Source organism: Burkholderia sp. MS389 (assembly GCF_016899425.1).
Classification (GTDB): Bacteria; Pseudomonadota; Gammaproteobacteria; order Burkholderiales; family Burkholderiaceae; genus Burkholderia; species Burkholderia sola.
In genome coordinates this window covers 575233-805918 of sequence record NZ_CP045996.1, presented here as the reverse complement: position 1 = coordinate 805918, position 230686 = coordinate 575233, and the positions used below count along the sequence as shown (strand labels likewise).

199 protein-coding genes and 2 pseudogenes (2 of these 201 running past the window's edge) are annotated in these 230686 nt (G+C 67.8%); 99 read left to right on the top strand and 102 right to left on the bottom strand.

Features of this window, described 5'->3' with window-relative positions; all coding sequences use genetic code 11:
- Positions 1–541, bottom strand: the 5' portion of a protein-coding gene (locus GJG85_RS33245; protein WP_089490379.1) for a YoaK family protein. 218 nt of this gene lie to the left of the window's left edge; 541 of the gene's 759 nt are visible here — the first part of the coding sequence; it begins with the start codon at positions 539–541; its stop codon lies off the left edge, out of view.
- Positions 542–786: 245 nt separating this feature from the next.
- On the opposite strand from GJG85_RS33245, the gene GJG85_RS33240 reads away from it, so the two are divergent.
- The 11 genes from GJG85_RS33240 (at position 787) to GJG85_RS33190 (ending at position 10110) form a co-directional block, all read left to right on the top strand.
- Positions 787–1137, top strand: a complete 351-nt coding sequence (locus tag GJG85_RS33240; protein WP_050017815.1) for a hypothetical protein — start codon at positions 787–789, stop codon at positions 1135–1137.
- Positions 1134–1346: a twin transmembrane helix small protein gene (locus GJG85_RS33235; protein WP_006489184.1), complete on the top strand. Its 213-nt coding sequence runs from the start codon at positions 1134–1136 to the stop codon at positions 1344–1346. Before GJG85_RS33240 ends, GJG85_RS33235 begins: the two co-directional genes overlap by 4 nt.
- Positions 1347–1382: 36 nt before the next feature.
- A complete protein-coding gene (locus GJG85_RS35145) occupies positions 1383–1661 on the top strand; it encodes a hypothetical protein (protein ID WP_235356312.1) in 279 nt (92 codons plus the stop codon).
- Positions 1662–1840: 179 nt separating this feature from the next.
- A complete protein-coding gene (locus tag GJG85_RS33225; protein ID WP_050017817.1) occupies positions 1841–2644 on the top strand; it encodes a transporter substrate-binding domain-containing protein in 804 nt (267 codons plus the stop codon).
- 4 nt (positions 2645–2648) lie between these two features.
- Complete coding sequence (locus GJG85_RS33220; RefSeq protein WP_050017818.1) at positions 2649–3383, top strand: ABC transporter permease subunit; 735 nt, start codon at positions 2649–2651, stop codon at positions 3381–3383.
- A complete protein-coding gene (locus GJG85_RS33215; protein WP_124630973.1) occupies positions 3380–4147 on the top strand; it encodes an ABC transporter permease subunit in 768 nt (255 codons plus the stop codon). Before GJG85_RS33220 ends, GJG85_RS33215 begins: the two co-directional genes overlap by 4 nt.
- 26 nt (positions 4148–4173) lie before the next feature.
- Positions 4174–5556, top strand: coding sequence for an NtaA/DmoA family FMN-dependent monooxygenase (locus GJG85_RS33210; protein WP_050017820.1), 1383 nt, complete (start codon positions 4174–4176; stop codon positions 5554–5556).
- Between the two features lie 102 nt (positions 5557–5658).
- On the top strand, positions 5659–7227 hold the full coding sequence (locus GJG85_RS33205; protein ID WP_204384531.1) for a sugar ABC transporter ATP-binding protein: 1569 nt from the start codon (positions 5659–5661) through the stop codon (positions 7225–7227).
- Complete coding sequence (locus tag GJG85_RS33200) at positions 7224–8282, top strand: ABC transporter permease (protein ID WP_124653438.1); 1059 nt, start codon at positions 7224–7226, stop codon at positions 8280–8282. The genes GJG85_RS33205 and GJG85_RS33200 overlap by 4 nt, the downstream gene beginning before the upstream one ends.
- Before the next feature lie 166 nt (positions 8283–8448).
- Positions 8449–9519 carry a substrate-binding domain-containing protein gene (locus tag GJG85_RS33195; RefSeq protein ID WP_050017823.1) on the top strand — a complete coding sequence of 357 codons (1071 nt, stop codon included), beginning with the start codon at positions 8449–8451 and terminating at the stop codon, positions 9517–9519.
- A gap of 60 nt (positions 9520–9579) precedes the next feature.
- Positions 9580–10110: an OsmC family protein gene (locus tag GJG85_RS33190; protein WP_089490382.1), complete on the top strand. Its 531-nt coding sequence runs from the start codon at positions 9580–9582 to the stop codon at positions 10108–10110.
- 142 nt (positions 10111–10252) lie between these two features.
- On the opposite strand, the gene GJG85_RS33185 is transcribed toward GJG85_RS33190, so the two are convergent.
- The gene (locus GJG85_RS33185) at positions 10253–11173 is read right to left on the bottom strand and encodes an AraC family transcriptional regulator (RefSeq protein WP_124555846.1); all 921 of its coding nucleotides are present in this window, start codon (positions 11171–11173) and stop codon (positions 10253–10255) included.
- 139 nt (positions 11174–11312) lie between these two features.
- Between GJG85_RS33185 and GJG85_RS33180 the strand changes: the two genes are divergently transcribed.
- Positions 11313–12278, top strand: a complete 966-nt coding sequence (locus GJG85_RS33180; RefSeq protein WP_204384530.1) for an SDR family NAD(P)-dependent oxidoreductase — start codon at positions 11313–11315, stop codon at positions 12276–12278.
- Between the two features lie 69 nt (positions 12279–12347).
- Here the strand turns inward: GJG85_RS33180 and GJG85_RS33175 are convergent, their stop codons facing one another.
- On the bottom strand, positions 12348–13652 hold the full coding sequence (locus GJG85_RS33175; RefSeq protein WP_204384529.1) for a HipA domain-containing protein: 1305 nt from the start codon (positions 13650–13652) through the stop codon (positions 12348–12350).
- Positions 13642–13926: a helix-turn-helix transcriptional regulator gene (locus GJG85_RS33170; RefSeq protein WP_050017827.1), complete on the bottom strand. Its 285-nt coding sequence runs from the start codon at positions 13924–13926 to the stop codon at positions 13642–13644. Before GJG85_RS33170 ends, GJG85_RS33175 begins: the two co-directional genes overlap by 11 nt.
- Positions 13927–14426: 500 nt before the next feature.
- On the opposite strand from GJG85_RS33170, the gene GJG85_RS33165 reads away from it, so the two are divergent.
- The 9 genes from GJG85_RS33165 to GJG85_RS33125 all read left to right on the top strand — a co-directional run bounded on the left by GJG85_RS33165 (position 14427) and on the right by GJG85_RS33125 (position 22036).
- Positions 14427–15137 carry an MgtC/SapB family protein gene (locus tag GJG85_RS33165; RefSeq protein WP_089490385.1) on the top strand — a complete coding sequence of 237 codons (711 nt, stop codon included), beginning with the start codon at positions 14427–14429 and terminating at the stop codon, positions 15135–15137.
- A gap of 71 nt (positions 15138–15208) precedes the next feature.
- Positions 15209–15634: a CBS domain-containing protein gene (locus GJG85_RS33160; RefSeq protein WP_050017829.1), complete on the top strand. Its 426-nt coding sequence runs from the start codon at positions 15209–15211 to the stop codon at positions 15632–15634.
- A gap of 26 nt (positions 15635–15660) precedes the next feature.
- Positions 15661–15930: a DUF2934 domain-containing protein gene (locus tag GJG85_RS33155; protein ID WP_050017847.1), complete on the top strand. Its 270-nt coding sequence runs from the start codon at positions 15661–15663 to the stop codon at positions 15928–15930.
- A gap of 35 nt (positions 15931–15965) precedes the next feature.
- Positions 15966–16127 carry an alpha helical protein gene (locus tag GJG85_RS33150; protein WP_124630965.1) on the top strand — a complete coding sequence of 54 codons (162 nt, stop codon included), beginning with the start codon at positions 15966–15968 and terminating at the stop codon, positions 16125–16127.
- A 649-nt stretch (positions 16128–16776) separates the two neighbouring features.
- Positions 16777–17649, top strand: a complete 873-nt coding sequence (locus tag GJG85_RS33145; protein ID WP_239469038.1) for a TauD/TfdA family dioxygenase — start codon at positions 16777–16779, stop codon at positions 17647–17649.
- 48 nt (positions 17650–17697) lie between these two features.
- Entirely contained in the window at positions 17698–18729 is a 1032-nt protein-coding gene (locus tag GJG85_RS33140) for an ABC transporter substrate-binding protein (protein ID WP_204384528.1), read from the top strand.
- Between the two features lie 67 nt (positions 18730–18796).
- Positions 18797–19786: an ABC transporter ATP-binding protein gene (locus GJG85_RS33135; protein WP_204384527.1), complete on the top strand. Its 990-nt coding sequence runs from the start codon at positions 18797–18799 to the stop codon at positions 19784–19786.
- On the top strand, positions 19783–20670 hold the full coding sequence (locus GJG85_RS33130; protein WP_204384525.1) for an ABC transporter permease: 888 nt from the start codon (positions 19783–19785) through the stop codon (positions 20668–20670). The genes GJG85_RS33135 and GJG85_RS33130 overlap by 4 nt, the downstream gene beginning before the upstream one ends.
- Positions 20671–20818: 148 nt before the next feature.
- Complete coding sequence (locus GJG85_RS33125; RefSeq protein ID WP_089490389.1) at positions 20819–22036, top strand: acyl-CoA dehydrogenase family protein; 1218 nt, start codon at positions 20819–20821, stop codon at positions 22034–22036.
- Positions 22037–22066: 30 nt separating this feature from the next.
- Here GJG85_RS33125 and GJG85_RS33120 read toward each other — a convergent pair whose 3' ends face one another.
- From GJG85_RS33120 to GJG85_RS33105, 4 genes are all read right to left on the bottom strand, one after another.
- Positions 22067–23254 (bottom strand): LLM class flavin-dependent oxidoreductase, encoded by a 1188-nt coding sequence (locus tag GJG85_RS33120; protein WP_204384524.1) that lies wholly within the window; start codon positions 23252–23254, stop codon positions 22067–22069.
- A 97-nt stretch (positions 23255–23351) separates the two neighbouring features.
- A complete protein-coding gene (locus GJG85_RS33115; RefSeq protein WP_050017836.1) occupies positions 23352–23876 on the bottom strand; it encodes a cytochrome c in 525 nt (174 codons plus the stop codon).
- A complete protein-coding gene (soxC, locus tag GJG85_RS33110) occupies positions 23869–25125 on the bottom strand; it encodes a sulfite dehydrogenase (RefSeq protein WP_204384523.1) in 1257 nt (418 codons plus the stop codon). The genes GJG85_RS33115 and soxC overlap by 8 nt, the downstream gene beginning before the upstream one ends.
- A gap of 141 nt (positions 25126–25266) precedes the next feature.
- Complete coding sequence (locus GJG85_RS33105; RefSeq protein WP_050017837.1) at positions 25267–26451, bottom strand: porin; 1185 nt, start codon at positions 26449–26451, stop codon at positions 25267–25269.
- A gap of 491 nt (positions 26452–26942) precedes the next feature.
- On the opposite strand from GJG85_RS33105, the gene GJG85_RS33100 reads away from it, so the two are divergent.
- Positions 26943–27287, top strand: coding sequence for a DUF3088 domain-containing protein (locus GJG85_RS33100; RefSeq protein WP_050017838.1), 345 nt, complete (start codon positions 26943–26945; stop codon positions 27285–27287).
- Positions 27288–27339: 52 nt separating this feature from the next.
- The gene (locus tag GJG85_RS33095; protein WP_050017839.1) at positions 27340–28332 is read left to right on the top strand and encodes an ABC transporter substrate-binding protein; all 993 of its coding nucleotides are present in this window, start codon (positions 27340–27342) and stop codon (positions 28330–28332) included.
- A 162-nt stretch (positions 28333–28494) separates the two neighbouring features.
- Here GJG85_RS33095 and GJG85_RS33090 read toward each other — a convergent pair whose 3' ends face one another.
- Positions 28495–30192: a M4 family metallopeptidase gene (locus tag GJG85_RS33090; RefSeq protein ID WP_050017840.1), complete on the bottom strand. Its 1698-nt coding sequence runs from the start codon at positions 30190–30192 to the stop codon at positions 28495–28497.
- Between the two features lie 729 nt (positions 30193–30921).
- Here GJG85_RS33090 and tkt point away from each other — a divergent pair.
- Positions 30922–32967, top strand: a complete 2046-nt coding sequence (gene tkt / locus GJG85_RS33085; protein WP_050016958.1) for a transketolase — start codon at positions 30922–30924, stop codon at positions 32965–32967.
- A 132-nt stretch (positions 32968–33099) separates the two neighbouring features.
- Positions 33100–33414, top strand: a complete 315-nt coding sequence (locus tag GJG85_RS33080; protein ID WP_027806289.1) for a hypothetical protein — start codon at positions 33100–33102, stop codon at positions 33412–33414.
- A 191-nt stretch (positions 33415–33605) separates the two neighbouring features.
- On the opposite strand, the gene GJG85_RS33075 is transcribed toward GJG85_RS33080, so the two are convergent.
- Positions 33606–33977, bottom strand: coding sequence for a helix-turn-helix domain-containing protein (locus GJG85_RS33075; protein WP_235356282.1), 372 nt, complete (start codon positions 33975–33977; stop codon positions 33606–33608).
- A gap of 104 nt (positions 33978–34081) precedes the next feature.
- Between GJG85_RS33075 and GJG85_RS33070 the strand changes: the two genes are divergently transcribed.
- Positions 34082–34936 (top strand): SDR family oxidoreductase, encoded by an 855-nt coding sequence (locus GJG85_RS33070; protein WP_050016974.1) that lies wholly within the window; start codon positions 34082–34084, stop codon positions 34934–34936.
- 128 nt (positions 34937–35064) lie between these two features.
- Here GJG85_RS33070 and GJG85_RS33065 read toward each other — a convergent pair whose 3' ends face one another.
- From GJG85_RS33065 to GJG85_RS33020, 10 genes are all read right to left on the bottom strand, one after another.
- Positions 35065–35961 (bottom strand): amidohydrolase family protein, encoded by an 897-nt coding sequence (locus tag GJG85_RS33065; RefSeq protein ID WP_050016953.1) that lies wholly within the window; start codon positions 35959–35961, stop codon positions 35065–35067.
- An 88-nt stretch (positions 35962–36049) separates the two neighbouring features.
- Entirely contained in the window at positions 36050–36364 is a 315-nt protein-coding gene (gene rhaM / locus GJG85_RS33060; protein ID WP_050016972.1) for an L-rhamnose mutarotase, read from the bottom strand.
- 17 nt (positions 36365–36381) lie between these two features.
- The gene (locus tag GJG85_RS33055; protein ID WP_050016952.1) at positions 36382–37170 is read right to left on the bottom strand and encodes an SDR family NAD(P)-dependent oxidoreductase; all 789 of its coding nucleotides are present in this window, start codon (positions 37168–37170) and stop codon (positions 36382–36384) included.
- A gap of 17 nt (positions 37171–37187) precedes the next feature.
- Positions 37188–38366 carry an L-rhamnonate dehydratase gene (gene rhmD / locus GJG85_RS33050; RefSeq protein ID WP_050016950.1) on the bottom strand — a complete coding sequence of 393 codons (1179 nt, stop codon included), beginning with the start codon at positions 38364–38366 and terminating at the stop codon, positions 37188–37190.
- A gap of 104 nt (positions 38367–38470) precedes the next feature.
- The gene (locus GJG85_RS33045) at positions 38471–39406 is read right to left on the bottom strand and encodes a dihydrodipicolinate synthase family protein (RefSeq protein WP_089490392.1); all 936 of its coding nucleotides are present in this window, start codon (positions 39404–39406) and stop codon (positions 38471–38473) included.
- A gap of 78 nt (positions 39407–39484) precedes the next feature.
- Complete coding sequence (locus GJG85_RS33040) at positions 39485–40369, bottom strand: glycosyltransferase family 2 protein (RefSeq protein ID WP_050016946.1); 885 nt, start codon at positions 40367–40369, stop codon at positions 39485–39487.
- 154 nt (positions 40370–40523) lie between these two features.
- Positions 40524–41225, bottom strand: coding sequence for a GntR family transcriptional regulator (locus GJG85_RS33035; protein WP_050016945.1), 702 nt, complete (start codon positions 41223–41225; stop codon positions 40524–40526).
- A 91-nt stretch (positions 41226–41316) separates the two neighbouring features.
- The gene (locus tag GJG85_RS33030; RefSeq protein WP_050016943.1) at positions 41317–42132 is read right to left on the bottom strand and encodes an aspartate/glutamate racemase family protein; all 816 of its coding nucleotides are present in this window, start codon (positions 42130–42132) and stop codon (positions 41317–41319) included.
- Entirely contained in the window at positions 42129–43373 is a 1245-nt protein-coding gene (locus GJG85_RS33025; protein WP_204384522.1) for a D-amino acid dehydrogenase, read from the bottom strand. The genes GJG85_RS33030 and GJG85_RS33025 overlap by 4 nt, the downstream gene beginning before the upstream one ends.
- Before the next feature lie 18 nt (positions 43374–43391).
- Positions 43392–43742: a RidA family protein gene (locus GJG85_RS33020; protein ID WP_176015987.1), complete on the bottom strand. Its 351-nt coding sequence runs from the start codon at positions 43740–43742 to the stop codon at positions 43392–43394.
- 318 nt (positions 43743–44060) lie between these two features.
- On the opposite strand from GJG85_RS33020, the gene GJG85_RS33015 reads away from it, so the two are divergent.
- The 12 genes from GJG85_RS33015 to GJG85_RS32960 all read left to right on the top strand — a co-directional run bounded on the left by GJG85_RS33015 (position 44061) and on the right by GJG85_RS32960 (position 54593).
- Complete coding sequence (locus GJG85_RS33015) at positions 44061–45161, top strand: ABC transporter substrate-binding protein (RefSeq protein WP_204384521.1); 1101 nt, start codon at positions 44061–44063, stop codon at positions 45159–45161.
- A 32-nt stretch (positions 45162–45193) separates the two neighbouring features.
- The gene (locus tag GJG85_RS33010) at positions 45194–46087 is read left to right on the top strand and encodes a branched-chain amino acid ABC transporter permease (RefSeq protein WP_050016938.1); all 894 of its coding nucleotides are present in this window, start codon (positions 45194–45196) and stop codon (positions 46085–46087) included.
- Positions 46080–46967 (top strand): branched-chain amino acid ABC transporter permease, encoded by an 888-nt coding sequence (locus GJG85_RS33005; protein ID WP_080334364.1) that lies wholly within the window; start codon positions 46080–46082, stop codon positions 46965–46967. The genes GJG85_RS33010 and GJG85_RS33005 overlap by 8 nt, the downstream gene beginning before the upstream one ends.
- The gene (locus tag GJG85_RS33000; protein WP_050016937.1) at positions 46964–47749 is read left to right on the top strand and encodes an ATP-binding cassette domain-containing protein; all 786 of its coding nucleotides are present in this window, start codon (positions 46964–46966) and stop codon (positions 47747–47749) included. The genes GJG85_RS33005 and GJG85_RS33000 overlap by 4 nt, the downstream gene beginning before the upstream one ends.
- Positions 47746–48465 (top strand): ABC transporter ATP-binding protein, encoded by a 720-nt coding sequence (locus GJG85_RS32995; RefSeq protein ID WP_050016935.1) that lies wholly within the window; start codon positions 47746–47748, stop codon positions 48463–48465. Before GJG85_RS33000 ends, GJG85_RS32995 begins: the two co-directional genes overlap by 4 nt.
- On the top strand, positions 48462–49859 hold the full coding sequence (locus GJG85_RS32990) for an MFS transporter (RefSeq protein ID WP_050016933.1): 1398 nt from the start codon (positions 48462–48464) through the stop codon (positions 49857–49859). Before GJG85_RS32995 ends, GJG85_RS32990 begins: the two co-directional genes overlap by 4 nt.
- 90 nt (positions 49860–49949) lie before the next feature.
- Positions 49950–50846, top strand: a complete 897-nt coding sequence (gene rfbA / locus GJG85_RS32985; protein WP_050016931.1) for a glucose-1-phosphate thymidylyltransferase RfbA — start codon at positions 49950–49952, stop codon at positions 50844–50846.
- The gene (rfbC, locus tag GJG85_RS32980) at positions 50843–51424 is read left to right on the top strand and encodes a dTDP-4-dehydrorhamnose 3,5-epimerase (protein WP_050016929.1); all 582 of its coding nucleotides are present in this window, start codon (positions 50843–50845) and stop codon (positions 51422–51424) included. Before rfbA ends, rfbC begins: the two co-directional genes overlap by 4 nt.
- Positions 51421–52305, top strand: a complete 885-nt coding sequence (gene rfbD, locus GJG85_RS32975; protein ID WP_089490396.1) for a dTDP-4-dehydrorhamnose reductase — start codon at positions 51421–51423, stop codon at positions 52303–52305. Before rfbC ends, rfbD begins: the two co-directional genes overlap by 4 nt.
- The gene (rfbB, locus tag GJG85_RS32970; protein ID WP_050016925.1) at positions 52302–53318 is read left to right on the top strand and encodes a dTDP-glucose 4,6-dehydratase; all 1017 of its coding nucleotides are present in this window, start codon (positions 52302–52304) and stop codon (positions 53316–53318) included. Before rfbD ends, rfbB begins: the two co-directional genes overlap by 4 nt.
- 369 nt (positions 53319–53687) lie before the next feature.
- Positions 53688–54131, top strand: a complete 444-nt coding sequence (locus GJG85_RS32965) for an Hsp20/alpha crystallin family protein (RefSeq protein WP_050016923.1) — start codon at positions 53688–53690, stop codon at positions 54129–54131.
- Between the two features lie 36 nt (positions 54132–54167).
- Entirely contained in the window at positions 54168–54593 is a 426-nt protein-coding gene (locus tag GJG85_RS32960) for an Hsp20/alpha crystallin family protein (RefSeq protein ID WP_050016965.1), read from the top strand.
- 141 nt (positions 54594–54734) lie between these two features.
- Here GJG85_RS32960 and GJG85_RS32955 read toward each other — a convergent pair whose 3' ends face one another.
- From GJG85_RS32955 to GJG85_RS32935, 5 genes are all read right to left on the bottom strand, one after another.
- Complete coding sequence (locus tag GJG85_RS32955) at positions 54735–55733, bottom strand: transketolase family protein (protein ID WP_124592780.1); 999 nt, start codon at positions 55731–55733, stop codon at positions 54735–54737.
- Positions 55730–56575 carry a transketolase gene (locus GJG85_RS32950; protein ID WP_176015964.1) on the bottom strand — a complete coding sequence of 282 codons (846 nt, stop codon included), beginning with the start codon at positions 56573–56575 and terminating at the stop codon, positions 55730–55732. Before GJG85_RS32950 ends, GJG85_RS32955 begins: the two co-directional genes overlap by 4 nt.
- A 49-nt stretch (positions 56576–56624) precedes the next feature.
- A complete protein-coding gene (locus GJG85_RS32945; protein WP_124630191.1) occupies positions 56625–57950 on the bottom strand; it encodes an MFS transporter in 1326 nt (441 codons plus the stop codon).
- Between the two features lie 74 nt (positions 57951–58024).
- Positions 58025–58774, bottom strand: a complete 750-nt coding sequence (locus GJG85_RS32940) for an SDR family NAD(P)-dependent oxidoreductase (RefSeq protein WP_204384520.1) — start codon at positions 58772–58774, stop codon at positions 58025–58027.
- A gap of 148 nt (positions 58775–58922) precedes the next feature.
- Positions 58923–59822: a LysR substrate-binding domain-containing protein gene (locus tag GJG85_RS32935; RefSeq protein ID WP_089490401.1), complete on the bottom strand. Its 900-nt coding sequence runs from the start codon at positions 59820–59822 to the stop codon at positions 58923–58925.
- Positions 59823–60065: 243 nt separating this feature from the next.
- Here GJG85_RS32935 and GJG85_RS32930 point away from each other — a divergent pair, with 243 nt between their 5' ends.
- Together GJG85_RS32930 and dctA are read left to right on the top strand one after the other, a co-directional pair.
- The gene (locus tag GJG85_RS32930; RefSeq protein ID WP_050016900.1) at positions 60066–60986 is read left to right on the top strand and encodes a LysR family transcriptional regulator; all 921 of its coding nucleotides are present in this window, start codon (positions 60066–60068) and stop codon (positions 60984–60986) included.
- A gap of 34 nt (positions 60987–61020) precedes the next feature.
- Positions 61021–62352, top strand: a complete 1332-nt coding sequence (gene dctA, locus GJG85_RS32925) for a C4-dicarboxylate transporter DctA (RefSeq protein WP_124630190.1) — start codon at positions 61021–61023, stop codon at positions 62350–62352.
- A 24-nt stretch (positions 62353–62376) separates the two neighbouring features.
- Here dctA and GJG85_RS32920 read toward each other — a convergent pair whose 3' ends face one another.
- Together GJG85_RS32920 and GJG85_RS32915 are read right to left on the bottom strand one after the other, a co-directional pair.
- Positions 62377–63159, bottom strand: a complete 783-nt coding sequence (locus GJG85_RS32920) for a substrate-binding domain-containing protein (RefSeq protein WP_204384519.1) — start codon at positions 63157–63159, stop codon at positions 62377–62379.
- A 61-nt stretch (positions 63160–63220) separates the two neighbouring features.
- Positions 63221–64516 carry an MFS transporter gene (locus GJG85_RS32915; RefSeq protein ID WP_089490404.1) on the bottom strand — a complete coding sequence of 432 codons (1296 nt, stop codon included), beginning with the start codon at positions 64514–64516 and terminating at the stop codon, positions 63221–63223.
- Positions 64517–64850: 334 nt separating this feature from the next.
- Between GJG85_RS32915 and GJG85_RS32910 the strand changes: the two genes are divergently transcribed.
- Positions 64851–66359 (top strand): GGDEF domain-containing protein, encoded by a 1509-nt coding sequence (locus GJG85_RS32910; protein WP_050016892.1) that lies wholly within the window; start codon positions 64851–64853, stop codon positions 66357–66359.
- Positions 66360–66469: 110 nt separating this feature from the next.
- Here GJG85_RS32910 and GJG85_RS32905 read toward each other — a convergent pair whose 3' ends face one another.
- On the bottom strand, positions 66470–67369 hold the full coding sequence (locus tag GJG85_RS32905) for a LysR family transcriptional regulator (protein ID WP_050016890.1): 900 nt from the start codon (positions 67367–67369) through the stop codon (positions 66470–66472).
- 110 nt (positions 67370–67479) lie between these two features.
- On the opposite strand from GJG85_RS32905, the gene GJG85_RS32900 reads away from it, so the two are divergent.
- Together GJG85_RS32900 and GJG85_RS32895 are read left to right on the top strand one after the other, a co-directional pair.
- Positions 67480–68343, top strand: coding sequence for an NmrA/HSCARG family protein (locus tag GJG85_RS32900; RefSeq protein ID WP_176015959.1), 864 nt, complete (start codon positions 67480–67482; stop codon positions 68341–68343).
- Positions 68344–68386: 43 nt separating this feature from the next.
- A pseudogene (locus GJG85_RS32895) lies at positions 68387–68539 on the top strand (cupin domain-containing protein); the annotation flags it as partial.
- 42 nt (positions 68540–68581) lie between these two features.
- Here GJG85_RS32895 and GJG85_RS32890 read toward each other — a convergent pair.
- The 14 genes and pseudogenes from GJG85_RS32890 to GJG85_RS32825 form a co-directional block, all read right to left on the bottom strand.
- Entirely contained in the window at positions 68582–69466 is an 885-nt protein-coding gene (locus GJG85_RS32890) for a GNAT family N-acetyltransferase (RefSeq protein ID WP_235356281.1), read from the bottom strand.
- 81 nt (positions 69467–69547) lie between these two features.
- Complete coding sequence (locus GJG85_RS32885; protein WP_050016884.1) at positions 69548–70735, bottom strand: M20 aminoacylase family protein; 1188 nt, start codon at positions 70733–70735, stop codon at positions 69548–69550.
- A gap of 69 nt (positions 70736–70804) precedes the next feature.
- Entirely contained in the window at positions 70805–72262 is a 1458-nt protein-coding gene (locus tag GJG85_RS32880) for an aldehyde dehydrogenase family protein (RefSeq protein ID WP_089490407.1), read from the bottom strand.
- Entirely contained in the window at positions 72259–73536 is a 1278-nt protein-coding gene (locus GJG85_RS32875; protein ID WP_124630184.1) for an FAD-binding oxidoreductase, read from the bottom strand. The genes GJG85_RS32880 and GJG85_RS32875 overlap by 4 nt, the downstream gene beginning before the upstream one ends.
- Before the next feature lie 133 nt (positions 73537–73669).
- Positions 73670–74995, bottom strand: coding sequence for an FAD-binding oxidoreductase (locus GJG85_RS32870; RefSeq protein WP_050016878.1), 1326 nt, complete (start codon positions 74993–74995; stop codon positions 73670–73672).
- Between the two features lie 2 nt (positions 74996–74997).
- Positions 74998–75732 carry a cupin domain-containing protein gene (locus GJG85_RS32865; protein WP_089490408.1) on the bottom strand — a complete coding sequence of 245 codons (735 nt, stop codon included), beginning with the start codon at positions 75730–75732 and terminating at the stop codon, positions 74998–75000.
- 121 nt (positions 75733–75853) lie between these two features.
- Positions 75854–76285 carry an AraC family transcriptional regulator gene (locus GJG85_RS32860; RefSeq protein WP_050016963.1) on the bottom strand — a complete coding sequence of 144 codons (432 nt, stop codon included), beginning with the start codon at positions 76283–76285 and terminating at the stop codon, positions 75854–75856.
- Positions 76286–76308: 23 nt separating this feature from the next.
- Positions 76309–77643 carry an FAD-binding oxidoreductase gene (locus GJG85_RS32855; protein WP_080334362.1) on the bottom strand — a complete coding sequence of 445 codons (1335 nt, stop codon included), beginning with the start codon at positions 77641–77643 and terminating at the stop codon, positions 76309–76311.
- Positions 77644–77782: 139 nt separating this feature from the next.
- Positions 77783–79657, bottom strand: coding sequence for an ABC transporter ATP-binding protein (locus GJG85_RS32850; RefSeq protein WP_050016874.1), 1875 nt, complete (start codon positions 79655–79657; stop codon positions 77783–77785).
- Complete coding sequence (locus GJG85_RS32845) at positions 79657–80613, bottom strand: ABC transporter permease (RefSeq protein WP_050016872.1); 957 nt, start codon at positions 80611–80613, stop codon at positions 79657–79659. The genes GJG85_RS32850 and GJG85_RS32845 overlap by 1 nt, the downstream gene beginning before the upstream one ends.
- A 30-nt stretch (positions 80614–80643) precedes the next feature.
- On the bottom strand, positions 80644–81597 hold the full coding sequence (locus GJG85_RS32840; RefSeq protein WP_176015956.1) for an ABC transporter permease: 954 nt from the start codon (positions 81595–81597) through the stop codon (positions 80644–80646).
- A 79-nt stretch (positions 81598–81676) separates the two neighbouring features.
- Positions 81677–83260: an ABC transporter substrate-binding protein gene (locus tag GJG85_RS32835; protein WP_050016869.1), complete on the bottom strand. Its 1584-nt coding sequence runs from the start codon at positions 83258–83260 to the stop codon at positions 81677–81679.
- Between the two features lie 674 nt (positions 83261–83934).
- Positions 83935–85444, bottom strand: a pseudogene (locus tag GJG85_RS32830) (methyl-accepting chemotaxis protein).
- A 178-nt stretch (positions 85445–85622) separates the two neighbouring features.
- On the bottom strand, positions 85623–86291 hold the full coding sequence (locus GJG85_RS32825) for a haloacid dehalogenase type II (protein ID WP_050016866.1): 669 nt from the start codon (positions 86289–86291) through the stop codon (positions 85623–85625).
- A gap of 463 nt (positions 86292–86754) precedes the next feature.
- Between GJG85_RS32825 and GJG85_RS32820 the strand changes: the two genes are divergently transcribed.
- From GJG85_RS32820 to GJG85_RS32770, 11 genes are all read left to right on the top strand, one after another.
- On the top strand, positions 86755–87615 hold the full coding sequence (locus tag GJG85_RS32820) for a GNAT family N-acetyltransferase (RefSeq protein ID WP_050016861.1): 861 nt from the start codon (positions 86755–86757) through the stop codon (positions 87613–87615).
- Positions 87616–87627: 12 nt separating this feature from the next.
- Complete coding sequence (locus GJG85_RS32815; protein WP_050016859.1) at positions 87628–88554, top strand: glyoxylate/hydroxypyruvate reductase A; 927 nt, start codon at positions 87628–87630, stop codon at positions 88552–88554.
- A 163-nt stretch (positions 88555–88717) separates the two neighbouring features.
- Positions 88718–90118, top strand: a complete 1401-nt coding sequence (locus GJG85_RS32810) for an aspartate aminotransferase family protein (RefSeq protein WP_089490413.1) — start codon at positions 88718–88720, stop codon at positions 90116–90118.
- Positions 90119–90203: 85 nt separating this feature from the next.
- Positions 90204–90695, top strand: a complete 492-nt coding sequence (locus tag GJG85_RS32805) for a winged helix-turn-helix transcriptional regulator (protein WP_006749694.1) — start codon at positions 90204–90206, stop codon at positions 90693–90695.
- Between the two features lie 111 nt (positions 90696–90806).
- Complete coding sequence (locus GJG85_RS32800) at positions 90807–92279, top strand: NAD-dependent succinate-semialdehyde dehydrogenase (protein WP_050016851.1); 1473 nt, start codon at positions 90807–90809, stop codon at positions 92277–92279.
- Between the two features lie 214 nt (positions 92280–92493).
- Positions 92494–93504, top strand: coding sequence for a helix-turn-helix domain-containing protein (locus GJG85_RS32795; protein WP_089490414.1), 1011 nt, complete (start codon positions 92494–92496; stop codon positions 93502–93504).
- A gap of 78 nt (positions 93505–93582) precedes the next feature.
- Positions 93583–94521 carry a transporter gene (locus tag GJG85_RS32790; protein ID WP_050016847.1) on the top strand — a complete coding sequence of 313 codons (939 nt, stop codon included), beginning with the start codon at positions 93583–93585 and terminating at the stop codon, positions 94519–94521.
- 22 nt (positions 94522–94543) lie between these two features.
- A complete protein-coding gene (locus tag GJG85_RS32785) occupies positions 94544–95776 on the top strand; it encodes an MFS transporter (RefSeq protein ID WP_050016845.1) in 1233 nt (410 codons plus the stop codon).
- Positions 95777–95812: 36 nt separating this feature from the next.
- On the top strand, positions 95813–97270 hold the full coding sequence (locus GJG85_RS32780) for an amidase (RefSeq protein WP_050016843.1): 1458 nt from the start codon (positions 95813–95815) through the stop codon (positions 97268–97270).
- A 141-nt stretch (positions 97271–97411) separates the two neighbouring features.
- Positions 97412–98008, top strand: a complete 597-nt coding sequence (locus GJG85_RS32775) for a TetR family transcriptional regulator (RefSeq protein ID WP_050016842.1) — start codon at positions 97412–97414, stop codon at positions 98006–98008.
- A 50-nt stretch (positions 98009–98058) separates the two neighbouring features.
- Complete coding sequence (locus GJG85_RS32770) at positions 98059–99540, top strand: MFS transporter (RefSeq protein WP_050016840.1); 1482 nt, start codon at positions 98059–98061, stop codon at positions 99538–99540.
- A 43-nt stretch (positions 99541–99583) separates the two neighbouring features.
- On the opposite strand, the gene GJG85_RS32765 is transcribed toward GJG85_RS32770, so the two are convergent.
- Positions 99584–101059, bottom strand: a complete 1476-nt coding sequence (locus GJG85_RS32765) for an HD domain-containing phosphohydrolase (RefSeq protein ID WP_204384518.1) — start codon at positions 101057–101059, stop codon at positions 99584–99586.
- Between GJG85_RS32765 and GJG85_RS32760 the strand changes: the two genes are divergently transcribed.
- Together GJG85_RS32760 and GJG85_RS32755 are read left to right on the top strand one after the other, a co-directional pair.
- Complete coding sequence (locus GJG85_RS32760; protein ID WP_204384845.1) at positions 100958–101332, top strand: hypothetical protein; 375 nt, start codon at positions 100958–100960, stop codon at positions 101330–101332. The two genes, GJG85_RS32765 and GJG85_RS32760, sit on opposite strands and share 102 nt — an antisense overlap.
- Positions 101333–101344: 12 nt before the next feature.
- The gene (locus GJG85_RS32755) at positions 101345–101920 is read left to right on the top strand and encodes a DUF308 domain-containing protein (protein ID WP_089490417.1); all 576 of its coding nucleotides are present in this window, start codon (positions 101345–101347) and stop codon (positions 101918–101920) included.
- Positions 101921–102054: 134 nt separating this feature from the next.
- Here GJG85_RS32755 and GJG85_RS32750 read toward each other — a convergent pair whose 3' ends face one another.
- From GJG85_RS32750 to GJG85_RS32735, 4 genes are all read right to left on the bottom strand, one after another.
- Positions 102055–102702, bottom strand: coding sequence for a hypothetical protein (locus GJG85_RS32750; protein WP_150123357.1), 648 nt, complete (start codon positions 102700–102702; stop codon positions 102055–102057).
- 122 nt (positions 102703–102824) lie between these two features.
- The gene (locus GJG85_RS32745; RefSeq protein ID WP_150123356.1) at positions 102825–103079 is read right to left on the bottom strand and encodes a hypothetical protein; all 255 of its coding nucleotides are present in this window, start codon (positions 103077–103079) and stop codon (positions 102825–102827) included.
- Between the two features lie 239 nt (positions 103080–103318).
- A complete protein-coding gene (locus GJG85_RS32740) occupies positions 103319–104293 on the bottom strand; it encodes a LysR family transcriptional regulator (protein ID WP_089490418.1) in 975 nt (324 codons plus the stop codon).
- Between the two features lie 596 nt (positions 104294–104889).
- The gene (locus GJG85_RS32735) at positions 104890–105540 is read right to left on the bottom strand and encodes a GntR family transcriptional regulator (RefSeq protein ID WP_239469007.1); all 651 of its coding nucleotides are present in this window, start codon (positions 105538–105540) and stop codon (positions 104890–104892) included.
- Between the two features lie 53 nt (positions 105541–105593).
- Here GJG85_RS32735 and GJG85_RS32730 point away from each other — a divergent pair, with 53 nt between their 5' ends.
- On the top strand, positions 105594–106760 hold the full coding sequence (locus GJG85_RS32730; RefSeq protein ID WP_204384517.1) for a pyridoxal phosphate-dependent aminotransferase: 1167 nt from the start codon (positions 105594–105596) through the stop codon (positions 106758–106760).
- A gap of 178 nt (positions 106761–106938) precedes the next feature.
- Here the strand turns inward: GJG85_RS32730 and GJG85_RS32725 are convergent, their stop codons facing one another.
- Positions 106939–108285 carry an MFS transporter gene (locus GJG85_RS32725; protein ID WP_204384515.1) on the bottom strand — a complete coding sequence of 449 codons (1347 nt, stop codon included), beginning with the start codon at positions 108283–108285 and terminating at the stop codon, positions 106939–106941.
- 298 nt (positions 108286–108583) lie between these two features.
- Between GJG85_RS32725 and GJG85_RS32720 the strand changes: the two genes are divergently transcribed.
- The 3 genes from GJG85_RS32720 (at position 108584) to GJG85_RS32710 (ending at position 112803) form a co-directional block, all read left to right on the top strand.
- The gene (locus tag GJG85_RS32720) at positions 108584–109621 is read left to right on the top strand and encodes a LacI family DNA-binding transcriptional regulator (RefSeq protein WP_080334360.1); all 1038 of its coding nucleotides are present in this window, start codon (positions 108584–108586) and stop codon (positions 109619–109621) included.
- Positions 109622–109810: 189 nt separating this feature from the next.
- The gene (locus GJG85_RS32715) at positions 109811–111592 is read left to right on the top strand and encodes an IlvD/Edd family dehydratase (RefSeq protein WP_204384514.1); all 1782 of its coding nucleotides are present in this window, start codon (positions 109811–109813) and stop codon (positions 111590–111592) included.
- 32 nt (positions 111593–111624) lie between these two features.
- Positions 111625–112803 (top strand): fumarylacetoacetate hydrolase family protein, encoded by a 1179-nt coding sequence (locus GJG85_RS32710; protein ID WP_050016820.1) that lies wholly within the window; start codon positions 111625–111627, stop codon positions 112801–112803.
- 186 nt (positions 112804–112989) lie between these two features.
- On the opposite strand, the gene GJG85_RS32705 is transcribed toward GJG85_RS32710, so the two are convergent.
- On the bottom strand, positions 112990–114807 hold the full coding sequence (locus tag GJG85_RS32705) for a methyl-accepting chemotaxis protein (RefSeq protein ID WP_050016818.1): 1818 nt from the start codon (positions 114805–114807) through the stop codon (positions 112990–112992).
- Between the two features lie 28 nt (positions 114808–114835).
- Between GJG85_RS32705 and GJG85_RS32700 the strand changes: the two genes are divergently transcribed.
- The 3 genes from GJG85_RS32700 to GJG85_RS32690 all read left to right on the top strand — a co-directional run bounded on the left by GJG85_RS32700 (position 114836) and on the right by GJG85_RS32690 (position 118861).
- Positions 114836–115132 carry a hypothetical protein gene (locus GJG85_RS32700; protein WP_143328942.1) on the top strand — a complete coding sequence of 99 codons (297 nt, stop codon included), beginning with the start codon at positions 114836–114838 and terminating at the stop codon, positions 115130–115132.
- Positions 115129–116715 carry a methyl-accepting chemotaxis protein gene (locus GJG85_RS32695; protein ID WP_050016816.1) on the top strand — a complete coding sequence of 529 codons (1587 nt, stop codon included), beginning with the start codon at positions 115129–115131 and terminating at the stop codon, positions 116713–116715. The genes GJG85_RS32700 and GJG85_RS32695 overlap by 4 nt, the downstream gene beginning before the upstream one ends.
- Positions 116716–116899: 184 nt before the next feature.
- Positions 116900–118861 carry a phosphatase PAP2 family protein gene (locus GJG85_RS32690; protein ID WP_124555360.1) on the top strand — a complete coding sequence of 654 codons (1962 nt, stop codon included), beginning with the start codon at positions 116900–116902 and terminating at the stop codon, positions 118859–118861.
- A 34-nt stretch (positions 118862–118895) separates the two neighbouring features.
- On the opposite strand, the gene GJG85_RS32685 is transcribed toward GJG85_RS32690, so the two are convergent.
- From GJG85_RS32685 to GJG85_RS32645, 9 genes are read right to left on the bottom strand one after another with little or no spacing between them, the layout of a single operon-like run.
- Positions 118896–119138, bottom strand: a complete 243-nt coding sequence (locus tag GJG85_RS32685) for a hypothetical protein (RefSeq protein ID WP_050016837.1) — start codon at positions 119136–119138, stop codon at positions 118896–118898.
- Between the two features lie 53 nt (positions 119139–119191).
- Positions 119192–120715 (bottom strand): altronate dehydratase family protein, encoded by a 1524-nt coding sequence (locus tag GJG85_RS32680; RefSeq protein WP_050016812.1) that lies wholly within the window; start codon positions 120713–120715, stop codon positions 119192–119194.
- A complete protein-coding gene (locus GJG85_RS32675) occupies positions 120712–121875 on the bottom strand; it encodes a mannitol dehydrogenase family protein (RefSeq protein WP_204384513.1) in 1164 nt (387 codons plus the stop codon). The genes GJG85_RS32680 and GJG85_RS32675 overlap by 4 nt, the downstream gene beginning before the upstream one ends.
- 31 nt (positions 121876–121906) lie before the next feature.
- Positions 121907–122917, bottom strand: coding sequence for a zinc-binding alcohol dehydrogenase family protein (locus GJG85_RS32670; protein ID WP_089490426.1), 1011 nt, complete (start codon positions 122915–122917; stop codon positions 121907–121909).
- 22 nt (positions 122918–122939) lie between these two features.
- Positions 122940–123815: an amidohydrolase family protein gene (locus GJG85_RS32665; protein WP_050016806.1), complete on the bottom strand. Its 876-nt coding sequence runs from the start codon at positions 123813–123815 to the stop codon at positions 122940–122942.
- The gene (locus GJG85_RS32660; protein WP_050016804.1) at positions 123812–124828 is read right to left on the bottom strand and encodes an aldo/keto reductase; all 1017 of its coding nucleotides are present in this window, start codon (positions 124826–124828) and stop codon (positions 123812–123814) included. The genes GJG85_RS32665 and GJG85_RS32660 overlap by 4 nt, the downstream gene beginning before the upstream one ends.
- A 29-nt stretch (positions 124829–124857) precedes the next feature.
- On the bottom strand, positions 124858–125805 hold the full coding sequence (locus GJG85_RS32655) for an ABC transporter substrate-binding protein (RefSeq protein ID WP_089490428.1): 948 nt from the start codon (positions 125803–125805) through the stop codon (positions 124858–124860).
- A gap of 42 nt (positions 125806–125847) precedes the next feature.
- A complete protein-coding gene (locus GJG85_RS32650; RefSeq protein WP_050016800.1) occupies positions 125848–126879 on the bottom strand; it encodes an ABC transporter permease in 1032 nt (343 codons plus the stop codon).
- Positions 126872–128416 carry a sugar ABC transporter ATP-binding protein gene (locus tag GJG85_RS32645; RefSeq protein ID WP_204384512.1) on the bottom strand — a complete coding sequence of 515 codons (1545 nt, stop codon included), beginning with the start codon at positions 128414–128416 and terminating at the stop codon, positions 126872–126874. The genes GJG85_RS32650 and GJG85_RS32645 overlap by 8 nt, the downstream gene beginning before the upstream one ends.
- Positions 128417–128649: 233 nt before the next feature.
- Here GJG85_RS32645 and GJG85_RS32640 point away from each other — a divergent pair, with 233 nt between their 5' ends.
- Positions 128650–129351 (top strand): FadR/GntR family transcriptional regulator, encoded by a 702-nt coding sequence (locus GJG85_RS32640; protein ID WP_204384511.1) that lies wholly within the window; start codon positions 128650–128652, stop codon positions 129349–129351.
- A 39-nt stretch (positions 129352–129390) separates the two neighbouring features.
- On the opposite strand, the gene GJG85_RS32635 is transcribed toward GJG85_RS32640, so the two are convergent.
- On the bottom strand, positions 129391–130719 hold the full coding sequence (locus tag GJG85_RS32635; protein ID WP_050016794.1) for an MFS transporter: 1329 nt from the start codon (positions 130717–130719) through the stop codon (positions 129391–129393).
- Between the two features lie 581 nt (positions 130720–131300).
- On the opposite strand from GJG85_RS32635, the gene GJG85_RS32630 reads away from it, so the two are divergent.
- The 6 genes from GJG85_RS32630 (at position 131301) to GJG85_RS32605 (ending at position 139166) form a co-directional block, all read left to right on the top strand.
- Positions 131301–132245, top strand: coding sequence for a helix-turn-helix domain-containing protein (locus GJG85_RS32630; protein WP_050016792.1), 945 nt, complete (start codon positions 131301–131303; stop codon positions 132243–132245).
- Between the two features lie 288 nt (positions 132246–132533).
- Positions 132534–133973, top strand: coding sequence for an APC family permease (locus tag GJG85_RS32625; RefSeq protein WP_050016791.1), 1440 nt, complete (start codon positions 132534–132536; stop codon positions 133971–133973).
- Positions 133974–134234: 261 nt separating this feature from the next.
- Positions 134235–135680, top strand: a complete 1446-nt coding sequence (locus GJG85_RS32620; RefSeq protein ID WP_124555368.1) for an aldehyde dehydrogenase family protein — start codon at positions 134235–134237, stop codon at positions 135678–135680.
- A gap of 63 nt (positions 135681–135743) precedes the next feature.
- Complete coding sequence (locus GJG85_RS32615; RefSeq protein WP_050016787.1) at positions 135744–137108, top strand: aspartate aminotransferase family protein; 1365 nt, start codon at positions 135744–135746, stop codon at positions 137106–137108.
- Positions 137109–137258: 150 nt separating this feature from the next.
- A complete protein-coding gene (locus GJG85_RS32610; protein ID WP_204384510.1) occupies positions 137259–137822 on the top strand; it encodes a cytochrome b/b6 domain-containing protein in 564 nt (187 codons plus the stop codon).
- Positions 137823–138017: 195 nt separating this feature from the next.
- Positions 138018–139166: a porin gene (locus GJG85_RS32605; RefSeq protein ID WP_050016784.1), complete on the top strand. Its 1149-nt coding sequence runs from the start codon at positions 138018–138020 to the stop codon at positions 139164–139166.
- Positions 139167–139229: 63 nt separating this feature from the next.
- Here the strand turns inward: GJG85_RS32605 and GJG85_RS32600 are convergent, their stop codons facing one another.
- The gene (locus GJG85_RS32600; RefSeq protein WP_089490490.1) at positions 139230–140285 is read right to left on the bottom strand and encodes a porin; all 1056 of its coding nucleotides are present in this window, start codon (positions 140283–140285) and stop codon (positions 139230–139232) included.
- 312 nt (positions 140286–140597) lie between these two features.
- Between GJG85_RS32600 and GJG85_RS32595 the strand changes: the two genes are divergently transcribed.
- Positions 140598–141326 carry an IclR family transcriptional regulator gene (locus tag GJG85_RS32595; protein WP_039356037.1) on the top strand — a complete coding sequence of 243 codons (729 nt, stop codon included), beginning with the start codon at positions 140598–140600 and terminating at the stop codon, positions 141324–141326.
- 42 nt (positions 141327–141368) lie between these two features.
- Here the strand turns inward: GJG85_RS32595 and GJG85_RS32590 are convergent, their stop codons facing one another.
- The 9 genes from GJG85_RS32590 to GJG85_RS32550 form a co-directional block, all read right to left on the bottom strand.
- Complete coding sequence (locus GJG85_RS32590) at positions 141369–142820, bottom strand: NAD-dependent succinate-semialdehyde dehydrogenase (protein ID WP_185641064.1); 1452 nt, start codon at positions 142818–142820, stop codon at positions 141369–141371.
- Positions 142821–142904: 84 nt separating this feature from the next.
- Complete coding sequence (locus GJG85_RS32585) at positions 142905–143237, bottom strand: NIPSNAP family protein (RefSeq protein ID WP_050016779.1); 333 nt, start codon at positions 143235–143237, stop codon at positions 142905–142907.
- Positions 143227–144858, bottom strand: coding sequence for a bifunctional 3-(3-hydroxy-phenyl)propionate/3-hydroxycinnamic acid hydroxylase (locus GJG85_RS32580; protein WP_050016777.1), 1632 nt, complete (start codon positions 144856–144858; stop codon positions 143227–143229). Before GJG85_RS32580 ends, GJG85_RS32585 begins: the two co-directional genes overlap by 11 nt.
- On the bottom strand, positions 144855–145778 hold the full coding sequence (locus GJG85_RS32575; RefSeq protein WP_176015942.1) for an alpha/beta hydrolase: 924 nt from the start codon (positions 145776–145778) through the stop codon (positions 144855–144857). The genes GJG85_RS32580 and GJG85_RS32575 overlap by 4 nt, the downstream gene beginning before the upstream one ends.
- Positions 145779–145805: 27 nt before the next feature.
- Positions 145806–146411 carry an amino acid synthesis family protein gene (locus GJG85_RS32570; protein WP_124630164.1) on the bottom strand — a complete coding sequence of 202 codons (606 nt, stop codon included), beginning with the start codon at positions 146409–146411 and terminating at the stop codon, positions 145806–145808.
- 48 nt (positions 146412–146459) lie between these two features.
- Entirely contained in the window at positions 146460–146975 is a 516-nt protein-coding gene (locus GJG85_RS32565; protein ID WP_204384509.1) for a VOC family protein, read from the bottom strand.
- A 12-nt stretch (positions 146976–146987) separates the two neighbouring features.
- Positions 146988–148025, bottom strand: coding sequence for a sialidase family protein (locus GJG85_RS32560; protein ID WP_204384508.1), 1038 nt, complete (start codon positions 148023–148025; stop codon positions 146988–146990).
- A 15-nt stretch (positions 148026–148040) separates the two neighbouring features.
- Positions 148041–148853, bottom strand: coding sequence for an SDR family oxidoreductase (locus tag GJG85_RS32555; protein ID WP_050016771.1), 813 nt, complete (start codon positions 148851–148853; stop codon positions 148041–148043).
- Between the two features lie 49 nt (positions 148854–148902).
- Positions 148903–150483 carry an acetolactate synthase large subunit gene (locus GJG85_RS32550; RefSeq protein WP_204384507.1) on the bottom strand — a complete coding sequence of 527 codons (1581 nt, stop codon included), beginning with the start codon at positions 150481–150483 and terminating at the stop codon, positions 148903–148905.
- A gap of 394 nt (positions 150484–150877) precedes the next feature.
- On the opposite strand from GJG85_RS32550, the gene GJG85_RS32545 reads away from it, so the two are divergent.
- The gene (locus GJG85_RS32545; protein WP_204384505.1) at positions 150878–152983 is read left to right on the top strand and encodes a TonB-dependent receptor; all 2106 of its coding nucleotides are present in this window, start codon (positions 150878–150880) and stop codon (positions 152981–152983) included.
- 36 nt (positions 152984–153019) lie between these two features.
- Here the strand turns inward: GJG85_RS32545 and GJG85_RS32540 are convergent, their stop codons facing one another.
- The 13 genes from GJG85_RS32540 to xylA all read right to left on the bottom strand — a co-directional run bounded on the left by GJG85_RS32540 (position 153020) and on the right by xylA (position 170094).
- Positions 153020–154273, bottom strand: coding sequence for an arsenic transporter (locus tag GJG85_RS32540; RefSeq protein ID WP_089490441.1), 1254 nt, complete (start codon positions 154271–154273; stop codon positions 153020–153022).
- A gap of 37 nt (positions 154274–154310) precedes the next feature.
- Positions 154311–155576, bottom strand: a complete 1266-nt coding sequence (locus GJG85_RS32535) for an MFS transporter (RefSeq protein ID WP_204384504.1) — start codon at positions 155574–155576, stop codon at positions 154311–154313.
- 21 nt (positions 155577–155597) lie between these two features.
- Entirely contained in the window at positions 155598–156143 is a 546-nt protein-coding gene (locus GJG85_RS32530; RefSeq protein ID WP_089490443.1) for a hypothetical protein, read from the bottom strand.
- Between the two features lie 42 nt (positions 156144–156185).
- On the bottom strand, positions 156186–156767 hold the full coding sequence (locus tag GJG85_RS32525) for a hypothetical protein (protein WP_235356275.1): 582 nt from the start codon (positions 156765–156767) through the stop codon (positions 156186–156188).
- A 363-nt stretch (positions 156768–157130) separates the two neighbouring features.
- Positions 157131–158507: a sigma-54 dependent transcriptional regulator gene (locus tag GJG85_RS32520; protein WP_050016758.1), complete on the bottom strand. Its 1377-nt coding sequence runs from the start codon at positions 158505–158507 to the stop codon at positions 157131–157133.
- Positions 158489–159979, bottom strand: coding sequence for a HAMP domain-containing sensor histidine kinase (locus tag GJG85_RS32515; protein WP_089490445.1), 1491 nt, complete (start codon positions 159977–159979; stop codon positions 158489–158491). The genes GJG85_RS32520 and GJG85_RS32515 overlap by 19 nt, the downstream gene beginning before the upstream one ends.
- 371 nt (positions 159980–160350) lie before the next feature.
- Positions 160351–162489: a LamG-like jellyroll fold domain-containing protein gene (locus GJG85_RS32510; RefSeq protein WP_050016834.1), complete on the bottom strand. Its 2139-nt coding sequence runs from the start codon at positions 162487–162489 to the stop codon at positions 160351–160353.
- A gap of 491 nt (positions 162490–162980) precedes the next feature.
- Positions 162981–163238, bottom strand: coding sequence for a hypothetical protein (locus GJG85_RS32505; protein ID WP_239469006.1), 258 nt, complete (start codon positions 163236–163238; stop codon positions 162981–162983).
- A 114-nt stretch (positions 163239–163352) separates the two neighbouring features.
- Positions 163353–164552 carry a sugar ABC transporter permease gene (locus GJG85_RS32500; protein ID WP_089490446.1) on the bottom strand — a complete coding sequence of 400 codons (1200 nt, stop codon included), beginning with the start codon at positions 164550–164552 and terminating at the stop codon, positions 163353–163355.
- Positions 164549–166108, bottom strand: a complete 1560-nt coding sequence (gene xylG, locus GJG85_RS32495; RefSeq protein WP_089490447.1) for a D-xylose ABC transporter ATP-binding protein — start codon at positions 166106–166108, stop codon at positions 164549–164551. The genes GJG85_RS32500 and xylG overlap by 4 nt, the downstream gene beginning before the upstream one ends.
- Before the next feature lie 64 nt (positions 166109–166172).
- Positions 166173–167201 carry a D-xylose ABC transporter substrate-binding protein gene (xylF, locus tag GJG85_RS32490; protein ID WP_050016752.1) on the bottom strand — a complete coding sequence of 343 codons (1029 nt, stop codon included), beginning with the start codon at positions 167199–167201 and terminating at the stop codon, positions 166173–166175.
- A gap of 87 nt (positions 167202–167288) precedes the next feature.
- Complete coding sequence (xylB, locus tag GJG85_RS32485) at positions 167289–168767, bottom strand: xylulokinase (protein ID WP_089490448.1); 1479 nt, start codon at positions 168765–168767, stop codon at positions 167289–167291.
- 4 nt (positions 168768–168771) lie between these two features.
- A complete protein-coding gene (xylA, locus tag GJG85_RS32480) occupies positions 168772–170094 on the bottom strand; it encodes a xylose isomerase (protein ID WP_050016749.1) in 1323 nt (440 codons plus the stop codon).
- A gap of 263 nt (positions 170095–170357) precedes the next feature.
- Between xylA and GJG85_RS32475 the strand changes: the two genes are divergently transcribed.
- The 8 genes from GJG85_RS32475 to GJG85_RS32440 all read left to right on the top strand — a co-directional run bounded on the left by GJG85_RS32475 (position 170358) and on the right by GJG85_RS32440 (position 181286).
- Positions 170358–171551 (top strand): DNA-binding transcriptional regulator, encoded by a 1194-nt coding sequence (locus GJG85_RS32475; RefSeq protein ID WP_050016747.1) that lies wholly within the window; start codon positions 170358–170360, stop codon positions 171549–171551.
- Between the two features lie 27 nt (positions 171552–171578).
- Positions 171579–172667: an aldose epimerase family protein gene (locus tag GJG85_RS32470; RefSeq protein WP_204384503.1), complete on the top strand. Its 1089-nt coding sequence runs from the start codon at positions 171579–171581 to the stop codon at positions 172665–172667.
- 235 nt (positions 172668–172902) lie between these two features.
- A complete protein-coding gene (locus GJG85_RS32465) occupies positions 172903–174399 on the top strand; it encodes a TolC family protein (RefSeq protein WP_204384822.1) in 1497 nt (498 codons plus the stop codon).
- Positions 174396–175469 carry an HlyD family efflux transporter periplasmic adaptor subunit gene (locus tag GJG85_RS32460; RefSeq protein WP_124630154.1) on the top strand — a complete coding sequence of 358 codons (1074 nt, stop codon included), beginning with the start codon at positions 174396–174398 and terminating at the stop codon, positions 175467–175469. Before GJG85_RS32465 ends, GJG85_RS32460 begins: the two co-directional genes overlap by 4 nt.
- Entirely contained in the window at positions 175466–178270 is a 2805-nt protein-coding gene (gene rbbA / locus GJG85_RS32455; RefSeq protein ID WP_089490452.1) for a ribosome-associated ATPase/putative transporter RbbA, read from the top strand. Before GJG85_RS32460 ends, rbbA begins: the two co-directional genes overlap by 4 nt.
- 2 nt (positions 178271–178272) lie before the next feature.
- Positions 178273–179397: an ABC transporter permease gene (locus GJG85_RS32450; protein ID WP_050016739.1), complete on the top strand. Its 1125-nt coding sequence runs from the start codon at positions 178273–178275 to the stop codon at positions 179395–179397.
- A gap of 170 nt (positions 179398–179567) precedes the next feature.
- Positions 179568–179753 carry a DUF2964 family protein gene (locus GJG85_RS32445; protein WP_050016736.1) on the top strand — a complete coding sequence of 62 codons (186 nt, stop codon included), beginning with the start codon at positions 179568–179570 and terminating at the stop codon, positions 179751–179753.
- 129 nt (positions 179754–179882) lie between these two features.
- A complete protein-coding gene (locus GJG85_RS32440; protein ID WP_050016735.1) occupies positions 179883–181286 on the top strand; it encodes an MBL fold metallo-hydrolase in 1404 nt (467 codons plus the stop codon).
- Between the two features lie 94 nt (positions 181287–181380).
- Here the strand turns inward: GJG85_RS32440 and GJG85_RS32435 are convergent, their stop codons facing one another.
- From GJG85_RS32435 to GJG85_RS32420, 4 genes are read right to left on the bottom strand one after another with little or no spacing between them, the layout of a single operon-like run.
- A complete protein-coding gene (locus tag GJG85_RS32435; protein WP_204384502.1) occupies positions 181381–182421 on the bottom strand; it encodes a zinc-dependent alcohol dehydrogenase family protein in 1041 nt (346 codons plus the stop codon).
- A 14-nt stretch (positions 182422–182435) separates the two neighbouring features.
- Positions 182436–184256, bottom strand: a complete 1821-nt coding sequence (locus tag GJG85_RS32430; RefSeq protein ID WP_089490453.1) for an alpha/beta fold hydrolase — start codon at positions 184254–184256, stop codon at positions 182436–182438.
- Positions 184253–184999 carry a beta-ketoacyl-ACP reductase gene (locus tag GJG85_RS32425; protein ID WP_050016729.1) on the bottom strand — a complete coding sequence of 249 codons (747 nt, stop codon included), beginning with the start codon at positions 184997–184999 and terminating at the stop codon, positions 184253–184255. The genes GJG85_RS32430 and GJG85_RS32425 overlap by 4 nt, the downstream gene beginning before the upstream one ends.
- The gene (locus GJG85_RS32420; RefSeq protein WP_089490454.1) at positions 184989–185525 is read right to left on the bottom strand and encodes a hypothetical protein; all 537 of its coding nucleotides are present in this window, start codon (positions 185523–185525) and stop codon (positions 184989–184991) included. The genes GJG85_RS32425 and GJG85_RS32420 overlap by 11 nt, the downstream gene beginning before the upstream one ends.
- 188 nt (positions 185526–185713) lie before the next feature.
- Between GJG85_RS32420 and GJG85_RS32415 the strand changes: the two genes are divergently transcribed.
- Both GJG85_RS32415 and GJG85_RS32410 read left to right on the top strand, forming a co-directional pair.
- Positions 185714–186553, top strand: a complete 840-nt coding sequence (locus tag GJG85_RS32415; RefSeq protein ID WP_204384500.1) for a universal stress protein — start codon at positions 185714–185716, stop codon at positions 186551–186553.
- 146 nt (positions 186554–186699) lie between these two features.
- Positions 186700–187203 (top strand): universal stress protein, encoded by a 504-nt coding sequence (locus tag GJG85_RS32410; RefSeq protein ID WP_050016723.1) that lies wholly within the window; start codon positions 186700–186702, stop codon positions 187201–187203.
- 13 nt (positions 187204–187216) lie between these two features.
- On the opposite strand, the gene GJG85_RS32405 is transcribed toward GJG85_RS32410, so the two are convergent.
- Complete coding sequence (locus GJG85_RS32405; RefSeq protein WP_060733340.1) at positions 187217–188269, bottom strand: RNA-guided endonuclease TnpB family protein; 1053 nt, start codon at positions 188267–188269, stop codon at positions 187217–187219.
- A gap of 89 nt (positions 188270–188358) precedes the next feature.
- On the opposite strand from GJG85_RS32405, the gene GJG85_RS32400 reads away from it, so the two are divergent.
- The 3 genes from GJG85_RS32400 (at position 188359) to fnr (ending at position 191263) form a co-directional block, all read left to right on the top strand.
- Positions 188359–189192 carry a universal stress protein gene (locus GJG85_RS32400; protein ID WP_124714479.1) on the top strand — a complete coding sequence of 278 codons (834 nt, stop codon included), beginning with the start codon at positions 188359–188361 and terminating at the stop codon, positions 189190–189192.
- A 349-nt stretch (positions 189193–189541) separates the two neighbouring features.
- Positions 189542–190189: a response regulator transcription factor gene (locus GJG85_RS32395; RefSeq protein WP_089490178.1), complete on the top strand. Its 648-nt coding sequence runs from the start codon at positions 189542–189544 to the stop codon at positions 190187–190189.
- 300 nt (positions 190190–190489) lie between these two features.
- Positions 190490–191263, top strand: coding sequence for a fumarate/nitrate reduction transcriptional regulator Fnr (gene fnr / locus GJG85_RS32390; RefSeq protein WP_089490030.1), 774 nt, complete (start codon positions 190490–190492; stop codon positions 191261–191263).
- A 26-nt stretch (positions 191264–191289) separates the two neighbouring features.
- Here fnr and GJG85_RS32385 read toward each other — a convergent pair whose 3' ends face one another.
- On the bottom strand, positions 191290–192279 hold the full coding sequence (locus tag GJG85_RS32385; protein ID WP_050015254.1) for a zinc-dependent alcohol dehydrogenase family protein: 990 nt from the start codon (positions 192277–192279) through the stop codon (positions 191290–191292).
- A gap of 171 nt (positions 192280–192450) precedes the next feature.
- Here GJG85_RS32385 and GJG85_RS32380 point away from each other — a divergent pair, with 171 nt between their 5' ends.
- The 5 genes from GJG85_RS32380 (at position 192451) to GJG85_RS32360 (ending at position 197099) form a co-directional block, all read left to right on the top strand.
- Positions 192451–193452, top strand: coding sequence for a nitroreductase family protein (locus GJG85_RS32380; protein ID WP_050015256.1), 1002 nt, complete (start codon positions 192451–192453; stop codon positions 193450–193452).
- Positions 193453–193513: 61 nt separating this feature from the next.
- Positions 193514–193849 carry a c-type cytochrome gene (locus GJG85_RS32375; RefSeq protein ID WP_050015257.1) on the top strand — a complete coding sequence of 112 codons (336 nt, stop codon included), beginning with the start codon at positions 193514–193516 and terminating at the stop codon, positions 193847–193849.
- A gap of 22 nt (positions 193850–193871) precedes the next feature.
- Positions 193872–194861: a TIGR00730 family Rossman fold protein gene (locus GJG85_RS32370; protein WP_050015259.1), complete on the top strand. Its 990-nt coding sequence runs from the start codon at positions 193872–193874 to the stop codon at positions 194859–194861.
- A 138-nt stretch (positions 194862–194999) separates the two neighbouring features.
- Entirely contained in the window at positions 195000–195224 is a 225-nt protein-coding gene (locus tag GJG85_RS32365) for a hypothetical protein (protein WP_050015261.1), read from the top strand.
- 108 nt (positions 195225–195332) lie between these two features.
- Positions 195333–197099 (top strand): SulP family inorganic anion transporter, encoded by a 1767-nt coding sequence (locus GJG85_RS32360; protein ID WP_050015263.1) that lies wholly within the window; start codon positions 195333–195335, stop codon positions 197097–197099.
- A gap of 73 nt (positions 197100–197172) precedes the next feature.
- On the opposite strand, the gene GJG85_RS32355 is transcribed toward GJG85_RS32360, so the two are convergent.
- The 5 genes from GJG85_RS32355 to GJG85_RS32335 all read right to left on the bottom strand — a co-directional run bounded on the left by GJG85_RS32355 (position 197173) and on the right by GJG85_RS32335 (position 201019).
- Positions 197173–197823 carry a BON domain-containing protein gene (locus GJG85_RS32355; RefSeq protein ID WP_050015409.1) on the bottom strand — a complete coding sequence of 217 codons (651 nt, stop codon included), beginning with the start codon at positions 197821–197823 and terminating at the stop codon, positions 197173–197175.
- Positions 197824–198124: 301 nt separating this feature from the next.
- Complete coding sequence (locus GJG85_RS32350) at positions 198125–198400, bottom strand: DUF1488 domain-containing protein (RefSeq protein WP_050015265.1); 276 nt, start codon at positions 198398–198400, stop codon at positions 198125–198127.
- Positions 198401–198451: 51 nt separating this feature from the next.
- Positions 198452–198925, bottom strand: a complete 474-nt coding sequence (locus GJG85_RS32345; protein WP_050015267.1) for a universal stress protein — start codon at positions 198923–198925, stop codon at positions 198452–198454.
- Positions 198926–199054: 129 nt separating this feature from the next.
- Positions 199055–199744 (bottom strand): hypothetical protein, encoded by a 690-nt coding sequence (locus GJG85_RS32340; RefSeq protein ID WP_239469005.1) that lies wholly within the window; start codon positions 199742–199744, stop codon positions 199055–199057.
- 36 nt (positions 199745–199780) lie between these two features.
- A complete protein-coding gene (locus GJG85_RS32335) occupies positions 199781–201019 on the bottom strand; it encodes an SfnB family sulfur acquisition oxidoreductase (RefSeq protein ID WP_124592697.1) in 1239 nt (412 codons plus the stop codon).
- Positions 201020–201312: 293 nt separating this feature from the next.
- Here GJG85_RS32335 and GJG85_RS32330 point away from each other — a divergent pair, with 293 nt between their 5' ends.
- Together GJG85_RS32330 and GJG85_RS32325 are read left to right on the top strand one after the other, a co-directional pair.
- Entirely contained in the window at positions 201313–202584 is a 1272-nt protein-coding gene (locus GJG85_RS32330; RefSeq protein WP_204384499.1) for an acyl-CoA dehydrogenase family protein, read from the top strand.
- The gene (locus GJG85_RS32325) at positions 202581–203981 is read left to right on the top strand and encodes an LLM class flavin-dependent oxidoreductase (RefSeq protein ID WP_089490034.1); all 1401 of its coding nucleotides are present in this window, start codon (positions 202581–202583) and stop codon (positions 203979–203981) included. Before GJG85_RS32330 ends, GJG85_RS32325 begins: the two co-directional genes overlap by 4 nt.
- Positions 203982–204106: 125 nt before the next feature.
- Here the strand turns inward: GJG85_RS32325 and GJG85_RS32320 are convergent, their stop codons facing one another.
- Together GJG85_RS32320 and GJG85_RS32315 are read right to left on the bottom strand one after the other, a co-directional pair.
- Positions 204107–205534, bottom strand: coding sequence for an MFS transporter (locus GJG85_RS32320; protein WP_089490035.1), 1428 nt, complete (start codon positions 205532–205534; stop codon positions 204107–204109).
- Positions 205535–205861: 327 nt separating this feature from the next.
- A complete protein-coding gene (locus GJG85_RS32315; protein WP_204384497.1) occupies positions 205862–206770 on the bottom strand; it encodes an alpha/beta hydrolase in 909 nt (302 codons plus the stop codon).
- 86 nt (positions 206771–206856) lie between these two features.
- On the opposite strand from GJG85_RS32315, the gene GJG85_RS32310 reads away from it, so the two are divergent.
- The 4 genes from GJG85_RS32310 to GJG85_RS32295 all read left to right on the top strand — a co-directional run bounded on the left by GJG85_RS32310 (position 206857) and on the right by GJG85_RS32295 (position 217267).
- Entirely contained in the window at positions 206857–207243 is a 387-nt protein-coding gene (locus tag GJG85_RS32310; protein WP_124630136.1) for a MerR family transcriptional regulator, read from the top strand.
- A gap of 490 nt (positions 207244–207733) precedes the next feature.
- Positions 207734–208096 carry a hypothetical protein gene (locus GJG85_RS32305; RefSeq protein ID WP_124592691.1) on the top strand — a complete coding sequence of 121 codons (363 nt, stop codon included), beginning with the start codon at positions 207734–207736 and terminating at the stop codon, positions 208094–208096.
- Positions 208097–208217: 121 nt separating this feature from the next.
- Entirely contained in the window at positions 208218–208541 is a 324-nt protein-coding gene (locus tag GJG85_RS32300; protein ID WP_050015283.1) for a hypothetical protein, read from the top strand.
- Between the two features lie 122 nt (positions 208542–208663).
- The gene (locus tag GJG85_RS32295) at positions 208664–217267 is read left to right on the top strand and encodes an RHS repeat-associated core domain-containing protein (protein ID WP_204384800.1); all 8604 of its coding nucleotides are present in this window, start codon (positions 208664–208666) and stop codon (positions 217265–217267) included.
- A 120-nt stretch (positions 217268–217387) separates the two neighbouring features.
- Here the strand turns inward: GJG85_RS32295 and GJG85_RS32290 are convergent, their stop codons facing one another.
- Positions 217388–217795: a VOC family protein gene (locus GJG85_RS32290; protein ID WP_185731848.1), complete on the bottom strand. Its 408-nt coding sequence runs from the start codon at positions 217793–217795 to the stop codon at positions 217388–217390.
- 349 nt (positions 217796–218144) lie between these two features.
- Entirely contained in the window at positions 218145–221738 is a 3594-nt protein-coding gene (locus tag GJG85_RS32285) for a YadA-like family protein (RefSeq protein ID WP_204384798.1), read from the bottom strand.
- 1065 nt (positions 221739–222803) lie between these two features.
- Between GJG85_RS32285 and GJG85_RS32280 the strand changes: the two genes are divergently transcribed.
- Complete coding sequence (locus tag GJG85_RS32280) at positions 222804–223619, top strand: response regulator (RefSeq protein WP_050015289.1); 816 nt, start codon at positions 222804–222806, stop codon at positions 223617–223619.
- A gap of 22 nt (positions 223620–223641) precedes the next feature.
- On the opposite strand, the gene GJG85_RS32275 is transcribed toward GJG85_RS32280, so the two are convergent.
- Positions 223642–225816: a TonB-dependent siderophore receptor gene (locus tag GJG85_RS32275; protein ID WP_050015290.1), complete on the bottom strand. Its 2175-nt coding sequence runs from the start codon at positions 225814–225816 to the stop codon at positions 223642–223644.
- A 279-nt stretch (positions 225817–226095) separates the two neighbouring features.
- On the opposite strand from GJG85_RS32275, the gene GJG85_RS32270 reads away from it, so the two are divergent.
- Positions 226096–227007, top strand: a complete 912-nt coding sequence (locus GJG85_RS32270) for a DUF72 domain-containing protein (protein ID WP_089490039.1) — start codon at positions 226096–226098, stop codon at positions 227005–227007.
- Positions 227008–227176: 169 nt separating this feature from the next.
- On the top strand, positions 227177–227347 hold the full coding sequence (locus tag GJG85_RS32265) for a hypothetical protein (protein WP_006397039.1): 171 nt from the start codon (positions 227177–227179) through the stop codon (positions 227345–227347).
- 138 nt (positions 227348–227485) lie between these two features.
- On the opposite strand, the gene GJG85_RS32260 is transcribed toward GJG85_RS32265, so the two are convergent.
- The 4 genes in view from GJG85_RS32260 to GJG85_RS32245 are tightly spaced (at most 7 nt apart) and all read right to left on the bottom strand, a layout consistent with a single transcriptional unit that may run on beyond the window.
- Positions 227486–228871, bottom strand: coding sequence for an MmgE/PrpD family protein (locus GJG85_RS32260; RefSeq protein ID WP_089490040.1), 1386 nt, complete (start codon positions 228869–228871; stop codon positions 227486–227488).
- Entirely contained in the window at positions 228868–229776 is a 909-nt protein-coding gene (locus GJG85_RS32255) for a polysaccharide deacetylase (RefSeq protein WP_239469036.1), read from the bottom strand. The genes GJG85_RS32260 and GJG85_RS32255 overlap by 4 nt, the downstream gene beginning before the upstream one ends.
- Positions 229773–230645, bottom strand: a complete 873-nt coding sequence (locus tag GJG85_RS32250; RefSeq protein ID WP_050015297.1) for a polysaccharide deacetylase — start codon at positions 230643–230645, stop codon at positions 229773–229775. The genes GJG85_RS32255 and GJG85_RS32250 overlap by 4 nt, the downstream gene beginning before the upstream one ends.
- 7 nt (positions 230646–230652) lie before the next feature.
- Positions 230653–230686 carry the 3' portion of an ABC transporter substrate-binding protein gene (locus GJG85_RS32245; protein ID WP_204384796.1) on the bottom strand. 806 nt of this gene lie beyond the right edge of the window, so only the last 34 of its 840 coding nucleotides appear in the window; its start codon lies off the right edge, out of view — the gene reads right to left on this strand; its stop codon occupies positions 230653–230655.

The window sequence follows — 230686 nt, the reverse complement described above, 5'->3', positions numbered from 1 at the left end:
CCGACCGATTCCAGTAGAACAGCTTGCCGAGCTCGATGCCGAGATCGGTCACGATGCCGGTGATGTGCGTCGTGCGGATTTCCGCGCCGGACAGCTTCGTGATCGTCGCGTTCTGCAGCCCCATGATGAAGCACAGCAGCGTCACGGTCACCGGCACGAAGAACGTTTCCCACAGCGCGAGATGGCTGCCGAGCAGTCCGAACAGCAACAGCAGCGCGGCCTCGACCAGCAGCGGCAGCATGAACTGGCTGTGCAGCCCGCGGCGGCGCCCCCAGTTGACGAGGATCGCCGAGCAACTGGCGCCGATCAGGAACGACCCCAGCGAACTGATGCCGGCGAGCGCGAGCCGCACGTCGCCGAGCGCCGTCTGGTCGGCGATCGCCGATACGATGCCGCTCATGTGCGACGTGTATTGCTTGACCGCGAGAAAGCCGCCGGCATTGGCCGCGCCGGCGACGAACGCGAGCGAAAACCCGAGCTGGCGGTTCGCGGTCGCGCTGCGGTGTTTTCCCGTCAGGGTTCGAAAGTACTGCGCTGGCATAAGGGCTTCGCTCGATCGTCGCGGATTCGCGGGTACAGGCGGAAAACCGGTGCGGATGGCGTGACGGGCACGCTGCTTGCACCGGATCCTGGGGCTGTCGAATCATGTGATGAACATGATAATGTCATTATCATACTCTGTTGGCAGGATGGTGCTTTCAGTACAATGATGCAACGCGCGGCGGCTGGCGGTTTCGACGCCGCGCGGCGCTCGCTCACTCGCGATTCCCTTCTGCTCACCGCTTCATGACCCCGATCAAGTTCATCCTTCGCTACACGGCGATCCCGTTCACGGCCATCGTCGCCGTGGTGATCTGGACCGTCATACCTTCGTCGAAAGAGATCGATGCGAGACAATATGCGGCGCTGTCGCGCGGGTACGCAAGTTTCCCGCTGCCGTTTCGGCGCGAGATCTCGGACACGATGGAACACGGCACGATCAACGACCGGCGCTACCAGGCGCTCGTGCGCGATTCGCTCGGCAACGGCGTCGCGCTGGACTGGCCGGCATCGGGTGTCGGCGGCGTCGCCGACGAGCGGCAAAAACTGGCCGAACTGATTCAGGCCGATTCGGATCTTCAAAGGCAACGGCAATGAAAACCCTGCTGGTTTCTGTGGCATTCGCGATGATCATCGCGAGCCTGATCTTCGCGCTGTACTTCATGAATCACGATCGCGGCAAATCCAAGCGGATGGCGTGGTCGCTCGCCGCGCGCGTCGGGTTGTCGGTCACGCTGTTTCTGTCGCTGCTGATCGCGTACAAGCTCGGCTGGATCGAACCGACCGGGTTGCCGATCGGGCGGTGACGCGCGGTTGTCGCGCGGGCGGCGGCGCGCGTCGCCGTGAATACCGACCGCGTCGAGTCCTTCGCCGATGATCCAGCCGACCGGATAGCGCGGGTCGAACGAACCGTACGGGTCCCGCGCGATCCGTTGCAGCCGTGTACGGCGGGCGCGCCGCCGCTGCACGGGCTCGGCCAGCCGGACCGGGAAGACCTGCTGCTCAACGGCTTGCTGCCCGAGTTGCGGCGGCGCGATCTGCTCGATATCGACCATATGGGCGGCGATTTCCGCGCGAATCTGGAACTGCCGGCGTTGCGGCGCGAGGCCGTGGCGGCGTGAACGACGGATGAACCGCGTACCGTGCCGGACGTCGGACGGTACGCGGTTGCGCGCATATCGCGCGATCAGATATCCATCGAAAAAATAACCATTTGGTACACGCTTCGGCGCGCATTACAGTCACGCCTCCTGCCGGCTGCAACGCCGGTCGTTCCGACGTTATTCCAGAAATGCGCCACATGAATCGTTTGATGCGTTCCGGGGGCCGCCGTGTCGCGGCCGCGCTGTTCGTGCTCGGCCTTGCGCCGGTTTCCCATGCGGCCCAGCCGACGGTGCGCGTCGGCATCGACGCCGAGTCGTACCCGCCGTTCTTTTCGAAGGATGCCTCCGGCAAGTGGAAGGGCTGGGAAATCGACGTGCTCGAGGCCGCGTGCGGCAAGCTGAACGTGCGCTGCGAGCTTACCGACATTGCGTGGGACGGCCTGATTCCGGCGTTGCAGAACCGCAAGATCGACGTGATCTGGTCGTCGATGACGATCACCGGTGAGCGGCAGAAAGCCATCGATTTCAGCCGCGCGTATTACGAATCGCCGACCGTGTTCGTCGGCGCGAAAAGCGACCGGCGCCGCGTCGACTGCGCGGTGCCCGCCACCTTCAAGGGCCGCGTGATCGGCGTCGAGGCCGGCACGAACTTCTCGGCGTTCCTCGATGCCCGCTTCAAGCAGGATGCGCAGATCAAGGCGTTCGACAAGTTCGACAATGCGCTCGCGGATCTGGTGTCCGGTCGCGTCGACTACGTGCAGGAAGGCAAGGGGCTGTTCACGGCGTTCCTCGCGTCGCGCGACGGCAAGGACTTCGAGGTCAAGGCCACGTGCGCGGACAATCCGGTGTTGGGGCTCGGCATCGGCGCGGGTGTGCGGCATGGCGATGCGCTGCGCGGCAAGCTGTCGACCGCGATCGCGCAACTGCAGCAGGACGGCACGTGGGATGCGATCACCGCCCGCTATCCGAACCTGAAAGGCACGATCGAGAAGGGTCGCTGAGCGCATGGCCGGCGACGATTCGCTGCTCGCGTTGCTCGCATTCGGCGACGGCGGTTATGGCCGCGTGTTCGCGGGCGCGTTCGCGCTGACATTCGGCGTCGCGGCGGCATCGTTCTGCACCGGCGTGCTGCTCGGCATCGCCGGCGCGCTCGGCAAGCTGTCGCGATACGCGGCGCTCGTGTGGCTGGCGCGCCTCTACACGACGCTCGTGCGCGCGCTGCCCGAGCTGTTGTGCCTGCTGCTCGCGTTCTACGCGGTCGCGCCAGCCATCGAGAACGCGCTGCGCGGCAGCGGCATCGTGTCCGGCGACTTCGCGTTCGATCCGTTCGTCGTCGCCGCGCTGTCGCTCGGTTTCATCCAGGGTGCGTATCTCACCGACATCTTCCGCGCGGCGCTCGTCAACGTGCCGGTCGGTGAGATCGAAGCCGCGCACGCGTACGGGATGACGCCCTGGCAGACGTTCGCGCGCATCCGGCTCCCGGCCGCCGCGCGGCTCGCGCTGCCGGGCGTCGGCAACGTGTGGCTGAACGCGACCAAGGACGCGTCGTTCATCAGCGTGCTCGGTTCGTTCACGGATCTGCTGAAGGCGAGCCAGCTCGCGGCCGGTGCGACGCGGCACTACGTCTTCTTCTATCTGGTCACGGCCGCACTGTTCCTGCTGCTGAGCATCACGTCGACCGGCATTTTCGCGGCGCTCGAACGGCATGCGAATCGCGGCACGAGGCGCGCGACGACATGATCTTCTCGCTGCCTTTTCTGCTCGACACGGTGATGCCGAAGCTGCTCGCCGCGGTGCCGACCACGCTCGCGCTGACGTTTTGGTCGGGCGCGGCCAGCGTGCTGCTGGGCGTGCCGCTCGCGCTCGCCGCCGGTGCACGCCATCCGCCGCTGCGCTGGTCCGCGCGCGGCTGGCTCATGCTGATCCGCGGCACGCCGCTGCTCGTTCAGCTCTATCTGCTGTACTACGGATTCGGGCAGATCGTTCCGCGCGAATGGATGCGCGACAGCTGGGCGTCGCCGCTGCTGCGCGACGCGTTCTGGTACGCGATCGTCGCGTTGAGCGTGAACGAGAGCGCGTACGTCGCGACGATCCTGCGCGGCGCGATCGCCGGCGTGCCGGCCGGCGAGATCGAGGCCGGCCATGCCTACGGGATGACGCGCATGCAGGTGCTGCGCCGCATCGTCGGGCCGCGTGCATGGCGGCTTGCGCTGCCTGCGCTCACCGGCGAGGCAATCCTGCTGCTGAAATCGACCGTCCTCGCGTCGACCGTGACCGTGTTCGACGTGATGGGCACGGCCAATACGCTGCGCTTCGAGACGTTGCGCGTGTACGAACCGCTGGCTGGCGCGGCGATCGTCTATGTCGTGCTGGTCGCGCTGCTGACCATTCCCGCCGCCCGTCTCGAGAAGCGCATCAATCGCTACCTGACGCGCACGCCCGACGACCGCGTGTCCGCACCGCGCGGCCGCGCGTCGTCGGGCGCGTGGGCGGCACCCAACTGATTTCTTGCCTGGTACCGATTTCGACGATGTCCGATCCTCGCCCCTTGCTGTTTTCCCTGTACGAACAAGCCAGCGTCGGCTGCGGCGGCGCGCCGAGCCTGTGGACCCATCCCGCCGACGAGCGGCTGCGCGCGAATACGCTCCCGTTCTGGTCGAACCTCGCGCGCACGGCCGAGCAGGCCGATCTCGACATGCTGTTCTTCGCGGACGTGCTCGGCCTGTACGACGTCTATGGCGGGTCGGCCGACGCCGCGGTGCAGTGGGCGGTCGAGGCGCCCGCGAACGATCCGATGATGCTGATTCCGGCGCTCGTCGCGCAGACCGAGCGGCTCGCGTTCGGCGTGACGGCGAGCACGACGTACGAGCATCCGTTCGCGCTCGCGCGCCGCTTCAGCACGCTCGATCATCTGAGCAACGGCCGGATCGGCTGGAACATCGTGACGTCCTACCTGACGAGCGCGGCGCGCAACTTCGGGCTCGACCGGATGATCGGCCATGACGAACGCTATGCGCGCGCGGAGGAATTTCTCGACGTCGTCTACAAACTGTGGGAAGGAAGCTGGGCGGACGACGCGGTCGTCGCCGACAAGCACGCGCCGCGCTATGCGCGTGGCGACCGCGTGCGGCCAATCGCGCACGAAGGCAGGCATTACCGCGTGCAGGGGCCGCACGTCTGTGCGCCGTCGCCGCAGCGCTCGCCCGTACTGATCCAGGCCGGCTGGTCGGGGCGCGGGCGCGAGTTCGCGGCGAAGCACGCGGAAGTGGTGTTCGTCGCGAAGTCGAATCCGCACGAGATTCGCGCGGGCCTCGACGAGATTCGCCGGCGCGCGGCCGAGCGCGGCCGCGCGGCGGACGACGTGAAGTCGCTGACGGTGCTGCGGATCGTGACCGCGCGCTCGTCGGGCGACGCGAAGGAGAAATATCACACGCTGCAGCAGCACTATCACCAGCACGCGCAGCTCGTCAGCTATGCGGGCGACACCGGCATCGACATCGACCGCTATGCGGACGACGAACCGCTGACGACGCAGACGGAAGGGCTGACGTCCTACGTGGTGCGGCCGGATGGCAGCGGCAAGCCGCTCACCGCCGGCGACGTGCGGCGCAAGTTCGCGAGCGTCACGCGCGGCACCGACCTGATCCTCGTCGGCTCCCCCGACGAAGTCGCGGACCAACTCGCCGAGCATGCGCGGCAGTCGACGACGAGCGGCTACATGCTCAATCCGCTGATCAGCCCGGGCACGCTCGACGATTTCGCCGAACTGATCGTGCCGGAACTGAAAAAGCGCGGCCTGTACCGGACGTCGCCGGCGGGCGGCACCTTCCGTTCCCGGCTGAGCGGGCGCGACCGCCTGCCGGACACGGCCCATGGCGCGTCGTTCCGGTTTCCCGTGCCTGAAGCGGGCTGACGATCCGATCGATACCGAACGACTTTCCGCGGAGTGGCATGACATGACCGATGACGTACTGTTCCTGCTGCAACCGCATCGTGCCGGCCGGAATCTTCCGGCATGAATCGCGCGACGAACGAAACCGTGGACGCGACGCGGCGCGAAGATCGCCCCCGTCGATCGGCGTTGCCGCCCGTCCTGAGCGCCACGGGCATCGCGAAGCGATTCGACGCGACCGTCGCACTGTCGGCGCTCGACCTGTCGATCGGCGCCGGCGAAGTCGTCGCGTTGATGGGCGCGAACGGCGCGGGCAAGTCGACCTTCGTCAAGATCCTGAGCGGTGCGCTGCACGCGGACGGCGGCACGCTGACGCTGCGCGGCGAACCGTATCGGCCGGCGTCGCCGCACGCGGCCAAGCGGCTCGGTGTCGCGACCGTGCACCAGTCGGTGGCCGATGCCGTCGTGCCGACGCTGTCGATCGCGGACAACCTGCTGCTCGACCGGCTGTGCGATCCGGCGTCGCCGTGGCGCGTGCCGCCGGCAGCTCGCCGCGACGCGGCACGATCGCTCGCCGCGCGGGTCGGGCTCGACGTCGACCTGGCGGCGCCGCTCGCCGCGCTGTCGCTGGCCGACCAGCAACGTGTGACGCTGGCGCGTGCGCTGGCCGGGCAACCGTCGTTGCTGATTCTCGACGAGCCGACCGCGAGCCTGTCAGCGGCGGAGGCCGAGCGGCTGTTCGTGCTGGTGGACGCGTTGCGCCGCGATGGCGTCGCCATCCTGCTGGTATCGCATCGGCTCGGCGATTTGCGCCGCATCGCCGATCGCGCGGCGATCGTCCGCGACGGCCGGATCGTCGCCGATCTGGCCGCGCCGATCGATTTCGACGCCGCGGTGGAAACGATGATCGGGCGGCCCTTGCCGCGTGCGCGTGCAGCAGCGCCGGAGCGTGCCGGGCGGGTCGAATCCGCAGGTGTGGTCGGCTCAGGCTTCAGCGCGCGGCAGGTCCGGCTGACGCCGACCGGCACGCCGTTCGACCTCGACGTCCGGCGCGGCGAGATCGTCGCGATCGCGGGCCCCGTCGGCGGCGGCAAATCGCGCTTCGCGCGGACGATCTTCGGCGCGGTGCGGGCGGCGGCCGGCGAGATGACGCTCGACGGCCGGCCGTGGCGGCCACGTTCGCCGGCGGACGCGATTCGCGCCGGCGTATTCCTGGCCGGCGAGGACCGCTGGCGCACGTCGCTGTTCCCCGACAGCGTCCCGTTCGCATCGATCGCGGGCACGATCGGCTTTCCGTTCCTGTCGCGCTGGTTCGCGAGCGGCGCGGTGCGCCGAGCGCGCGAACGCACGGCCGCCGCGGCGGCGATCGCGCGGTTCGGCATTCGCTGCGAGGGGCCCGACGATCGCGTCGCGCACCTGTCCGGCGGCAACCAGCAGAAGGTCGTGCTCGCGCGCTGGCACGCCGAACCGGCGCGGCTGTTGCTGCTCGACGAGCCGTTCCAGGGCATCGATGCGGGCGCGCGCGCCGATATCGTCGATACGCTGCGGCGTCATGCGCATGAGCGCGCGACGATCGTGTTCGTCAGCGATCTCGAGGAAGCCGCCGAGATCGCCGATCGTATCGTGCGGTTCGATCGCGCGACGCTCGATTGCCAGCCTCCGACTTCTTCCATCGTGCGTGCCTGCTCATGAAACCCGTGACTTCTTCCGCTGACCGTCATGCCGCATCCGTCCAACGTTCGTCGCGCCCCTGGCCGGTCCGTCTCCGCGATGCGCTCGAACGGACCGGCATCCTGCTCGTGCTGGCGATCCTCGTGGTCGTATTCGCGCGCAAGGAGCCCGCGTTCCTGAACCTCGACAATCTGTTCAGCATCCTGCAGGCGGTGTCGATCGTCGCGTTGCTCGGCATCGGCGTGACGGTCACGCTCGCGGCCGGCGGTTTCGACCTGTCGGTCGGCAGCATGGCCGCGACCGCGCAGATGGCCGCGAGCTACGTGCTGGTCGTCTGGCACGGCAGCGCGTGGGCTGCCGCGCTCGCCTGCGTCGCGCTTGGCGTGGCCGCCGGCTTGTTCAACGGCTTGCTGATTACGCGGCTGCGCGTGCCCGACCAGCTCGCGACGCTGGGCACGCTGTTCCTGCTGGCCGGCCTGCAGTTGATTCCGACCGGCGGCCGTTCGCTCGCGACCGGCTCCGTGCTGCCGGACGGCACCGACGCCACCGGCGTGTTCCCCAACGCGTTCCTCGCGCTCGGCCGCCTGCGCGTGTTCGACGTCGTACCGTTGCCGGTGCTGCTGCTGGCGGCCGTGACGGTGCTGGCCTGCATCACGATGGAAGCGACGCGCTGGGGCCGCGTGATCTACGCGATCGGCGGCAACGAAACGGCCGCGCGGCTGGCCGGTGCGCCGGCCGCGCGCTACCGTGTCGCCGCGTACGTCGTGTCGGGCGCGATCGCGTCGCTGGGCGGCGTGCTGATCGCCGCGCGAGTTGGCCGCGGCGACGTGAGTGCGGGCCACTCGCTGCTGCTCGACGCGGTGGCGGCCGCGCTGATCGGTTACGCGGTGTGGGGCGCGAAGCGGCCCAACGTGTTCGGCACGGTCGTCGGCGCGGTGTTCGTCGGCGTGTTGCTCAACGGGCTGACGATGCTGAATGCTCCCTACTATATGCAGGACTTCATCAAGGGCGTGCTCCTCGTGCTCGCCCTGGCGTTTACGTTCGGCATCGGTCGCCGTACGGATGCCCGGGCGTGACGGTGAGGGCGCCAAGACTCGGTTCCTGCGTCCAAGGGTCCGAAGAATCTTCAAGCTTGACCGTTTGTTATCCAAAGTAATATCGATTGCCGAATCGGTCGGTTTGAGTTCGCGTGCCGTGCTGATAGATTGAGCCGATATCGTCCTGTACGGAGACAGACACGCCATGCGCTCGTTGCTTCGCCGAAAGTCGCGCCTCGAACCGAAACTCGGAGCACTCGTATTGGGCGCCGCACTCGCGCTCGGTATGCCCGCGGCACACGCCGGCCCGCTCAAGGGCGCGCCCGCACCGTTCGACAAGGGCGGCGTGAAGATCGCGCTCGTCAACTACCTGTCGACCGGCGATTTCTTCCAGGCCTACGAAGCCGGCGCGCAGAAGCAGGCACGCGCGCTCGGCGTCGATCTGCGCATCTACGAAGGGCGGCAGGACGCAGCCGAACAGCGCGAGCAGATTCAGCAGGCAATCAACATCGGCGTGTCCGCGATCATCGTCAATCACGGCTTGCCGGAATCGTTGAAGGACGTCGTTCAGCGTGCGCTCGACAAAGGCATCAAGGTCGTCGCGTTCGACGTCGATCTCGCCAATCCGAAGGTGCCGCAGATCGAGCAGAACGATCGCGACCTCGCGAACCTGCTGCTCGATCAGGCGGTGAAGGACAACGGCGACGCGTTCTCGGCAGGGTATGTGTACGTGGCCGGATTCGCGCCGCTCGACCGGCGCGATGCCGCGTGGCGCGATTTCAAGCGCGCGCACCCGCAGGTTCGGGAAAAGGCGCGCTGGGGCACCGTCGACAATCCGATCGCGCAGTCGGTCGCGAACCAGGCGGCGGCCGTGTATCGCGCGAATCCGGACATTCGCGTCGTGTTCGCGCCGTACGACGAATTCGCGCGCGGCGCGAAGCTCGCGGCCGACGAGGCCCGGCTGTCGTCGAAGCTGCGCATCTACAGCGCGGACGTGTCGACGGCCGACATCGAGGCCATCCGCGCGCCGAACAGCGCATGGGTCGCGACGGCCGCGACCAATCCGGCGGTCGTCGGCGCGGTGTCGGTGCGGGCCGCGGCGCTGCTGGTCGCCGGGCAAAACCCGGGCGCGCGCATCGCGGTCAAGCCGACGCTGATCACGCGCGACGATCTTGTGAAGAACGACATTCATACCGTGGCCGAACTCGGCGCGAAGTTCCCGGCGTTCCGCGCGAGCGACGCGGCGACGGCCGCGTGGATTCCGGCGATCGACTGATCGCTTCGGCGCGCAGTGAACCGATCCGTCGCGTGCGTGCCGCCTGCCCATGACTTGACCATGACGACCCTGAACGACTATCTCGCGCAAAAGCGCGATGCGTGGCACGCGAAGCAGCAGGCCGCTCGCAACGATCCCGATTTCAAGGCGACGCCGCTGAAGGCGACCGTGCGCGCGCTCGGCCGCAGCGGCGTGCGCGAGATCCGGATTCGCGATTTCCAGGTGATCAGCGACAGCCCGCCCGATTTCGCGGGCTACAACCTGGGGCCTGCATCGCCGGAGTTGCAGCTTGGCGTGCTCGGCAGTTGCCTCACGCACATCACGTTGATCCAGGCCGCGGAGCGGGGCTTGAAGATCGACGCGGTCGAAGTCGAAGTCACCGGCGACCAGCATCCGCTCGCGCAGCAGCCCGGGTTCGAACAGGTGCCGGTATTCCCGCACAACATCCGCTATACGCTGGACATCGTGTCGCCGGAGCCGCCGGAGGCGATCCGTGCATTGCATCAGGCGGTCGAGGAGGTGTGCCCGATCTTCAACCTGCTGAGGCTGCCGCAGCACATCGACGGGGAATTGCGGCATACCGGCGCGTGATGCGTGACGCATTGCTGCACGGCCAAGTTTGGAAATGAAATAGACGTATTGTGATAAGAATACTTATCCTGATAGTCGTAATGCGAATGCATGACGTTGACGAATTCGCGCCGCCACGCGCCCGACGAGGGCGGTCACGACGCTAGTTGCGCGGTTCCTTCGTCACGTCATGACGATAGGCGCGCGGCGAGCAGCCCACGATGCGTTTGAACGCATGGCCGAACGCGCTATCCGAGTCGTAGCCGAGCCGCTGCGCAATCGCCGAGATCGACGCGTTCGATCTGCGCAGTTCGCGCATCGCCAGCTGGATCCGCCAGCGCAGCACGTATTCGAGCGGCCCGAACCCGAGCCGCCGCTTGAAATGCAGCGCGAACGTCGAACGCGACACGTGGCAGCAGGCCGCCAGCGCGTCGACGGTCCAGCGCCGCTCGGGCGCGGCGTGAATCGCGGCCAGCGCCGCGCTGACGCGCGCATCCGCGAACCCGGCCAGCCACCCGACATCGCCGTTCGCGCCGGCGTCCACATAGCGCCGCAGGATCTGCACCAGCATCATGTGGCCGAGATGCCGGACCATCAGCGACCCGCCCGGCGACGCCGCGCCGAATTCCCGTGCGAGCTGCTGCAGCGACCAGCGCAGCACCGCCGCCGGTTCGGAATCGCCGCTGACGACAACCACGGGCGGCAGGCTGCCGAGCAGCAGCGGCATGCCTTCCTCGTACGCGAAGCGGCCGCCGATCAGAAAGCAGTCGGCCGGTTCGCCGTAGTGCGCGATACCGCGTTCGAGATGCCGGTACACGTCGGCGGCCGGCACCGGCGCGACCGACGGATCACTCGCCAGCGAAAATGCCCGCGGCGCGGCGAGCAGGAAGCAGTCCCCCGTGCGCAGCCGGACAGGCGGCCCCGCACCGTCCACGGTCAGCCAGCAACTGCCTTCGACCACCGCGTTGAACTTGATCCCGTCGGGCGGCGGAAGGTCGACCGCCCACGGGCCGCCGGCCCGCAGGCCGGTGAAAAACGAGTCGCGCGTTTCCAGCAGCGACAGCACTTCCGATAGCGGGTCCACGCGCAATCCCCGGACGATCTCGACGAAAACCCGGATTCTATTGCATTCACAGTCCGGATGCGCGGCCGGAGAATGATCTCGTGCAGTGACGCGGCCGACGGGCGGCCGCGCGCATCGAGCATCATTCCAGGAGCTTTCGATGACGAACAGGCAGCATCCCCTTCATTCCGGATTCGACGCGGGATCGACGGCGACCGACGTACTGGCCGGCCTCGACTTGCACGGCAAGACCGCCATCGTCACGGGCGGCCATTCGGGTCTCGGCCTCGAAACCACGCGGGCACTGGCGCAGGCCGGTGCGCACGTTGTCGTCGGCGCACGGAGCGCCGCGGCCGCGCGCGAAGCGACGCGCGGCATCGCCGGCGTGGAGATCGCGACGCTCGATCTCGCGGACCCCGCGAGCGTGGCCGCATTCGCCGCGCGGTTCGTCGACGCGCGTCGCGACGTGCATGTCGTCATCAACAGCGCGGGCATCATGGCGTGCCCGGAAACTCGCTTGGGCGACGGCCGGGAAGCGCAGATGGCCGTCAATCACCTCGGTCACTACGCGCTCGTCAACCGGCTGTGGCCGGCGCTCGCGCACGGCGACGGCGCGCGCGTGGTTGCGGTGTCGTCGCTCGGGCACCGGCTGTCGCCGATCCGCTGGGACGATATCGATTTCGCGCGCGGTTACGACAAATGGCTCGCGTACGGGCAGTCGAAAACCGCCAACGCGTTGTTCGCGGTACAGCTCGACGTGCTCGGTGCGCCGTTCGGGGTTCGCGCGTATTCGCTGCATCCGGGCAAGATCGCGACGCCGCTGCAGCGTCATCTGACGCGCGCGGAAATGATGGCGCAGGGCTGGGTCGACGAGCACGGCGTGCCGATCGATCCGACCTTCAAAACGCCTGCGCGGGGCGCGGCAACCCAGGTATGGGCGGCGACGTCGCCGCGCATTGCCGATCTCGGCGGCGTCTATTGCGAGGATTGCGACGTCGCGATGGTGACGCGCGGCAACGAGGAATCGGGCGTGCGGCCGCATGCGATCGATCCGGAGGACGCGGCGCGGCTGTGGGCGTGGTCCGCCGCGGCGACGGGCGTCGATGCCTTTGCCGTGCGCCGTTGACGCCCACGCATTCGCCGGCCCGGGCGCCGCGCGGGTATCGGCGGCGATTCGATACTCGCGCGTGGCAGTCTATCCGCGCGTCTTTCGCAGCGCGCGCCCCATTTCCGCGATCGGCATCGCGACGATCGAATTCAGCAACCGCATTTCCCCGGCGTCCGGATGCGCGATCTTTCGCACTTCATCGAGCGTCTGCTCGACGTGACGATCGAGCGCTTCGAGAAAGCGCTGCAGTTCGCTGGCGGCCGCTTTCTCCCTGAGCCCGAGCGCCTGGCCGAACGCGACGAGTGCATCCACGCCGATATCGGCGAACCGCGTCGCATTCCCGAGCGGCATCGTCAGCTCGCAGTGCGGCCAGTGATCGCCGCGATGGTCGGGCCGGTGCGTCGGCGTGTGATACACGACCGTGCTGACGATGTCGTAGAACGGCGCGAGCCGGTAGCCGCGCGCGTCGACGAAGAACGACAGGTTCTTCAGGTGCGCGTCGGCATTGCCGACCACCACGTTGAACACGGTCCAGCGGAACACCGACAGACGCGTGAGCGCGCGCGTGCTGGTGCGGTCGATCGCGCGGGCCAGTTCCTGTGCATTCGCCCGCTGGTACTTGAAACCGCGGTCGTAGTTGAGCAGTTGCATCGCGTCGATCGTATGCACGCGCCCGGCCGGTTCCGACGCGACGTCGCGGTCGAACCGGTCGATCACGTAGCACGCGGACGGCGCGCGCAGGAAATGCACGTCGGGCACGTCGAGCCCCATCTTTTTCGCGAGCCGCATGCAGAAGAACTCGTTGATCGCCGAATGCGGATAGCCGGCCGCGCGCATGTCGGGTTTGAGCAGGTGCATCGACGGTTCGCTGCCGACCGGCTCGAACAGCGCGTAGTCGGGCGCGTTGCCGCGCAGCACCAGCAGCAGCTTCTGCTGCGCGCCGGCCGCCGACATGCGCTTGGGCGCGGTGGCCGTCAGCGCGCGCTCGGGCATCGCCTGGATCCGGCGCTCGAGCTCGTCGAGCGGCAGCGGCTGCAGGCCGCCGGGCGTTTCCTGCTCGCCGTCGGCCAGCAGCGTCAGCGCGCCGGCCGATTCGCGGCCGAAGTACGCGAGCAGGCCCCACGCGTCGGCGGCATCGACCTTCGCCTCGCGCGCGAGCGACGTGCGCATGCCTTCCTCGGGCAGCAGGTTGTCGAAGAACCACTGGACCGGGCGATCGGTCGACGTGTCGGTGAACACGTCTGCGCGCAGCGCAAACGCCGGCGACAGCGGATACGCGGCCGGCGACGCGAGCCACTGCGGGGCGTACGCGAACGACCAGATCCCCTTGTCGTCGGTCAGCGTGCCCATGCGCACGCCGTTCGCGGACGCGATCAGCGTTCTAGCCGCCATAGCTGCTCCTGCGGCGTTGCGCGGCCTTCAGCGCGGTGGCTTCGGAGATCTCGATCGACGACTCCGCGTACAGCCGCACGCCGAGCTCGCTCAGCAGCAGCATGACCTTGCCGATTTGCGCGGTCGGTTTGCCGGCTTCCACCTGGCTGATGAATTTCGGCGACAGCCCGGTCGCGTTCGCGAGTTCGTCCCGCGTGAATCCCTGCTGGATTCGCGCCGCGCGAATGAAGTGGGCGAGCGCGCCGATCGTGTCGACGGATTGGGACTCCGACATGACGTTCTCCGTGCTTCGTATCTGATCGGGAACAGTATTGCATAACTCGCGGGGTTGGGCAGCAGTTCGTATTCGTACGGGAACGAACGAATGATCCCGACGGCTTGGATGCCATTTCGTTCCCAATCGGGAACGAAATATCGAGAAAAGGGGCGTAGGAACAGTATTCGTATCCGATCGGATGCGAAGAGAAGGGACGTGGGCGCCTTCGCATGCGCGTCCGACCGGCCACGCCGGATCGTGCGCGCGGCGGATGGCTGCAGGGGCCGCCGGCTTGCCGCCGTCCCGTGCGCGGAGTGGCGACGCGCGATCGTGCCGCGAAGAACGTCCGGACACCGTAGCCGCGGTGGCAAGGTGTGCGCAGCACGCGCCTTTCTACAATTTCCTCCGACGTACTACACGCGTCGCCCCCTCGGGAAAGCAGGCCCGATCCTTGCGCCGCGCTGGCGTCGTCGGCGGCGTTCGCGCCCCGACGCACGACGATTTGCATGGGAGGGCGCATGGAACCGATGCCGGTCGTACTGCAGTGGCACGACGTTCTGGTCAGGATCGCGCTGGCGCTCGTCGCGGGTGGGTTGATCGGCGTCGATCGCAGCGAATCCGGCAAGACGGCCGGCCTGCGCACGACGATCCTCGTCTGCCTCGCCTCGTGCCTGTCGATGCTGCAGGTCAATGCGCTGCTGCTGCAGGCGGGCAAACCGGAGGGCGCGTTCTCGGTGCTCGACCTGATGCGGCTGCCGCTCGGCATCCTGACCGGGATGGGCTTCATCGGCGGCGGCGCGATTCTTCATCGCGACGGCCTCGTGTCCGGCGTCACCACGGCCGCGACGTTGTGGTTCGTGACGGTCATCGGGCTGTGCATCGGCGGCGGCCAGTTGTCGCTCGGTGCGGTCGGGCTCGTCCTCGCGCTGCTGGTCGTGTGGCCGCTGCGGTTCGTCGAGCAGCGCTTGCGGCGCGTCAGGACCGCGCTCATCACGGTCGAGTATCCGGTGGGCTCGGCTGCGCGCGAACAACTGGCCGCGAAGCTGCGCGACGCGGGATTCACGTGCCGGACAAAAAGCTTTTGCGAAACGGCCGCACGCGCGGTGCGAGAGGAGGAATTATTCGTGCAGTGGCGCGAAGCGACCGGCGCCGACGTGATGCTGAAGCAACTGATGCGGATCGTCGAGTCGGCCGGCCTGACGTCGGTCCGTTGCTCGACGGAGAACTGACGCGCGCGGCCGCCGGAACGCGCGATGCTCGTGCAGCAGGCCGCCGTCGGCGGTTTATCAAGGAGCGAAACATGACACGTGTATCGGAAGTGATGACACGCGACGCCGCGACCGTCGGTCCGACGCAGAGCCTGCGCGAGGCGGCCAAACTGATGAGCGACCTCAACGTCGGTGCGCTGCCCGTCTGCGACGGCACGCGGCTGATCGGCATGCTGACGGACCGGGACATCGTCGTGCGCGCGGTGTCGATGGGCGTGCCGCCGAACGAGTCGATCGAGGGCGTCGTCAGCGGGCCCGCGAACTGGTGTTACGAGGACGACGACATTTCGGCGGTGCAAAAGAAGATGGAAGACGCGCAGATTCGCCGCGTGCCGGTGGTCGACCGGCAGAAGCGGCTGGTCGGCATCGTCGCGCTGGGCGATCTGGCGACCGCCGCGGACGGCGCGATGTCGTCGACGCTCGGCGCGGTATCGGCGCCGTCGCGCCCGGATCGGTGATCGCCATCGCAGACAAGGAGAACGACATGAACGAAGACAGGGAAACGCAGATCCGCGAGCGTGCGTACCGGCTGTGGCAGGCGGACGGCGCGCCCGACGGCCGGGCCGACGAATACTGGCAGCGGGCCGAGCAACAACTCGATGCCGAGGGCGGCAGCGCGGACGGGAGCGGCGAGCAGGCGGTGGACTGGCCGGTCGATCAGTCCGCGAAGCGCCGCATTCCGGGCGAGCCGCTGCAGGACGTCGATGCGGTGCCGACCGGCGAGGTCGCGCACGAAAGGCGACGCACGCGGTGAAGCGCGGGTAATCGCAAGCCGGAAGGAGAACGAAGATGACGGCGCACGCAGGAGAGAAAGCGGAAAAAACCGGTGACTTTCGATGCGAGAAATGCCACCCGTCGACGCACGTGCAGGCGGAACACCCGATCCCGAAGTGCCCGCACTGCGGTAACGGCACGTACGGCGAGCGTACGCGCGAGCCGGGCAACAAGTAGGCAGGGCGCACGTCGCATCGCGCGTGCCGCGTTGCGTTTTCGCATCGACGCTGCCACGCGCGTTGGGGAGGCTGCGCCGGATGACGCGCCACGTGTAATTTCTTTGGCGGATTCATTCGCTTGGGGTGCGACCGGGCAGTCCGACGACGGCATGTCGCTTGCTGGAAGCGTTGTGGGCCGCCGTGCCACCCATCGCGGCGCGGTGCGGCGCAACGTATTCAGCATCCGCACGGGGAGAAATTCATGACCCGTGACAGTGAACGACAGGACAGCGCGTCGCCCGACGCGGCACGCGAGGCCGCCGACGTACCGAACCGGCGCAACCCGACACCCGGCGGCGAATCGACCGCGCGCCCCGGCATGGGGCGTCGGGCGGTGCGGGGCAGCCATAGTTGGCTGCGCGGCGCGGAGTGCCGCGGCAGGATGCGGGCGGAACCTCCATTGCCACCAGTCGGACGATTCCACGCCCGATCGTCGACGTATGCGCGAGCAGCGATCTTTATCACCGCAGCAGATAAACGTATCCGAATCGCTTCGTTGACGCACGCCGGCACGGCCTCGTAGATTCGCGTTTTGACCGAATCAGGGCCGTGCCGTGACGACTCCCACCCTCCGCGACGCCGCAACGCTTTCCGCCGGGCATCCCGCCCTGCGGCCGGACGGCGCGGCGCAGCATTTCGACATCGTGCCGTTCGACGCGCCGCTCGGCGCCGAGGTGATCGGCGTCGACCTGTCGCAACCGCTCGACGCCGACGATTTCGCGCGCATCCATCGCGCGCACCTCGATCACCACGTATTGGTGTTTCGCGACCAGCGCATCACGCCGGACGAGCACATCGCGTTCAGCCGCCGCTTCGGCCCGCTGCAGATCCACGTGCTGCACCAGTTCGCGCTGGCCGGCCATCCGGAAGTGCTGATCGTGTCGAACATCGTCGAGAACGGCAAGCCGGTCGGGCTCGGCGACGCCGGCCATTTCTGGCATTCCGACCTGTCGTACAAGGAAAAGCCGAGCCTCGGCTCGCTGCTGCACGCGCAGGAACTGCCGGCGGAAGGCGGCGACACGCTGTTCGCGAACATGCATCTCGCGTGGGACACGCTGCCGGCCCATCTGCGCCGCGCGGTCGAGGGGCGGCGCGCCGAGCATACGTATCTCGCGCGCTACGCGGAATTGCAGGCGCGCAGCCCGTGGCGGCCGAACCTGTCGCCCGAACAGATCGCGCAGGTCGCGGCGGTCGTGCATCCGGTCGTGCGCACGCATCCGGAAACCGGCCGCAAGGCGCTGTTCGTCAGCGAGCATTTCACGACGCGCATCGTCGGGCTGCCCGACGACGAAAGCCGCGCGCTGCTCGACGAACTGTTCGCGCACAGCGTGCGCGCCGAGCACCTGTATCGGCACGCGTGGCGCGACCACGATCTGGTGTTCTGGGACAACCGTTCGCTGATGCATCTCGCCGCCGGCACGCCCGACCACCTGCGCCGCAAGCTGTACCGCACGACGATCGAAGGCGACGCGCCTTTCTGAGCCGCGCGCCGCGTCATTCATTTCCGCCGCATCCCGACCGGAGTTCCGATGTCGTTTTCGTTATTGCCGGCGCGTCGCGCGCTGGCGGCCACGCTCACCACCGCGCTCGCCTTCGCGGGCGCACTCATCCCGCAAGCCGCGCATGCGGAGGGCCGCATCCGCATCGCCGAGCAGTTCGGCGTCGTCTACCTGATGCTGAACGTCGCGCGCGACCAGCAACTGATCGAGAAGGAAGGGCGCAAGGCCGGCCTCGACATCAAGGTCGACTGGGTGCGGCTGTCGGGCGGCGCGGCCGTGAACGACGCGCTGCTGTCCGGCGCGGTCGACGTCGCAGGCGCGGGCGTCGGCCCGCTGTTGACCGTGTGGGACCGCACGCGCGGCCGGCAGAACGTGAAGGGCGTCGCGTCGCTCGGCAATTTTCCGTACTACCTCGTGAGCAGCAACCCGAACGTGAAGACGATCACCGACCTGAGCGCGAAGGACCGCATCGCGGTGCCGGCGGTCGGCGTGTCGGTGCAGTCGCGCGTGCTGCAGTACGCGGCCGCGAAGCAGTGGGGCGACAAGCAATTCGACAAGCTCGACGCGCTCACGCAGGCGATTCCGCATCCGGACGCGACGGCCGCGATTCTCGCGAACAGCAACGTGATCACCGGCCACTTCGGCAATCCGCCGTTCCAGGAGCAGGAACTGGCTGGCAACCCGAACGCGCACATCGTGCTGAATTCGTATGACGTGCTCGGCGGCCCGAGCTCCGCGACGGTGCTGTATGCGACCGAGAAATTCCGCGACGACAACCCGAAGACCTATCGCGCGTTCGTTGCCGCGCTCGCCGACGCCGCCCGGCAGATCGCGGCCGATCCCGAGCGCGCGGCCGATACCTATATCCGCGTGAACGGGTCGAAGATCGATCGTGCGCTGCTGCTGAAGATCCTGCGCAATCCGCAGGTGCAGTTCAAGACCGCGCCGCAGAACACGCTGCCGCTCGCGCAGTTCATGCATCGCACCGGCGCGATCCGCAACGAACCGAAGTCGTGGCGCGACTACTTCTTCGACGATCCGGCGACGGCGGGCGGCAGCTGAGCAGCGCCGATGTTCGGGCGCCGCGATCGACGCTTATGCGTCGGTGCGGTTTCGATATGCGCAATCGATGGTTGGTCCGCACGGCGCCCGGCCGTATGTTGATGGTTTTCCCGCAAGAGATTCGATCGTGAACGCCACTTCTCCCCGAACCTGGTTGCCGCCGTATGCGGCACGTGGCGGCGCGTCGCCGGCCGCGCCGGCCGTGGCCGATACGCGTGCCGACGATCGCCCGACCGCGAACGCCGCGCAGGCCGGCACGCACAGCGAACGTCTGCTGGCGATCGACCAGGTCAGCCTCGAATACCGCAGCGGCGCGCGGATCGTTCGTGCGACGCATCAGGTGAGCTTCGACGTGTACGGCAGCGACCGCTTCGTGCTGCTCGGCCCATCGGGCTGCGGGAAGTCGACGCTGCTGAAGGCGATCGCCGGCTTCATCGAGCCCGTCGCGGGTTCGATCGCGCTCGACGGCCGGCCGGTGCGCGGGCCGGGGCCCGACCGCATCGTCGTGTTCCAGGAATTCGATCAGTTGCCGCCGTGGAAGACGGTCGTCGAGAACGTCGCGTTTCCGTTGCGCGCCGCCGCGAAGCTGTCGCGCGCCGAAGCACGCGAGCGCGCGCTGCACTATCTCGACAAGGTCGGCCTCGGCACGTTTGCCGACGCCTATCCGCATACGTTGTCGGGCGGCATGAAACAGCGCGTCGCGATTGCGCGAGCGCTGGCGATGCAGCCACGCGTGCTGCTGATGGACGAGCCGTTCGCCGCGCTCGATGCGCTCACGCGCCGCAAGATGCAGGCGGAACTGCTGCGGCTGTGGGATGAATTCCGCTTCACGCTGCTGTTCGTCACGCACTCGATCGAGGAGGCGCTCGTGGTCGGCAACCGGATTCTGCTGCTGTCGCCGCACCCGGGCCGCGTGCGCGCGGAGCTCAACAGTCACGAGCATTCGCTCGACAACGTCGATACCGGCGACTTCCGCGACAACGTCGCACGGATCCATCGCCTGCTGTTCGACACCGACGCACCGCACGTACCGACGACGGAGGACGCCGCATCATGAGTACGATCGATCCGGCCGTGCCGCCGCTGCCGCCCGTGCGTGCCGAATATACGCGCACGCTCGACACGCTGCCCGACGCCGCGCGCGCGGCGCCGGCGCCGCTGCCGCGCCGCATCGCCGGTGCCGCATGGTTTCGCCGCAGCGTCATCGCGCTCGCGCTGATCGCCGCATGGGAGATCGTCGCGCGCATCGTCGCGAACGATCTGCTCGTCCCGACCTTCGGCGCGACGCTGGCCGCGTTCGTGCAGGGCATCGAGTCGGGCGAACTGCTCGTGAAGACCGGCATCTCGATGTCGGTGCTGCTGCGCGGCTATGCGCTGGGCGTGCTGCTGGCGTTCGCGCTGACGTCGCTCGCGGTATCGACGCGCATCGGCCGCGATCTGCTGACGATGCTCACGTCGATGTTCAATCCGCTGCCGTCGATCGCGTTGCTGCCGATCGCGCTGCTGTGGTTCGGGCTCGGCACCGGCAGCCTGCTGTTCGTGCTCGTGCACGCGGTGCTGTGGCCGCTCGCGCTGAGCATCTATACCGGCTTCGTCGGCGTGCCCGCCACGCTCAAAATGGCCGGGCGCAACTACGGGCTCACGGGCCTGCGCCAGATCGCGCTGATCCTCGTGCCGGCCGCGCTGCCGTCGATCCTGTCGGGGCTGCGCGTCGGGTGGGCCTTCGCGTGGCGCACGCTGATCGCCGCCGAGCTCGTGTTCGGCGCGAGCGCGGGGCAGGGCGGCCTCGGCTGGTACATCTTCCAGAACCGCAACGAGCTGTATACGGACCGCGTGTTCGCCGGTCTCGCGGCCGTCATCGTGATCGGGCTGCTGGTCGAGAACCTCGTGTTCGATACGCTCGAGCGCGTGACCGTGCGGCGCTGGGGCATTCAGCACTGACGGCGTCCGTACGCGATCAATCCCGGCGCGGGCATAACGTAAGCTGAAATCGGCTTTTTACGCGCGGCGGGGGCGTCCCTATACTTGCGGACACCGTGTCGCGCGCTGCCGCGACACGCCCCGATCTCCCCGAACAAGGACCTGCCGAATGACTGCCCGTGATGCCGTCGATCCGCGCGACGCATTGCGCGACGCGCTTGCCGCGCTGCCCGATCTCGCGACCGCGATCGGCCAGGACGCCGCGCAACGCGAGGCGCGTCGCGAACTGCCGTTCGAAGGCTTCGCGATCTTCCGGCGCTCGACGCTGGGTGCGCTGCGGATTCCGGTCGCACGCGGCGGCCTCGGCGGCACGCTGGTCGACCTGTTCGAGTCGATCGCGACGCTCGCGGCCGCCGATTCGAATCTCGCGCACGCGCTGCGCATCCACTACGACCAGACCGAGACGCTGCGGCTGTCGCCGCGCACGGCGTTCAACGACGTGCAACTCGAGCGCGTGCTCAGCGGCGCGATCTTCGGCGGCGCGTCGACCGAGCGCGGTACGTCGCGCCCGGGCGAGAACACGACCGTGCTGCGCCGCGACGGCGACCACTACCGCGTGACGGGCCGCAAATACTATTCGACGGGCACCGCGTTTGCCGATTTTGCGCGCATCAACGTGGAGAACGAGCAGGGCGACGCGCTCGCGGTGATCATTCCCGTCGCGCGCGATGGCCTGCAGGTGCTCGACGACTGGGACGGGATGGGCCAGCGCATGACCGCGAGCGGCAGCCTGTTGCTGAACGACGTGCAGGTGTTCGCGGACGAAGTGGCCCCGCGGGACGGGTCGACGCTCGTCGGCCGTCATTGCGGCGCGCTGCGGCAGCTTCATCTCGTCGCGACGGGCGCCGGCATCGTGCGCAACGTGGTGGCCGATGCACGCCGCTACGTGCTCGAGCACGGCCGGCCCGCGCTGCACAGCCCCGCGCCGACCGCGCGCGACGATCATTTTGTTCAGCAGATCGTCGGCGAGCTGTCCGCGCATAGTCACGCGATCGACGCGCTCGTACGAGAAAACGCACGCGCGCTCGACCGCTCCGCCGACGCGATCGAAGCAGGCGCGGCCGACGCGGATGCGCTCGTGCTCGACAGTGCGCTCGCGACCGCGCGCACGCAATTGATCGTCAGCAAGCTCGCGCTGCATGCGGCCGAGCGGCTGTTCGAAGTGGGCGGCGCATCGGCGACGGCGCGCGAGCACAACTTCGATCGCCACTGGCGCAACCTGCGCACGATCTTCAGCCACAACCCGTTGCTGCACAAGGCGCGCGTGATCGGCGACTACGTATTGAACGGCGTGACGACGCACCTGACCGAAGGGCGCGTGTTCTGACGACGGCCGGCGACTGCTGCTGCGCCGTCGTCAACGCCGCAAGCCGGCTTCGCGCAGCAGCGGCAGCACGCGCTCGCCGAAGAAGTCGAGATCGGGCTTGAAGTCGTAGAAACTCAACTGGATACCGTCGATACCCGCGCGGTGCAGCCGTACGATGGTATCGGCGACTTCTTCCGGCGAGCCGGTGATCGAGATGTTGCCGCCGATCGCGCGCGCGGCGGCTTGCGCCCGCTGCTCGAACCCACCGCGCCACGCATGCGCGTCGCTGTCGAAGCGGTGGAAGCTGCCTTCGTCCGCATGCGCGACGATCGCGTCGCGGTACGCGCGCGCTTCGGCCGCGGTTTCGCGGCAGATCACGAGCGGATTGAGCAGCGTGCGGATCGTGCGGCCGCGCGCGGCGGCGGCCGCCTTCACGCGTGCGGTATGCGCGGGCAGCGCGTCGATCGCGCGTTCGGCGTCGGGGCCGGCCGGGCTCGTGACGAACACGATGTCCGAATAGCGTGCGGCGAACGCGATGCCCGCATCGGAACCCGTCGCGTTGATCAGCAGCGGGCGCCCGTAGCGCGGCTTCGGCGTCACGAATGCGCCGCCCAGTCGCCAGCTCGACAGTTCGGGCGTGTAGCTGAAATTATCCGGTTGCGCCCACAACTGCTGGACCGCGTCGAGGAATTCCGCGGCCATCTCGTAGCGCCGGTCGTGTTCGATCCGGTTCCAGCCGAACATCTCGTGTTCGATCGCGCGGTGGCCGGTCACCACGTTGATGCCCCAGCGCCCGCGCGAGATGTGGTCGAGCGTCGCGGTGAACTTCGCGAAATGCAGCGGATGCCACGGCCCGTAGAGCACGTGGCTCGTCGCGACGAGGATGATCCGCTCGGTGCGCGCGGTCAGCGCGGCCAGCGTCATGAACGAGTCGAGCGCGTGGCCGTCGAACACGCCGCCGTAGCCGCCTTTCGGCAGCCACTGCGACAGCGCGAACACGAGATCGAAGCCGAGCGCTTCGGCGCGGGCCACGAGATCGGCGTTGTAGTCGAACGTCCAGTCGGTCGAGCGCGGCAGCGTCGACGCGCTCCAGCCGCCGGCCTGGATCGGCAGGAACAGCCCGAGCATCAGCGGCTGCGCGAGCGTGCGCGACACGGGGCTGTCGGGGAAATCCGCCGGCGAACGAACGTCGACGAACGGCGACGGCGCGAGCGGGGCGGTGACGGAGGAATCGCTCATCACGGGGTCCTTGCTGAAAGGGGCGACGCACTGCGCGCGGGTGGGCTGCTTGATGCGGCTGATGCGGCTGATGCGGCGGCAAGCGAAGCGACGCGCGTCATAGCTGGCCCGGCCGCGGGTCCGACACGAAGCCGTCGCGGTTCGGCATCTGTACGCGCGGCAGCGTACGTGCGTCGAGCCGGGCGTCGCCGGGCACGATGCCGTTCAGGTGGAGGACGTACGCGGTGACCGCATAGACGTCGTCCGTGCTCAGCGATTGCGGCGCGTTGTACGGCATCGCCCGGCGAATGTAGTCGAACAGCGTCGTCGCGTACGGCCAGTAGCTGCCGACCGTCTTCTTGGGTTTCGCGCTCGCGAGCGAGCCGCTGCCGCCGACGAGCGGATCGCCGACGCCGCCTTCGCCGCCGGCGCCGTGACACATCGCGCATTTGTCGGCGAACACGTGGCCGCCGCGTGCGACCGTGCCCGCGCCGGGCGGCAAGCCGCTGCCGTCCGGCGCGACGTCGATGTCCCACGCGGCGAGCGCCCCGCGATCGATCGGCTGGCCCAGGCCGAAGCCCCCGCCGAACGCGCTCGTCGTCATTGCGCAGGTTGCCAGCAGGCAAGCGAGCGGCTTACGCATTGCGCACCTCGCCGTCCGTGCCGACGCGCCAGTTCTGGATGCCGTTGTAGTGGTACTGCGAGTTCAGGCCGCGCGCGGCGACGAGCGCGTCACGGGTCGGTTGCACGTAGCCGGTCTCGTCGGTCGCGCGGCTTTGCAGGTCGGCCGGCTCGCCGCGCCACACCCAGTCGGCCTCGAAGCGCGTCAATGCGCGGTCGCGTACGTCGCCGGCGAGCCGGGCGGGCCGCCACGTGCGGCCGCCGTCGGTCGATACGTCGACGGCGCGAATCCGGCCGCGGCCCGACCACGCGTAGCCGCTGATCGGGTAATAGCCTTGCGCGGCGAGCCGATGGCCGGCCGACGGCCGCGTGATGACCGACTTCGCGTCCATCTCGAACACGAACTGGCGCGCGCAGCCGTCGGGCAGCAGATTCGTGTATTTCGACGTTTCCTCGCGCGTCATCTCCGGCGCCCGCACCAGCTTCAGCCGTCGCAGCCACTTGATGTTCGTGTTGCCTTCGAAACCCGGCACGATCAGCCGCACCGGGTAGCCGTTCTCCGGGCGCAGCCGTTCGCCGTTCTGCGCATAGACGACCAGCGCGCGCTCGAGAATCCGGTCGAGCGGCAGGCTGCGCGTCATCGCCGCGCCGTCCGCGCCTTCGGCGAGCAGCCAGCGTGCGTCGGCATCGATGCCCGTCTCGTCGAGCAGCGTCGACAGCCGGACGCCGGTCCATTCGCAGCACGACAGCAACCCGTGCGTGAACTGAACCGGCAGCCCGCTCGGGCCGTTCCATTCGCTGCCCGTGTTGCCCGAGCATTCGAGGAAGTGGATCCGCGATTCGGACGGAAAACGCAGCAGGTCGTCGATCGTGAAGACGCGCGGCGCGCGCACGAGGCCGTGCACGACGACGCGATGGCGCTGCGCATCGATGTCCGGCACGCCCGCGTGATGACGCTCGTAGACGAGCCCGTTCGGCGTGATGTCGCCGAACAGGTCGGCGAGCGGCGTCATCGACGAGCCGGAGCCGGGTAGCGCAGGCGCGCGGGCGCTGCGGCGAATCACGTCGCGTTCATGCTCCCCTGGCAGGCCGTACGGCGGCGACAGCAGCGGCGCACCGGGCGTGCGCGTCCACGGCGGCACGTCGAGCGGCTGGCTTGCGAGCGCGCCGCCGGCGGGCAGCATCGCGGCAGCCCAACCGCCGGCGAGCTGGCGCAGCGCCGCGCGCCGGCCGCTGCGCGACGCACGGGGAGAAAAACGGGAATCGGTCATGGTCGAACGCGTGTTGCGCGCGGGAATCGCGCGCGGGGAAACGATCATTCTCGGCAACCGGGCGCGGCGCGGCAAACAACGATTCCCGCTTTGCTTATCGCGCCTGTCGTGCTTGTTGCGCCGCGCCCGATGCGCGTGCCGTCAGAACTTCACGCGCAGCCCGCTGACGAACGCGAGCTGGCGGTTCGTCGACGACGCGCTGCCGATGTTCGAGATCGCCGCGATCTTGCGATAGCCGCCCGACGTCGAGGTGCTCGCATCGCCGGCCGCGAGCTGGTAGATGCCCGACACGTAGATATCGGTGCGCTTCGACAACGCATAGTCGAACCCGAGCGTGAACTGGTGCCAGCGCGGCTTCAGCGTCTGGCCGCTCGTGCCCGGCAGGCCGCTCGCGCGCCCGTCGGTGAACGTATAGACCCCGATCAGCGTGGCCGCAGGCGTGAGCTGGTAGCGCGCGTTCACGTCGTAGTTGTTGAACTTGCGCGACGAACCGTCGAGATAATTGAGCTGCGTGTGGCTCCACGCGAAGCCGAGCGTCGCACGGCCGAGCACGTAGTTCGCGCCTGCCGCGCCGATCTGCTGCTTCAGTACGCCGCCATTCAGCCCGTAGAAGAACGCGCCGCTGTAGTCGTTGCCGGTGGTCGAGGTCGCTCCGCCCACCGCGCCGCTCGTATTCGACGCCGCATTCGGGTGATTGAACCGCACATAGCCGCCGCCGATCGACAGCGCGCCGTTCACGTAGTTCGCCGATGCGCCCCACGCGTTGTTGTTCGAGAATCCGGTGCCTGCGCCGCCATTGGCCTGGTTGCTGAACGCATAGAGCAGGTCGGCCGTGAAGCCGGCGATCGCGTCGCTGCGGAACTTCACCGCGTTGTTCAGCCGGAAGCTCTGGTTCAGGTTGTCGTTGTCGCCCACGTGCGTGGCCGGCGACCAGAAACCCGCGCCCGAGTACGGCGCGACGAGATCGGTGATCGGCTCGTACTGACGACCGAACGTCAACGTGCCGAGCCCTTTCTTGCCGAGGCCCACGTACGCGGACCGGCCGAACAGCCGGCCGCCCTGGCCGAGCCCGCCGTCGCTCGGCCGGAACCCGCTTTCCAGCGTGAAGACCGCCTGCAGGCCGCCGCCGAGATCCTCCGCGCCTTTCAGGCCCCAGCGGCTGCCGCTCAGCTTTCCGCTCGTCTGCTGGACGTTGCTCGCGCCGCCCTGGTTGTTCGTATACGCGATGCCGGCGTCGACGACCCCGTACAACGTCACCGAACTCTGCGCATGCGCGCCGACCGAACCGATCGAAACCAAACCCAGCACTACCGTTTTTTTGATCATGACCAACCTCTGTTTTTTGTCAGTACGTTTGCGAGGATCACGATGCTATTGACGACGGACGCGCCGATGAACGGCCGATCCGTGGTTTGTAAATCGCTGCGCGGCCGATTTGTAATGTTCATTGCCGCGGGCCCGGCAGGTGTGCCGCGATTGCGTCCGGCACGCCTGCTGCGGCGAACGCATCGTGCGGACCGCGAACGTCGGCCGCCGGAAACCCGTGGACGCGGTCATATCGATCGATGAAATCGTTCGATATCCGTAGTGCTCGTCGTTCGCATGACGATGCGTCTATGCAACGGCCCACTGGGCGAAGACGGGCCGATGCGCTATGCGCGTTCGCATATCGATTCCGCAAAACGTTGGTAGGGCCGGGCGAGGTACGACGGTAGAGTCTGGCATCCGGCCGCTGGCCGGCATGCGTCGGGAACGGCAGCGCGCACGGATACGCGCGCTTACCGATGGGACGCCCAACGAGAAAGGAGCCATTCGACATGAGTCGCGATGTACTGTTTCTGCTGGAACCGGGCTTTGCCGATCCGAAGCATCCGGGCCAGCGCTTCGTCTGTCCGCATGGACTGCCGATCGAAGGGCTGCTCGCGAGCGCGCCCGATCGCGCCGCGCGTATCGACGTGAAGCGCGTCGGCTTCGAGCGGCCGCGGCCCGCGGTGATCGACGCGCTCGACGATGCGCACCAGGGCCTGCCGGTGCTCGTGCTGGGCCGCGACCAGCCCGCGCCGGACGACGCGCAGACGCTCGGCGACGTGCGCTTCGTCACCGATGCGCGCCGCATCCTCGAACTGCTGGCCGAGCGCCACGGCTTTCCGGCGCTGCATTGACGCGGCGGTTTCGCTTTCCATCCGGTTCCATCCGATCGAACAGGAGCATCCGATGTCGTCAATGTCGGCGGTACGTCGCCGCCTGCTGCTTGCCGGCGCCGCAGTCGCGGCGCACCCATTGGCCGCGTTCGCCACGCCGGCCGCCGATGCCGATCTGGCCGGAACGACGTTGCGCGTCGCGACCTACAAGGGCGGCTGGCGCGCGCTGCTGCAGGCGGCCGGGCTCGACAACACGCCGTATCGGATCGACTGGCGCGAACTGAACAACGGCGTGCTGCATATCGAGGCGCTCAACGCGGATGCGCTCGATATCGGTTCGGGTAGCGAAATTCCCGCCGTGTTCGCCGCGCGGCAGAAAGCCAATGTGAAGTTCATCTCGCGCGTGCGCGAAGACCTGAACAACCAGGTCACGCTCGCGCGCAAGGACACGCCGATCCGCAGCATCGCGGACCTGAAGGGCAAGCGTGTCGGCTACGTGCGCGCGACGACGTCGCACTATTTCCTGTATCGACAGCTGGCGGAAGCCGGCCTGAGCTTCGACGACATCCAGCCGATCAACCTGTCGCCGACCGACGGGTTGTCCGCGTACGATCGCGGCGACATCGACGCATGGGCGATCTACGGCTACAACGGCCAGCTTGCGCGCAACCGCTACGGCGCCCGCGTACTGAAGACGGGGAAGGGCTATCTGTCGGGCAATTTTCCGGTGTATGCGAATCCGCGCACGCTCGACGATGTGCGTCGCCGCGCGGCGACCGGCGATTTGCTGCTGCGGTTCCGACGTGCGTATGCGTGGGCGAACGGGCATTTCCGCGACTATGCGCTCGCGCAGAATCACGAGACGCGTGTGCCGGTTGTGGATCTCGTCTCGATGTTCGATCAGCGCAGCGAAGACTACGCGCTGCTGCCGGTGACGCCCGACGTGATCGCGCAGCATCAGCAGGTCGCGGACGTGTTTGCGCGCATCGGCGTGCTGGACGGGCCGGCGCGTGTCGCGCCGTTGTGGGATACGTCGTTCAATCCGGTGGCGGCGGCGGGGGGCTGACCGCAAGAACACACCGTCCACCGATCGCCTGCACATGCAGGCGATCGGTCGGCACTTCCCGTCATTCACCCCGGCGCCGCGTGATCACGACCGAATCGCTTTCCTCCGAAGCGAAGTACCGTCACGCGACCTCTGGCGTTCGACGTATCCACACAAGCGCCGTCAATTCACCCCGACAGCACTCCACGCGCGCGCGACCGTCGCGCTTTCCGCCGAGTTCGCGCCATACAGGTCGTTGGCCGCCTGGATCGACGCACGCCGCGCGTTCGGGTAGTTCGAGTTGGCGTTCAGGTACACGGTGAGCGTCCGGTACCAGATCTTGCCGGCCTTGTCGCGACCCAGCCCGCTGAACGTCGTGTCGCCGTTGCAGACCAGTTGCGCTCTCGACAGGCCGGTGTCGGTCGACGGCACCGACGGCCCTTCCGACAGCAGGTAGAAGAAGCGGTTGCCGACTCCCGACGTGAAATGCGGATCGTGGCGCGGATTCGACCACGAGAAGCCGCCGGACGGGTAGCAGCTGAACGACCGGCCGTCGAGATCCTGCTTGTACATCTTGCGCAGGCCGCCGCTCACCACGCGCGCGCCGATCACGTAGTTGCCGGGATCGTTCGGGTTGTTCGCGTAGAACTTCACGAGCGTGCCGAAAATGTCGGAAGTCGCCTCGTTCAGGCCGCCCGCGTCACCCGAATAGTTCAGGTTGGCGGTGGCCTCGGTCACGCCGTGACTCATCTCGTGCCCGGCGACGTCGACCGACACCACGGGCTTCGGCAGGCGCGTGCCCGGCTCGCCGTCTCCGTACGCCATCACGCGCGACGACAGCCATGCCGCGTTCGCGCCGGTCGTGCCGCTGCCGGTATTGAACACCACGTGCGCGTAGCTTCTCACGCCGCGACCGTCGTTGAAGATGCCGTTGCGATTGTGCGTGGTCTTGTAGTAGTCCCAAGTCAACGCGAGCCCGTAGTCGATGTCTGCCGCGACGGTCTGCCGATCGGTGGTCGTGTTGTTGCCCCACACGTTCGTGCTGCTCGTGAAGATCGGCAGGTCGGTCGCTTGCTCGACCTCGTCCGAGCTCAGGCCGCGACCATCGTAGACCGAGCCGCCGCCGCGGCCCGGATCGAGCATCCGGTATGCGTTCGTGCCGGTCTGGTCCGTCGTGAGCGTCAGGTTGCCGTAGTACAGCGAGCGGCCGGTGCCGGTCGCGGCGGCGGTCTTGATCAGGTCCTGTGCGTCGAGCACGGCGCCGGTGCGGGCGTCGACGTAGTACAGCACGGCGTCGCCGTGCGTGTCGGTCGACTTGCCGTAGACGCGTACCGCATAGGCCAGCGTCGGCGTGACGTCGCGGGCGAACACGACGAGTTCCGGCTCGTCGACGCGGCGCACGTCCGAGTTGAAGCGCGCGGCCGCGATGTGTCTGGCCCGCGTCGCACCGACGTCGGGTGCGTTGCGTACCACGGCGCGGTTCCCGACCTTGCCGATCGTGCCGGCGAGGTTGATCGGTGCGAGCTGCGTTACGCTGGCTTGCTTCAACTGCCCGTTGCTCGAGTGGACGACCACGTCGCCACCTATCACGGGCAGGCCCGCGTGGAAGCGATCGAAACGCACGTGCTCGGTGCCGTCGGGATCGACGATCACGTCCCGCACCTGGAACTGGTCGCCGTCGGTTGGGGCGCCTGCTTGTGGCCCCGCGAACTTCAACGTGCGTGCCGTGCCGCTGGCCGCCACGCTGAAGGCGGTCGGGTTCTGCTGGATCAGTTGCAGCGCCTTGTCGACCGCGGCCGGCTGGTCGCCGGCCTGGGCAAAAGCGCTGAGACTCGCGACGGTAATCGCGGTGATGGGCAGCAGTCGAGACAGTTTCTTCATGTAATTCCCCAGGTTATGAGTGGGTTTGTTCGAGGAATGCATCAAGTGATGACTTTTAAACAAGACATGTCGCGAACAGCAGGGGGATGCTAGGAGGTGATTTTTATAATTACAAGATATTTTCTATTGGATTAATTTTTCATGTCGTTGCTGTCAATCAAGTCGAAATTTGGTGAGAAATTTGAAATGATCGTGTTGATGGTGGTAACGGGGGCGATGCATCGACGGCGTGTGGCTGGGACGCTTTGGGGTTTTCTCGTCGTGGCGGGTGTGTAAGGAGGACGCGCGATGAGAAGTCGAGTCAAGTGGATGGTTGGGATTTTCGTTATTGAATATTGATTTCGATTGTTGCCGATTCGCGTGCCGTCAAATTAATTTTCAATGCTTTTTGTATCTTCTGTTTGTGACGTGAAGTCATCACATGTCCAATGGGCGTCGGGCGAGCGATGCTCGCATGACAACGAGTGGGAGGTGATTCGTGAAGTATCTTGCTGATCGCTTCCGGTGATGTTCGAGCCTTTGGCCGACCGCAGGCTACAGACCGCGCACGGTATCTATACCGATCTTAGTTGACATAATGCGTATTATCAATTCAAAAGGGTCGAATCCCAGAACGTGTAGCAAGGCCACACCAAATATCAAGCGCATTCCGGCGTAACCTCGCCGCCGTCGAGAAGGCATGCACCTTGCCCCGTAGCCTCATCTTTCCGAGCTAAACCAGGAGAACCGATGAGCGATCCCACTGCACATTCCCGGACGGCTGCAAAAGCGGTGCCGCCCCCACGAGACCCCCATCTTCGCGCACTGGCGAACTGTATTCGCTTCCTCGCCATGGATGCAGTGCAGAAAGCGAACAGCGGACATCCTGGTGCGCCAATGGGGTTGGCTGACGTTGCGACGGTCCTGTTCAACGAGTTCATGAAATTTGACGCGTCGGATCCCCACTGGATCGATCGAGACCGGTTGGTACTGTCCAACGGACACGCGTCGATGCTCCTCTACAGCCTCCTCTATCTGACGGGCTATGCCGACATGACCCTCGACGAGCTCAAGCGGTTCCGGCAAGTCGGCAGCAAGACGCCGGGCCATCCGGAGTACTCGCACGCCGACGGAATCGAACTGACGACCGGCCCCCTCGGACAAGGCATCGCGGAATCCGTCGGCATGGCGTTGGCCGAGCGCGTCATGAATGCGCACTTCGGCGATGATCTCGTCGATCACTACACGTACGTATTTCTCGGCGACGGTTGCCTGATGGAAGGCATTAGCCACGAGGCCATTTCCTTGGCCGGCCACCTCCGGCTGGGCAGATTGATTGCATTCTGGGACAACAATTCGATTTCCATCGACGGCGCGACCAAGCTCGCGGTTTCGGACAACGAGATCGAGCGCTTTCAGTCGGCTGGATGGCGAGTCCTGGAAATCGACGGTCACGACACGAATGCGATACGGCGCGCTATCGAGACCGCTCGGACAACGCATGACCGACCGACGTTGATCGCATGCAGGACGATCATCGGGTTCGGCTTTCCGACCAAGGCCGGGACCGAGAAAGCCCATAGCGATGCCCCGGGCGAGGATGAAATCGCGGGCGCACGCCAGGCCCTCGATTGGCATTCGCCGCCGTTTGAAATCCCGGATGACCTGCTGAAAGCATGGCGGGAGATCGGCGCGCGCGGCCGCAAGACGAGACTCGCGTGGGACGAGCGTGTCCGCCGGGCGCCGCAGGCGCTGCGCACCGAATTCGACCGGCGCAATGCGGGAAAGCTTCCGGATGACTGGAAGGCGGCGATCGCGGCGGCACGGCAGGCATTTATTGCCAGTGGCCGTGCAATGGCTACCCGAAAGGCCAGCGGTGAAGTGCTTGATCATCTCTTCGACGCGATTCCGGAATTGCTGGGCGGCTCGGCGGATCTTACGCAGTCCAACAATACGAAGACGAAGAACCAAATCGCGATCGAGCCTGGCCGGTTCAAGGGTTCATACCTCCACTACGGCGTCCGCGAACACGGCATGGCCGCCGCGATGAACGGCATTGCCCTTCATGGCGGCCTCATTCCGTACGGCGGCACCTTCCTTTGCTTTTCGGACTACTGTCGCCCGGCGATCCGGTTAAGCGCGATGATGCGGGTGCGATCCATCTTCGTGATGACGCACGATTCCATCGGTCTCGGAGAAGATGGGCCGACTCATCAACCCGTCGAGCACCTCGCCGCTCTTCGCGCCATTCCGCAACTCGCCGTCTATCGGCCGGCCGATCCAGTCGAAACGGCGGAGTGCTGGGAACTGATTCTCGAACAGCCGCGCAGAGCTGCACTCCTCGCATTGTCACGCCAGCCGGTCCCGCTCCTGCGCAACGAGCCTGGAAACGAAAACAAGTCGGCGCGGGGCGCCTATATTTTGCGGGAGGCCGATGGCGGGCCGCGCCAACTCACGCTGATCGCGACAGGCTCGGAGGTCGACCTCGCCGTCCAGGCACGCGACATCCTGCAACAGGAAGGCGTGCCGACGGCCGTCGTATCGATGCCGTGCCGCCTGCTCTTCGAGGAGCAGCCGCGCGATTACCGGCGGGCCGTGCTGGGCGTTTCTCCCGCGAGGGTCGCGGTCGAGGCGGCGGTCGAACTGGGCTGGGAACGGTACATCGGACCGGAAGGCCGGTTCGTCGGCATGCACAGCTTCGGCGAGTCCGGGAAAATCAAGGACGTGTACGACAAGTTTGGCATCACGGTAGATGCGGTGGTTCGCGCGGCGCATCAGGTGTTATCCGAAGTGTGACATTGCTGCAATCCGCCTCGGATGCGATGACCTTGCAGGGCTCGTGGATGTGCTTTGAGAAGTGGGCGGCCTCGATTTTCGGTGGATTCGCGCGTAGCGTTAGAATAGCGCCCCTTCTCATGGGAGACGACAATGTCCTGGTTCGTTTATGAAGTGCCCGAATACCACGAAGACGCCGCGCGCATCGAACCCTTCAGCGAGCTGCGTAGCCGTGTGCTGAAAGCCGGCGGCCCGGCCATGGCAGACGACCTGGAAAGCGTTCGCGAAAACGCCGCGGCGACGGCGGACACGCCGGAGCGCCCGCTGCGTACCCCGGAAAATCCGCAGGTCTTTCCGATTCCTTACGCCGACTCGATGATCCTGGTCGGGTTCATCTTCGATCTGAAGCGCGAATTCCGCCAACTGGTCGTGTCGCCCGTGGAAATGCCCTGGCTGAAAGACGCGTAAAGCGTTGCGCCGGCGGGGTGTCGTACCCGGTGATCTGTTTCGGCATCCGCGCTTTCATCACGAGCCGGCCCACCGCTGGATCCGCGACGCGATGAGCGAACTCATCACAGGGCCGATGCATCACCAGCCTTTGCCGAATACGAAGCGCCGGCGTTCGACGGCGGCGCGATAGCCCGCGCGGTCGCTAATCGCTAGCGCGCCCGGTCACGCAGCAGCAGGCGCGACCCGACCTCCACGATCGACGTAATCGCCGGCAGCAGTTCCTGGCCGAGCGACGTCAGCTCGTACTCCACGGACGGCGGCGACGTCGGCAACACGCTGCGCCGGATCACGCCCCGCTCCTCCAGATCACGCAGCCTGCCGGTCAGCACCTTCGCGGTGATGGTCGGGTTGTCGCGCCGCAACTCCGAAAACCGACGCGGGCCATTGCTCAGGCACCAGATCAGTTCGGGCGTCCACAGACCGCCGATCAACGCCATGCATTTCGACATCGGGCAGCCGGGAAGCGGCTCCACCTTCTTTCGCATTCTCAAACCCATCGTCGCACCGGGAATGGTTTCCATTTGGTTACTTGAAAATGATGGTAACCGATGGATAGGTGGTTTCCAATGGAAACCTTCATCCCTACACTTGGAGCCTCACCTATCGATACACGGAGAGCATGAACATGTATGCAATAACGGGAGCATCCGGGCAGCTCGGGCGCCTTGTGATCGACGCATTGCTTGAAACCGTGCCGGCCAACCGGATTATCGCGGCGGTCAGGAATCCGGCGAAGGCGCGCGACCTTGAAGCGCGCGGCGTGGTGGTGCGCGAGGCCGACTACAAGCGGCCTGAAACGCTCGCCACCGCGTTCCTCGGTGTCGACAAACTCCTGCTGATCTCGTCGACCGAAGTCGCCGGCCGCCTGCCATTGCACCGCGCGGTGATCGACGCGGCCCGGCGGGTTGAAGTCTCGTTGCTCGCCTATACGAGCATGCTGCACGCCGACACGTCGCCCGTCCGACTCGCGATCGAGCATCGGCAGACGGAAGAAGTCATCGCGGCCTCCGGCCTCCCCACCGTCCTCCTGCGCAATGGCTGGTACACCGAGAACCATTTGATGGCCCTTCCCGCTGCGCTCGAGCATGGCGCGTTCATCGGGGCCGCGAAGGACGGGCGCTTCTCTGCCGCCGCGCGGAAGGACTATGCGGCGGCCGCGGCCGCGGTATTGACGACGGACGGCCACGCAGGAAAAACCTATGAACTGGCGGCAGACGATGCGTACACGCTGGCGCAGCTAGCCGCGGAGGTTTCGCGGCAGTCCGGCAAGACCGTCGTCTACAACGATCTCGCCGAGGACGCTTATGCCGACGTGCTGACGAGCGCCGGGTTGCCGCCCGAGTTTGCCAGCGTCCTCGCGGATGCCGACGTGGCCGCGTCGCGCGGTGCGCTGTTCGACGACGGCGGCGTCCTCGCGCGACTGATCGGTCGGCCCACGACGCCGTTGGCGAGCGTCGTCGCGACTGCGTTGCGCGATTAGGGCGAACAAGCCCCGATGAAGCATCAGCCAGCGCCGCTGCAGCGTGCGGGTTCGGCTGATGCTGCCGGGGCGCGCGCCCGGCACGTGCTTCGGTGACAACGCTCGCCACCCGATGGCGGGCAAGTGGCTCACAACCGGTAAGTTCGCAGCGCATTGTGGACGAACAGCGCCTCGCGCTCATCGTCGCGGGCGCCCGCGACGATCGCCGCATAAGCGTGCCAGAGCGCCTGATAGCCGGCATGGAGCCGATCGACCGGGAAGTTCGACGCGAACATGCAGCGCGCCGCGCCGAACGCGTCGATCGCCTCCAGCACGTACGGGCGGAAACTTTCGACCGTCCAGCGATGGTCGAACATCGCGAGCCCGGACAGCTTCATCGTCACGTTCGCCCGCCGCGCGAGCCCGCGCAATCCGTCGCGCCACTCGCGCCAGCCGTGCACGCTGGTCCGGTCGACGAACATGCCCGTGTGATTGACGATCACGGACGTGTCGGGATGCGCATCGAGGACGGCGAGCGCGGCGCCGACCTGGGCCGGGTACAACTGCAGGTCGAACGACAAACCGAACTCGCTCAGCATCCCGAAGTTCTCTCGCCAGCGCGGTTCGGCCAGATAGTCCACGTCGACGTAGTTGTACCAGGGGTCCGGATGCCGGTTCAACACCTGCCGGATACCGCGCACGTTCGGATGCGCCGCCGCGCCGGCGAGCCGGATGCGTGCGTCCGGCGCGAACAGGTCGACGCCCGCGACGATGCCGTCCGGCATCCCGCCGCTCGCCGGCGCATCGGCCAGCGCCTGCAGCCAGTCGACTTCGCTCGGCGTCGTCCACACATCGTGGATCGCCTCGACATGCACGACCTTCAGCACGTCGATATCCGCGCCGGCGTCCGCGCGCAGGTCCGCGGGCAGGTAGCGGCGCGGCAAGTCCGCCACCGCGCCCGAGAACGCCGGCTGAGCGCGATCGAGCCAGCTGTAGCTCAACGCGTCGGCGTCCCAGAAATGGACATGGGGATCGACAACCTGCATGTGGGCTCCGTGAGTTCATGCGACACGATGATCCGCTGCAATGGTTCGGCACACGCCGAGCGCTGCCGATCCGTTGAACGGGCCGGCGTCATTCCAGATGGAACATCGGCTCCAGCGATTTCTCGACCGGACGTCCGTCCGGCCCGGTCGCCATCAGGTCGGCCATGTACGCCCACCAGCGACGCATCACGTCCTTTTCGGCGAGTTGCGCGATCCGGTGATCGGCCGGCCGTTTGAGCACGGCGAACAGGTGATGGGTGTCGTCGTCGAGAAAGATCCAGTAGTCCGAGATGCCCGCTGCACGAAGCGCGTCGGCGAGTTCCGGCCAGATCGCATCGTGCCGGCGCCGGTATTCGTCCCGCTTGCCGGGGTGCAGGCGCATCCTGAAGGCGATCGTTTCCATGCCCATGCCTCGCGGTTTCATTGCAGGTTCACGTACATGCCGCCGTCGACGAGCAGCGCGGCGCCGTTCACGTAGCGCGCCATGTCGGACGCGAGAAACACGACGCAGTCGGCGACGTCGTCCGGCTCGCCGAGGCGGCCGAGCGGAATCCGGCGCTCGAAGTACTCGGTCTTGCCGGGCGCGGCGAGATCGTCGTCGTTGATTTCGGTGCGGATCGTGCCCGGCAGCACCGAATTGCAGCGAATCCGATGCGGCGCGAGCGCGACCGCGCACGACTGCATCAGCGCATGGACGCCGGCCTTGGTCGGCGTGTAGTGCGTCTGCATGCCGCCGCCGACCAGCGCGCTGATCGAGCTGGTCGCGACGATCGCGCCGCCGTGCCCTTGCGCGGCCATTTGCCGGGCGACGGCCTGGGTCATGTAGAACGCACCGTGCAGGTTCACTTCCATCGTCCGTTGCAGCAGCTCGGGCGGCAAGTCCAGGAAGCCGTGGAACGGGCAAATTCCGGCATTGCTCGCCAGTACGTCGATCCGGCCGAATCGTTCGACCGCGGCCGCGACGAGCGCGCGGGCCGTGTCCGGCTGCGCGACGTCGCCCGGCACGGCCAGCGCGTCGCGCCCCGTCGCGCGGATCGCGTCGACGAGCGCGTCGATCTCGTGATCGGCCTGCGTGGGCAGCAGCGGGTTCGTCCAGTAGTTGACGACGACGTCGGCGCCATGCCGCGCACACGCCAGCGCGATCGCGCGGCCGATCCCGCGCGATCCGCCCGTCACGACGACGATCCTGTCTTCAAGCAATTTCGTCATTGCGCCCCTCCGTACGCTCAGTGTTCATACGGGCGCTGCATGCGCACGTCCGGATTCAGGCGCACGCCGAAACCGGGCGTGTCGGGCACCTTCATCCGCCCGCCGACCGGCACCGGCTCGTCGAGCAGCAGCGGATCGAACATCGGCACGACACGATCGGCCTGCGGCGCCATCATCAGGAATTCGGCGAACGGGCTGTTGTGCCGCGTCGCGACGAAGTGATAGCTGTAGACCGACGAGCCGTGCGGAATCACCAGCACGCCACGCGCATCGGCGAGCGCCGAGATCCGCATCAACTCGGTGAGCCCGCCGCACCAGCCTACGTCCGGCTGAATGATGTCGCAGCACTCCATCTCCAGCAGCATGCGAAAGCCCCAGCGGGTCGCCTCGTGCTCGCCGGTCGTGACGAGCATGCCGCGCGGCACGTCGCGGCGCAGCTTCGCATAGCCCCAATAGTCGTCGGGCGGCAGGCATTCCTCGATCCATTTCAGGCCGAGCGCATGCGCTTCGTGCGCGAGCCGCGTCGCATACGGCACGTCGAGACTCATCCAGCAGTCGAGCATCAGCCAGAAATCGGCGCCGACGCGCGAACGCATCTCGGCGAGCGCATCGAGATTGCGACGCAGGCCGACCTCGCCCTCGGCCGGGCCGTGATGCAACGGCAGCTTGCCGCCGATGAAACCCATCTCCTTCGCGAGATCGGGTCGCGCACCGGTCGCGTAGAACTCCAGCTCGTCGCGCACCTTGCCGCCGAGCAACTGGTGCACGGGCTCCCGCCTGACCTTCGCGAGCAGGTCCCACAGCGCGAGATCGACGCCGGAAATCGCATTGAGCACGACACCCTTGCGCCCGTAATACAGCGTTGCATGGAACATCTGATCCCACATCTTCTCGATGTCGGTCACGCACTGCCCTTCGATGAAACGCGCGAGATGCCGCTCGACGATGAACGCGCCGATCTCGCCGCCGGTCGTCACCGCAAAGCCGACCGTTCCATCGCTGGCCTCGACTTCGATCACGAGCGTGCCGAGCACGTTGATGCCGAACGACTGGCGGCTCTGCCGGTATTCGGGGTAGCGCGACATCGGCGTCGCAATGTGGTCGTCGATCCAGTGACCGGCATCCTGATCGTGGTAATCGGCACCGCCACCACGCACCGTCAGCGCGCGGACCGCGCGTATCGTCGGCATGCTCATTCTTCGGGTTCCTTGGTTGGGTCATCGAGTGCGGAAGCCGCCCGTACGCGTCGGGCGCACGGATGGCGGCGGAATTCGCAACGTCATGCTGCCAGGCGGTCGCGTCAGCGTGCCCAGCGCAGCACCAGCGCGTCGAGCCGTCGCGCAATTTCGATCAGGCCCGCGCGCGTCGCCGGATGCAGCGGCGCCAGCGGACGGCGCGGCGCGTCCGATGCGATCACGCCGCCCTCCTTCATCAGCGCCTTCGCCGCCAGCAGGCCGGCCTGACGGTTCTCGTAATTGATCAACGGTAGCCATTGCTCGTACTGGGCGACCGCCTCGTCGCGCTGCCCGGCGAGATACGCGGCGAGAATCGGCCGCAGCCCGTCCGGATAGCCGCCGCCGAGGATGCTGCCGGTCGCGCCCGCATCGAGATCGGCAAGCAGCGTGATCGCCTCCTCGCCGTCGAACGGCCCTTCGATCGCGTCGCCGCCAAGCGCGATCAGTTCGCGCAGCTTCGACGCCGACTGCGGCACCTCGATCTTGAAATAGCGCAGATTCGGAATCGTGTGCGCGAGGCGCGCCAGAAACGCGGCCGATACCTGCGTGCCGCTCATCGGCGCGTCCTGGTACATGATCGGGATCTCGATCGCGTCGGAAAGCGCCGCATAGAACTGCTCGATCGCGGCCTCGCCGCAACGAATCGTCGCGCCGTGGTACGGCGGCATCACCATCACCATCGCCGCACCGGCCTCCTGCGCGGCGCGGCTGCGCGCCGCGCAGATCGTCGGATTGAAATGCGTGGTCGTCACGATCACCGGCACGCGTCCCGCCACGTGTTCGAGGATCGCCGCGATGAGCCGCTCGCGCTCGTCGTCGGTCAACGAAAACTGTTCCGAGTAGTTCGCGAGGATGCACAGGCCGTCCGCTCCCGCGTCGATGATGAAGTCGACACAGCGCTTCTGGCCCGGCATATCGATCTCGCCCGACTCGGTGAAGATCGTCGGCGCGACGGAAAACGCGCCCGTATAGCGGCGGTGAATCGGCGTAGACAAGCTCATCTGAAACCCTCTCTTATAATCAGTGATCCGAATTGTATGGTGCGTTTGTCGTGCGCCCATACCGCGATAAATCACGCGTCATACACGCCCGTACCGCCCTCGCAACCCGTCCGTCACGCCGCAATAGATCGCCTTCAGCTTCAGGCGCTTGTTGCGCGCATGCAGCAGCACGAACGCGACGTGCTTGAGCGTGATGAGATTGATCAGCAGCATCGCCGGATAGCGCCGCCAGTAGTCGCGCGCGACGAGGATACAGTTGCGCGCCGCATAGTAGTGGCGCAGCGCGCTCTGATCGAATATCTCGACGCGCGGCCAGTGCTGCTGCGCGGACGGGCTGCCGAGTTCATGGGGCAGCGACACGTCGGCGTTGACGCGCACCGGCACGCCGTGCGCCTGCGCGCGCATGCAGTATTCCGCGTCGACGTGGTCGATGAAGAAGTCCTCGCGGAAGCGGCCGAGCGCGCGATACGCGTCGAGCGAGATTGCGGTGCCCGACGAGATGATGACCGAGCACGACAGCAGGCCGTGCGCGCCGCCGTGGATCGGCGTGATCTGCGCGGACCAGCGGCGCACCGTGAACAACGGCAGGTCGCGCTGGAAATTGCGGTTGAAGATCCGCGGGCCGACCAGGAAGCGGCTGTCGCCCACCCGCGCGCAGCCGGCCAGCATGCGATCGAAATAGTCGTCCGGAACGTGCGAATCCTGATCGAAGATGAAGAAGACGTCGCAGCCGCGGCCGATCAGGAATTCGACGCCGGCGTTGAACGCACCGGCGATGCCGCCGCGATTGTGATTCGCGATCACGTCGACGCCGCCTGCGGCGAGCCGTGCGTACAGCGCACGATCGGCGACGGGCGAATTGTCGACCGCGACGACGACGGGGCTTTTCGCGGGCAAGGTCAGCAAATGCTCGATCTGCGCCGCGGAGGGTTTATACAGCGTGACCAACGTACCGTGTGTCATGACGGCACCTCGTGACGATCAAGTAGCGATGCGCCGCGCCGGTCGATCCGGGCGGCCCGTCCTCCTTTGCACGACTGCTTGTCTCGTCGACCAGCCTGCCCTGCCCGTTCGCGTGCTGTACGCGATCGTCGCAGGCGCCGCGGCCGGTCTTGCTTTATCTTGCGTACAGCTTGACGACGCTCGCCTGGACGACGCGCGTGATCTCTTCCATCCGCCAGCGGATATGCGTGTCGGTCAGCGTCGCGCAACGTTCCGCATCGCGTTCGGCAAGCGCGTCGAGAATCTCGAGATGCTCGGTAAACGCCTCGTTGCGTCGCTGATCGACGTCGACCCAGCGCACGTAGTGAATGCGCGCGTTGATCCCTTGCAGCACCCGGCCGATCTCGGCATTGCCCGACAACGCGGCCAGCTCCAGGTGAAACTGCTCGTCCTTGACGACCAGCTCGGCCGACGACATCCGCGCCGCATTCTTCATCACCTGCTTCCAGAAGCGACGCAACGCCTTGATGTCGTTGTCCGACCCGCGCTCGCATGCGAGCATCACCGCGGTCGTTTCGATCGAGCGACGCAATTCGAACAGATCGAACACATCCTTCCCCTCCAGTTCCCGAATGAAGAAACCGCGGTTCGGCACGAACACCAGCAGGTTTTCGGCAACGAGCCGATTCAGCGCCTCGCGAATCGGCGTGCGACTCACGTTGAAGCGCTCGGCAAGCTCCAGCTCGTTGAACCGCTCGCCCGGCCGGATCTCGTACAGCACGGCCATCTGTTTCAACTGCTCGTAAATCTCGTTGACCGTGAGGCCCGTGCGCGTCGGCGCCGCGGTCTCCCGGCCAGCCATAACGGAAGTCGACATCTCGTCTCCTGGTTCCACCTGTTGTCACCGCGCGTCATTATCCATCGGCAATTTGCCCGCGCGCGTTCTTTTTACATGCACGAGCCATGCGTCAGCGCATCAGCAAGCTGCCGAAGCCCGGCACGGGATCGTCGATGCCCGCGAGCCGCAGCGCGTGCCAGGCGAGCGCGTGATTGCTCGACAGTACGGGTTTGCCCGCGCGCGCTTCGATATCGGCCAGCGCATCGACGATGCGCAGGCTCGTGCACGACACGAATACGGCATCGACGGCCGGATCGGCGGCGAGCGTCAGCACCGCGTGCTCGATCGACGCGCGCTCGATGCGGGCGACCTCGTTGTCGTCGCGGTGCTCGAACGAGCCGACCCGCACGATATCGACGCCGCGCGCGCGCAGGTACGCGGCCATCGCATCGTTGATCGTGCGCTCGTACGGCGTCAGCAGTGCGACCCCGCGCGCGCCGAGCGCCGTCAGCGCGACGCGCGCCGCGGTAATCGGCGTGGTGCACGCGACGCCGGGCCGCGCCTCGCGGATGCGCTCGAACACGCGCTCCTCGCCGAGCACCATCGACGCCGACGTGCAGCCGAACGCGACGACGTCGAGGCGCTCGCCCGGCCGGATCAATTCGACCGCGGCGCAGATCCCGCCGTCCATCCGCGCGAGCGTCTCGGCGGTGATCTCGGCGGAATTCGCGATCCGGCTTTCGTAGAACGCGACGCCATCGATCGCGAGCAGACGTCGCCACTCGTATTCGATCGTATGATCGGTCGCCAGCACGACGAGGCCGATCGCCGCGCGCCGCGCGATGCCGGCGTCGAGCGAGAAATCGAAGCGCGCGTACGCATCGCGCGCCGGGCCGGCGCCGACACCCGGATCGGACGCCTCGGAGGTGGAAAGAAGTTCGCTCATTGCAGGGTCATCCCGGTGATGTCGATGTCGGGCCGCTTGCCGTGGATCAGATCCGCGACGATCTTCGCGGTGCCGCACGACATGGTCCAGCCCATATGGCCGTGGCCGGTGTTGAAAAACAGGTTGCGGTGCCGGGATGCGCCGATGATCGGCGTGCCCTCCGGCGTCATCGGCCGCAGCCCGGCCCAGTACGACGGCTTCGCGTAGTCGGCGCCGTTCGGGAACAGCGCCTGCGCGGTCGCGAGCATGTGCGCGAAATCGCCCGGCGAATGCGTGGTGTCGTAGCCGTTGAACTCGGCGGTCGCGGTCAGCCGCAGCCGGTCGCCGAAGCGCGCCCATGCGACGAGCTGGTTCTCCTCGACGCCGCCGAGCGCGGGCGGCTCGTGCGTGTCGTCGATCGGCAGCGTGACCGAGTACCCCTTGACCGGATAGATCGGCAGCCGGTAGCCGAGCGAGCGAGCGACGAACGGCGAGTACGCGCCGAGTGCGAGCACGTATCGATCGCCGGTCACGCGGCCCTGCGACGTCTCGACGTAGTCGATCGCATCGGCGCTCGCGCGCACGCCGTCGATCGACGTGCCGAAGCGGAATTCGACGCCGAGCGCGCGGCAGCGCTCGGCCAGCGCGCGCGTGAACAGATGCGCGTCGCCGCTCTCGTCGCTCGGGCAATGGATCGCGCCCGCGATCCCGGCCGCCGCGTGGCGCAGCGCCGGCTCGCGTTCGACGGTGGCCCGCGCATCGAGGATGTCGAGCGGCAGGCCGTTGTCGGTCAGAATCCGCATGTTCGCGACGCCGCGCTCGAACGATGCAGGGTCGCGATACAGGTACAACAATCCTCCGCTCGTCCGGTCGTACTCGAGCAGTTCATCATTCGTCGCCTGCTGAAGCCGCTGCTGCGCGTAACGACACAGCCTCACCTTGATCGACGTGTTGCGGCGCGAGCGCTCGGCCGTGCAGTTCTGCAGGAACAGCGCGCACCAGGCCCACATCCGCCAGTCGGGCGTCCATTTGAGCCGCAGCGCCTGGCCGTCGGCAAACAGCGACTTGAACAGAATCTTCGGCGCGCGCGGCGACGCCCAGGTGTACGAATGGCCGGGCGCGATCAACCCCGCATTCGCGAAGCTCGTTTCGAGCGCGACGCCGTCGCGACGTTCGATCACCGTCACCTCGTCGCCGGCCTTCGCGAGAAAATACGCAGTGGTCACGCCGACGATGCCGCCGCCGAGCACGATCGTCTTCATCGTCTGGTTCTCCCTGCGCTAGCTCGCGGCGATCGCCGCGATCTCGACCGTGTACTGCGGAAACGCGAGCTTCGATTCGACGCACGCGCGTGCCGGTGACTCGCCCTGCGGCACCCACGCGTCCCATACGCTGTTCATCTCGGCGAAGCTGCGATAGTCGGCCAGCCAGATGCTCGCGGACACGATCCGGCGCTTGTCGAGCCCCGCGTCTTCGAGCAGCCGGTCGATCTTGTCGAGAATCTGCCGGGTCTGCCCCGCCACGTCGAGCGACGTGTCGTCCGCCACCTGCCCCGCGACGAAGGCCAGCCCGCCCGCGACCACCAGTTGGCTCATCCGTTCACTTACGCCGTATCGCTTGATCTCCACCATCTGACTGCCCTCCGAGGTCGTGTCGAGTTGGGCAGATTTAAGCACTGCAATTCACCTCTGTATACACTTTTTTCAGAAATATTCTCGATTGCGCCGGATTGGCGCGCCCATGCACCAGGGCTATCCACGCGCTTTATCCGCGTGCATAAATGCATGAAAACAGGGAAAATTTTCTATCTCAAACAAGACTTTCGCTATTCGTCACAGCGGCTCGAAAATTTATTTGCAAACGATTTTTGTTCTGTGATTCTGTCGACACTTCTGTATATCAAACCATGCCGCCAACCGTGCGGCCGACCATGCGACGGGAGAACGAAGATGAAGGCAAGTCAGTGGAGTATCGGTATCTGGATCGCGCTCGGGGCGCTTGCGTCGGGCGCTGCGCACGCCGACGTCAGCGTGGGCGCGGTGCTGCCGCTGACCGGCGCGAGTGCGTCGATCGGCGAAGACCAGCGCCGCGGCATCGAGCTGGCCGTCGCGCAGATCAATGCGAAAGGCGGCGTGCTGGGCCAGAAGCTCGCCGTGCGCATCGAGGATTCGGGCGGCTCGGCCAATACCGCGCTCGACGCCGCGCGCAAGCTCGCGACCGTCGAACACGTGCCGGTCGTGCTCGGCGAATTCTCGTCGTCGGTCACGATACCGGTCGGACAGTTCCTGGTGCGCCAGGGCGACGTGCACATCAACATCGGCTCGTCGAGCCAGCAGGTGCGCAAGATCGGCGCGGGCTCGTTCAGCGTGATCGGGCTGGACGACCTGTCCGCGCGCTTCGCCGCGCAGGACGTGTACGCCCGCAAGCTGCGTCGCATCGCGCTGATCGCGCCGAACAACGGCTACGGCCAGGGGATTGCCGGCGAATTCAGGAAGCGTTTCGAGGCGCTCGGCGGCACGGTGGTGTCGACGGTGCTCTATACGGAAGGACAATCGACCTATCGCCGCGAACTGGAGCAGGCATCGCGCGCGCAGCCCGACGCGTATGTCTACAGCGCCTATGGCCAGGAAGCCGCGACGCTGAACCGGCAGGCATTCGAGATGCGGCTCAACCAGCATCCGTGGTACGGCATCTACCTGACGATGTGCACGAGCGACACGCCCGCGCAGATCGCGCAAGGCCAGATCGGCCTCGAAGTCGCCGCGCTCGGCGCGGGCGCGAAAGCGTATGCGAGCGCCTATCAGGCCGCGTACAACGAGGCCCCGCGCTCGGCGTTCGGCAGCTATGCGTATGACGCGACGCTGTTGTCCGCCGCGGCGATCGGCCGCGCGCAATCCATCGACCCGGCGAAGATTCGCACCGCGCTCGCGGCATTGGGCAAGTCGTATACCGGCGTGACCGGCGCGATCGCGTTCGATGCCGACGGTCAGCGGGAAGTCCAGCCGTACGAGAAGGTGGTCTACCGCCAATCGGTCGTCGCGCAGCAGTAAGCGCCCGCCCGGATGAACCAGAGGATCTCGCCATGCTGTCATTCATTGTCGACGTATTGATCCGCACCGCCGATCTGCTGCTGGTGTCGGTCGGCCTGTCGACGCTCTATTCGCTGATCCGCTTTCCCAACATCGCGCATGTCCAGTACGCGATGCTCGGCGCATTCGCGACGCTCTGGCTGGAACGCGCGGGGCTGCCGTTCGCGCTCGCGACGGCCGTGTCCTGCGCGCTGGTCGGCACCGCCGCGACGCTGCTGAACCTGTTCGTGTTCGCGAGACTGCTGCGCTCCGGCAGCGCGGTGGCGATGATCGGCTCGCTTGCGATCTCGATGCTCGCGGTCGCGCTGGTGCTCGGCGTCGCCGGCTCGCGGCCGCAGCAGTATGCGCAGGACGTGCATCCGCCGATGGTGATCGCCGGCGTCGCGCTGTCCGTGCCGCAACTGGGCTCGATCGCATGCGGCGCCGGCGCGCTCGCGATATTCGCGGCGCTGCTGTACCGCACCGGCCTCGGGCGGGCGATGCGTGCGCTCGCGTCGAATCGCGCGCTGGCGCTCGCGACCGGCATCGACGCGACGCGCGTGACCAACGTGATCACGTTCGCGAGCGGCGTGCTGGCGGCGCTCGGCGGCACGATGCTCGGCGCCACCGAGAGCGTGCATGTGAATCTCGGCTATGGACTGCTGATCCCGGTGTTTTCCGCGGCGATCCTGGGCGGCCTCGGCAATCCGCTCGGCGCCGCGGCCGGTGCGCTGCTGATCGCGGTGGCCGAAACCGTCGCGCTGAACGTCGATTTCGGCGGGCTCGTCGATCGGCCGATGCAATTCTTTCCGGTCGAGTACGTCGGCGCGGTGTCGTTCGCGATCCTGCTCGTCGCACTGATCTTCCGGCCTTACGGCATCTTCGATCGGGAGGTACGGCGTGTCTAGCTTCGTCATCCATCTGCTGACCGTCGGCTGCCTGTACGCGACGATGGCGCTCGGGTTGAACCTGCAGGCCGGCTATGCGGGACTCGTCAATTTCGGCTTCATTGCGTTCAGCGGGCTCGGCGCGTACGCGGCCGGCATCGCGTCTCGGCTCGGCTGGCCATTGCCTTCGGCGCTCGCGCTCGCGCTGGCCGCGGCGGGTGCGCTGGCGATCGTCGTCGCGCGGCTCGGGCGGCAGCTCTCCGCCGACTACTGGGGGATCGCGACGCTCGCGATCGCCGAGATCCTGCGCACGATCGCGCTCAACGAAAGCGGGTTGACCGGTGGCGCGCAAGGCATCGGCGGCATCGCGCCGCTATTCCCCGGGCTGCGCGCGCCGTGGGCCGAACTCGCGTTCCTCGCGGTCACGGCCGGCTGCCTCGCGCTCACCTACGCGACGTACCGGCGCCTGACCGCGAGCCGCTTCGGCCGGGCGCTGAAGGTGATGCGCGAAGAACCCGCGCTCGCGGTCTGCTTCGGCTACGATCCGCTCGCGCTGAAAACGCGCGCATGCATCGCGGGCGCGCTGCCCGCCGCGCTCGCCGGGGCACTCGCCGCGTGGTACATCGGCTATGTCGGGCCGGACGCGATGATCGCGTCCGAGACCTTCGCGCTGTGGACCGTCGTGATGGTCGGCGGCCTCGGCAGCCACCTGGGTGTGCTGGTCGGCACGCTGATCGTGCAGGCCGTCTACGCGCTGGCGCCGTTTCTCAAGGACTGGCTCGATGTCGGCAGCGACCTGACCGGCGCGGTGCGGCTGGGCCTGGTCGGCCTGATGCTGCTCGCGTGCGTGCTCTGGCGTCCGCACGGGCTCGTACCCGAGCGCCTGGAGGTGCGGCCATGAGCACGCTGCTCGATCTCGACGGCGTGACGATCCGCTACGGCGAGAACGTCGTCTTGTCCGGGGTCACGCTGTCGGTCGACGGCGGCGAAATCGTCGGACTGCTCGGCCCGAACGGCTCCGGCAAGAGCACCGCGCTCAACGCGATCACCGGCTTCGCGCCGCTCGCGGCGGGCGCGATCCGCTTCGACGGTCGGCGGATCGACGCGCTGTTGCCGCACAAGATTGCGCGGCTGGGCGTGCGCCGCACGTTCCAGTTGCCGTCGATGCCCGCACGCATGTCGGTGCTCGAACTCGCGATGGCGGCTTCGTCCGCGCGCCACGGCATCGCCGCCGCCCTCTGGCCCGGCCGTGCGACGCGCGCGCTCGATGCCGATACGCGTGCACGCGCCGCCGCGCTGCTGGACGAGCTGAAACTGTCCGGCGTCGCGCACCTGTCCGCCGCGTCGATTTCCGGCGGCCAGAAGAAGCTGCTGGGCATCGCGTGCGCGATGATGACCGCGCCCAAGCTGCTGCTGCTCGACGAGCCGACCGCCGGCGTGCACCCGAACCTGCGCGGCGAGCTGATCGACGAACTGCGACGGATTCGCAAGCAAGGCGTCACGCTGGTCGTCATCGAGCACGACATGCATTTCATCCGCGAGCTGTGCGACCGCTGCGTCGTGCTGGACCGCGGCGTGACGATCGCGAACTGCCGGCCGGCCGAGCTGGAGCGCAACCGTCGCGTACTCGACGCGTATCTCGGGCGCGCCCATGCCGCCCCTCGTCCGCTGGAGGCGTCATGATCGACGTGCGCGAACTCGTCGCCGGCTACACGCCCGAAGTCGACATCCTGCATGGCGTGTCGCTCACGGTCGGGGCCATCGACATCGTGACGATCCTCGGCCCGAACGGCTGCGGAAAATCGACGCTGCTGAAGGCGATCGCAGGCTTCGTGCTGCCGCGGGCCGGCAGCGTGACGATCCAGGGCACGGACGTGGCGCGCGTGCCGGTCCACCGAAAGATCCGCGAGTACGGGATCGGCTTCGTGCCGCAGACCGACAACGTGTTCGCGTCGCTGACCGTGCGCGAAAACCTGATGCTCGGCGGCCAGTCGATGTCGGCGTTTCCGCGCGAGGCGCGGATCGACGAGCTGTGCGAGCAGTATCCGGTGCTGCGGCGTCGCTACCGGTCGCTGGCGGGCGCATTGTCCGGCGGCGAGCGGCAAATCGTGTCGCTCGCACGCGCACTGATGCCGCGCCCGGTGTTGCTGCTGCTCGACGAGCCGTCGGCCGGCCTGTCGCCGAAGATGGTCGACGAGGTGTTCGACGCGATCGTCCGGATGCGCGACACCGAGCATATCGGCGTGCTGATGGTCGAGCAGAATGCGATCGAGGCGCTGCGCATCGCGGATCGCGGCATCGTGCTGACGATGGGGCGCGTCGCGCTCGAAGGCGCCGCGGCCGAGCTGCTAGACAGCGACGAGATGCGACGCCTGTACCTCGGCGGGAGGGCCGCATGAACGGCGGGCGCGCCACGCCGGTCGCCGGCGCGTACGCCGCCGCGGCCGCGCGTCCCGTGCTCGTGATGGTCGCGCTCGCGTGCGGTTTCGTGATGGCCATGCTCGACGTGACGATCGTCAACGTCGCGCTGAAGGCGATGGAAACCAGCCTGTCGATGTCGCTGACCGCGCTGGTGTGGGTCGTCGATGCGTACACGCTCAGCTTCGCCGCGCTGCTGCTGCTCGGCGGCGCGCTCGCGAACCGCTACGGATCGAAAGCCGTCTACGTCGCGGGGCTCGCGCTGTTCGTCGGCGCGTCGGTGCTGTGCGCGGCCGCGCAGTCCAGCGGCGCACTGGTCGCGGCGCGCCTTGCACAAGGTGTCGGCGCGGCGCTGTTCATGCCGAGTTCGCTGAGCCTGCTCACGCTCGCGTTCCCGCCAGGGCCGATGCGCACGCGGATGATCGGCATCTGGGGCGCGCTGGTGTCGGCCGCGATGGCGCTCGGGCCCTGCGTCGGCGGCGTGCTGGTCGACGCGATCGGCTGGCGCGGTATCTTCTGGGTGAATTTGCCGGTCGGTGCGGCCGGCCTGTGGCTCACGTACCGGCATATCGCGCGGGCGCCGCGTCATCCCGGCCCGTTGAATGCGCTCGGCCATCTGTTCGGCGCGCTCGCGCTCGCCGCGCTGAGCTTCACGCTGATCGAAGGGCCCGGCGCCGGCTGGCGCTCGCCGTCGATCCTCGCCGGCGTCGCCACGACGTTGGCCGCCACCGCGGCATTTGCGTTACGCGAGCGCTACGCGCACTCGCGCATCCTGTCGCCGGCGCTGCTCGCGAATCGGCGTTTCGTCGCGGGCAGCACGCTGGGTCTCGCGATCAACTTCGGCATTCTCGCCGAGATCTTTCTGTTGAGCCTCTATTTGCAGAACGTCCGCGGCGCGAGCGCGCTCGTGGCCGGGTTCGAATTGTTTCCGCTGATGGCGATGTTCGGCATCGGCAATCTCGCGTCCGCGAAAGTCAGCGCCCGGTTCGGCGCGCGCCGCACGCTGCTCTCGGGGCTCGCGCTCGCCGCGCTCGGCAGCGTGGCGCTCGTCGGCGTCGCGGCGATGCCGTATCCGGTGCTGGCCGTCGCGATCGGCTTGGCCAACTTCGGCGCCGGCCAGGCCATTCCGGCGATGAATCTCGTCGTGATGCAGTCGGCCGATGCGGCGGACGCGAACCTCGCCGCCGCGTCGCTGAACGCGAGCCGGCAGATCGGTTCGCTGGTCGGCATCGCGATCGCATCGGTGATCCTGCACGTGATCGACGATCCGGACCGCGCGACGGCCGTCGGCTTCGCGGTGATCGCCGCGCTGTACGCGCTCGGCTTCGCGATCGTATTTCGCGCGATTCACGTTGGCGGTGCCGAGCAGCCGTAGCGAGGCGCGCACGGGTATCGACGTTCGTCGACGCATTCGGTGTATTCCGCGTATCACGCACGCACTTTTCCTCTTGCAGCGAGGGACCTCATGCAAACAGCGATTGGCCGTAAAGGACTGATTCTGGCGGGCGGCTCGGGCACCCGGCTCCACCCGCTCACGCATTCGGTATCGAAGCAATTGATGCCGGTGTACGACAAGCCGATGATCTATTACCCGCTCAGCACGATCATGCTGTCCGGCATCCGCGACGTGCTGATCATCTCGACGCCGCGCGATCTCGACGCGTTCCAGCAACTGCTCGGCGACGGCAGCCAGTGGGGCATGAGCTTTTCGTATGCGACGCAGCCAAGCCCCGACGGTCTTGCGCAGGCGTTCGTGATCGGCGCGCCGTTCATCGGTCGCGACGCGGCGACGCTCGTGCTCGGCGACAACATCTATCACGGGCCCGCGCTGTCGTCGCTGCTGCAGCAGGCCGCCGCACGGACCGCCGGCGCGACCGTGTTCGGCTACTACGTGCGCGATCCGGAGCGCTACGGCGTCGTGTCGTTCGACGCGGACGGCCGCGCGATCGACCTCGAGGAGAAACCGCGCGAGCCGAAGTCGAATTACGCGGTCACCGGCCTCTATTTCTACGACAACGACGTCGTCGAACTGGCGAAGGCCGTGCGCCCGTCGGCGCGCGGCGAACTGGAGATCACCGACCTGAATCTCGCGTATCTCGCGCGCGGCGCGCTGAACGTCGAGATACTTGGACGCGGCTACGCATGGCTCGACACCGGCACGCACGAATCGCTGCTCGACGCGGCCAATTTCATCCAGGTGATGCAGGCGCGGCAGGGCCTGCAAATCGCGTGTCCCGAGGAAATTGCGTACCGGCTCGGCTGGATCGATGCGGAGCAGCTCGAAACGCTGGCCCACAAACTCGCGAAAAGCGGTTACGGCCGCTATCTGCTCGATCTGCTGAGCAAGGAGGTCGCGGCATGACACGGGTGATCGAGACGCCGTTGCCCGGCGTGCTGTTGATCGAGCCCGGCGTGTTCGGCGATGCGCGCGGCTTTTTCGTCGAAAGCTTCCGGGCAAGCTGGCTGCGCGACGCCGGCGTCGACGCGACCTTCGTCCAGGACAACCAGTCGCGCTCGCGGCGCGGCGTGCTGCGCGGGCTGCACTACCAGCGCGTGAATCCGCAAGGCAAATTGGTGCACGCGGCGCGCGGCGCGGTCTACGACGTCGCCGTCGACATCCGGCGCGGCTCGCCGTGCTTCGGCTGCTGGTTCGGGGCGCAGCTCGACGACGTATCGCACCGGATGCTGTGGATTCCGCCCGGCTTCGCGCACGGCTTTTGCGTGTTGTCCGACGAGGCCGACTTCGCGTACAAGTGCACGCAGTACTACGATCCCGATTCGGACGCCGGCGTGCGTTGGGACGATCCGGATATCGGCATCGACTGGCCGGACGCCGGCGCGCCGTATCAGTTGTCGGACAAGGATCGGCGGCAGCCTCCGCTCGCCGAACTGGCAGCCGGCGCGCCGGCGCTGCTGCCCGCATACGGGAGTGCGCGATGACGATCGTCGTGACCGGCGCGCTCGGCCAGGTCGGCCGCGAACTGGTGTTGCGCGCGGGCGGGCAGCCGCTCGTCGGGCTGTCGCGCGCCGCGCTCGACATCGCCGATGCAGGCTCGGTGCGCCGTGCGTTCGACGAACACCGGGCCGCGCTCGTGATCAATGCCGCCGGATGGACCGCCGTCGACCGCGCGGAGGCCGAGCCCGATGCCGCGTGGCGGGCGAACCGCGACGGGCCGGCCGTGCTGGCCAACGCGTGCGCCGCGCTCGGGATTCCGTTGATTCATCTGTCGACCGACTACGTGTTCGACGGCCGCATGCCCGGCCCGTACGCGGAAACCGCCGCCGTCGCGCCGCTCGGCGTGTACGGCCGGAGCAAGCTCGCGGGCGAGGAAGCGGTGCGCGAGCGACTGCCCGACCGTCACCTGATTCTGCGCGTCGCCTGGGTGTTCGGCGCGCACGGCGGCAATTTCGTGCGCACCATGCTGCGGCTGGCGCGCGAGCGCGAGGTCGTCGGCGTCGTCGCCGATCAGTACGGCGGCCCGACGCATGCCGGTGCGATCGCCGACGCGCTGCTGACGATCGCGGCGCGATACCGGGCCGGTGAAGCGCTGCGCTGGGGCACCTATCACCTGTGCGGCACGCCCGTGACGACATGGCACGGCTTCGCCGAAACGATCTTCACCGAGGCGCGGCGCGCCGGCCTGATCGACCGTGTGCCGCTGGTCCGGCCGATCCGGACCGACGCCTATCCGTTGCCTGCGCCGAGACCGGCGAATTCCGCGCTCGACTGCAGCCTCCTGCGAGAACACTTCGGGGTCGAATCGCCTTCGTGGATCGCGGGTCTCACCGACGTGTTTGCCACCTGGAAGCGAACCTCATGAGCTATCGACCGAAACATGTTCTCGTGACGGGCGGTGCCGGTTTCATCGGCGCCAATTTTGTCCGGCATCTGCTCGAAAGCGATCCGCAGGTCAGCGTCGTCACGCTGGATCTGCTGACCTATGCGGGCAGCCTCGACAATCTCGGCGACGCCCTGCCGGGCGCCGATCGTCATCGCTTCGTCCTCGGCGACATCTGCGACCGACCGCTCGTCGAGTCGCTGCTACGCGACCATGCGATCGACACCGTCGTCCACTTCGCGGCCGAAAGCCACGTCGACCGCTCGATCGACGGCCCCGGCGAATTCGTTCGCACGAACGTGCTCGGCACGTGGACGCTGCTCGACGCGTGCCGCCAGCTTTGGTTGAACGAGCAAAAACTCGGCCGGGCCGACGCCCTCACGCGCCGCCGCTTTCACCATATCGGCACCGACGAGGTGTACGGCTCGCTGGGTCCCGACGACCCGCCTTTTTCCGAAACGACACCGTATGCGCCGAACTCCCCGTACTCCGCCACCAAGGCAAGCTCGGACCATCTCGTCCGCGCCTATTTCCATACGTACGGATTGCCCGTCACCACGACGAACTGCTCGAACAATTACGGGCCGCGCCAGCACGGCGAGAAGTTCATTCCGACCGTGATCCGTCATTGCCTCGAAGGCACCGACATCCCCGTGTACGGCGACGGCGCGAACGTGCGCGACTGGCTGTACGTCGACGACCATTGCCGTGCGATCGACGCGGTCATCCGGCGCGGGACGGTCGGCGAGACGTACACCGTCGGCGGCTGCAACGAATGGCGCAACGTCGACATCGTCGCGCTGATCTGTACGCTGCTCGACGCGCGGCGGCCCGAACACGCACCGCATGCGCGCCTCGTCCGGTTCGTCACCGATCGCGCCGGTCACGACCGGCGCTATGCGATCGATGCGGGGAAGCTCGCCCGCGAATTGCAATGGCGGCCGGCGGAGAGCTTCGAAACGGGGATCGTGAAGACGCTGGATTGGTATGTATAGCGCGGCGGCGGCACCGGCACGTCGATGTTGCGCCGTGCTGCCGAACGAGGCCGATAGGCAAGCCTCGGTGGCTGCGGCCCCCGCAAATCTTTCGATTTGAAAGCTTTGTATGCGCGCGGCCGGCCGTGAGCCGGCGACGTCCGTTCGCGCGCTGAATGCGGTCGGCGCGGAGGTTGACCGAGGGTTGATCAGGATGACGCCCCCCCCCTTGAAATTCACGCGCCGTATCCTATTTTAGGTATCGCTCAAGGCAGTCGCGGTTTTCGCGCTGCGTGTTTCGATTTGTTAGTCAGCGACTCTCTCGCGGATGGACGAACTGGAGCGCGTGGTCCGGTTCGTCCCCTGCAGGGGGCACAACAGGAGCCAGTCATGAGCGATATCTTCTTCCCCACCGATCTGCTGGCGGAATTCGACCGCCTGCAACGGCAGATGGCCAGCGCATTTACGGGCTTTCCGGCCAGTCTGCGCGCGCCGCGCCCCGGTACGTTTCCCCCCGTCAACATCGGCAGCACCGACGACACGGTCGAGATCGTCGCGTTCGCGCCGGGTCTCGACCCCGCGAAGATCGACATCTCGGTCGATCGCCGGCTGCTGACGATCAGCGGCGAGCGGACTCCCCCGGACGATGGCACGACCGACGACGAGCGACGCGTCTACGCGAACGAGCGGTTCATGGGCGCGTTCCGCCGCGTGGTCGAACTGCCGCAGCACGCGGACCCCGACAAGATCGACGCGCGCTATGCGAACGGCTGCCTGACGATCAGCGTCGGCAAGTCGGAAGCCTCGAAGCCGCGGGCGATTACCGTCCAGTAAACAGCACGACGTCACGAACGCATGACGGAGGACATCATGAGTGACACCAACACCACTGAACTGACGACCCGTTCGACCGATACGCGAACGGCCGTGACGAACCGTGAAGCGGCTCGGCCCGACACGCCGCGCACGCGGATTGCGCCCGCCGTCGACATCGTCGAGGATGCGCACGGCATCACGCTGTACGCGGACCTGCCGGGCGTGCCGCGCGACAAGCTCGACGTCCGCGTGCACGACGGCAGCCTGGCCATCGAAGCGGAAGCCGTCGTCCCGACGCCGGCGGGATTGCGCCTGCAGCACGGCGAAGTGCAGCATCCGCACTTCTCGCGCGCATTCACGCTCAGCCCGGATTTCGACGTGTCGCGCATCGACGCGCAACTGCGCGACGGCGTGCTGAAACTGAGCATCCCGCGGCGCGAAGAAGCGAAGCCGCGGCGAATCCAGGTGACGGCGGGGTGAGGAGGTTCGCCGCAAGCGCTACATGAAGCGGCGCAAGCCGCGAGGCTTGCGCCGCTTCATGCGCAGAATGCGAGCGTCCCGCGTCGGCGCAGGCGGCCCGGGCGCTGCGCGTCGACACGCGGCTGTCGAACGGCCGACCGATCACCCGAGCCACGACCGGATATTCACGCGCATCGCGCCAGCCGAGATTCCGTAGCGCTCATGCAACGTCGGCAGCGCGCCCGCGGCGAGATACGCATCCGGCAGCGCGATCTGCCGGAACGGCACCGCCACGCCCGCCGCAAGCAACGCGGTCGCGACCGCTTCGCCGAGCCCGCCGATCGTCGTATGGTTCTCCGCGACGATGACCATGCGCCCTTTTCGCGCAGCCTCGCGGACGATGGTCGCCGTGTCGAGCGGCTTGATCGTCGGCACGTGCAGCACGGCGACATCGACGCGATCGGCTTCGAGCGCCTTCGCCACCTCGAGCGCACGCATCGTCATGATCCCGGACGAGATCAGCAGCACGTCGTTGCCGTCGCGCAGCAGCTTGGCCTTGCCGAGTTCGAAGCGGTAATCGTATTCGTCGAGCACGGCCGGCACGTTGCCGCGCAGCAGGCGCGCATACACCGGCCCCTTGTGCGCGGCGATGGCCGGCACCATCTGTTCGATGTCCAGCGCGTCGCACGGATCGATCACGGTCATGTTCGGCATCGCACGCATCAGCGCCAGATCCTCGGCGGCCTGGTGGCTCGGCCCGTAGCCGGTCGTGAGCCCAGGCAACGCGCAGATCAGCTTCACGTCGAGATTGTCCTCGGCGATCGCCTGATGAATGAAGTCGTACGCGCGGCGCGTCGCAAACACCGCATAGGTCGTGACGAACGGCTGCGCGCCTTCGTGCGCGAACCCGGCGGCGGCCCCCATCAGCAACTGCTCGGCCATGCCCATCTGGTAGTACCGCTCGGGGAATGCCTTCGCGAAGAGGTGCAGGTCGGTGTATTTGCCGAGATCGGCCGTCATGCCGATCACGTTGCCGTTCGTGCGGGCGAGTTCGGTCAGCGCATGGCCGAACGGCGCGGAGCGGGTCGCCTGCCCTTCGGCCGCGATGGAGGCGATCATCGCCGACGTCTTCAGGCGCGGCTTGTTGTCGACGGTGCTCATGCATGTCTCCCTGCTTCGAGTGCGTCGAGCGCGAGTTGCCACTCGTGCGCATCGACCCGGATGAAATGGCTTTTCTCGCGTGCTTCGAGGAACGGCACGCCGCACCCCATCTTCGTGTCGCAGACGATGATGCGTGGCTGCGGTGCGTCATGCTGGCGCGCGTGGTCGAACGCGCGTTTCACCGCGTCGATGTCGTTGCCGTCCACGCGTTGCACGTACCAGCCAAAGGCCTCGAGCTTGTCGACCAGCGGCTCGAACGCCATGATCTGCGTCGACGGGCCGTCGGCCTGCTGGTTGTTCACGTCGACGATTGCGATCAGGTTGTCGAGCTTCCAGTGCGCGGCCGACATCAGCCCTTCCCAGACCGCGCCTTCGTCGAGTTCGCCGTCGGAAAACAGCGTGTAGACGAACGCATCCGAGCCCTTGCGCTTCAGCCCCAGACACCGGCCGACCGCGATCGTCAGGCCCTGCCCGAGCGAGCCGCCGGACATTTCCATGCCGGGCGTGTAGCTCGCCATGCCGGACATCGGCAAGCGGCTGTCGTCGCTGCCATAGGTGTCGAGTTCCGCGGCCGGCAGGATGCCGGCTTCGAACAGCGCCGCGTACAGCGCGATCGCATAGTGCCCGTTCGACAGCAGGAAGCGGTCGCGCCCTTCCCAGTCGGGATCGTCGGCGCGATAGCGCATCGCGCCGAAATACGCGACGGCCAGCACGTCGGCGATGTCGAGCGCCTGGCCGACATAGCCCTGTCCCTGCACTTCGCCCATCAGCACGGCGTTTCGTCGGATGCGGTACGCGCGCTCGGCGAGCGGGACCGCGTCATGGATGGTTTCGGTAGCCATCGATTACTCCAGTATCAGGTCGGAAGGAATGCAAATGAATCGGCGGTTGTCAGCGGTTCACGGACCGGGGCACGACGAACACCAGCAGCGCACCGGCCGCGATCGCGACCGAGATGAACACGAGCCCCGCGGTGGACTTGCCGGTCAGGTCGTTCAGCCAGCCGACGATCGCCGGCGAGAAGAAGCCCGCTAGATTTGCGAAGCAGTTGACCGCAGCGATGCCCGCCGCCGCCGACATCCCGCCCAGCAACGCGGTCGGCAGCGACCAGAACTGCGACGACGACGCGAGGATGCCGGCCGACGCGATGCTCAGGCACACGATCGACGCGCCGACGCTGCCGAGCATCGGCAACGTGGCGAAGCCCGCCGCCGCGACCAGCATCGGCACCGCGAGATGGAAGCGGCGCTCGCGGCGACGATCCGCGCTGATGCCGATCAGCGGCAGCGCGACGATTGCACAGGCATACGGAATCGCGGTGAACAGGCCGACCCACAGCGGATCGGCGACGCCGGCCTTGCGAATGATCGTCGGCAGCCAGAACGTGAGGCCGTACTGCCCGAGCACCACGCAGAAGTAAATCGCGGCCATCACCCACAAGCGGCGATCCGCGACGAACGTTCGAATCGACACATGGGCGGTGGTGTGCGCGGCGTCGGCCGACACGTTGCGCGCGAGCAAGGCTTTTTCCGCGTCGGTCAGCCACTTCGCGCCGGCGATGCCGTCGTCGAGATACAGCAGGATCGCGAAGCCCAGCACGAACGAAGGCAGCGCCTCGAGCAGGAACAGCCACTTCCAGCCGGCCATCGACATCGCGCCGTGCAGCGAGTGCATGATCGCGCCCGACAGCGGCCCGCCGATGATCCCGGCGAGCGGAATCGCCATGAAGAACAGCGACAGCGCCTTCGCGCGCCGCGCCGACGGGAACCAGTACGTGAGGTACAGGATCACGCCCGGCGCGAAGCCGGCTTCGGCGACGCCGAGCAGGAACCGCAGCGCGTAGAACGCAGCGGGCGATTTGACGAACACGAAGCTCGCCGAAATCACGGCCCAGGTCAGCATGATGCGCGCGAGCCAGCGGCGCGCGCCGACGCGATGCAGGATCAGATTGCTCGGCACCTCGAACAGGAAATAGCCGAGGAAGAAGATGCCTGCGCCCATCCCGTAGACCGTCTCGCTGAAGCGCAGGTCGTTGAGCATCTGCAGTTTCGCGAAGCCGACGTTGACGCGGTCGAGATACGCGCCGAGGTAGCACAACATCAGAAACGGGATCAGCCGGCGCGCGACCTTCGCGTAGGTCGCCGCTTCGAACGTCTGCGCGTCGTTCCGTTGCAGAGGCTCGCCATGGACCGGCGATGCGGGGTACTTTGCTCTCATCCTTGTCTCCTGCCATGGCCCCGGGTTGTCCCGGGTGCATGATGGTCGGCGCCGCGCATCGGGCGGCGCCGTTCTCAGTGAATCAGCATCCCGCCGTTGACGTCGAGCGTGATGCCCGTCAGATAGCTCGACAGGTCGCTCAGCAGGAACAGGCACGCATGGGCGACGTCGGCGGCATCGCCGAGCCGGCCGAGCGGAATGCCCTTGACGATGTCCTCGCGCATGTCGGGCGTCAGCTTGTCGCCGGTGATGTCGGTCTGGATCAGGCCGGGCGTGATCGAATTGACGCGGATGCGGTCGGCGCCGAATTCGCGCGCCATCGCCTTCGCGAGGCCGAGCACGCCGGCCTTGGCGGCGCTGTAGTGCGGGCCGCCGAAGATGCCGCCGCCGCGTTGCGCGGACACCGACGACATGCAGACGATGCTGCCGCCGCGCTGCGTCTGCATCGCGGGCAGCACGGCTTGCGACATGTACAGCGTGCCGCGCAGGTTCACGTCGACGATCACATCGAAATCACGCGCCGAGATATCGAGCGTGCGCACGGGCTGCGTGATGCCGGCGTTGTTGACGAGACCGTCGATGCGGCCGAAGTGCTCCAGCGTCGCGCGAGCGGCCGCCGCGCACGCGTCGCGGTCGGTCACGTCGCACGCGAGGCCGAGATGGCGGGCGCCGAGTTCGGCGGCGGCCGTTTCCGCATCCTCGCGGCGAAGGTCGAGGATCGCCACGCGTGCGCCCTGCGCGGCCAGCGCGCGGGCCGTGGCCTTGCCGATCCCGCGCGGCGACGCGGCGCCGGTGACGATGATGGTCCGGTTGTCGAGCAACATCGCTTGTCTCCTGTGTTGATGTGTTGTCCGGAGTGTCGGCTCACCGGACACCCGCATCAACGCGGAAACGCTCAGCCATAGTTGAGAAAAATTCAGATGACGGCGCGCGGCCCGCCGATGCTGCAACGCAAAATCACGGATGCGCCGCTCAGCCCGCCCCGCCGTGCGCCGCGACCTCCCGCTCGATCCACGCCAGAAAGCGCTTCACGCGCGGCAGTTCCGCGTTCTGCCGCGGGTAAACGAGATGATGCGCGCCGACTTCGACCGCATGGGCGTCGCCGAACACCGGCACCAGCAGCCCTTCGCGGATCCTCACCGACGCGAGCATCAGGCTTTCGAGCGCGATGCCGAGGCCGAGCGCGGCGGTCTCGAGCGACATGTACGAACGGTCGAACGAAAAATCGAAGGTCTTCTGCGCCGCCAACGGCACGCCGGTCCGGCCGAACCACTGCTTCCACTGGACCAGCGGCGTTTCGGAATAGATCAGCCGGTGCGCGAGCAGGTCTTCCGGCGCGTTCACCGGATGCCGTTCGAGATAGCGCGGCGACGCGAGCGGCGCGATGAACTCGCCGCGCACGGTCCGGACCTCGAGGTTGTCCCAGTTGCCGTAGCCGTGCCGGACGTCGATATCGTAGAAGCCGTTCGAGAACGACACGTTTTCGTACGAGCACGCGAGGTTCAGCTGGATATCGCCGTTCGCCTCCTGAAACGACGACAGGCGCGGCAGCAGCCACATCAGCCCGAAGCTCGGGCTCGAATGCACGCGCAGGATATCGACCTCGGTTCGGCTCGACGCGCGCTCGGTCGCGCGGCTCAGATCGGCCAGCGAGCCGGTGACATCGGCCAGGTAGCGTTCGCCGGTCGGCGTGAGGACGAGGCCGCGCCCCGAACGCTGAAACAGCGGCTGCCCGATCTGCGATTCAAGATTGCTGAGCTGATGACTGACGGCGGATGCGGTCAGGCCGAGCTCTTCCGCCGCGCGGTTCACGCTTTTGGTCCGGGCGACGCTTTCGAACGCGATGATGGCCTTGAGCGGCGGAATGCGCATGCTGGAATCCGTTGAAGAGAGCGGCCCGGCGCTGCGCCAGCGTTGGCGCATTGCCCGCCCAAAAGCGATACGGTACATCAGGAAGCGGCGTCGGGCGGCCCGATTCGCGGCTCGGCCCGCGCGATTCCGGCCGGCCGTGCCGCACACCGCGCCGCGCCAACGCGGCCGCATCGACGACGCCACACGCCTGACGCCCACGGAATCATGCAAAATGCTGCGCATCTGAGTGGCGGAGTTCGACCGGTGGGCATCAATTTCGATTTGACGGACTTGCAGGCGTTTCGCGCGGTCGTGGAAACCGGCAGTTTCCGCAAGGCCGCCGAAGCGGTCAGCCTGTCCCAGCCTGCGTTGAGCCGCCGGATCGACAAGCTCGAAGACGCGCTCGGCGTGCGCCTCTTCGAGCGCACCACGCGCCGTGTCGCGCTCACCACCGTCGGCCGCGTGTTCGCGCAGAGTGCCGAACAACTGCTCGACGATCTCGACGCCGCGCTGCTCGGCATCCGCGACGTGTCGTCGAGCCGCCTGGGCCATGTGACGATCGCGTGCGTACCGTCGGTCGCCTACTATTTCCTGCCACCCATCATCGCCCGCTATCATCAGCGCTTTCCGCGCATCCGGGTGAAGCTGCTCGACGCCAGCGCCAACGAAGTGCTGGGCGCCGTCATCAGCGGCGAGGCGGATTTCGGCGTGAGCTTCATCGGCAGCCAGGAGGCGGAGGTCGAGTTCAAGGTGCTGCTCCAGGAGCGGTTCGTCGCCGCCTGTCGCCGCGACCACCCGCTCGCGCGCAAGAAGCGCGTGACCTGGAACGAGCTTTACGAGCACGATTACGTGTCGGTGGACAAGACGTCCGGTAATCGCCTGCTGCTCGACCAGGCATTGGCGGCCGTCGCGCCGCGCAAGCCGAGCGTCTGCGAGGCGCGCCACGTCACGACCCTGCTCGGGCTGATCGAGGCGGGGCTCGGCGTCGCCGCGGTGCCGTCGATGGCGATGCCGGGGCATGACCATCCTGTCCTCACGAGCGTGCCGCTCGTCGAGCCGGCCGTGAAGCGGCGCGTGGGTATCGTCAAGCGGCGCGGGCGCTCGCTGACGCCGGCCGCCGAGGCGTTCCACCGGATGATCGTCGACGCGAAGCGCGGCGACGCCGGCGGCGGCACATCGGCATGACGACGACGGAACGGAAACGAAGGAAGGCTGCATCGTGAGGTGGACCCGGCTGTTCAAATCGCTGTACGTGCAGGTCCTGCTCGCGATGATGCTCGGCATCGGCATCGGTCACGTGTGGCCGGCGGCGGGCGCGATGCTCAAGCCGCTCAGCGACGCGTTCGTCGCGCTCGTGAAGATGACCATCGCGCCGATCGTCTTTTGCACGATCGTGTCGGGCATCACGTCGCTGTCGAACGGGCGGGCCATCGGCCGCACGATCGTGCGCGCACTGGCGCTTTTCTATCTGTTGACGGCCGCCGCGCTCGCGTTCGGGCTCGTCGTCGCCTACGTGCTGCAACCGGGCGCCGGCATGCATATCGACGTCCGTCATCTGGATGCGAGCATCCTCGCGCCGTATGCGAAGCATGCGGAGCCGCGCAGCCTCGTGGCGTTCGCGCTCGGCATGATTCCGGACACGATGCTCGGCGCGTTCGCCACCGGCGAAGTGTTGCCGGTGCTGCTGCTGTCGCTGTTGTTCGGCTTCTCGCTGAATGCGCATCCGCGCGCCGCCCGGCCCGTGCTGGCGCTGATCGACGGCATCGCGCAGATCGTGTTTCGCGTGCTCGCGATGATCATGCGGCTCGCGCCGCTCGGCGCATTCGGTGCGATGGCGTTCACGGTGGGCCGCTTCGGGATCGGCTCGGTCGGCTCGCTCGCGAAGCTGATGGTGTGCTTCTACGTGGCCTGCGCGCTGTTCGTCGCGCTGGTGCTCGCCCCGCTCGCGCGACTGCACGGATTCGCGCTGTGGCGGCTCCTGCGCTACCTGCGCGAAGAGTTGCTGATCGTCCTCGCGACCTCGTCCACGGAGCCGGTCCTGCCGCGCCTGATCGTCAAGCTGGAAGCGCTCGGCTGCGACAAGGGCGTCGTGGGGCTCGTGCTGCCGGCCGGCTATTCGTTCAATCTGGACGGCACCGCGATCTATCTGACACTCGCGGCGTTGTTCATCGCGCAAGCTTGCGACGTCCCGCTTTCCGCGCCGCAGGTCGCGACGATGCTCGCGATCATGCTGGTCACGTCGAAAGGGGCGGCCGGCGTGTCCGGCAGCGGGCTTGTCGCGCTGGTCGCGACGCTCGCCGTGATGCCCGACCTGCCGGTCGCCGGGGTCGCGCTGCTGGTCGGCATCGACCGCTTCATGTCGGAGGCGCGCGCGCTGACCAGCGTGATCAGCAACGCGTGCGCGGTGATTTTCGTGTCGGTGTGGGAAGGTGCGTGCGACCGCGCGCGTCTGGTGCAGCGGCTCGCGGCGGCCGGGCCGGCGTTGCCGGACGCGGCCGATGAAGACAGTGCCGCGGCAGACGGCGGCGGGAGTGACGGGAAGACGGTCTGATCGGCGCCTTCCCGTCGATCGGGTTCAATGCGCGGAAACGGAATCCAGGCCGGTCGACTTCACGTCGGCCTGCACGTCGGGCGACGCAAGATAGTCGAGCAGCGCCTTCGCTTCCTTGGGGTGCTGCGCGCCGACCGGGATGCCGGCGGCGAAGCGCGTGACGGACTGCAGCGATTCGGGGATCTTGCCGACGAAGGTCGCGCCCTTGACGGGCAGCAGCTCGCTGACCTGCTGGAAGCCGATTTCGTAGTCGCCGTTCGCGACGACCGACGCCACCGGAATCCGCGGGATCATCTTCGCCTTCGACTTCACCTGTTCCTCGATCCCGAGCTTCTTGAACAGTTCGCGTTCGATATACACGCCGCTCGCGCTGTCCGAATAGGCGATCGATTTCGCGTGCAGCAGCACCTGCTTGAGGCCGTCGGCGGTGCTGATGTCGGGCTTGGCCGCCCCGTCGCGCACGACCATGCCGATGCGCGAGTCGGCCAGATCGACGCGCGAGTCGGGGATGACCTTGCCCTGCTTGATCAGATCGTCGAGCGCGTAGCCGACCATGATCACGGCGTCGGCCGGCTCGCCGCGCGCGAGCCGGTTCGGAATCGCTTCGGGCGACTTGCCCATCGACGGGCCGAGCGCGGTCGCGAGCGTATTGCCCGTCGTGGACGCGAACCGCGGGCCGAGCACCTTGTACGCGGCGGTGAAGCCGCCCGAGCTCATCACGTGCAGTTCGGCGGCCTGGACGGTGGCCGCGACCGCCGCGGTGGCGACGAGCGCGGTCGCGCAGTATTTCAGGAACAGGTTTCTCATGGTCGTGTTCGTGGTCGTGCGGATGCGTGGGTGGGGATGAACGTTCCGGATCGGCCGGACATCAATGCGCGGGCGTCAACGTCGCCGTGCGGTGACGATACAGCGCGAACGTCGCGAGCAGCGCGCACACGGCGGCGAAGCTCATCCAGTAGCCCGGTGCGGCCTTGTCGCCCGTCGCGTGAATGAGCGCGGTCGAGATGGCCGGCGTGAAGCCGCCGAACACGGCCGTCGCGAGGCTGTACGCGAGCGAGAAGCCCGCGACGCGCACCTGCACCGGCATCACTTCGGTGAGCGCGACGATCATCGCGCCGTTGTAGATCCCGTACATGAACGACAGCCAGAGCAGCACGAGCAGCATGTTGACGAACGACGGCGCGTGAGCGAGGAACGACAGCGCCGGATACGCGGTCACGACGGTGAGCATCGTCATGCCGACCAGCAGCGGCCGGCGGCCGATCCGGTCGGACAGCGCCCCGCCGATCGGCAGCCACACGAAGTTCGACACGCCGACGCACAGCGTCACGAGCAGGCTGTCGGCGGTGCTCAGATGCAGCACGGTCTTGCCGAAGGTCGGCGCGTAGACGGTGATCAGATAGAAGCTCGTGGTGGTCATCGCGACCAGCATCATGCCGGCGATCACGACGCCCCAGTTCTGGACCAGCGTACCGAACACTTCCTTCATGCCCGGACGATGCTTGCGGGCCTTGAACTCCTGGGTTTCCTCCAGGTTGCGGCGCAGCATGAAGATGAACGGCACGATCATGCAGCCGACGAAGAACGGCACGCGCCATCCCCAGGCGCCGATCTGCGATGCGCTCAGCCACTGATTGAGCGCGAAGCCGAGGCCCGCCGCGATGACGATCGCTACCTGCTGGCTGGCCGATTGCCAGCTCGTGAAGAAGCCCTTGCGGCCCGGCGTCGCGAGCTCGGCCAGATAGACCGACACGCCGCCCAGTTCCGCGCCCGCGGAAAAGCCCTGCAGCAGCCGGCCGATCAGCACGAGCACGGGCGCGAGCAGCCCGATCGTCGCGTAGCCCGGCACGAACGCGATCAGGATGGTGCCGCTCGCCATGATCGACAGCGTGACGATCAGCCCCTTGCGGCGGCCGACCTCGTCGATGTACGCGCCCAGCACGATCGCGCCCAGCGGGCGCATCAGGAAGCCGGCGCCGAACACGGCGAAGGTCATCATCAACGATGCGAACTCGCTTTGCGCGGGGAAGAAGACGTTGGCGATCTGCGTGGCGTAGAAGCCGAACAGGAAGAAGTCGAACTGCTCGAGAAAGTTGCCGGCCGTGACGCGAAAGATCGCGGCGGCCTTCGAGCGTTCGGCCGGAAGGCTGGACGAGGGGTGCATCTGGGTGTCTCCTGAAAATCCTGGAATACGCGGGAGGGGCTGGTCGATTGTCGTTTTCCGGCATGTTGGCGCGGTATCGATCAAACGATAAGTGCGATTTTTGGAAGGATTGATGCAGTGTGGTTATCAATCGACGTGATTTGCACGGGTCCGGGGCCGCGCCCGGGCCGTCTCGCCGCATGGCCGCGTGGCCGCACACGTTTGCGTCGTCGCGTCGGGCCGTGGTCGTCGACGGGCAGCCATGCCGGCCTCGATTTTTTGTTAACCGTGCCGTTAACGGGAATTGGACCCGCGCCGGCGCAAGTGCAGCCGGCATCTCAACACGAGCGCGAGCATGCCCGCATTCACTTCGATCGAGAAAATCGCCGACTGGGCCGGACGCCACCCGTTCGTCGTCGGCGCGTTGGGCACGCTGATGTCGCTTGCGGCGCTCGCGATCAGCGCGGTGACGCTGTGGGTCGCGCGCAGCGAAGTCGTCGAGCATGCGCACGAGACGTCGCGCAACGTCGCGGCCGTGCTCGCGAGCCAGATCGCGAGGACGGTCGAAACGTCGAACAACGCGCTGATCGCGCTGGCGGCCGACCTCGGCAAGCCGGCCGTGCAGCGCATGGACGCCGGGTTGCGGCACGACCTGCTGTTCGAGCGCACCGCCGCGCTATACGTGACCGGCATGGGCGTGACCGACAGTCGCGGCCGGCTGATCGACGGATGCTGCAGCACGACCCACCGGTGGGACTTCGCCGATCGCGACTACTTCAAGGTCCATCGCGATGCGGACAACGTCGGGCTCTACGTCTCCCAGCCCTATCGCGCACGCTCGCGCGGCGGCAAGGAATCCATCGCGCTGTCGCGACGCATCGAGCGGCCGGATCATGCGTTCGACGGGATCGCGGTCGTCGCCGTCGATCTCGCCTACTTCGAGCAGTTGCTGTCCCGCCTCGATGTCGGGCCGAACGGGGTCAGCGCGATCGTGCGCGCGGACGGCACGATCCTCGCGAGAAACCCGTCGTTGAACGAAGGCCAGATGAACCTCCTGCGTCGCTCGACCTCCTTCAAGCGGATGGTAAACAGCGAATCCGGCTTCTATCCCGCGCGTTCGAGCATCGACGGCATCGTGCGGTTGTATACCTACCAGCGGATACCGGGCACCCCGTTGATCGCGGTCGTCGCGCCGGCCGAACACGACGTGCTGGCCGGCATCCGGCGCCTGTCGTGGACGGTCGGCGTGTCGGCATCCGTGATCTGCGCATTGTTCGGTGCGGTGGTCTGGCTGCTGGCCTTCGCGTTGCGCGACAATTTCCGCAAGCAGACGCTGCTGACCGATCTCACGCGTACCGATCCGTTGACCGGATTGCGCAATCGTCGCGCGCTCGATACCGCGCTGGCCGACGAATGGGAGCGGCTGCAGCGCGGCAGCGGCGGCACCCTGTCGGTGCTGTTCATCGACGCCGATCACTTCAAGCAGTACAACGACCGGCACGGGCATGCGCAGGGCGACACCGCGCTGCGCTTTCTCGCCGAATGCATCCGCGCGCATACGCGGCGGCGCGGTGACCTCGCCGCGCGCTACGGCGGCGAGGAATTCGTCGCGGTGTTGCCCGATACGGATGAAAGCGGCGCCGCGCGGGTCGCCGAAGCGATTCGCCGCGAGGTGGAACGCAACCGGCTCGACGGGTTTGCGGAAACCGTTCCGCCTTTCACCGTCAGCATCGGCTGTGCGACCGGCCGGCGCGCGCGGCACGCTTCCATGCACGCGCTGTCGCACCAGGCGGACATGGCGCTCTACCGCGCGAAGCGCGAAGGCCGGAACCGCGTGTGTTGCGCGCAGCCCGAGCCGGCGTGAACGCGGCGGTTCGGATCGGGACGGACGGCGGCACATGCGCTGCCGATCGCGACGGCATTCCGCTCAGGACGTCGCGACAACGCGCGTGCGCTGCCGCAATCATGGCCGTTTCACTGTCCGGGTTCGATATACGCGGCCAGTTCTTCCGGCTCACCTGACGGAAACGCGTCCTTCAGGTGATCGAGAAACGCGGACACGCGCGTGCTCAATAATCGCCTGGACGGATACAGCGCCCACAGCGCGATATCGGAACCCGGCACGTCGCCCCAACTGACGAGCGTGCCGGCGGCCAGGTCGCGGCTCACCAGTGACGCCGGCAGGCACGCGGCGCCCAGGCCGAGGCGGACCGTATCGCGCACCATGCTCAGCGACGACAGCCGTGCCACGGGGTCGATCGGGATGCGCGCCGTCCCGGCCGGCCCGGCGACCTCCCAGGCAGTGCGCGTGTCGTTCGCGCCGCGCACCACGGCCGGTGCGGGCGCGTCGCCGCCCGGCCGCGGCAGTTCGGGCCGCGCGACGACGACCAGCCGGTCGCGCAGGAACACGCGCCCGATCAGGCTCTCGTCGGGGTCCGGGTTCACGCGGATCACGAGGTCGTACCCTTCCTCGATCATGTCGACGGGCCGGTCTTCGGTCGTCACCTCCAGCCGGACGTCCGGGTATCTCAGCGCGAACGTCGCCACCAGCTTGCCCATCGCGAACTGGGAAAACAGCATCGGCGCGCTGATGCGCAGCCGGCCGCGCGGCCGCTCGCTCCCCGCTGCGATCGCCGATGCGCTGTCGGCCAGCTCCGCGAGCAGCGCGCCCGTCCGCTCGTAGAGCGCGCGCCCTTCCTGCGTGAGCTTCACGCCGCGCGAGCCGCGCTCGAACAGACGCAGCGACAGGCTGTTCTCCAGTTCCGCGACGCGGCGCGACAGCGTCGCCTTCGGGCGATCCGCGACCCGCGCAGCCTCCCCGAAGCTGCCATGGCGGGCGACGAGATTGAAATCGGCGAGAGCGAGCAGGTCCATGTGTTCCACCAGTGAGACGATATGTCTATTTATCACATCTTCCGGATCATAGGTGGATCACATAACTTACGTGGGCAGTCAATCCCATCGTTATCTCAGGAGTGAACATCATGACCATTCTCGTTACCGGCGCCACCGGCCGTGTGGGCCGCCAGGTCGTCCGTCAACTCGTCGATCGCGGCGCCGACGTACGCGTGCTGGTGCGCGATCCGGCCAAGGCCGATTTTCCGGCGGCGGTGACCGTCGCGCAGGGCGACATGCTCGACGTCGACGCGCTGCGGGCGGCCTTCTCCGGCGTGCGCACGCTGTTCCTGCTCAACGGCGTGGCGGGCGACGAATTCACGCAGGCGCTGATCGCGCTGAACCTGGCCCGCGAAGCGGGCATCGAGCGCGTCGTCTATCTGTCGGTCCTGCACGCCGACCGCTTCGTCAACGTGCCGCACTTCGCGGTGAAATTCGGCGCCGAGCGGATGATCGAGCAGATGGGCTTCGGCGCGACGATCCTGCGGCCCGCGTATTTCATGGACAACGAATCGATGGTGAAGGACGTGATCGTCGGGCACGGCGTGTACCCGATGCCGATCGGCGGCAAGGGCGTCGCGATGGTCGACGTGCGCGACATCGCGGAAGTCGCGGCGATCGAGTTGATCCGCCGCAACGATGCGCCGGGCAAGCTGCCGGTCGACACCATCAACCTGGTCGGGCCCGACACGCTGACCGGCACGCAACTGGCGTCGATCTGGTCGGACACGCTTGGCCGCCCCGTTGCGTATGGCGGCGACGATCCCACGCCGTTCGAAGACAATCTGGCGACGTTCATGCCGAAATGGATGGCGTACGAAATGCGGCTGATGGCCGAGCGCTACGTCAGCGACGGGATGGTGCCGGAGGCCGGCGACGTCGAGCGGCTGACCGCGATCCTCGGCCGCCCGCTGCGGACGTATCGCGACTTCGTGGCCGCGCTGGCGCGTTGAGCGGCGTCCCGGGCGATGCCGAGCGCTTACACCCGTCTACTGGATGCACGTCGTGCCGCGCGGCACGCGGCACAACCCGGTCGCCGACGATGAATGCTGGATCGTGCTGATCGAGCCCGTGCCGACGCGGCACACCGGAGACGTGCAGTCGCCGTTGACCCGCGCGATCGACGAGCAACTGGGCCGGACGCACTGACGTCACCGCAGCGCGAGGCAAGCCCGCGCGTGCGGCCGAGGACTACAGCATCGCCTGACTGACGAGTGCGTACTGTCCGCAGACGGGGTCGGCCGGCCCTTCGTGCGCCGACGCCGGCGCGTTGCGCACCATCTTCGAACACGTATCGACCCGCGCCAAACCCTGTTCGGCCAGCCAGTCCGGCAAGCCGGTCCCGTCCGGCACATCGATGCGGACGAATTCGCCTTCCCGTTGCGTCAGCCAATGGCTGACGAGCGCCTTCGCATACGCATCGTCGCTCGCGCGCGGCGCCGCCACCGGACCGATCACGTCGCCGCGACCGAAGCGCCGCAGCACCGAAAACGCGACCACCTCGCCATCGCGTTCGAGCACGACGCTTTCACCGCGCTGGAACAGCGCGGCCATCAGCGCATCGCGCTGGAGGCCGGACGCGCGTGCGTCCAGCTCGACGAGGCGCGGCCAGTCGGCCGGCGATCCTGCCCGCAGCCGCACGCCTTCGGGCAGGACCACGTCGGCCGGCTGCACCACGTTCCCCTGATACTGGCTCAACGATCCGCACACGTTGAAACCCAGCTTCTCGTACAGCGGCCGGCCGGCCGGCGTCGCATGCAGAAACGTGATGCGCGGCCCAAGTTCGTCGATGAGGATCTCCATCAGCTTGCGGCCGATGCCTCGCCCCTGATGCGCGTCGGACACGATCACATGCCCGATCGCGGCGCGATCCGCACCGTACTTCCAGCACATCGCCGTGCCGATCACCACGCCGTTTTCCTCGGCCGCGAATGCGGTCGACGTGTCGGCGGAAAACTGCCAGTCTTCCGCCCTGAACGGCCAGCGAAGCGCCACCGAGAGCGCGTGGGCCGCGGGGACGTCCGCGGCGGTGAAGCGCCGGTAGCGAAGCGCCGGCATCGTGTCGGAATCGTTCATCTCGTTTTCCTGTTTCATCAAGCAATCGTTACAAAAGTGTCGTCGTGCGCCACGGCCCGACTTCAATGCCGGCTTCGCGCATCATCGCGATCGCGCGAAGTAATGCTGCGCCAACGCGACCCAGTACCGGACGCCGGCCGGAATGATGTCGTCGTTGAAGTCGTATTTCGGGTGATGCAGCGCCGGTGAGGCCGCGCCGTCCTTCGCATTGCCGATCAGCACGTACGCACCCGGCCGTTCCTCCAGCATGAAGCCGAAGTCCTCGGACGTCATGTTCGGCGGCACGTCGCGCTCGACGCGCGCCTCGCCGAACGTATCGCGAATCACCGCTTCGCACAGCGCCGTCTCGGCCGGCGTGTTGACCGTCGCCGGGTAGTACTGAAAAAACTCCACGTCGACCTGCGCGCCATAGGCCGCCGCGAGCCCTTCGCACGCGAGCCGCACGTCGCGCTGCAGCTTCTGCTGCAACGCCGACGACAGCGTGCGGATCGTGCCGCGCAGCTCGGCGGTGTCCGGAATCACGTTGTCCGTCGTGCCCGCATGGAACATGCAGACGGAAATGACCGCCGGGTCGACAGGGTCCTTGTGCCGCGCTGCGATGGTTTGGCACTGCAGCACCATCGAGCACGCGAGCGGCACCGGATCGATGCCCAGATGCGGCTGCGCCGCGTGCGCGCCCTTGCCCGTCACCGTGATCCTGAAGCGCGAGCCCGCGGCCATGATCGGGCCGGTGCGCAACCCGAAATGCCCGGCCGGCAGACCGGGCCAGTTGTGCATGCCGAATACCGCTTCCGTCGGGTATTGCTCGAACAGCCCGTCGTCGATCATCTTGCGCGCGCCCGCGCCGCCCTCTTCGCCCGGCTGAAACACGAAATGGACGGTGCCCGGCAACTGCGGCAGTTCCTTCAGCACGCGTGCGGCGCCGAGCAACATCACGGTATGGCCGTCATGGCCGCACGCATGCATGATCCCGTGCGTGCACGACGCGTGCGCGAAGTCGTTGGCTTCGTGGATCGGCAACGCGTCCAGATCGGCGCGCAGCACGATGCCGCGGCGCGGATCCGCGCCGGGCAGGCTCGCGACGACGCCCGTGCCGCCGAGCCCGCGCGACACCGCATAGCCGAGCGCCTCGAGCTCGCGGGCGACGACGTCCGCCGTCCGGTGTTCTTCGAATCGCAATTCGGGATGCGCATGCAGATCGCGGCGCAGCTTCGCCCAGTGCGCGTGATGCGTTTGCAGCGATGTGTCGGGAATCACGGGGTTGTCCAATTTCGGCACCTTCGGAATGTAGCGGGCTTCGAACTGTACTGCCGGCGCGAATCGCGCGCAGCGACTGCGTCAGTCGTAAAAGCCGACGATCGACTTGATCTCCATGTACTCCTCCATCCCTTCGATCCCGTACTCGCGGCCGTTGCCCGACTGCTTGTACCCGCCGAACGGCGCCTGAGGGTCCCATGCCGGGTAGTTCAGATGCACCTGCCCCGCGCGGATGCGGGCGGCCACCGCGCGTACGCGGTCCTTGTCGGTGCCCTGCACGTGCGCGCCGAGCCCGTAGACCGTATCGTTCGCGATCGCGATCGCTTCGTCGACGGTGTCGTAAGGCAGGATCGCGAGCACCGGGCCGAAGATCTCCTGCTGCGCGATCGCCATGTCGGTGCGCACCTCGGAGAAAATCGTCGGCCGCGCATAAAAGCCGCGCTCGAGACCCGCGGGCCGGCCGGGGCCGCCGGCGATCAGCTTCGCGCGTTCGTCGATGCCCACGTCGATCATCTGCGCAACCCGCCCGAACTGTGCGCGATTGGCCAGCGGCCCGTGCGTCGTGGCCTCGTCGAACGGATCGCCGACGACGAGCGTTTGCATCGCCGCGACGGCCAGTGCCTCGACCTCGCCGAGCACGGCGCGCGGCACGATCATGCGGGTCGGCGCGCTGCACGACTGCCCCATGTTGCGGAACGCGGCGGCCACGCCGGGCGGGACCGCACGCGACAGGTCCGCGTCCGGCAACACGATGTTCGGCGACTTGCCGCCCAGTTCCTGCGCGACGCGCTTGACGGTCGGCGCGGCCGCCTGCGCGACGAGCACGCCGGCGCGCGTCGAGCCGGTGATCGACACCATGTCGACCTCCGGGTGCGACGAAAGCGCCGCGCCCACCGTTTCGCCGCTGCCGCTCACGAGGTTGAAGACGCCGGCGGGCACGCCCGCGTCGACGAGCACTTCCGCGAACAGCAGCGCGCTGAGCGGCGACAGCTCGCTCGGCTTCAGCACCACTGTGCAGCCGGCCGCGAGCGCCGGCCCGACCTTCGCGGTGATCTGGTAGATCGGCCAGTTCCACGGCGTGATCAGCGCACACACGCCGATCGGCTCGCGCGCGACCGCGGTCGTTCCGCGCCGCTCGATGAACGGGTAGCGCGCGAGGTTGTCGCGTGCGACGCGGATATGTTCGGCCGCGAGCGGCACGTGCGCGGCACGCGCATAGCCGATCGGTGCGCCCATTTCCATCGCGAGCGCGGCGGCGAACAGTTCGGCGCGCTCCAGCATCAGCGCATGCACGCGGTCGAGCAGCGCCGCGCGTTCCTGCGGCGACGTCGCGGACCAGCGTTCGAACGCGCGGCGCGCGGCCTGCACCGCGCGGTCGGCGTCGCGCGCACTGCCGAGCGGGATCTCGCCCAGCGTGTCCTCGGTGGACGGACTGACGACTGCGAACCGGTCGCTGCCGTCGGGCAACACCCAGTCGCCGTCGATGAAGAAACGCTCGAGCCGGCCGGCTTGCATCAGGTGAACAACAGGGGAATTCATTGAAAAGAGTCCTTGAGTCGATACCAGGCGCCGACGAACGGCAGGAACCACGGTTTGCCGAAGTGACCCGGAATCGCGGGCCAGTCGAACCCTTTCCACGGGTTGAGGTCGGCGCGTCCGTCCATGATCTCGGCCATCAACGTGCCCATCAGCGTGGCCATGTGCGTGCCGTGGCCGCTATAGCCCATCGAGTAGTAAACGCCGTCTCGCTCGCCCGCGCGCGGCAGCCGGTTGGCCGTCATGTCGACCATCCCGCCCCAGCAGTAGTCGATGCGTACGCTGGCCAGCCCGGGAAACACGGCGGCCAGTTGACGCCGCAGGATCGCGCCACTCTTTTCGTCCGAACGCGGATTCGACGTCGCGAACCGCGCGCGGCCGCCGAACAGCAGACGGCCGTCGGGCGTCGTCCGGAAGAAGTTGACGAAGTTCTTCGTGTCGGTGGCCATCCGGCGTGTCGGCAGCAGGCGATCGAGCAGCTCGCGCGGCAACGGCTCGGTGACGATGATGAAGGCGCCCACGGGCACGACCCTGCGGCGAATCCAGCCGAACGGCCCGACGTGCGAAATGCCGCTCGCGAGCAGCACCTGGCGCGCACGGATTTCGCCGAGCGGGGTGCGCGCCGCATAGGTGCCGCGCGTGTCCCGCTTCAATTCCAGCACCGGCGCCTGCTCGACGATGTGCGCGCCGCGCGCCTGCGCAGCGCGCGCCAGGCCGCGTACGTAACGGCCGACATGCATCCCCGCGCTCTTGCCGAACAGCAGCCCGCCGTGATAACGATCCGAGCCGATCTCGTCGCGCAGCTCGGCCTTCGTCACCAGGCGCGTGTCGGGGTCCACGCTCGCCGCGAGCAATGCCTGGCTGCGCGCGAGCTTGTCGTAGTGCTCGGGCTTCGCCGCGAGCTTCAGCTTGCCGGTGCGGGCGAAATGGCAATCGATCGACTCTTCTTTCACGAGCCGCTCGACCGTGTCGACGCCCGCGTCGAACGCCAGATAGAGCCGGTTCGCCAGTTCCGTACCGAGACGTTGCGACAGCGACGCGTAATCCTGCGCGAAGCCGTTGTTGCACATGCCGCCGTTGCGGCCCGACGCCGCCTGGCCGACGGTGCCCGCCTCGCAGACGATCACGCGCGCGCCCTTCTTGGCCAGCGCCAGCGCGGCGGCCGAACCGGTGATCCCACCGCCTACCACCAGCACGTCGCAGCTGCCGTCGGGCAATTCCGGCGAGTGGCTCACGAATGGCTCCGACGTATCGAGCCAGTACGAACTGAAACGCATCACGCACTCCCAAGCTGTCGCATCGCACTGACGGACCGGCGAACGTTCGCCGCACCGATCCGGCCGCTCGCGGGCGGTCCGGCTCGATGCGCGTCGTACTCAGGCGACCGCTCATCCATGTAACGGCGTTGCATCAAAAATCGGCGACCTTGCCCCACGCGGACTCGCTGAACCGTCCGGGCCGGTACGGCGCCGGGTCCACGAAAGGTTGCGCACCGGATGCGAGATCGGCGATCAGGTGCCCGGCGCCCGGGCCGATCCCGAAGCCGTGACCCGAAAACCCCGCCGCGAGGATGAGCCCCGGCACGCCCGGCACTTCGCCGATGCCCGGCACGCCGTCCGGCGTGCTGTCGACGAACCCGGCCCACGCGTGCGTGATCTTCGCTTCGCGCAGTTCGGGCAGCAGTTCGGACGCGCGTCGGTACGTTTCGGTGATCGTCGGCATGTCGGGCTTCGGATCGAGAATGCGTACGGCTTCCATCGGCGTCGGCGCGTCGAGGCGCCAGCGCTTCAACGTTTCATGGCCGCCACGCACGCCTTCGAGGCCGCCCGGCAGCAGATTGCGCCAGCGTTTCGCGAACATCGGCACGAATTGCGGCGCGAAGCGCAGGAACTGCGGCGTCAGGTCCACGCGCGCGCGGCCGCTGATCGCCAATGCGTAGCGTCCGTCGCTGCGGCGCGTGATGGACACGCCGGACGTGTACATCGCATCCGGCAACGGCGTGTCGACGGGCGACACGCTCAGGATCGACTGACGGATCGACGCTTGCGGAAAGCGAATGCCGAGCTGGCGGCAGAACGACGACGCCCATGCGCCGCCGGCCATCACGGCCGTTCGCGTCTTGATGACGCCCGCCTCGGTGACGACGCCCGCGACACGGCCGCCTTCGAGCTCGATGCCGCGCGCCGCGCAGTGCTGGTGAACACTGCCGCCCAGCTTGATCAGCGCGGCGGCCACGGCCGGCGCGGCCTTGCCCGGATCGGCCGTGCCGTCGGTCGGCGAGAACACGCCGCCCTTCCACTGCTGCCCGGTCGCCCGTCCGCGCTCGGCGGCCTGCTTGCTGTCGAGCATGTATGTGGTCACACCGGCGGTCTTCGCGAATTCGCCCCAGCTGGCCCAGCGGGACAGCTCGGCCTCGTCGTTGCTGAGATACAGCAGCCCGCAGCGATGAAAGCCGGTGTCTTCTCCGGATTCGGCGGCGAATCGTTCCCACAGATCGATGCTCTTGCTCGCCATCGGCAACTCGCGCGCATCGCGGTTCTGCTGGCGGCACCAGCCCCAGTTGCGGCTCGACTGTTCGGCGCCGATGCGCCCTTTCTCGACGAGCGCGACCGATATGCCGCGGCGGGCCAGATAGTAGGCGGTGAAGACGCCGATGATGCCGCCGCCGATCACGACGACGTCGGCCGCGGCCGGCGGCGTGGACAAGGTTTCGATATGGCGCAGCGGAGGGGACATGCTCAGTCTCGTTCGGTGGAGGGTTTGACGTTCTGCATCACGTAGAACTTCGCGACGCGTTCGCTGCTTTCCCACCCGATCGACGCGCCGCGCGGCACGAACAGCGCGTCGCCGGTGCCCAGCGACTGCACGCTGCCGTCGGGCGCCGCGAACCGGACGCCGCCGTCCAGCAGGAACATGAACTCGTTCGCGCGATGCGGCCGGACGATCCGGTGATACGGCGTCGAATCCCACGTGCCCGCGCAGTACCCGGCGCCGTCGTCGGTGAACACGTTGTCGCTGCGGCATTGCGGCGCGGGGCCGAGCAGCACCTCGGCCGGCAGCGTGGCGGACGGTTTGAAGTTCGCGTCGGCGTGCAGCGCGAAGATGCCGCGTTTCGTCGGTGTCTCGCACGTTGCCGCGCAGAACATCAGCAGTACCGGCGATGCCGCGGCGATACGCAGCGCGGTGCCGCAGCCGATCACGGCGCCTTGCCCAGGGCCGACCACCAGCGGTGCGGCCCCGGGCGCTTCGAGCGTCAACTCGCCCTGGACGACGACGAGGGTTTCGATGTGCGGAAAGCTCGGCACATCCAGTTCGCCCACGAAGCCGATGCGCCCCGCGGCCATCGCGTCGGGGCCTTCCCACGCGATCTCGCGATGCGACGCGAACGGATCGCTCGCGCCGAGCGCCTGCTTGCTGAATGCGGTGGAAGACGGTGCGCCGTCGGCCCGGTGCAACACGAAAACTGCGGTCATTTCTGCTCCTGTGCAGTGCGTGACGGATTCGTTCGAAAGCGGTCACGCGATATCGGAAATCGTCGTTCGCCGGCTCGCCTGCCGGAAAATCCTCAGCGGGGCATGTCGTCCATACGTGTGCTTACGCCGCGTGACACGATGCATCGCGGCGTTCGGCGCGCATGCGCGTCGATGGCGCTCGCACCGGTGCGCCGCCCGTACGGGCGACCATGTAATCGCGCGGCGTGATCCCGAGCACGCGCCGGAAATGCCGGCACAGATGGCTCTGATCGAAGAAGCCGACGTCGGTCGCGACGACCGACGGCGCGAGACCGGCGCGCAACAGGTCCTGCGCCCGCCGTATCCGCACGAGACACAGATACCGGTGCGGCGACAGCCCGGTTTCGCTGCGAAAGCGCGCGGTGAAGCGCGACACGCTCAACCCGGCCACCGCCGCGAGCGTGTCGAGGTTCAGCGGCTGCGCGAACGACGCGTCGATCGTGCGCAGCACGTCGCCGATCGCCGGCGACACGGGCCGCGCGACACGCGGCGAGCCAACGAATTGCACTGTCATGTCGAATTCTCCCGGCGCGCGCTTCAATGCAGGAAATCCTGCATCCGGTAATACGCGCCGACGAGCGGCAAAAACCACGCGTGCCCGAAATGGCCGGGTATCGCCGGCCAGTCGAGCTCGCGCCACGGGTTCGACGCGGCCGCGCCATACAGCACGTCGGCCATCACGCGGCCCATGTGCACCGACATCTGCACGCCGTGGCCGCTGTAGCCCATCGAGTAATAGAGCCCGTCGTGCTGGCCCGCGCGCGGCAGCCGGTCGGCGGTGATGTCCACCAGCCCGCCCCAGCAGTAGTCGAGCCGCACGCCGGCCAGTTCCGGGAAGTAGCCGGCCATGCCGGCGCGCAGGACGTCGCCGCTCTTCGCGTCGGAGCGCGGGCTCGACATCGCGAAACGCGCGCGGCCGCCGAACAGCAGCCGGTTGTCGGGCGTCACGCGGAAGTAGTTGCCGATCTGGCGCGACGTCACGTAGGCGCGGCGATGCGGAAACAGCCGGTTCAGCTGCGCATCCGGCAGCGGCTCGGTCACGACGATGAAGCTGCCGACCGGCGCGATGCGTCGCCGGAACCACGCGAACGGCCCGTGCTGCGATGCGCCGGTGGCGACCAGAACGCGGTCGGCAACGATCGTGCCGCGGGTGCTGGTGATCCGGTGGCGCTCGCCGTCGAGCCGGTCGATCTGCGTGACGGCCGCGTGCTCGACCACGCGTGCGCCGGCCCGCACGGCCGCTTGCGCGAGGCCGACGCCGAACTTGCCCATGTGCATCTGTGCGCCGTTGCGCTGCAGGAGCCCGCCGTAGAAACCGTCGGATGCGATTTCGTCGCGGATCCGCGACGGTTCGATCAGTTCGATATCCGGATCGACGTCGCGCCGCAATGCGTTGAAGGTCTTTTCGAGCCCCGCGAAATGCTGTGGCTTCGCGGCGAGCTTCAGCTTGCCGGCGCGCCGGAAATCGCAATCGATCGCCTGTTCGGTCACGATCGTCTCGACGCTCTTCACCGCGCTTTCGTATGCGAGATAAAACTGCTTCGCCTGCGCGGCGCCGATGCGGGCGGCCAGCGACGCGTAGTCCTGCGCGACGCCCGTATTGCACTGGCCGCCGTTGCGGCCAGACGCTTCGCCCGCGACCTGCGCGGCTTCGAGCACGACCACCGAAACGCCGCGCTGCGCGAGCGCGAGCGCCGCCGACAAACCGGTGAACCCGCCGCCGATCACGACGACGTCGGCCCGCCCTTCGACGGGGCCAACGCTTCCGGCGCGAAACGCGGGGCGGGTATCCAGCCAGTACGATTCCAGTTTCATCGGATCCTTCTCGAGCATTTCCGCAACGACGATCGGCGACCGTTCAATGAGAATCATTTAATCACCGTCAAAAACCGCAGTTGCCGCGTATTCGCGCGCGACACGCGTGCAAATTGCCGTTTTGCGCGACCGCCGCGGCAGACTATGCGGCGGCCCGTTCACCGCCCCGCGCGATGAACGGTTCGCGCGCCACGCACTACAGCTGCAGCGGCGCGACACCGGCGGGAATCGGCTCTGCCTGGAAGCGCGCGAGATCCTCCTCGCTGCGATGGCACAGCACCTGCGCGCCGTTGCCGAGCGTGCGCAGCGACGGGGCCGTCCGGTTGCACACGCCGTCCACGCGCATCGCGCAGCGCGACAGGAACGGACACAGCTCGTCCTCGTTCTCGCGCGCGCCGATCGGCACCAGCGGCCGGTGGCAACGCTCGGCCGCATCGTCGAGCCAGCCCGCGCGCAACTCCGGCGCGGACGACACGAGCAGATGCGAATACGGGTGATAAGGCGGCGCGCACAGCGCGTCGCGGCTGCCCGTCTCCACGCGGCGGCCCGCATACAGCACGACGATGTCGTCGCTGATCGCGCGCACCTTCGCGATGTCGTGCGTGATGAACACGTACGACACGCCGAGCTTTGCCTGCAGGTCGCGCAGCAGCTCGATGATCGCGGCGCCGACGACGGTGTCGAGCGCCGACGTGACCTCGTCGCACAGGATCAGGTCGGGCTCGGCCGCGAGCGCGCGCGCGAGGTTCACGCGCTGCTTCTGCCCGCCCGACAGCTCGCCGGTCCGCCGCGACGCCACCGCCGGCGGCAGCCGCACGAGCTCGAGCAGCTCCGCGACGCGCTGGCGGGCACGCGCACCCTTGATCCCGTGGTAGAACGCGAGCGGTCGTGCGAGCGTGCGCTCGACGGTATGCACGGGGTTGAGCGCGGTATCGGCGTTCTGGAACACGATCTGCACGCGGCGATGCTGCTCCTTGGTGCGCTTGACGATATCGCGTGCGAGCGGCACGCCGTCGAGCAGGATCTCGCCACCGGTCGCCGGCACGAGGCCCGCGATCACCTTCGCGAGCGTCGTCTTGCCAGAGCCCGATTCGCCGATCACGCCGACCGTCTGCCCGCGCCCGATGCGCAGGTCGACTTCATGCAGGATCACCTTCGCGGGCCAGCCGTTCGCGGCGCGGCCGCCGTAGCCCGCGATCGCGCCGCGCACGTCGAGCAGCGGTGTGGGCGCGGCCGGCTCCTGTGCTTGCGCCTGCGCGTCGCGCTCCGCATCGTTCGGCGTGACCGCGGCGATCAGGCTCTGCGTGTACGGGTGCGTCGGCGCATGCAGGATCTGTTCGGTATCGCCCGCCTCGCGGATCACGCCGTCGCTCAGCACGACGATCCGGTCGGCCATCTGCGCGACCACGGCCAGGTCGTGCGACACGTACACCGCGCTCATCCCGCAGCGCTTGATCACGTTCTTGAACGCCTGCAGCACGTCGATCTGCGTGGTCACGTCGAGCGCGGTGGTCGGCTCGTCGAGGATCACCAGCTCCGGATCGGTGATCAGCGCCATCGCGGCCATCAGCCGCTGCAACTGGCCGCCCGATACCTGGTGCGGATAGCGTTTGCCGATCGTCTCCGGCTCGGGCAGCGCGAGCGCGCGAAACAGCTCGATCGCCTTCGCCTGCGCGTCGCGCTTCGTCATCGTCTTGTGGATCAGCGCGCTCTCGATCACCTGGTCGAGAATCGTGCGCGACGGGTTGAACGCGGCGGCCGCGCTCTGGGCGATATACGCGACCTTGCGGCCGCGCAGCGCGGTCAGCGCCGGTCCGGAAAGCGTGCACACGTCGGTGCCGTCGAGCTTCACCGAGCCGCCGGCGATCCGGCATCCGGCGCGCGCATGGCCCATCAGCGACAGCGCGATCGTCGTCTTGCCGGAGCCCGATTCGCCGATCAGCGCAAGCACCTCGCCGCGCCCGATGTCGAAGTCGACGCCGTGGACGATCGTCGTTTCGTCGCCGCCCGGCCGGCCGCCGACCACGCGCAGTCCGCGCACCTCGACGAGCGGATTCGATTCGTGTCGCATCAGTGTCCTCCGGCGGCGCCGGCCGCGCCCTTGCGGCGGCCGCGATGCGGCAGACCGTCGATCAACAGGTTGACGCCCACCGTCAGGATCGCGATCGCGACCGCGGGCATGATCGCGACGGCCGAGCCGTCGCCGAGGCTCGCGATGTTCTCGCGCACGAGCGAGCCGAGGTCCGCGTACGGCGGCTGCACGCCGAGCCCGAGAAAGCTCAGGCCGCTCAGCAGCAGCACGACGAACGTGAAGCGCAGCCCGGTGTCCGCCAGCATCGGGTGGATCATGTTCGGCAGCATCTCGACGCACGCGATGTACAGCGCGCTTTCGCCGCGCGCCTTCGCCACCTGCACGAATTCGAGCGTGCTGATGTTGACCGCCAGCGCACGCGCGATCCGGTACGAGCCCGGCATGTAGCTGACCGCGGCGGTGAGCACCAGCAGCGGCAGCGACGAGCCGAATGCGGCGACGAACATCAGCGCGAACATCTTCGACGGAATCGACGTGAGCGCGTCGAGCAGCCGGCTCATCGTCTCGTCGACCGCGCGGCCCGACACGGTCGCGAGCAGCCCGAGCGTCGTGCCGGTCACCGCGGCGAGCAGCACCGCGGCCAGCGCGAGCAGCACGGTCAGCCGCGTGCCGTACAGGATCCGGCTCAGCATGTCGCGGCCGAGGAAGTCGGAGCCGAACGGCAGCTTCGCGCTGAACGACGCGAACACGTCGGGCGTGACGATCGCGCCGACGTCATGCGGCGCGATCAGCGGCGCGAACACCGCAACGAACAGCATCAGGCCGGCCATCGACAGGCCGACGCGGCCGCCGGTCGTCAACGCGAGGCGCGTGGCGCGGCGCTTGCGCGGCTGTTCGGGAGCAGGCGCGGCAGGCGGCATGCTGCCCCGCCCGAGGGGCGGGTCGCCGGAGGGCGGCAGCGCGCTGCTGCGTTGTACGGGTTCGATCGGTTGCATGGGCGGCATCTCGGAAGAAAGACGAAACACTCAGGTGCGCAGTCGCGGGTTCGACACGATCGAGCACAGGTCGGCGAACAGCACGAGCGTCAGGTACGCGACGCAGAAGATCAGCGTGCACGCCTGGACCAACGGGAAATCGCGATTGCTGACGGCGTCGACCATCAGGCTCGCGAGGCCCGGATAGTTGAAGATCGTCTCGACGACGATCACGCCGCCGAGCAGATACGACAGGCTCAGCGCGATCGCATTGGCGATCGGGCCGATCGCGTTCGGCAGCGCATGGCGCAGCACGACGCGCGCCGGGCTCGCGCCCTTCAACGTGGCCATCTCGACGTACGACGCGCTCAGTTGCTCGATCACCGCAGCGCGCGTCATGCGCGCCATCTGCGCGATCACGACCGCGCACAGCGTCAGCACCGGCATCGCATATGCACGCAGGAAATCGTGCAGGCTTTCGATCGGGCCGCTGTACGACAGTGCGGACAGCCAGTGCAGCTTCACCGCGAACACGAGCACGGCGACCGTCGCGATCAGGAATTCCGGCGTCGCGACGAGCGACAGCGTGCCGAGGCTGATCACGCGGTCGATCGCCGACTCGCGCTTGACCGCCGCGAGGATCCCGAGCAGCAATGCGATCGGCACCGACACCGCGGTCGTGATCGCCGCCAGCGCGAGCGACTTCGGCAGGCGCCCGCCGATCAGTTCCGACACCGGCATGTCGCCGGAAAACGACCGGCCGAAATCGCCGTGCAGCAGCCCGCCGAGCCAGTGCAGGTAACGCACGTGCGCCGGCATGTCGAGACCGAACTGCTGGCGCAGCGCGGCGACCGTCTCCGGCGTCGCCGACTGGCCGAGCGCGGCCTGCGCGGCGTCGCCCGGCAGCAGGTTCGTGATCGTGAAGATGATCGCGGACACGATCAGCAGCGTCAGCGCGGTGACCGCGATGCGCCGGCCGATCAGCCCGATGAGAACTCGGTTCATGGAGCGACACTCCCGAAAAGCCCCCGCGTGGCCGGCGCGGTCGCCCGCACCGGCCGCGCGACGGCGGCCAGCCACAACATCATGCGTTCCACCACACGTTCTCGGCGAACGTGAAGCCCATCATCGGCCCGGTGGGGATCGAGCCGAGGCCCGCGAGCCGCTTGTCGTAGCCGTCGAGGAAGCTGATGAACGCCGGAATGCCGACCCGCCCCTGCTGCGACACGATCACCTGCATGTCGCCGTACATCTGCTTGCGCTTCGCGTCGTCGGTTTCCGAACGCGCGGCGAGCAGCAACTGGTCGAACTTCGCGTTCTTCCAGCCCGACTCGTTCCACGGCGCATCCGACTTGAAGAACTGCGTGAACAGCACGTCGGCGCTCGAACGCGGGTTGATGTTGCCGAACGTGAGCGGGTGCTTCATCCAGTGGTTCGACCAGTAACCGTCGGGCGACGCGCGGTTGACCTGCAGGTTCAGCCCGATCTTCTGGCCGGCCTGCTGCAGCAGCACGGCCATTTCGATCGAGCCGTTCGCGTCGGACGTCGCATAGATCGGCGGCAGCGCGGCGCCGAGCGCCCCCGCCTTCTGGAGCAGGAATTTCGCCTTGTCCGGATCGTGCGCGCGCTGCGGCAGCGACGCGTTGAAGTAGCGATGCCCCGGCGGAATCGGCTGGTCGTTGCCGATCACCGAATAGCCGCGGAACACCGCCGTGCGAAGCTGCTCGCGATCGAACAGGTACTTCATCCCTTCGACGAAATCGGGGTTCGCGACGATCGGGTTGTCGCTGCGCATGATCAGGTCGGTATAGAGGCCGGACTTGGTTTCCTTCAGTGCGTATCCCGGCGTCGACGAGACCCGCTGCGTCGAGCGCGGATCGATCGCGTTGATCAGGTGCACGTCGCCCGACAGCAGCGCGTTCAGGCGCGCGGCGCTGTCGCTGATGCCGATCAGCTCGATCTCGTCGAGATACGGCTTGCCCGGCTTGAAGTAGCTGTCGTTGCGCACGCCGATGGTCGACACGCCCGGCTTGAACGACTTCAGCTTGTACGGGCCGCAGCCGACGCCGGTCGAGAAGTCGGTCGTGCCGTCCTTGACGATCACGAGCTGCGGCGTCGCGAGGATCACCGGCAGATCGGCGTTCGCGCTCGCGAGCGTCAGCGTGACTTCGTCGGGGCCGGTCGCCTTCGCATCCGAGAACTGTTCGGCAAGCGTCTTGACCTTCGACGCGGTGGCCGGGTTCTTGTGGCGCATCAGCGAAAACACCACGTCGGCCGGGCCGACGGGCTTGCCGTCGTGGAACGTGACGCCCTTGCGCAGCTTGATGATCCAGGTCTTCGCGTCGGTCGTCTGCAGCGACTCGGCGAGGTTCATCTGCGGCGTCAGGCTCGCATCGAGCTGCGTGAGACCGCTGTAGAACATGAAGAAGCGCGTGTAGTCCGCGCCCGTCGAGCCCTTGGCCGGGTCGAGCGTATCGGCCGTCGAGCCGGCTTCGTTCGCAACCCGGATCTTGCCGCCGCGCTTCGGCGCGGGCGCGGCGAATGCCGAATCGGGGGTCATCAGCAGTCCGCCGGCGCCGGCGGCCATCATGCCGCCCGCCGCCATGACCTTCATCATGTCGCGGCGCGTGAAGCCGCCCTTGCCGCCGTTGTCGATATCGTCGCTCATCCGAACTGCTCCTGACTGTGGGAAGTGGGTCCAAGGGTCCAGCGTGGTTGTTCAATCGCGCCGCGCCCGCTTGCTGGTGGCGGGCGCGACGTCGTACACATGCAATTCATTTAAGCATCGCCAAAATGCGGTTTGTCGCGATTCGGGCGCCCCGCACGATACGAATCGACCGTTTTAGGCCGCCCGCGCAGCATGAATTGCTGCGTGCGCGCACGTGTCGCCGTTGGCCCGGTGGCGTGTCGCGGTGGTTGCCGAATCCGTGTCGATGCAGGAAATCGTAAGGCCGCAGCCGCCGCAGATTGCGCCGACAAAATTGCCCGTTCGGCATCCGGCGCGCGTTTGGCTCACGCAAACCACACGTTTGTGTCGAATGCGTGTGCGCATGCCGACGACGGCCGAAATGAGCGGCGCATTGCGGCAGATCGCCGCATGCACGGGCGTCGACGGTGGGGATCGCGACGGGACGTCGCACAGGAAAGTTCAGAGGAATACCGCTCGATCGGAGCGGCTTGGCGGGAAGACGGGAAGATCACGGGACTACCGGGAAACCGGGACCGTGCAGCCGTCAGGCGACGCGTGCGTCACCGGCATGTCGACGCGCACGCCGGGCGGCCGCCAGCGCGGCGCCCGAGAAGCAGAGGATGCGCCGGCCGCGAACGGACGGCGCGAAGCCGTCACGCAGCGAGCCGGAATACCGATACGGCGGCCCGCAGGCGCGCCGCCTGCTCGACGAGCGCGGCGTTCTGCTGGGTGACTTCGTCCATTTGCGCGACCGCCAGCCCGATCTGTTCGATGCCGGTGCTTTGCTCGGCCGATGCCGCCGAAATCTCGCCCATGATGTCGGCCACCCGGTCGATCGACCGGACGATCTCCGTCATCCGCTCGCCGGCCGTCTCGACGAGCCGGCTGCCGCTGCCGGCCCGCTCGACCGACGCGTCGATCAATCCCTTGATGTCCTTCGCGGCCGCGGCGCTGCGTTGCGTGCGCGAGCGAACGCACTTCCGACGCGACGACGGCGAACCCGCGCCCCTCCTCGCCGGCCCGCGCGGCTTCCACCGCGGCGTTGAGCGCGAGAATGTTGGTCTGGAATGCGATGCTTTCGATGACGACGGTAATGTCCGCGATCCGCACCGATCCATCCGAAATCTGCCGCATCGTTTCGACGACGGCCTGCACAGCGGCGCCGCCGAGTTCGGTCGCATCCTTCGCCTGGGCCACGAGCGCATTCGCCTGACGTGCGTTGTCGGCGTTCTGTTTGACCGTGGACGTGATCTGCTCCATGCTCGCCGCCGTTTCCTGCAACGACGCGGCCTGCTGCTCGGTGCGCTGCGACAGATCCAGGTTGCCTTGCGCGATCTCGCCGGTGCCGGTGGCGATCGAGTGGGTCGTGGTCTGGATCTCGGCGATGGTGTCGGTCAGCCGCGCCTTCATGTCGCCCAGCGCGACGAGCAGGCTGCCGGGCGCGGCGTGCGCCGTATCGAACTGCACGTCCAGTTCGCCGGCGGCGATGCGGGCGGCGATCTGCGTCGCATGCGCGGGCTCGCCGCCGAGCGTGCGCCTGACGCTGCGCAGCACGCCCCATGCGATGGCCGCGAGCGCCGCGGCGATGACGAGCGCGACGGCGCCGAGCACCATCGCGAGTCGGGCAAACGCCGCGTTGATGTCGTCGTAGAAAAATCCGGTGCCGATCCACCAGTTCCAGTCCGGAATCGCGACCACGCCCTGCAGCTTCGGCTCCAGGTCCGCGTCGGGGCTGCGCTTGATCAGCACGTCGACGAGCGCGAAATGCGCCTGCGCCATCCCCGCGCGGTACGCCTCGCTGTCGGTCATGCCGCTGGTCGTGCGGTTGCCTTTCGCGCGCGTGCCGATGAACTTCGCGTTCGGGTGCACGAGGTTGACGCCGTCGGACGTCGTGACCCAGAAGTAGCTCTTCGAATTCGCGTTGAGCGCCGCCAGCGCGGCCTTGGCCTGCTGCTGCGCCTGCTCCTGCGTGAGCGTGCCGCTCGTCTGCAGCGCGCGATACGAATCGACCAGATGCTCGGCCTTGGTCAGCAGAATGACGATCTCTTCGCGGCGGCTGTCGATCAGCGCGTCGCGCAGCGTGTGCAGCGACAACGCGGCGAGCAGGACGACGCCGAGCAGCGCCGCGGCGACGAGCATCAGCAGTTTGGTGGACAACTTCATGCGGGGGCCTCGAAATATTAACCGTTCGGTACATATATCGGCCCGGGCGGCCCCGCCTTGAACGACTCGATATCGGTAATTACCCTCGTTTCGTACGCTGATCGAACGCGTGACGGGACGCGCCGGCATCACGGCTGCGTCCCGTCGCGCGTTCGATGGATCTGCCGGCGCAGCCGGCTTACAGCCCGAGCTGCGTCGCGAGCTGGCCGATGTCCGACACTTCGTAATAGTTGTAGAACGGCGTGCCCGGCTCGTGGCCGCGGTTCACGAACGCCTTGTGCTTGATCCCGAGATCCTCGGCCGTCATCAGGTCGTAGCGCAGGCTCGACGACACGTGCAGCACGTCCTCCGGCTTGCAGCCGAGCTTGTCGAACATGTATTCGAAGCCCTGCATCCGCGGCTTGTACGATTGCGCCTGCTGCGCGGTGAACACCGCGTGGAACGGCGCGCCGAGCTTGTCGACGTTGCTCATGATCTGCTCGTCCATCGCATTCGACAGGATCACCAGCTTGTACTTCGACGCCAGCCGCGACAGCCCGGCCGGCACGTCCGGGTGCGGGCCCCACGTCGGCACCGCATGATAGAAAAGCTCGGCCTCGGCTTCGTCGAACTTCACGCCGAGCCGCGCGCAGGTGCGGCGGACCGAGTTGACGACGACGTCGCGGTACGGCTTCCACGCACCGAGCACCTCGTCGAGCCGATAGGCGGCGAACGCGCGCACGAAGGCCTCCATCGCGGCCGGCGACAGCCGGTCCGCATAGATTTCGCGCGCCGTCTCGGCCATCCGGAAATGGGTCAGCGTGCCGTAGCAGTCGAAGGTGATGTACTTCGGTTCAAACTGGATCATGGTGACGTCCTGTCGGTGTGAAGCCCCGGCAGGGCCGGGGGTGGGCTGGGTTTAACGAAATTGAATCAGGGCAAAAAGTCGTTCGCGCATCGTTCGGCGTCGCTCAAAACGCAGAATCGCCGCGTGTTGCCCGGCACATGCAGCACGATCTGCGGCGCGATCGGGCGCGGCGCGGCCGGCCGGTGGGCGGCGTGCTGCCGCAGCGGGCTCGCCTGCCGGCGCGGCCCTCCGGGCAGGCGGCAGCGCGGCCGTGCATTTATCGTAGCGGCGTTCCCACAGCAGGAGTGGTGGGATTGACCGGCCGCGCCGGCACGATCAGCGCGTTCGTCCGCATCGATCGAACGGGTTTGCGTCGATCTCGCGGGCGCGTCCGTCACCGCCGGAAAACAGGCGAATCGTCCTATCCGCGCCCGTGGGTCGCTGGCAGAGTCGATAGGTCATTTCTACCCATCCGGAGTCCGGCGTGTCCGACCTCAATTCTTCCCGCACGCTCACCTATCGCCCGTTCGCCGAAACCGACCTGCCCGCCGCCCATCGGCTGTCGGAGGCGGTCAAGTGGCCGCACCGGCTCGACGACTGGCGCTTCGCGTTCCAGCTCGGCAGCGGCATCGTGGCCGAAGACGAGACCGGCGTCGTGGGGACCGCACTCGGCTGGCGCCTCGGCGAATCGCACGCGGCGCTCGGCATGGTGATCGTGTCGCCCGAGCGGGCGGGCGGCGGCATCGAGCGCGAGCTCCTGGCCCGCGCGCTCGACGGCTTCGGCACACGAACCGTCTTTCTGCATGCGATGCCGGGGCGCGAGCCGCTGTACGCCGCGTTCGGCTTCGAGCCGATCGATACGATCGACCAGCATCAGGGCGCGGCGTTCCGGCCGCCGCTGATCTCGCTGCCGCCCGGCGAGCGCCTGCGCCCGCTCGGCACCAACGACGGGCCGCGCCTCGCCGCGCTCGCGTCGCGTGCGGCCGGCTACGAACGCGGCGCGGTGACCGATGCGCTGCTCGACGTCGCGAACGGCATCGCGCTCGATCGCGACGGCGAGTTGCTCGGCTTCGCGCTGTTCCGCCGTTTCGGCCCGGGCCACGTGATCGGCCCGGTGATCGCGCCGGATGCGCTGCGCGCGCAGGCGCTGATCAGCCACTGGCTCGCGTTGAACGAGGGGATGTTCGTGCGGCTCGACTTGCCCAGCGACAGCGGGCTGTCCGACTGGCTGGAAGGGCTCGGGCTGCCGCGCGTCGATACCGTCGTCGCGATGGCGCGCGGCACGACGCCGGCGCGCGACCCGGCGCTGCGTGCGTTCGCGATCGTGAGCCAGGCACTCGGCTGAAGGACACCGACGATGAGCTTCCTGTACAAGGCCGACCCGGTGCGCGGCGCGCAGTGGGCGGCACGCTTCGCGCAACAGGCGCCCGACCTGCCGTTCCGGATCTGGCCGGACCTCGGCGACGCCGCGGCCGTCCGCTATCTCGCCGCCTGGCAGCCGCCGGACGATCCGGTCGGGCTGCTGCCGAATCTCGAAGTCGTGTTCTCGGTCGGCGCCGGCATCGACCAGTTCGACCTGTCGCGCGTGCCTTCGCACATCCCCGTCGTGCGGATGATCGAGCCGGGCATCGTCGAAGGGATGGTCGAATACGTGACGCAGGCCGTGCTGACGATCCATCGCGACCTGTTCGACTATGCGACGCAGCAGCGCGACCAGGTGTGGCGCGAGCATCCCGTACGCGCGGCCGCGTCGCGGCGCGTCGGCGTGCTCGGGCTCGGCACGCTCGGCCAGGCCGTGCTCGACACGCTGCGGCGCTTCGGTTTCCCGTGCGCCGGCTGGAGCCGCACGCCGCGCACGCTCGACGGCATCGACTGCTACGCGGGCGATGCGGCGCTCGACGCGTTCCTCGCCCGCACCGACATCCTGATCTGCCTGCTGCCGCTCACCGACAGCACGCGCGGGCTGCTCGGCGCACGCGTGTTCGACGCGCTACCGGCCGGCGCGTCGCTCGTGCAGGTCGGGCGCGGCCCGCAACTCGATGAAGCCGCGCTGCTCGCGGCGCTCGCGAGCGGCCGCGTCGACAGCGCGATCCTCGACGTGACGGACCCCGAACCGCTGCCGGCCGGCCATCCGTTCTGGACGCATCCGCGCATTCGCATCACGCCGCACATCGCCAGCGCGACGCGGCCCGACACCGCGGTCGACGCGGTGCTCGCGAACCTCGCGCGCCATCGCGCGGGGCAGCCGATGATCGGCGTCGTCGATCGTACGCGCGGCTACTGACCTGCTGCGCGCCCGGCCCGCCGGGCGCGCAGCAGAAAATGCCGAAGCGCCCCGCACAAACGCCGCGCGCATACGTTTCAGGCCGCAAATTGAAGACGCATGCGGAATTCTCGCCCGTTAGCATGAACTCACCGCTGACACCTGACGAGAGTCCCGCCTTCCCATGAACCAAGCCGCGCTGATCGAAGCCGATCGTCAACATCTGATCCACCCCGTCGTCAACTACCGTGCGCACGAGGCGCGCGGCGTCACCGTGCTGGAATCCGCGGACGGCGTGTTCCTGCGCGACGCCGCGGGCCACACGCTGCTCGACGCGTTCTCGGGCCTGTGGTGCGTGAACGTCGGTTACGGCCGCGACAGCATCGTGAAGGCCGCCGCCGACCAGATGGCGAAGCTGCCCTACGCGACCGGTTATTTCCACTTCGGCTCGCAGCCGGCGATCGAACTCGCCGAACGGCTCGCCGCGCTCGCGCCGCCGTCGCTGAACCGCGTGTACTTCACGCTCGGCGGTTCGGACGCGGTCGATTCCGCGATCCGTTTCATCACGCATTATTTCAACGCGACCGGCCGCCCGTCGAAGAAGCAGATGATCGCGCTGGAACGCGGCTATCACGGTTCGTCGTCGGTCGGCGCCGGCCTCACCGCACTGCCCGCGTTCCACCGTCATTTCGACCTGCCGCGCGCGGACCAGCACCATATTCCGTCGCCCTACCCGTACCGCCATCCGCTCGGCGACGATCCGCAGGCGCTGATCGCCGCGTCGGTCGCCGCGCTCGAAGCGAAGGTCGCCGAACTCGGCGCGGACAACGTCGCCGCGTTCTTCTGCGAGCCGGTGCAGGGTTCCGGCGGCGTGATCGTGCCGCCGGCCGGCTGGCTGAAGGCGATGCGCAACGCGTGCCGGCGTCTCGGCATCCTGTTCGTCGCCGACGAGGTGATCACCGGCTTCGGCCGCACCGGCCCGCTGTTCGCCTGCGAGGCCGAGCAGGTCGATCCGGACCTGATGACGGTCGCGAAGGGCCTGACCGCCGGCTATGCGCCGATGGGCGCGGTGCTGATGTCCGACGAAATCTACGAGGGGATCGCGGGCGACCGCGCCGATGCGCCGGTGGTCGGCCACGGCCATACGTATTCCGCGCACCCGGTGAGCGCGGCGATCGGCCTCGAGGTGCTGAAGCTCTATCACGAAGGCGGGCTGCTCGCGAACGGCCAGGCGCTGGCGCCGCGCTTCGCCGCGGGGCTCGACGCGCTGCGCGCGCATCCGCTCGTCGGCGACGCACGTTCGGTCGGCCTGCTCGGCGCGCTCGAACTGGTGGCCGACAAGGCGCACAAGACGCGCTTCGACCCGGCGCTGAACGTGCCCGACAAGATCGCGGCCGCCGCGTACGCGAACGGCGTGGTGTTCCGCGCGTTCGGCGACGGCGTGCTCGGCTTCGCGCCGGCGCTGAGCTTCACCGCGGGCGAGTTCGACCTGCTGTTCGAACGCGTGCGCAAGACGCTCGACGACGTGCTGGCCGATGCGGGCGTGCAGCGCGCGCTCGACGCCGCGCACGCGCAGCCGGCCTGACCGGACAAGGGAAAGCCGGGCTTGTGGCCGCCATCGTTCGACTCTAAAGTAACCGGACATTCCATTTTTGCCTTCTCACGTGAACATGACGGACAGCAAGCTGGATCGCATCGACCTGCGCATCCTCTCCCAGTTGCAGAAGCGCGGCCGCATGACCAACGTCGAGCTGGCCGATGCGGTCGGGCTGTCGCCCAGTCCATGCCTGATCCGCGTGAAGCGGCTCGAGAAGGCCGGCTACATCGGCGGCTACGGCGCGCACATCCAGCTCGAGAAACTCGGCGACGTGCAGGTCGTGTTTACCGAGGTCACGCTGGCCGACCACCGGCGCGAGGATTTCGACCGCTTCGTCGCGGCGATCCGCAACGTCGACGAGATCGTCGAATGCCACCTCGCGAGCGGCGGCTACGACTATCTGCTGAAGTTCATCACGCGCAGCGTGAGCCATTACCAGACGATCGTCGAAGGGCTGCTCGAGCAGAACATCGGCATCGAGAAGTATTTCAGTTACGTGATCATCAAATCGCCGTTCGTCAAACGGCATTACCCGCTCGAATCGCTGTTCGGCGAACGTCACTGACGTACGCGCGACACCCCTGAACGCGGCAGCCCGCTGTCCGCGTGGGGTCGTCGCGCGCCCGCTCCGCCGTCGTTGTCGTTGCCGCCGAACCGCTTCATTCAAGGAACTGTCATGCCGCTTACGCTGTCCCGAACCGAACTCGTCCGCACCGCCAACCTGATCGACGGCGCCTGGCGCGATGCGCTCGACGGCCGCCGCTTCGCCGTCACCGATCCGGCCACGCTCGATACCGTTGCCCACGCACCCGACAGCGGCGCCGCCGACGCCCGCGCGGCGACCGACGCGGCGGCCCGCGCGCTGCCCGCGTGGCGCGCGACGCCCGCGCGCGAACGCGCCGCGATCCTGCGTGCCTGGCATGCGGCGATCGTCGCGCACACCGACGATCTCGCGAAGCTGATGTCGCGCGAACAGGGCAAGCCGCTTGCCGAAGCGCGCGGCGAAGTCGCGTACGGTGCGTCGTACGTGCTGTGGTTCGCCGAGGAAGCGACGCGCACGTACGGCGACCTGATCCCGCAGCAGCAGCGCGGCAAGCGGCTCAGCGCGGTGAAGGAGCCGATCGGCGTCGTCGCGGCGATCACGCCGTGGAATTTCCCGCTCGCGATGATCGCGCGCAAGATCGCACCCGCGCTCGCGGCCGGCTGCACGGTCGTCGCGAAGCCGGCGGAGGACACGCCGCTGACCGCGCTCGCGCTCGCGTTTCTCGCGCAGGAAGCCGGCGTACCGGCCGGCGTGCTGAACCTGATTACCGCGTCGCGCGAACGCGGCGTGGAAGCCGCGGCCGACTGGCTCGCCGACGGCCGCGTGCGCAAGATCACGTTCACCGGCTCGACGGCCGTCGGCAAGCTGCTCGCGCGCGACTCGGCGGCGACGTTGAAGAAGCTGTCGCTGGAGTTGGGCGGCAATGCACCGTTCATCGTGTTCGACGATGCGGAGCTCGATGCCGCGGTCGACGGGCTGATGGCCGCCAAGTTCCGCAACGGCGGGCAGACGTGCGTGTCGCCGAATCGCGTGTACGTGCAGGCCGGCGTCTACGATGCATTCGCCGCGAAGCTCGCCGCGCGCGTCGCCGCGCTGAAGGTTGCGCCGGCGACGGACCCGGCCGCGCAGATCGGCCCGATGATCAACGCGCGCGCGGTCGACAAGATCGCGCGGCACGTCGGCGATGCCGTCGAACGCGGCGCGCGCGTGCTGACGGGCGGCAAGCGCCTGACCGAGCTCGGTGCGAACTATTACGCGCCGACCGTGCTCGCCGACGCCACCGCCGACATGCAGCTGACCTGCGAGGAAACCTTCGGCCCGGTCGCCGCGCTGTTCCGGTTCGATACGGAGGACGAAGCGGTCGACGCCGCGAACGACACGCCGTTCGGGCTCGCCGCGTATTTCTACACGCAGAACGTGCGGCGCATCGCGCGCGTGTCGGCGCGGCTCGAAACCGGCATCGTCGGGATCAACGAAGGCGCGCTCGCGAGCGAGGCCGCGCCGTTCGGCGGCGTGAAGGAATCGGGCTATGGTCGCGAAGGCTCGCGTTATGGCCTCGACGACTATCTGTCGATCAAGTATCTGTGCCAGGGCGGGCTCGACTGAACCGGCGTCGCCGCGCGTTCGATTTCCCGTTGCGCGTTCCGCGCCCGCTGGCGGGTCCTTGCGGGTGCGGGCGCCATACCGAATCATGCATGCCCGACGCGGCGTCCCGTCATCCGCGGCGGCACCGCACCCGCGGCCCCGGGTAAAAACGCATTGCCAACCGGAATTTGTGTGCGCATTGTCGGCGGACGCCTCGTCCACCGCCCCACTCCCCATGCATTCCGCTCCGCTGTCGTCCGCCGCAAGCCTTGCCGACACCGCGCCTGACGCGCTGCCGTTGATCCGGCGCTTCGCCAGCGAGGATGTCGATACCCACGCGGAATGCACGCACGGCTGGTCGATCCGGCTCGATCAGCTGTCGCCCGGGCCGTTCCATGGCACGCTGCATGAAATCCGCTTCGACGGCATGCAGTTGCTGCGCGAACGCGTGAACCGCGCGCTGCTCAAGCGCGGCGACCAGTGCGCCGGCAGCACGTCGTTCAGCATCCCGCTGGAAACCGCCGGCGCCGGCTTCTGCGGCGGCGCGCTGCTGCGCGACAAGGCCTTGCTCGTCTCCGGCGGCACCTCGCTGCCGGAACTGCGCACGCCCGACCATCAGGACGTCGTGCTGTTGACGGTGCCCAACGACACGCTGCACCAACTGGCGTGGCTCGGCGATCAGGACGAAGACGGCGACCGCGTATCGTCGAACGAAACCCGCATCCTGCGGGTGCCCGCCGCACGCCATCACGCACTGACCTCGTTGCTGGTGGCCGGCTTCGGGGCGTGCGATACACCGGAGCGCCCGCTCGCCCGGCCGCACACGCGCAAGTCGCTGCGCGACGCCATCCTGGTCGAACTCGTGCACGCGATGGAAGCCGCCGGCCGCCCCGTGCGGCTCGATCCATCCGCGCGGCACCGCGTCGTCGATCGCGTGCGCGAACTCGTCGCGGCACGGCCCGATGTGCCGTTGACGGTGCTCGACGTATGCCGCGAAGTCGGCGCGAGCCGGCGCAAATTGCAGTATTGCTTCGAGGAAATCCTCGGCACGCACCCCGCGTGGTACCTGCGCGTGCTGCGGCTGAACGCGGTGCGCCGCGAACTGCGCGAACATTCCCCGGCGAGCACGTCGGTCAGCGACGTCGCGTGCCGCTGGGGCTTCTGGCACCTGAGCCGGTTCGCGTCGCACTACCGGGAACTGTTCGGCGAACTGCCGTCCGACACGCTCAAACGCCCGCCGCGATAATTACCAAAAGCGGATAACGCGCCGGATTTTGACGTTCCTAGACTCCGTACACATTTCAACTGTACGGGGAACGGCACGATGGAAATCCTCAGACGTCCGCACGGCGTGCGGCGCTGCCGCACACGCACCACCGCCGTCGCGATCGGCACGTTGGCGGCCACGCTCGCCTGCCAGCACGCCCACGCGCTCGAAAACGACGGTCCGATCACGCCGTTCGGCGTATTCGATTTCGGCGCGGGCATCACGCCGCCGCCCACGCCGAACGGCACGCTCGCCACGCGCTTCGCGTACTACTCGACCCGCACGATCCGCAACGGCGGCAACACCGACTTCTCGCTGACGGTCGCGTCCTGGAGCCTCGCGTACATCCGGATGACGAACGCGAAACTGTTCGGCGCGAACGTCGGCTTCGGCGCGGTCGTGCCGTTCCTGAACCTGAACGGCCACGTGAACGTGCCGACGCCGGCCGGCACGCTCGCGATGTCGGCCGATCCGACCAACATCGGCGATGCGGACTTCCAGCCGCTGATCCTCGCATGGACCTCGCCGAACCTGTTCGTCAACGTCGCGCTGCAGGTGCAGGCGCCGACCGGTGCGTATCGCGCCACGCGGCTCTTCAATCCGGGCGTCAACCACTGGACCTTCTCGCCGATCATCGGCGCGACGTACATCACCGATAGCGGATTCGAAATCTCGACCAGCATCGAGATCGATCAGAACACGACCAACCGCGCGACGAACTATCGCAGCGGCACCGGGTTCCGCCAGGAATTCGCGCTCGGCCAGCACATCGGCCCTTTCACGGCGGGCCTGGGCGGCTACATCGAGCGGCAGTTGAGCAACGACCACGGCCCGACCATCGACGGCAACCGCGCGCGCGTGAATGCGCTGGGCCCGGCGATCAGTTACGTCGAGCCGGGCAAGCCCGCGGTCTGGCTGCATGCGTACAAGGAATTCGGCGCGCGGAACCGCGCGCAGGGTTACCAGATCGCGCTGCGTGCCGCGCTGTCGTTCTGATGTTCCGATTCGGGAGCCGTCGATGAATCCGCTTTCCTCAACGCAATCCGCGCCCGCCTACCCGCGTGCCGCCCGGCAGGCCGGTACCCGCCAGGGCGCCGTACTGCTGCTCGGCAGCAGTCTCACCGTGATGGGCGCGGTCATGATCGCGCCGATCCTGCCGAAACTCGCGGCCGAATTCGTGCCGGCCGACCCGCGCATGGCCGCGCTCGTGCCGCTCATCGCGACGGGCCCCGCGCTCGCGATCGCGCTGTGCGCGCCGCTCGCCGGCTGGCTGGCCGATCGCGTCGGACGCAAGATGTTGCTGTTGCTCGCGACGCTCGTGTACGGGCTCGTCGGCGCGGCGCCGGCGTGGCTCGACAGCCTCGCCGCGATCCTCGTGTGCCGGCTCGCGCTCGGCGCGGCGGAAGCGTGCGTGATGACCTGCTGCACGACGCTGATCGGCGATTACTGGCATGGCGAACAGCGGGTGCGCTACGTGAACCGGCAGGTCGTCACGATCGGTATCGTCGGCACGGTGTTTTTCGTGCTCGGCGGCGCGGCCGGCGAGCACGCGTGGCGCTACCCGTTCTATCTGTACCTGTTGCCGATCCTGCTCGTGCCGGCGATTGCGACCGTGCTGTGGGAACCGCTGCGCGACGGTCAGCCCGCCGGGCCGGCCGACAACGGCACGCCGCCGGCCGGCAACCGGCTCGCGCCGACGCTCGCGGTCGGCTACGGGTTGATCTGCATCGGCATGGTCAGTTCGTTCGTGGTGCCGGTGCAGATGCCGCAGCTGATGGTCGACATCGGCCAGCGCTCGTCGACGATGATCGGTGCGGTCGCGGGCGTCGGCCTGCTGTCGACGCTGGCCGGTTCGATCGCGTGGCCATGGTTGCGCGACGCGCTCGGCCGCCGCTTCGTCAACGTCGTGCTCCTGGCGCTGCTCGCGGCGGGCCTGTTCTTGCTGGCCCGCGCGCATACGGTGCCGGCCATCGTCGTGGCGGTCGTGATTCACGGCTTCGGCGGCGGCATGCTGGTGCCCAATGCGATCCTGCCGCTAATGCGCACGCTGTCGCTCGCGATGCGCGGCCGCGGCCTCGGCGGTTTCACGGCCGCGCTCTATCTGGGCCAGTTCGTCAGCCCGCTCGTCGTGCTCGGCTGTGCGCAGGCATTCGGCGGATTGCGCGCGGCGGTGTTCGCGATTGCGGCGGGCACGGCCGTCGCCGCGTTGTCGTGGTTGTTGCCGGCGCTTCGCCGTCGCGACGACGCATAACCCATTCACGTTTTCCCGTTCCCGAACCCTAGACCCATGAAAGATTTTCAGACGCTCATCGCCACGCACGACGGCATCGCGCTCGCAGCGCTCGTCCGTGCAAAAGAAGTACGGCCGACCGAATTGCTGGACGCCGTGCTCGCCAGTCTCGATACGCTCAACCCCGCGCTGAATGCCGTGGCGGAACGACTCGACGACTCGGCGAGACAGGCCGCGTCGTCCGTCACCGGGCGCGAAAGCATACTCGCCGGCGTCCCGACGCTGATCAAGGACCTGTTCATGCCGGTGCGCGGCGCGCGGATGTCGAACGGATCGTTTTTGTTCGGCGACTACCGGCCGGACTTCGACGGCGAACTCGTGGCGCGGCTGCGGCGGGCCGGCATACCGATCGCGGGGACCTCGTTGTCGCCGGAACTGGGCACGTCTTATTGCACGTCGTCCGCGCGTTTCGGCGTCACGCGCAATCCGTGGCATCCGCACGTGAGCGCCGGCGGTTCGAGCGGCGCCGCGGCGGCGCTCGTCGCCGCCCGCGTGCTGCCGTTCGCGCACGGCAACGACGGCGGCGGCTCGTTGCGGGTGCCCGCTTCCTGTTGCGGCGTATTCGGGTTGAAGCCGACGCGCGGCCGAACGCCGAATGGCCCGATGATCGGCGAGGGATGGGCCGGCATGGGCATCAACCACGCGATCACGCGCTCGGTGCGCGACAGCGCCGCGTTGCTGGACCTGACCGCCGGCGCCGATATCGGCGCGCCCTATGCGTCGCCGCACCAGGCCGACACGTTTCTCGCGGCCACGCAGCGCGATCCGCGGCCGCTGAGAATCGCCGTGATCGAGCACGCGCCGCCCTGGCCGCTTCATCCGGCATGCCGAGCCGCACTGGACCATACCGTCGCGTTGCTGCGCTCGCTCGGACATGACGTCGAGCCGCTCGACAGTCCCGTCGATTCGGCCGCTTTCTATGGCCACGTGTTCACGATCATCGGCGCGCAAACGCGCGCACTGCTCGACACGATCGGCGCTCAGCGACACGCGCCGCTACGCGACGACGAAATCGAGGCGCGCACCCGCATCATCGTGCGCGAAAAGGGCAACGTGAGCGGCGCCGAGTACGCGGGCGCGGTCGACTGGATCCATGCGTTGGGCAGGACGTTCGGCCGGTTGATGGAGCGCTACGACGTTTTGCTGACGCCGACGCTCGCGATGCCGCCGCTCGCACCGGCCGCACTCGCGACGGTGGACGACGCGCAATCGTTGAGCGACGTCATCGATCGGTCGCATCGGTTTTCGCCGTTCACCGCTTGGTTCAACGCGACCGGCCAGCCCGCGATGTCGGTGCCGCTTTACCGGGACGAACAAGGTTTGCCGATCGGCAGCCAGTTCGCGGCGGCATTCGGCGCGGAGTCGCTGCTGTTCTCGCTCGCCGCCCAGCTCGAACGCGCCGCGCCGTGGGGCGATCGTGCGCCGCCGGTGTGCGTCGGGCTGTCGGGCGCGTGAACGGTCCGGTGGCCAGCGACGGGTGCGCGGCACCCGGGGGCGACCATCGCCGCGCCCGGTCGACACACACGTTGACATCGGAACCGATCGGTCCATATAATCACTCCAACTTCAGGCACCGCATCGTTTGCGAAACCGATCATGGCAAATCCGGCTGGCGTGGGCCGTCCGCGCGAATTCGAACTTGGCGATGCCGCGCGCGACGCGATGGACGTTTTCTGGGACCGCGGATACGAGGGCGCGTCCCTGCCCGACCTGATGGCCGGCACCGGCCTGTCGCGCGGCAGCCTGTACAAGGCGTTCGGCGACAAGAAGGCGCTGCTGCTGGCGGCGCTCGACCTGTACATGGCCGATGGGCTCAAGGCGACCGCGGACATCCTGTCGCAACCCGGCGCCGTGAAGGATGCGATTCGCGATTCGCTGCTGCGCTATGCGCGCCTGTCCGTCGGCGACGCGGGCCGGCGCGGATGTCTCGCGGTCGCGATGACCACCGAACTGGCCGCGCGCGACGCCGATGTCGCGGAACGCACCGGGCGCCTGTTCCGACGCCTGCAACAGCTCTATGCCGGTGCGATCGTCCGTGGCCAGGCAAGCGGCGAGATCGCGGAGCAGGACGAACAGGTGCTGGCGCGTTTGCTTGTCTGCCAGATCGAAGGGATGCGCGTGCTGGGGAAAACCGGTGTGTCCGAGCACGACATGCTCGCGCTGGTCGACCGCACGATGCGCATCCTCGACTGATATTTTTTTACCCAATTTGGAACCGAATGGTTCCGTATGGAGAGCCGTCCATGTCACGAAATGACCCCGTCTCACCCGACCCGCGCCGCTGGGCGATGTTTGCGGTCCTGCTCGTCGGCGCGTTTCTGCCGCCGCTGGATTTCTTCATCGTCAATGTCGCGCTGCCGTCGATCCGCGCGGAACTGGGCGCGTCGTCATCCGCCGAGCAACTCGTCATTTCATCGTATGCGGGCCTGTACGCGGTGACGCTGATCACCGGCGGGCGATTGGGCGACCTGTTCGGCCGCGGCCGCGTGTTTTTCCTCGGGTTGATCGGCTTTGCGATCGCCTCGACGCTGTGCGGTCTCGCGAGTTCGCCGTGGACGCTCATCGTCGGCCGCGCGTTGCAGGGCGTGACGGCCGCGATCATGGCGCCGCAGGCGCTCGCTTCGATCCAGGCAATCTTTCCCGAAGCGGAAAAGCCGCTCGCGCTCAGCTTGTACGGCGCGGTATTCGGCCTCGCCGCCGTGGTCGGGCAGGCGCTGGGCGGGATCCTGATCTCGCTGAACCTGTTGAATCTGGGTTGGCGCACGATCTTCCTCGTCAACCTGCCGCTCGCGATTCTGGTCGTCCTGTTCGGGATTCCGCTGTTGAACGAAACGCGTGCACAGCATGCGCGCAAGCTCGACCTCGGCGGCACCGCGCTGTCGATGCTGACGCTGGGCGCGCTGATCGTGCCGCTGATCGAGGGGCGCGAAGCAGGCTGGCCCGTCTGGGCCTGGGCGTCGCTGCTCGCGGTGCCGGCCCTCGCCGGCTTCTTCTGGCGCTACGAGCGCCGGCTCGGCCGCCGCGGCGGCGCCCCGCTGCTCGATCCGGCCGCGCTGCGCGCACCGGGGCTGGGCCGCGCGTTGCTGATCGCGCTGTTGCTGTACTCGATCGGCGCGTTCTTCCTGCTGTTCTCGGTGTATCTGCAGAATGCGTTGCACGTCGACGCGCTGAGCGCGGGCCTCGTGTTCTTGCCGTTCGGCGTCGGGTTCCTGCTCGGCCCGTTGTCGACGCCCTTCTGCTCGCGTGTCATCGGCGCTTACGTCAATCCGTTCGGGATGAGCCTCGAGATCGTCGGGCTCGTCGGCCTCGCGTGGTTGATCGACGCCACGCCGCTCGGGATGCCGCTCGCTGCCGTGCCGCTCGCGGTCGTGCTCTTCGTCATCGGTTTCGGACAAGGGCTCGCGCTGCCGACGCTGATGCGCATGGTGACGGGGCGCGTCGCACCGGCGCTGTCGGGCATGATCGCCGGCATCGCCAGCTCGACGCTGCAGGTCAGCACGTCGCTGAGCGTCGCGATCATCGGCGGCATTTTCTATACGACGCTCGGTACGCGCCAGGATCCGGCGGCCATCGCGCACGCGTTCATCGTCGCACTCCTGTCGATCTCGGTGTTCCTCGCTGTCGGCGCCGCGCTGGGCATCTCGCTTGCACGCGCGCCCGCCGCGCGCACGTCGATGCGTGCTGCCGTCCGTCCGGGCTTCGGCCCGGAACGCGAACGGCCGTGAGCGTCGGCGTACACACGAAAGCGAATCCGCGTCGCGGAGCGCATCAGAGCAGCCCGAGCGCCGATGCCTTGAGGGTCGCCGCGGCGCGTGTCGAACATTCGAGCTTGCGGAACGCCTTCTCGACATGGGTGCGCACCGTGCTCGGACTCATCGCGAGCGCCTGCGCGACCTGCTTGTTGCTCGCACCGCGGGAAATCGCCCGCAGCACGTCGATTTCCCGCGCGGACAGGCGCGGGCCAGCGGCCGACGCGCCCGTCGCGATGCGCCGGACCACGGGCGGCCCGCCCGTCACGAGCGCCGCCACCACTTCGCCGCACAGCCGGCCGCCGGCCACTTCTTCCTGCAACTGGCCGGCGGCGGCCGCATCGCTCAGGGCCGTTCGCCACGGACGCGCCGAGCGCAACGCGACCCACGCCAGCGACGCCGCCAGCACACGCGCTTCCAGCGTCAGCGCCGTATCGCGCACGCCGCGGAAATAGCCCGAGCCGTCCTGCCGCTCGTACGCATACGACGCAAGCACGGCGGCTTCGCCGAGCGCGCCGGTCTGCCTGCCGGCGCGCTCGGTCCAGTACGGCACGAGTCGCACCTTTTCCCACGCGCTCGCAGGCAGCCGCGTCGGCAGATTCCACACGTCGTTCGGCACCGCGGCCCTGCCGATGCCGTGAATCAGTCCGGCGCGGTACACGCGTTCGCGCGCGGCCTCGTCCGGCGACAGACGGCCGTAACACGCGGCGGCCGTCGCGGCGACCGAACGCGAAAAACCCGTCATCCACGGCAATTTCAGATCGATGACGTCCGCAATCAATTCGGCGGACGTCGCGCCCCACATGTCCGGCGTGGCCAGTGCGGCGTCCAGGTCGGCGGGCGCCATGTGTTCGAGCGCCGCCAGCCAGCGCGGTGCGTCGCGCGCAGCCGTCTCGACGAGCACGGCCGGATAGCGCGACCCCGCGCGTTGGCCGATCAATTCGAGGGCCCGTTCGATGCCGTACGTGCGGCTGAACACGTCGAGATCGCCCGCCAGCGCGACGATCGACACGGCGGGCGGCACCTGTTCGCGCACGAGCCGCGCAGGCAGCCCGTTGCCGTCCCAGGTTTCGAAAATGTGCCGCAGCGCGGTTTCCGTCGCGCTGGACAGGCCGAGTATTCGCGCAACTTCGCCCGAGACTTCGCAATGGATTTGCGCGAGCGGGATCAGCGCGGCACCCGCGCCGCCGATCGCTTCGGCCATGCCGGGCTGACTCGCGAGCATTGCGGCGCGAATCGCGACGTCGTCGCCGAATATCTGCGCGAAGCCCGCCGCGTTCGCCGTGCAGCCCGACCAGCGCAACAGCGCCACCTCGCGGGCCGTGTCGCAGACCGATGCATCGAATCGTGCCGCGTGCGCGAGCTGCGCCGCCAACCAACTGGTGCGCGGCGAATGGTCCGTCGGCTGGCCCATGCTGAGATCGCCGATGAAGGCCAGCGCGCGGACGGCGTCGACTATGCGCAGCGGGGCGTGATGGGCTTCGGCGTCGGGCATCGGGTGGGCGGAGACATTCGCGAGGATGGGAAAAAGATCATACGCGACGGCGTCGCGGCGTGCAGGGGCATGTGCGTCGGCGGCGCGCCGGGGCCAATCCGGTGCGATGTTCACTGGCATCGGTGCGAGCAGCCGGTGAACTTCGCCATCGGATATCTGACCGATGGCGGCAGGCGCGGACGATTGCGATACTCGGCGCACTGGAGATCCGGTCGAGGCCGCATTCGCGTGGTGGGAATCGTGCATGCGGGCCGGAACGACGATTCAATGTAACAAGGAGTGCAAATGACTGATCGCTACCCCGAATTCCACGCCCCTGCCGACGAACACTGGTTGAAACGGTATTACTTTTCCCGGGCGATATTCTCGCTGATCTGGGTCGCGCTGGCGTTTTCCGTCGGCCGGCAGAGCGCGGCCGGCGCGGCGGTCCTGCTGGTCGTTTATCCGGCCTGGGATGCGCTCGCCAATTTCGTCGACCTCGCCCGCAGCGGCGGGATGGCGGCAAACCGCACGCAGGCGGTCAACGTCGCGATCAGCGCCGTCACGACACTGGCGGTATTTCCGGCGTTGAGTGCGGGCCTGCCGGCGGTGCTCACGGTGTTCGGCGTCTGGGCGATTCTGTCTGGCGCGCTGCAGCTCGGCACTGCCGTGCGGCGGTGGAAGCATGCCGGTGCGCAGTGGGTGATGGTGCTGAGCGGCGCGCAATCGGCACTGGCCGGGTTGTTCTTCATTTTGCAAAGCCACGCGCCGATGCCGCCCGCGATCGTGAAGATCGCCGGCTATGCGGGAGTGGGTGCGCTTTATTTCCTGATATCCGCCATTTGGCTGCAGGTGCGGGGGATGCGGCGCAGGGTGTCGTGAGCCGGCGGTCGGAATGAAGACCTGCACGCGGTCGCGAATGGCGCTGAACGACCCGGAGCAGCCGTCGGGCTATCCCGGAAGCAGCCGTTCGCGGGACGCAGAGCAGCGACAGGAGCAATCGTGGCTCCCCTTTCTTACGAGCTGCTCGTTCCTCCATTCAGCTGGCTCAAAGAACCCCAGATATAGAAAGTCGGGGTGCGCCGCCGAACCCCCAAACGATAGATGCCGATGCCGCTCGTGAGATGGCGATCACCTAGGTGCGGGGCCTGGAATTGCCACGCGTTCCATAGAACTTCTGATTCGTTGAACGCATAGCCGTCCTGCGCATAGCATACCGTCGGCGGCTTCTGGCTGCCCTTTGGACCGAAAGGCGCGAGGTAGATGGCTGATGTTTTTAGAAGCGAAGCATCATCGCTCGGGTTTTGATGGCCTCGTGCTTGGGCGATCTGTTGAGCCAGTTGCGATAGAGATTCGGGCCTTTGGTCATACCAGTTCAACGATTCGAACTGCGCGTAGGCCAAGGGAAGATCTGGCCTGTGAATGCTAGCCTCGAGCTCAGTGTATTCATCGGTTCGCAGATAGTGCGCTCGTGACAAAAACAAGGTGCGTCGCACGCGGTAGTAGCTAAAGGTGCCGGACAGGTTCTCCATGCCCCAGGCTTGCTTGTGTGGCCACCAAGCGTCATACATGACCACATCTGCATCAAACGCGATCACGCGAATAGGATGCTCTGTCCAGTCCGTTTGGAAAACAGCACCAAGTTCAAGTGGAGGGTAGTTCATGTATGACTAGGCACCTCATACGGTTTCGTGACTGAGAGTGGCCAAAGACCCATACGCAATAGTCAACGATCTGGACGTTGAAGTCGACCGACCGCTTGTGGCCGTACATGGAAATTCGCCGATCAGCTTGATTGAAGGTTGGCTACGCAATCGTTGATTGCCTGTGCGAACTGCGGATTGGATAAATCGATACCGACACGCGCAAGCGAAAGCAACAATTGCTCGACGCCTTCAACAACCCCTACGATGCGTCCGTTTTCGACGGGATCACTGAATCTCGGGAGCGCTTCCGGCAAGTCGGATTCGATACTTGCGATTCCGCCTTCAACCCTGAGGTCGATTCCGAACGGTAGCAAGAATTCTCGAGTCTTGTTCATATCTGCTCTCCACGTCCTCCGCAGCCGCATTGTCGACGATCTTGGGACCACCGTCGACTGACCGTAGTTGGCCGAACGCGGCCGGCCGCTGCCCTGCAACGCGCGACCGACGCTGAACGACCCGTCGCAGCCATTGGGTGCCTCGGCAACTCAACGGCAAGGTTCGGTGCCAAGCTGACCTTCGAATGTCCAACTGCATGCACCGGCGAAGGTGCTCGGACAGTAGCACTGATGGCCTGTTACTCCGCGCTTTGGTAACGGACTGCGCAAGCGGGCGCCCCGGGCTGCCCTTTACTCTCTTGACGCGGCGTCAGGAGCCGTTCAAGCAGATCGGCGCTGTCTAGTTGCGCAATCCACCAGTTCAAAGCGTTCCCTACCTTGTCCTCGCGCCAAGCGAGGTAGCCATTCGTGAACTCGCGCACACCCACAATGCGACGCGCGACCAGCCTGCCTTCGTGTATCGGTTCTTTCGCTACGAAATCGGGCAGCATCCCGACAGCAATACCTTCGCACAGTGCTTGCAGTTTGGCTGCGAGCGTCGGCACGATGATCAGCGGCTGTCCGTCACGGGTGGCCACAGATTGCGGTTGCAGTTCGCGGGAAGTGTCACTGATGACAACACCTCGATATCTTGCGATCGTTTCGCTCTCCAACGGCTCGGGCATGCGGGCGAGTGGATGGTCCGGTGCCACGACAAAAACGTGCCGGAGGGTTCCGATTGGCCGGGCCGCAATATTGGCGGCATGCGGCGGCTCGCCGAACGCCCCTATCGCGAGATCGGCACGCCGCGTAACCAGGGCATCCCACACGCCCCCAAGCACCTCGGTGGAAAGACTTAGCTGGGTATTCATCTCCAGGTCGTAGAAGGCATGGACATACGGCCATAAGGACTGGATTGGCAAGATTGCATCGACGCATAGTCGAAGCTCCGATTCCCAACTGTCTCGAATACCTTTTGCTTTGGCCTCCAGGTGTCGAGCCGCGTCTAAAAGTCGACGCCCATCTTCCACAACAGCACGACCCGCTTCCGTGAGTCTCGTCCGTCTGCCGCTGCGGTCGAACAGCTCGACATCCATGTCACTTTCCAGCTTTTGCACAAGGTAAGTGAGCGTCGACGGAACTCTATGCAACAACTCGGCCGCCTCGGCGAATGTACCGGTCCGGTCAATTGCATCCAACACTTCGAGAACTTCGAATGACAGCTTGGTCGCCATATAGCAGATACTTCTATCGTTCACAGGATTCACCGCGACGGCCGAGCGGCTTTGCCGCAGCAACGCTTCCATGCGGTTGCCCAAACCTTTCGGGACTCGCTCGGATGCTGATCAGATGGACAAAGGCGATGTCGTCCCTGAACCGGATGCATCTCCCGGATGCTCTCGTTGACGAAGCCTCCGGCCACTCAATGGTCATTGCGGCAGGAGTCTAAGGTACACGCTGCCGCTTGTCTGCTCGCGTCAATTTAGTCGTCGCCCCGCCGGTGCAGCCACGGGCTGTTTATCGGTAGCGGCGACCGAGTCGCATTCCGGGTCAAGCGCCACGGCATCGGTCGGTGTCCGGTGCGCGTGTTCCAAGACGATCGGACGCGCCCACATTCGCGCCTTCGCGTACAGGGCGTGGCGTGCCGCGACGGATACGATTGGCACGCGTGTGTCCCTGGGCAAGGTACAGCCGACGTTCGAATGGCTGCTTGAGAGCGATTGCCTACGACTGTCGATGGCCGGATGCCGCCCGACGCGTTTAGAAGACACCAGCCGTTCCCAAAGCCGGTCCTATGAACCGCTTGATAACTGCGGCTCGGCCCGCATTCCTACCGCCTCCGCAACGCCTGAGCCAGCGCATCCCCCGCAGCCAGAATATGCGCTGACAAGGCCGCACACGCTGCGTCCACATCACCCTCGCGTATCGCCCGAACGATGTTCCGATGCTCATCATTCGAGCGATCCTGCCAGTCGAGCTGCTGCCACGTCGCATACAAATGCCGCGCACTGGCCCGATGCATGTCGCCAATCGCAGCGACGAGCCGCGGCATCCCGCACCGCACTGTCAATGCGCGATGAAACCTCAGGTTCAGCGTGCCAAGCACGGCTATGCCACGCGCCGCCGCTTCCTGATCGAGGATCGCATCGAGCTCCTCCAGCGCACGTGCATCGAGCGCGGGAATCGCCTCCCGCAGCGCCAGCGCCTCGAAAGCAGCACGCATCTTCGCCATTTCAAGCACGTCCGCCGGCTCGAGCGGCGCCGCCCGCACGCCTCGTCGCGGCTCCACCACGGCCAATCCCTGCGCTTCCAGCCGTCTGAACGCCTCGCGTACCGGCACATGACTCGCACCGAACTCTGCCGCGATATGGTCCTGACGCAGCCATTCCCCCGGCGCGATGGCGCCCGAGATGATGCGGTCCGCCAATGCGCCAGCGATCCGATCGGCCAGCGAGCGATCCTCCTTGACTTCCAAATTCATCCCGACCACCATGCATAGATTATCTATTAAATTGTAACAAATCCGGAGGCTCGATGCGCCACCACCGCCCTGTCCGTCTGCAGCACATCGCCGGTATCGGCGTCGATCGCATGGGTTCGATCGCCGATCATGCCGACGTCGACCTTTTGCGACTCGAAAATCTCGATACCGACATCCCGCCTACCGCGGAAGCGCTCGCCTTCACCCGAGCGGCCATCCAGCGAGATTCGGCCAACTCCTATCTCCCATTCGTCGGTCAGGATCGGCTGCGCGCGAGCGCGGCCGCCCACGTGTCGGCGCTTTCCGGGCAGCGCTTCACGACCGACCAGGTGGTGGTGTCGGCGGGCGGACTCTCCGGCATTCTGAACACGCTGCTCGCCACCGTCGAGATCGGCGACGAAGTCATCGTCACCGATCCGACGTACGCAGGTCTGCTGAACCGCGTCCGCCTGGCGGGCGGCGTACCTCGGCAAGTGCAGTTCGCCTTCACGCCGGGCGGCGAATGGAAGCTCGACCACGTCGCGCTGCGGGCTGCAATCGGTCCGAAAACGCGAGCCATGCTGCTGATGTCTCCTTCGATGCCTTCGGGCGGCTTCTTCGATGCGTCCGACTGGCAACTGATCGCGAGCCTGTGTGTGCAGAACGATCTGCTGCTGATCCTCGACAGCGCGATGGAACGGCTGCTCTTCGATGGACGCACGGTCATCCATCCCGCCGGCCTGCCCGGCATGGCCGAGCGTACGGTGACGGTCGGCGCAGCGTCGAAAGAGTTGCGCATGATCGGCTGGCGGGTCGGCTGGATCGTCGCGCCGGAATGGCTGATTCCCGATCTCGTGGCCGTGTCGCTCGCCAATGTCGTGGTGCCGGTCGGCATTGCCCAGGAGGCCGCGGCGGTTGCGCTAGAACACTCCGCCTCCGATCTGCCTGGCTATGTGAGCGAACTCGAGAGACGGCGGGACACGGTCTCCGCTGAACTGTCGGGGCTCCCGTTCGGCATGCCGGCGGGCGGCTGGTCGATGCTGCTGCGCGTGTCCGACTTCGGCCTGACCGGATCGCAGATGTCGGAGCGGTTGCTGCACCGCGGCGTATGTGCGACGGCGATGACCGGATGGGGCGTCGCACACGGCGAGCAGTACGTCCGTTTCGTGTTCTCGAACGAACCGGTTGAACGGTTGCGCACGCTCGGGGACAAGGTGCGCTTCGCACTGGAGGACGCATGACGGCCGCTCACGAGAAAAGCGAGCAGCGAGCAGGGCGTCGCTGGTTGGAGAGATCCGGAATTCCGCGTGTGATCGTCGAGCGAACTCACACGAGATCAATCCACATGACCTGATGCATCCGGCGCCGGGGGCGACGCGATATCGCGGCCCCCAGCGGACGTAACGTTGAACGAACGCCCTACCGCCCCGCTGGCGGCCGCAAAATATCGCGTGGAATCGACGCGATCAGCACGCAGCTGACCAACAGGCAAGCACCGAGCGCATAGGTGCCGTTGTTGATGTTGCCTGTCATTTGCTTGGCGACGCCGGTGATCATCGAGCCCGTGAAGCCGGACAGGTTGCCCACCGAGTTGATCAGCGCGATGCCGGCGGCCGCGGCCGTGCCGGACAGGATCTGCCCCGGAAAGGTCCAGTAGATCGGCATCAGTGCGAGGATGCCGCAGGTGGCGATAGTCAGGAATACGATCGACAGCGCCACGTTCTGCGCGAACGCCGCGCTCAGGATCAGGAAAACGCCGCCGATCAGCGCGGGAATCGCCGCGTGCAGGCGGCGTTCGCCGGTTTTGCGCGAGTGCGATGCGTTCCACACCATCGCGAAGATCGCCGTCAGGTACGGAATGGCCGTCAGCACGCCGATGTGCAGCGGGCTGTGCACGCCCGACGCGCGGATGATCGACGGCAGCCAGAAGGCCAGCCCGTAGAAGCCGGTATTGAACGTCAGCAGGATGAAGGTGAGCAGCCAGACGCGCGGGCTGCGCAGCGCGGCGCCGATGCTGTGCGACTTGTGCGCGGCCTCGGATTCGAGATTGCGTGACAGCACCGCTTTCTCGTCGGCGGACAGCCATTTCGCCGACTGCGGGCCGTCGCCGAGGCAGGCCAGCACGATGAACGCCACCACGATCGACGGCAGCCCTTCGAGCAGCAGCATCCATTGCCAGCCGCTCATGCCCGACAGGCCGTGCGTCTGCTCCATCAGCCAGCCGGACACCACGCTGCCCAGCGTCAGGCTCAGCGGGATCGCGACCAAAAAGCCCGACATCGCCACGCTCTGGCGGCGCGCCGGGAACCAGTAGTTCATGTACAGGATGACGCCCGGGAAAAAACCCGCTTCGCACAGCCCCAGCAGGAAGCGCAGCGTGTAGAACATCGTGGTCGTCTGCACGTGGAAGAACTGCGCGAGCGGCACGATGAACGCCATCGACGACGACACGATCCCCCACGTAATCATGATCCGCGCGATCCAGAAGCGCGCGCCGTAGCGATGCAGCAGCAGGTTGCTGGGCATCTCGAACAGGAAATAGCCCCAGAAGAAGATGCTGGCGCCGAGCGCATAGACGCCGTCGCTCAGGTTCAGGTCGTCGAGCATCTGCAGCTTCGCGAAGCCCACGTTGACGCGGTCCAGGTAGGCCACGACGTAGCACAGCAGCAGCAACGGCAGGATGCGCCGCATGACCTTGCGGTAAAGGGCGTCTTCGGACGAGTCGGCCGCGGCCGGTGCGGCAGCGGCCTGCGTTAGGGATGGCATCGGTCTGTCTCCTGATTGTGTAGGTCTTCTTCGTACCGTCGCGTGCGCTTGGCGCATCGATGTTACCGATAACATTCGGTGGCAAAAAAAAGCCGACGAGGCGACGGGAAGCGATCGGCACGCTGATACCGGTAACAAATCTGAAGGTAGCATGCTGCGATACGCGCATACAAGTCCCGCCGAACGCGTGGTTTCCCTAGTACGGAGCTTACCGCGACGGGTACGGCGCGACCCGCCTGCGCGGTATGCCGCACCGGTATGATGTAGCCTTTCCGGCTTTCTCCCGATCGCGATTCCGATGCCCAGTCCCACCGCCGTCCGGCCCGCCGGGCCGCCCCGCATGTCCGACGTAGCGCGCCTCGCCGGCGTATCGAAGATGACGGTGTCGCGCGTGCTCGCCGGCCACAGCGTGGCCGCCGAGACGCGCGCACGGGTCTGCGAGGCCATCGACCAGCTCGGCTACGTGGCGGATGCCGCCGCCGGTGCGCTGTCGTCGGGACGCTCGGAATTCGTCGCGGTGCTGGTGCCGTCGCTGTCGAGCTCCAACTTCTCGGACACCGTGCGCGGCCTGACCGATGCGCTCGAGCCGCATGGTCTGCAATTGCTGCTCGGCGATACCGATTACGACCTGGAACGGGAAGAACGGCTCGTCCGCTCGATGCTGCGACACCAGCCGCGCTGCATCGCGCTGACGGGGTCGCAGCACACCGAAGCGACGCGCAAGGTGCTGGAGCGCTCGGCGATTCCGGTGGTCGAGATGTGGGACCTGCCCACGCGCCCGATCGACACCGCCGTCGGCTTCTCGAACGTGCGCGCCGCCCGTGCGATGGTGCGCCACCTGGCCGAGCGCGGTTACCGGCGCATCGGCTTTCTGGTCGGCGCGAGCGAACTGGATCGCCGCGGCCTGGACCGGCTCAAGGGCTACCAGGCGGAGATCAAGGCGCTGGGCCTGGGCGAACCGCGCGTCGTGCGGCTGGGCGAATCGCCGATCACGATGAGCCACGGCGGGCCCGCGATGGCCGCGCTGCTGGAGCGCTGGCCGGATACCGACGCGGTGATGTGCGTGAGCGACATGTCGGCATTCGGCGCGATCATGGAATGCCACCGGCGCGGCCTCACCGTGCCCGCCGACATCGCCGTGGCCGGCTTCGGGAACTTCGAAGTCGCCGAGTGCTGCCACCCGACCATCACCACCGTGTCGGTCGATGCGTACGGCATCGGGCTGCGCACCGGCGAAGCGTTGCTGGCGGCGCTGCAAGCGCGCGACGGCGGCGAGCCGACCGACTCGAAAAGCATCCGTATCGACTACACGATCATCGCGCGGGAAAGCGCGTGACAAGCCGACGGCCGCGCGCGTCCCAAGACGCGATGCGCGCGGCTTCGCACCGGCCCCCTGCCCCATTCCTTCGCCACGCGCGCACGAAATCCCTTCCGCTACGCAAAAAAGCCGTGCTAACATCCAATCGATGTTACCGGTACCATCCGGCACGCAAAATGAAGAAGGCCCCTCAGGAGACAGCCTGCCATGTCACACACCCCTCGCCGTCTGCGCAGCCAGGAATGGTTCGACGACCCCGCGCACGCAGACATGACCGCGCTCTATGTCGAGCGCTTCATGAACTACGGGTTGACGCGCGAGGAACTGCAGTCGGGCCGTCCTGTCATCGGCATCGCACAGACGGGCAGCGACCTCGCGCCGTGCAACCGCCACCACATCGAGTTGGCCGAACGCACCAAGGCCGGTATCCGCGACGCGGGCGGCATTCCGATGGAGTTCCCCGTGCATCCGCTGGCCGAGCAAAGCCGCCGGCCCACCGCCGCGCTCGACCGCAATCTCGCCTACCTCGGGCTGGTGGAAGTGCTGCACGGCTTTCCGCTGGACGGCGTGGTGCTGACGACCGGCTGCGACAAGACCACGCCCGCGTGCCTGATGGCCGCGGCCACCGTCGACCTGCCCGCGATCGTGCTGTCGGGCGGCCCGATGCTCGACGGCTGGCACGACGGCAAGCGGGTCGGCTCGGGCACGGTGATCTGGCATGCGCGCAACCTGCTCGCGGCCGGCGAGATCGATTACGAAGGCTTCATGCAGCTGACCACGGCGTCGTCGCCGTCGATCGGCCACTGCAACACCATGGGCACCGCGCTGTCGATGAACAGCCTCGCCGAGGCGCTGGGCATGTCGCTGCCCGGGTGCGCGAGCATTCCCGCCGCCTATCGCGAGCGCGGCCAGATGGCTTACGCGACCGGCAAGCGCGCGGTCGAGCTCGTTCGCGAAGACCTGCGCCCGTCGACAATCATGACGCGCGCGGCGTTCGAGAATGCGATCGTCGTGGCCTCCGCGCTGGGTGCATCGACGAATTGCCCGCCTCACCTGATCGCGATTGCGCGCCACATGGGCGTCGAACTGAGCCTGGACGACTGGCAGCGCCTGGGTGAAGCCGTGCCGCTGCTCGTGAACTGCATGCCGGCCGGCGAATACCTCGGCGAGAGCTTCCACCGCGCCGGCGGCGTGCCCGCGGTGCTGCGCCAGCTCGATGCGGCCGGCCTGCTGCGGCGCGACTGCCTGACCGTATCGGGCCGCGCGATCGGCGAGATCGCCGACACCGCGCAGGACGCCGACCGCGACGTGATCCGCACGCCCGACGCGCCGCTCAAGCATGGCGCCGGCTTCATGGTGCTGTCGGGCAACTTCTTCGACAGCGCGATCATGAAGATGTCGGTGGTGGGCGACGCGTTCCGCCAGACTTACCTTTCCGAGCCGGGCGCGGAGAATACGTTCGAGGCGCGCGCGATCGTGTTCGACGGCCCCGAGGATTACCACGCGCGCATCAACGATCCCGCGCTGAACATCGACGAGCGCTGCATCCTCGTGATCCGCGGCTGCGGCACGGTCGGCTATCCGGGCAGCTCCGAAGTCGTGAACATGGCGCCGCCGGCCGAGCTGGTGAAGCGCGGCGTGACGTCGCTGCCGTGCATGGGCGACGGACGCCAGAGCGGCACGTCGGCCAGCCCGTCGATCCTGAACATGTCGCCGGAAGCCGCGGTCGGCGGCGGTCTCGCGCTGCTGCGCACGAACGACCGCGTGCGCGTGGACCTGAACCGCCGCAGTGTCGACGTGCTCGTCGACGAGGACGAACTCGCGCGCCGCCGCGAAACCGCCAGCTTCACCGTGCCGCAGGCGCAAACGCCGTGGCAGGAACTCTATCGCCGGTTCGTCGGACAGCTGTCCACCGGCGGCTGCCTCGAACCGGCCACGCTGTATCTGAAGGTGATCGAGCAGCGCGGCAACCCGCGCCATTCGCACTGACCCCGCCGCCCCCGACTCTTGCCGAGCTGACCATGCGTACTCCTTCCGTTTCCGACTGCCTGCCGCACGACCTTGCCCACGCGCTGCTGATCGGCCGCGTCTGGCGGCACGACGGCGCCCACGCGGGCCCGAGCGTCGTCGCCGTACGTGGCGGCGAAGTGTTCGACATCACGCGCACCGCGCCAACCACTGCCGACCTGTTCGACCGTCCCGATGCCGTCGCGGTCGCGCGCACGGCCCCCGGCGAATCGCTCGGCCGCGTCGAGCCGTTGTTGCAGGCGGCGCTGGACGGCACGCCGGGCGCGACGCACCTGCTCGCGCCGTGTGACGTGCAGGCGATCAAGGCGTGCGGTGTGACCTTTGCGGTCAGCCTGATCGAACGCGTGATCGAGGAACAGGCCGGCGGCGATCCGGCCAAGGCGCGGGAAGTACGCGACACCATCGCCGCGACCATCGGCACCGACCTGTCGAAGATCGTGCCGGGCTCGGAAGCCGCGCTGCGCCTGAAGGCGGAGCTCGAGCGCCGCGGCGCGTGGTCGCAATACATGGAAGTCGGCATCGGCCCGGACGCCGAGGTGTTCTCCAAGGCGCAGCCGATGTCCGCGGTCGGCTTCGGCGCGGACGTGGGGCTGCTGCCCATATCGGTGTGGAACAACCCCGAGCCGGAGATCGTGCTGGCGGTCGCCAGCGACGGCAGGCCGGTCGGCGCGACGCTCGGCAACGACGTGAACCTGCGCGACGTCGAAGGCCGCTCGGCGCTGCTGCTCGGCAAATGCAAGGACAACAACGGCTCGTGCGCGATCGGCCCGTTCGTGCGGCTGTTCGACGATGGCTTCACGCTCGATGGCGTGCGGGAATGCAGCGTGTCGCTGCGCGTCGAAGGCGCGGACGACGGCTTCGTCCTCGACGGCATCAGCCACATGCGCGAGATCAGCCGCGACCCGGCCGCCCTCGTCGCGCAGACCTGCGGCGCGCATCACCAGTATCCGGACGGCTTCATGCTGTTCCTCGGCACGATGTTCTCGCCGATCCAGGATCGCGACGCGCCCGGCGGCGGATTCACGCATCACCTCGGCGACCGCGTGACGATCTCGACGCCCGCGCTCGGCGCGCTCGTCAACACCGTGCGGCTTTGCACGGAGATCGCGCCGTGGACCTTCGGCGTGCGCGCGCTGTATGCGAATCTGGCCGCACGCGGGCTGCTTGCCTGAACGGAACGAAGGCGATACCGCCTCCCCGCTTGCGATCGATCGCAGTCAGCCACGGCGTGGGCGACGCACCAGCGGACCGGCGCAGGATACGAACGAAATCCCGCCCGTCGTCGGCGGGTACGCCAGCCGGACCGACTTAGCCGCGCCGCATGAAACAGGGGCCCGCTGGCCCCGTCAATCAAACCCTCACACCGCCACCGCGCGCTCCGCCAGCTTGAACTCGCCCACCGTCTGCGCGAGCCGGGCCGCCTGCTCGCGCAGCGACGTCGCGGCTGCCGCCGATTGCTCGACGAGCGCCGCGTTCTGCTGCGTCGTGTCGTCGAGTTGCGACACCGCCTGATTCACCTGCTCGAGCCCCGTGCTCTGCTCCTTCGCGGCGACGCTGATCTCGGCGATCACGCTCGTGATGTTGCGCACGCCGTCGACGATCTCGTCCATCGTCGCCCCGGCCGTCTGGACGAGCCCGGAGCCGCCCTCGATCTTCTCGACCGACGAGTGGATCAACTGCTTGATTTCCCGCGCGGCCTGCGCGCTGCGCTGCGCGAGCGCACGCACCTCGCCGGCGACGACCGCGAAGCCGCGGCCGTGCTCGTTCGCGCGCGCCGCCTCGACGGCGGCGTTCAGCGCGAGAATGTTGGTCTGGAACGCGATGCCGTCGATCACGCCCACGATGTTGGCGATCTCTGCCGACGCCTGCGTGATGTCGTTCATCGTCGACACGACTTCGCGCACGACCGTGCCGCCCCGCAGCGCGACATCCGACGCCGATTCCGCCAGACGGTTCACCTGGCTCGCCGCATCGGCCGAGTTGCGCGCCGTGCCGGCGATCTCCTCCAACGCCGCGGCCGTTTCCTGCAGGCTCGACGCCGCGTGTTCGGTGCGGGCCGACAGATCCTGGTTGCCCTGCGCGATCTCGGCGCTCGCGAGGTTGACGGACGTGCTGAACGCGCGGATCTGCAGCAGGATCGCACTGATCTTCTCGGCGAACGCGTTGAACGCGCGCGCGATCTGCGCGGCTTCGTCCGCGCCGTCGGCCGGCAGGCGCTTCGTCAGGTCGCCGCTGCCGCTCGAGACGTCCGTGAGCGCGTCGCGCACCATCAGGATGCGCTTGAAGGCCGCGTTCGTCATCGCGCCGACGAGCGCGGCCGCGATGATGGCGACGATCACGATCGCCAGCAGCGTGGTCGTCGCGACCGCGCGCATGCCGGCCGTCACGTCGCCCTTGTCGAGCGCGAGCACCAGCGACCAGTCGGTGCCGACGATCGGTTGTGCGCGCATCAGCTTGGCGGCGCCGTCGATGTCGACCGCGACGGGCGCCGACGCCGTCTGCAGCGCGCCGAGGTGATCGGCATCGAGTTCCGGCGACAGGCCGGTGGCCGGCTTCATGATCAGGTCGGTCTTGGCCGACGCGATCACGCGCGCGCCCTTGTCCACCAGGAACGCGAAGCTCGCCGGCGTCGGGTGAACGGAGGTCACGATCGAGCTCACGTTCTCCATGAACAGGCTGGCCGCCAGCACGCCCTTCACCGCGCCGTCGCGCACCACCGGCACCGCGAACGCGACGGCCGGCTTGCCGCTTGTCGCATCGCGGTAGAGCGCCGTCACGACCAGATGGCCCGCGCCGACGGCCTGCTTGTACCAGGGCCGCGCGGTCGGATCGTAGCCGGGCGCGAGCGGCACGTTCGAGAAGGCGGTCTTGTCCGGCAGGCCGAGCGTCAGCACCTCGAAGCCGCCCGACTTGCCGAGCAGCTTCAATGCCGGCACCGGATCGCCGTCGCCGATCGCGATCGTATCCGCGAGCGCCTGGGTTTCGCGCGACCGGCTGGCCACCCATTCGTCGATCGCCAGCGCGTGGCCGGCGAGGATCGATTTGTGATTCTGGTCGATGGCCTCGTCGTTGTGGGTCTTGACGACGTAATAGACGAGCCCGCCGGTGACGGCCAGCGCCGTCACGACGATGGCGACACACGTCGCCAGGATCCGTGCGCGAATTGATGACAGCATGATGACTTCGGTCTCCGTTACCGCGTGATTGAAATGGATCGCTGAAAAGGGCGACCCTGATCCGTTTAACGGCACCGTCGGCGGGAAGTTGAGCGATGCCGGACGGACGGCGACCGGCACGGGTACGCCGAGGCAGAAACCGGTTGTGGCGCGCGAAAACGGAGCCGTTCGTCCGTTCGGCGTGACGAATGCGGAGCGCTGCCGGATTTTTTTGACGACAGGCAACCCGCAAACGATTGCCTCGAGCGACGGTCCTAAACTGTTCGTTCCCCGTTCCGTTAATCAGGAAATCTATTTAATACCCACAACTGGATTCTTCCTATGAACGATCGACGATTAACGGTTCGCACGAAGCTGATCATGGCTTTCGGACTTCTTACGTGCACGGTCGTGCTCGTCTCCGTCGTCGGCATCGTCTCGCTCGGCAACGCGAACGCGGCATTCGACCATTATGTCAACGGCATCAACGCCCGCGCGACCCTGGCGGACAAGGTGCTCGCCGCCGTCGACCGGCGCGCGATCGCCGCCCGCAACCAGGTCCTCGCGGCCAGCCCGCGCGATGCGGACATCGAGAAGGAAGCGGCGCTGCAGGCCGACCGCGAAGTCGGCGCGCTGATGGGCGAACTGACGAATGCGGTCCGCGAGGGGAGCGGCGCGTCCGACAAGTCTCGCGAACTGGTTCGGCAAATCGGGGCGATCGAGGCGCAGTACGGCCCCGTGGCGCGCGCCATCGTCGACGCGGCGGCGAACAACCGGCGCGATCAGGCGATCACGATGATCAACGAACAGTGTCGACCGCTGCTGGCGCAGCTTGTCGCGGCCACCGACACGTATGCGAAGTACTCGCGCTCGCGGGCCGACCAACTGGTGAAGGAATCGGACGACCGTTATACGTCGCGACGACTGATGCTGATCGCGATCTGCATCGCCGCCGCCGCCGCGGCCGCGATCTCGGGCCTCTTCATCACCCGCGGCCTGCTGCGCGCGCTGGGCACGGAGCCTGCCGTGCTCAGCGATATCGCCGGCCATATCGCCGCCGGCAATCTCGGCGCCGAAGCCGCGACCGGCGCCGCGCCGGCCGGCAGCGTGCTGGCTTCGATGCGCGACATGCAGGCAAACCTCATCCGCCTGATCTCGGAGGTTCGTACCGCATCGGGCAACGTCGCGACCGGCGCCGGCGAAATCGCGTCCGGCAACCAGGACCTGTCGTCCCGCACCGAACAGCAGGCCGCGTCGCTGCAGGAAACCGCGTCGAGCATGGAGCAATTGACGTCCACCGTGCGCCTGAACGCCGACAATGCGCAGCAGGCAAGCGGCCTCGCCAACAACGCATCGGAGGTCGCGCAGCGCGGCAGCTCGGCCGTCGGCCTGATGGTCGACACGATGACGGACATCAGCGCGAGTTCCGCCAAGATCGCCGAGATCACCGCGATCATCGAAGGGATCGCGTTCCAGACCAACATTCTCGCGCTCAACGCGGCCGTGGAGGCCGCCCGCGCCGGCGAACAGGGCCGCGGCTTCGCGGTGGTGGCGAGCGAAGTCAGAAGTCTTGCGCAGCGTTCGTCGAGCGCCGCGAAGGAAATTCGCGAGCTGATCTCGCAATCGGTCCGGAAAATCCAGGACGGCTCGCATATCGCGAACAACGCGGGCGATACGATGAGCGAGGTCACGCACGCGATTTCGCGCGTGACCGACATCATGGGCGAGATCGCCGCGGCGTCGAGCGAGCAGAGCCGCGGCATCGAGCAGGTCAATCTGGCCATCACGCAAATGGACGAGGTCACCCAGCAGAATGCGGCGCTCGTCGAGCAGGCGGCCGCCGCCTCGAAGTCGCTCGAGGAACAGGGAAACCGGCTTGCCGAGGCCGTCTCGCTGTTCCGGCTGGACACGCGCGCGGTGGGCGCGTAGGCCGGCGCCCTCTATCGATGACGGACGGCGCATGAATTCCGCCGTCCGTCATGTTCAGCATCGGAAATTAACCAGATAGTGGGAATTTTCGCCCGCCGCATGCGACGCGAAACAATTCCGTAACGACCGCGTAACGATCGCTGACCACAATCCTCCGTCTTCTACCCTCAGGATGGAGTCTTGCATGTTTGCGTCACGAAGCCGTTTCCCGCTGCACGTCGCGGCATTGTCGAGTGCGATCGTACTGGCTGCGTGCGGCGGCGGCGACGACGTCGCGTCGACCGCCACGATCGCCGCGGCCGTTCCGGCGCCGCCCGCCGACCCCGGCTTCGTCGACAGCGCGCCGATCCCGAGCGCGCCCGCTTTCGTCGACAACGTCGCGACCAACCAGCGCGGCGATGCGCGCTATGCGACGCTGTCGACCAACGCCGCGGTGCGCGTGTTGAGCCGTTTTCTCGACCTTTGGCAACCGGCGACGATGCTGGTCGACGCGGGCGTGACCGCGCCGGCGAACGGCGCGTTCCCGGCCATCTCGCCGTCGACCTGCTCCGGGCTGCCGAACAGCGGCGTGCCGTGCGGCACGATCCTGAACGATGCGGTGCTGTCGGCCAACGTGCAGTACGTGGTCAACGCGACGACCGCCCGCACGCCGCAGCAGGCCGATGCCGCGTACTACGACGACCGGCGCGGCAAGGGCTACAGCGTGACCGACGGCATGGGCCCGCTCACCGCCGCATGGCGCACCGCGGCCCAGCAGACCACCAGCATCACCAGCGTGCCCGCCGATGCGACGACCGTGCTGTACAACGATTCCGGCAACAACGTCGGCGTCGGCAGCAGCGGCGGCAACGCCAGCTTCGGGAAGGTCGTCGACCTGCTCAACGAAATGGGCAACAACGCGTCGACCGAACCGTCGAAGCGCTTCTTCAAATATGCGCGCCCGTACCGCTGGAGCAGCAGCGTCGTCGTCGCGCCGACGCTCGTGCCGGCCGAGAGCACGACGCCCGCGACCGACGGCGGCTTCATCAGCGGCCACACGGCCGAGGCGATGCGCGATGCGACGACGATGGCGTGGCTCGTGCCGGAACGCTTCCAGGAAATGGTCAGCCGCGGCCTCGAACTCGGCGAGAACCGGATCCTCGCCGGCATGCATTCGCCGCTCGACGTGATCGGCGGACGCATGCTCGCGCTGGCCGTCAGCGCGGCGAACCTGACCGCATACGCCGGCGACGCACAGGCCGCGTACACGCAAGCCCATCAGACGCTGCAACAACTGACGGGCACGAGCGCGACGACCTTCTCCGCATTCGCGCGCTCCGGCACGACGGCCACCGACCGGTTCGCCGACTACACGACGAACAAGACCGCATTCCTGCGCCGCATGACGTTCGGCTTCGGCGCGATCGAATCGACGAACGCGCCGCCGGTCGTGCCGAAGGGCGCGGAGATCCTGCTGCAGACGCGCTTTCCGTACCTGAGCGCCGACCAGCGGCGCGTCGTGCTGAAGACGACCGAGCTGCCGTCCGGCTATCCGGTGATGGACGACGCGGAAGGCTGGGGCCGCCTGAACCTGTTCGCGGCGGCCGACGGCTACGGCGCGTTCAACGGCAACGTGATCGTGTCGATGGACGCATCGCAAGGCGGGCTCAGTGCTGCCGACCTGTGGCGCAACGACGTCGCGGGCGCCGGCAAGCTGACGCTGCAAGGCAGCGGCACGCTGACGCTGGCGGGCAACAACGCGTACACGGGCGGCACGCAGGTGAGCGGCGGCACGCTGGCGGCCGCGTCGCCGACGGCGTTCGGCAAAGGCGACGTGTACGTCGGCCCGGGCGGCAGCGTGCGGATCGCGGCCGCCGCGCCGGTGACGATCGCGACCCGCTACACGCAGCTCGACAACACGACGCTCGAACTCGATATCGACGGCAACGGCGGTGGGCGTCTGCGCGTGGGCGGGCCGCTCACCGTCACGGGCGGCACGCTGCACGTGACATTCGTGAACGGCTACGCACCGAAGGCCGGCGACACGATCGCGCTGATCGACGGCGCGGCGGCGGCCGCGAAGTTCGCGACGGTGACGGTCGACGGGTTCAAGGCCACGCCGGTCTACACCGCGACGGGCGTGTCGATCACGCTGTCGGCGGCGTAACCGGCAGCGAAGCTCGATCCTGCAACGGCGCCGCTCACGGGCAAAGCCGCGTACCGAAGCGCCGTTGCAGTTCGATGATCGTCGGCAGGTTGAAATCGTGGACGTCCGGCGCGGCGCCGCCCTGCCGCCGGCTAACCTCGACACTGAGTTCCAGCGCACGCGCGCGCGTCTCGGCGAGCAACCTCAGCGCCTCGCCGAGCAAGCCCTTCTCGAGTTCCGATAGCGAGCCGTCCTGATCGATTTCGCCGATCGTCGGCTCGCGCATGCGGGTTTCCATCGCGGCTTCTCCTTCGCTGTCCGATTGCGCGCGGTCGCACGTCGCGTCGCACGTCACATGACCGCGCCGCGCAGCCACGGCACGAATTCGCGTTCGCCGATGCCGTTGTCCTCGCTGCGGGATCTGCGTCCGGACGCGACGTCGAGCATCAGCCGAAACAGCCGTTCGCCCGCTTCATCGACCGTCAGCGAACCGGCGACGATCCCGCCACTGTCGAAATCCATGTCCGATTGCATCCGCTCGAACAGGCCGGTCGTCGTCGCGATCTTGATCGTCGGCACCGGCTTCGAGCCGAACACCGAACCGCGGCCCGTCGTGAAGCACACGAGATTCGCGCCGCCGGCGATCTGCCCGGTGGCCGACACCGGGTCGTAACCGGGCGTATCCATGAACACGAGCCCGGCCTGCCGCACCGGCTCCGCATAGTCGTAGACCGCGCGCAGCGGCGAGCGGCCGCCCTTCGACACCGCGCCGAGCGACTTCTCGAGAATCGTCGTGATGCCGCCGGCGAGGTTGCCGGGCGACGGGTTGTTGTTCATTTCGCCGCCGTCGTCGGCGACGTAGCGCTCCCACCACTGCAACCGGCCGAGCAGACGCTCGGCCACGTCGCGCGACGCCGCGCGCGCGATCAGCAGATGCTCGGCGCCGTAGATCTCGGGCGTCTCGGACAGAATCGCGGTGCCGCCGTTGCGGACCAGCAAGTCGACGGCCGCGCCGAGCGCCGGATTCGCGGTGATGCCCGAGTAGCCGTCGGAGCCGCCGCATTGCAGGCCGACCGTCAGCCGCGAGGCCGGCACGGCGCTGCGACGCGCACCGTCGGCCGCCTCCACCAGTTCACGCACGATCGACACGCCTTTGGCCACGGTGTCGCGCACGCCGCCCTCGTCCTGGATCACCAGCGTGCGCACGGTGCCGGGCGCGGCCGCGTCGAGCCGTTGCGCGAGCGCGCCGACCTGGTTGACTTCGCAACCAAGGCCGACGAGCAGCACGCCCGCAAAATTCGGGTTCCGTGCATAGCCGACGAGCGTGCGCCGCAGCAGTTCGATGCCGTCCCCGGTCGCGGACATCCCGCAGCCGCTCTGATGGGTGATCGCGACGACGCCGTCGACGTGACCGAACGCATCGAGCGCGCCGTGCCGGTAGGCATCGGCGATCGCATGGCAGACGCTCGCCGAACAATTGACGCTCGCGATCACGCCGACGTAGTTGCGGGTCCCCACGCTGCCGTCGGGCCGCACGAATCCGTCGAAGGTATCGCGGCGATCCGTCGCCACGTCGTGCGCGTCGCCGACGAGCCCGTCGTCGTGCGCATGCCGCTCGGGCATCCCGACGTTGTGCACGTGCACGTGCTCGCCCGCGGCGATGTCGCGCAGCGCGACGCCGATCGGCTGCCCGCATTTGACGATCGCGCTGCCGCGCGCGATCGGCGCGGTGGCGACCTTGTGGCCGGCCGGTACCGCGTCCGCCAGCCGCAACGGTGCGCCGTGCACGTCGATCGGCACGTCCGGCGCCAGCGCGTCGAGTGCGACGGCGACGTTGTCGTTGCCGTGAAGGATCACGACTGCCGGTTGCTTCACGATGTATTTCTCCCAGTGGTTGCGATGCCGGCCGGCTCATAGCGGGCGACGAGTTGCCGCAAGCGCGGTTGGTCGGCCGGCACCGCCAGCGAATCGGCGAGCGCGAGCAGCGGCTCGATCCGCCGCGCCACCTTCTCGCGATGGTTGACCGCGATATCGGCGATGCGATGCGCGAGAAACGGATTCAGAAAGCGCTCGCGCACGCTGTCGACGTAGCGTTCGGCCGTTTCGCGCAGGCCGAGCGCGACGAACACCGGCGCGACTTCATCCCGCCACACGGCTTCGAGACCGTCGCGCAGCCGCGCATCGTTCATCGCGTTCAGCACCGTTTCCGATGCGTCGCGCCCGGCCGAGAGCCACTGTTCCGCGAGCCAGCTGTGCCCGAGATTGAGGAAGAACAGCTTCAGCCGCTCGTGGCTTCGCAAATCGTCGGTGACGACGATCTGTGCATGCCGGCACGGCAGCGCCATGCCCGCACGTCGTTCGATCGCCCATAGCGCATACGGCTCCGCGATCGCGCCGACCGGATGAAGCGGCTCGGACACGATGCGGTCGACGAGCGAGTTGACCCACACGCAGCGGTTGCCCAGATAGTCGGCGAACGCGCCGGGCAGCCGCCACCGGCGTGCGAGGTCCAGCACGATGTCGCGCAGCGTGTCGCCGTTGTTCGTCACCAGTTCGCAAGGCAGGATGGACACGCCGTCATCGGGCCGCACCTGCCAGCGCGCATGCAGCAGCGCGAGCAGCTTCGCCGGAAAGCCGTGCGGCGCTTGCCCGGGTTGGGCCAGCAGGTCCACGGTGTCGCGCGGATCGGCACGATAGCCTGCGTCGCCGGTGTTCGACACGATGGCGCGCACCGTCTCGATCGCGGCGCCGCGTATCTCCGCCCAGTCGCGCTCGGCGTCCCACGCGCGATGCACGGCGCGGCACTCGACGACTTCGTCGACCACGCCGCCGCGCTCGCGCCCGCGAATCCGCACCGGATAGCGGCCGGTGGCACGCAGCGCGTCGATGCGGGCGCGGCTGGCCGGATTGCCGGTCGTCTGCACGATACCGATGCCGCCCATCGCGTGGGCATCGTCCAGCGCCTGCGAGACGAACAGGTCGACGTGCGCGAGCAGGAAGCGGCTCGTGCCGAATTGCAGGATCGGCGGCGTCATCGCGTGCGCTCCGCGTGCCGGATTCGCTGGATCAGCATTCGACGAGCGCCTTCACGACGGTCTGCCCTGCATCCAGCAGACGCGGCAGCGCGTCCGGCACCTCGTCGAGCCGCATGCGGTGCGTGTTCAGCGCGCGGTCGGGAATCCTCCCTGCCCGCATCGCGTCGAGCACCGTCGCGAAATCCTCGGCCGTCGCGTTGCGGCTCGCGAGCAGCGTCGTTTCCCGTTTGTGGAATTCGGGATCCGAAAACGCGACGTGCCCGCGCACGATCGAGATCAACGTGTATTTGCCGCCATGCGCGACGAATTCGAAACCGCGATTCATCGCATCGAGGTTGCCGGTCGCGTCGAACACCGCATCGAAATACTCGCCGTTCGTCAGCGCGGCGAGACGCGCCGCGTCGCCTTCCCCCACCTCAACCGCCGCATCGACCGCCAGATGCTGGCGGCAAAACGCGAGCCGGTCGGCCCGCGTGTCGAGGCACGTGACGTCAGCGCCGCGCAGCTTCGCGAAGATCATCGCGGCCATGCCGATCGGCCCGGCGCCGACGACCAGCGCGCGCTGCCCGGCACGGACGTCCGCGCGCCGCACCGCATGCGCGCCGATCGCGAGAAATTCCAGCATCGCCGCCTGGTCGAGCGAAATGCCGTCGGCCTTGTGGACGAACTGCGCGGGCACGCTCAGGTATTCGGCCAACGCCCCGTCGCGATGCACGCCGAGCACCTTGATGTTCACGCAACAGTTCGTGTTGCCGTGACGGCATGCGACGCAGTGTCCGCACGACAGATACGGCATCACGTATACCGCATCGCCGGCGCCGAGCCCCGACGCCGGCTCCGCGTCGACGACGACCGCCGAAAGCTCGTGGCCCATCACGCGCGGATAGTCGAGGTACGGCTGGTTGCCGGTAAAGATGTGCAGGTCGGTGCCGCAGATGCCGACCCGTTGCACGCGCAACAACACTTCGCCGCTGCCGCGCACGGGCGGTTCGCGATGCTGCACGCGCAGCACGCCGGGGGATTCGCAAATCACGCTGAGCATGTCGGGTTCCTTTCGTTCTGGTTCATTCGTCGTGGCGTGCGGTGTCGATCCGGTAGAAGCGGCGCGCGTTGCCGCCGAAGAGGCCGTCCAGCGCCGTGGCGCCGAGCAACCGCGCGCAATCGTCCTCGCACGCGGCCAGCCATTCGCCGTATCCGCCGCATGCCGACGCGAGCCGCAGCACCGGCCAGTCGCTGCCCCACATCAGGCGCGTCGGCCCGAACAGATCGGCCAGCGCATCGACATACGGCCGCGTGCGCGCGCGCACCGCATCCGGGCCGGCCGACGGCCCCGCTTCGGTCCAGAGGCCGGACAGCTTGCAGTGAAGGTTCGGCAGGCGCGCGAGCCGGCTCATCGCCGACAGCCACGGCTGCAATTCGCCGCGCTCGATGAACGGCTTCGCGCCGTGGTCGATCACGATCGGCAGATCCGGATGGCGTCGCGCGAACGCATGCAGCGCATCGAGATGACGCGGCATCACCAGCGCATCGAAACCCAGCGCATGCTTGCGCATCGCGGCGACCGCGCGATCCAGCCGCGGATCGTCGATCCACGCGTCGTCCGGCAGATCCTGCAGCATCGGTCGCAAGCCGCGCGCCTTCGGCGCGGATGCAAACGCCGCGATTCGCGCCGGTGCGTCGTCGGCCTTCAGGTCGACCCAGCCGACCACCGCGCCGACGCGCGGCGTTTCAGCCGCGAGATCGAGCAGAAAGCGCGTATCGGCTTCGCTCGGCAGCGACTGCACGAGGACGGTGGTATCGATGCGCGCCGCGTCGAGCAGCGGCGCGAGATCGGCCGGGCCGAAGTCCCGGTGAATCGCATCGAGTTCGGCCGGCGGCCAGCAACCGGCTCGCGCACCGATGCGCCAGTAATGCTGATGGGCGTCGATCCGTGCAGTCATGCGCGTGCTCCCGGCACCGGCGCGTGCGCATCGATCAGACCTTCGTCGCGCAGCGCATCCCACAGCTCGGCCGGCGCGGGGCGCTCGAACCAGTCGATGTTCTGCTTCAACTGGGCCACGCTGCGCGCGCCGACCACGCACGACACGACGGCCGGATGGCCGAACGGAAATTGCAACGCAGCGGCGGGAAGCGGCACGTCGAAGCGGTTGCACAGCGCGCCGAGCCGCGTGGCCTTGTCGATCACGTCGGCGCTCGCGTCCGCATAGTTGAACTTGCCGTTGCCGGCGAGCAGGCCGGAATTGAACACGCCGCCGATCACGATCGCCGTCCCGTCACGCGCGCACGCGTCGAGCAGCGGTTCGAGCGCCGTCTGTTCGAGCAGCGTATAGCGGCCGGCCAGCAGCACCGCATCGAGTTCCGCTTCGTTCCGCGCGTCGGCCGCGACTTCCCATTCGTTCACGCCGAGACCGAACGCGCCGATCTCGCCGCCCGCGCGCAGCGCGTCGAGCGCGCGAAACCCGCCGCCACGCGTCAACTGTTCCCAGTAGTGCGCGTGACGATCGCCGTGCGTCATCGCGCCGATGTCGTGCACGTACAGCATGTCGACGCGCGCGAGCCCGAGCCGCTGCCGGCTGTCGTCGTGCGAGCGCATGATCCCGTCGTAGCTGTAGTCGTAGACCGGCCGGAACGGCAGCGGCTCGGCCCAGCCGTCGTCGCCCGGCTGCACGCTGGCGTCGGCGCGCATCAGCCGCCCGACCTTCGTGCTGAGCGTGAACGCGCGGCGCTCGCGCGGGGCGAGGCCGGCCCCCACGCGCCGCTCGGACAGCGTGTAGCCGTAATACGGCGCGGTGTCGAAATAGCGCAGGCCGGCCGCCCACGCGGCGTCGACGAGCGCGGCGGCATCGGCGGCCGACATTGGCCGATAAAGGCCGCCGAGCTGCGAGCAGCCGAGGCCGAGCGCGGACACCGTCAGCCCGCTGCGCGGCAAGGTGCGCGTATCGTTTGCGTTCATGAGGCGTGACTGGATGCGGGGTAAAGGGATCAGTACAGGACGTTCTTCGCGGCTTGCGAATCGAGATTCTGCTTGTCGACCATCACGACGCCGGTATCGATCAGCTTCGGCGCGGGCTTGCGCTCGATCACGTCGAGCGCGGTACGCACGCCCTGGTTCCCCATCTGCCACGAGCCCTGCACGGCGATCGCCTGCACGGTGCCGTCGCGCACGAAGCCCTGCAAGTCCTCGTTGCCGTCGAAGCCGATCGCCACCACCTTGCCCGCCTTGCCGGACTGCTTCAGCGCCCGGCCCATGCCGACCGCGGTCGGCTCGTTCGCGCCGAAGATGCCCTTCAGGTCCGGGTTCGCCGACAGCACGTCGGTCGTCTGGTTCAGCGCGGTCGCCATTTGCGATTGCGAGTAGTAGGGGCCTACGACCTGCAGCTTCGAATGGCTCTCGAGGTACTTGCGGAACCCGCCGACGCGGCTGACCTCGGACCCCGCGCCCGGCACGTACGACATGATCGCGATCTTGCCGGACTGCCCGATGCGGTCGATCAGCGCCTTCGCGCACAGCGCGCCCGCCTTTTCGTTGTCGGTCGACAGGAACGCCTGGTAGTACGGCTTGCCGGCGTCCGCGATCGCCGAGTCGATCAGCACGACGGGAATGTGCGCTTCCCACGCCTTCTTGATCGCGGGCACGAGCGCATCGGGATCGGACGGCGCGAGCACGATGCCCGCCACGTGACGCGTGACCGCGTTGTCGACCATGTTGACCTGCCCGCTGATATCGGACTCGGCCGCCGGGCCCTGGAACGTCATCGTGTAGCCCTTGGCGCCGTCGAGCGCCGCCTTCGCGCCCTTCTGCACGTTCTGCCAGTAGTTCGAATTGACCGTCTTGACGATCACCGCGATCTCGCCGCCCGCCGCATGCGCGCCGCTGCTGCATACCGCGAATACGCACGCCGATGCCGCCAGCAGGATGGATTTGTTCATGTCTCGCTCCGCTTCTCGTTGGTAGGGACTGCTTGCTGCCGGTCAGGGCCGGCGATTGCGCAACTGGTCGATCCACACCGTGCCGAGGATCACGACGCCGATGATGATCTGCTGGATGAAGCTCGACACGCCGTTCATGTTCAGGCCGTTGCGCAGCACGCCGATCACGAACGCGCCGATCGCCGTGCCGGAAATCGTGCCGACGCCGCCCATCAGCGACGTGCCGCCGATGACCGAACTGGCGATCGCGTCGAGCTCGTACATCACGCCTTCGTTCGGCTGCCCGGTGACGAGCCGCGACATCAGCACGCAGCCGGTCACGCCCGCGAGTGCGCCGGACAGCACGTAGGTGAACAGCTTCACGCCCTGCACGTTCACGCCCGACAGCCGCGCGGCTTCCGCGTTCGACCCGACCGCGTAGATATGCCGGCCGAGCGACGTTCTCGACAGCAGCACGGACACCACGACGAACAGCACGACCATGATCACGACCGGATACGGGATGCCGGGAAAGGTCGTGTCGGGGAACCCGTCCGCGCCGATGTGCGAGATCCGCAGCAGCGCGCCGTTGCCGAGCGCGCCGAACGCGTCGCCGAGATCCGAGACCGGCCGCGCGCCGGTGATCTGCAGCGCGATGCCGCGCGCGACGAGCATCATGCCGAGCGTCGCGATGAACGGCGGCAGGCCCATCTGCGTCACGCAGATGCCGTTGACGAGCCCGCACAGCGCGCCGACCAGGATGCCGGCCGCCATCGCGGCGGGCACCGGCACGCCGGCCTTGACGAGCAGCGCCGCGCACACGCCGGCCAGCGCGAGCACCGAGCCGACCGACAGGTCGATGCCGCCGGTGATGATCACGCAGGTGGCGGCCACGCCCAGATAGGCGATCGACGTGACCTGCAGGCCGACCGTCATCAGGTTGTCGACCGAGAAGAACGCCGCGCTCGATATCGAGAACGCGAACACGAGCACGACGAGACTGCCCAGCGCCGCGAACTTCTGGATCAGGTCGCGCCGCCGCTGTCGCGCCGCCCGTTCGTCGGCCTGGCTTCGATCGGATGTCATTTCAAGCATGGGAACGCCCCGACGCGTAGTGCATGATCTCCTCCTGACTGGTGTGTTGAGTGTCGAGCAACGCGGTCAATCGACCTTCGTGAAACACGGCGATCCGGTCGGTCATGCCAAGCAGTTCGGGCAATTCCGAACTGATCAGCACCACGCCGACGCCGTCAGCGGCGAGCCGGTCCATCAACCCGTAGATCGCGAATTTCGCGCCGACGTCGATGCCGCGCGTCGGCTCGTCGAAGAACAGGATCTTCGAGCCGCGGTACAGCCATTTGCCGATGACGACCTTCTGCTGGTTGCCGCCGGACAGGTTGCGCACGCGCTGGTGCACCGACGGCGTGCGAATCGCGAGGTCCTGCACGTAGCGGCGCGCGACGTCGAGCTCGTCTTCGAAGCGCAGGAATCCGAAGCGTGACGTGATGCCGCGCACGTTCGCGAGCGTGAGGTTCGCCGCGACGGGCATCGGCAGCGCGAGCCCCTCCTTCTTGCGGTCCTCCGACAGATACGCGATGCCGTGCCGGATCGCCTCGCGCGGCGAGCGGATCGTCACGGGCCGGCCGTGCAGCGCGATCGTGCCGCCGTCAATGCGATCCGCGCCGAAGATCGCGCGGGCGATCTCGGTGCGCCCGGCGCCCATCAATCCCGCGAAACCGAGGATCTCGCCGCGGCGCAGCGCGAACGACACCGGCCCGAACACGCCGTCGCGGCGCAGGTCGCGCACGTCGAGCAGCACGTCGTCCGTCGGCACCGATTGCCGCGACGGATACGCGTCGTCGAGCGTACGTCCGACCATGCGCGCGACGATGTCGTCGATGCTCACGTCGGCGAAATCGTCCGTCGAGATGTGACGCCCGTCGCGCAGCACCGTCACGCGATCGACGATCTGCGCCATTTCGTCGAGCCGGTGCGAGATATACAGAATCGCCACGCCGTCGGCGCGCAGTTCCTCGATGATCCGAAACAGCTGCACCGTCTCCGCTTCCGTCAGCGACGACGTGGGCTCGTCCATGATCAGCACGCGCGCATCGTGCGACAGCGCCTTCGCGATCTCGACCATCTGCTGCTGCGCGATGGACAGCACGCCGACCTTCGTCGTCGGGGCCACGTTCAGCCCGATGCGCGCGATGCAGCGCGTCGCATCCGCGTTCATCCGTTTCGTATCGACGAACGGCCCGCGCCGCGGCTCGCGTGCGAGGAACAGGTTCTCCGCCACGCTCAGGTGCGGGACGAGATTGAGTTCCTGGTGAATGATCGAGATGCCGGCCGCCTGCGCTTCGGAAGCCGAACGAAATCGCACCGGCGCGCCGCGATAGTGAACGACGCCGTCGTCGGGCAGGTACTGGCCGCTGATGATCTTCATCAGCGTGGATTTGCCCGCGCCGTTCTCGCCGCACACCGCATGCACCTCGCCGCGGCGCAGGTCGAGGCGAATCCCGTCGAGCGCGAGGACGCCCGGGAAGCGCTTGCGAATCCCGTCCAGGCGCAGGATCTCCCGGTCCGCTTCGTCGTGCGCGGCCTGACCGGGCAGATTGCGAGGCATTGCCATTGCGTCTCCTTGGGGTGGATCGACCGCGGCACTATCTGGTCAGTCCAATTTGGATGAATTACAGCAATCAAACCGAATTTGGTCAAGCCAATTTATCTATCCTCATCCGATCTTACCAATAGTGAAAACCCCGACATCCGGATGATCCCGCTGCCACACGGGGCAAAGCGGTAGGCGTGATAGACTCCGCGACACGCGCTTGCGCCGAAAGCGCATTGATCCCTATCACTCGTATGAAATCGACAGAACCCAAGCGGCTTTACCAATCGGTCGCGGCCCAGATCGTCGCGTTGATTCGCCAGGGCGAATTCGCGATCGGCGAGCGGCTGCCGCCGGAGCGGGAGCTGGCGCTGACGCTCGGCGTATCGCGCCCGTCGCTGCGCGAAGCGCTGATCGCGCTGGAAATCGGCGGGCAGATCGAGATCCGGATGGGCTCCGGCGTGTATGTGCGCGACACGGCGGCCGACGCGGTCGGCCCGATGGCCACGCTCGGCGACAGTCCGTCGGAATTGATGCAGGCGCGCGCGGCCGTCGAGGGCAGCGTCGCCGCGCTGGCCGCCGCGCGGATGACGGCCGCGATGCTCGAGCGCCTGCGCCGCACGGTGCAGCGCATGAAGCGGCTCGCGGAGGCCGGCAAATCCCCGGTCGAAGCCGACCGGCAGTTCCACATGCTGATCGCGGAAGCCGCCGGCAATTCGGTGCTCACCCGCTTCGTCGGCGAGCTGTTCGACAGCCGCCACGACCCGATCGCGACCGCGATGTGCGGCCATGCGGAGAATCCGCAGACGTGGACGGCCGCCGTGCGCGAGCACGAGGACGTGCTCGTCGCGTTGCAGGCCGGCGATCCGATCGCGGCCCAGACGGCCATTCGCGCGCACCTTCGCGCGTCGGAAGCGCGGTGGATCGAGGGTGGGCTGAAAGCCGATCCGGATTGAGCGGGCGCCGGCGCGCGTCGGCGAGGGCGCGGCAACGCGCTATTCGACGCCCTGCCACGCGGCCCGTTCGCTCGTCGTGCGGCGCGACGGCAGCGTGCGCGGCACCAGGCTCGTCACCAGCACCGCGCCGACCACCAGCAGCCCCGCGACCACCGCGAACCCGGCATACGGCGCGCCGGTACGTGCGAACAGGATGCCGACCAGCCACGAACTGAACGCGCCGCCGAGCGAACCCAGCATGCTGATCACCGCGATGCCGGCTGCCGCCGCGCGGCCGGTCAGCTGGGCAGCCGGAATCGTCCAGAACACGATCGGCACGGTGAACGCGCACAGCTGCGCGATCGCCAGCAACGCGACGGTGACTCCTACATGGCCGACCGAGAAGCGCAGGAGCAGCAGACTGCACGCGGTGACGAGCATGCAAGCCACCGTATGCCAGCGGCGCTCGCCGTATCGGTCGGAACTCCATGCGATCGCCACGTTGCCGATCATCGTGAACACGGAAATCAATCCGGACAACCAACCGATTCCGGTAACGCTCGCGACCCCGGCCGCCTTCAGCACCGTGGGCGACCAGAACGTCACCGTCCCCATCCCGACGTAGACGCAGAAATAGATCGCCGCCAGCCCCAGCACGCGCGCGTGGCGAACGATGTCGAGCACGCCCGTTCGGTCATGGCCGACCACGGCCGACGCCCGCTCCGCGTCCAGATCGCGCAACAGCGCCTGCCGGTCCGCTGGCGACAGCCATGCCGCCCGTTCCGGCCGGTCGCTCAGCATCAGCGGCGCAACCAGCCCGAGCGCAATGGCCGGCAATCCCTCGATCAGGAACAGCCACTGCCATCCGCGCAACCCCATCGTGTCCTGCAGGTGCGCCATGATCCAGCCGGACAGCGGTCCGCCGATCATCCCCGCGACCGGAACGGCGAGCAGCAGCACGCTGTTGACGCGGGCGCGCACCCTATCCGGAAACCAGTACGACAGGTACAGGATCAGGCCCGGAAAGAAGCCGGCCTCGGCGGCGCCGAGCAGAAACCGCACCACGTACAGCGACACGCTGCCGGTCACGAACATCTGCGCGACCGTGCACAGGCCCCACAGCGCCATGATCCGCATCAGCGTGCGGCTCGCGCCGATGCGCGCCAGCAGCAGGTTGCTCGGCACCTCGAACGCGGCGTAACTGATGAAGAAGATGGCCGTCGCGGAGCCGAATACGGCTTCGCTCAAGCCGAGGTCCTGCAGGAACTGCAGCTTGGCGAACCCGATGTTGACGCGATCGATGAAGTTGACGACGTAGCAGACGAACAGAAACGGAATCACGCGCAGCGCGATCCGGCGATACAACAAGGCAGGGGGTGACTCGGACATGGACCGCTCCCGGTATGTGGACAGGCGTCACGAACAGGCGAGGCGTTGCGGGGTAATTATACAAATCCCGTATTTCGGGATTTATCGGTAGTTAACACGAGAGGAGGCGTCGTGCGTGCCCTGGGCCATGACGTGAATCGGCATTCGACAGTTTTGTAAAAAAATACCGATGGCGCGCGATCGTGTTGACCATGAAGCCCCCGTTACTCGGCAGCGCATGACGCCATGTGCAAACCCCACCGCAAAAATAAATTTAATCCCCTATAATGAGATTTTGAAAAATATAGTTGCCAATGACATTCGTCAGTCGATATCGTCCGGCACCCCCGAATTTCTTTCGGTTTGGCTATGCGCCGCCGCCTTCCGCGGGCCGCTCGCTCGACAAACGCCACCAGACTTTTCGATCGCGTCACGCGGTGTTTTTTTCTGGATATGATCGTCGGCGGGACTGACCGCGTCGCACCGCGCGTTCGGAAAGCCATCCGGGCGGCGCGCGCATGGCGCGATCGCGCTGCCCGCGCCGGCAGCATGAGCCGGCTTCGGCCGGCATCGAATTTGAAACGGGATGCATTCGCCACGCCATGAACCTGCGCGCTGAAACACTGTGCTTCTCGGATGTGTTCCTCCATTCCCAGGCGATCGTGAACTGGTCGCAGCACTACGACCAGATCAGTCCGGGCACCGCGACGACCACGCTGCGCCAGGTCGCCGGCCAGCGTTTTCACGTCTTTCGCGAACGCATCAACCAGCGCGTGATGCAGCACGGCCTCGCGCCGCGCGACCGGCTCTGCTTCGCGCTGCCGATCGCCAGTGCGGTCGCGCCCGTGGTCCAGGGGCGCACCGTCGAGCGGCCGAGCCTGCTGACGCTGCGCGGCGGCGAGGAATTCGTCGCACACCTGCCGTGCGACACCGAGGTGCTCGCGTTCACGATCGACCGCACGCTCGCAGCCGATCGCGAGGTGGACGAACTCGCGAACCTGCCCGCACGTTTCCTGAAGCAGCCGGTGCTGCCGATCTCGCCCGCGCGCTACCGCAACGCGCTGGACGGCCTCGAACGCGTGCTCGGCCAGGCGCTCGACAGCGGTTCGCTCACCGCGCGCGATGCGTTCGACGAACGCGTGCTCGCGCACAGTCTGGTCGGCATCCTGCTCGACCTCGTGCAGCCCGACGACCCGGATGCCGGTGCGCTGCCGTCGGCCTCGACGCAAAGCTACATCGTGCGGCGCAGCCAGGAAATCGCGCTGGAATCCGACGACGTACCGACGGTCATCGATCTCTGTCATCACCTGCGGATCAGCCGCCGCACGCTGCAATACAGCTTTCAGAACGTGGTCGGCACCACGCCGACCGCCTATCTCCGCTCGATCCGGCTGAACGCCGTGCGCCGCTTCCTGATGACGACGCCCGACACGATGCGGATCGGCGACGCGGCGGCGCAATTCGGCTTTTGCCACTTCGGACGCTTCTCCGCGTACTACCAGCAGCATTTCCACGAACTGCCGTCGCACACGCCGCGCCTGAGCTGAGCCCGCGACAGACGCATGGCGGCGTCGCATCCGGGTAATCCCCTGCCGCCCCCGCCCATGCGGATTGCCGATTACGGACAACGCCCGTTTTTTCGGCACCGTAAATTTTGTCGTCGGCCCTGCTCGATGCGCTGCACCGCATCGAGCGGCCGTCCAAGCGCATACCTGTGTCGTCGGCGGAGGTCGGCATCGATTGCCGGCACGTCAGGATCGGCGCGCGGCACGGGGATATCGATCAGGCATGCCGGTGTCGACTCCTGACGGACGAGCCGGCCAGCGGGACCCATCATGAACGAATCGTCACCCCGGTCCGAAGCGGGGCTCAGCAAGAACGCCGTCGGACTCTCCCACATCGTCTTCTTCGTCGTCGCCGCGGCCGCGCCGCTCACCGCGATGGTCGGCGCGACGCCCGCGGCATTCTCGCTCGGCAACGGCCCCGGCGTGCCCGGCGTATTCGTGCTGGCCGGCGTCATGTACCTGATCTTCAGCATCGGCTATGCGGCGATGAGCCGGCACATCTCCAATGCGGGCGCGTTCTACGCGTACATCGCGAACGGGCTCGGACGCCCCGCCGGCGTGGGCGGCGCGTTCGTCGCGATCGTCGCGTACAACGCGGTGCAGATCGCGATCTACTGCATGTTCGGCTTCTTTCTGAACGACAGCATCCAGCGGCACTACGGCGTCGACGTGCCGTGGTGGGCGTTCGCGCTCGCGTGCGTCGTCGCGGTCCACTTCTGCGGCGCGCGGCGCATCGAGTTCAGCGGCCGGCTGCTCGGCATGCTGATGATCGGCGAAATCGCGATCGTGATGCTGCTCGATCTCGCGATCGTCGTGCACGGCGCGAGTGCCGGCGGCTTCAGCGCGAAACCGTTCAGCCCCGCGATGGTGTTCGCGCCCGGGCTCGGCACCGCGCTCGTGTTCGTGCTCGGCTCGTACATGGGCTTCGAGGCGACCGCGATCTTCTCCGAGGAGGCGCGCGACCCGAAGCGCACGATTCCGCGCGCCACCTACCTCGCCGTGATCCTCATCATGGCGTTCTACGCGCTGTCGTCGTGGGCGATCGTCGAGGCGTGGGGCGAGCGCGCGATCGCCGCGCAGGCCGCGCGCGATCCGGCCAATCTGTGGTTTGCCGTCAGCGGCCGGCTGCTCGGCAGCATCGCGACGGACGCGATGAACGTGCTGCTCGTCACGAGCCTGTTCGCGGCCATCCTGTCGTTCCACAACACGATCACGCGCTATTTCTACGCGATGGGCCGCGAACGCGTGCTGTGGCGCAAGCTCGGCCATACGTGCCCGGTGCATCGTTGCCCGGACGTCGCCGGCAAGGTGCAGACGCTGATCGCGCTCGCGGCCATCGCCGGGTCGGCCGCGTTCCGCCTCGATCCGTTCGCGGTCGTGTTCTCGTGGATGAGCGCGCTGGCCACGATCGGCATCATCGCGGTGCAGATCCTGGTGGCGGCGTCGGTGATCGCGTTCTTCGCGCGCGATCACCGCGACGCCGGCGTCGTGCACCGCCTGATCGCGCCGCTCGTCAGCGTGATCGCGCTCGGTGCGTGCCTCGTGCTCGTTGTGCGCAACCTGTCCGTGCTGAGCGGATCGGATTCGACCTTCGTCGCGATGTTTCCGTATTTCCTCGTCGCCGTCGGTGCGCTCGGCATCCGCGCCGCGCTGCGGTTGAAGCGCAGCGACCCGGACCTGTATCGCGAACTCGGGCGCGCCGCCCAGTAGCCGCCGACCGGACGGTGCCGCGCCGCACCGTCGTCTCGTTGTTCACTCCCCGAGCATTCCCCGCTGCCAACGTGACGCGCGATGCGTCGCGCCGGCACGGGTATTCCCTATCCCGATCGCGCCGCAACGATTGCCGATAGCGGACAAGGCGCGCGTTTTCATCGACATACAGTGAATGCGACGTCGAAGCCTGACGGTGGCCGTTGTCATCGCCCTCACCCGTTCGGCCCGACGATTCGCCCCTGGGAAACACGGAACACCATGATGAAAATTCAGAATCTGATCGACGGCAGGCATTGCGACGCAGCGGCCGGCCGTACCTTCGAAAAGCTGGCGCCGGCGACCGGCGACTACGTGGCCGCCGTGCCCGCATCGACCGCCGAAGACGTCGATCGCGCGGTGCGTGCCGCGCACGCCGCGCTGCACGGCGACGCGTGGGCCCGCGCGGGCGGCTCGGCCCGCGCGCGCTGGCTGCTTCGGCTCGCGGACCTGGTCGAGCGCGACCGTGACGCACTGGCGGAATGCCTGGCCGTCGAACAAGGGCGCCCGCTTGCCGAGATGCGGATGATGGACCTGCCGATGTGCATCGACACGCTGCGCTATTTCGCCGGCTGGGCCGACAAGCTCGAGGGCCGCACGATTCCGACCGACGGCTTCATGGGCCGCCCGACGCTCAGCTACACGCGGCGCGCGCCGGTGGGCGTCGCCGGTCAGATCATCCCGTGGAACGCGCCGTTGATGATCGCGGTGTGGAAGCTCGCGCCGGCGCTCGCGGCCGGCTGTCCGGTGGTCATCAAGCCGTCGGAGGACACGCCGCTGGCCGTCGCCCGGCTCGGCGAACTCGTCTGCGAAGCCGGCCTGCCCGCCGGGGTCGTCAACATCGTCCACGGCGTCGGCGCGGAAGTCGGCGCCGCGCTGGTCGCGCACCCGCTCGTGAACAAGATCAGTTTCACCGGCAGCACCGAAGTCGGCCGCACGATCGCGGGCGTGGCAGCGAAGACCTTCAAGCGCGTCACGCTCGAACTCGGCGGCAAGGCCGCGCAGATCGTGTTTGCGGATGCCGATCTCGACCGGGCGATTCCGTCGCTGATGGCCGGCATGTTCGCGAACCAGGGGCAGACGTGCGCGGCCGGCTCGCGCGTGCTCGCACATCGCTCGATCGCGCAGGCGCTCGAAGAACGGCTTGCCGACGCAGCTCGCGCGATGCGCGTCGGTCCGCCGTCGGAGCCCGGCGTACAGATGGGTGCGCTGATCAACCCGCGCCACCTCGCGCGGGTACGCGCGCTCGTCGACGGCGCGCTCGCCGAAGGCGCGGTGATGCTCGCCGGCGACGAACAGGTGCCGCCGCGCGGCTGCTTCATGCGCCCGACGATTCTGGGCGGCGTTCATCCGGGCATGCGGATCGCCCGCGACGAGGTGTTCGGCCCGGTCGGCATGGTGATGCCGTTCGAGACCGAGGACGACGCCGTCCGCATCGCCAACGACACGCCGTTCGGTCTCTCCGCTTCGGTGTGGACGCAGGACGTCGGCACCGCGCACCGCGTCGCCGAGCGGCTCGACGTCGGCGCGGTCGCGATCAATGCGTGGAGCCCGATCGACGCGCGCCTGCCGTGGGGCGGCACCAAGCAAAGCGGGATCGGGCGCGACCTGTCGAAGGCCGCGCTCGATTCGTATCTCGAGGAAAAGATCGTCACCGCAGCCCTGTGACCCGACGGCGCACACCGCGCCCCAACCCTGTTCAAGTACTTCGCAAGAGAGACGAGAGACACCATGGACTATCAAAAGCGTCAAAAACGATTCTGGCACCCGATGAGCTCGGCGGCCGCCGGGCATACGACTCCCACCGTGATCATCGAGCGCGGCGACGGCAACTACGTGTACGACGTCGACGGCCACCGCATGCTCGACGGCGTCGGCGGACTGTGGAACGTCAACGTCGGCCACAACCGGCCGGAAGTGAAAAGCGCGATCGCGCGGCAGATGGACGCGCTGTCGTACTACCAGACCTTCGACGGCGTCGCCCATCCGCGCGTCTACGATCTGGCCGACCGCCTGTGCGCGATGTTCGCGCAGGAAGACATGCAGCGGGTGATGTTCGGCAGCGGCGGCTCCGACGCGATCGAGACCGCGCTCAAGATGGCGCGCCAGTACTGGGTCGCCGCGGGCGAGCCGTCGCGCACGAAATTCCTGTCGCTGCGCAACGGCTATCACGGCGTGCACATGGGCGGCACGTCGATCGGCGGCAACGGCGTCTACCATTACAATCATGGCCCGCTGCTGCCCGGCTGCGTGCTGCTCGACACGCCCTGGCTCTATCGCAATCCGTGGAATTGCGACGATCCGCAACAACTCGTCGAGCACTGCATCCGGCAGCTCGAGGAAACGATCGCGTTCCACGGCCCGCAGACCATCGCCGCGTTCGTCGCCGAACCGGTGCAGGGCGCCGGCGGCCTGATCGTCCCGCCGGCCGATTACTGGGCGCGCGTGCGGGCCGTGTGCGACCGTAACGGCATCCTGCTGATCGCGGACGAGGTGGTCACCGGCTTCGGCCGCACCGGCAGCCTGCTCGGCAGCCGCGGCTGGGGCGTCGCCGCCGACATCCTGTGCGTCGCCAAGGGCATTTCCGCCGGCTACGTGCCGCTCGGCGCGACGCTGTACAACGGGCGCATCGCCGACGCGATCGAACATGGCGCGGGCTTCTCGCACGTGGTCATGCACGGCTATACGTACAGCGGGCATCCGCTCGCGTGCGCCGCGTCGCTCGCGGTGCTCGACATCGTCGAGGCCGAGGATCTGCCGGGCAATGCGGCACGGGTCGGCCAGCGCCTGCTCGAGCAATTGCTGCCGCTGAAGGCCGACTTCGAGACCGTCGGCGACGTCCGCGGCAAGGGACTGATGCTGGCGCTCGACCTGGTGACCGACAAGGCCAGCCGCACGCCGCTCGATCCGGGCAAGGGGTTCGCCGCCCGCGTGGCCGATGCCGCGCGCCGGCGCGGCGTGCTGGTGCGGGCGATCGCGAACAAGGTGGTGATGTCGCCGCCGCTGACGCTGCAGCCAGGCGAAGCCGACTTCATGGCCGTGACGCTGCGCGAGGCGCTGCAGGAGTGCTGCGCGGATTCGCGCGCGATCGCCTGACCGCGCGAACCGGCCCGGCGCACGGGCCTTTCGTCGAAGGCTCGTGCGCATCGCCATCCGGCCTCGGTTCGACGAAGATCGCCGCGGGGCGCCGAAGTCGACGATCGGCATCCCGCGTGCCCCGTTTCGTTTAAAAGGAAGACAAATCAAATGGAAAACCAGGCCATCGCATTCCCCGCGGAGAAATACCCGCTCGCGCTTCGGCTGCTGCACTGGGTCAGGGCGATCCTGATCGGCGCGCAGCTGTGGACCGGCTGGACGATGGTCCGGCTCGACGACAACCTGCCGGCCAAGTTCGACTGGTATTACCCGACGCACAAGGAGTTCGGCGTGCTCACGCTGCTGGTGGTCGTCACGCAACTGGCGATTCGCTCGATGAAGCCGTTGCCGCCGCTGCCTTCCACGCTGCCGACGCTCGATCGCACGCTCGCGAAGATCGGCCATTACCTGCTGTATGGGCTCGCGATCATCGTGCCGCTGATGGGCTATTCGATGTCCAGCACGTATACGCAGAGCGACGGCGTGCCGTTCTTCTTTTTCCGCGTACCCGAGTTGCTGCCGAAGAACGACCATTGGTTCGAGGCGTTTCAATGGCTGCACAAAACGCTCGCCTATACGTTGCTCGCGCTCATCGTACTGCATGTGCTTGGCGCGCTGAAACACCGGTTCTTCGACCGCAACCCGGAAAACGACGTGCTGCGGCGGATGCTGTAACGCCGCCGCCACGCGGAACCGCGCGCCCGGCGAGGTTCCGTATTCGGTCCGCCCGATCGCGGCGGGTCTCTTTTCTTCAAATTTAATATTTCGTTTTACTAACGACAAGCGGACCCGCTACACGCGTCCGGTGCTGACGTATGCCGTCGGAAACCGCACCGCGCCGCGTGGGCCGTCCACACCTGGAGATCGACGATGAAGAAGATGATGGCGGCCGTATCGGCCGCGAGCGCGATGGGATTCGGCCTGACGGCCCATGCGCAAAGCACCGTGACGCTGTACGGCCTGATCGACGAAGGCGTCAATTTCACGAGCAACGCGGGCGGCAGCAACGCTTACCAGATGGTCAGCGGCGATACCGTCGGCAGCAACTGGGGGCTGAAAGGCACCGAGGATCTCGGCGGCGGGCTCAGAGCGCTGTTCCAGCTCGAGAACGGCTTCAACGCGAGCACCGGCGCGCTCGGCGTGACGTCGCGGATGTTCGGCAGGCAAGCCTACGTTGGCCTCGATTCCGACCGGTTCGGCACGCTCACGTTCGGCCGCCAGTACGACCCCACGCTCGACATGTGGAGCCCGTTCACGGCCACCGGCAACTGGCTCGGCGACTTCGGCGCGCACCCGTACGACAACGACAACGCCGACTGGGACTACCGCATCCAGAACAGCGTCAAGTACGTGTCGCCCTCCTACGCCGGCTTCAAGGGCGAAGTACTCTACGGGCTCGCGAATCAGGCGGGGGGCTTCGCACGGAACCGCGTCTATAGCGCCGCCGTGCAGTACCAGGCGGGCGCGTTCTCCGCCGCCGTCGCGTACCTGAAGGCCAACAACGGTGGCGCGACCGCGGGCGGTGCGTTGTCGAGCGACGATACGGTCTTCAGCGGCCGCTCGCAGCAGAACATCGATGCCGGCATGTCGTACAAGTTCAGCGACACGCTGACGCTGTCCGCCGCGTATTCGCACGTCGACGTGACCAACCCCGAGTCGAATCTGTACTTCGCGAACCAGCCGGCCGCAGGCTCGCAGCACGCGTGGAAGTTCGACAACTTCGAGGTCAACGGCCAGTATTTCTTCCGGCCGGATCTCTGGCTCGGCGCCGCCTATGCCTACACGCATGCGCATGTCGCGACGACGGCAGGCGATGCGTCGCCGAGCTGGCATCAGATGTCGATGATGCTCGACTACGATCTGAGCAAGCGGACCTCGACTTACATCCAGGGCGCGTACCAGCATGCAACCGGCCATACCGGCACCGACTTCGACTACGCGCACGTGCTGGGCACGGCCGGACAGTCGTCGGGCCGCAACCAGCTGGCGTTGCGCGTCGGGATGATGCATCGGTTCTGAACCGGGTGAGGAAACACGGGCTCTCGCGCGACGGACGCGGCAGCCCGTGTTTCTCGCGCATCGTCAGAACTGATGCCGCAGGCCGAGCCGAACCGCGGTCTGCGTCGAACCGGACGCCGCCCCGCCGAGCGCCGCCTCGACCTGCGCGCCATACGCACTGTCGTGCCCGCGTGCGAATACCGCGTAAAGGCCGGACCGCTTCGACAGCGAATAGTCGGCGCTCAACGTGATCTGGTTGGCCGAGCCGATGTCGCCGCCGCGCTGCTGGTACTGGAAGCCGCCGCCCAGTTGCAACGCCGGCGTGACCGCATAGGTCAGCCCGGCGTCATAGGTGGTGGCCCGCAGCGGCGCGGCAGCGCTGATCCGCACGTCCGACACCATGCCGAAGACACGAAACGGCCCGACGTTGTAGCCTGCGCCGCCCGAGACATTGCGCAGATTGCCACCGGCAGTGACGTCATGCTGGCCGAAATAAGCGAGCGCGGCGCCGAACGCACCTTGCGTGTACGACAGCATCGCGCTTTGCACGCTGCTGCGCGCGACCGTGCCGGGCACGTTGCCGAATCCCCATAGGCCGCCGAACGACAATCCGCCGAATGTCGGGCTCACGTACTTCACCGCATTGTTCACCTGGACGCCCCATACGCGGTTGTCGAGCGCGCCGCCCGCCGACGCGTTCGCGGGCAAGCCCCACGCGAGCAGGCCGGCCGGCGTGTTCGCACCGGTTGCAAAAGCCGGCATGAGATCGCCGACGAAATCGAACTGGCGCCCGAGCGTCACGGTCCCCCAGTCGCCGCCGAGCCCGACGTATGCTTGCGAACTGAATGCGGAGCCGGGTACGGTCAGCGCACCGTCGGACGTCTGGAACTGGCTTTCGAGCCGGAAGACCGCATAGTCGGCGCCGCCGAGATCCTCCCTGCCCGTCACGCCCCACACGTCGTTGCGCGACACGCCGGCCTGCAACGCGATCTGACGTCCGCCGCGCGGGGCGGACGCCACGTCGTTCGTATAGGTCACGCCCGTGTCCAGCGAACCGTAGAGCGTCACGCTCGATTGCGCGAACGCCGGTGCGACGGCACCGCAGCCGCACCATGCCACCATCCGGAACCACCGTTTCATCTGCTTCTCCTCATCGAATTTTCCCGGACGATGCACGCGTGAACCGGCCGGCGCGGCAGCAACATCGATCCAGTGCGATTTCATTGTCTAAAATAGGAATCCATATCAATCTTCTGAAAAACGATCCAACTCGATACGATTGGCTCGCTTCCACGCATGCGTCGACGCGGTTCCGGTTGCCGCCCGCACGACTTAAGTTAGACTACGGCCTGTCGCCCGCCGCGCTGCATTTCGTGCCGCAGCGCGGCAACCCGAAACCGCATTCGCCCTTCACGTTCCCTAGCCGCAAGCCGTCTGATCCCGGATTACGTCATGTCGAGCCTCACCAAAATGCTGTCCATCCTCGACGTCTTCTCTTCGTCGGCGACGTCGATGACCGCCGAGGAAATCGCCGAACACATGGGCTTTTCGCGCACCACGTGCTATCGCTACGTGAAGGAACTGGCATCCGTCGGCCTGCTCGTCGGCACCAACGGCCGCTATACGCTGGGCCCGCGCATCATCCATCTCGACTACAACATGCGGCAGTCGGACCCGACGCTCACCGCCGCGAAGCCCGTGATCCAGAAGCTGGTTCAGGTCACCGGCGGCGATGCGCTCGTGTCGACGCTGTTCGACGAACAGATCATCAACGTGATGCACGAAACCGGCGCCGAGAACCTGCAACTCGGTTTCGGCCGCGGCCGCATCATGCCGCTGTTCCAGGGCGCGTCGTCGAAAGTGATCGTCGCCGCGATGTCGCGCGCGCGGCTGAAGCGCCTGCACGAACGCCACAACGCCGAGCTCGGCGAGTTCGCGAGCGACTGGACGCAGTTCTGGCGCGCGTGCCAGCAGATCGTCGACGCGGGCTACTGGATCTCGCGCGGCGAACTCGATGAAGGGTTCGTCGGCATCGCCGCGCCGATTCGCACGGCCAGCAGCGGCGAGGTCAACAGCAGCCTGTCGCTGGTCTTTCGCGCCGAACACTTCGCGCTGTTCGACGAGCACGTGCTCGGCAAGCTGCTGATCGACGCCACCGCACAGATCGGCGACGCGACCTGAGCATGCGACCGTCGTCGCGCGCGACCGTCGACCGACATCCGGTCAGTTCATCTGCGTGATGAATTTGGTGACCAGATAACCGTCGAACGTCTCCATTCCGCCCTCGCTGCCGAAACCGCTGTCCTTCACGCCGCCGAACGGAATCTCCGCCGGCCCCATCCCGAAGTGATTGATGTTGACCATGCCGGCTTCGAGCGCGCGGCCGATCCGGTGCGCATCGCGCGCCGACGTCGTGAACGCGTACGACGCAAGGCCGAACGGCAAGCGGTTCGCTTCGTCGAGCGCATCGTCGAGCGCGTCGAACGGCACGATCCCGACGATCGGGCCGAACGGCTCTTCGTTCATCAGCCGCGTGTCGCGCGCCGGTCCCAGTACGACCGTCGGCGCGAAGTAGTGCCCTGGTCCGGCCACGCGCGTCCCGCCGCATGCGATCTTCGCCCCTTTCGTCTTTGCGTCGGCAACGAACGCGTCGATCTCGGATACGCGTCGCGCATGCGCAAGCGGCCCCATCGTGGTCGCCTCTTCCAACCCGTAGCCGACGCGAATCTTGCCGACCGCTTCCAGATACGCGCCGACGAACCGGTCGAACACCGCACGCTGCACGAAGAACCGCGTCGGCGACACGCAAACCTGCCCGGCATTGCGAAACTTGTACGCGGCCAGCATCGTCGCGGCGCGGTCGATATCGGCGTCCGCACAGACCAGCACCGGCGCATGCCCGCCCAGCTCCATGGTCATGCGCTTCATGTGCGACGCGGCGAGCGCCGCCAGTTGCTTGCCGACCGGCACCGAACCCGTGAACGAGATCTTGCGCACGAGCGGCGACTCGATCAGCTGCCTCGACACGTCGGCCGGCACGCCCCACACGATGTTCAGGCAGCCCGCGGGCAAGCCGGCGTCGTGAAAGATCCGCGCGAGCGCGACGATCGCGCTCGGCGATTCCTCCGGCCCTTTCAGCACCAGCGTGCAGCCCGACGCAAGCGCGGCCGCGATCTTGTGCATCGCCTGGCTGAACGGAAAATTCCACGGCGAGAACGCCGCGCACACGCCGATCGGTTCGCGCAGCACCGTCTGCGCGACGTCCGGCGAGCGCGACGGCACGACGCGGCCATAGGTGCGACGCCCCTCCTCCGCATGCCATTCGAGCTGCTCGGCCGACGACACGACCTCGGCAATCGCCTCGCGAAGCGGCTTGCCCTGGTCCATCGTGATGTGGCGGCCGATCGCTGGTGCCCGCTCGCGCACCAGCGCAGCTGCGCGGCGCAGGATGTCCGAGCGCGCGAGCGGCGACTCGCGGCGCCACGTCGCGAACGCACGATGCGCGGCGCGCACCGCGGCGTCGATATCGTCCGGCGTCGCATGCGGCAAGTCGCCGAGCACGCTGCCGGTTCCCGGATCGAGAACGGGCTGCGTGCGCCGGCCATCGGCCTGAAGGAACCGGCCGTCGATATACAGATGGAGCGACGCGTAATCGCGTTGCGCATCAGGCGTCATGCGGGAAGTCAGCGGCGTAAACGGGATCAAGACGGATACCTCGGTAGAGACTGTACGATGGGCCGGACATGCAACGAACGCGCATCACGCGGCCGATGGCGGTGCACGCAGCAGACCGCCGATTTCCTGTCGGAGAATCTGGTTTTCCTGCCGGACGAGCAGATGCCGGACCTTGCCGCGAAACGTCCTGAAGTCGGGATCGGCCATCAGCACGGCACGACGCCGCGCCCGATCGTCCAGCGAATCGAACGCCCACAGATAGACGAGCTGATTCAGCGGTCCGACTTCCGTCGCGAAACAGCCGACCATCGTGCCGAGCGCGTGCTCCTGCGGCGCGCGGCCGCACTCCGCATAGAGCCGCAGATACTCGGCGACGCCGCCCGGCACCAGCGTGTACGTGCGTTGCTCAACAAACATCCGCGGTCTCCCGTTGTCGCGGCGCAAACGCCTGGAACGCCGCGGTCACGCCTGCGATGCCGGCGGCGTCCGTCTGCGCGGCCACGTAGCGGTCGGGGCGCACGACCACGAGCGGGCCGCGATGCCGGTCGAACCATGCCGCCAGCGCGTTGTCGACGTCCTCGACGCACACGCTGCCGTGGGCGCTCGTCACGCGCCGCGCGCGGCCCGTCCCGCTGCGCGAGCGGTTGACCTGAACGAAGGTCGCGCCCAGCGCCGTCCAGTACGCGCGATCGTCGTCGCTCAGGCACGCCTGCGGATCGCATTGCCAGCCGACGATCGAAAACCATGGGCCGAGCACGTCGTCGAGCTTGCGGCGCACGCCGTCGGCCGTTTCGACGTCGGGCTGCGCGATCATCCTGCCCGCCGCGTCGCCCGGCGCGCCCGGCAGCACGACGCCGCGCGTATAGCTCGGCATCGGCTTGAAACGCATCTGCAGCACGTAGTCCTTCAGGCCCGGCGCATACCGCGCGAGCCCGAGGAACCGGTCGCGCAGAAACGCGACGACCCGGTTGGTCGGCATCAGCATCGCACCGAACGTGTCCGCGAGATCGATCATCGCCTTCGCGTGGTCGCGGCGTTCCGATTCGTAGGTAGCGATCACGCCGGGATCCAGCGTGCCGTTCACGACGCCTGCGAGTTTCCACGCGAGATTGCCGACGTCGCGCAGGCCGGCGTTCAGGCCCTGGCCGATCCACGGCGGGCTCAGGTGGGCAGCATCGCCGACGAGCGCCACGCGGCCCGCCACGAAACGCTCGGCCACGCGAGAATGGTGCGTATAGGTCCGCGCGCGCACGATCTCGATACGATCGACGTCGTCGACGTACGGCGCGATCAGCGCACGGATCGATTCCGGCCGCGCGATCGCCTCTGCGTCCTCGTGCGGGAATACGAGAAACTCCCAGCGCCGGAAATTGAACGGCAGATAGATGCACACGTTCGGGCGGCGCGGGTCGCAGTTCAGCGCCGTGCACGGCTGGTCGAGCCCGGCATTCTTCACGTCGACCACGACCCATTTGATCGGATGCGTCGTGCCGGCCAGCTTGATGCCGAGCCAGTCGCGCATCGGGCTGCGTCCGCCGTCGGCCGCCACCACGTAGTCGGCGTCGAGCGCATACTGCCTGCCGTCGGCGGCGCGCACCTGCAACGTGACGCATCGGTCGTCCTGTTCGACGCCGACCACTTCCTCGCCGGTCCGCAGCGCTACGTGCGGATAGCGCGCCAGCCCCGCGCGCAGCGTGTGTTCGGCCAGTTGCTGCATGAAGATGTTGCGCCGCCACCAGCCGAATTCGCGTATCGACGGGCGGATGTCGGCAAAGCATTCGCCGTTCGCCTTGAACATGCGCAACGGCACGTTCTGGATGATGTCGCGGCTCAATTCGTCGGCGAGCCTCGCGGTCTGGAACATCCGCAATGCTTCGTCGTCGATGCCGACCGCGCGCGGAAAATCGACGACGTCCGCCGCCTTCTCGATAAGCACCGTCGCGACGCCGTAAAGGCCCAGCAGATTCGCCATCGCGACGCCGTTCGGCCCCGCGCCGACGATCGCGACCGACGTCCGGTTCCGGTTGTTCGCTTTCATTCGCCCACGCCTCCGCTGCGCCATGCAGGATCCTCGAGACGATCGAGCCACGACCGCAACGCGCGATTGAACGCATCGGGTTGATCGTCGTGCACGTAATGCGTCGCGCCGGGAATGTCGATCCGCTCGATTTCCGCATTGGCGGCCGCCATTTCGGCCGCCACGTCCGCGGACAGGAAATCCGAGTCGCCGCCGCGCACCAGCAACGTGGGCACGTGCAGGTTGAGGATCAACGGCCACAGATGGACGAGCTGCTCCGGCGTCGCCGCCAGCCGTGCGGCCGCAATTCCTTGCGCGTCGTGCCGCCAGACGATCCGGCCCGGCTCGCCTTCTTTCAGCGAATGTGCGATGCGCGAATCGAGCGCGGATTCCGCGATGTTCGGCCGCTGGCGCCGCCAGAACGCGCGTGCGTCGTCCCACGACGCGAACGCGTCCGGCGTTTCCTGCAGCTCGCGCTTGATGCGCTCGGAACCCGGCGAGCCGGCCGACGCGCCGGGGCCCATGTCCTCGATCACGAGGCCCGCGAGCCGTTCGGCGTGCCGTTCGGCGTGCCTTTCGGCGTGCCGTTCCGGCTGCGCCGCCGCGTAGACGAATGCATTGGCGCCGCCCATCGAGTGCCCGACCAGCACGAATCGTCGCAGGCCGAGCGCGCGCACCAATGCGTCGAGATCGCGCACGTAGGCCGCCGCGTAGTAGTCGCGCCGCGGATCCCAATCGCTCAGCCCGCGCCCGCGCTGATCAAGCGCGACGACCCGGTAGCGGTCGGCCAGCGCAGCGGCGACGGGCGCCCAGGTATGCGCGTAACTGCGCAGGCCGTGCAGCATCACCACGGTCGGCGCATCGTCGCGCCCCCAGCTCACGTAGTGCAGCCGCAGTCCATCGTTGTCTATCCATCCATCGTTGACGGACGCCGTGTTCATCATCTGCTCCTCGCCCGACATGCGCGCTCAGACCAGACCGTCGCGACCGACGATCTCGCTCGCCTTCAGCCCACCGAGCCGCGCATGCAGCCGGCCGCGTGTCGCGAACGCGAAGATCACCAGCACTTCGTCGTCGTTCGGCGCATCGGGAAACAGGCACGTCACCGTGTCGTAGTGCGAGCGCACGTAGAGCGCATCCTTGTGCGCGAGCGGCACGTCGATCACCGTATTGATCGGGCCGCGCTTGCCGCTCGACGGCACCCACGATTTGCCGCCGCCCAGCGCCGCGCGGATCGGCTCCGCGAAGATCGACGTGAGGAACGCGTTGCCGTGTTCGTATTCGCCGGCCGAACCGACCAGGCACGCCTTGCCGTAGCTCTCGATCGCGCGGCCGCCGGCGAGCGACTCGATGCGTCGCGCAAACTCCTTGCCGAGCGCGGGCGACGGACGCACGAGATCGTCGAGGTTTTCGCTGAATCGCCCTGCGTACGGGTTGTGAACGGCCGCAGCGATCACGATCTTGCGCAACGGCTCGCCGTCCGCGAGCTGGCCGGTTTCGTTCGCGAGCGAATCCTCGATCTGCGTGTACCACTTGCGGATATGAAAGCCTTCGAAATTGGCGATCTTGCTCATTTGCATTCCTATATAAAACGTCGATGATGCGGATGGAAAGGCGGTGCGTCAGTCGAACAGCGGTTGGAGCTGGACGGGATCGCTCGGCGCGTTGTATCGATGCAGCACGCGCTTGCCCTCTTCGTCGTCCGTGACCATTTCGCAGAAGAATTCGAGCCGGTTGCCGTCCGGGTCCGTGAAATACACGCCGATCCCGACCTTGTGATCGGTGATCTTGACGATCGGCACGTCGCGGCGAATCAGCATCCCGTACAGACGGCGCAATTCGGTCAGCCCGCCCGCGATTTCGAGGCCGTAATGCTGCAGGCCGATCGTGCCGAGTTCCGCATCGGATGCCGCGCGAATCAGCGCGATGTCGTGGTGCTTCTGGCCGAACGACATGAACACCCACTGCTCGCCGCGCGCGGTTTCCGTCATGCCGAGCACCTCGGCATACCAGGTGCTCGAGCGAACGGGATCGCGCACGAACAGCGACAGGTGGGTGCGTTGCACGCGCGGCGTCGGCAGCGGCAGGCCGCTCGCGTTCGCACGCTCGGCGCGTTGGCGGATATCGGACGGTGTCATCGTTCGCTCCGCTCAGTGGGTCGACTGCGCGTGGGCGGCCAGCGGCGCCTCGAACGGCGTCCATGCCACCGCCGTGATCTCGCTGAAATCGCGCCATTCCTTGGTCCAGTTCCGGCCGCCGTCGCGCGAGCGGAACAGGTGCCCGTACTTGGTGCCCGCATACACGAGCGCCGGCCGGGCCGCATGCACGCCGAACGCCCAGAACGTGGAGTTCGGCGGCGTGTGCAGATCCGTCTCGTGCCACGCGTGGCCGCGATCGGTCGAGCGGTAGATGCGGCTGCGGCTGCCCGGCGTGCCGTCGCCGACCGCCATCAGCAGGTCGCCTTCCGGCTCCGGCAGTTGCACGACGGTGCGCGTGTAGTACAGCCCGTCGAAGCGGTCGCGCGACAGCTTGCCGTCCCACGTCACGCCGTCGTCCTCGCTCACGTACACCGCGTTGACCGTCAGCAGCACCGTGGTCTTCGGCCGGCCTTGCGCGGCGGGCACGACGGCGATCGCATGAATGTCGCTGTTGCGGATCGCGGTGCCGGGGCCGTCCACGCGCGTCCAGCTCGCACCGGCATCGCGGCTGCGCCACGCGCCGCCCTCCTCCACGCCGTACCAGACGTTGCGGCTGTCTTCCGGGTCCACGCAGATCGTCAGCAGCCGCGGACGATTGACGCCCGCGCAAAACTCCGGAAACTCGGGCGCCGTTCGCGCCCAAGTTGCGCCCGCGTCGCTCGACTTGTAAAGCGCGGCGCGCGACGGCGCGCCGGTGCCCGCATAGAGCACGGCCGGGTTGGCCGGATCGATCGCGATCGACCAGACCGTCTGCCCGTTCAGCAGGTTCTCGGGCCGGAGCCAGTGCGCGCCGCCATCGTCGCTGATGCACAGCCCCGAATCGGCGCCGGCATAGACGCGCGACGGCGTCGCCGGGCACACCGCGAGCGCGCGCACGATGCCGTCGAACTCGATCGGCTCGGCAAGCCCGAGGCGATGCCAGGTCTCGCCGTCGTCGTTCGAGCGCAGGATGCCTTGCCCGGCGGTGGCGACCAGTACGGTTGCGGTCATGAAGTGCTCCTTGTGTCAGAGAAAAATGCCGCGCGTGAGCCCGCCGTCGCAGCCGATCGACTCGCCGGTGATCGAGCCGGACTTCGGCGACGCGAGAAACGCGACGATCCACCCCATTTCTTCCGGCTGCAGCACGCGGCGGATCGGCGTGACCTTCACGTAGTTGGCCTCGACTTCCGCGGCCGTGAGCCCCTGCTTCTGCGCTTCCTTCTCGTAGAGCTCGTGGATGTGCGGCGTCTCGACGACGCCCGGATGAATCGTGTTGACCGTGATGCCGAACGGGCCGAGCTGGTCGGACAGCGTCTTGGTCAGGTGCACGATCGCCACGTTGCGCATGCCGGACAGCTGCTTGCTGCCGCGGCCCGTCAGGCCGCCGATGTTGACGATCCGGCCGAAGCCGTTGGCCCGCATGTACGGTGCGGCCGCCTTCGCGCAGCGCAGGTAGCCGACCACCTTGATGTCGATATCCTGCAGCAGTCCCTCCGGGTCAGCGTGTTCGAGTTCGGCGCGCACGAGCCCGCCCGGATGCGCGGCGCCGTTCAGCAGGATGTCGAGCCGGCCGAAGCGCTCGACGCACGCGGCCATCGCCGCTTCGATCGACGCCATGTCCGTTGTGTCCACCGTGACGGGCAGGATCGCGCCGGCCGCGTCGCCGAGCGGCGCGAGCGTCGTGCGAATCTCGGCGGCCGCCGCTTCGAGGTGTTCGATGCGTCGCGCGGCGATCGCGACGTTGACGCCTTCGCGCGCCAGTTCGAGCGCGACCGCCTTGCCGATGCCCATGCTGCCGCCGGTGATGAACGCGGCTTTTCCGTGCAGTTGCAGATCCATGTCGATGAAAGGTGAGAGTCGGGATTAAGGAAAGAAGCGCGTTGTGCGATCAGGACAACTGCATTTCGATGAGCGTCGGCCCGTCGGTATGCGCGAGCGCGTTGTCGAGCGCTTGCACCAGCGCTTCCGTCGTGCCCACGCGTTCGGCCGGCACGCCGTAGCCGCGCGACAGCGCGATCCAGTCGATCGGCGGATCGTCCAGTTGCGTCAGGCGGCTCGCGTGCGGCGTGTCGGCCGGCAGGCCGCTGCGCGCGAGTTCGGTCTGCAGGATGCCGTAGCGCCGGTTCGATGCGATCAGCATCACGATCGGCAAACGCTCGCGCGCCATCGTCCACAGCGACTGGATCGTGTATTGCGCGCTGCCGTCGGACTGCAGCGCGAACACGCGGCGGTCCGGGCACGCGACGGCGGCGCCGAGCGCCACCGGCAGGCCCTGGCCGATCGCGCCGCCGGTGTTCGTCAAAATGGTGTGACGACGTGCGCGCGCCGATGCGGTCACGAACGGGTAGCCGCACGTACCGCCTTCGATCGACACGATCGCGTCGTCGGGCAGCGCATTCGCGAGCACGCGGCCGACGGCCTGCGGCGTGAGCGGGCCGTCCTCCACGCGCCAGCGCTCGACGTGCACGCCATCGTCATTCGCCGCCGCACCGATGCGATCGGCCAGCGCCTCCAGCGCGTCGTCCGCCGCATCGCCCGGTGTTGCCAGCGTCACGATGTCCTCGGGCCGCGCAAGTTCGCCCGGAATGCCGTCGTAGCCGAAGTAGGTGACGGGCGCGAGCGCGCCGGCCAGCACCACGCGCCGGCCGGCCAGCGCCGCGAGCGCCGGCTCGGGGAAATAAGGCAGGCGGTCGATGTCCGGCAAGCCGCCGCCGCGCTCCGCCCGCGCAGGAAAGGTTTCGCTGAAACAGGTCGCGCCGGTGGCCGCCGCGATGCGTGCCGCCGCCCGCTGCCCGCGCGCCGACAGCGCGCGGGCGCCCATCAGCAGGACGGCGCGATGACCGCCGAGCAGCAGATCGGCCACCTGTTCGACCCGCGCGGCGTCGAACGACACCGCGGCCGGGCGTACGACGGCGGGCCACGCCGCGCCGCGCACGCTGGCCGACTGGAGATCGACGGGCAGCACGAGGGTCGCGACGCCGCGCGGCGTGCCCATCGCGGCCGAAATCGCATCGGCCGTATCCGTCGCGAGATCCGTGTCGCGCGCCACACTGCGATACCACACCGACACCGGACGGGCGAGCGATTCGATGTCGGACGTGAGCGGTGCGTCGTACTTCAGATGCGCGCGCGTGTGATCGCCGACGATGTTCAGGATCGGCGTGCGGGCGCGGCGCGCGTTGTGCAGGTTGGCAATGCCGTTCGCGTGGCCGGGCCCGAGATGCAGCAGCGTCATCGCGGGCTTGCCGGTCATGCGGCCATAGCCGTCGGCCGCGCCCGTGCACACGCCCTCGAACAGCCCGAGGATCGACCGCACGCCGGCCACGGTGTCGAGCGCACCGACGAACGGCATCTCGGTCGTGCCGGGATTGGCGAAACAGACGTCGACGCCCGCGTCTCGCGCAGTGGCGAGCACGACGCTCGCCCCGCTTCTTGCTTCGGTATCGCTGTCCAACTGTGGGATGTTCATGCGGCTGCTCGACGGGTTTGGCTGAAGTGTTTTTACTTTAATCCCGAATTACGGGATTTGTCAAACAACCCAATTCACATTCCATGACTTCACCAAGGTCCACGTTTACCCGATATTTCTTGCCAATTTCCCATATTGCAGATGTTGAGGCGATATACGATCGCCACCACGACACGACACATTTCCCACCATTCGGAATTTCACGAAACCGCTACGCCCGATCGACCGCGTCCGCGACGCGCACCGTTTCCCTTCTCGCATCCATTCTCAAAATTACGATTGCAAATGCCTCTCATTTGCATTAAATTGCCGCGCAAATGTACTGTTTGGAACACAGATGTCGGCGCAAGGCCGCCCGCCGTGCCCGAACGCGAACGACACGAAAAGGAGAGGTATGAGCAGGAGGAACTGGGCGGCCGCGCCGATGGCCATCGTCGTCGGCACGACCGGCATGGGCGCCGCCGACGCGCAGGAAACGTCGCTGCCCACCATCGAAATCTCCGCGCAACGCGCGACGGCGCCGTTCCGCACGCGCGAATCGACGAGCGCGACGCGCAGCGAGGCCGACGTGATGGAGATTCCGTTCGCGGTCAGCAGCGTCGACACGAAGCTGATCCAGACCGTGGCCGCCACGCGCGGCGACGATCTTTACGACTGGGTCGCGGGCGTCTCGCGCCAGAACAACTTCGGCGGCCTGTGGGACAACTACGCGGTGCGCGGCTTCGCCGGCGACGGCAACACGTCCGGCACCGACTACCTGGTCAACGGCTTTTCGTGGAATCGCGGGATGAGCGTGCCGCGCGACACCGTCAACCTCGAGCGCATGGAAGTGCTCAAGGGGCCGGCATCCGCGCTGTATGGCCGCGGCGATCCGGGCGGGATCATCAGCTATACGACGAAGCAGCCGCAGTTTGCACGCGCGAACACCATCGGCGTATCGGCCGGCAGCTACGGCGCACTGCGCCAGACCCTCGATTCGACCGGCCCCGTCACGAAATCGCTCGCGTACCGCTTCGTCGCGATGAACGAAAACAACGGCAGCTTTCGCGACACGGTGTCGAGCAAACGCTACCTGTTCTCGCCGTCGTTCACGTGGGACATCGGCGCGGACACGACGCTGCACTACGAATTCGAGAGCGCGCGTCAGCGCGCGCCGCTCGATCGCGGCGTGCTGGCGGTCAACGGCCAGCTTGGCGTGATCCCCACGTCGCGCTTTCTCGGCGAGCCGCGCGACGGCGACTACGACGTGCGCAACACGGGCCACCAGTTCACGCTCGAGCATCGCATCGATTCCAGCTGGTCGGTCAATGCGGGCGTCGCGCAACGCAACACCGACCTGTCGGGGCGCTCGTCCGAGGCATTCGCATTGCAGCCGGACGGCCGCACGCTGTGGCGCCGCTACCGGCAAGTCGCGTTTCATTCGAACGACCTGCAGGGCCGCGTCGAAACCACCGGCTCGTTCCGCACGGGCGGTATCGGCCATACGCTCGTGATGGGTGTCGATGCGTATCGCTTCAACTACGACCAGTTCGTCGCGCGCTCCACCCCGAGCGCCGCGGCGCCGTATGCGATCGACATCTTCGATCCGGTGTACGGCCAGCCCGCGCCGACGCCGCGCACCGCGACCAACCTGCTCGAACGCGATAACGGACAAGGCGTCTACGCGCAGGACACGCTCGCGTTCGGGCCGCACTGGAAGATCCTGGCCGGGCTGCGCTGGGATCGCTTCCACCAGTCGATCGACAACCGCCTGAAGGGCGTGACGACGAGCCAGTTGCAGACCGCGGTGAGCCCGCGTATCGGCGTCGTGTATGAAATGAGCCCCGCGTGGTCGTTCTATGCGAACACCGCGTATTCGTTCCGGCCGAACAACGGCGCCGACGTCGGCGGCAACGCGTTCGATCCCGAAAAGGGCCACGGCTACGAAGCCGGCGCGAAATGGGCGGGCGCGCGCTCGCTCACGACCGTCTCCGCGTTCTACGTGACCAAGCGCAACGTGCTCACCGCCGATCCGGCGAACGCCGGCTTCTCGCGCGCGGCCGGCGAAGTACGCAGCCGCGGCGTCGAATTCGAATGGAGCGGCGATCTCGGCCACGGCCTGCGCGGCATCGCCAATTTCGCGTACGTCGACGCCGAGGTCACGCGCGACACCGTGCTGGCGCCCGGCTCACGCCTCGTCGACGTGCCGCGTCTGAGCGGCAGCGCGCTGCTGATGTACGAGACGACCCTGCCGTTCGCGGACAAGGCCGGCGCCGGCGCCGGCGTGATCTACGTCGGGCGCCGCGCCGGCAACACGGCCAACACGCAGGACGGCTTCGAGCTGCCGGCCTACGCGACCGTGCAGCTCAACGGCTACGTTCAGGTCAACAAGCACCTGCGCGCGTCGGTCGTGCTGAACAACCTGTTCAATCGCACCACCTACGTCAGCTCGTACAACAGCCTGTGGGTCGCGCCGGGCGCGCCGCGCAGCCTGTTCGCGTCGCTCGCTTACTCGTTCTAAGCCGGCCCGGACGGTTGACGCGACGCGCATCGCGCGTCAGCCGCCGACCACGAACCGCGCGCCCAGCGCGAGCAGCAACGCCGGCGGCATCACGCACGCGCCGACCGCGAGGAATGCGCGGAAACCGACCTGCAGCCCTTCGCGCCGGATCGCCGTCAGCCACAGAATCGTCGCGAGCGATCCGGTGATCGACAGGTTCGGGCCGAGATCCACGCCGATCAGCATTGCATCGACCACCGTTCGCGGGCTGTGCGCGACGTGGATCGTCGAACTCGCGATCAGCCCGGCGGGCAGATTGTTGACCCCGTTCGACACCAGCGCGACCGCGACGCCGGCTACGGCCGCCGCGACATGCTCGCCGCTTTGCATGAGCGTGTGTAGCAGCCCCGCCAGCGCGCGCACCGCGCCGGTCCGGTCGAGCGTCTCGACGACGACGAACAGCCCCGCGACGAGCGGCAACACGCTCCATGAAATCGCGCGAACGATCGGCACGCCCGCCGCGCGATCCCGCATCACCACGCACGCGACCGTGACGACACCCGCCAGCGTGGTCGGCAACCCGAGCGGGCGATCGGCGATCGATACCGCCATCAGCGCGACGGCCGTTGCGGCGATGCCTGCCAGCGCGATGCGGCCGCCGCCGGTCAGCGGCTGCACCGGCAGCGCGGACTCACAACGGCCGGAAAGCGCACGTCGCTGCACGATCCGCAGCATGACGAACGTGCACGCGATCGACGCGACGGACGGCGCCGCGAAGTGCGCGAGCCAGACGCCGAGGGCCGGCATGTGCGCGCCGTACAGCACCAGGTTCGCGGGATTCGAAATCGGCAACACGAAACTCGCGGCATTGGCGACGAGCGCACAGCTGTACAGCAGCGGCATCGGATCGGCCTTCGCGCGGCGCGCGGCGGCCAGGACCGCGGGCGTCAGCACGACGGCGGTCGCATCGTTCGACAGGAACACCGTGGTGACGACACCGACCGCGTAGATCAGCGCGAACAACCGCCGCGGCGATCCCTGTGCGAGATTGACGACGTGCGTCGCGACCCAGTCGAACAGCCCCTCGCGACGGGCCGCCTCGGACAGCAGCATCATGCCCGTCAAGAACAGGTACACGTCGCCGCCTTTCGCGACGGCGTCCAGCGCCTGCGCGACGGGCAACAGGTTCAACCCGACCAGCAGCAGCGCGCCGCTCACGGCCCACGTGGCCTCGGGCCAGCCGAACGGGCGCGTGATGACGCCCGCGGTGGCGAGCGCGGAAATCAGCCAGGCAAGCGAAACAGGATTCATGGGCAAGTGGACGGAGGCAGGGGAATCGACATCGCTGTCACGACGATGTCGCCGATAAATCGGCGGGCTTGCCGCACGCGCTGCTCAGCGATCGCGCATGGCCGAGCCACAGCGCGAGCGAGCCCGTCGACACGGCGCCCAGCACGACGAACGCGGCCGGATAGCCGAAGTGCTGCGCGAGCATGACGCCCAGCACCGGGCTGAGCGCCGCGCCGATGCCCTGCGCGGTCGCGACGGCGCCCTGCCCGGCGTTCACGCGGCCGGAGCCATGCAGCAGGCGCACCACGAGCGCGGGCACGACCACGCTTTGCAGACCGGCGCCGATACCGTCGAGCACCTGCACCGGCCACACGCCCGCTTCGCTCATCCACGTCGCGGCGACCAGCCCGCGCACCGGCAGCACGAGATACGAGCACAGCAGCACCCGCCAGTAACCGTGCGCGCGGATCAGCCGGGGCGCGAGCCACGCCGCCGCAATCATCACGCACTGCGCGATGACGATCGTCTGCGCGGTGAACGCGCTCGCGTTGCTGCGATGCGTGACGACGACGCCCATCCCGTAGAGCGGCAGCATCGCGGCGTTGCCGAGATGAAACAGCGCGAGCGACGCGCCGAGCAGCACCAGCGGCCGGTTCTCGGCGAGCGTGCGCAGGCCGCCGACGCGCGACGTCGACGCCGCGTCGAACGCATCGGGATGCGTCGCGTCCGTTGCCGGCGCAGCACCGGCAGGATCGAGGCCACGTGCGGACGCATGATCGATCGCGTACCTGGGAATCGCCAACGTGCTCACGATCGCGAGGACCGTAAACACGCCGACGAGCGCGAACACCGCATCGAACCCGACATGCCAGCCGAGCCACCCGGCGAGCGCCGCCCCGGCGACGTTGCCGGCGTGGTTCGCCATCTGGTTGCGCCCGAACTGCCGGTCGAAACCCTGCCGGCGCACGATGCCGAGCGTCACGCCCGCGGCGGCCGGCGCCAGCACCGCGCCGCTGACCGCCGCGAGGATCTGCGACGCCGCCACCGCCGGATAGCTGTGGACGAACAGCATCGCCAGCGACGCAAGCGCCGTCGCCGCGGTCGCCACGACGATCAGCGCCCGCTTCGCGCGCACCGCATCGACGAGCGCGCCGGCCAACGGCGTCGCGGCCATCGCGGCGAGCCCGGCCAGCGTCATCACCGAGCCGATCGCATCGGCGCCCCAGCCGCGCGACAGCAGGATGACGCCGATGAACGGGCCGATGCCGGCCTGCACGTCGGCCAGGAAGAAGTTGAGCGCCTCGAGCGCGCGTGCCGGTCTCATGGGCGTCTCACCGTCACACGATCATTCGGCATCCGCATCGACGAGCTCGGCGATCTCGCTCACGTCGAGCGTCGTGCCGTGCGGCGTGACGACGCCGTGGCCCCACGCCTGCACATGGACGCCGGGAAGCAGATAGTCGCGCAGGGCTTCAGCCGCATGCGGCGGCACCCGCAGCGCGACGCCGCTCGTCAGCAACGCACCGTTCAACTCGCCTTTCGGGCCATGCAGCCCGAACGCGACTTCGCCGCTCGATTCCATCGGCTGTCGAGGCGGTCGCGGCGGCTTCGGGACGGCGTGCTCCGGCCCGGCGTCGATGATGTCGATGCCGCCGCGACCGGTCAGTTGCACGGCCGCGATCATCGCCGCGCGACGCGGCTTGACGCCCCGCACGCGGATGCGGTCGCCGACCGCGACATGACGCACCAGTTCGCGGCCCAGATGCGGTGGTACGTGCACCTGGAGGTCGCCGTTCAGGATCAGGCCGTCGATTTCTCCGTGCGGATTGAGCAGGAACTGCGTGACGCGGCCGCGCGTTTCGGGCAGGCACGCGGGATCGATCCAGTGCATGACAGGACTCCTTTCGATGGATGGGGGAATAGCGTCGCGCGATCAGCGCGCGACATCGTCGTAGAGGTTCACGACATGGCCCGGCGCGCCGAACGCCGTCGCCTGCAACGCTTCGCCGTACGCATTGCGCGTGCCGTAACCGACCGCGGCCACGCGCTCGCCGGGAACGAGCAGCGCGCCGAATTGCTGCGCGGCCGGAACGGTCAGCTTGACGATCGTCCCGCTGTCGAGCATCACGCCGTCCGGCTCGCCGCGCGGCGCGTGCGTCACGCGGCGCACGACGCCGGACACGCTCAGGCGGGCGAGATTGACGCCGCGCAGCATCGGCGGCACGGGTGCGACGGGCGCGGGCGGCTGATCGGACAGCGACGCGCCGGTGCCGTCGTTGCGGACGACGCGTGCGCGGATTTCATCGTCGACGTGTCGTTCGCCGGCTATCGTGACACGCTGGCCCGACCGCACGAGCGCCGTCAATTGCGAACCGAGATGCGGCGGCAGGCGGACGAGCGTGCCGTCGGTCAGCACGAAGCCGTCGACGGCGCCTTCCGGATTGATCGTCAGCCGCGACAGCGTGCCGGAAACCAGCGCATCCGACGCGGCGTCGTTTCCGGGCGCGGCAGGCACAAGCGCACGAGGCCGAGGAGGAGCAGGCGGCGGCATGGCGCCGGCCGGGTCTTCCGCACGCGGCGCCGGCGGCACCTGCGCCAGGCTGACTGTTGCGACGGCAACGAGTGCGGCAGCGCAGAGCATGCGATACGACCGGTGAACGGCGGCACGGCGCCGCGACCGCGATCGAACGACAGGCAGGTACGACTTCATGACGGGCTCCGGCGACGGGTTGCGATGCATCGATATCCGCAATACCCGTGCCAGCCTGAGAAGCACTGTGTGGCCGTGCGCCGAATCGCGAAGCACGTCTGACGTGTCGGATTTCCCGACACGTCGCTTCACCGGATGTCGGCATTCCCGACGGTCGAAACGGCGCGACTAGTCGTCCCGCTCGATCCCGAGATTCGCCATGCGCGCATAGAGCGACTGGCGGCCGATCCCGAGCTGCCTCGCGGCCTCCGCGCGATTGCCGTTCGCGCGCTCGAGCGCGTGCAGGATCGCCGCGCGCTCGACCGTCGCCAGCGCATCGGGCAGCGGCATGTCGAGCAGGTGCGCCGGCACCGCCTCGGCGCCCGACGCGCGCGCCGGCACGGCGGCCAGGCCGAGATCGGCCGCGCCGACGGCCGGCCCGGGGGCGAGCGCGGCCGCCCGCTCCATCACGTTGCGCAGTTCGCGCACGTTGCCCGGCCAGCGGTGATCGAGCAGCGCGCGCTGCGCGTCGTTCGTCAGATGCAGCGCGCGCATGCCTGCCGCGCTGCCGAGGAAATGCGCGGCGAGCGGCAGGATGTCGGCGACGCGCTCCGCGAGCGGCGGCAGGTGCAGCGGAATGACGTTCAGCCGATAGAACAGGTCTTCGCGGAACGTGCCGTTCGCGACGGCCGCGGCGAGGTCGCGGTGCGTCGCGGCCACGACGCGAATGTTGATCGCGGTCGGGCGATCCGCGCCGAGCGGCATCACCTGGCGCTCCTGCAATGCGCGCAGCAGCTTCGCCTGCATCGCGGCCTGCATGTCGCCGATCTCGTCGAGAAAAAGCGTCCCGCCGTCGGCCTCGACGAGCCGCCCCGCGCGATCGGCGTGCGCCCCCGTGAACGCGCCGCGACGATGCCCGAACAACTCGCTTTCGAGCAGATCGGCCGGGATGGCCGCGCAGTTCACGGCGACGAACGGCCCCGCATGTCGGGCCGATGCGGCATGCAGCACGCGGGCCGCCACCTCCTTGCCCGTGCCCGTCTCGCCGGTCACGAGCACGGTCGCGTCGCTCATCGCGGCGCGGCCGACCTGCTTTTGCACGTCGCGCATCGCGGCGCTCACGCCCAGCAGTTGCGGTCGGTCCGCCGACGGTTCGCCCGCGAAACCGCTGTCAGGCGGCGCGAGCGCGGGCGGCTGATTCGCCGACACGATGCGTTCGAGCAGTTGCGCGATGTCGCGACGCCCGATCGGCTTCGTCAGGTGATCGAATGCGCCGAGCCGCATCGCTTCGATCGTGTTGTCGCTGGTCGCATGGGCCGTCAGCATGACGACCGGAATCGCGGCCAGCGCAGGATCGTCGCGCAGTTGCGCGAGCACGGCCAGCCCGTCCAGATCCGGCAGGCGGAAATCCAGAAAGATGCATTCGATGCCGCCGCGGTCGCGCAACGCGCTGAGCGCGGCGCGGCAGGTTGCGGCCTCGACGGCCCGATGACCGAGATCGGCGAGCGTTTCGGCGAGGCTGTCGCGGAAGGCCGCGTCGTCGTCGACTATGAGGATGTTTGCCATGGAATTTCAATCACGAATGCGGCGCCCCCGTCGAGGCGCGCGTGCCCGCCATGCGCCGCCGCCACTTCGCGGACGACGGCGAGGCCGAGGCCCGTGCCATCCGCGCGGCCCGTCACGAACGGCTCGAAAATCCGCTCGCGCTGCGCGGCCGGCACGCCGGGGCCGCTGTCCGACACGGTGATGCACAGCCAGTCGCGCCCGGCGAACGCGCGCCGCTCGGCGGCGAGCGTGACCGCGCCGCCGTCGCCCGCGTGGTGCAGCGCGTTGAGCAGCAGATTGTCGAGCGCCCGCCGCATCTGGTCGGGATCGAAGGCGGGACGATCCGACGGCCAAGCGAGCCGCTCGCCCTGCCCCGCGAGCGATAGCGTCAGGTCGATCGCTTGCCGCTGCGCGAGCTCGCGGTGCGCATCGACGACCTGCGCGAGCCACGCGTCGACGTCGACCCGTGTCGCATGCGGGCGCACCGGCTGCGTCAGCGCGAGCAGGCTCGACAATTGCGCATCGATGCGCTCGATCTGCGCGAGGATCACGCGCAACGCGTCCTGCTGCCGTCGGCCATCGCCGGCCAGTGCGTTTTCCGCCTTCAGCCGCATCGCGCCCATCGGATTGCGAATCTCGTGCGCGACCTGTGCGGCAAGCTTCCCCAGCATGCCGAAGCGCTCGGCCTGCGCGAGGCGCGTGCGCAGTTCGTCGGCCTGCTGTTGCAGCAGGTCGGCGCGCCGCGCCCGCTCGTTGAACGCATCGATGACGCGGTCGAGATCGGGTTCGCCGACGTACGGCAGCTGATGCTCGCGACCGTCGGGCCCGAGCCCGCTCTCGATCCGCGCGAGATTGCGCTTCCATCGGCGCAGCGCCACGGCCAGCGCCGCCGCGATCGCCAGAATCACCGCGAGCACGGCCGCGAGGCCCGTGGCCAGCAATTCCCCGTGCCGGCCCAGCGGCGGGCGCGCACGCGTCAGCATCCACACGTACAGCCCCGATCCGCCGCGTACCGGACAGGCCGCCGCGATCACCGCATCCTGCGCGCCTTCGACGACGTTCGCCGTCGCGGCATGCGTCGCGGCCGCGGCGCGCAGCGTGCGGAGGATCAGCGGCGTTTCCGCTTCCGGAACGTCGTGTTTGACGCCGCTGCCCTGATAAGTCGGAAAGGAATACGCGAGAAAGCCGCTCGCCGCCGGGGCGGCGTCGGGCATCCAGAACCCGCCCTCCATGTCCGGCGCGCGGGACAGCACGATGTCGAGGATCGCGTGCATCAGGTCCGGGGCGGGCCCGGCGCCCGCCGACGCGGAAGACGCGCCGTAACGCGACGCGACCGCTTCGCAGGCCGACGCGCCGGCGGCCTTCGCGCTGGCCACCTGCTGACTCTCGGCGGAAGTCGCCGTAACCCAGACGACCGCGACCAGCGTCGCGCACAGCGACGCGACGAGTGCCCAGAGCATGACGAGTTGGGTGGAAAACGACGGACGCTTCATCGGATCGGGCTGGCGGTTGAGGACGACAGAATAGCGTATTGCATGTCATGCGAAGCGGTCACGACCGGCATGCATTGCGCCGACTGCTGGCCCGATCGGATCGGAACGGCAACGGCGCGCGCCAGTGCCGTCACGCTCGCCACTTGCATTTCGGTATCGGCGACAAATCCCGCCGATCGCACGCGCCTGGGCCGCCTTGCCGCCATCGACATACGTGTCCGCAATCACCGCCTTCGCCGAGCCCGCGCCGTTGCGCCGACCGTACTCAGGCTTGAAGGTACCTGCCCGGAAAATCGAACGGGAATCGAAAACGCCCGCCGCCGGAAATCCGGCGTCGGGCGTCTCGACCCCTCTTGGCGTGCGGCGCGCCCCTACCGCGCAAGCGCGGCGACTTGCCCCGCCGTCAGCGCACCGTGGTACACGCGGAAATCGCTCACCAAGCCGTCGAAGGCCGGATCGGCCGCGAACTGCGACCGCCCGATCCAGTTGTTCGCGGTCGGAGCGAGCCGCCACGGCGCGAGAAACGCGTCGGCCGCGCTACCGACTGCTGCGCCGTCGACGTAGAGCGTGGCCGTCGTCCCCGCCAGCGTGACGGCCACGTGCGTCCACTGCGCGGCTCGCAGCGGCGCTTTCGCATCGATACGCCGCTCGCCGTGCGCCCCGTTGACCGTGATCGCGAAGCGCAGCGCGCCGGTGTCGGCGAGCGGCGTGAGCATCATGTAGCGCCCGACACCGGAGCCGAAGTCGAACACCCGCGACCACTTCCGCACGGTGCGCGCGCACACCCATGCCGCGACCGTGAAATCCGACACGTCGGCGAGCACGCCCGCCGCAAGCGCGACGTAGCTGCCCGCACCGTCGAGCGACAGCGCATTGCCGCTGCGCCCCGGCGCGAACGCCGCCCCGCCGACCAGCGTACCGGGGTGCCCGTTGCCGCTGCGATCGGCGGCGGTGACGCCGCGCGATTCGTCGAACGGCAGCCAGATCTGCAGCTGCTGGCCGGTCACCACGCGCGCCTCCGCGGAATGCTGCGTTTCGCCGGTCGGCGTGGTTGCGCTCACAACGTAATACCAGGTGCCCGCGGCCGGGCTGTCCGTCCACGTCAGCGGATCGACGATGCCGGTCGCGACGGTCGCGTACGGGCCGCCCGACGCCGCGCCGCGCTTCACCGTATAGTGCGTGCCGTTCGCGACACCCCACCACGACAGCACCGCGCGCCCGGCGCTCGCGTGCGCGGTGAGCCCGCTCGGTGCGGGCGCCGGGCCGGCCGGATCGCGCGTATACATCAGCGTGCCGTAGCCGAGCTGATCGTAGCCGCCGCTGTTCGGCCCGTAGTTGCCGCCGCCACCCTCGGGCTGTGCGGCGAGCGCGAAGCGCTTCGACCACGGCGCCGCGAGCCCCTTGCGGTTCACGTAGTGGTTGTACACGAGCGCCCAGCACGGCCGGACCCCGCCCTGGCCGCCGGTCGCGAACTGCGTTTGCGTGACGTTCACGTTCGAGTAGGTGACGTACGGCACGTCGAAGAACGGGCCGTCGGGCGATTGGCGCAAATTGGCTTTCGCGACGTATTCGGCGCCGGCAAGAAAACGGTTGTTGTCGTACCCGTACAGATCGACGCCCTGATTCCACGCCATCTCGCAGATCGCGCCGGCCAGCGCGATGCCGAGCGTGTTGTGCCCCTGGTCGCGGCCGCTCTCCTGCCACTGGCCGAGATGGCCCGGATGCAGGTAATACACCGCCTGCGGTATCGCGCCGTTGCCGGGCCCCGCGCGGAAATAGTCGATCGCCTCGTCGAACAGCGCGCGGTCGTCGCACAGCACGCCGATCGCGAGGATCGACGCGATATTGCACAGGTCCCAGTTCGCCCAGTAGTGCGTGATCTCGGTATTGTTGTGACGATGCAGGAAATCGGTGTTGATCGGGTAGAACACGGTGCGCATCATCCGCTGGAACGCGGCGAAATCCGCGGCCGCCCAGCCCGGATAGCCGCGCATGATCTCGCCGGCATTCGCGAACTCGTAGCCGTACAGGCCGGCCGCGAGGTCGACGTTCGAATCGCCGCCCAGGCGCTTCAGCGTCGCCGCCCATGCGTTCATGATCCGCACGGCCGTGTCCGCATACAGCTTGTCGCCGGTCACCTTCCAGCGCAGCGCGCACGCATAGGCGGCGGCGACGTCGTTGTACAGGATTCCGTAGTTCTGCGGCCCGCTGCCGCCGCGATCGATCTCGACCTGCGGCCGCGGCTGCCACGACTGGCTCGCGTGGCCGTTCGCGATCAGCACCGACCAGCCGTCGAACCACGGCTGCGCGTGCGTCATCACCTTTTGCGCGACGCGATCGAAATCCGCCTGCGTATGCAGCAGGCCCGGATGGACGAAGGCCGCCGTCGAGCCCTGCGATACCGCGGCGAATGCGGCGCTCGCACCGCCGAACGTCCCGCCGCAGGCGAGCATCGCCCATGCGCCCAGACTGTGGAGAAACGTGCGCCGCGACATCGCGTCGTCCGACATCCATTCGGGTTGCGAAGCGTCGCCCGTGCGATGCGCGACCGCTTCGCGCATCGCGTTGTCCTTCGTCCAGTCCTTGCCGCTCATGCGTCTCCCTTGGTCGTTGCGGCCGCGCCCGCGCGCGGCCCTGGGTTCGAACTTCGTCGAAAGTGTGCCGCTGTCGCCGGAAGTCCCGGCACGGCGAAGCAGACGGCGGTTGGTCAGGCATCTGCGGAAGCGCCCCGCTTCGCCTGCACCGGCTCCGGCCGCCACACGTCATGCGATCCTGAACGCAAACGATGACAGTGGCGGGAAGCGGCGGCAACCGCGCATGGTGCGCGTCGGGATCGGGCGGGTCAATTACGCGTTGTAAGGAAACGGCCGCGTCAGCCCGCGATTCGGGGAATCGTCGTCCGCTGATCGGCGTGCGATTCGATTCGCCGCGTTGAGCGTCGACCGCGCGGCATGCGCGGCGCATTCGGTCCGCGGCCCGCGCGTCGGAGCCGCCTCGCCTTTCAACGCGCGTCCGCGGCAACGGCAGCGCGCTGCGACGCACCGTCCCGCTCGACTCGCTCGACGATGCGTGCCAGCCGAATGATGTCGGTCAGCGCGAAATCGGCTGCATCGGGCCGGGGCCGGCCGCACTGGTCAGCCATGCGCATCGCGAACGCGAGCGCTTCGGAACGCTCGCGCAGCAGCGCGCGCAGTGCATCCGCGATCACCTGCCGGTCGCGCGGGTCATCCAGGCCCAGCACGGAACCGGCATCCGGCATCCGGCATCGCGAACGGTCCGGCCACCCGCACGGAAACATCCGCCGCGCGCATCGTGTTTCGTTCCATGGTCGTCCTCTTCGTCGACTCGCGACCGACCGGCGCCGACCCGCACGTCAGCGCCGGTTCGACCGCGACACCACGTCGATCCACACCGCCAGCACCAGCACCGCGCCCTTGACGATCATCTGCCAGTACGCGTCGACGTCGAGCATTGACATCCCGTTGTCGAGGCTCGCCATCACGAGCGCGCCGATCAGCGCGCCGTAGACGGTGCCCGACCCGCCGCGCATCGACGTGCCGCCGATGAAGCACGCAGCGATCGCATCGAGTTCGCCCATCGAGCCGGCCGACGGCGACCCGGCCGCGAGCCGCGCCGTGTTGACGAGGCCGGCGAACGCGCACATCAGCCCCATCAGCGCGAAGATCACGAGCTTCACGCGATCGGTGTCCACGCCCGACAGCCGCGTCGCCTCCAGGTTCGACCCCACCGCATAGATGCGCCGGCCGAACACGGTCTGCGTCGCGATCCACGAGAACACGCCGAGCAGCACGAGCAGCAGCAGCACGGGCACCGGAATGCCGCCGTAACGGTCGAGCGTCGCGACGAACGCGAACAGCACGGCGCCCGCGCCGACGATCTTCGCGACGTCCTGCCACAACGGCGCGACCGAGAGCCGGTAGCGCCGCCGCGTGCCGCGCTGCCGCACCACCAGCAGCGTCGCGACCACGAACAGCAGCACCGCGAGGCCGTCCCCGGCGAGACGCGGCAGATAACCCTGCCCGATGAACACGAAGCCGTCCGACACGGGCGCGATCGTCGAGCCGCCCGTCACGCCGAGCAGGATGCCCCGAAACGCGAGCATCCCGCCGAGCCCGACGATGAACGACGGCACGCGCCGATAGGTCGACCACCAGCCGTTGAAGAGTCCGATCAGCACGCCGAGCGCGAGCACGGCCGGGACCGTCGCCGCAACCGGCCAGTGGCGGTTGACGTCGAGGATCGCGGCGACGCCGCCGAGCAGCCCGAGCAGCGAGCCGACCGACAGGTCGATCTCGCCCGCGATGATGACGAACACCATCCCGCACGCGAGCATGCCGGTGATCGACATCTGCCGCAGCAGGTTCGATACGTTGCGCGGCGTGACGAACGCGCCGTCCGTCAGCACCGAGAAGAACGCCCAGATCGCGACGACCGCGAACAGCAGCGCGAGCACCTTGTAGCGCGTGAAGACGTGGCGCAATGGCAGCCGCGGCGCGCGGCCGGCATCTGCATCCGGCGTCGCCGGGGTCGAGGAAGAAAGTTCGGAATTCATGTCGCACTCGCTGCGGTGGGTTCGGCCGGCAGCCGCGCGGGCTTCAGCGCGGCGCCGAGAATCTGTTCCTGCGTGAGGCCCTGGTTGACGAAATCGCCGCGCAATTCGCCCTCGCCGATCACCAGCACGCGATCGGCGAGGCCGAGCACTTCCGGCAGTTCCGACGACACGACGATCAGCGCGACGCCGCGCTTGGCCAGCGCGAAGATCAGCCGGTAGATCTCGGCCTTTGCGCCCACGTCGACGCCGCGCGTCGGTTCGTCGAGGATCAGCACCTGCGGCTCGGTCAGCAGCATCTTCGCGAGCACCGCCTTCTGCTGGTTGCCGCCCGACAGGCTCGCGATCGACAGGAACGGGTGGGCGGCGCGCACCGACAGCCGCTGCATCTCGGTGCGGATCGCGTCGAGCTCGGCGGCCGCGTCGATCCGCCCGCGCGCCGCGAAGCGCTGCAGCACCGCGAGCGTGATGTTGTGGCCGACGCCGAGCTGCGGCACGATGCCGTGGCGCTTGCGGTCCTCGGGCACCATCGCGATGCCGGCGCGGATCGCGTCGGCCGGCGAGCGGATCGACAGCGGCCGGCCGTTCATCGTCACGGTCGCCGTGCACGCGCCCGGATACGCGCCGAAGATCGCCTGCATCAACTCGGTGCGCCCCGCGCCGACGAGCCCGGCCACGCCGACGATCTCGCCGCGTCGCACGCTGAACGACACGTCGTCCACGCGCTTGCGGCGCGCGTTCGTCACGTCGCGGCACGTCACGTGGCGTACGTCGAGCACGACGTCGCCGATCTCGTGCGGCTCGCGCGGATACAGGTCGCGGATCTCGCGGCCGACCATCATCGCGATGATCCGGTCGGTGGTCAACGCGGCCATCGGCTCGGTCGCGACATGGCGGCCGTCGCGGATCACGGTGACCGTGTCGCACACGGCCGCCACCTCGTCGAGCTTGTGCGAGATGTACACGCACGCCACGCCGCGCCGCTTCAGGTCGCGCACGATGTCGAGCAGGATCCGCGTTTCCGACGCGCTCAGCGACGACGACGGTTCGTCGAGGATCAACAGCTTCGCGCGCTTGTTCAGCGCCTTCGCGATCTCGATCAGCTGCTGGTGGCCGCCGCCGTAGTTCATCACCGGCTGCGCGACGTTGATCGAGTCGATCCGTAATTCCTGCAGCAGTTCCTCCGCGCGCTGGACCATCGCCGCGAAGTGCATGCGCCCGCCCGGCAGCGTGATCTCGTTGCCGAGGAAGATGTTCTCGGCCACCGACAGTTCGGGCACGAGCATCAGTTCCTGATGGATGATCGCGATGCCCGCGCGCTCGGTGTCGCGCACGCCGGACGCCACGAGCGGCGCGCCTTCCCAGCGGATCTCGCCGTCCCACGTGCCGTGCGGGTACACGCCCGACAGCACCTTCATCAGCGTCGACTTGCCGGCGCCGTTCTCGCCGCACAGCCCGACGCATTCGCCGGGGCGCACGGTCAGGTCGATACCGTCGAGCGCCTTCACGCCGTCGAATGCCTTGACGATGCTACGCATCGTCAGCAAGGGTTCCGTCATTCGTTCATTGCCTCGCAGTAAGCGGCCGCCGTCGCGGCGGCCGCGCGTCGCGTCCGTCGTACGCTTACTGGCTCGCCAGCTGGGCCTGGGTATAGAAGCCGTCCTTCACGACGACGTCGACGTTGCGCTTGGTCAGCAGCGTCGGCTGCAGCAGCACCGTGTCGACCTTCTTCTTGCCGTTGTCGTACTGCGCGTTGAACGCAGGCTTCGTGCCCTTCGCGAGATCGACCGCCAGCTTCGCGGCTTCGCTCGCGATCAGCTTCAGCGGCTTGTAGACGGTCATCGTCTGCGTGCCGGCGATCACCCGCTTGACCGCGGCCAGATCCGCATCCTGCCCGGACACCGGCACCTTGCCGGCCAGATGCTGCGCGGCGAGCGCCTGAATCGCGCCGCCGGCCGTGCCGTCGTTCGACGCGACGATCGCGTCGATCTTGTTATTGTTCGCGGTCAGCGCGTCCTCGACGATCCGCAGCGCGGTCGACGCGCTCCATTCGGGCACCCACTGCTGGCCGACGACCTTGATGTCGCCGCGGTCGATCGCGGGCTTCAGCACCTTCAGTTGTCCTTCGCGCAGCATCTTCGCGTTGTTGTCGGTCGGCGCGCCGCCCAACAGGAAGTAGTTGCCCTTCGGCTTCGCGTCGAACACGCCCTGCGCCTGCAGCTCGCCGACCTTCTCGTTGTCGAACGAGATATACGCGTCGACGTCCGCGTCGAGAATCAGGCGGTCGTACGACACGACCTTGATGCCGGCCTTGCGCGCTTCGGCGACGACGTTGCCGAGCGTCTTCGAGTTGAACGGCACGATGACGATCACGTCGACGCCGCGCGAGATCAGGTTCTCGATCTGCGAAATCTGCCGCGCCTCGCTTGCGTCGGCCGACTGCACCGACACCTTCGCGCCGAGTTTGGTTGCGGCTGCAACGAAATAGTCGCGATCGCGCGACCAGCGCTCGACGCGCAGGTCGTCGATGCAGAAACCGATCTCGGGCTTGTCCTTGCTCGCATGGGCGAGCGGCGAGCCCAGTGCGAGGATCGCCAGCGCGGCGGCGCCGGCAAGCGAACTCAATACGGTACGACGCGTCACGGATTTCATGTCTCCACTCCTTGTTATGGAACCACTCACGAACCGCGGGCGGCCGCCGGATTGCACCGCCCGCATCGATTCACTGCAACGTGCGTGTCAAGCGCCCGTCGCAAACACCGGTTCGAGCGCCCGATACAGCGCGCGAAACGTCGGCCGGCGCACGTCGCGATACCACGCGTGCCGCTCGGGATCGGGCTCGCGCACCGCGACGACGGGCGGTTGCGGGCACACGTCGTCGAGCCGCGCACGCGGTTCGACCGCGAGGTGCGCGAGGCGCGCGGCGCCGAGCGCCGGCCCCACTTCGCCGCCTTCGCGCAGCGTCAGCGCGCGGCCGCTCAGGTCGGCGAGCATCTGCGTCCAGTACGCGCTGCGCGAGCCGCCGCCGATCACGGTGATGCTGTCGGGGGCGAGCCCGGCCGCATGCAGCGCGTCGATGCCGTCGAGCAGCGCGAAGCCGACGCCTTCGAGCGTCGCGTTCGCGAGATCGGTACGGCGCGTGTCGGGCGTGAGCCCGTAGAACACGCCCTTCGCGTTCACGTCGTTGTGCGGCGTACGCTCGCCGCTCAGGTACGGCAGGAACCACGGGCGGCTCGCGCGGGCGTTCGTCTCGGCATCGTCGAGCAGCGCCGCGACGCCGTCGTAGCCGGCCAGTTGCGCGGTGAAGTCGATGCAGCCGGCCGCGTTCAGCATCACGGACATCAGGTGCCACGTATCGGGCAGCGCATGACAGAAGCTGTGCACCGCCGATTCCGGATTCGCGCGAAACCCGTCCGACACCGCGAAATACACGCCCGACGTGCCGAGCGACAGCAGCGCATCGCCGGGCCGCACGATCCCGACGCCCACCGCGCCGGCCGCGTTGTCGCCGCCGCCCGCCACCACCGGAATCTCGCGCAGGCCCAGCGCCCGTGCGACGGCCGGCAGCAGCGTGCCGGTGATTTGGTTGCCCTCGAAGACGGCCGGCATCTGCGTGCGCGACAGCCCGCAGGCGGCGAGCAGCGTGTCGTCGTAATCGCGCTTCGCGACGTCGAGCCACAGCGTGCCGGCGGCATCCGACGAATCGGTCGCGAACGCGCCGGTCAGCCGGTAGCGCAGATAATCCTTCGGCAGCAGCACGTAGGCGATGCGCGCGAACACGTCGGGCTCGTGACGCCGCACCCACAGCAGCTTCGGCGCGGTGAAGCCCGGCATCGCGATGTTGCCGGCCACCGTGCGCAGCGCGGGCGCGAGCCGTTCGAGTTCGTCGCACTCCGCGTCGGCCCGGCCGTCGTTCCACAAAATCGCGGGGCGCAGCACGTCGCCGTGCGCATCGAGCAGCGTCGCGCCGTGCATCTGGCCGGTCAACCCGAGCGCGTCGATGTCGCGCGGATCGATGCCGGCCGTACGCGCCTCCGCCACGAGTGCGGCGAGCGCGTCGCAGGCGGCCTCCCACCAGTCGCGCGGCGCCTGCTCGGACCAGCGCGGCTGCGGCCGGCTCACGGTGAGCGGACGGCTCGCGCTCGCGCGCACCGCGCCGTCACGGTCGAGCAGCACCGCCTTCATGCCCGACGTGCCGAGATCGAGTCCGATGTACATGGCGTCAGCGCAGCCCGTAGATCGCCTGGTTCACGATGTTCTCCAGCCGCTCCTGCGCGCCGCTCGCATGCCGCGGGTCCACACCGCGCGCGAGCGCATCGGCCGCCAGCGACTCCAGCGTGTAGCCACCCGACAGGATCTTGCGGCCGAATTCATCGTCCCACTGCGCATAACGCTGCCGGCGCAGCGCGTCGAGCCGGTCGTTCTCGACCAGCACCGCCGCGCGTTCGAGCGCGAGCGCGAGCACGTCGATCGCGCCGACGTGGCCGTAGAACAGGTCTTCCGGATCGATGCTCTGGCGACGCACCTTCGCGTCGAAGTTCATCCCGCCGGTCGTGAAGCCGCCGTGGCGCAGGATCTCGTAGAACGCGAGCGTCAGCTCCTCGACGCTGTTCGGGAACTGGTCGGTGTCCCAGCCGTTCTGCGGATCGCCGCGGTTCGCGTCGACGCTGCCGAACACGCCGAGCGCGAACGCGTTCGCGATCTCGTGATGGAACGAATGGCCGGCGAGCGTCGCGTGGTTCGCCTCGATGTTCACGCGGATCTCGTCCTGCAGCCCGTACTGCACGAGAAAGCCGTGCACGGTCGCGACGTCGTAGTCGTACTGGTGCTTGGTCGGCTCCTGCGGCTTCGGCTCGATCAGCAGCGCGCCCTTGAAGCCGATCCGGTGCTTGTGCTCGACGACCATCGACAGGAAGCGGGCGAACTGGTCGCGCTCGCGCTTCAGGTCGGTATTGAGCAGCGTCTCGTAGCCTTCGCGTCCGCCCCACAGCACGTAGTTTTCGCCGCCGAGCCGGTGGGTCGCGTCGAGCGCATGGCACACCTGGGTCGCGGCCCAGGCGAACACGTCGGGGTTCGGGTTCGTCGCGGCGCCGGCCGCGAAGCGCGGGTGCGAGAACAGGTTCGCGGTACCCCACAGGAGCCGCACGCCGCTCGCCTGCTGGCGCTCGCCGAGATAGTCGACCATCCGCGCGAAATTGCCCGCGTATTCGCGCAGGCTGTCGCCTTCCGGTGCGACGTCGGTGTCATGGAACGTGTAGAACGGCGTGCCGAGCTTCGTGAAGAATTCGAATGCGGCATCGGCCTTCATTCGCGCGCGTTCGAGCGCGTCGCCGGGCTGGTGCCACGGCCGCTGGAATGCGGCCTGCCCGAAGATGTCGTTGCCCGGCCACACGAACGTGTGCCAATAGCAGACCGCGATCCGCAGATGCTCGGCAAGCGTCTTGCCGAGCACGCGCTTCTCGGGGTCGTAATGGTGATACGCAAGCGGATTGTCCGACTGCGGGCCTTCGTAGCGAATGGCGGGAATGTGTTCGAAATACGACATGGCGTCTCCGTGCAGGTTCTTGTTGCAGCGCAACGCGCGTCGCGGCGACGCACGCGGCCGAATTCGGTTGGCTGGATCGTGCCCCCGCGCCTGCCGGCCGGCAATTGCGAAATTGCGCAGCGCGCTTGATGTTTCTTGCCAGTCGTACGCGTGCGGCCTGCGTTCCGTCCTACAATCGCCGTACACCAGACAACCGCGCGCCGCCGTCGAGCGCGCCCCGGAGACAACGGCACGGCGCCCCGACGCGCTCACCCGACACCGAGATGACACGCGCCCCATCCGCCCAGACACCGCACCGCATCGCGCTGCTGTTCAACGCGAACAAGGTCTACGACCGCGAGATCATCAGCGGCATCGGCCAGTACCTGCACACGACGCGCGTCGTGTGGGACCTGTTCCTCGAAGACGATTTCCGCTGCCGGCTCACCGGAATCGAGCGTTTCGACGGCGACGGCATCATCGCGGACTTCGACGACCCGGCCGTCGCCGACGCGCTCGCCGGTTCGCCGCTGCCGATCGTCGCGATCGGATCGTCGTACGAGGACCCGGCGCAGTACCCGGACGATGTCCCATATATTGCGACGGACAACCCGAAGCTCGTGTCGCTCGCCTATACGCACCTGATCGGGGCCGGCCTCGCGCATTTCGCGATGTACAGCCTGCCGGTCGCGCAGGAAAACCGCTGGGCGCAGCAGCGCGAGCTGGCGTTCGACCGGCTCGCGCGCGCGGACGGGCTCGACGCGCCGATCTATCGTGGGCTGTCGACCAGCGCGTCGGGCTGGAATCACGCGATCGAGCAATTGATCGACTGGCTGCATGCGCTGCCGAAGCCGGTCGGCGTGATCGCGGTGACCGATGCGCGCGCGCGGCATCTGCTGCAGGCGTGCCTGATCGCCGGCATCGCGGTGCCGGAACAGGTCGCGATCATCGGCATCGACAACGATCCGCTCACGCGCACGCTGACGCGCATTCCGCTGTCGTCGGTGATCCAGGGCACCGAGGAAATGGGCCGCACCGCCGCGCACCTGCTGCACCGGATGCTGCGCGGCGCGCGCTTTCCCGGGCAGCGCATTCTCGTGCCGCCGGTCGGCATCAACGTGCTCGAATCGACGCGCCACCAGCCGCTGGCGAGCCCGCACGTGATGCGCGCCCGGCATTTCATCCGCCAGTACGCGTGCCAGGGGATCAAGACCGAACAGGTCGCCGACTATGTCGGCGTGTCGCGTTCGCTGCTCGAGGAGCATTTCCGGCGCGAACTGCAGCGCACCGTGCACCAGGAGATCCTGCGTCACAAACTCGAGGCCGCGCAGGCGCTGCTCGCCAGCCGGCAGGCGTCGAGCGCCGAAGTCGCGATCCGTTGCGGGTTCACGTCGCTTCAATACATGTACGCGGTGTTCCGGCGCGAACTCGGCTGCACGCCGCGCGAATATCAGGAACGCGCGGCCGCCACGAACTGACGCCCGCCGCCCATTCGACATCCACTCATGCACATCGATACCGATTCCTCACCTCTGACACCCGGCGTGGCACGCGTGCTGGCCGAGCCGTGGGGCGCGTTGCCCGACGGCGAGCCCGTGCGGCGCTACACGCTGCGCAACGCGCACGGGATGCGCGTCGTCGTCAGCGATCTCGGCGCGACCGTCGTGTCGTGGCTCGCGCCCGACCGCACGGGGCGCCTGGCCGATATCGTGCTCGCGCACGACACGCCGGCCGAGTACCTCGAATCCGGCGCCTATCTCGGCGCGACGGTCGGCCGCTGGGCGAACCGGATCGCCGGCGCGCGCTTCACGCTCGACGGCGTCGACTACCTGCTCGACCGCAACGAGAACGGCAACCTGCTGCACGGCGGCGCGAACGGCTTTCATCGCGCACGGTGGGACGTGGTCGACGACAGCGGCGGGCTGACGCTGCGGCTCGATTCGCCGGAAGGCGATGCGGGATTCCCCGGCAACGTGAGCGTGCAGGTGCGCTACACGCTCGACGACGACGGCACGCTGACGATCTACTATTCGGGGTGGACCGATGCGCCGACGCCGCTGAACCTGACGAACCACAGCTACTTCAACCTGAACGGGCGCGCGGGCAGCGACGTGCGCGGCCATCTGCTGCACATCGACGCCGACGCGTTCCTCGAAGTGGACGACGCGCTGATCCCGACCGGCACGGCCGACGTGACGGGCACGGCGTTCGATTTCCGGCACAGCGCGCCGATCGGCGCGCGCCTCGACTGGCCGCATGCGCAACTGGCGCGGGCGCGCGGTTTCGATCACTGCTACGTCGTCGGCAACGGCGCGCGCGAGGTCCGGCCCGTCGCGCGGATCTACGATCCGGAAAGCGGCCGCGAGTTGATGGTGTCGACCGATCAGCGCGGGCTGCAGCTCTATACGGGCAACTATCTCGACGGCCTGCGCGTGAGCGGCGGCACGCGCTGCGTGCAGCACGCGGCGCTGTGCGTCGAGGCGGGCGGGTTTCCGGACCAGGTCAACATGGACGGCCTGCGCGACGACGTGATCGTTCGTCCGGGCGACGTCTATCGGCAGACCACGCGGTATCGGGTCGCGGTTCACGCATAGCGTGCGGGCGTGAGGCATCGCCGGCACGCGAGCCGCGCCGGCGTCGACCGTAAGCGGAACATCGACTGACGCGAATTACCGCTGCCTGTCAACCGAGGCCGCCCTCGACCCGCATTCCCGCCGCAGTGATTCAGATCAAGGGGGCGCGCGGCAATCGTCGGATATAAGTGAACCCGAAGCGGCGTCGCCACGAGCGCGGCGCCATCCCGTGTTCGTGTAGCCGATGAGGAACCCCATGCGCGCCGTCGCGCTTCCGCCGCTGTTTCAGCCTGCCGCCGCGCGGCGCGTTCGTCTCGTTGCGCTGGCAGCCTGTGCGGGCCTGCTGTCGGGATGCCTGTCGCTCGCGCCACCCGACGAACGTCCCGCCGCGCCGATCCCCGCCGCGTTCCCCGATCCTGCCGCCCGCAGCGCCGCCATTGCGCAGGCGCCGCCCGCCTGGCAAGACTACTTCGTCGACGGACGTCTGCGTGCGTTGATCGAGCAGGCGCTCGCCAACAACCGGGATCTGCGCGCAGCGGTTGCACGCGTCGAACAGGCGCGCGCCGTCTATGGCATCCGCAGCGCGGATCAGTGGCCGACGATCGGCGCCGGCGCGGCCTACGCGCGGTTTCGCACACCGGGCGGCTTCCTGACGCCGACGCCGGTCATCGGCCAGGTCTACCAGGTCCAGCTGGCGGAGACGCAATGGGAGATCGATTTCTGGGGCCGCGTGCGCAACCTGAAAGCGTCGGCGCTGCAGCGCTATCTCGCGAGCGATGCGGCCCGGCAAGCGGTGACGCTGAGCGTGATCACCGGCGTGGCGGACGCCTATCTGACCCTGTGCGAGATCGATGAACGGATCGCGCTGACGCGCGCGACGATCGACACGCGACGCGAATCGCTACGGATTTTCCGGCTGCGTCACGCGGCCGGCGCGATCTCGCGGCTGGACCTGACGCAATCGGAGATTCTGCTGCAGCAGGCCGAGTCGCTTGGCATCCAGTTGCAGCAGGCGCGTGCATCGGCGGCCGATGCGCTGGCATTGCTCGTCGGTGCGACGCCGGCGCTGGCCGACGCGCCGCTGACGCTCGACGACGGCGCCGTGATGCCGTCGCTCGCGCCGGGCCTGCCGTCGTCGCCGCTCGCGCGGCGTCCGGACGTAATCGCGGCCGAGCACGAACTGCAGGCCACGCGCGCGAACATCGGCGCGGCGCGCGCGGCGTTTTTCCCGCGTATCGCATTGACGAGCGCGATCGGTTCGGGGAGCACCGCACTGCGCGACCTGCTGTCGTCCGGAACGGGCGTGTGGTCGGTGATTCCGAACGTCACGCTGCCGCTCGTCGACGGCGGCCGCAATCGGTCGAATCTCGCCCTCGCGCACGCCCAGCGCGACGAGGCGCTCGCCCAGTACGAGAAGACCATGCAGCGCGCGTTTCGCGACGTGTCCGATGCACTTGCCGCACGCTACTGGCTCGCCGACCAGGTTGCCATCGAACGGGCGACGCTCGCGTCCCAGGCCGAGCGCGCACGTCTGGCGAAACTGCGCTACGACAGCGGCGCCACCCGCTTCCTGGAAGTGCTCGATGCACAACGGGACCTGATGAACGCCGAGCAGCAATGGGTGATGACGCGTCGTGCGCTGCTATCGAGCCGCGTCGCGCTGTACGGCGCGCTCGGCGGCGGGACCACCGATACCGACCGCGCCGCCGCGGCATCGAACCACCTTTCCATCGATTCGGGTTCCAGACCATGAAGACCATCAAGCGCCCTGTTCTGATCGGCGCCGGTGCGGCCGTGCTCGCGATCGGCCTCCTTTACTACGGCTGGACGCGCTGGCGCGACGCACAGACGGACGCCGGGCTCGTCAGCGGCAACGGCCGCATCGAGGCGACCGAGATCGACGTCGCGACCAAGCTGCCGGGGCGCGTCACCGCCATGCTCGTCGACGAAGGCGATTTCGTGAGTGCCGGTCAGCCGCTCGCCCGCATGGACGTCGTCGTCCTGCGGGCGCAGCTCGACGAGGCGCAGGCCCGGGAACAACAGGCGGTGAACACCGCGGCGAGCATCGACGCGCAGGTGGCCCAGCGTCGCAGCGACAAGGCCGCGGCGGCCGCGCTCGTCGTGCAGCGGGAAAGCGAGCTCGACGCGGCCACGCGCCGGCTGGCGCGCTCCGAAACGCTGTCGCGGGACGGCGCGTCGTCGCTGCAGGAACTCGACGACGACCGCGCGCGCGCCGGCAGCCTGCGGGCGACCGTGAACGCCGCGCGCGCCCAGGTCGAAGCCGCGCAGGCCGGAATCGACGCCACCCGGGCCCAGCTCGTCGCCGCCCGCTCGGCGGTGACGGCCGCGCAAGCGACCGTCGCGCGCGTGCAGGCCGATATCTCGGACAGCGAGCTGACGTCGCCGCGCGACGGGCGGGTCCAGTATCGCATCGCCGAATCGGGCGAAGTCCTGCCGGCAGGCGGCAAGGTGCTCAATGTCGTCGATCTGTCCGACGTCTACATGACGTTCTTCCTGCCCGAAACGGTTGTCGGCAGAGTCCCGCTCGGCGCCGACGTGCGGATCGTGCTCGATGCGGCGCCGGAATACGTGATTCCGGCACGCGTGTCCTACGTGTCGAGCACGGCGCAATTCACGCCGAAAACGGTCGAGACGGCCACCGAACGGCAGAAACTGATGTTTCGGGTCAAGGCGCGCATCGACCGCGATCTGCTGCAGCGCCATCTGAAGCTCGTCAAGACCGGCCTGCCGGGTGTCGCGTGGCTGAAGACCGATCCGAACGCGGGCTGGCCGGCGCGCCTCGCGATCAAGGTGCCGCAATGAACGCGACGTTGCCCGTCGCTAGCGGTGCCGGTGCGGGCGAAGGTCCGCCCGCATCCGTTGAATCGGGCGTGGTCGCCCGGCTGTCGGGCGTCTCGTTGCGCTACGGCGATACCTGCGCGCTCGACGACGTGACGCTCGATATCCCGGCCGGCCGCATGGTCGGGCTGATCGGACCGGACGGCGTCGGCAAGTCGAGCCTGCTCGCGCTCGTGTCCGGCGCACGGGCGATCCAGCTGGGCCGCGTATGGGCGCTCGATGGCGACCTGTCGTCGCGCGGCCACCGCGCACGCGTATGCCGGCGCATCGCCTACATGCCGCAAGGGTTGGGTCGGAACCTGTACGCGACGCTGTCGGTCGAGGAAAACCTGCAGTTCTTCGCCCGACTGTTCGGCCACGATGCGGCCGAGCGACGCCGCCGCATCGACGCGCTCACGCACAGCACCGGGCTGCATGCGTTTCTCGACCGCCCCGCCGGCAAACTGTCCGGCGGGATGAAGCAGAAACTCGGCCTGTGCTGCGCATTGATCCACGATCCCGACCTGCTGATCCTGGACGAACCGACGACCGGCGTGGATCCGCTGTCGCGCGCCCAGTTCTGGGAACTGATCGACCGTATTCGCACCGCGCGTCCGGCGATGAGCGTGCTCGTTGCGACCGCGTACATGGACGAGGCCCGGCGTTTCGACTGGCTGATCGCGATGGACGCCGGCCGCGTGCTCGCGACGGGCAGCCCCGGCGACCTGCTCGCCCGCACCGGCTGCGACACGCTGGAAGCCGCGTTCATCGCGTTGCTGCCGGAAGCGCGCCGGCACGGGCACCAGCCGATCCGGATCACGCCGTTCCAGCCCGACGCGACCGACGGCTACGCGATCGAGGCCGACGGCCTGACGATGCGGTTCGGCGATTTCGTCGCGGTCGACCATGTGAGCCTGAAGATCCGCCGCGGCGAAATCTTCGGCTTTCTCGGCTCCAACGGCTGCGGCAAATCGACGACCATGAAGATGCTCACGGGCCTGCTCGCCGCGTCCGAAGGCACGGCGACGCTGTTCGGCCGGCCGGTCGCCGCGAACGACATCGATACGCGCAGGCGCGTCGGCTACATGTCGCAAGGGTTTTCGCTGTACGGCGAACTGACCGTCCGGCAGAACCTCGTGCTGCATGCGCGCCTGTTCGGCGTGCCGGAACCAGACCTGCCCGCGCGCATCGACGAAATGGTCGGGCGCTTCGGTCTCGCGGACGTACTCGATGCGCTGCCCGAACGCCTGCCGCTCGGCATGCGGCAGCGGCTGTCCCTTGCCGTCGCGATGGTGCACAAGCCCGAACTGCTGATCCTCGACGAACCGACGTCGGGCGTGGACCCGGTTGCGCGCGACGACTTCTGGCGATTGATGATCGAGCTCGCGCGCAACGACCGCGTCACGATTTTCATTTCGACGCACTTCATGAACGAGGCCGCCCGCTGCGACCGCATCTCGCTGATGCATGCGGGCCGCGTGCTGGCGAGCGCCGCGCCGGACGAACTGGTTCGCCTGCGCGGCGCCGCCACGCTCGAGGACGCGTTCATCGGCTACCTGACCGACGCGCAACGCGGCGACAGCGCACCGACGGACACGTCACCTGGCGCCGGCTGGCTCGCCGCGTCGCTCGACGCGAGCGACGCCGGCCGCGGCGCCGCCTGGTTCAGCCCGGCGCGCGCCGGCAGCTACCTGTGGCGCGAAGTGCTGGAGCTGCGCCGCGACCCGCTGCGCGCGACGCTGGCGCTGTTCGGTTCGCTCGTGTTGATGTGCGTGATCAGCATCGGCATCAGTCTGGATGTGGACAACCTGACGTTCGCCGTGCTCGATCGCGATCAATCGATGCTGAGCCAGGACTACGCGCAGCATCTCGCGGGCTCCCGCTACTTCGTGCCGCGCGCCCAGCTTGCCGATGACCGCGATATCGATCGCCGCATGCGCAACGGCCAGCTGTCGCTCGCGATCGAGATCCCGCCCGGCTTCGCACGCGACGTCGCCCGCGGCCGGCACGTGGAGATCGGCGCGTGGGTCGACGGCGCGATGCCGATGCGCGCGGAAACGATTCGCGGCTACGTGGCCGGCATGCACGAGAACTGGCTGCGCGATCAGGCGAAGCGCCGGCTCGGCGTGTCGCTCGTCCCGGCAGTCGACGTCGCGATCCGCTATCGGTACAACCCGGACGTCAAGAGCCTGCCCGCGATGATTCCCGCGATCATGCCGATGCTGCTGCTGATGCTGCCCGCGATGCTGACGGCGCTCGCCGTCGTCCGGGAACGCGAGCTCGGATCGATCGTCAACCTGTACGTGACGCCCGTGACCCGCGCCGAATTCCTGCTCGGCAAGCAGGCGCCGTACGTGATGCTGGCCATGCTGAATTTCCTGCTGATGGTCGTGCTGGCCGACGTCGTGTTCGGCGTGCGGATCAAGGGCAGCTTCGCGACGCTGGCCGCCGCGGTGCTGATCTTCAATGTCGTCGCCACCGGCATCGGGTTGTTTGCGTCGACGTTCACGCGCAGCCAGATCGCCGCGATCTTCATGACGATCGTCGGCACGCTGATCCCCGTCGTGCAGTTCTCGGGCCTGCTCACGCCGCTGTCGTCGCTCGAAGGCAGCGGCAAGTGGATCGGTACGATCTATCCGGCCACCTACATGCTCGCGATCAGCCGCGGCGTCTACAACAAGGCGCTCGGGCTCGCCGACCTGTCGTCCCAGTTCTGGCCGCTGCTCGCCGCCGTGCCGGTCATCATGGTGACGACCGGCGTCCTGCTGCGCAAACAGGAGCGCTGACCATGTCGCGCGTGCTCGCCATCTACCGGCTCGGGATCAAGGAACTGTGGAGCCTCGCCCGCGACCCGATCCTGCTCGCGCTCATCGTGTATACGTTCAGCGCGTCGATCTACGTCGCCGCGACCGCACGCCCCGAAACGCTGCACAAGGTGCCGATCGCGCTCGTCGACGAAGACGCGTCGCCGCTGTCGGCACGGATCGCGGCGGCGTTCTTTCCGCCGCAGTTCGCGCCGCCCCCGGTCGTCGACGCCGGCGCGGCCGATCGCGGGCTCGACAACGGCGACTACACGTTCTCGCTCGACATTCCGCCGAACTTCCAGCGCGACGTGCTGGCCGGCCGTCATGCGACGATCCAGCTCAACGTCGATGCGACACGCATGACGCAAGCCTTCACCGGCAGCACCTACATCCAGCAGATCGTGTCGGGCGAGATCGACGCGTTCGTGCGGCGCTATCGCGGCACGCCGCCACCGCCGGTCGATCTCGCGCTGCGGATGCGCTTCAACCCGAATCTCGACGAAGTCTGGTTCGGCGCGCTGATGGAACTGATCAACAACGTGACGATGCTGTCGATGATCCTCACCGGCGCCGCGCTGATTCGCGAGCGCGAACACGGCACGATCGAGCATCTGCTCGTGATGCCGGTGACCGCAGCGGAGATCATGCTCGCGAAGGTCTGGTCGATGGGGCTCGTCGTCACGGTGGCGGCCGTCGCGTCGCTGACGTGCGTCGTTGGCGGCGCGCTGCACGTGCCGATTCCCGGCTCCATCCCGCTGTTCGTGGCCGGGATGGCGTTGCACCTGTTCGCCACGACGTCGATGGGGATCTTTCTCGCGACGCTCGTGCGCAGCATGCCGCAGTTCGGCATGTTGCTCGTGCTCGTGCTGCTGCCGCTGCAACTGCTGTCGGGCGGACTGACGCCGCGCGAAAGCATGCCGCCGGCCGTGCGGGACATCATGCTCGCCGCGCCGACCACCCATTTCGTCGAACTCGCGCAACGCATCCTGTACCGGGGCGCCGGCTTCGATGCGGTGTGGCCGCAGTTCGCGGCGCTGTTCGCGATCGGGGGCGCGCTGTTCCTGCTGTCGCTGATGCGATTCCGCAAGACCATTGGTCAGATGACTTGATCGCCCCACTGCCTGATTGCCCGATTGCGCGCGAGGCCGGGATTCGCCGGTTGATACAGATCAACCGCGCCGGAAGCCGGTACGCGATCATGACGCCATAGCTTGCGAAATCGCAAACTGCCGCTGCGTGCCAACGCGGACGAACACCGGCCGCTCCACGGGAGAACGTCATGATTCGCCATTCGTACCGGACCACGCTCGCCACGCTGGGCGTGTTCGTCGCGCTCGCGTCGCTACTGGGCGTCGTGCACGCGATGCTGGTCGACGCGCACGTGCTGCCGTACGCGATCGTCGCGCTGGTGTCGGGCGGCGTCGCGTTCGTCGCGCAGCTCGATCCCGCGCCGAGCGAGCGCTAGCGAAACCGCCGGACGCGCCGCATTCGACATCATGCTTGATGCGGGAATCGCTGATTTCCGTCAATCGCCGCGCGCCGCTTCGCGATGTAATCGACGCACTGAACCCCTCGACTTCCAGTGAGACGAGCGATGAAACTGACTTTTCTCGGTGCGACCGAAACCGTGACCGGCTCGAAGTATCTGGTCGAGCAAGGCGGCCGGCGCGTGCTGATCGATTGCGGCCTGTTCCAGGGCACGAAAAACCTGCGCTTGCGCAACTGGAGCCCGCTGCCGCTCGCACCCGACTCGCTCGACGCGGTCGTGCTCACGCATGCGCATCTCGACCATACCGGCTATCTGCCGGTGCTGGCGCGCGAAGGCTATCGCGGCCCGGTGTACTGCACGGCGGCCACGGCCGAACTCTGCGACATCATGCTGCGCGACAGCGCACGGCTGCAGGAGGAAGAAGCCGACTTCGCGAACCGGCACGGCTACTCGAAGCATCATCCGGCGCAACCGCTCTATACGCTCGACGATGCGCAGCGCGCGCTGCGGCTGCTGAAGCCCGTCGCCTTCGACGAATGCACGGCGCTCGGCGATGGCCTCGCGTTCCGCCTGCTGCCGGCCGGGCACATCCTCGGCGCGGCGAGCGTCGTGATGCACTGGGATCACAAGGTGCTCGCGTTCTCGGGCGACCTCGGCCGCTATCACGACCCGATCATGCAGCCGCCGCGGCCGCCGGCGCATGCCGACTATCTCGTCGTCGAGTCGACCTACGGCGATCGGCTGCATCCGGATTCGGATCCCGAGAACGAGCTCGCCACGCTGTTCGACACGACCTTCGCGCGCGGCGGGGTTGTCGTGATGCCTTGCTTCACCGTCGGCCGCGCGCAGGAGATCCTGCACTACATCGCGCGGCTGAAGGCGTCCGGCCGCATGGCGCGCGTGCCCGTGTTCGTCGACAGCCCGATGGCGACCGACGTGACCGACATCTATCGCCACCACATCCTCGAACACCGGCTGACGCTTTCCGAAGCAAACGCGCTCGGCCACGCGGCGACGATGATCCGGTCGGTCGAGCAGTCGAAGGCGATTGCGGAACACCACGGCCCGATGGTCATCATCGCCGGCAGCGGCATGGCCACGGGTGGCCGCGTGCTCCATCACCTGAGCCGCTACGCGCCCGACGCGCGCAACACGATCGCGCTGGTCGGCTATCAGGCGGCCGGTACACGCGGCGCGGCGCTGGCCGCGCACGAACCGACGGTCAAGATTCACGGCGAATACGTGCGCGTGCGCGCGCAGGTCGAGTCGATCGCCGCGCTGTCCGCGCATGCCGACTACGAGGAGATTCTCCGGTGGCTCGGCACGATGCAGCCCGCGCCCGCACGGACCTTCATCACGCATGGCGAACCTGCATCGGCGGACGCACTGCGGCGGCGCATTTCGGAGCGATTGCACTGGCCGTGCGAAGTCCCGACCTACGCGCAGACCGTCGATCTCGACGCAGTCGAATCGGACGATGCGCGCGAGCCGGCCGGCGTTTCGTCCTGACTACGGCGCCGCCGAAACGCCGGTAGACACCGGTCGGGCGCGGCAAGAACCGGGCGACGTTGCGTACCGGCCTCCGTCACGCGCCACCGGCCCGTCAGCCGACTTCGATGATGACCTTCAGCGCATGGGTCTGCGCCGCGCGACCGAACGTGTCGTACGCACGCTCGACGTCGTCGAGCGAAAACCGGTGCGTGATCAGGCGTGTCGGATCGAGACGCCCGGCGCGCACGGTCTTCAGCAGCATCGGCGTGCTGACCGTGTCGACGAGCCGCGTCGTGATCGAGATGTTGCGATCCCACAGCTTCTCGAGGTGCAGGTCGGCCTTCACGCCATGCACGCCGACGTTCGCGACGACACCGCCCGGCGCCACGAGCGCCGTGCACATCTCGAACGTCGCCGGAATGCCGACCGCCTCGATCGCGCAATCGACGCCGATGCCGTCGGTCAGCTTCATCACTTCCGCGACCGGATCGCCGGCACGGCCGTCGATGCAGTCGGTCGCGCCGAAGTGCCGCGCGATCTCGAGCCGGTTGCTGTCCGGGTCGATCATGATGATCTGCGCGGGCGAGTAGAACTGCGCGGTCAGCAACGCGGCCAACCCGATCGGCCCCGCGCCGACGATCGCGACCGAGCACCCGGGCTGCACCTTGCCGTTCAATACCCCGCATTCGAACCCGGTCGGCAGGATATCGGACAGCATCACGAGCGCGTCCTCGTCGGCGCCGCCCGGAATCCGGTACAGGCTGGTCGCCGCATGCGGGATACGCACGTACTCGGCCTGCGTGCCGTCGATCCGGTTGCCGAGAATCCAGCCGCCGGTCGTGCAATGCGAATACAGGCCGCGGCGGCAGTATTCGCAGCGGCCGCACGACGAGATGCACGAAATGAGCATGCGATCGCCCGGCTTCAGCGAATCGACCGCGGCGCCGACCTGCTCGACGACGCCGACGCCCTCGTGGCCGAGAATGCGGCCCGGTTCGCAGGTCGGTACGTCGCCCTTGAGGATATGCAGATCGGTGCCGCAGATCGTCGTGCGCGTCACGCGGACGATCGCGTCGGTGGGCGACTGCAGTTCCGGCCTGGGCCGTTCCTCGAGCGCCTTGCGCCCCGGCCCGTGGTAGACGAGTGCTTTCATTGTGGTTTCTCCATTCACGTTTCGAGTACGTAGGCGCCGGGCGCCGCCGCGAAGCCGTCGGGCGGCGTACGGGCCGGCACGTCGCCCGACGAGCGCGCGTGCAACCAGTCGCGCCAGCCTGTCCACCACGATCCGTCGACCGCCGGCGTATCGCGCACGAAGTCGTGCGGGCTGCGGTAAGCCACCCCGGGTTCGCGCGTCGCGCACCGATAGTGGCGTCCCGGATGGCCCGGTTCGGACACGATGCCCGCGTTGTGCCCGCCCGACGTCAGCACAAAGGTCAGCGCATGGTGCGTGAGCAGATGGAGCTTGTAGACGGACCGCCAGGGCGACACGTGATCGCGCTCGGTGCCGACCACGAACGTCGGCACGTCGATATCCGACAGCGCGACAGGCCGCCCGTCGACGCAGTAGCGGCCGGCCGCCAGATCGTTGTCGAGAAAAAGTCGCGTCAGGTATTCCGAATGCATGCGGTACGGCATGCGCGTGGTATCCGCATTCCACGACATCAGGTCGTTGGGCTTCGTGCGCGTGCCGAGCAGGTATTCGCTCATCATCCGCGACCAGATCAGGTCGCGCGCGTTCAGCAGTTCGAACGCGGCGGACATTTGCGCACCGTCCAGGTAGCCTTGCCGCCACATCAGCGCGTCGAGCGCGGACAGCTCGCTCGCATCGATGAACAGGCCGAGTTCGCCGGGTTCGCTGAAATCGGTCTGGGCCGCGAGCAACGTGACCGAGCGCAGCGCCTCGTGTTGCCGCCCGTCGCGCGCCAGCGCCGCCGCGGCGATCGCCAGCAGCGTGCCGCCCAGACAATAGCCGACCGCGTGGACCGCTTCGCCGCCGATCGACCGCGCGGCGTCGAGCGCCGCGATGCAGCCGTCGCGCAGATAGTCGTCGAGCCCGAGGTCGCGCGATTCCGCGCCCGGGTTGCGCCACGACACCGTGAACACCGTATAGCCCGCATCGACCAGGAAGCGGATCAGCGAATTATGCGGCTGCAGATCGAGGATGTAGTACTTCATGATCCACGACGGCACGATCAGGATCGGCTCGCGCGCCACGCGGGCCGTCGTCGGCGCGTATTGCAGCAGCTCGCACAGCGCGTTGCGCCAAACGACGCGACCGGGCGTGATCGCCACGTCGCGACCCGGCAGATACGCGCGCGCATCGTGGGCCTGCGTGCCGCTCGCCCGCTCGACGAACGCGTTCGCGTCGTCCAGCCAATGCCGCAAGCCCGCCGCGAGGTTCGCGCCGCCGCTGCGCATCGTCGCGTCGAGCACGACCGGATTGGTCGCCAGGAAATTGCCCGGCGAACAGGCGTCGAGCCACTGGCGGGCGGCGAATCCGACCAGTTCCTCATGATGGCGTTCGACGCCCGGCACACCGCGGGTCGCGTCGCGCCACCAGCGCTGGATCGACAGGAAGCCGTCTCGATACGCGCGAAACGGCCAGCCGCCCCATGCGGGCGCGGCGAAGCGCGGATCGGCGCCCCCGGCGTGCACGGCCAGGCCGCTCGACTCCGCATCGTCGGCCTCGCCGTCGCGCCCGCTTGCCGTCGGCGCCACGGCGCCCAACCACGCCTGTGCGGCGAGCTCGAAGCCTTTGCCCGGCGCCACCGCCAGATGCGCGCCCCAGTCGAGCATCGCCAGCGCCAGCGACACCGGCGACAGCCCGAACGTCAGCGCGGCCACGTTCGCGTGCGCGGCACGGTTCCACTGTTCGGCAGCGCTCATCGGGGAAGGCGCGCATCGCGTCGCCGCCGGCGCATGCCCGTCGTCGCCCGGCGTCGGCAGCGATGCCGGCGCGAGCGCCGCGCGCAGCACGGACGCGTTCATCGCAGGTACATTCCGCCGTTGACGTCGAATTCCGCGCCGGTGGCGAACGCACCGGCGTCGGAGCACAGGAGCGCGACGAACGCGGCGATCTCGTCGGGGTCGCCGAGCCGCCCGGCCGGAATCTGCGGCAGGATCTTCGCGTCGAGCACCGCCTTCGGCACCGACTCGAGCATCGCGGTCGCCAGATAGCCGGGCGACACCGTGTTGACCGTCACGCCATGCCGCGCGAGTTCGAGCGCGAGCGTTTTCGTGAAGCCGTGGATGCCGGCCTTCGCGGCCGCGTAGTTGGCTTGCCCGTACGCGCCTCTCGAACCGTTGACGGAGCCGATGTTCACGATCCGCCCGAAACCGGCGTCGATCATGCCCGGCACGAACGGCTTCGTCATGTTGAACATGCTGTCGAGATTAGTGCGCAGCACCGCGTCCCACATGCTCTTCGTCATCTTCACGAAGGTGGCGTCGTGCGTGATGCCGGCGTTGTTCACGAGCACATCGACGCGCCCGAATTCGGCGAGCACGCGTGCCGCGCAGTGCTGGCACGAATCGTAGTCGGCCACGTCCACTTCGAACGCATGAAACGTGCGGCCCGCGTCGCGCTCGTGCGCGAGCCACGTCGCGACGTGGTCGTTGTGTTCCGTGTACGACACCGCCACCGTCATGCCGGCGTCGTGCAGGCGACGGCCGATCGCGGCGCCGAGCCCGCCCATCCCGCCGGTGACGAACGCGACGCGCTTAGCGGACATGATCGTGCTCCCGTTCGCCTGCGATGCCGTTCAGGCGGCGCGCCGCGAGCGCCCCGTTCGTCGCGCCGCCCGCTTCCTCGATCCCGCGCTCCAGCGCGGCCATCCAGTCGGCCCACGGCATGCTGGCTTCGTTGACCACCGCGAGTCGCTCGAGGTCAGGCAACCAGTCGGTCTGATAACGCGTCAGCGCGCCCGAGCCGTATTCGCGCAACCAGGTACGCCACGCACTGGCATGCTCGAATTGCGCACGCATGCACAGCTCGGCGGCGTCCTGCCAGATCTCGACGCTCGCGATCGCGTAGTCGCTCGTCACCTGCCGGCCGGCCTCGGCGAAGGCCGTCCACTCGTTCGTTGCGGCCAGCGCCTGCTGCAGGCGGCGCACCGCGGTGCGGTCGCGCTCGATGCGCCGCCCTGCCAGCGCATGCCATTCGTGTTGCCAGTCGCGGTTCAGCGCGACCATGCGCAACGCGAGATCGCAGCTCGCGCGCCAAGCGCCGTTCGGTGTCGTCAAAGCATCGCTACTCATCGGCTTCCCCTTTCGATCGGATCAATGGGTTCGCATCCGCGTCGCGCCGCCTGCCCGGCCTCGGCGTCTCGACCGCTTCACTGTGCGGGTATCGCGCACGGCCCCCGTTGATCTGAGTCAACCGCGTGGAAACCCTGCTTCGTAGACTGGATTGCACTGGCGGATCACCCGTCGATGGAGCGATTCCGATGAGCTACAAAAGCATGGTCGTGCACCTCGATACGAGCACCCGCGCGCATTCGCGTCTCGAGTTCGCGTTGCGTCTCGCCCGGCGCTTCGGTGCGCATCTCACCGGGCTGTTCGCGATCTACACGCCCGAGCCGCATTCGTTCTACGTGATGGCCGGTTCCGCCGACTATTTCCGCGCGCAACGCGAACGGCGCGACGAGCGGATGGCCGCGCTGGAACGTCTGTTCCATGCGGAAACGGCGCGCGCCAAGGTGCCGGCAACCTGGATTCTCACCGACGAGCGCGCGAACGTGGCCGTCCCGCGCGCCGCCCGTCTCGCCGATCTGGTGATTGCCGGCCAGAGCGACCCGAACGATCCCGAGACCTATATCGACGACCAGTTTCCGGAAAATCTCGTGTTGACCGCCGGCCGCCCGGTGCTGTTCTGGCCGTACACCGGAGAATTCCCGTCGGTCGGCGAACGGGTCTTCGTCGCATGGGACGGCAGCCGCGAAGCGTCCCGCGCCGCGCACGACGCGCTGCCCTTTCTCGAACACGCGAAACGCACGACGGTCGTCGCCGTGGTCGACGGCCATTCGGAGGCCGCGGCCACGCGGATTCCAGCCGCCGATGCCGCGCTGATGCTGGCGCGCCATGCGCACGACGTGAACGTGCTCGACATCGACGCCGGCGCCGGCTCGTCCGTCGGCGACACGCTGCTGTCGCGCACGTATGACACAGGTTCCGACCTGCTCGTCATGGGCGCGTACGGCCATCCGCGCTGGCGCGAGCTGTTGATGGGCGGGGCCACGCGCACGGTGCTCGCGTCGATGACGCTGCCGGTGCTGATGTCGCACTGAGCCGCCCGACGCGCATCGACCAACGACGCGTGAATCGCGCCGCGGCGGGCGGGCTGCGCGGCAACCGGGACGCTTGATCCAGATCAGCGCCATCGGCGTGCACGCGCCGATGATGGTTTCATCCACATCCGTTCAAGGGAAATGCCATGTACTCGAACATTCTGGTGGCACTCGACGGCAGCGACACGTCGTCCCGTGCACTCGACGCCGCGCTGGCGCTCGCGGCGGAAACGGGTGCGCGGCTGACACCCGTCTACGTCGTCGATTTCCTGGCGCCGGCCTACGACATGGTCGGATACGATCCGTCGATCCTGGTCGATTCGTTCCGTGAAGAAGGATTGCGCGTGACCGAGGACGCCGCGCGGCGCATGCAGGCGCGCGACGTGGCCGGCACGCCGCAGATTTCCAACGTCGCGCCGGCAGGCGAAGACATCCCGCACCGGATCGTCGGCGTCGCGGGCGAGATCGACGCCGATCTGATCGTGATGGGCACGCATGGCCGGCGCGGCTTTCGGCGCCTGTTCCTCGGCAGCGTGGCCGAACGCGTGCTGCGCCTGGCCAGATGCCCGGTCCTGATGATTCCGGCGAGCTGCGCGGCGAAGGCATCCGCCGACGTCACGGCCGCTTCCACCGAAAAGGAGCCATCTTGACGTCCTCTTCTCCCTAAAGGGAGAGGATTCCCACACCTGGCGATGCACGTCCGCATCGGAGAATGTTCAACGCAGCGTTGGTATCTCGATCATGCTCGGCACCACAGTCACTGCAGGCCCATTCTCTTATTCGCAGTCCCGCGATACCTTTCGGCCGCGTCGTGCTGGCTTGCGACCCGCACGCCGAACAGGACTGGGTAGAACCGCTTTCGTCGACTTCCTCGAGCGTGGCCCCGTGCGCGATCGCTTTGTAACGAAGCTTGTCCCGGAAGGACGACCAGGATGCATCGTAGACGCTCTTCGCCATCCTGGTCCTGGCGAGCTTCGCGGCCGACACGTTGCCGACCGCGATGTAATCGAAACGCCGCACCAGATCGAGCGCGAGCTTGTGCTGGAAGTCGGCACGGGCATTGGCGATCTTCGCGTGCAGCTTCGCGATATGCCGCTTGTGCTTTCGCGCTCGTTGCGCTTTCGCGAGCTTTTCCGCCGCGCGTCGACCGAACGGGTCATTGGGCAGCTTCTCGCCGGTCGAAAGTGCGGCGAAGTCTTTCAGGCCGAGATCGATGCCCACACCGGAACGGATAGGTCGGGCCGGAACATCCGGCATCTCGATCACAATGTTGAGAAACCAGTTGCCGCGTGCATCCTGCGCAAAGTTGGTCCCATCCTTGATCTTGCCTTCGGGAAGCGGCCGGCTGTTGAACACGCGAAACATGTTGCCGGCGAAACGGAACGCGTCACCCTCGCGCTTCAGGTCACGGCCCTTCAGCGGCACCCAGCCGAGCGATTTCCTGCCGCGATAGCGCACGTAAGGCCGACGGTGCTGACTGCGCGACTTCGCGTATTGCTCGCACGTCGCGTTGACCGTGCCGGAGTGAATACCGAGTTCCTTGCTGCTGCCGGTCGTCAATACGTTCAGGTCGAATCCTGTCGGCCACTTCTTGCCCCACTTGAGCGCGTGCTTCTGCGTGTCGTTGCAGAAATTCCAGACGTAGTTCACCGCGCGGCTCTGCTTGTTGAGCAGTCCGTTGAGCGATTTCACCCGGTAGCGGTAGACAAGGATCATGCAGGTGATCCTAACCCCTGGGAAAAGCTGCCTGTCAACAGCAATCCTTTCCTCCCCGTCCTGAAGGACGGGGTTTCTCGGAGCAACTGATGAGCTACAAGACCCTGCTTGTTCATCTCGACGACAGCGATCGCTGCGCGACGCGCGTCGACCTCGCGCTCCAGCTCGCGGGACGCTGGAACGCGCATTTGATCGGCCTCTACCTGGTCTGCCAGGATCTCCTCGAACCATTGCGCCGGCCCGACGAACCGCTGAAGCTGGCCGTCTACGAGCGCCTGTGCGAGCAGCGGCGCAAGGAGGCGGAAGAACGCTTCCTGACGGCCGCCGAACGCGCCGGACGCAGCGTCGAATGGCAGGCGCCGGCCGGCAATGCGATCGATGCCGCGATCCTGCACGCCCGTCACGCCGATCTGCTGGTGCTCGGCCAGGAGGATCCCGACGACCGCATGACCTACGTGGCGCGCCATTTCGTCGAGGATGTCGTGATCGGCAGCGGCCGTCCGGCGATCGTCGTGCCGTATGCCGGCGACGTGCGCACGTTCGGCGAGAACGTGCTGATCGGCTGGGACGGCGGGCGCGAGGCCGCGCGCGCGATGGCCGACGCGCTGCCGCTGCTCGCCCGCGCACGCTTCGTCAACGTCGAGACGGTCGTCCGCGGGCAACCCGATCCGGACCGGACGCCGGCCGGCGTCGACGTCGCCGCGTATCTCGAACGACACGGCGTTCGCGCGTCGTTCTCGACGACGCCGCGCGAGCGGTCGGTCGGCGTGGGCGGGACGCTGCTGAACCGGGTGACCGACGTGCATGCGGACCTGCTCGTCATGGGCCTGTACAGCCATACCCGCGCCCACGAGCGCGTGCTGGGCGGCGCGACGCGCACGATCCTCGAGACGATGACGGTGCCGGTGCTGCTGTCTCACTGAACCGGCGAGGTTCGGGCTGCCTGGTTACGGCTGCCCGCCTCGTCACGAGACGGCCGCATCAGCGTTCTGCCCGTAGGCCCGACGCATATCGTCCGGCCGACGCCAGTCAAGCCTGCGATGCAGCACGCGTCCGCATCCGGCCCGATTGGCGAATACCGGCGAAACGCGCACAATTGCGGCGCATCGGAGACGCTTTTGATGCGACCCTTTGAAGAGACATCGTCCGTTCATCGACGGCAGTCATCATGTCCACCGTTCAGAATCGGGCGATTGCAACATTCCGGTCGGAGCCGGATCGACGAACGCCGGCGGGCGCGTGCCCCGCGCAAACCGGCAAAGGATGCACGCCATGATCCGGGTACTCATTGCTGACGATCACACGCTCGTCAGGGACGGCCTGCGGCACATCCTGCAGAACGCCCACGATTTCGTCGTGGCGGGAGAAGCAAGCGACAGTGCATCGACGATCGCGCTGACGCGCGGCACCGAGGCCGAGGTGCTGGTGCTCGACCTGTCGATGCCCGGCCGCAACGGCATCGAACTCATCAAGCAGATCAAGGACGAGAAACCGGCCCTGCACATCCTGGTGTTGACGATGCACGCCGAGCAGCAATATGCGGTGCGCGCGTTCCGCGCCGGCGCATCGGGCTACATGACCAAGGAAAGCGCGAGCGCGGAGCTGGTGGCCGCGCTGACGAAAATTGCCGGCGGCGGCGTGTACGTCAGCCTGTCGATGGCGGAGCAATTCGCGCAAAGCCTCAACGAGCCGACCGACCTGTTGCCGCATCAACGCTTGTCCGACCGCGAGTTCGACGTGTTCCGACGCGTGACGTCCGGCGAGTCCATTTCCGAGATCGCGCAGGCGTTGTGCGTCAGCGTCAAGACCGTGAGCACCTACAAGACGCGAATCCTCGAGAAGATGCAGATGGCCAACGATACGGCGCTCGTCCGGTACGCGATGCGCCACCGGCTGTTCGACGACCCGGACGAACTCTGACCGCGACAACCTGCCGCACCCTTGTAGGAATCGTCCTACAAACCTTCCCTAACACCTACCGCATCTTCAATTTCCGCTGATTTCAATCAAGCGCTCGGCTGTCCATACTCCGATCAACAACAACACACCGGCGTGCCTTCCGGAGCTGCCCGGCCTTGCCGTCCCGTCGCGACGGCTGCCGGCCCGCCGATCCGATGGGCGCCGATTCGACCAACCAGGCGGCGACGTTCGTGTCCGCCTGTACGACGGCCAGCGCAACCGCGACGGTGCGACCCGCTGCCGCCCCAACCGGAGCAGATCATGCAGAGCCATGCCGACATCCCGACGACGGCGCCGTCGCGCCCGTTCATTCCGCTGCATCCCGTCACGCGGACGGAGCAGCCGAAGCGCACGTCGTCGCGCTGCTCGTCCTGCACGCTGCGCACCGTTTGCATGCCGCGGGAAATGACGCCCGACGAGTTCGCCCGGGTGGACGCGATGATCTGCACGACGCGCCACGTCAAACGCGGTGAAACGCTGTTTCGCGCGGACGACGCGTTCCACAGCATCTATGCGGTCAGAACCGGGTCGTTCAAGACCGTGATGATGCATCGCGACGGCGACGAGCAGATCACCGGCTTCCAGATCGTCGGCGAAGCGCTCGGGCTCGACGGCGTGCACACCGGGCGGCACAACGGCGACGCGATCGCGCTCGAGGACAGCACGGTCTGCATCATCCCGTTCGGCCAGCTCGAGCAGATGTGTCGCGAAGTGCGGCCGATGCAGCATCACGTCTATCAGATGATGAGCGGCGAAATCGTCCGCGAATCGGCGCAGATGGTGCTGCTCGGCACGATGACCGCCGAGCAGCGCGTGGCCGCCTTCCTGCTGAACCTTTCCACCCGCTTCAAGGCGCGCGGTTACTCGGCCGCCGAATTCGTGCTGCGGATGACGCGCGACGAGATCGGCGAATATCTCGGGATGAAGCTCGAAACGGTCAGCCGGATGCTGTCGAAGTTCCAACGCAACGGGCTCGTCGCCGCGCAAGGCAAGCAGATCCGCATCGTGGATCCGGAAGGCCTCGGGCGCATCTGAGCAGAACGCGCGGATACCGGGCGGGATCAATCGCGCATGCCGAGCACGGCGGCGCCGGACACGCGCCCGCTGCGCAGATCGTCGAGTGCGCGATTCGCATCGGTCAGCGCGTAGCGCACGGCTTCGACCCGCAGCGGCATCGCAGCGGCGATCCGCATGAATTCGGCCGCATCCGCACGCGTCAGGTTGGCGACCGACGCGATCCGGCGCTCGCCCCACAGCCACGCGTACGGAAAGCTCGGGATATCGCTCATGTGAATGCCGCCGCATACGACGATCCCGCCTTTGCCCACGGCGCGCAGCGCGGCCGGCACCAGCGCGCCCGCGGGCGCAAAAATGAGCGCGGCGTCGAGTGTTTCCGGCGGCGTTTCGTCGCTGCCGCCGGCCCACGCGGCGCCGAGCGACAGCGCGAGCTGCTGGGCCGCGGTATCGCCGGGCTTCGTCAGCGCGAACACCTTGCGCCCCTCGAAACGCGCGACCTGCGCGACGAGATGAGCGGCCGCGCCGAAACCGTAGATGCCGATGCGACGCGCATCGCCGGCCATGCGCAAGGTTCGATAGCCGATCAGGCCGGCGCACAGCAGCGGCGCGGCCTCGAGATCTGAATAGCGTTGCGGCAGGTGCACGCAATACCGGTGGTCGGCGACCGCGCACTCGGCGTAGCCGCCGTCGATCGTATAGCCCGTGAAACCCGGGCTGTCGCACAGGTTCTCGCGGCCCGACGTGCAATACGCGCAATGCCCGCATGTCGAACCGAGCCAGGGAACCCCCACCCGGTCGCCGACGGAGAACCCCGTCACGCCATCGCCGAGCACGCGCACCGTTCCGACGATTTCGTGCCCCGGCACCAGCGGCAGCTTCGGGTGCGCGAGCTCGCCGTCGACGACGTGCAGATCGGTTCGACAGACACCGCATGCATGCACGTCGATCAACAACTGGCCCGGCGCCGGCCGCGGATCCGGCACGCGCGCCTCGCGCAAATGCGGTGTCGTGCCGTCAAACATCATCGCAAGCATGCTCACCTCCCGGCCGATCGTCTTCGTGCTTCGCTGTCCAAGACTAACCCCGGCGCATCGCGCGTGCATGGCCCGGTGACGGGCGCTTGATGTGGGTCAACGGCTGCCGGACGGTTGCTGACACGATGAGATGGCATGACGTCGCCCGCGCGGCGTGCCAGGAGATGATCAATGATGTCCGTTCCCCCGCTTGCCGCAAGCGCCCATGTCGACGATCAATTGAAGTCGCTGTTGGCGTACGCGGTGCTGGCCCCGTCCAGCCACAATTCCCAGCCGTGGCGGTTCATCGTCAACGGCGCCACGATCGCCGTCTGCGCGGACCGGGTCCGCGCATTGCCCGTGGTCGATCCGTTCGACCGCGAACTGATCATCAGTTGCGGCGCGGCATTGCTCAATCTGCGCGTCGCGCTCGATCACGCCGGCCTCGCCCACACGATCAGCACGTTTCCGTCCGAGGTCGACCCCGATCTCCTTGCGCTGGTCCGGGTCTGCGACGACGGCTATTCCGATCGGTCTCTCGGCGGGCTGTTCGACGCAATCCAGGCGCGCGTCACGACGCGCGCGCCGTTCGAATCCACCGCGGTGCCCGACGAGATTCAGCGCGAGCTGATCGCGGCCGGCGTCGCGGAAGGCGCCGAGGTCGCGTGCATCGACTCGATCGCGCATCGCGCACGGGTCGCCGAACTGGTTGCGCAGGCCGACCAGCAGCAGTTCGCCGATCCGCGCTTCCGGCGCGAACTGGCGAGCTGGATCGATCCGCGCCGGCGCGTCGACGGCATGCCGGCATTCGCGGCCGGCGTACCGACGCTGCTGGACTTCGCGGCGCCTGTCGTGACGATGGCGGTGCGGACGTTCGATCTCGGCAACGGGCTGGCCGCGCTCCATCACCAGCTCGTCGGCGCGTCGCCGTTGATCGTCTGCCTGTCGACCGTGCGCGACGATCGCGAAGCGTGGCTGGCCGCGGGCCAGGCGCTGGAGCGAATCCTGCTCGTCGCGGCGCGCGCGGGCTATACGGCGTCGTACCTGAACCAGCCGATCGAGACGGCCGCGCTGCGTGCCGACCTCGGCCGGACGCTCGGGCTGCGCGGCGAGCCGCAGTTGCTGCTGCGAGTCGGCCGCGGCCCGCACACGCCGCATTCGCCCCGTCGCCCGCTCGGCGAAGTGATCTCGTGAGTGATCGCCTGAGCGCAACCGGCGGCGCGCTGCGCGCCTGCCGATCCGGACGAGAAAAACCATGAACATCACGCGTTGCTTCGCTTTCCTTCTGATCGCGGCCATTGCCGGCACGGCGGCCGCGCAAACGACCGTGCCCGAACCGACCGAGCTCGTCAACGCGCAGCACTGCATGTTCTGCCACACGCCCGACATGACGTTCCTCGGGCCGTCGTTCCACGATATCGCCACGCGCTACCGCGGCGATCCGCACGCGGCCGCCGAGCTGGAGCGCAAGTTGCGCGTCGGCGGCCCCACGCATTGGGGCGACACGCCGATGCCGTCCGCCATCGATCGCGGCGGGCCGCTCTCTGCCGACGACGCCCATCAGCTCGTCCAATGGGTGCTGAGTCAGTGACCGTGCCACTGCCTTCCCGCTCATGCCCACGATAGTCAAACGCGTTCCCGCCGGCACCGCGCGCGGCGGCGCGCACGGCAAGCGGATACGCGTCCGGCCCGAAGCGACCGCCAGCCTCGACGACATCCCGCGGCCGTCTCGTCGGGCGCGGCATCTCGCCAGCCATCCGAACTGCACGCCCGGCGACGCGGACACGACGTTGCTGCAACGCGCGACCATGCGCGGGATCCGGCTGCAACTCGACTACTGGAAAGCCGAGGCGCGCCTGCAACATGAGCGAATCGGCCATGCCGTCGTGATCTACGGCAGCACGCGCATCGTCGCCCCCGCTGTCGCGAACGCTCGGCTCGACGAAGCGAACCGCCTGCTCGCGCTGCGCCCGCGTGACCCGGGCCGGCGTCGGGCCGTCGCGGTCGCCAGCCGTCTTGTCGAGCACAGCGCGTACTACCGGGTCGCACGCGAATTCGGCCGTATCGTCGGCCATGCCGACCGGCGCACGCGTACCGCGCGCCTCGCGATCGTCACGGGCGGCGGCCCCGGCATCATGGAGGCCGCCAATCGCGGCGCCTATGAGCGCGGCGCGCCGAGCATCGGCTTCAATATCGAGCTGCCGCGCGAACAGGCGCCGAATCCGTACATCACGCCGGATCTGTGCTTCCGGTTCCACTACTTCGCGATTCGCAAGCTTCACCTGCTCGAGCGCGCCAAGGCCGCCGTGTTTTTCCCCGGCGGATACGGCACGTTCGACGAACTGTTCGAAGTACTGACGCTGCTGCAGACACGCAAGATCGCGCCGCTGCCGGTCGTCCTGGTCGGCGAAGCGTACTGGCGGCGCGCCGTCGATCTGGCGTTTCTCGCGGACGAAGGGATGATCGACCGCCGCGACCTCGAACTGTTCACCTACTGCGAATCGGCCGCCGACATCTGGCATGCGATCGGATCGTGGTACGCACGGTGCCGCGCCAAGCGGCCGGCCCGACGAAGCCCTTCACCGAAGCCGTCCGCCGTGTAGGAATCCGCCGACGGCCGCCGCTCGATTCCTACTACAACTTCGGGACACGCCGATTGAATCGCGCATGCGCGCCGACGATACTGAAATCACGGATCACGGCTCCCGGCACACCGATCGCGGGCCATCAGGAGAGACGTCATGTCACACGCTACCCAGCTTGCCGATTCAGGCAATCCGTCCGGTCGGTCCGATGCAGCCGCGCTCGACACGCTGGCATTGGTCGCCCTCGCCCGCGACGCCGGCATGCTCGTGATCCTCGACGGCCAGATCGGACGGGAGCGGTACGAAAGCGTGACGGGATCGATCGCCACGCTGGCCCGTTTCGCGCAGGCGCTGCAACTTTCGGCGCTCAAGGCTGCATGAAGCCAGGCGCGGTCGTTTCCGTGCCGCGCGCTGCACCCATGCCGATGAACCTGCACCTGCCGGATCGATCAGTTCTTTTTTACCGGATATCCGCTGGATGAAGCGGCGATGAACCTGCCCCGTTCCGGACGCATCGCACGCATGTTCCCGGGTGTGGCGCTGCTCGCGAACTACCGGCGTGCATGGTTACCGCGCGATCTCTATGCGGGCATCGCGCTTTCCGCCGTGCTGGTTCCGGTCGGCATGAGCTACGCGCAGGCGGCCGGCCTGCCGGCCGTCACCGGACTGTATGCGTCGATCGCGGCATTGCTCGCCTATGCGGTACTCGGCCCGAGCCGCATCCTCGTCCTGGGCCCCGATTCGGCATTGGCCGCGCTGATCGCCGGCGCGATCGCGCCGCTCGCGGACCATGATCCGCAGCGGGCCATCGCGCTCTCCGGCGCATTGGCGCTGTTGGCCGGTACGATCTGCGTCCTGCTCGGTACGCTCGGCCTCGGCTTCGTCACCGACCTGCTGTCGCGCCCGATCCAGTACGGGTATCTGAACGGCATTGCGATCACGCTCGCGATCGGCCGCCTGCCCGAGCTGTTCGGCATGACCGCATCGGGCGGCGACGTGTTCGCCAGCGTCCCGCACATCATGCATGCCCTCGTCGACCGCCGGTTTTCACCCACTGCCTGCCTGCTCGGTGTCGGTGTTCTGGCGGCCATTTTCCTGATGAAGCGCGTGATACCTCGCTGGCCCGGCGTATTGATCGCCGTGCTCGCGGCGACCCTGGCCGCACGCGTGTTGCCGTTGCACGGCATCGCCACGGTCGGCGCCTTGCCGGCCGGTGCGCCCACCCCGCACCTTCCGGCTGTCTCGCTCGCCGACCTGAGCGCGCTCGCGTCCGGTGCGATCGCCGTGGCGCTGGTGTCGTTCGCCGACATCAGCATGCTGTCGCGTGCGCTTTCCGTGCGTGCGGGCGACACGCCGGACCGCAACCAGGAACTGATCGCATTGGGCGCGGCGAATCTGCTGGCGGGCGTGACGCAGGGCTGCGCGGTCAGCAGCAGCGCGTCCCGCACGCCGGTGGCGATCGCCGCCGGCGCGCAGAGCCAGGTCGCCCATCTCGTCGCGGCCGCATGCATCGCGATACTGCTCATTGCCGCGCCGACGCTGCTGACGGTCGTCCCGCGCGCGGCGCTGGCCGGAGTCGTGATCTACGCGGCGTTCGGCATCGCCGACGTCCGCAGCGTCGTCCGGCTGTACCGGATGCGCCGCGGCGAATGCCTGATTTCGGTCCTGTGCCTTGCCGGCGTGATCAGCGTGGGTGTCGTTCCCGGCATCCTGCTCGCCAGCGCGCTGTCGCTGCTGTCGTTCGTGTGGCGTGCCTGGCACCCGTACGATGCCGTGCTTGGTCGGCTGTCAGGCGTGCGCGGCTATCACGACATCACACGCCATCCGGACGCCGTGCAAATCCCGGGCCTCGTGCTGTTCCGCTGGGACGCACCGCTCTTCTATGCGAACGTCGAGATCTTCTGCGAGCATCTGCACGCGGCAATCGCGCGCTCGGCATGCCCGGTCGCGCGTATCGTCGTCGCCGCGGAGCCCGTCACCGATATCGACGTCAGCGCGGCAGACCGGCTCGTCGCGCTGTGCGAAGAACTCCGCGAGCAACGCATCGCGTTGAACTTCGCGGAAATGAAGGGGCCGGTGAAAGATCGCCTGCGCGCCTACGGGCTGTTCGACGTGTTCGGCGCCGCCAGCTTCTTTCCGACCGTGACCGATGCCGTGGCGCATCACGTCCAGCGGAAAGGCGAGCACGCGGGCGCGGGCGAACACCGCATGCGCCCGGCGTCATCGCCGCCCGCGCGGAAAAGGAAGGGCGGCTAGACGCTTGAAGACGGGCGGCCGCCGCGCGTATCGCATCCGGCCGGGAGGAGCGGCCGGCTTCAGTCCGCCGGCCTTACTCGACGACCAGGTCGTCGACGACGGCGCGCACGCCACGCGCCGACCACGCCGCGCCGCGCACGGCCTTGCGTTCGGAGAACGAGCCGACCTTGCCGGACAACCGAACGGTGCCGTCGCGCACCTCGACCGCAATGTGTTTCGCCTCGCGCTCCGCGTGGCGCATGATCGCGCGCTTGATGTTGCCGCCGATGTCGGCCGAGCCGACCGCCCCCTGCACGACGATGTGGTCGGTCACGCCGGTCACGCTGCGCATCTGCGAGATCGCGCGCACGGCCAGATGGCTCTGGTAGGCCCATTCGACCTTGCCGGACAGCGTGATCCAGCCGTGTTCGACCTGCACCTTGACCGCGTCGTCATGCAGCCCGACCGTCCAGTGCAGCACCGAGCGCACGGCATTCGCGATGTCCTCGTCGGTACGGATGTCGTCGTTCGGCAGATGCACGGTCATGTCGACGACGAGCGCCTTGACACCGGCCACGCGGTTCGCCGCGCGCTCGATCGCGAGTTTCTCCGCATAGCTCGGCGGGTGACCCGAAAGCGTCACGATCCGGTCGGAGACCTCGACACCGATTCGTGTCGCATCGATTGCCGGGTCGGATTCCAGTTCGTCCTGAACGTCCTGCTTCAACTGCTTGTCGGTTTTCATCATCTGTACTCCCGAGAGCCGCGGCGCGCTTGTCCGCCATACACGACCAGATTTGCACACACGCGGCCGCCCGTTGCTGATGCAGGTCAACGGATGCGTTGCAGTCGCCGCCGGGTTCGCACTTCGTCGAATGGCGGGCACGCGGCCCGCGCTTTCGTCCCGCCAGCGCGGCGCCCCGATGCGGATCGGACTCGCGCGACATCGCGTGTCGCACAACGGACGAAGGACGAAGGACGCTTCAGAAATCGGCGTATCCGCTCGCACCGTCACGCGCTTGATACGCGTCGACGACCCGGCGCGATCAGGTACAGAACCGGAAAAATCCGCTGTGAAGCAGGATCGGCCTGCCGTCCATCTCCTCGAGCAGGCAGCGCGCCGCGCGTTCGATCGCGGGGCGATGGCGTGCGAATGCATCGACGAGATCCTGTTCGCGCGACGATGCCGCCCGGAAGTGGTCTTCCAGCGCTTCCGCGGTGATCACGCAGCGCACGCGGCGGCCTTCGACCACGGCCGGAAAGGCCAGCGCCGGGTCCTGGCCGCAATACGTCGGCGGTTCGGAAGGAAAAGTTATCGGCATGACGATCCCTTGGGCAGATGGCGGGCCGACCCGGTATCGGGCGCGGCGACCCTAGGCTGCCGCGACGGCAGCAGGCGCGGCATCGTCGCCGCGTACGAGCAGGACCGGGCAACGCGATCCGCGCAGAAAGCGTTCGGCTACGCTGCCGAGGACCAGCCGACGGACGCCGCGCCGGCCGTGCGTGCCGACCACCGCGAGATCGATCGACCGTTCGACGACATAGCGTTGCAGCCGTTCAGCGATATCCTGGCCGGGTTCGGTCTCGACGATTTCGGTATCGCCGTTGACGGCCGCATGCGAGATGGCCCGTTCCGCGCTTCGCAGCACCGCCGCGCCATCGCGCCGGACTTCGTCGAGCAGCGCATCCGGGTTCATGCGTCCGGCGTACGTGATCAGAAGCGATTGGTCGACGACGAAAACGGCGAACACGCGCGCGCCGCAGGACCGGGCAACCTTCAGGCCCTCTTCAAGCGCCTGACTCGACGAAGGACTGCCGTCCACGGCGACCATGATGTTCGTGTACATACCTACCTCGCTGGATGACTGGACGCGCCGGTGACGTTCGGCGTTGTTTCATCATCAGCGCTCGCCGGAAACCTGCGTTGACCGAAGTCAACGGTTCGAAGCGGTATGCGCCGGCGCGGACGGCGCCGATTAGCGAGGGTCGACCGGCAGCGCCGGCGTGTCCGGCGGGCGCTCGTACGCCGCGAAGCCCCGCTCGATTTCAAGAATCTTCGACACGCATGCATCGTATTGCCAGCCGGGGCCGCCGTCGGTGCCGTACATGCCCTTGCACATCGCCTTGAGCCGAATCACCGCGCCGCCGTCGCCCGATGCCGTGCGCGATGCCCACAGATAGACTTCTCCGGCGAAATGCGGTTGCGCGGTTTCGATCCGGTCCTCACTGAATCGCGTGATACGGGTCGACGAACGTGCGTCGACGTAGCGCCGTGCGAGCTGCCATGCACGGTCGCATTCGGGTGCCGTCGAACAGTGCAGCGCTGCAGCCTCTCGTGCCGCCAGCAATGGCGTCTCGGTCGACCGGAACGCCGCCTCCTGGCTCATACCGGCGCAAGCGCCCAGCGCGAGCGCAGCCCCGATCGCCCACGTCGGATGTTTCATTGCCCATGCCTCATCACGCGGCGACTTGCGCGCGCCATCGGGCGCCGCGTCATGCAAGCGCCGGAGTCCACTGTATTGCCGGCGGCGCGAATGCGGTTGACCTGCGTCAATCGCCGTCGTGCGGTGCACATCGCGGACGTCGCCTTCGTCGCCACGAGAACATACTTTTGACGATCCGCTGGCTTGAGCGGCGCGGCGCAGCCCGTGGCATGGGCGCGTCACCGATCCTCGGCGCCCGCCTCGCTTGCCGCGGACTGTTCAATTCCACGCATGCCGCGCCGGGCGCGCGCCGTTCAGGTAGTAATTGCCGACGAGGTGATATTTCCAGCGCACCGGGTCGTGCAGCGTATGCGTGCGCGCATTGCGCCAATGCCGGTCGAGGTTGTGCTCGGCGAGCGTCGACTGCGTGCCGGCCAGCTCGAACAGCTTCTCGCCGGCGAGCAACGCGACCTCGGTCGTCAGCACCTTCGCTTCGCCGACCGCGACGGACGCCCGCGCGACGTCGTCTTCGGTCACGTCACCCTTTGCCGCGATCTCGTCGAGCGTGCGCGCCGCGCGTTCGAGCAACGCGTCGGCCGCATGCAGCTGGATATGCAGCCGGCCGATTTCGCGGATCGTCAGCGGATCGTCCACCGCCCGCTCGACGCCACTGTCGACCCACGGCCGCGTGCGGGTCCGCACGAACGCGAGCGTATCGTCGATCGCCGCCTTCGCGATGCCCGCGTCGATCGCCGCCTGGATGATCTGCGACAGCGGGCCGTTGAGCGTCGGCACGTCCGACACGCGCTGCGCGGGCAGCACGTGCGACGCGGGGATGCGCACCGCGTCGAGCACGACCGTGCCGCTCGCGGTCGTGCGCTGCCCGAATCCCGACCAGTCGTCGATCACGGTCAGCCCCGGCGTCGGTTGCGGCACGTACGCGAGCCAGGCCTGCTGCGCGTCGTCGAGCCCGAGCACCGGCACGTAGTGCGCGAACAGCGCGCCGGTCGAATAGAACTTCGTGCCGTCGACCACATAGTCGTCGCCGTCGCGCCGCACGCGCGTCTTCAGGTCGAGCACGTGCTTCGTGCCCTTCTCCGAGAATCCGTTGCCGAACCGCTTGCCGCTCAGCACTTCGGCGAAGAAATGACGCTTCTGCGCGTCGGTGCCGACGAGCGTGATCACGTCGATCAGCCCGAAATGATTCTGCGGAAGCTGCCCGAGCGACGCATCGGCCGCGGCGACGATCTTGATCACCTCGGTGAGCGTCACGTGCGACACGCCTGCGCCGCCGTACGCCTTCGGCACCGTGATCGCCCACAGCCCCGACTGCGAGAACCATTCGATTTCCTCACGCGGCAGCCGGCGTTCTCGATCGCGCTCGGCGGCCCCTTGCGCGAGACGTTGCGCCAGCGCATGCGCGACCGCGATCGCTTCCGCATCATCCGCAATCACACGCGCCAGCTGTGGTTGTGCATCGGCCGGCCGATCCTGAATCGTCGCGCTCGTGTCTGACATCGGGTTCTCCTGTCGAATGGCGAAAGCATTCAATCTAGCAGCGCCGCGCGGACCGGGAAACCGAGCGATTCTCGAAACGATATTCCTTTGGAGAACAAACGACGTCGCAATGGATGCAGGTGAATCGGCGCTTCGACGTCGCAATGGACGCGAGAACGTCGATACGTCCCCGCGCGGGTCTCGGTAATACGCAGCGACGATAACGATCTGAGAATCCGTTATTGGAACGCTTGCATCGCGCTTCCTATACTGGGCTCCCGGCGCACACGGCCCCGCCCTTCGAGGAAATCCGCATGACTTCGTCGCACGCAGCTCCCGACCTTTCCACCGGTACCGATTACGACGCGCTCGCGAGCCGGTTCCGGCCGATCTTCGAGCGTATCGCCGCCGGCACCGCCGAGCGCGAACGCAACCGCGAACTACCCCACGAGGCGATCGGCTGGCTGAAGTCGGCAGGCTTTGGCGCGATCCGGCTGCCGGCAAGCGCCGGCGGCGCAGGCGCATCGCTGCCGCAGTTGTTCCGGCTGCTGACCGAGCTCGCCGCCGCCGATTCCAATTTGCCGCAGGCGTTACGCGGGCATTTCGCGTTCGTCGAGGACTGGCTGAACGCGACGCCCGGGCCGCAGCGCACGACCTGGTTCGACCGCTTCGCGAGCGGCCAGCTCGTCGGCAATGCGTGGTCGGAAGCCGGCGACGTACCGCTCGGCCAGACCGTCACCAAGGTGTCGGAGCAGAACGGCCGGCTCGTGCTGAACGGCCGGAAGTTCTACAGCACCGGCAGCCTGTTCGCCGACTGGATCGACGTGTTCGCGCAGCGCGCGCACGACGGCAGCGACGTGATCGTCGCCGTCGCGACCGCGCAGCCCGGCGTGATCCGCGACGACGACTGGGACGGCTTCGGCCAGACCACCACCGGTAGCGGCACGACGCGTTTCGAGAATGCGGCGGTCGACGCGGACAACGTGATCGATTTCGCGCGCCGCTTCAAGTACCAGACCGCGTTCTACCAGTTGTTCCACGTCGCGACGCTGGCCGGCATCGGCCACGCGATCGTGCGCGATGCGGGCGAGCTCGTGCGCAACCGCACGCGCGTCTACAGCCACGGCAATGCGCAGCGTGCGGGCGACGACGCCCAGCTGCAGCAGGTGATCGGCGAGATCGCGTCATGGGCATACGCGGCCGACGCGCTCGCGCTGCGCGCCGCGCAGCCGCTTCAGCACGCGTACGAAGCGCGCTTCGGCGGCGACGAAGCGGCCGAGCAGGCCGCGAACGTCGCGGCCGAAATCGAATCCGCGCAGAGCCAGCTCGTCGTGTCCGAACTCGTGCTGCGCGCGGCGACGCGCCTGTTCGACGCGCTCGGCGCATCCGCGACCCGCAGCACGACCGCGCTCGATCGCCACTGGCGCAACGCGCGCACGGTGTCGTCGCACAACCCGCTCGTGTACAAGGCGCGCATCGTCGGCGACTGGATCATCAACGGCCGTACGCCGCCGTTCGTCTGGCGCGTGGGCAGCGGTGCGGGCGCCAATACCGACACCGCAGCGGAAACGAGGGTCGCGCAATGAGCAAGACCATTCGCTTCAACGCATTCGAGATGAATTGCGTGGGCCATCAATCTCCCGGCCTGTGGGCGCATCCGCGCGACCGCTCGTGGCAGTACAAGGATCTCGACTACTGGACCGACCTCGCGCGCGTGCTCGAACGCGGGATCTTCGATGCGATCTTCATCGCGGACGTGATCGGCTATTACGACGTGTACAAGGGCAGCAACTATCACGCGCTGCACCAGGCCGCGCAGATCCCGGTCAACGATCCGCTGCAACTGGCCGCGCCGATCGCGATGGCGACCGAGCATCTCGGCATCGGCATCACCGCGTCGACGACGTTCGAGCACCCGTACACGTTCGCGCGCCGGCTGTCGACCGCCGACCATCACACGAAGGGCCGGCTCGCGTGGAATATCGTCACGTCGTACCTGGAGAGCGGCGCGAAGAACGTCGGCGATCACGGGCTGCGCACGCACGACGACCGCTATGCGGTCGCGGCCGAATACGTCGAGGTGCTGTACAAGCTGTTCGAGGGCAGCTGGGAAGATGGCGCGGTGGTGCGCGATCGCGACGGCCGTGTGTTCACGCATCCGGAGAAAGTGCACGAGATCGGCCACAAGGGCCGCTTCTTCGACGTGCCCGGCTATCACCTGTGCGAGCCGTCGCCGCAGCGCACGCCGGTGCTGTTCCAGGCCGGCGCGTCGGGCCCCGGCAAGGCGTTCGCCGCGCAGCACGCCGAATGCGTGTTCGTCGCCGCGCCGACCCGCGACCAGCTCGCGCGCTACGTGGCCGACGTGCGTGCACAGGCCGCGGCAGCCGGGCGCGATCCGGCGAAGGTGCTGATCTACAACCTCGTCACGGTGATCGTCGACGAGACCGACGAGAAGGCGCAGGCCAAGTTCGACGAGTATCGCCGCTATGTGTCGTACGACGGCTCGCTGGTGTTCATGTCGGGCTGGACCGGCATCGACTTCGGCCAGTACGCGCCGACCGATCCCGTCAGGCGCGTCGAAACGAATGCAATCGTGTCCGCGGTCGAACACCTGTCGGGCGGCGACACCGCGTGGACGATCGAGGCGCTGGCGGCGTGGGGCGGCATCGGCGGGATGGGCCCGGTGTTCGTCGGGTCGGCGGCGACCGTCGCGGACATCCTGCAGGAATGGGTCGCCGCGACCGACGTGGACGGCTTCAATCTCGCGTATGCGGTCGCGCATGAAACCTTCGAGGACGTCGTGCGCTATCTCGTGCCCGAACTGCAGCGCCGTGGCGCGTATCCGACCGCGTATGCGCCGGGCACGCTGCGCGAAAAACTGTTCGGCGGCTCGGCGCGGTTGCCGGACGAACATCCGGCCGCGCAGTTTCGCGATATCGAACAGGTCAAGCGCGCGGCCGAGCGGGAAGCGGTCAGCGCTTGACGCGTCATATATCGAAGCCGGTCTGTCCGCATTCGCGCGGCGACCGGCTTCAGTAAAAACGGCTTCGTGCGATTCGACGAAGCCGTTCGTGTTTTCCGAGGGGGCGGTAAACGCCCCCTCGGCGCTTACGCCACGCTTTCGTCGTCGACGTCATGCGCCGTCGGTTCGTACCGCACGATCAGCAGAAACACGATCGGCGTGACCGCACTGATCGCGACGACCCAGAACATGTCGGTGCCGAGACGGGCCTGCAGGATCGGCAGCACGAACAGCGCCAGCGCCTGGCCGATGCCGCACAACGACCGCCCGAAGCCGACGCCGGTGCCGCGAATCGCGGCCGGATACGACAGCGTCGGATAGATCATCATCTGTGCGCCGGGGCCGAAGCCTTCGGCGAACAACCACGTACCGAGCATCAGCAACACGACGCCGACCGCGATCGCCCCGTGCGGATGGCCTGCGAGCGCCAGCGCGACGAGCGCGACCGTTTGCAGCGCGAACCCCGCGATCGCGACATGACGCGACGCATACCGATATGCGAGACGCATGCCGAGCAAGCCGCCGGTGAACGCGAACAGCACGTTCAATGCGAGCGATGCCGCGATCGTCTCGAACACGCCCGCACCGAGGAATTGCGACAGGATCGACGGCAGGAAGAACGCGATCGCCGTGTATTCGAACGGGATGCACAGGTTCATCACGCTGGCGACGATCGTGCGCCCCAGATACGGACGCTGGAACAGCACGCGAATCCGCACGGGCGGCGGGCTCGGCTCGCGTCGCGCATCGTCCGCTTCATGCGCGTGGATGCCGTACGACTCGCGCAGGATGCGCGCGGCATTGGCCAGGTCGCCCTGATTCGCGGCCCACAGCGGCGACTCGTTCATGAAGCGGTTGCGGAACAGGATGATGACGAGCGCCGGCACCGCGCCGAAAATCAGCGATGCGCGCCACAGCCAGCCCGCATGCTCGGCCGGCAGCAGGAAATACAGGCCGAAGATCAACAGGAAGCACACCGACGACGCGACGTACCACATCGGGCACCACGCAGCGAGCCGCGACGCCTTGTTGCCGCGGCCGTTGAACTTCGAGAATTCGGCAAGAAACGCCATCGCGACGGGCAGGTCGATGCCGACGCCGAGCCCCATCACGAAGCGCGCGGCGATCAGCACCCAGACATTCGGCGCGAGCCCGGCCGCGATCGCCGCGACCACGAAGAACAGCATGTCGGCCATGAACACCTGGTAGCGGCCGATCCGGTCGGTCAGCCAGCCGCCGATCAGGCTGCCGAAGATCGTGCCGATCATGATCGCCGAACCGACCAGCCCGGTCAGCGCGGGCGTCAGCCCGAATTCGCGCGCGACGTCGTCGATGCCGTACGACAGCGTCGTCAGGTCGTACGCGTCGAGAAACACGCCGCCGAGCGCCAGCAGCACGATCATCCGTGCGTGGCTGACCGAACTGTCCACCGTATTGATCAGGCGCGCGACGTCGCTGGCCGAGCGGATGGGAGAAGAAACCGGCGTGACCGGGCTCAGATCGATCGAACTCATCGGATTCCTTAGTTTGATGCCGAATGCATGGCAAGGTCGTCGTGAAGCCGGGAACCGGGCAAGTGCCTGCGCGACCATCGCGGCGTCGAACGAACGCGGCGCCGCTGTCGCCGGGTTCCGGCAGCGGAAATTCTGTTCCTCCGGTCCGGCAATCCCAAGCGATATAAACCGATAAATTAATCGGCGTGCGTCATAAAGTTGCGCGGGCGGCGCTTGGCAGCGGCACGCATGTTCAATCGAGAATGCCTTCGTTAACGAATCGCCTGCGCTTCATTACATTAGCCGGTCACGCCGGCCCGACCTCTCCGGGCCGCGCGGCACACGACTTCATTGCGCAGACGCCGACCGCACGAACGCGGCCAGATCGCGATTGAACCGCTCGGCTTCCTCGATGAACGGCGCGTGCCCCGACTCCGCGTACACCTTGCTGGCAATGCGCGGATTCAACTCGGCCGCGCGAGCCAGCGTCGCGTGCGTATCGACCAGCGCGTCGCGGCCGCCGTAGATGAAGAGCAGCGGCACACGCGCATTGCCGAGCCCCGCGGCGGCGAACACCGACATCGTCGGAATCGTCTTTTGCATGTCCCACGACGCCATCGCCGCGTTCGCGAGCAAGCGCTCGAACGTCACGGCATCCGGCCGACGGTTGAAGCACAGACCGACGAACGTACGCTCGCCGTCGAGATGCGTTTTCAGGTCCGGCGCATTCATGTCCCGGTACACGTCCGGATGATCGACGATCTGGCCCGGCGCAAGCTCGACCACGCCATCGACATACACGGCGCCCGCGATCGCGCGATCGCCGTATTTGGCGAGGTAGTTCGAGATCACCGCGCCGCCGAGCGACCAGCCGACCACGACGGGTTTGCGCGCATGCGCACCGTCGATGACCGCGGCGAGATCGTCGCCCCAGCGGGTTCCGTCGCGATACGGTTGCGCGCCGAGCGGCTTGTCCGACAGCCCGTGGCCGCGCAGGTCGTACGTGATGATCCGGAATCCGCGCAGGTCGGGGCTCCGGACCTGCGCGTCCCAGTTCAGCCGGCTGCCGAGCAGGCCGTGGATCAGGATGACCGGCACGCCGTCGGGGTCGCCGCTTTCCTGCACGGCCAGCTTCACGCCGTCCGTCGACGTCACGGTATAGCTCAGCGGCGCGGCGGCCGCGTCGTACGCCAACGCGAACGGCGTCGCCCACCAGATCACGGCCATCAGCCAGCGGATCAGCACTCGGGTCGTCACGATTTTTCCTCCAGGCATGAACGGACGCCCAGTCTCAACCCTCACACTGGTGTGAGAGTCAAGCGGATCGTGCTAACCTGCTTTCCATGAAAAACCCGCCTACCCAGCCCCTGCTGACCATCGGCAAACTCGCGCAGCTCACCGGCGCGAGCGTGCGCTCGATCCGGCACTACGACGAGCACGGCCTGCTCGCGTCGGTGCGCGCGGCCAACGGCTATCGCCTGTTCGCCGACAACGCGGTGACGCAGGTCAAGCAGATTCAGCGCATGATCGCGACCGGCTTCACCCTCGACGACATTCGCGGCTTTCCGGACTGCATGCTGCTGATCGACGGCGCGCGGTCGTGCGACCAGATCACCGACGTCCAGCGCGAACGCCTCGAAGCGATCGACCGCCAGATCGCCGATCTCGAAAAGCGGCGCGCGCGGCTCGTCAAGATGTTGCGCGATGGCGCGGTGCCGCCGCTCGATTGAAGCGCGGTTCGCCAGCCCGGCTCGGGCGCCGCCTCACCCGTCGGCCCCCTCCATACCGGGATCGCGCGAGGATACGCGGCCGCCGCACCACCACAAAAACGCGCCTATTCAATGACGGTCGATTACAAACGCTTTTTATAAGCGCATCCTTGACATGCCGAATCGCGTGGTATTTACTCCCATTGCACTCGACGCAATACGCAATCGCAGCACGACAAAACAACAGGACTGAGAGTTGCATTTGCATCGGCATGCAAGAAATGCGCGTCGGCGAAATGCAAGACGAAGAAGTAAAACAGACGTGATCCGAACGGGGGCCACATCCATGTCCGCTACCAGCAAACCGCCGCCTGGCGGTTGATTCCCGTCATTCAGCCATCCGACCACGCAGGTCCGCCGACGGTTTTTCGATAGAACCGGGGCGGCATCGTCACGTGCGTCGTCCACCCGCATCGCGTCGCGCATGCGTCGGGTTTCAATGCGAGACGGCATGTTCGCGGAATACTCATTTCAAAAATCCGGTGAGTCCCGAATTTCACCGGTCGCGCAATATAAATTCGGGATTTCTTTAAAAAAGACGTGCCTCGATATTTCACATATTGATGAAGGAATGAAAATGAGTACCACGACGATCGAAAATGCCGGTTACGGGGTCTACAACTCGACCATCGATGTCACGACCCAGGTGGCGGCGGCCTACAAGAACGGCCAGCGCGTATTCACCGCCAGCAATCAATGGGGCGATCCGGCGCCGGGCGAGCGCAAGTACCTGTACATCTTCTGGACCCGCAACAGCGAATGGCAGTCGGGCGTGACCGGCGAGAACGATTCTCACGGCGTGACGCTGCCCTGAACCGTATTCCGCGCGCGGGACGGGTCGCCGCGTCGCGGCAGCGTGCAGTCGCCGTACGGCCCGTGCGCGTCATCTCGCGCGCAGCGTGTTTCCCCACCCTACCGATCGACAGGAGTCTTTCATGCCGTCCATCTACGTGCAGAACATCTCGATTCCCGTGAGCACCGCCACGCCGTCCGACTCGGGCGTCATCACGGCCCAGACCACCTACAGCTTCCCGACCAACGTGATTGCGGCCGGCGCGTCGGTGGCCAGTTACTCGGCCTCGTTCGGCAGCACCGACCACCACCTGCGCACGGTAGGCGCGAGCGTGCAGGTCCAGACGCAGAACAATTCGCCGACGGTGACCATCACGGGCTCGCTCCAGCTGATCGACAACAGCAACAACGAACTCAACCCGAGCAGTTGCTCGTTGACCGCGTCGGTCATTGCCTGGGCGCAATAAGCGACGTTCGCCGCCGCATCGCCGCGATGCGCGGCGTCGTTCCATTGTCCGGTTTGCAGTCGTGCCTTTCGTGGTCCTCCGCCCGCCGTTCGGGCCGAGGACCATTTTCTCGAGGAGTCGCCATGTCCACCAGCGCCAGCCAGCAAGCCGACATCCCCGCCCTGGGCGTGCTCCAGTTCGACGCCGGCAGCTTCGGTTCCGCCGTGAACCTGTTCCGCGGCAATCTCGCCTTTCCGCTCAAGCTGCTGACGCTGCCGGCACGTGGCGGGCTGGCGTTCGACCTGACCCTGCTGTACCAGAGCAACGTCGCGGACCAGGTCTCGCAATGGAACCTCACGAACCCGAGCGGCGCGCTCGGCGTGGGCTGGAGCATGCCGCTCGAACGCATCGTCGCGGAAACGCAGGGTACGGGCAGCCCGCTCGACGTCCAGTATTACCTGATGAGCCAGGGCCAGGCGATGCAGCTCGTGCCGATCCCGACGGCGTGGAGCCGCGGCACGCTGCCCGCCGACGCGTTCGACGACGCCGCGACCGCGGCGCTGTTCGCGAGCGACCGCGTGCCGGCGCCGCTCGCGTCCGCGCTGGAACGACACGGCTGGCGCCCGTCCGGCGACGCGCGGATCGCGTCCACCGGCCGCCCCGACGAGTGGCGTCTCGACGATGCGCCGCTGCGCCGCTCGCACCTGTTGCGCCGGCAACCGGACGGCACGATCACCGTGACCACCGACGGCCAGTCCTATGAAACGGCGCCCTACCAGTTCTGGCAGATCACGCACTACCCGGCCTGGGACAGCTGGGAAGTCGTCCGCCCGGACGGCACGGTCGCCACTTACGGCGGCTCGGATGCGGCCGCCGCCGCGCGCAACCTGATCCAGTGGGGCATCCGCTGGGGCAACTGGGTCGGCCCGAGCCGCCGCGCGGAAAACCAGCAGCGCTACGCGCTCGCGTGGAATCTCGCGCAGTTGCGCAATACGCTCGGGCACTGGATCGAATTTTCGTACAGCACGATCGAGCAGGCGGTCGGCGACGGCACGTTGACTTACACGCGCGAATGCCAGATCGCGAGCATGGAAAACGATCTCGGCTGGTCGTGCCGGTTCGCATGGCAGCCGATGACCTACGACACCCGCTCGCTCGACGCGCCGAAGGAATACCTGGCCGCGCACGGCGACCCTGCCCAGGCGCCGGGCGACCAGCCGAACGCATGGCAGGACCGTTACGAGACGCGCTATCTCGACCACGTCGACGTGATCGACGGCTCGGGCGCGCAGCAGACCCGGCTCGATTTCGACTGGTACGACCTGACCCTGCTCGCGCCGCGCGACGCAGCCAATCCGCTCGCCACCGGCGCCTGCTACAAACGCTATCTGAAAGGGGTGACCGATACCTTCAGCGGCGGCGCGGCCCGCCCCGGCATCGCATTCGACTACAACTTCGATGCCGACGGCGCGCCGAACCCGGGCGCGATGACGTCGATGACGCTGCCCACCGGCGGCGTGCTGCGCTACACGTACGCCGAGATCGACGTGGGCGCGGACGAGAACGTCGATCCGGGCTCGCGCAACCTCACCGTCGACAATCCGTTCGGCGCCAGCCGGCCGGGCGCGCCGCGCATCTGGTACGGCGCCGACTACGTGGTCGTCGCCTGGTACGAGGCCAGCGAGAACGCGCTGCTGGTGAACGTCTACACGTGGCTGGGCCGCTGGATTTCGGCCTGGACGGACTGGCAGCGCTTCGACGGCGCGCTCGATCTCGATCGGACGGTAGCCACGACCAGCGCCGACAGCTTCATGCTGCTGCTGGCCAACCTCGACGACACGCAATCGACGCTCTATCTCGCGTCGCGCCGGCCGGTCGCGAACGCGGACTGGCATTTCGCGGGCGAGCCCGGCTCGCCCACGCCGTACCGCTACGACAGCACGCAACTGCGGATCGCCAACGGCGCCGACTTCTTCGTCGTGATCGACGACGACGATCGCCGCGTCGACCGCTACGCGCTGAACTGGCAGACGCGCGACTGGGACGTCGCGCCCGCGCTCGCGAGCGGCACGTGCTGCCCGTCCGGCAGCGTCAATACGCAATCGTACGTGGCGGCGGCCACGAATCACTATCTGGTGTTCTGCTATGACGAGGACACGGCGCGCGGCCGCTTCAGCCTGATGGTCCGCGATGCGGCGACGCTGGCGTGGCGGCTCGGCAGCACGCTGGACACCGACGCGATCACGATTCCGGCGGTCGGCGCCACGTCGTATTTCCAGCTGTCGATGGGCCAGGGCTTCGCGGCCGCCGCGTGGATCGACCGCTATGCGTCGTCGGGCGGCGTGGTGCAGGCTTTCGACTACCGCCTGGCCGTGCTCGCGTGGGACGACGACTACGGCAACCTCGCGTTGCGCCCGCTGCCCGACGTATTCGACGGCCCGGGCTTCACGAACCTGTCGCCGGCCTTCATGCAGACGCTCGGCCCGGTGATCACCGGCAACAGCCTGATCGGCTCGGGCCCGAACGTGCTGGTGTTCGACGGCGTGAGCTGGTCCTACCACTTCGCCGGCATCCAGTACGCGCCCGGCAGCGACGCGAACCGCCAGTTCTACTGGTACGCGTGGGATCAGCTCGGCGTGCTGAAGACGGAGAACACGACGTCGGCGCTCTACGCCGCGCTCGACAGTTTCGATCCCGACGCCGACACGCCGTGGGTCACCCAGGTGCTGCAGGACGAGGACCCGGCGCCCGCGGACCGCGAGACGCAGGGCTTCCCGACGCTGGCCGGCACGTTCCTGTCGCAGAACCGCGACCTCTACGGCCGGTCGGTCTGGCCCGCGTGGAACCCGCTCGCCGGCTTCCGGCTGGGCGAGATCACCGTCGATCGCTTCGACAGCACGACCGTCATCAACCAGGCGCCGGACTTCCTCGCGTTCATGACGCTCGACGCCGACGGTGCGCCGCTCGACACGCAGGTGCGCTTCTTCTGCAACGGCGGGCTGCTGCGCGACGCGCAAGGCGAGCCGGTGGTCGAGCGTTTTCCCGGGCAGCAGATGTTCCGCCTGCTCAACAGCACGCTGCACTACGAGACGGCCATTTCGGGCAAGCTGCCGGCGATTCCGTCGGGGTTCGTGACCTTCCCGTCGGGCAACGAGATCGACGCATCGACCCACATCACGCTGCACCGCTATGCGAATCACTCGCTGCATGCGCCGCTCGCGGCCTTCGTCGTGACCGCGCTCGCGATGGACAGCGGCTACGACACGATGCTGCGCTGCTACGCGTACGCGGACGTGTCGGCCAACACCGATCCGTCGGGCAGCATCGTGCAATTCTCGACGGTGTCCGAATACCAGGCGTGCGAGACGCCGCAGGCGCAGCGCTACGGCTGGACCACGAGCCATTTCTACAACGGCCTGCCCGCGCGGACGCTGCAGTTGCCGGACGATTGCCGCATCCGCGCCGGCGTACGCGGGACGGCCGCGCCCGTCGACGACGCGTACTCGCTGGCGGCCGGCCTGCTGCTGTCGAGTTCGGTGTACGACCGCGACGGCACGCTGCTGTCGTCCACCACCAGCGACTGGACCTACACCGACCAGGTCGCGAGCGACGCGAACGGCGCCACGCTGCGCAATCTCTACGACGCCGTGCCGCAGATCGCGACGTCGGTCGAGAGCCTGCAGGGCGTCGCGCGCACCATGACCTATGCGTACAACGCGGCGTCGGGCTATCCGGCCACGGTGCAGACTGCCTATTACGACAGCCGGGGCGAGCTCAACGTCACGCAGCGCACGTCGCTGTTCGGTTTCGAGGTCTATCCGGCGATGTGGAGCGCGCACATCCTCGCGCCGGTGGCCAGCGCATCGACGCGGGTGCAGGCGGACGGCGGCTGGTTGTTGCAGGCCGCGAAGGCGCAGACCTTCCGCAACTGGGCGCACGACGACGGCACCACCTATCTCGCGGAAGCCGACAGCTGGGTCGCGGTCGACGAGAACGCGCCGCCGTTCGCCGCGTGGAACGGCGGTCAGCCCGGCGCGGGCTGGCTGCTGGAGGAGCGTATCGATACGCGCGACGGCGAGGGCAACGTGCTGCTCTCGCACGACGTCACCGGCCGGCCGATGGCTTCGCTGTTCGACGATGCAGCGCGCTTTCGCATCGCCGGCTTCGTCAATTCGGCCAGCGGCAATGCGTACGACAGTTTCGAGGATTACCAGCGGCCGACCTGGAGCCTGCCGGCCGGCGCCGCCGTCTATCGCGACGACGCGGCCAGCGGCACCGCCTGCCTGCAGATCACCGCGTCGGCGACGCTCACCCGTGCCGTGACGCTGACCGACGGCCGCGCGCGGCAATTGTTCGGCCTCTGGTTCAAGAGCCCGCCCGGCGCGACCGCGAGCGACTTCACCGTGACGTTGACGCTCACCGCGCCGGGCGGCGCGCAGTTGAGCCGGCGCCTCGCGCCCACCGCCGGCCAGTGGCAACCGCAGCAATGGACCGTCGATCCGTCGTCGCTCGGCCTCGGCGCGAACGCCACCGTCACGCTCGGCATTCGGGCCGAACTGCCGGCGGGCGGCGCGGCGTGGCTGCGGCTCGACGACGTGTTCTTCACGCCGCTCGACTGCCAGTTCCAGTCGATCGCCTACGACGGCGCACGGCTGCGCACGCTCGGCACCACCGCGCCGAACGGCGTGCGTTCGCGCACGCTCTACAACCCGTTCGCCGAGCCGTCCGTGACGGTCGGCCCCTGGGACAATCCGAGCTTGATCAGCATGACCTGGTTCGCCGCGCAGGACACGACGATCGGCCCGGCCGCGCCGTTTCCGCGCGCCACGCCGAACGCGGCGATCAACGTCAACGGCCAGGGGATCGGCATATACGACGGCTTCTGCAACGGCGCGCTGGCGTTCTACACGGCCGCGTCGGGCAATGCGGCCGACTGGAGCGCGGGCGGCGGGCTGCTCAGCTATCACGGCGAAGCGGCCGGGCCGCTCGGCGCGCGGCTCGAACGCACCGGTTTCGCGGCGGCGAGCATCGCCGCGCGCGTGCTGGTCGACCGCGCCAGCCTCGGCGACGCGGTGCTCGGCACCGGCACCTGGTTCGTCGGCTTCAGCCCGGCGCAGGGCTGGCGTCTGTGGCGGCTCGACGGCGCGAACCCCGTGCTGCTGCAATCCGACAGCGGCGCGCCGGCCGCACGGGAATGGCTGCTGGTGGCCGTGACGGGCCGCGTGCTGTTCTTCGCCGACGGGCTCAAGGTGTTCGAATATGCGGACGCCGCGGTCGCCGCCCCGTTCGGCATCCAGCTCGGCATGACGCAGCCCGGCAGCTTCTCGGCGCTGGCCGTGGCCGAGGACGTCGGCCTGAGCGTCGAGTATCGGGATGGCCTCGCGCGCAGCCTGCAGACGCTGAAGCTCGAATCGGCCGATAGCGCGGTGCTCGACACCGGCGTGTACGACGATCGCGGCAACACCGCGATCCGGGCACTCACGAGCCGTGTCACGGTGTCCGGCGCACAGGCGTTGTTCGTCTACCAGGACGGGCTGGTGACCAACGGCGGCGCCGACGGCAGCCTCTGGCAAGGCGCGCCGCTCGAGGGCGCGCTCGCCGCGTGGCATCCCGACGCCGGCGGCTATCCGTTCGCGCGCACGGTCTACGAAAACGCCCCGCTCGGCCGGCCGGTGGCGTTCGGTCAGCCCGGCTACGACTATGCGATCCGGCCCGGCAGCACGCATTACGCGACGCGCGGCTACGGCGTCAACGCCGACGCGGGGCGCTTCGCCTATCCGCTGCCGATCGGCGAGTATCACCTGACCACGGACGTCGATCCCAACGGCGCGGTCACGCAAAGCTGGTCGGACACGGCCGAGCACCTGATCGGCCGTGTCGTGCAGAACGCGCTCACCGACGACAGCCTCGACTGGCGCATGAGCCAGATTTACGACGCGCAGGGCCGCACCATCGCGTCGGTGCCGCCCGCGTCGTACGCGGCAGGCGGCGCCGGCACGAAAGCCGTGCCGGCCGGCAGCAGCACCGCCGACTACGACTTCGCCGGGCACCGGCTCAGCTCGACCGATCCCGACAGCGGCACCACGCAGATCGTCTACAGCAGCGCCGGGCTGATGCGCTTCCTCGCCGACGGCAATGCATTGAACGGCGGCTACATCGCCTATCGGAAATACGACACGCTGAGCCGCGTGATCGAGGAAGGCACCTGTGCCGTCGCGTGGGACCGCGCGCAGCTTCAGCAGCATGCCGACGACCCCGACTGGCCCCCGTCGTCGCCCACCTGGAGCGTGCGCCGCCACTACGACGGCGACGGATCGGATGCGACCCAGGACGACCATCTCGCCGGCCGGCTCTGGAAGGTGGAGGTCAACCAGGGCGACGCCGGGCAGGCCGGCTTGACCGAGACGGTCGCGTACGACCGGGCCGGGCGCGTGCTCGCGCGGCGCCGGCAATTCGCCGGGACGCCCGCGGGCGACTGCGTCATCGCGAATACGTGGTCGGCCGGCGGCAATCTGCTGTCGAGCACGGATTCGACCACGGGGCTCGTCAGCCTGCGCCGTTACGACGCGCTCGGCCGCTTGCTCGAGGTCGCGGCCGACACCGGCGGCACGACGACGGTGCTGATCGCGCACGAGTACGAGCCGAACGGCAAACCGGCGCTCACCCGCCTGTTGCCCGACGGCAAAGGCGCGTCGATGCTGTCCCGACGCTTCGCGTACACGCCGCCCGGCTGGCCCACAGTCAGCGATGCCGGGGGCGTGCTCAGGGAAACGCTCGCCTACGACACCGGCGCCTGTGAGGGCGGCGGCTATTACAACGGCGAAATCGCACGACAGACCGTCACGTCGGACGTGCCCGGCGGGTCGGTCGGGCCGGCCTGCACCACGATGGATTCGCTCGGCCAGCTGACCGCGTTCGGTTCCGGCGCCGACGCGCAACGCTGGGAGATCGACCTGAACGGCAACTTCGAGCGGCACACGCGCGGCGCCGATTCGGCCGGCTACACGTATGCGGCCGGCACCAACCGCCTGACCGGCTACACGGCCGCGCAGGACACCACCACGTTCGCGTACGACCATGCGGGCGGCATCGTCGGCGCGAGCGACGGCGCGGGTGCGACGTGCTGGCAGATCGGCTATGACGCCGGTACCGGGCGGCCCGTCAGCTACGCCGGCCCCGGTGCGTCGCTATCGATCCTGCGCGACGCGGACGGCAATCGCGCGGCGCTGACCCGGACGAGCGGCGGCGCGACGTCGCAGCGCTTCCAGACGTCGATGCCCGACGGCGAACTCATGGTCGACGCGGCGAATGGCGCGAGCGCGCCGACCCGCTTCATCGCCGCGCTCGACGTCCAGGTGGCATGGCACGACGGGCGCTTCTACTTCGCGCTGCTCGACCATCTCGGCAGCGTGCGCGTGCTGCTCGACGCGAGCGGCGAGACCGTCGGCGCGTGGCAGTACGACGTGTACGGCCAGCCCACCGTGCTGGTGGCCGCGCCGTTCGCGTGGCCGCGCCTGTTCACCGGCCACAACTACGACGCGGATTCCGGTTTCTACGACTGCAACGCGCGCTTCTACCACCCGGGCTACGGCCGCTACCTCAGCGTCGATCCGATGCTGGAAACGCCGTCGCCGTACGTCTATGTCGGCAACAACCCGCTCGTCTTCACCGATCCGAGCGGCATGAACGTGTGGGGCATCATCGTCGGCGCGCTGGTCACGCTGGCGGTGGGTGTGGCCGGCGTGCTGCTGCTCGGCACCGGCATCGGCGCGGCGATCCTGGTGGGCGTCGTGGCCGGCGCGGTCGGGTCGATGGCCGGCGACCTCATGAGCATGGCCACCGGCGACCAGATCAGCTGGAAACAGTTCGGCATCGATGCGCTGGCCGGTGCGGCGGCCGGCGCGGCCGGCGCGCTCGCGGGCGGCGGCGCCGGCGCACTGACCGCGCGCGCGGCGCTCGGCCTGAGCGCGGGCAAGGTAGCCACCACGCTGTCGGTGTCGCTCGTCTCCGGCATCGCGGGCGGCGTGGCCGGCGGCGCGGCCGGGGCCGGCGTGACGGCCGGCATGACCGGGCAGCCGTTCTTCAGCCGCGCGACCGCGCTGAACATCGCGATCGGCGCGGTGGCGGGCGGCGGCGCCGGGCTGATGGCGGCGGGCGCGCACCTCACCTTCTTCACCGGCAAGGCGTCGGTCGGCGTGAACCCGACGCCGCTGGAGAACGCCGGCGAAATCCCGAACTATCCGCCGCCGAACGCGCCCGGCTTGCCGAGCGAACCCGGCCAGAGCGGCCTGGTCGGCAAGGTGCGGATCCTGATGCCGAACGATCCGGTCACGACCAGCGTGAAAGCCACGTGGGATGCGTTCACCACCGATCTGCAGCGGCAGCAGTTCGCGCAGAATCTCACGCGGGTCGGCAACCTCGACGTCGACGTCGTCGCGACGCACGGTATTTCGCGCAGCGCGATGGTCGAGTGGACGGCCAAGAACGGCGTGCCGATCAACCGGCCGACCTCCGCGTCCACGCTGGCGCGGTTCCTGCGCGCGCAGGGCTATGGCGCGATCGACAGGAACTTTCCCGCCGCGTCGGGCAGGCCGATCAAGCTCGTCACCTGCTTCGCCGGGATGGCCGGCCGCTTCAGTTTCGCGCAGGCGCTGGCCAACGAGCTGCAAGTCGACGTGTACGCGCACTGGTGGGTCGTCTATCCGACCAACAATGCGACGCCATGGATCCGCTTTCAGCCGCGCTGACGGCGCGGCGCATCGCGACAGGCGACGACGGCCGCGTGGCGGCCGTCGCGCATCGGGCACGCTACGCGGCTCTATTCTTATGCCCGTGGGGTGGATTTCCCCGATCCGCTTGTTCCGACGTCAATCGTCGAAGGTGCCCCGATATTCCGGCGCGGCGTCCGCGCGCGTGTTCAGTTCGAACATCACGCCACCCGGCGCGCGGCAAAAGAAGCGCGAGCCGCGCCCGTTGTTGAAGACGTCCGTCTCCATCGCGACGCCCTCCTCCTTGAAGCGCGCGAACAACGCTTGCACGGCCTCGAGGCTCGGCAGTTCGAAGCCGACGTGGAAATGGGTCGGCCACGCGGGCACGCCGTCGCCGACGTGATCGATCACGACGTCGAAGCCCGGGCGTTTGAGAATCCACGATTTGTCCCAGCTTCCCGCGATCGTGAAGCCGAGGTATCGCTCGAAGAATCGGGCCGTCGCCAGCGTGTCGGCAGAGGGGAAGCTCAGGTGGTTGAGTTTCATCGTGTGGGTCGTGTCGGTCATGGTCGCGCGCTCTGATGCGGTGAAGGGCGAAGGCTCCATGCCATGCCGCCCGAGGACTTCAGAATACGAGCGCGGGCTCGCATTCCACAACTCGCATTGGACGTTCCGCCGGATGCGCGTGGAACCCTTGCCGCGCCGTCGGTTGCGGGATGGCGACGATCGCGGCGGATAGTGTGACTCGCATTCGCGACGGCATCGTCGATGCGCGGTGCCCGATCGACTGGCGACATCAAACGACGACGGCCCGGGATTCGCGAACGAACCCCGGGCCCTCGATCGACAGCGGATGGTGCCGGGCTGAGTATCCATTGCCCGGCACCGCGCGTCGCTCAACGCGACGCGGCCTGCATCAGAACTGATAACCCGCGCCGACCACCGCGCCGAAGTCCGACCGCGTGTTGCCCGTCACCGATGCCTTGACGACCCAGCGGTTGCTCTCCGTCACGTACGAGTAGCCGGCCGCGAAGCCTTGCTGACCGTGATAGTTCGACGTCGCCGCCGACACCATCGAACGCCCCGCGCCGGTCGGCTGCGGCAAGCCCGCCACCGCCATCGCCGACGCGACGCCGCCGTACATGTCCTTCTTCAGGTCGTTGAACGAGTTGTACACCTGCCCGATGCGCTGGTCGGTATAGCCCTTCGCCTGCGTCGACGCGGTCGCGAGGTTGTCGTTCAGCTGCTGCACGTTCACCGCGTCGGTCGGCGCCGTGCCGGCCGCGACGTTCGTGACCTGGCGCTCGTTGCCCTTCGCGCCGACCGAGAACGAATTGTCGCGATCGGCGACCGAGCCCTGGCCGACCGCCACCGCGTTCTTGCCGGTTGCGGTCGCCGTCGACCCGATCGCACCCGCATCGGCGCGCGCGATCCACGTGGTGTTCGCATCGGTCGCGGTCGCACGGATCCGGTCGTTGACCGCGACATTCTGCAGCGCGGCGTTGAACTGGCCCATGTTGACCGCGTCGTTGGCGTTCACGCCCGCCGCCACGCCGGTCAGCACGCGATCGCCCGCCGTGCCGGAGAAGTTCACGCTCGTACCGGCAGACTCCTTACCGACCGTGATCGCGCCGTTCGGGTCCTGCTGCTGCACGAGGCCGGCCTTGCCGTTCGCGATGTTGGTCACGCTCCCTTGCAGGCTCGAGATGTCGGTGGTGTTCTTCGACACCTGCTGATTGGTCGCGTAGAGCTGCGAGCCGTTCACCGCGTCGGTGCTGGTCGCGCCGAGCGTGCCGGCCTGCACGTTGGTGATGCGCGTGCCGCCCGCGCCGCCGAGCGTGATCGTGCTCTTCGAGCTGTCGTCGTACTGCACCGCGAGCGCGCCGAGCTGGTTCAGGTTCGACTGCACGTCCTTCAGCTGCTTCACGTTCACCGCGTCGGTATCGCTGGTGCCGGCCGCGACGTTCTTCAGCACGACGGCCGACGTGGCGTCGCCGCCGACGAGCGACACCGAATTCAGCCGGTTGCCGCTCGGGTCGACGTCGTACTTGACGACGTTCTTCACCGCTTCGCCGGCCTGGTTCGACACGTTCGTGATCTGCTGTTCGAGCGCGGTCTTCACGCCCGACAACTGGCCGCCGTTGACCGCGTCCGTGCTGCCCGCGGCGAGGTTGCCGTCGGCCACGTTCGTCAGCTTCGTCGGCGCACCGCCGCGCGCGGCGTTGAACGCGCCGAGCGTCGGGTCGAATTGCAGCGCATCCTGCTGCAGCCCGGCAATCGCGGCCGTGTTGTTCGTGATATTGGTTTCGGCGTTGCCGAGGCGCGTTTCGTGATTCGCGAGCGTCGTCGTGTTGCTGCCGACGCGGCCGTCGAGGTTCGTCAATGCGTCGCCGACGTTGTTATACGCGCTGCCGCCGATCTTGTAGTTCGGTGCGCCGATCGAGCCGTCCGGGTTCGCCGTCGCGCCGCCGCCGAGCGCGGCCGCGGCGCCGTCGGTCGCGCGACGCAGTTGCGCGCCGTTCACCGCATCGGTGCTGCCGGCCGCCACGTTGCCTTCCGCGACGTTGGTCACGCGCACCGGATTCCCGCCGTTGCCTGCGCCGAGCGACACCTGCTGCTTGCTCGCATCGTCGTATTTGACGGCGAGCGCGTCGAGCTGGCTCGTCCCGTCGTGAATCGCCGCGGTCAGCTGATCGACGTTGACCGCGTCCGTTCCGCGCTTGCCGGCCGCGACGTTGCTGATCAGCTGCGGGCCGTGGCCGCCGTGGCTTGCATCGTATGCACCGAGGCCCGGGTTCCACTGCAGCGCGTCCTGCTGAAGCGCCGCGATGTTGCCGGTGTTCGTCGTCACCTGGTTGCCGACGGCCGTGATCGACTGGTTCAGCGTGTCGGTCGCCTTGCCGAGCTGGCCGACGTTCACGGCGTCGCCTGCCGCCACGCCGTCCGCGACGTTATGCAGGCCGACCGGCGCCGTTGCACCCGTGCCGCCCAGCGTGACGCCGCCGTGCGCATCGTCGTCGTACTGCACCGCGTTCTTCGTCGCGTTGCCGATCTGGCTCGTGATCGACGTGCTCAGGTTGCCGAGCGTCGTGCTGAGGTTGTTCGTCACGCTCGTGCTCAGCGATGCAAGGCCGCCCGTCAATTGGCCGACGTTCACGGCGTCGTGCGTATCCTTGCCGTCCGCGACGTTGTGCAACGTCGTGCCGTTGGGGCCGGCGAACGTCACCGAGTCGAAGCCGCTCGCGCCGTCGTACTTGACGTTGCGCGTATCGGCCGCCTGCAGGCCGGCGATGTTCGACGCCGCGGTGCTCAACGATCCGTTGATGCCGGTCACGCTGTTCTGCAGGTTCGTGATGTTCGACGCCGCCGTCAACAGGGACGTCTGCAACGGCGCGACGCTGCCCTTCAACTGGCCGACGTTGACCGCATCGGTATCGGCAACGCCCGCAGCCACGCCGCCGATCGTCGTGCCGGTCGCGCCGTCGAGCGCGATCGCCGCATGCGAGTCGTCGGTGTATTTGACGACGTTCTGCGTCGCCGTGACGATGCTCGTGCTCAAGCTGTTGCCGACGCTGGTCACGCGCTGGTCGACGTTCGAGATCGTGGTCGACAGCGAATTGCCCACCGACGTCACGCGTGCGTCGACATTGCCGATGCCCGTGCTCAGCGTGTTGTTCACGTTCTTCAGCTGCTGGACGTTGACCGCATCGGTATCGGCCGCGCCCGCCGCGACGTTCTTGAGCTGGCGTTCGCTGCCGAGCGCGCCGAACGATACCGCGCCGCCGACCGGTGCGGCCGTGCCGCCGAATACCGGCGTACCGCCGTTGTTCGCGCCGACGCTGCCCGAGCCGATCGCCACCTGGTTGTTGTCGTTCGTCTGCGCGCCGGCGCCGATCGCCACCGACTGGGTGCCGGCGGCACGCGTCTGCGTGACCGCGTCGTACGATGCGCCGGCCGATACGCCGTCGCTCGACGTCGGGTTCGCGCCGCCGATCGCGACCGAGCGGTCGCCGCTGGCGAGCGCCGAGTGTCCGAGCGCGATCGAGCTCGTGCCGTGCGCGTCCGCGACGTTGCCGAGCGCCATCGAGAAATCGCCGACCGCCGCCGACTGGCGGCCGATCGCCAGCGCCGTGTTGCCCTGTGCGACCGCGACCGTGCCGATCGCGGTGGCCGAGTTCGCCAACGCCTGCGAGCCGACCCCGATCGCAATCGCGCCGCCGCTGCCGCTACCGCCCTTGCTGCTCGCATTCGACTGGTCGCCGATCGCGATGCCGCTGGCGCCGGCCTTCGCGTTGGTGCCTTGCGTCACGTTGGTGGTGCTGACCGCCACGTAGCTGCCGTTCTTGGTCGCCACGCACAGCGGGTTGGTGCCGTCGATGCACTGGCCGTTCAGCGCGTTGTCCGGGTTGCCGCGGTCGACGAAATTGTCCGCGTGGGCGGCGCCGGCGATCAGCACACCCGCGCCGGTGAACATCGCGGCGGCGAGCGCCGAAATCTGCTTCCTCTTCATGGTCTTCTGCTCCGTTGTGTAGCGTCTGGGTTTGAATACGGACTACTTACTTTTATTGACAGCTTCGACTTCGATTGCGACTTCGTTTCGGAAGCGGATTCCGCTACCGGGCCACCATATAGACACGACACGCATCGAGCACCCGTTTCGGCAGGGCGTTCGAAAGCCGCGGGCATGTCGTCGTCCCGACGTCCCGTTCCGTTAATTCGACAATTTCATTAGGAATGCGTATTGTTTCTCATGGACGAGTTTTCCCCCGACTGAATCCGGAGATTCAACCCGTCGTCATGTACATCCCCGATTTGTCGTCGCGCCGACCGCGACCCACCACGCTTCTTTTATTTCATCCCGGGCAACAACCGGGGTTTCGTTTCCGTGCAGCAAGCACGGGCCTGGACAGTCATCAATTGATGCGCCGGCCCCGGGTCAGGCAACGTCCGTCACCGCTTGCGGCGCTTCCGCTGCCCTGCTCGACCCGTCGTTCAAAGTTCGGACGAATTATGAGACACGAGCCCGAGTTATTAAAGACGGCATTCTTTATAGATTGTAAAATTCCAAATATTCAACGGCTTAGGTAAAACATATCCATTGCGCAAACGATTTCGCGCCGACGCCGTTATTAAAAATCTTTTACCTAGCGGATAAATACTTTGCCAAAGCGGATTCCAATAACATCTTTCTTCAAAAAGACAATCGCGAAACTGCCCGGCTGTGCGATTTCTCACTGGATATACGCGTAAACCATGAATATTGACGCACGTCGACGCCTTACATTCCTGTCGCAAACCGCCATTTTCGATAATCGAGAAGATTGAATGGTGCGAATAGAGTCGTCATGGCTGGCCGGATTCGAAATATGCTCCTACAATTCCGCTCGCATCGATTCCGGCAGTCGTGATCGTTCTCCACGCGCTCACGGCAATCCGTCGCGTGTCGACCGGCTCCGTGATTAAAACGACGAACGCCGTGCGATGCGTCGCCACAGAGCGGCTTCCGACGTTTCCACCGCACCGGGCAGGCCACCCGCGGAAACGCAGCCAACCGCCTTTTCACCACAGGTGCACGATGTCTTCACCGATCTCCGCGTTGAGCGACGCGCATATCCTGATCGTCGACGATCAACCCGACCAGCTCCGTTTGCTGATCGAGATCCTGCGCAGCACGGGATGCCGGATCAGCATCGCATTCGACGGCACGCAAGCGTGCCAGCGCGCGCAGGCGCTGATGCCCGACCTGATCCTGATGGACGTGCGCATGCCGCACATGGACGGCTTCACCGCATGCCGCCTGCTGGCCGCCGATCCGCTGACGAGCGCGATCCCGGTCATCTTCCTGACCGTGGCCGACGCGTTGCACGAACGGCTCGAGGGGCTCGAGATCGGCGGCGTCGACTATGTAGTGAAGCCATTCGAGCCGGCGGAGGTGATCGCGCGGATTCGCGTGCAGCTGTCGCGGACGAAGCGCGAACGGCCCGCCGTGACGGAGCACGCGGAACGCCCGCCCGCGGGCGGCAAGGAAGACGACATCATCGTGCGCGCGGCCATCCGCCACCTGTCGCGCACGCTGAACGATCCGCCGACGGTGGAGGAACTGGCGCGCGCGGTCGGCACGCACGAAAAGCGCCTGTCGCGCGCGTTTCGCGACAATCTCGGTCAGACCGTGTTCGAGTATCTACGCTACGAACGGCTGCGGATCGCGCAGGATCTGCTCGATTCCACGTCGCTCAGCATCGCCAGCATCGCGAAGGAAATCGGCTTTTCCACGCCGGCCAATTTCGCGACCGCCTTTCGCGAACGGTTCGGCATCACGCCGACCGAATGGCGGCGCCAGGGCCATGCGGGCGCGCGCACCGCCGCGCGGGAGCCGCAACGCCGCGCGTAGGCCGCATGCGACGCGCTCGCGCCTACCAGTTGTATTTCGCGCTGGCCAGCACGGTCCGCTCGTTGCCGAACACGCACACCGCGTACGATTGGCAGCCGCTCACGTAGCGCCGGTCGAACAGGTTCGCGACGTTCACCGCGAAACGCCAGCGCGGCAGTTCGTAATGGATCGCGAGGTCGTAAAGCGTCGCGCTCGGCACCGTCAGCGAGTTGTCCGGCGCGCCCGCCGATGCGCTCTGGTAGCGCACGCCGCCGCCGACGCCGAGGCCCGCCAGCGCGCCCGTATGCCAGGTCCAGTCGGCCCACATCGACGCGATCTGCCGCGGCAGCGGCACGGACACCGGCCAGTGGTTCAGCGACGCGTCGTTCGCCTGCACGTTCTTGACGTCCTGATACGCATACGACGCGACGATCGACAGCTCGCGCGTCAGCTTGCCGACCGCGCTCAACTCGATGCCGCGCGAGCGCACCTTGCCGGTCTGGACCGACGTCGTGCCGGTCGGGTCGAGATTGACCGGCGTCGGTGTCACGACGTTGGTCTGGTCGATCCGATACACGGCCGCGTTCAGCATCAGGTTCCGGCCGGGCGGCTCCCAGCGCAGCCCGGCCTCCGTCTGCACGCCGCGAGTCGGTTTCGGCAGGCCGCCGCCGAACATCCGCACGCCGATGACCGGATCGAACGACGTCGAATAGCCGACGTACGGCGACAGCCCGGCGTCGCCGCGATAGGTGAGCCCGACGCGCCCGGAGAACGCACTGACGTCCTGCTGCGCGTGCGTGCCGGCGGCGCGGTCGTCGAACCGCGCATTCACGACATCCTCGCGGCCGCCGAGCGTCAGCGTCCAGCGCTGCCAGCGGATCTGGTCCTGCGCGTACACGCCGACCCCGTTCATCGCCGTGTACTGATCGACGTGGCCGAGCGACGTCGGGCCGGAGAAGATCGCGGCCGTCACCGGCCGATAGACGGGGTGGTACAGGTCGAGCGACGGCGCGAGCGCGAGGTACACGCTGTTGGTCGTCGTCTGCCGGTCGAACTGCACGCCGAACAGCAGCGTGTGTTCGAGCGGCCCCGTGCCGAAGCGCGCCTGCGCGTGGTTGTCGATGTCGAGCCGGCTGTAGTTGAGCTGGAACAGCCCCGCGAAACGCATCATGTTCGTCGTGCTGCGCGGCGCGAGGCCGTTGCCGAACACCGTCGCATCGTCGAGCGACAGGTGCGACCAGCGCACGTCCTGATGCAGCGTCCAGATCGCGTTCACGCGGTGTTCCAGCGCATAGCCGAGCGACCATTGCTTCTTGCGGTAGTCGTTGAACGACGGGTCGCCCATGTAGCGGTCCTGCGACAGGCGGCCGTTCGGGTTCGGCAGCACCGTGCCAGACGCGGGCAGGAAGTTCGACGAGATGTCGCCGCTGTCCTGCAGGAACGTCGCGGAAACCGTCAGCGACGTGTCCGCGTTCGGCCGCCAGCGGAACGACGGCGCGAGCGCGACGCGCCGGTCGCCGTTCGGGCCGGTCACCGCATTGCCGTCACGCGCGACGCCGACGAAGCGGTACGCATACTTGCGGTCGGGGTCGAGCGTGTCGCCGACATCGAGCATCGCCTGCTTGCGCGCATCGTTGCCGATCTGCACGCCGGCTTCGCGCACGCGCTCGCCGTCGGCCAGCTTCGTGTGCGCGTCGACGATCGCGCCGGGCTCGCCTGCGCCGTACAGCACCGACGTGGGCCCGCGCAGCACCGCGATCGAATCGATCGTGTACGGATCGACGCGCCAGTTCGCGATCACGGCCGTATCCGGCGCCGGCAGGCCGTCGACGTAGAGCGTCGGCGTGAAGCCGCGCAGCGCCGCATACCAGTCGGTGCGGCTGTCGGCGCCGAACGTCGCGAAACCGGGCACGTAGCGCAACGCCTGGTTCAGGTCGGTCGCGCCGGTCATGTCGATCTGTTGCGCGGTCACGAGGTTGACCGTTTGCGGAATCTCGTCGATCGGCGTGTCGGTCTTGGTGCCGGTAGCGGTGCGCCGCCCGACGAGCCCGATCGACGATGCGTCGGCCGGCCCCCGCACGTCGATGGCCGGCAGCACGGCCGCTGTCGCCGCCGGCACCGATGCCTGCGCGTACGCGCCGCCCGCGGCGGCCACGCACAACGCTCCGCCGGCCGCGATCGCTGTCGCGCGCCGCCCCGCCCCTGTCTCCGTCCACATCGTGTCGATACTCCGTCGTGCTGGGTTGGCCCGTTCGGCCGGATCGGCGGACCGCGTGTCGCCGCGGTCCATCCGGTGGTGTCGTGTTTGCCGTGCCGGCGAAGGCTGTGACGCACGGATCGGCCGGATGCATCGGCCGATTGCGTCGTTCGCGAGCGCAGCGATCATACCGGCCGAACGTGGCGCGGTCTTTAAAAAAATCGGCTCGGCGACGGCGGCGGCACGCGGATTGCTCGTCGCCCGAACCCCATCAGGGACCCGGCGCAGCCGGGCATCGACGTGACACGCACATCCGGCAGGATTCACATCGGCATTTCGGGCTGGCGCTACCCCGGCTGGCGCGGGACGTTCTACCCGCCCGACCTGAAGCAGGCCAAAGAGCTGCGGTATGCATCGGGCCACATGCAGACGATCGAAATCAACGGCACGCACTACAGCTTGCAAGCACCTGACAGCTGGCGGCGCTGGTACGCCGACACGCCGCCCGGGTTCGTGTTCAGCGTGAAAGGCTCGCGCTACCTGACGCACATGCTGCGCTTTCGCGACGAAACGGCCACGATCGCATGCGCGAATTTTTTCGCGCAGGGGCTGTTCGCGCTGAAGGACAAGCTCGGGCCGCTGCTGTGGCAATTCCCGCCGTCGCTGCGGTTCGACCCGGCGCACATGGAGCGCTTCCTGAGCCGGCTGCCGCACGACACGGAAGCCGCGCTCGCGCTGGCCCGACGGCACGATGCGCGCGTGCGCGAGCCCTATCTGCAGATCGACCGCAAGCGCGCGTTGCGTCATGCGGTGGAAGTACGACACGACAGCTTCGTGGATCCGGCGTTCGTGAAGCTGCTGCGCCGCCACAAGGTCGCGCTCGTCGTGTCGGATTCGACCGAGGCGTGGCCGCACTTCGAGGATCTGAGCGCGCGGTTCGTCTATATCCGGCTGCACGGCACCGAAACGAAGTATTCGGGCGAATACGCCGATGCGGCGCTCGAACGATGGGCGCGCAGAATCGAAGCGTGGAGCCGGGGCGCGCAGCCCGACGATGCGCGTCTCGCCGCACCGGCGCTGAAACCACCGCGTGCGGCGACGCGCGACGTGTACTGCTATTTCGACAACGACACGAAAACGCAGGCGCCGTTCGATGCCGGGCGGCTCATGGCGCGGCTCGGGCTGCAGGCGCACGATGGGGCGCCGGAATGAAGCGTGCGGCCAAATGCGACCATCGGGACGCCGGTCCGGCCCCGCATGCCCGGGCCCGGAATATGCTCGTCCACTCGCGAATCGCGCCTCCATCGCGCCCCCGCTCGGCCGGTAAATTTTGCACGGCCGGTCACCCGCGCCATGGGCCAATACTGCAAGGAGAAAAACGATGACCCTGCTTATCTACCTCGTCGGATGGATCATTTTCATCGGCGGCGTCGCCTGGGGCTTGATGACGCTGCACGTCTCGCAGCACATCATCGAGATCGTGGCCGTCATCCTGTTCGGCATCGCGGTCATTACCGGCGCGACGCGCGCGCGGAATCGCGATCGGTCGTAGCGCGACGCGGATGCCGCGATCGCGCTGACAGGACTGTCGGCCGCGCATAGGCTCATGGGAGCCCCTTGTCAGCGCCGGCCGGCCGCTTCTCGCGCACACGTTGCAGCTGCAACTGCCGCATGAAGCCCCTCGACACGGTCAATCGAGGTGTTCCGAATCGCCTGCGAGCCGCTCGTTCAGCACGCGCGCGTCGGCCTGCCGGTCCAGCGACAGGCACATGTCGCTCAACGCGTCGACGCGCGCACCGTCGAACGCCGTGCTTGCCAGCGCACGATATTTGGCCAGCAGCGCCGCATCCGGTAGCGGATTGCGCGGATCGCCGAGGGCGATCGGCACGTGCCGCGATTCCCGCGTCCCGTCCGCGCGTTGCAGGCTCACCGTCGGCTCGTCGAGATCGCCGAGCGCCGGATCGACATCGACCGTAATGCGCGCGAGCAGCGCAGTCACGCTCGGGTCGGTGCGCCGGTCCGCACGATAAGCGTCGATCCCGGTGTCGCCGAACACGAGCGCCGCCGCAACCGCGTACGGCAGGCTCATCTGCGCGGACGCCAGCGTCGACAGGTCGCGGCCGCCGCACATCCGCGCAACGAACGCGCTCGCCCGCACCGTCACCCGTTCGATCTCGCCCGCCGCGAACGTGCGGCCGTCCGCGAGTTGCAGCGCCGCGTCGACCGCCGCATGCGCGCTGCGGCACGACGCGTGCGGCTTGATCGAGCAGCGCATCAGCTTCCAGTGCGCGCCAAGACCGTCGGTCAACGCGTCGGGCGCATGCGACGGCGCGGCGAACGTGTTGAAGAAGCCGCCCCACACGTCGTCGAACACGCGGGCGGGACCGCTCACGCCCTCCCGGGCAAGCAACGCCGCCAGCACGCCGCCTTCCGCCGCACGCCCGGCGTGCAGCCGCTTGGTCTGCGATCCGTCGTGAATGAAGCTCCACAGGCCGCCGGCGAAGCTCGCCGCATGGCCCAATGCGTCACGCGTGCGCACGGCGTCGAGTCCGAGCACGCGCGCGCTCGCGGCGGCCGCGCCGAACACGCCGCAACTGAGCGTCGAATGCCAGCCCGCGCCGTTGTGGGCCGAGTAGCCGCCCGCCGCCTCGAGCACGCGCCGACCGACGTCGTATCCGAGCACGATCGCCATCACGCATTCTCGGCCCGCGACCGGTTGGCTGGCGCACGACAGCGCTGCCAGCACGGCTGGCAGCACGACCGCGCCCGAATGATCGCAGCCGCCCGAATCGTCGAGCTCGAGTGCGTGCGCGGCAATGCCGTTGACGAACGCCGCGTCGCGCGCACTCGCACGCCGTCGCGTGCCCCATAGCGACGCGCCGCCGCGGCCAACGGCGCCGGTCAGCGCACGGGCGCTGCGCGTCTCGACGGCCGACGTGCCCGCCAGCGCGGCGCCGAACGTGTCGAGAACATGACGCGTGGCTTTCGCGACGACGTCGTCCGGCAATGCATCGGCGGAAGTCCGTGCGACGAATGCCGCGAGCCGCGTCGCGCGCGCTTGCGTGTCCGTCGTCATCGTGCCGCCTCGTCTGCCACGCAGCGTGCGAACACGTCGACCGGATGGCCCGGGTCGTTGACCGGTGCGTGCGCATGCCACCAGCGCGCGATGTCGTGCCCCGTCGCGAACCATGCATCGCCGGTGCCGCGCAAGTGCGCGAGCAACGCGTGCAGCAAAGCGATCCGGCCGGCCGTGCCGATGATCTCGGGATGCAGGCGCAACACGCAGCACAGCCCGAAACGCCTGAACCCGTCGACGTCGCGCCGCCAGTTGTCGAGCACGTCGCGGTACGCGGCGATGCGCGGCTGGCCTGCCGGCACGGGCGGCGACAGGTTGAACTCGAAATACGGTTCGTCCTCGAGCTCGTAGTGCAGCGGCAGTTCGACGAGCCGTGCGCCCTTCACGTCGCCGTCGCTACGCGGATGCACGTAAGGCAGATCGTCGCCGCGCCAGGACGACGACCACGTGAAACCTTCCGCGACGAGAAATTCGGCGAAGCCGTCGGCCCAGTTGCCGGTGAACGAGCGAAAGCCGTGCGCGTCGCGACCGGTCGCGTCCGCGAGCGCCGCACGCCCCGCGCGGCACGCGTCGATCTGGGCAGCGAGCGGCAATGCATCGAAATCCTCGCAGCGATAGCCGCTCACGCCGAGCTCGTGGCCGGCTGCGGCAATCTCGCATACCGTGCCCCGATGCGTTTCGGCGACGGCGCCGGGCACGAACCAGCTCGTCGGCACGCCGAACGCATCGAACGCCGCAAGCAGCCGGTCGACACCGCGCGTCGCGCCGTAACGCCAGACCGACAGCGATTTCTCGCGGCCGACGATACGCGGTTCGCGCGTCTGGATGCCATGAATGTCGTTGAAGTCGACCGTGATCGCGACCGCGTATCGCGCGCCGCCCGGCCATGCAGGAAGGTGGGTCACGTGCCGCTCCGTTGCGTGGGCGCCGCCTCCCGCGCGGCCTGCCCGAGCCACCAGTCGGCGACATCGCGGCAGCGTGCGAACCATACGCCGTCCTGCGCGCGCATGTGGTCGAGCCAGGCATCCAGCAGCGCGATGCGTCCCGGTTTGCCGCACACCTTGGGATGAAGAAGCGTCGTCAGGCACAGCCCTTCACGGTATACGCCGTCGAATTCGCGCGTCCAGTTGTCGAGCGTCGCGCCGTAGCCCGCGATCCGGTCGAGCCCGGCCGGGTAGTCGGGATTGCGGTGATACGCGAGCGACGCGTAGTCGTCGGTCTCCCAGCGGCCGGGAATCTCGACGAGCGGCGGCTCGCCGTCCTCGCCGTGCAGCAGGTACGGCCGGTCGTCGCCGCGCATCGAGCTCGAATAGCGCACGCCCGCTTCGCGCAGCACGGCCACGGTCGCGGCGCTCCAGTCGCCGGACGGCGTGCGGAACCCGACCGGCCGCACGCCGAGCGTGCGCGCGAAGATATCGGCCGATTGCGCCATGATCTCGCGCTGCCGATCGGGTTCGAGCGTCCAGAACGCTTCGTGCCGGTAGCCGTGATAGCCGATCTCGTGGCCGCGCTCGACGATCGCCGCGCATTGCGCGGGCCACGTTCGCGCGACCCAGGCGGGCACGAAGAACGTCGCGGGCAACGCGAAAGAGGCGAGCAGGTCGAGCAGCCGGCCGAGCGCGCGCCACGGCCCGTAGCTGCCGAGCGTGAAATACGCGGGGTTGCGCCAGATCGACCCGTTCAGCATCGCGTCGCCGGTCGGGCCGTCGAGATCGAACGCGAGCGCGACGCATGCGCGCTTCGCGTCGGGCCAGCGGGGCGCCAGGTCCGTCATCGCGCGCTCAGTGGGTGCCGTTGATCATCGCCTTCGCCACC

Excerpts from the sequence above, each read along its gene's own strand:
- GJG85_RS33240 (WP_050017815.1), top strand. The coding sequence starts at position 787 with ATGACCCCGATCAAGTTCATCCTTCGCTACACGGCGATCCCGTTCACG.
- GJG85_RS33235 (WP_006489184.1), top strand. The coding sequence starts at position 1,134 with ATGAAAACCCTGCTGGTTTCTGTGGCATTCGCGATGATCATCGCGAGC.
- GJG85_RS33225 (WP_050017817.1), top strand. The coding sequence starts at position 1,841 with ATGAATCGTTTGATGCGTTCCGGGGGCCGCCGTGTCGCGGCCGCGCTG.
- GJG85_RS33220 (WP_050017818.1), top strand. The coding sequence starts at position 2,649 with ATGGCCGGCGACGATTCGCTGCTCGCGTTGCTCGCATTCGGCGACGGC.
- GJG85_RS33215 (WP_124630973.1), top strand. The coding sequence starts at position 3,380 with ATGATCTTCTCGCTGCCTTTTCTGCTCGACACGGTGATGCCGAAGCTG.
- GJG85_RS33210 (WP_050017820.1), top strand. The coding sequence starts at position 4,174 with ATGTCCGATCCTCGCCCCTTGCTGTTTTCCCTGTACGAACAAGCCAGC.
- GJG85_RS33205 (WP_204384531.1), top strand. The coding sequence starts at position 5,659 with ATGAATCGCGCGACGAACGAAACCGTGGACGCGACGCGGCGCGAAGAT.
- GJG85_RS33200 (WP_124653438.1), top strand. The coding sequence starts at position 7,224 with ATGAAACCCGTGACTTCTTCCGCTGACCGTCATGCCGCATCCGTCCAA.
- GJG85_RS33195 (WP_050017823.1), top strand. The coding sequence starts at position 8,449 with ATGCGCTCGTTGCTTCGCCGAAAGTCGCGCCTCGAACCGAAACTCGGA.
- GJG85_RS33190 (WP_089490382.1), top strand. The coding sequence starts at position 9,580 with ATGACGACCCTGAACGACTATCTCGCGCAAAAGCGCGATGCGTGGCAC.
- GJG85_RS33180 (WP_204384530.1), top strand. The coding sequence starts at position 11,313 with ATGACGAACAGGCAGCATCCCCTTCATTCCGGATTCGACGCGGGATCG.
- GJG85_RS33175 (WP_204384529.1), bottom strand. The coding sequence starts at position 13,652 with ATGGCGGCTAGAACGCTGATCGCGTCCGCGAACGGCGTGCGCATGGGC.
- GJG85_RS33170 (WP_050017827.1), bottom strand. The coding sequence starts at position 13,926 with ATGTCGGAGTCCCAATCCGTCGACACGATCGGCGCGCTCGCCCACTTC.
- GJG85_RS33165 (WP_089490385.1), top strand. The coding sequence starts at position 14,427 with ATGGAACCGATGCCGGTCGTACTGCAGTGGCACGACGTTCTGGTCAGG.
- GJG85_RS33160 (WP_050017829.1), top strand. The coding sequence starts at position 15,209 with ATGACACGTGTATCGGAAGTGATGACACGCGACGCCGCGACCGTCGGT.
- GJG85_RS33155 (WP_050017847.1), top strand. The coding sequence starts at position 15,661 with ATGAACGAAGACAGGGAAACGCAGATCCGCGAGCGTGCGTACCGGCTG.
- GJG85_RS33150 (WP_124630965.1), top strand. The coding sequence starts at position 15,966 with ATGACGGCGCACGCAGGAGAGAAAGCGGAAAAAACCGGTGACTTTCGA.
- GJG85_RS33140 (WP_204384528.1), top strand. The coding sequence starts at position 17,698 with ATGTCGTTTTCGTTATTGCCGGCGCGTCGCGCGCTGGCGGCCACGCTC.
- GJG85_RS33135 (WP_204384527.1), top strand. The coding sequence starts at position 18,797 with ATGGTTGGTCCGCACGGCGCCCGGCCGTATGTTGATGGTTTTCCCGCA.
- GJG85_RS33130 (WP_204384525.1), top strand. The coding sequence starts at position 19,783 with ATGAGTACGATCGATCCGGCCGTGCCGCCGCTGCCGCCCGTGCGTGCC.
- GJG85_RS33125 (WP_089490389.1), top strand. The coding sequence starts at position 20,819 with ATGACTGCCCGTGATGCCGTCGATCCGCGCGACGCATTGCGCGACGCG.
- GJG85_RS33120 (WP_204384524.1), bottom strand. The coding sequence starts at position 23,254 with ATGAGCGATTCCTCCGTCACCGCCCCGCTCGCGCCGTCGCCGTTCGTC.
- GJG85_RS33115 (WP_050017836.1), bottom strand. The coding sequence starts at position 23,876 with ATGCGTAAGCCGCTCGCTTGCCTGCTGGCAACCTGCGCAATGACGACG.
- soxC (WP_204384523.1), bottom strand. The coding sequence starts at position 25,125 with ATGACCGATTCCCGTTTTTCTCCCCGTGCGTCGCGCAGCGGCCGGCGC.
- GJG85_RS33105 (WP_050017837.1), bottom strand. The coding sequence starts at position 26,451 with ATGATCAAAAAAACGGTAGTGCTGGGTTTGGTTTCGATCGGTTCGGTC.
- GJG85_RS33100 (WP_050017838.1), top strand. The coding sequence starts at position 26,943 with ATGAGTCGCGATGTACTGTTTCTGCTGGAACCGGGCTTTGCCGATCCG.
- GJG85_RS33095 (WP_050017839.1), top strand. The coding sequence starts at position 27,340 with ATGTCGTCAATGTCGGCGGTACGTCGCCGCCTGCTGCTTGCCGGCGCC.
- GJG85_RS33090 (WP_050017840.1), bottom strand. The coding sequence starts at position 30,192 with ATGAAGAAACTGTCTCGACTGCTGCCCATCACCGCGATTACCGTCGCG.
- tkt (WP_050016958.1), top strand. The coding sequence starts at position 30,922 with ATGAGCGATCCCACTGCACATTCCCGGACGGCTGCAAAAGCGGTGCCG.
- GJG85_RS33080 (WP_027806289.1), top strand. The coding sequence starts at position 33,100 with ATGTCCTGGTTCGTTTATGAAGTGCCCGAATACCACGAAGACGCCGCG.
- GJG85_RS33075 (WP_235356282.1), bottom strand. The coding sequence starts at position 33,977 with ATGGAAACCATTCCCGGTGCGACGATGGGTTTGAGAATGCGAAAGAAG.
- GJG85_RS33070 (WP_050016974.1), top strand. The coding sequence starts at position 34,082 with ATGTATGCAATAACGGGAGCATCCGGGCAGCTCGGGCGCCTTGTGATC.
- GJG85_RS33065 (WP_050016953.1), bottom strand. The coding sequence starts at position 35,961 with ATGCAGGTTGTCGATCCCCATGTCCATTTCTGGGACGCCGACGCGTTG.
- rhaM (WP_050016972.1), bottom strand. The coding sequence starts at position 36,364 with ATGGAAACGATCGCCTTCAGGATGCGCCTGCACCCCGGCAAGCGGGAC.
- GJG85_RS33055 (WP_050016952.1), bottom strand. The coding sequence starts at position 37,170 with ATGACGAAATTGCTTGAAGACAGGATCGTCGTCGTGACGGGCGGATCG.
- rhmD (WP_050016950.1), bottom strand. The coding sequence starts at position 38,366 with ATGAGCATGCCGACGATACGCGCGGTCCGCGCGCTGACGGTGCGTGGT.
- GJG85_RS33045 (WP_089490392.1), bottom strand. The coding sequence starts at position 39,406 with ATGAGCTTGTCTACGCCGATTCACCGCCGCTATACGGGCGCGTTTTCC.
- GJG85_RS33040 (WP_050016946.1), bottom strand. The coding sequence starts at position 40,369 with ATGACACACGGTACGTTGGTCACGCTGTATAAACCCTCCGCGGCGCAG.
- GJG85_RS33035 (WP_050016945.1), bottom strand. The coding sequence starts at position 41,225 with ATGTCGACTTCCGTTATGGCTGGCCGGGAGACCGCGGCGCCGACGCGC.
- GJG85_RS33030 (WP_050016943.1), bottom strand. The coding sequence starts at position 42,132 with ATGAGCGAACTTCTTTCCACCTCCGAGGCGTCCGATCCGGGTGTCGGC.
- GJG85_RS33025 (WP_204384522.1), bottom strand. The coding sequence starts at position 43,373 with ATGAAGACGATCGTGCTCGGCGGCGGCATCGTCGGCGTGACCACTGCG.
- GJG85_RS33020 (WP_176015987.1), bottom strand. The coding sequence starts at position 43,742 with ATGGTGGAGATCAAGCGATACGGCGTAAGTGAACGGATGAGCCAACTG.
- GJG85_RS33015 (WP_204384521.1), top strand. The coding sequence starts at position 44,061 with ATGAAGGCAAGTCAGTGGAGTATCGGTATCTGGATCGCGCTCGGGGCG.
- GJG85_RS33010 (WP_050016938.1), top strand. The coding sequence starts at position 45,194 with ATGCTGTCATTCATTGTCGACGTATTGATCCGCACCGCCGATCTGCTG.
- GJG85_RS33000 (WP_050016937.1), top strand. The coding sequence starts at position 46,964 with ATGAGCACGCTGCTCGATCTCGACGGCGTGACGATCCGCTACGGCGAG.
- GJG85_RS32995 (WP_050016935.1), top strand. The coding sequence starts at position 47,746 with ATGATCGACGTGCGCGAACTCGTCGCCGGCTACACGCCCGAAGTCGAC.
- GJG85_RS32990 (WP_050016933.1), top strand. The coding sequence starts at position 48,462 with ATGAACGGCGGGCGCGCCACGCCGGTCGCCGGCGCGTACGCCGCCGCG.
- rfbA (WP_050016931.1), top strand. The coding sequence starts at position 49,950 with ATGCAAACAGCGATTGGCCGTAAAGGACTGATTCTGGCGGGCGGCTCG.
- rfbC (WP_050016929.1), top strand. The coding sequence starts at position 50,843 with ATGACACGGGTGATCGAGACGCCGTTGCCCGGCGTGCTGTTGATCGAG.
- rfbD (WP_089490396.1), top strand. The coding sequence starts at position 51,421 with ATGACGATCGTCGTGACCGGCGCGCTCGGCCAGGTCGGCCGCGAACTG.
- rfbB (WP_050016925.1), top strand. The coding sequence starts at position 52,302 with ATGAGCTATCGACCGAAACATGTTCTCGTGACGGGCGGTGCCGGTTTC.
- GJG85_RS32965 (WP_050016923.1), top strand. The coding sequence starts at position 53,688 with ATGAGCGATATCTTCTTCCCCACCGATCTGCTGGCGGAATTCGACCGC.
- GJG85_RS32960 (WP_050016965.1), top strand. The coding sequence starts at position 54,168 with ATGAGTGACACCAACACCACTGAACTGACGACCCGTTCGACCGATACG.
- GJG85_RS32955 (WP_124592780.1), bottom strand. The coding sequence starts at position 55,733 with ATGAGCACCGTCGACAACAAGCCGCGCCTGAAGACGTCGGCGATGATC.
- GJG85_RS32950 (WP_176015964.1), bottom strand. The coding sequence starts at position 56,575 with ATGGCTACCGAAACCATCCATGACGCGGTCCCGCTCGCCGAGCGCGCG.
- GJG85_RS32945 (WP_124630191.1), bottom strand. The coding sequence starts at position 57,950 with ATGAGAGCAAAGTACCCCGCATCGCCGGTCCATGGCGAGCCTCTGCAA.
- GJG85_RS32940 (WP_204384520.1), bottom strand. The coding sequence starts at position 58,774 with ATGTTGCTCGACAACCGGACCATCATCGTCACCGGCGCCGCGTCGCCG.
- GJG85_RS32935 (WP_089490401.1), bottom strand. The coding sequence starts at position 59,822 with ATGCGCATTCCGCCGCTCAAGGCCATCATCGCGTTCGAAAGCGTCGCC.
- GJG85_RS32920 (WP_204384519.1), bottom strand. The coding sequence starts at position 63,159 with ATGAGAAACCTGTTCCTGAAATACTGCGCGACCGCGCTCGTCGCCACC.
- GJG85_RS32915 (WP_089490404.1), bottom strand. The coding sequence starts at position 64,516 with ATGCACCCCTCGTCCAGCCTTCCGGCCGAACGCTCGAAGGCCGCCGCG.
- GJG85_RS32910 (WP_050016892.1), top strand. The coding sequence starts at position 64,851 with ATGCCCGCATTCACTTCGATCGAGAAAATCGCCGACTGGGCCGGACGC.
- GJG85_RS32905 (WP_050016890.1), bottom strand. The coding sequence starts at position 67,369 with ATGGACCTGCTCGCTCTCGCCGATTTCAATCTCGTCGCCCGCCATGGC.
- GJG85_RS32900 (WP_176015959.1), top strand. The coding sequence starts at position 67,480 with ATGACCATTCTCGTTACCGGCGCCACCGGCCGTGTGGGCCGCCAGGTC.
- GJG85_RS32890 (WP_235356281.1), bottom strand. The coding sequence starts at position 69,466 with ATGAACGATTCCGACACGATGCCGGCGCTTCGCTACCGGCGCTTCACC.
- GJG85_RS32880 (WP_089490407.1), bottom strand. The coding sequence starts at position 72,262 with ATGAATTCCCCTGTTGTTCACCTGATGCAAGCCGGCCGGCTCGAGCGT.
- GJG85_RS32875 (WP_124630184.1), bottom strand. The coding sequence starts at position 73,536 with ATGCGTTTCAGTTCGTACTGGCTCGATACGTCGGAGCCATTCGTGAGC.
- GJG85_RS32870 (WP_050016878.1), bottom strand. The coding sequence starts at position 74,995 with ATGTCCCCTCCGCTGCGCCATATCGAAACCTTGTCCACGCCGCCGGCC.
- GJG85_RS32865 (WP_089490408.1), bottom strand. The coding sequence starts at position 75,732 with ATGACCGCAGTTTTCGTGTTGCACCGGGCCGACGGCGCACCGTCTTCC.
- GJG85_RS32860 (WP_050016963.1), bottom strand. The coding sequence starts at position 76,285 with ATGACAGTGCAATTCGTTGGCTCGCCGCGTGTCGCGCGGCCCGTGTCG.
- GJG85_RS32855 (WP_080334362.1), bottom strand. The coding sequence starts at position 77,643 with ATGATTCTCATTGAACGGTCGCCGATCGTCGTTGCGGAAATGCTCGAG.
- GJG85_RS32850 (WP_050016874.1), bottom strand. The coding sequence starts at position 79,657 with ATGCGACACGAATCGAATCCGCTCGTCGAGGTGCGCGGACTGCGCGTG.
- GJG85_RS32845 (WP_050016872.1), bottom strand. The coding sequence starts at position 80,613 with ATGCAACCGATCGAACCCGTACAACGCAGCAGCGCGCTGCCGCCCTCC.
- GJG85_RS32840 (WP_176015956.1), bottom strand. The coding sequence starts at position 81,597 with ATGAACCGAGTTCTCATCGGGCTGATCGGCCGGCGCATCGCGGTCACC.
- GJG85_RS32835 (WP_050016869.1), bottom strand. The coding sequence starts at position 83,260 with ATGAGCGACGATATCGACAACGGCGGCAAGGGCGGCTTCACGCGCCGC.
- GJG85_RS32825 (WP_050016866.1), bottom strand. The coding sequence starts at position 86,291 with ATGATCCAGTTTGAACCGAAGTACATCACCTTCGACTGCTACGGCACG.
- GJG85_RS32815 (WP_050016859.1), top strand. The coding sequence starts at position 87,628 with ATGAGCTTCCTGTACAAGGCCGACCCGGTGCGCGGCGCGCAGTGGGCG.
- GJG85_RS32810 (WP_089490413.1), top strand. The coding sequence starts at position 88,718 with ATGAACCAAGCCGCGCTGATCGAAGCCGATCGTCAACATCTGATCCAC.
- GJG85_RS32805 (WP_006749694.1), top strand. The coding sequence starts at position 90,204 with ATGACGGACAGCAAGCTGGATCGCATCGACCTGCGCATCCTCTCCCAG.
- GJG85_RS32800 (WP_050016851.1), top strand. The coding sequence starts at position 90,807 with ATGCCGCTTACGCTGTCCCGAACCGAACTCGTCCGCACCGCCAACCTG.
- GJG85_RS32795 (WP_089490414.1), top strand. The coding sequence starts at position 92,494 with ATGCATTCCGCTCCGCTGTCGTCCGCCGCAAGCCTTGCCGACACCGCG.
- GJG85_RS32790 (WP_050016847.1), top strand. The coding sequence starts at position 93,583 with ATGGAAATCCTCAGACGTCCGCACGGCGTGCGGCGCTGCCGCACACGC.
- GJG85_RS32785 (WP_050016845.1), top strand. The coding sequence starts at position 94,544 with ATGAATCCGCTTTCCTCAACGCAATCCGCGCCCGCCTACCCGCGTGCC.
- GJG85_RS32780 (WP_050016843.1), top strand. The coding sequence starts at position 95,813 with ATGAAAGATTTTCAGACGCTCATCGCCACGCACGACGGCATCGCGCTC.
- GJG85_RS32775 (WP_050016842.1), top strand. The coding sequence starts at position 97,412 with ATGGCAAATCCGGCTGGCGTGGGCCGTCCGCGCGAATTCGAACTTGGC.
- GJG85_RS32770 (WP_050016840.1), top strand. The coding sequence starts at position 98,059 with ATGTCACGAAATGACCCCGTCTCACCCGACCCGCGCCGCTGGGCGATG.
- GJG85_RS32760 (WP_204384845.1), top strand. The coding sequence starts at position 100,958 with ATGGTCCGTCGGCTGGCCCATGCTGAGATCGCCGATGAAGGCCAGCGC.
- GJG85_RS32765 (WP_204384518.1), bottom strand. The coding sequence starts at position 101,059 with ATGCCCGACGCCGAAGCCCATCACGCCCCGCTGCGCATAGTCGACGCC.
- GJG85_RS32755 (WP_089490417.1), top strand. The coding sequence starts at position 101,345 with ATGACTGATCGCTACCCCGAATTCCACGCCCCTGCCGACGAACACTGG.
- GJG85_RS32750 (WP_150123357.1), bottom strand. The coding sequence starts at position 102,702 with ATGAACTACCCTCCACTTGAACTTGGTGCTGTTTTCCAAACGGACTGG.
- GJG85_RS32745 (WP_150123356.1), bottom strand. The coding sequence starts at position 103,079 with ATGAACAAGACTCGAGAATTCTTGCTACCGTTCGGAATCGACCTCAGG.
- GJG85_RS32740 (WP_089490418.1), bottom strand. The coding sequence starts at position 104,293 with ATGGCGACCAAGCTGTCATTCGAAGTTCTCGAAGTGTTGGATGCAATT.
- GJG85_RS32735 (WP_239469007.1), bottom strand. The coding sequence starts at position 105,540 with ATGAATTTGGAAGTCAAGGAGGATCGCTCGCTGGCCGATCGGATCGCT.
- GJG85_RS32730 (WP_204384517.1), top strand. The coding sequence starts at position 105,594 with ATGCGCCACCACCGCCCTGTCCGTCTGCAGCACATCGCCGGTATCGGC.
- GJG85_RS32725 (WP_204384515.1), bottom strand. The coding sequence starts at position 108,285 with ATGCCATCCCTAACGCAGGCCGCTGCCGCACCGGCCGCGGCCGACTCG.
- GJG85_RS32720 (WP_080334360.1), top strand. The coding sequence starts at position 108,584 with ATGCCCAGTCCCACCGCCGTCCGGCCCGCCGGGCCGCCCCGCATGTCC.
- GJG85_RS32715 (WP_204384514.1), top strand. The coding sequence starts at position 109,811 with ATGTCACACACCCCTCGCCGTCTGCGCAGCCAGGAATGGTTCGACGAC.
- GJG85_RS32710 (WP_050016820.1), top strand. The coding sequence starts at position 111,625 with ATGCGTACTCCTTCCGTTTCCGACTGCCTGCCGCACGACCTTGCCCAC.
- GJG85_RS32705 (WP_050016818.1), bottom strand. The coding sequence starts at position 114,807 with ATGCTGTCATCAATTCGCGCACGGATCCTGGCGACGTGTGTCGCCATC.
- GJG85_RS32695 (WP_050016816.1), top strand. The coding sequence starts at position 115,129 with ATGAACGATCGACGATTAACGGTTCGCACGAAGCTGATCATGGCTTTC.
- GJG85_RS32690 (WP_124555360.1), top strand. The coding sequence starts at position 116,900 with ATGTTTGCGTCACGAAGCCGTTTCCCGCTGCACGTCGCGGCATTGTCG.
- GJG85_RS32685 (WP_050016837.1), bottom strand. The coding sequence starts at position 119,138 with ATGGAAACCCGCATGCGCGAGCCGACGATCGGCGAAATCGATCAGGAC.
- GJG85_RS32675 (WP_204384513.1), bottom strand. The coding sequence starts at position 121,875 with ATGACGCCGCCGATCCTGCAATTCGGCACGAGCCGCTTCCTGCTCGCG.
- GJG85_RS32670 (WP_089490426.1), bottom strand. The coding sequence starts at position 122,917 with ATGCTCAGCGTGATTTGCGAATCCCCCGGCGTGCTGCGCGTGCAGCAT.
- GJG85_RS32665 (WP_050016806.1), bottom strand. The coding sequence starts at position 123,815 with ATGACTGCACGGATCGACGCCCATCAGCATTACTGGCGCATCGGTGCG.
- GJG85_RS32660 (WP_050016804.1), bottom strand. The coding sequence starts at position 124,828 with ATGAACGCAAACGATACGCGCACCTTGCCGCGCAGCGGGCTGACGGTG.
- GJG85_RS32655 (WP_089490428.1), bottom strand. The coding sequence starts at position 125,805 with ATGAACAAATCCATCCTGCTGGCGGCATCGGCGTGCGTATTCGCGGTA.
- GJG85_RS32650 (WP_050016800.1), bottom strand. The coding sequence starts at position 126,879 with ATGCTTGAAATGACATCCGATCGAAGCCAGGCCGACGAACGGGCGGCG.
- GJG85_RS32645 (WP_204384512.1), bottom strand. The coding sequence starts at position 128,416 with ATGGCAATGCCTCGCAATCTGCCCGGTCAGGCCGCGCACGACGAAGCG.
- GJG85_RS32640 (WP_204384511.1), top strand. The coding sequence starts at position 128,650 with ATGAAATCGACAGAACCCAAGCGGCTTTACCAATCGGTCGCGGCCCAG.
- GJG85_RS32635 (WP_050016794.1), bottom strand. The coding sequence starts at position 130,719 with ATGTCCGAGTCACCCCCTGCCTTGTTGTATCGCCGGATCGCGCTGCGC.
- GJG85_RS32630 (WP_050016792.1), top strand. The coding sequence starts at position 131,301 with ATGAACCTGCGCGCTGAAACACTGTGCTTCTCGGATGTGTTCCTCCAT.
- GJG85_RS32625 (WP_050016791.1), top strand. The coding sequence starts at position 132,534 with ATGAACGAATCGTCACCCCGGTCCGAAGCGGGGCTCAGCAAGAACGCC.
- GJG85_RS32620 (WP_124555368.1), top strand. The coding sequence starts at position 134,235 with ATGATGAAAATTCAGAATCTGATCGACGGCAGGCATTGCGACGCAGCG.
- GJG85_RS32615 (WP_050016787.1), top strand. The coding sequence starts at position 135,744 with ATGGACTATCAAAAGCGTCAAAAACGATTCTGGCACCCGATGAGCTCG.
- GJG85_RS32610 (WP_204384510.1), top strand. The coding sequence starts at position 137,259 with ATGGAAAACCAGGCCATCGCATTCCCCGCGGAGAAATACCCGCTCGCG.
- GJG85_RS32605 (WP_050016784.1), top strand. The coding sequence starts at position 138,018 with ATGAAGAAGATGATGGCGGCCGTATCGGCCGCGAGCGCGATGGGATTC.
- GJG85_RS32600 (WP_089490490.1), bottom strand. The coding sequence starts at position 140,285 with ATGAAACGGTGGTTCCGGATGGTGGCATGGTGCGGCTGCGGTGCCGTC.
- GJG85_RS32595 (WP_039356037.1), top strand. The coding sequence starts at position 140,598 with ATGTCGAGCCTCACCAAAATGCTGTCCATCCTCGACGTCTTCTCTTCG.
- GJG85_RS32590 (WP_185641064.1), bottom strand. The coding sequence starts at position 142,820 with ATGACGCCTGATGCGCAACGCGATTACGCGTCGCTCCATCTGTATATC.
- GJG85_RS32585 (WP_050016779.1), bottom strand. The coding sequence starts at position 143,237 with ATGTTTGTTGAGCAACGCACGTACACGCTGGTGCCGGGCGGCGTCGCC.
- GJG85_RS32580 (WP_050016777.1), bottom strand. The coding sequence starts at position 144,858 with ATGAAAGCGAACAACCGGAACCGGACGTCGGTCGCGATCGTCGGCGCG.
- GJG85_RS32575 (WP_176015942.1), bottom strand. The coding sequence starts at position 145,778 with ATGAACACGGCGTCCGTCAACGATGGATGGATAGACAACGATGGACTG.
- GJG85_RS32570 (WP_124630164.1), bottom strand. The coding sequence starts at position 146,411 with ATGAGCAAGATCGCCAATTTCGAAGGCTTTCATATCCGCAAGTGGTAC.
- GJG85_RS32565 (WP_204384509.1), bottom strand. The coding sequence starts at position 146,975 with ATGACACCGTCCGATATCCGCCAACGCGCCGAGCGTGCGAACGCGAGC.
- GJG85_RS32560 (WP_204384508.1), bottom strand. The coding sequence starts at position 148,025 with ATGACCGCAACCGTACTGGTCGCCACCGCCGGGCAAGGCATCCTGCGC.
- GJG85_RS32555 (WP_050016771.1), bottom strand. The coding sequence starts at position 148,853 with ATGGATCTGCAACTGCACGGAAAAGCCGCGTTCATCACCGGCGGCAGC.
- GJG85_RS32550 (WP_204384507.1), bottom strand. The coding sequence starts at position 150,483 with ATGAACATCCCACAGTTGGACAGCGATACCGAAGCAAGAAGCGGGGCG.
- GJG85_RS32545 (WP_204384505.1), top strand. The coding sequence starts at position 150,878 with ATGAGCAGGAGGAACTGGGCGGCCGCGCCGATGGCCATCGTCGTCGGC.
- GJG85_RS32540 (WP_089490441.1), bottom strand. The coding sequence starts at position 154,273 with ATGAATCCTGTTTCGCTTGCCTGGCTGATTTCCGCGCTCGCCACCGCG.
- GJG85_RS32535 (WP_204384504.1), bottom strand. The coding sequence starts at position 155,576 with ATGAGACCGGCACGCGCGCTCGAGGCGCTCAACTTCTTCCTGGCCGAC.
- GJG85_RS32530 (WP_089490443.1), bottom strand. The coding sequence starts at position 156,143 with ATGCACTGGATCGATCCCGCGTGCCTGCCCGAAACGCGCGGCCGCGTC.
- GJG85_RS32520 (WP_050016758.1), bottom strand. The coding sequence starts at position 158,507 with ATGGCAAACATCCTCATAGTCGACGACGACGCGGCCTTCCGCGACAGC.
- GJG85_RS32515 (WP_089490445.1), bottom strand. The coding sequence starts at position 159,979 with ATGAAGCGTCCGTCGTTTTCCACCCAACTCGTCATGCTCTGGGCACTC.
- GJG85_RS32510 (WP_050016834.1), bottom strand. The coding sequence starts at position 162,489 with ATGTCGGACGACGCGATGTCGCGGCGCACGTTTCTCCACAGTCTGGGC.
- GJG85_RS32505 (WP_239469006.1), bottom strand. The coding sequence starts at position 163,238 with ATGCCGGATGCCGGTTCCGTGCTGGGCCTGGATGACCCGCGCGACCGG.
- GJG85_RS32500 (WP_089490446.1), bottom strand. The coding sequence starts at position 164,552 with ATGAATTCCGAACTTTCTTCCTCGACCCCGGCGACGCCGGATGCAGAT.
- xylG (WP_089490447.1), bottom strand. The coding sequence starts at position 166,108 with ATGACGGAACCCTTGCTGACGATGCGTAGCATCGTCAAGGCATTCGAC.
- xylF (WP_050016752.1), bottom strand. The coding sequence starts at position 167,201 with ATGAAATCCGTGACGCGTCGTACCGTATTGAGTTCGCTTGCCGGCGCC.
- xylB (WP_089490448.1), bottom strand. The coding sequence starts at position 168,767 with ATGTACATCGGACTCGATCTCGGCACGTCGGGCATGAAGGCGGTGCTG.
- xylA (WP_050016749.1), bottom strand. The coding sequence starts at position 170,094 with ATGTCGTATTTCGAACACATTCCCGCCATTCGCTACGAAGGCCCGCAG.
- GJG85_RS32475 (WP_050016747.1), top strand. The coding sequence starts at position 170,358 with ATGACACGCGCCCCATCCGCCCAGACACCGCACCGCATCGCGCTGCTG.
- GJG85_RS32470 (WP_204384503.1), top strand. The coding sequence starts at position 171,579 with ATGCACATCGATACCGATTCCTCACCTCTGACACCCGGCGTGGCACGC.
- GJG85_RS32465 (WP_204384822.1), top strand. The coding sequence starts at position 172,903 with ATGCGCGCCGTCGCGCTTCCGCCGCTGTTTCAGCCTGCCGCCGCGCGG.
- GJG85_RS32460 (WP_124630154.1), top strand. The coding sequence starts at position 174,396 with ATGAAGACCATCAAGCGCCCTGTTCTGATCGGCGCCGGTGCGGCCGTG.
- rbbA (WP_089490452.1), top strand. The coding sequence starts at position 175,466 with ATGAACGCGACGTTGCCCGTCGCTAGCGGTGCCGGTGCGGGCGAAGGT.
- GJG85_RS32450 (WP_050016739.1), top strand. The coding sequence starts at position 178,273 with ATGTCGCGCGTGCTCGCCATCTACCGGCTCGGGATCAAGGAACTGTGG.
- GJG85_RS32445 (WP_050016736.1), top strand. The coding sequence starts at position 179,568 with ATGATTCGCCATTCGTACCGGACCACGCTCGCCACGCTGGGCGTGTTC.
- GJG85_RS32440 (WP_050016735.1), top strand. The coding sequence starts at position 179,883 with ATGAAACTGACTTTTCTCGGTGCGACCGAAACCGTGACCGGCTCGAAG.
- GJG85_RS32435 (WP_204384502.1), bottom strand. The coding sequence starts at position 182,421 with ATGAAAGCACTCGTCTACCACGGGCCGGGGCGCAAGGCGCTCGAGGAA.
- GJG85_RS32430 (WP_089490453.1), bottom strand. The coding sequence starts at position 184,256 with ATGAACGCGTCCGTGCTGCGCGCGGCGCTCGCGCCGGCATCGCTGCCG.
- GJG85_RS32425 (WP_050016729.1), bottom strand. The coding sequence starts at position 184,999 with ATGTCCGCTAAGCGCGTCGCGTTCGTCACCGGCGGGATGGGCGGGCTC.
- GJG85_RS32420 (WP_089490454.1), bottom strand. The coding sequence starts at position 185,525 with ATGAGTAGCGATGCTTTGACGACACCGAACGGCGCTTGGCGCGCGAGC.
- GJG85_RS32415 (WP_204384500.1), top strand. The coding sequence starts at position 185,714 with ATGAGCTACAAAAGCATGGTCGTGCACCTCGATACGAGCACCCGCGCG.
- GJG85_RS32410 (WP_050016723.1), top strand. The coding sequence starts at position 186,700 with ATGTACTCGAACATTCTGGTGGCACTCGACGGCAGCGACACGTCGTCC.
- GJG85_RS32405 (WP_060733340.1), bottom strand. The coding sequence starts at position 188,269 with ATGATCCTTGTCTACCGCTACCGGGTGAAATCGCTCAACGGACTGCTC.
- GJG85_RS32400 (WP_124714479.1), top strand. The coding sequence starts at position 188,359 with ATGAGCTACAAGACCCTGCTTGTTCATCTCGACGACAGCGATCGCTGC.
- GJG85_RS32395 (WP_089490178.1), top strand. The coding sequence starts at position 189,542 with ATGATCCGGGTACTCATTGCTGACGATCACACGCTCGTCAGGGACGGC.
- fnr (WP_089490030.1), top strand. The coding sequence starts at position 190,490 with ATGCAGAGCCATGCCGACATCCCGACGACGGCGCCGTCGCGCCCGTTC.
- GJG85_RS32385 (WP_050015254.1), bottom strand. The coding sequence starts at position 192,279 with ATGCTTGCGATGATGTTTGACGGCACGACACCGCATTTGCGCGAGGCG.
- GJG85_RS32380 (WP_050015256.1), top strand. The coding sequence starts at position 192,451 with ATGATGTCCGTTCCCCCGCTTGCCGCAAGCGCCCATGTCGACGATCAA.
- GJG85_RS32375 (WP_050015257.1), top strand. The coding sequence starts at position 193,514 with ATGAACATCACGCGTTGCTTCGCTTTCCTTCTGATCGCGGCCATTGCC.
- GJG85_RS32370 (WP_050015259.1), top strand. The coding sequence starts at position 193,872 with ATGCCCACGATAGTCAAACGCGTTCCCGCCGGCACCGCGCGCGGCGGC.
- GJG85_RS32365 (WP_050015261.1), top strand. The coding sequence starts at position 195,000 with ATGTCACACGCTACCCAGCTTGCCGATTCAGGCAATCCGTCCGGTCGG.
- GJG85_RS32360 (WP_050015263.1), top strand. The coding sequence starts at position 195,333 with ATGAACCTGCCCCGTTCCGGACGCATCGCACGCATGTTCCCGGGTGTG.
- GJG85_RS32355 (WP_050015409.1), bottom strand. The coding sequence starts at position 197,823 with ATGAAAACCGACAAGCAGTTGAAGCAGGACGTTCAGGACGAACTGGAA.
- GJG85_RS32350 (WP_050015265.1), bottom strand. The coding sequence starts at position 198,400 with ATGCCGATAACTTTTCCTTCCGAACCGCCGACGTATTGCGGCCAGGAC.
- GJG85_RS32345 (WP_050015267.1), bottom strand. The coding sequence starts at position 198,925 with ATGTACACGAACATCATGGTCGCCGTGGACGGCAGTCCTTCGTCGAGT.
- GJG85_RS32335 (WP_124592697.1), bottom strand. The coding sequence starts at position 201,019 with ATGTCAGACACGAGCGCGACGATTCAGGATCGGCCGGCCGATGCACAA.
- GJG85_RS32330 (WP_204384499.1), top strand. The coding sequence starts at position 201,313 with ATGACTTCGTCGCACGCAGCTCCCGACCTTTCCACCGGTACCGATTAC.
- GJG85_RS32325 (WP_089490034.1), top strand. The coding sequence starts at position 202,581 with ATGAGCAAGACCATTCGCTTCAACGCATTCGAGATGAATTGCGTGGGC.
- GJG85_RS32320 (WP_089490035.1), bottom strand. The coding sequence starts at position 205,534 with ATGAGTTCGATCGATCTGAGCCCGGTCACGCCGGTTTCTTCTCCCATC.
- GJG85_RS32310 (WP_124630136.1), top strand. The coding sequence starts at position 206,857 with ATGAAAAACCCGCCTACCCAGCCCCTGCTGACCATCGGCAAACTCGCG.
- GJG85_RS32305 (WP_124592691.1), top strand. The coding sequence starts at position 207,734 with ATGTTCGCGGAATACTCATTTCAAAAATCCGGTGAGTCCCGAATTTCA.
- GJG85_RS32300 (WP_050015283.1), top strand. The coding sequence starts at position 208,218 with ATGCCGTCCATCTACGTGCAGAACATCTCGATTCCCGTGAGCACCGCC.
- GJG85_RS32295 (WP_204384800.1), top strand. The coding sequence starts at position 208,664 with ATGTCCACCAGCGCCAGCCAGCAAGCCGACATCCCCGCCCTGGGCGTG.
- GJG85_RS32290 (WP_185731848.1), bottom strand. The coding sequence starts at position 217,795 with ATGACCGACACGACCCACACGATGAAACTCAACCACCTGAGCTTCCCC.
- GJG85_RS32285 (WP_204384798.1), bottom strand. The coding sequence starts at position 221,738 with ATGAAGAGGAAGCAGATTTCGGCGCTCGCCGCCGCGATGTTCACCGGC.
- GJG85_RS32280 (WP_050015289.1), top strand. The coding sequence starts at position 222,804 with ATGTCTTCACCGATCTCCGCGTTGAGCGACGCGCATATCCTGATCGTC.
- GJG85_RS32275 (WP_050015290.1), bottom strand. The coding sequence starts at position 225,816 with ATGTGGACGGAGACAGGGGCGGGGCGGCGCGCGACAGCGATCGCGGCC.
- GJG85_RS32265 (WP_006397039.1), top strand. The coding sequence starts at position 227,177 with ATGACCCTGCTTATCTACCTCGTCGGATGGATCATTTTCATCGGCGGC.
- GJG85_RS32260 (WP_089490040.1), bottom strand. The coding sequence starts at position 228,871 with ATGACGACGGACACGCAAGCGCGCGCGACGCGGCTCGCGGCATTCGTC.
- GJG85_RS32250 (WP_050015297.1), bottom strand. The coding sequence starts at position 230,645 with ATGACGGACCTGGCGCCCCGCTGGCCCGACGCGAAGCGCGCATGCGTC.